Origin of the sequence: Eggerthella guodeyinii, assembly GCF_009834925.2 — a bacterium.
In the GTDB taxonomy this organism is placed as follows: Bacteria; Actinomycetota; Coriobacteriia; order Coriobacteriales; family Eggerthellaceae; genus Eggerthella; species Eggerthella guodeyinii.
In genome coordinates this window covers 4,009,244-4,175,177 of sequence record NZ_CP063310.1, presented here as the reverse complement: position 1 = coordinate 4,175,177, position 165,934 = coordinate 4,009,244, and the positions used below count along the sequence as shown (strand labels likewise).

121 protein-coding genes and 4 tRNA genes (1 of these 125 only partly in view) are annotated in these 165,934 nt (G+C 64.4%); 80 read left to right on the top strand and 45 right to left on the bottom strand.

What is annotated here, in order from left to right:
* Nucleotides 1-150 precede the first annotated feature (150 nt).
* The 6 genes from rpmH to rsmG all read left to right on the top strand — a co-directional run bounded on the left by rpmH (nt 151) and on the right by rsmG (nt 3,039).
* Entirely contained in the window at nt 151-285 is a 135-nt protein-coding gene (gene rpmH, locus GS424_RS17810) for a 50S ribosomal protein L34 (protein WP_013981168.1), read from the top strand.
* 13 nt (nt 286-298) lie between these two features.
* On the top strand, nt 299-625 hold the full coding sequence (gene rnpA / locus GS424_RS17805) for a ribonuclease P protein component (protein WP_160940829.1): 327 nt from the start codon (nt 299-301) through the stop codon (nt 623-625).
* Nucleotides 626-636: 11 nt separating this feature from the next.
* A complete protein-coding gene (gene yidD, locus GS424_RS17800; protein ID WP_154332601.1) occupies nt 637-870 on the top strand; it encodes a membrane protein insertion efficiency factor YidD in 234 nt (77 codons plus the stop codon).
* Nucleotides 871-918: 48 nt separating this feature from the next.
* Complete coding sequence (locus GS424_RS17795) at nt 919-1,704, top strand: YidC/Oxa1 family membrane protein insertase (protein ID WP_160940830.1); 786 nt, start codon at nt 919-921, stop codon at nt 1,702-1,704.
* A gap of 37 nt (nt 1,705-1,741) precedes the next feature.
* Nucleotides 1,742-2,263, top strand: coding sequence for a Jag family protein (locus tag GS424_RS17790; protein WP_101721089.1), 522 nt, complete (start codon nt 1,742-1,744; stop codon nt 2,261-2,263).
* Nucleotides 2,264-2,397: 134 nt separating this feature from the next.
* Entirely contained in the window at nt 2,398-3,039 is a 642-nt protein-coding gene (gene rsmG / locus GS424_RS17785) for a 16S rRNA (guanine(527)-N(7))-methyltransferase RsmG (protein ID WP_160940831.1), read from the top strand.
* A gap of 36 nt (nt 3,040-3,075) precedes the next feature.
* Here rsmG and GS424_RS17780 read toward each other — a convergent pair whose 3' ends face one another.
* Nucleotides 3,076-3,483 (bottom strand): endonuclease domain-containing protein, encoded by a 408-nt coding sequence (locus GS424_RS17780; RefSeq protein WP_160940832.1) that lies wholly within the window; start codon nt 3,481-3,483, stop codon nt 3,076-3,078.
* A 254-nt stretch (nt 3,484-3,737) separates the two neighbouring features.
* Here GS424_RS17780 and GS424_RS17775 point away from each other — a divergent pair, with 254 nt between their 5' ends.
* Entirely contained in the window at nt 3,738-4,706 is a 969-nt protein-coding gene (locus GS424_RS17775) for a ParA family protein (protein ID WP_328596099.1), read from the top strand.
* Nucleotides 4,699-5,748: a ParB/RepB/Spo0J family partition protein gene (locus GS424_RS17770; RefSeq protein ID WP_160940833.1), complete on the top strand. Its 1,050-nt coding sequence runs from the start codon at nt 4,699-4,701 to the stop codon at nt 5,746-5,748. The genes GS424_RS17775 and GS424_RS17770 overlap by 8 nt, the downstream gene beginning before the upstream one ends.
* A 51-nt stretch (nt 5,749-5,799) precedes the next feature.
* Here the strand turns inward: GS424_RS17770 and rlmN are convergent, their stop codons facing one another.
* Complete coding sequence (gene rlmN, locus GS424_RS17765; RefSeq protein WP_193666531.1) at nt 5,800-6,828, bottom strand: dual-specificity RNA methyltransferase RlmN; 1,029 nt, start codon at nt 6,826-6,828, stop codon at nt 5,800-5,802.
* Between the two features lie 64 nt (nt 6,829-6,892).
* Here rlmN and GS424_RS17760 point away from each other — a divergent pair, with 64 nt between their 5' ends.
* Nucleotides 6,893-7,834 (top strand): D-alanine--D-alanine ligase family protein, encoded by a 942-nt coding sequence (locus tag GS424_RS17760; protein ID WP_160940835.1) that lies wholly within the window; start codon nt 6,893-6,895, stop codon nt 7,832-7,834.
* 27 nt (nt 7,835-7,861) lie between these two features.
* Here the strand turns inward: GS424_RS17760 and GS424_RS17755 are convergent, their stop codons facing one another.
* Complete coding sequence (locus tag GS424_RS17755) at nt 7,862-8,506, bottom strand: hypothetical protein (protein WP_160940836.1); 645 nt, start codon at nt 8,504-8,506, stop codon at nt 7,862-7,864.
* Between the two features lie 82 nt (nt 8,507-8,588).
* Between GS424_RS17755 and GS424_RS17750 the strand changes: the two genes are divergently transcribed.
* The 6 genes from GS424_RS17750 to GS424_RS17725 all read left to right on the top strand — a co-directional run bounded on the left by GS424_RS17750 (nt 8,589) and on the right by GS424_RS17725 (nt 20,888).
* Complete coding sequence (locus GS424_RS17750) at nt 8,589-11,582, top strand: helicase C-terminal domain-containing protein (protein ID WP_160940837.1); 2,994 nt, start codon at nt 8,589-8,591, stop codon at nt 11,580-11,582.
* Nucleotides 11,583-11,606: 24 nt separating this feature from the next.
* Complete coding sequence (locus GS424_RS17745; protein WP_160940838.1) at nt 11,607-12,932, top strand: coiled-coil domain-containing protein; 1,326 nt, start codon at nt 11,607-11,609, stop codon at nt 12,930-12,932.
* Nucleotides 12,933-13,073: 141 nt separating this feature from the next.
* Nucleotides 13,074-16,259, top strand: coding sequence for an aminopeptidase (locus tag GS424_RS17740; RefSeq protein WP_160940839.1), 3,186 nt, complete (start codon nt 13,074-13,076; stop codon nt 16,257-16,259).
* Nucleotides 16,260-16,407: 148 nt separating this feature from the next.
* A complete protein-coding gene (locus tag GS424_RS17735; RefSeq protein WP_009305565.1) occupies nt 16,408-16,557 on the top strand; it encodes a DUF5679 domain-containing protein in 150 nt (49 codons plus the stop codon).
* A 182-nt stretch (nt 16,558-16,739) separates the two neighbouring features.
* Nucleotides 16,740-18,206, top strand: coding sequence for a GntR family transcriptional regulator (locus GS424_RS17730; RefSeq protein ID WP_160940840.1), 1,467 nt, complete (start codon nt 16,740-16,742; stop codon nt 18,204-18,206).
* 162 nt (nt 18,207-18,368) lie between these two features.
* Nucleotides 18,369-20,888 carry an ATP-binding protein gene (locus tag GS424_RS17725; RefSeq protein ID WP_244977619.1) on the top strand — a complete coding sequence of 840 codons (2,520 nt, stop codon included), beginning with the start codon at nt 18,369-18,371 and terminating at the stop codon, nt 20,886-20,888.
* A 13-nt stretch (nt 20,889-20,901) separates the two neighbouring features.
* Here the strand turns inward: GS424_RS17725 and GS424_RS17720 are convergent, their stop codons facing one another.
* On the bottom strand, nt 20,902-21,504 hold the full coding sequence (locus GS424_RS17720) for a DUF6273 domain-containing protein (protein ID WP_160940841.1): 603 nt from the start codon (nt 21,502-21,504) through the stop codon (nt 20,902-20,904).
* Nucleotides 21,505-21,896: 392 nt separating this feature from the next.
* Here GS424_RS17720 and GS424_RS17715 point away from each other — a divergent pair, with 392 nt between their 5' ends.
* The 5 genes from GS424_RS17715 to GS424_RS17695 all read left to right on the top strand — a co-directional run bounded on the left by GS424_RS17715 (nt 21,897) and on the right by GS424_RS17695 (nt 25,110).
* Nucleotides 21,897-23,216 carry a phosphoadenosine phosphosulfate reductase gene (locus GS424_RS17715; RefSeq protein WP_160940842.1) on the top strand — a complete coding sequence of 440 codons (1,320 nt, stop codon included), beginning with the start codon at nt 21,897-21,899 and terminating at the stop codon, nt 23,214-23,216.
* Between the two features lie 3 nt (nt 23,217-23,219).
* On the top strand, nt 23,220-23,741 hold the full coding sequence (locus tag GS424_RS17710; RefSeq protein ID WP_160940843.1) for an IbrB-like domain-containing protein: 522 nt from the start codon (nt 23,220-23,222) through the stop codon (nt 23,739-23,741).
* A gap of 83 nt (nt 23,742-23,824) precedes the next feature.
* A tRNA-Gly gene (locus GS424_RS17705) sits at nt 23,825-23,899 on the top strand.
* A gap of 53 nt (nt 23,900-23,952) precedes the next feature.
* The gene (locus GS424_RS17700) at nt 23,953-24,609 is read left to right on the top strand and encodes an HAD family hydrolase (protein ID WP_160940844.1); all 657 of its coding nucleotides are present in this window, start codon (nt 23,953-23,955) and stop codon (nt 24,607-24,609) included.
* Nucleotides 24,610-24,621: 12 nt separating this feature from the next.
* Nucleotides 24,622-25,110, top strand: coding sequence for a VanZ family protein (locus tag GS424_RS17695; protein WP_160940845.1), 489 nt, complete (start codon nt 24,622-24,624; stop codon nt 25,108-25,110).
* Here the strand turns inward: GS424_RS17695 and GS424_RS17690 are convergent.
* Nucleotides 25,104-25,376: a helix-turn-helix domain-containing protein gene (locus GS424_RS17690; protein ID WP_255466576.1), complete on the bottom strand. Its 273-nt coding sequence runs from the start codon at nt 25,374-25,376 to the stop codon at nt 25,104-25,106. The two genes, GS424_RS17695 and GS424_RS17690, sit on opposite strands and share 7 nt — an antisense overlap.
* Before the next feature lie 357 nt (nt 25,377-25,733).
* Between GS424_RS17690 and GS424_RS17685 the strand changes: the two genes are divergently transcribed.
* Both GS424_RS17685 and GS424_RS17680 read left to right on the top strand, forming a co-directional pair.
* Nucleotides 25,734-27,212 (top strand): LCP family protein, encoded by a 1,479-nt coding sequence (locus GS424_RS17685; RefSeq protein WP_244977617.1) that lies wholly within the window; start codon nt 25,734-25,736, stop codon nt 27,210-27,212.
* A 276-nt stretch (nt 27,213-27,488) separates the two neighbouring features.
* Complete coding sequence (locus GS424_RS17680; RefSeq protein ID WP_244977616.1) at nt 27,489-29,225, top strand: sensor domain-containing diguanylate cyclase; 1,737 nt, start codon at nt 27,489-27,491, stop codon at nt 29,223-29,225.
* Here the strand turns inward: GS424_RS17680 and galE are convergent.
* Nucleotides 29,222-30,364, bottom strand: a complete 1,143-nt coding sequence (gene galE / locus GS424_RS17675; protein WP_160940847.1) for a UDP-glucose 4-epimerase GalE — start codon at nt 30,362-30,364, stop codon at nt 29,222-29,224. The genes GS424_RS17680 and galE overlap by 4 nt on opposite strands.
* Nucleotides 30,365-30,919: 555 nt before the next feature.
* Between galE and GS424_RS17670 the strand changes: the two genes are divergently transcribed.
* Nucleotides 30,920-38,869 carry a Spy0128 family protein gene (locus GS424_RS17670; RefSeq protein WP_160940848.1) on the top strand — a complete coding sequence of 2,650 codons (7,950 nt, stop codon included), beginning with the start codon at nt 30,920-30,922 and terminating at the stop codon, nt 38,867-38,869.
* Between the two features lie 348 nt (nt 38,870-39,217).
* Nucleotides 39,218-40,975: an FAD-binding protein gene (locus GS424_RS17665; RefSeq protein ID WP_160940849.1), complete on the top strand. Its 1,758-nt coding sequence runs from the start codon at nt 39,218-39,220 to the stop codon at nt 40,973-40,975.
* A gap of 93 nt (nt 40,976-41,068) precedes the next feature.
* Here GS424_RS17665 and GS424_RS17660 read toward each other — a convergent pair whose 3' ends face one another.
* Complete coding sequence (locus GS424_RS17660; protein WP_160940850.1) at nt 41,069-42,526, bottom strand: response regulator transcription factor; 1,458 nt, start codon at nt 42,524-42,526, stop codon at nt 41,069-41,071.
* A gap of 357 nt (nt 42,527-42,883) precedes the next feature.
* On the opposite strand from GS424_RS17660, the gene GS424_RS17655 reads away from it, so the two are divergent.
* Nucleotides 42,884-44,296, top strand: a complete 1,413-nt coding sequence (locus tag GS424_RS17655) for a phosphohexomutase domain-containing protein (protein ID WP_160940851.1) — start codon at nt 42,884-42,886, stop codon at nt 44,294-44,296.
* 97 nt (nt 44,297-44,393) lie between these two features.
* Here GS424_RS17655 and GS424_RS17650 read toward each other — a convergent pair whose 3' ends face one another.
* Complete coding sequence (locus tag GS424_RS17650) at nt 44,394-45,878, bottom strand: helix-turn-helix domain-containing protein (protein ID WP_160940852.1); 1,485 nt, start codon at nt 45,876-45,878, stop codon at nt 44,394-44,396.
* Between the two features lie 182 nt (nt 45,879-46,060).
* Here GS424_RS17650 and GS424_RS17645 point away from each other — a divergent pair, with 182 nt between their 5' ends.
* On the top strand, nt 46,061-47,926 hold the full coding sequence (locus GS424_RS17645; RefSeq protein ID WP_160940853.1) for an FAD-dependent oxidoreductase: 1,866 nt from the start codon (nt 46,061-46,063) through the stop codon (nt 47,924-47,926).
* Between the two features lie 75 nt (nt 47,927-48,001).
* On the opposite strand, the gene GS424_RS17640 is transcribed toward GS424_RS17645, so the two are convergent.
* Nucleotides 48,002-48,433, bottom strand: a complete 432-nt coding sequence (locus tag GS424_RS17640; protein ID WP_222617667.1) for a hypothetical protein — start codon at nt 48,431-48,433, stop codon at nt 48,002-48,004.
* Between the two features lie 129 nt (nt 48,434-48,562).
* Here GS424_RS17640 and GS424_RS17635 point away from each other — a divergent pair, with 129 nt between their 5' ends.
* From GS424_RS17635 to clpB, 9 genes are all read left to right on the top strand, one after another.
* A complete protein-coding gene (locus GS424_RS17635; protein WP_009305426.1) occupies nt 48,563-48,817 on the top strand; it encodes a hypothetical protein in 255 nt (84 codons plus the stop codon).
* Nucleotides 48,818-48,830: 13 nt separating this feature from the next.
* Complete coding sequence (nikR, locus tag GS424_RS17630; protein ID WP_160940855.1) at nt 48,831-49,253, top strand: nickel-responsive transcriptional regulator NikR; 423 nt, start codon at nt 48,831-48,833, stop codon at nt 49,251-49,253.
* Between the two features lie 103 nt (nt 49,254-49,356).
* Nucleotides 49,357-50,379, top strand: coding sequence for a hydrogenase expression/formation protein HypE (gene hypE / locus GS424_RS17625; protein ID WP_160940856.1), 1,023 nt, complete (start codon nt 49,357-49,359; stop codon nt 50,377-50,379).
* Nucleotides 50,380-50,622: 243 nt separating this feature from the next.
* The gene (locus GS424_RS17620; protein WP_009305423.1) at nt 50,623-50,811 is read left to right on the top strand and encodes a 4Fe-4S binding protein; all 189 of its coding nucleotides are present in this window, start codon (nt 50,623-50,625) and stop codon (nt 50,809-50,811) included.
* A 374-nt stretch (nt 50,812-51,185) separates the two neighbouring features.
* Nucleotides 51,186-53,096: a molecular chaperone DnaK gene (gene dnaK, locus GS424_RS17615; RefSeq protein WP_154332581.1), complete on the top strand. Its 1,911-nt coding sequence runs from the start codon at nt 51,186-51,188 to the stop codon at nt 53,094-53,096.
* A gap of 5 nt (nt 53,097-53,101) precedes the next feature.
* Entirely contained in the window at nt 53,102-53,797 is a 696-nt protein-coding gene (locus GS424_RS17610) for a nucleotide exchange factor GrpE (RefSeq protein WP_154332580.1), read from the top strand.
* 228 nt (nt 53,798-54,025) lie between these two features.
* Nucleotides 54,026-54,979, top strand: a complete 954-nt coding sequence (locus tag GS424_RS17605) for a DnaJ C-terminal domain-containing protein (RefSeq protein ID WP_154332579.1) — start codon at nt 54,026-54,028, stop codon at nt 54,977-54,979.
* Complete coding sequence (locus GS424_RS17600; protein WP_101721004.1) at nt 54,979-55,371, top strand: heat shock protein transcriptional repressor HspR; 393 nt, start codon at nt 54,979-54,981, stop codon at nt 55,369-55,371. Before GS424_RS17605 ends, GS424_RS17600 begins: the two co-directional genes overlap by 1 nt.
* Nucleotides 55,372-55,390: 19 nt before the next feature.
* The gene (gene clpB / locus GS424_RS17595; protein ID WP_160940857.1) at nt 55,391-58,054 is read left to right on the top strand and encodes an ATP-dependent chaperone ClpB; all 2,664 of its coding nucleotides are present in this window, start codon (nt 55,391-55,393) and stop codon (nt 58,052-58,054) included.
* 86 nt (nt 58,055-58,140) lie between these two features.
* Here clpB and GS424_RS17590 read toward each other — a convergent pair whose 3' ends face one another.
* Both GS424_RS17590 and GS424_RS17585 read right to left on the bottom strand, forming a co-directional pair.
* On the bottom strand, nt 58,141-58,527 hold the full coding sequence (locus GS424_RS17590; RefSeq protein WP_160940858.1) for a cytochrome c3 family protein: 387 nt from the start codon (nt 58,525-58,527) through the stop codon (nt 58,141-58,143).
* A gap of 2 nt (nt 58,528-58,529) precedes the next feature.
* Nucleotides 58,530-60,248, bottom strand: coding sequence for an FAD-dependent oxidoreductase (locus GS424_RS17585; protein WP_160940859.1), 1,719 nt, complete (start codon nt 60,246-60,248; stop codon nt 58,530-58,532).
* A 188-nt stretch (nt 60,249-60,436) separates the two neighbouring features.
* On the opposite strand from GS424_RS17585, the gene GS424_RS17580 reads away from it, so the two are divergent.
* Complete coding sequence (locus GS424_RS17580) at nt 60,437-61,891, top strand: response regulator transcription factor (protein WP_160940860.1); 1,455 nt, start codon at nt 60,437-60,439, stop codon at nt 61,889-61,891.
* A 97-nt stretch (nt 61,892-61,988) separates the two neighbouring features.
* Here GS424_RS17580 and GS424_RS17575 read toward each other — a convergent pair whose 3' ends face one another.
* Together GS424_RS17575 and GS424_RS17570 are read right to left on the bottom strand one after the other, a co-directional pair.
* The gene (locus GS424_RS17575) at nt 61,989-62,942 is read right to left on the bottom strand and encodes an aminopeptidase (RefSeq protein WP_160940861.1); all 954 of its coding nucleotides are present in this window, start codon (nt 62,940-62,942) and stop codon (nt 61,989-61,991) included.
* 3 nt (nt 62,943-62,945) lie between these two features.
* Nucleotides 62,946-63,908, bottom strand: a complete 963-nt coding sequence (locus tag GS424_RS17570) for a DUF1177 domain-containing protein (RefSeq protein WP_160940862.1) — start codon at nt 63,906-63,908, stop codon at nt 62,946-62,948.
* Nucleotides 63,909-64,016: 108 nt separating this feature from the next.
* Here GS424_RS17570 and GS424_RS17565 point away from each other — a divergent pair, with 108 nt between their 5' ends.
* The 3 genes from GS424_RS17565 (at nt 64,017) to GS424_RS17555 (ending at nt 68,067) form a co-directional block, all read left to right on the top strand.
* Nucleotides 64,017-65,135, top strand: a complete 1,119-nt coding sequence (locus tag GS424_RS17565) for an S-methyl thiohydantoin desulfurase family protein (protein WP_160940863.1) — start codon at nt 64,017-64,019, stop codon at nt 65,133-65,135.
* Nucleotides 65,135-66,715 carry a hydantoinase/oxoprolinase family protein gene (locus GS424_RS17560; protein WP_160940864.1) on the top strand — a complete coding sequence of 527 codons (1,581 nt, stop codon included), beginning with the start codon at nt 65,135-65,137 and terminating at the stop codon, nt 66,713-66,715. The genes GS424_RS17565 and GS424_RS17560 overlap by 1 nt, the downstream gene beginning before the upstream one ends.
* 509 nt (nt 66,716-67,224) lie before the next feature.
* Nucleotides 67,225-68,067, top strand: a complete 843-nt coding sequence (locus GS424_RS17555; protein ID WP_160940865.1) for a nitrilase-related carbon-nitrogen hydrolase — start codon at nt 67,225-67,227, stop codon at nt 68,065-68,067.
* Nucleotides 68,068-68,199: 132 nt separating this feature from the next.
* Here the strand turns inward: GS424_RS17555 and GS424_RS17550 are convergent, their stop codons facing one another.
* Complete coding sequence (locus tag GS424_RS17550; RefSeq protein ID WP_160940866.1) at nt 68,200-69,582, bottom strand: purine-cytosine permease family protein; 1,383 nt, start codon at nt 69,580-69,582, stop codon at nt 68,200-68,202.
* A 239-nt stretch (nt 69,583-69,821) separates the two neighbouring features.
* On the opposite strand from GS424_RS17550, the gene GS424_RS17545 reads away from it, so the two are divergent.
* From GS424_RS17545 to GS424_RS17475, 15 genes are all read left to right on the top strand, one after another.
* The gene (locus tag GS424_RS17545) at nt 69,822-69,959 is read left to right on the top strand and encodes a hypothetical protein (protein WP_186938950.1); all 138 of its coding nucleotides are present in this window, start codon (nt 69,822-69,824) and stop codon (nt 69,957-69,959) included.
* Nucleotides 69,959-71,479 (top strand): TrkH family potassium uptake protein, encoded by a 1,521-nt coding sequence (locus tag GS424_RS17540; protein WP_160940867.1) that lies wholly within the window; start codon nt 69,959-69,961, stop codon nt 71,477-71,479. The genes GS424_RS17545 and GS424_RS17540 overlap by 1 nt, the downstream gene beginning before the upstream one ends.
* A complete protein-coding gene (locus tag GS424_RS17535; protein ID WP_160940868.1) occupies nt 71,476-72,075 on the top strand; it encodes a hydrolase in 600 nt (199 codons plus the stop codon). Before GS424_RS17540 ends, GS424_RS17535 begins: the two co-directional genes overlap by 4 nt.
* A gap of 34 nt (nt 72,076-72,109) precedes the next feature.
* Nucleotides 72,110-73,111, top strand: a complete 1,002-nt coding sequence (gene rsgA, locus GS424_RS17530) for a ribosome small subunit-dependent GTPase A (RefSeq protein WP_160940869.1) — start codon at nt 72,110-72,112, stop codon at nt 73,109-73,111.
* Nucleotides 73,112-73,189: 78 nt separating this feature from the next.
* A complete protein-coding gene (locus tag GS424_RS17525; RefSeq protein ID WP_160940870.1) occupies nt 73,190-74,878 on the top strand; it encodes an ATP-binding protein in 1,689 nt (562 codons plus the stop codon).
* Nucleotides 74,871-75,587 carry a response regulator transcription factor gene (locus GS424_RS17520; protein WP_101720995.1) on the top strand — a complete coding sequence of 239 codons (717 nt, stop codon included), beginning with the start codon at nt 74,871-74,873 and terminating at the stop codon, nt 75,585-75,587. The genes GS424_RS17525 and GS424_RS17520 overlap by 8 nt, the downstream gene beginning before the upstream one ends.
* A gap of 210 nt (nt 75,588-75,797) precedes the next feature.
* On the top strand, nt 75,798-78,242 hold the full coding sequence (locus tag GS424_RS17515; RefSeq protein ID WP_160940871.1) for a molybdopterin-dependent oxidoreductase: 2,445 nt from the start codon (nt 75,798-75,800) through the stop codon (nt 78,240-78,242).
* A gap of 9 nt (nt 78,243-78,251) precedes the next feature.
* Entirely contained in the window at nt 78,252-78,872 is a 621-nt protein-coding gene (locus tag GS424_RS17510; protein ID WP_154332561.1) for a 4Fe-4S dicluster domain-containing protein, read from the top strand.
* A gap of 83 nt (nt 78,873-78,955) precedes the next feature.
* Nucleotides 78,956-79,642 carry a TorD/DmsD family molecular chaperone gene (locus GS424_RS17505; protein WP_160940872.1) on the top strand — a complete coding sequence of 229 codons (687 nt, stop codon included), beginning with the start codon at nt 78,956-78,958 and terminating at the stop codon, nt 79,640-79,642.
* Nucleotides 79,639-80,328 (top strand): ferric reductase-like transmembrane domain-containing protein, encoded by a 690-nt coding sequence (locus tag GS424_RS17500; RefSeq protein WP_160940873.1) that lies wholly within the window; start codon nt 79,639-79,641, stop codon nt 80,326-80,328. The genes GS424_RS17505 and GS424_RS17500 overlap by 4 nt, the downstream gene beginning before the upstream one ends.
* Before the next feature lie 201 nt (nt 80,329-80,529).
* Nucleotides 80,530-81,108 carry a QueT transporter family protein gene (locus GS424_RS17495; protein WP_160940874.1) on the top strand — a complete coding sequence of 193 codons (579 nt, stop codon included), beginning with the start codon at nt 80,530-80,532 and terminating at the stop codon, nt 81,106-81,108.
* An 8-nt stretch (nt 81,109-81,116) separates the two neighbouring features.
* The gene (locus GS424_RS17490) at nt 81,117-81,560 is read left to right on the top strand and encodes an NUDIX hydrolase (protein WP_160940875.1); all 444 of its coding nucleotides are present in this window, start codon (nt 81,117-81,119) and stop codon (nt 81,558-81,560) included.
* 112 nt (nt 81,561-81,672) lie between these two features.
* Nucleotides 81,673-82,980 (top strand): glycosyltransferase family 2 protein, encoded by a 1,308-nt coding sequence (locus tag GS424_RS17485; RefSeq protein ID WP_160940876.1) that lies wholly within the window; start codon nt 81,673-81,675, stop codon nt 82,978-82,980.
* Between the two features lie 4 nt (nt 82,981-82,984).
* The gene (locus tag GS424_RS17480; RefSeq protein WP_160940877.1) at nt 82,985-83,851 is read left to right on the top strand and encodes a sulfite exporter TauE/SafE family protein; all 867 of its coding nucleotides are present in this window, start codon (nt 82,985-82,987) and stop codon (nt 83,849-83,851) included.
* Nucleotides 83,852-83,900: 49 nt separating this feature from the next.
* Nucleotides 83,901-85,217, top strand: coding sequence for a histidine kinase (locus GS424_RS17475; RefSeq protein ID WP_160940878.1), 1,317 nt, complete (start codon nt 83,901-83,903; stop codon nt 85,215-85,217).
* Nucleotides 85,218-85,301: 84 nt separating this feature from the next.
* Here GS424_RS17475 and GS424_RS17470 read toward each other — a convergent pair.
* The 8 genes from GS424_RS17470 to GS424_RS17435 form a co-directional block, all read right to left on the bottom strand.
* Nucleotides 85,302-85,377 (bottom strand) — tRNA-Arg (locus tag GS424_RS17470).
* A 95-nt stretch (nt 85,378-85,472) separates the two neighbouring features.
* Nucleotides 85,473-87,455 (bottom strand): Stk1 family PASTA domain-containing Ser/Thr kinase, encoded by a 1,983-nt coding sequence (gene pknB, locus GS424_RS17465; protein WP_244977737.1) that lies wholly within the window; start codon nt 87,453-87,455, stop codon nt 85,473-85,475.
* An 87-nt stretch (nt 87,456-87,542) separates the two neighbouring features.
* Nucleotides 87,543-90,317 (bottom strand): FtsW/RodA/SpoVE family cell cycle protein, encoded by a 2,775-nt coding sequence (locus tag GS424_RS17460; protein ID WP_160940880.1) that lies wholly within the window; start codon nt 90,315-90,317, stop codon nt 87,543-87,545.
* Entirely contained in the window at nt 90,314-91,483 is a 1,170-nt protein-coding gene (locus GS424_RS17455) for a Stp1/IreP family PP2C-type Ser/Thr phosphatase (protein ID WP_244977615.1), read from the bottom strand. Before GS424_RS17455 ends, GS424_RS17460 begins: the two co-directional genes overlap by 4 nt.
* A complete protein-coding gene (locus GS424_RS17450) occupies nt 91,483-91,896 on the bottom strand; it encodes an FHA domain-containing protein (protein WP_101720958.1) in 414 nt (137 codons plus the stop codon). The genes GS424_RS17455 and GS424_RS17450 overlap by 1 nt, the downstream gene beginning before the upstream one ends.
* Before the next feature lie 21 nt (nt 91,897-91,917).
* On the bottom strand, nt 91,918-93,156 hold the full coding sequence (locus GS424_RS17445) for an FHA domain-containing protein (protein ID WP_160940881.1): 1,239 nt from the start codon (nt 93,154-93,156) through the stop codon (nt 91,918-91,920).
* Between the two features lie 308 nt (nt 93,157-93,464).
* Complete coding sequence (locus tag GS424_RS17440) at nt 93,465-95,195, bottom strand: LuxR family transcriptional regulator (protein WP_160940882.1); 1,731 nt, start codon at nt 95,193-95,195, stop codon at nt 93,465-93,467.
* Nucleotides 95,196-95,406: 211 nt separating this feature from the next.
* Nucleotides 95,407-95,868: a hypothetical protein gene (locus GS424_RS17435; protein WP_160940883.1), complete on the bottom strand. Its 462-nt coding sequence runs from the start codon at nt 95,866-95,868 to the stop codon at nt 95,407-95,409.
* 205 nt (nt 95,869-96,073) lie between these two features.
* Here GS424_RS17435 and GS424_RS17430 point away from each other — a divergent pair, with 205 nt between their 5' ends.
* The 3 genes from GS424_RS17430 (at nt 96,074) to GS424_RS17420 (ending at nt 98,953) form a co-directional block, all read left to right on the top strand.
* Nucleotides 96,074-96,901, top strand: coding sequence for a hypothetical protein (locus tag GS424_RS17430; protein ID WP_160940884.1), 828 nt, complete (start codon nt 96,074-96,076; stop codon nt 96,899-96,901).
* Entirely contained in the window at nt 96,894-97,574 is a 681-nt protein-coding gene (locus GS424_RS17425; RefSeq protein ID WP_160940885.1) for a TorD/DmsD family molecular chaperone, read from the top strand. Before GS424_RS17430 ends, GS424_RS17425 begins: the two co-directional genes overlap by 8 nt.
* Nucleotides 97,575-98,011: 437 nt before the next feature.
* The gene (locus GS424_RS17420; protein ID WP_160940886.1) at nt 98,012-98,953 is read left to right on the top strand and encodes a hypothetical protein; all 942 of its coding nucleotides are present in this window, start codon (nt 98,012-98,014) and stop codon (nt 98,951-98,953) included.
* Between the two features lie 334 nt (nt 98,954-99,287).
* Here GS424_RS17420 and GS424_RS17415 read toward each other — a convergent pair whose 3' ends face one another.
* Nucleotides 99,288-101,231 carry a UvrD-helicase domain-containing protein gene (locus tag GS424_RS17415; protein WP_160940887.1) on the bottom strand — a complete coding sequence of 648 codons (1,944 nt, stop codon included), beginning with the start codon at nt 101,229-101,231 and terminating at the stop codon, nt 99,288-99,290.
* Nucleotides 101,232-101,249: 18 nt separating this feature from the next.
* Nucleotides 101,250-102,110, bottom strand: coding sequence for a hypothetical protein (locus GS424_RS17410; protein WP_160940888.1), 861 nt, complete (start codon nt 102,108-102,110; stop codon nt 101,250-101,252).
* A 292-nt stretch (nt 102,111-102,402) separates the two neighbouring features.
* Here GS424_RS17410 and GS424_RS17405 point away from each other — a divergent pair, with 292 nt between their 5' ends.
* From GS424_RS17405 to GS424_RS17380, 6 genes are all read left to right on the top strand, one after another.
* Nucleotides 102,403-105,984, top strand: coding sequence for a molybdopterin dinucleotide binding domain-containing protein (locus tag GS424_RS17405; protein WP_160940889.1), 3,582 nt, complete (start codon nt 102,403-102,405; stop codon nt 105,982-105,984).
* An 18-nt stretch (nt 105,985-106,002) separates the two neighbouring features.
* Nucleotides 106,003-106,662: a 4Fe-4S dicluster domain-containing protein gene (locus tag GS424_RS17400; RefSeq protein WP_160940890.1), complete on the top strand. Its 660-nt coding sequence runs from the start codon at nt 106,003-106,005 to the stop codon at nt 106,660-106,662.
* Between the two features lie 3 nt (nt 106,663-106,665).
* Entirely contained in the window at nt 106,666-107,565 is a 900-nt protein-coding gene (locus tag GS424_RS17395) for a dimethyl sulfoxide reductase anchor subunit family protein (protein WP_160940891.1), read from the top strand.
* A 299-nt stretch (nt 107,566-107,864) separates the two neighbouring features.
* Nucleotides 107,865-108,530 (top strand): 4Fe-4S dicluster domain-containing protein, encoded by a 666-nt coding sequence (locus tag GS424_RS17390; protein WP_160940892.1) that lies wholly within the window; start codon nt 107,865-107,867, stop codon nt 108,528-108,530.
* Nucleotides 108,531-108,540: 10 nt separating this feature from the next.
* Nucleotides 108,541-109,491, top strand: coding sequence for a 4Fe-4S binding protein (locus GS424_RS17385; protein WP_160940893.1), 951 nt, complete (start codon nt 108,541-108,543; stop codon nt 109,489-109,491).
* Nucleotides 109,491-110,684, top strand: a complete 1,194-nt coding sequence (locus GS424_RS17380; RefSeq protein WP_160940894.1) for a 4Fe-4S binding protein — start codon at nt 109,491-109,493, stop codon at nt 110,682-110,684. Before GS424_RS17385 ends, GS424_RS17380 begins: the two co-directional genes overlap by 1 nt.
* A 371-nt stretch (nt 110,685-111,055) precedes the next feature.
* Here the strand turns inward: GS424_RS17380 and GS424_RS17375 are convergent, their stop codons facing one another.
* The 3 genes from GS424_RS17375 to GS424_RS17365 all read right to left on the bottom strand — a co-directional run bounded on the left by GS424_RS17375 (nt 111,056) and on the right by GS424_RS17365 (nt 115,759).
* Nucleotides 111,056-112,537 (bottom strand): L,D-transpeptidase family protein, encoded by a 1,482-nt coding sequence (locus tag GS424_RS17375; protein ID WP_160940895.1) that lies wholly within the window; start codon nt 112,535-112,537, stop codon nt 111,056-111,058.
* Between the two features lie 757 nt (nt 112,538-113,294).
* The gene (locus GS424_RS17370) at nt 113,295-114,251 is read right to left on the bottom strand and encodes a DMT family transporter (protein WP_160940896.1); all 957 of its coding nucleotides are present in this window, start codon (nt 114,249-114,251) and stop codon (nt 113,295-113,297) included.
* A gap of 50 nt (nt 114,252-114,301) precedes the next feature.
* A complete protein-coding gene (locus GS424_RS17365; RefSeq protein WP_160940897.1) occupies nt 114,302-115,759 on the bottom strand; it encodes a helix-turn-helix transcriptional regulator in 1,458 nt (485 codons plus the stop codon).
* 190 nt (nt 115,760-115,949) lie between these two features.
* Between GS424_RS17365 and GS424_RS17360 the strand changes: the two genes are divergently transcribed.
* Together GS424_RS17360 and GS424_RS17355 are read left to right on the top strand one after the other, a co-directional pair.
* Nucleotides 115,950-117,605, top strand: a complete 1,656-nt coding sequence (locus GS424_RS17360) for an FAD-dependent oxidoreductase (RefSeq protein WP_244977614.1) — start codon at nt 115,950-115,952, stop codon at nt 117,603-117,605.
* Nucleotides 117,606-118,091: 486 nt separating this feature from the next.
* Nucleotides 118,092-119,819 carry an ABC1 kinase family protein gene (locus tag GS424_RS17355; RefSeq protein ID WP_160940898.1) on the top strand — a complete coding sequence of 576 codons (1,728 nt, stop codon included), beginning with the start codon at nt 118,092-118,094 and terminating at the stop codon, nt 119,817-119,819.
* Between the two features lie 93 nt (nt 119,820-119,912).
* On the opposite strand, the gene GS424_RS17350 is transcribed toward GS424_RS17355, so the two are convergent.
* The 7 genes from GS424_RS17350 to GS424_RS17320 form a co-directional block, all read right to left on the bottom strand.
* A complete protein-coding gene (locus tag GS424_RS17350; protein ID WP_154332525.1) occupies nt 119,913-120,725 on the bottom strand; it encodes a family 1 encapsulin nanocompartment shell protein in 813 nt (270 codons plus the stop codon).
* 85 nt (nt 120,726-120,810) lie between these two features.
* Nucleotides 120,811-121,203, bottom strand: coding sequence for a demethoxyubiquinone hydroxylase family protein (locus GS424_RS17345; protein WP_244977613.1), 393 nt, complete (start codon nt 121,201-121,203; stop codon nt 120,811-120,813).
* 137 nt (nt 121,204-121,340) lie between these two features.
* The gene (uvsE, locus tag GS424_RS17340) at nt 121,341-122,603 is read right to left on the bottom strand and encodes a UV DNA damage repair endonuclease UvsE (protein WP_160940899.1); all 1,263 of its coding nucleotides are present in this window, start codon (nt 122,601-122,603) and stop codon (nt 121,341-121,343) included.
* Between the two features lie 100 nt (nt 122,604-122,703).
* Nucleotides 122,704-123,510, bottom strand: a complete 807-nt coding sequence (locus GS424_RS17335) for a TVP38/TMEM64 family protein (protein WP_160940900.1) — start codon at nt 123,508-123,510, stop codon at nt 122,704-122,706.
* A gap of 71 nt (nt 123,511-123,581) precedes the next feature.
* Nucleotides 123,582-125,204 (bottom strand): sensor histidine kinase, encoded by a 1,623-nt coding sequence (locus GS424_RS17330; RefSeq protein WP_160940901.1) that lies wholly within the window; start codon nt 125,202-125,204, stop codon nt 123,582-123,584.
* Nucleotides 125,192-125,905: a response regulator transcription factor gene (locus GS424_RS17325; RefSeq protein WP_244977612.1), complete on the bottom strand. Its 714-nt coding sequence runs from the start codon at nt 125,903-125,905 to the stop codon at nt 125,192-125,194. The genes GS424_RS17330 and GS424_RS17325 overlap by 13 nt, the downstream gene beginning before the upstream one ends.
* Before the next feature lie 145 nt (nt 125,906-126,050).
* Entirely contained in the window at nt 126,051-126,536 is a 486-nt protein-coding gene (locus GS424_RS17320; RefSeq protein ID WP_154332522.1) for a universal stress protein, read from the bottom strand.
* Between the two features lie 298 nt (nt 126,537-126,834).
* Here GS424_RS17320 and GS424_RS17315 point away from each other — a divergent pair, with 298 nt between their 5' ends.
* Both GS424_RS17315 and GS424_RS17310 read left to right on the top strand, forming a co-directional pair.
* Nucleotides 126,835-128,196 carry a GGDEF domain-containing protein gene (locus GS424_RS17315; protein WP_160940903.1) on the top strand — a complete coding sequence of 454 codons (1,362 nt, stop codon included), beginning with the start codon at nt 126,835-126,837 and terminating at the stop codon, nt 128,194-128,196.
* Nucleotides 128,193-130,082 carry a putative bifunctional diguanylate cyclase/phosphodiesterase gene (locus tag GS424_RS17310; protein ID WP_160940904.1) on the top strand — a complete coding sequence of 630 codons (1,890 nt, stop codon included), beginning with the start codon at nt 128,193-128,195 and terminating at the stop codon, nt 130,080-130,082. Before GS424_RS17315 ends, GS424_RS17310 begins: the two co-directional genes overlap by 4 nt.
* Here GS424_RS17310 and GS424_RS17305 read toward each other — a convergent pair.
* Nucleotides 130,006-130,848 carry a stress response protein nst1 gene (locus GS424_RS17305; protein ID WP_160940905.1) on the bottom strand — a complete coding sequence of 281 codons (843 nt, stop codon included), beginning with the start codon at nt 130,846-130,848 and terminating at the stop codon, nt 130,006-130,008. The genes GS424_RS17310 and GS424_RS17305 overlap by 77 nt on opposite strands.
* Before the next feature lie 136 nt (nt 130,849-130,984).
* Nucleotides 130,985-131,060, bottom strand: a tRNA-Thr gene (locus GS424_RS17300).
* A 219-nt stretch (nt 131,061-131,279) separates the two neighbouring features.
* Between GS424_RS17300 and GS424_RS17295 the strand changes: the two genes are divergently transcribed.
* From GS424_RS17295 to GS424_RS17285, 3 genes are all read left to right on the top strand, one after another.
* Entirely contained in the window at nt 131,280-133,022 is a 1,743-nt protein-coding gene (locus tag GS424_RS17295; protein WP_160941080.1) for an FAD-binding protein, read from the top strand.
* A gap of 120 nt (nt 133,023-133,142) precedes the next feature.
* Nucleotides 133,143-134,660 carry a helix-turn-helix transcriptional regulator gene (locus tag GS424_RS17290; RefSeq protein ID WP_160940906.1) on the top strand — a complete coding sequence of 506 codons (1,518 nt, stop codon included), beginning with the start codon at nt 133,143-133,145 and terminating at the stop codon, nt 134,658-134,660.
* 28 nt (nt 134,661-134,688) lie between these two features.
* A complete protein-coding gene (locus GS424_RS17285) occupies nt 134,689-136,017 on the top strand; it encodes an N-6 DNA methylase (protein WP_160940907.1) in 1,329 nt (442 codons plus the stop codon).
* A 7-nt stretch (nt 136,018-136,024) separates the two neighbouring features.
* On the opposite strand, the gene GS424_RS17280 is transcribed toward GS424_RS17285, so the two are convergent.
* Nucleotides 136,025-137,299, bottom strand: coding sequence for an ArsB/NhaD family transporter (locus GS424_RS17280; protein WP_160940908.1), 1,275 nt, complete (start codon nt 137,297-137,299; stop codon nt 136,025-136,027).
* A gap of 186 nt (nt 137,300-137,485) precedes the next feature.
* Nucleotides 137,486-138,835, bottom strand: a complete 1,350-nt coding sequence (locus GS424_RS17275) for a polysaccharide deacetylase family protein (protein WP_244977611.1) — start codon at nt 138,833-138,835, stop codon at nt 137,486-137,488.
* A gap of 292 nt (nt 138,836-139,127) precedes the next feature.
* Between GS424_RS17275 and GS424_RS17270 the strand changes: the two genes are divergently transcribed.
* Both GS424_RS17270 and GS424_RS17265 read left to right on the top strand, forming a co-directional pair.
* A complete protein-coding gene (locus tag GS424_RS17270; protein WP_160940909.1) occupies nt 139,128-141,323 on the top strand; it encodes a MurT ligase domain-containing protein in 2,196 nt (731 codons plus the stop codon).
* Nucleotides 141,324-141,861: 538 nt separating this feature from the next.
* Nucleotides 141,862-143,211, top strand: a complete 1,350-nt coding sequence (locus GS424_RS17265; RefSeq protein ID WP_160940910.1) for an LCP family protein — start codon at nt 141,862-141,864, stop codon at nt 143,209-143,211.
* On the opposite strand, the gene GS424_RS17260 is transcribed toward GS424_RS17265, so the two are convergent.
* The gene (locus GS424_RS17260) at nt 143,212-143,964 is read right to left on the bottom strand and encodes a TraX family protein (protein WP_160940911.1); all 753 of its coding nucleotides are present in this window, start codon (nt 143,962-143,964) and stop codon (nt 143,212-143,214) included.
* Nucleotides 143,965-144,022: 58 nt separating this feature from the next.
* Between GS424_RS17260 and GS424_RS17255 the strand changes: the two genes are divergently transcribed.
* Nucleotides 144,023-144,844 carry a CPBP family intramembrane glutamic endopeptidase gene (locus GS424_RS17255; RefSeq protein WP_160940912.1) on the top strand — a complete coding sequence of 274 codons (822 nt, stop codon included), beginning with the start codon at nt 144,023-144,025 and terminating at the stop codon, nt 144,842-144,844.
* On the opposite strand, the gene GS424_RS17250 is transcribed toward GS424_RS17255, so the two are convergent.
* Complete coding sequence (locus GS424_RS17250; RefSeq protein WP_160940913.1) at nt 144,831-146,279, bottom strand: radical SAM/SPASM domain-containing protein; 1,449 nt, start codon at nt 146,277-146,279, stop codon at nt 144,831-144,833. The two genes, GS424_RS17255 and GS424_RS17250, sit on opposite strands and share 14 nt — an antisense overlap.
* 575 nt (nt 146,280-146,854) lie before the next feature.
* Between GS424_RS17250 and GS424_RS17245 the strand changes: the two genes are divergently transcribed.
* A complete protein-coding gene (locus GS424_RS17245) occupies nt 146,855-152,968 on the top strand; it encodes a YDG domain-containing protein (protein ID WP_160940914.1) in 6,114 nt (2,037 codons plus the stop codon).
* Between the two features lie 89 nt (nt 152,969-153,057).
* Here GS424_RS17245 and GS424_RS17240 read toward each other — a convergent pair whose 3' ends face one another.
* The 4 genes from GS424_RS17240 to GS424_RS17225 all read right to left on the bottom strand — a co-directional run bounded on the left by GS424_RS17240 (nt 153,058) and on the right by GS424_RS17225 (nt 156,558).
* Entirely contained in the window at nt 153,058-153,936 is an 879-nt protein-coding gene (locus tag GS424_RS17240) for a sensor histidine kinase (protein WP_160940915.1), read from the bottom strand.
* A gap of 3 nt (nt 153,937-153,939) precedes the next feature.
* A complete protein-coding gene (locus tag GS424_RS17235; protein WP_160940916.1) occupies nt 153,940-154,788 on the bottom strand; it encodes an ABC transporter permease in 849 nt (282 codons plus the stop codon).
* A 10-nt stretch (nt 154,789-154,798) separates the two neighbouring features.
* A complete protein-coding gene (locus GS424_RS17230) occupies nt 154,799-155,713 on the bottom strand; it encodes an ATP-binding cassette domain-containing protein (RefSeq protein ID WP_244977610.1) in 915 nt (304 codons plus the stop codon).
* A gap of 140 nt (nt 155,714-155,853) precedes the next feature.
* The gene (locus GS424_RS17225; RefSeq protein ID WP_160940917.1) at nt 155,854-156,558 is read right to left on the bottom strand and encodes a response regulator transcription factor; all 705 of its coding nucleotides are present in this window, start codon (nt 156,556-156,558) and stop codon (nt 155,854-155,856) included.
* A 182-nt stretch (nt 156,559-156,740) separates the two neighbouring features.
* Here GS424_RS17225 and GS424_RS17220 point away from each other — a divergent pair.
* Nucleotides 156,741-156,827 (top strand) — tRNA-Leu (locus tag GS424_RS17220).
* A gap of 122 nt (nt 156,828-156,949) precedes the next feature.
* On the opposite strand, the gene GS424_RS17215 is transcribed toward GS424_RS17220, so the two are convergent.
* Nucleotides 156,950-159,424 carry a sensor domain-containing diguanylate cyclase gene (locus tag GS424_RS17215; RefSeq protein WP_160940918.1) on the bottom strand — a complete coding sequence of 825 codons (2,475 nt, stop codon included), beginning with the start codon at nt 159,422-159,424 and terminating at the stop codon, nt 156,950-156,952.
* Nucleotides 159,425-159,813: 389 nt separating this feature from the next.
* Between GS424_RS17215 and GS424_RS17210 the strand changes: the two genes are divergently transcribed.
* The 5 genes from GS424_RS17210 to GS424_RS17190 all read left to right on the top strand — a co-directional run.
* Entirely contained in the window at nt 159,814-161,319 is a 1,506-nt protein-coding gene (locus tag GS424_RS17210) for a helix-turn-helix domain-containing protein (protein ID WP_160940919.1), read from the top strand.
* 196 nt (nt 161,320-161,515) lie between these two features.
* Complete coding sequence (locus tag GS424_RS17205; protein WP_154332507.1) at nt 161,516-161,980, top strand: hypothetical protein; 465 nt, start codon at nt 161,516-161,518, stop codon at nt 161,978-161,980.
* Nucleotides 161,981-162,050: 70 nt separating this feature from the next.
* Nucleotides 162,051-163,628 (top strand): FAD-dependent oxidoreductase, encoded by a 1,578-nt coding sequence (locus GS424_RS17200; protein WP_160940920.1) that lies wholly within the window; start codon nt 162,051-162,053, stop codon nt 163,626-163,628.
* A 105-nt stretch (nt 163,629-163,733) separates the two neighbouring features.
* Nucleotides 163,734-164,369, top strand: a complete 636-nt coding sequence (locus tag GS424_RS17195) for an IMPACT family protein (RefSeq protein WP_160940921.1) — start codon at nt 163,734-163,736, stop codon at nt 164,367-164,369.
* Between the two features lie 67 nt (nt 164,370-164,436).
* On the top strand, nt 164,437-165,934 hold the 5' portion of the coding sequence (locus tag GS424_RS17190) for a serine/threonine-protein kinase (RefSeq protein ID WP_244977609.1). Its footprint extends 440 nt past the window's final position; the window shows 1,498 of its 1,938 coding nt (coding positions 1-1,498); its start codon is at nt 164,437-164,439; its stop codon lies beyond the right edge, outside the window.

The following is a 165,934-nucleotide window of genomic DNA, read 5'->3' as shown; positions in this document are numbered from 1 at the left end:
TTTTCCACGTCAAAAGGCTCATCGATCCGGTCAGCTCTATTCGAGGCGACCTGGAAAAAATCATGAACCCTTCTTGTGAGTTTTCCTTGACTCCCCGGTAACGTGAGCTATACTTTCGAGGTTGCTCTAAAACCATGAAAGGGAATCAATATGAAGCGCACGTATCAACCTAACACTCGTAAGCGGGCTAAGTGCCACGGTTTCCGTGCTCGTATGTCGACGAAGGGCGGCCGCAAGGTGCTGGCTGCTCGTCGCGCCAAGGGGCGCAAGCGTCTCTGCGTGTAGAGAGAGCTTTGGGTTGGAGACCATTAAATCCCGCGGGGATATCTCCGATCTGTTCTCATGCGGCAAGCGTCTACATACGCCGTACCTTACGTTCATAGTGTTACCCACGAAGCAGCACGGCCCGCAAGGTCGTGTTGCTTTTATTGCGGGTAAAAAATCGGGGAACGCGGTGTGGCGCAACAGCGCCAAACGACGCATGCGAGCCATCTGCCATGAGCTGGGCGGTCCTTGGGCGGGCTATGATGTGATATTTCTCGCGAAGTCGGGCATCATGAGGAGTTCTTATAGTAAAGTGCATACAGCATGTGCCGAGACGTTGAAACGAGCTGAATTACGTTAGGGACGAGAGGGATGAAAGCTTTTCTGAAGCAAGTGCCGTGCAAACTGGCGGTGTTTCTCATCACCTTCTACCGAGCTGCCATTTCTCCTCTGTTCCCTTCCTGCTGCCGTTTCACGCCGACGTGCTCCGAATACGGACTCATTGCGTTCCAGCGCTACGGGTTCTGCCGGGGCCTCAAGCTCACGGTTAAGCGTGTGCTGCGTTGTCGTCCGGGGGGTTCGCACGGCTACGATCCTGTTCCTTGAGGTGTCGTCGCACGAGCTTCTTTGGTATAGAGGAAGGAACAACTGAACATGTGGGACGTATTTAAGGATTGGATATTCGATATCATCCAATTCTTCTACAACTTCTGCGGCGACTGGGGCCTGGCCATCATCATCGTCACGGTCATCTTCCGTATCTTGATCTCGCCCTTGATGCACAAGCAGACGAAGTCGTCATTCCAGATGCAGAAGGTGCAGCCGCTCATGCAGGAGCTGCAGCGCAAGTATGCCGACGATCAGCCGCGCTTGCAGGAGGAAATGCAGAAGCTCTACGCGGAGGTGAAGTTCAACCCGCTGGCCGGTTGCCTGCCCATGCTGCTGCAGATGCCTATCTTCATGGCGCTGTTCCAGGTGCTCAGCGAGATGGGTTCTCGCACGTCGGGCACCACCTACGAGTTCTACAACCTGGTGCCCAGCTTGGTTATGAAGCCACAGGAGGCAATGGCCGCAGGTTTTGGAACATTTGTTCCCTATTTGATCCTTATGGTGATCTTCGCCGGTGCTACGTTCCTGCCCATGGTGCTCATGCAGATGGGCAACAAGGACAACCCGCAGCGCAAGCAGACCATGATCATGGCCGCCGTCATGAGCGTGTTCATGCTCTGGATCAGCTGGGGCTCGCCCGCCGGCGTGCTTCTGTTCTGGGGCGCTTCCTCGCTCATGGGCATCGCTCAGCAGCAGATCTCCATGCGCATCATGAAGAAGCGCGATGCGGAGGCTGCCGAGACTATCGAAGTGAAGCCTATCGAGGTCGATGTGACCCGTAAGCAGAAGAAGCCCCGTCCTACCAAGAAGGATACGACGAAGCGCAAGTAATACCGATTGTTTCACGTGAAACATTGAGGAGTCTGTCATGGCTGAAGAACTGGTTGATGAGAAGCCTCTTGATGAGGAACCCTCCGAACTGACCGACGAGGATCTCGACCGTATTGCCGATACGGCGATCGGGGCGCTCCAGGATATCCTCAAGTACTTCGATGTGGGCGAGGTGACCATCGACGAGTACGAGGGAGACGAGGGCGAGCTGATCCTCGATATCACGGGCGACGATCTGGCGGTGCTGATCGGCCGCCACGGAAAGACGCTCGATGCGCTGCAGTTCCTCGTGTCGGCGATCACCGTGCGCACCATCGGGTTCCGTTATCCGGTCATCGTGGACGTCGAAGGGTACAAGAGCCGCCAGCGTGAGAAACTCGAGTCGATCGCGCGTTCTTCGGCGAACCGCGCGGCCGGTCAGAACCGCAGCATCAAGCTGCGTCCGATGACGCCGTACGAGCGCCGCATCGTGCATATCTGCTTGCGCGACGACGATCGTGTGGAAACCGCGTCCGAAGGTGAAGGCAGCGCGCGCCATGTGGTGATCCTGCCTCGCTAGCACGTGCTGCGCACGTAGAACGTTCCGAGTTATTTGGAAGCCCGCATCGAAAGGTGCGGGCTTTTTCATATCGAAATGTTTCACGTGAAACATTTCACGTATACTGATGGAACGACAACTTGGAGGAGTATGCAATGCACGACGATCTTTTGAAGCGTCATTTGGAATTGGTGATCGAGGCGAACAAGACCACCAACATCACGCGCATATCAACATGGGATGAGGGTATGCTCCTGCATGTCGAGGATTCGCTTGTTGGGCTTCCCGAGGTTGAAGAGGCTCCGGAAGGGCGTCTTGTCGATATCGGTTCGGGCGCCGGGTACCCGGGCATTCCCTTGGCGATCGAAAGCGGACGCGCGACGCTGCTCGCCGATTCCGTTGGGAAGAAGACCGCGATCCTCGCGTCGATGGTGGAAGAGCTAGGGCTTGATAACGTCGAAGTGTACACAGGGCGCATCGAAGACCTCGCGCGCGAGAAGGCCGGGGTGTTCGCTGTCGTCACGGCCCGTGCGCTCGCGCAGCTCTCGGTGCTCATGGAACTTGCGAGTCCTTTGTTGCAGGACGGCGGACGGCTGGTTTGCTACAAAGCGAACGTTTCGGACGAGGAGTTGCAGCATGCGCTTTCGCTCCAAGAACGCTTGGGTATGAGCCTTGTTTCCGATCGTGCTGTCGAACTTGGCGATGCTCGCCGTCGTATTATCTCCTTCGAGAAATCTGGGCGTCCTCAAATCAACCTGCCGCGTAAGACTGGAATGGCTCAAAAACGACCGCTCTAATGTTTCACGTGAAACATTCGCGAATCTAGCGTCGTTCTAGCATTTTCCTTTCATCTGTTGGAACAGGCTTTCATTCTCCTGGATATCGTTGCGTCGATTGAGAACCTCAGCGTGGATGACTTCGCACACGCCTTCGAGGTTCTCAATGATGTCGTTGTTCGTAAACCGTAATTCTTTGATTTCCATCATCTCCAGGTACGTGGTGCGTATGCGATCGTATTCCTTCTGCCCTTTGGTATAATGGCTGTCGCCGTCGAGCTCTATGCTCAGACGTGCTTTGCGGCAATAGAAATCGACAATGTACGATCCGATGACTTTTTGCGCCACGAATGGCGTAGGGTACTCCCGCAAGAATGAGAACCAGAGCTGCCGTTCTGCGTATGTCATCTGTTTACGCATAGTGCTTGCCCGCTGAGCGAGCAATTGACGCCGTGTAGTATTCATCAGCTACCTCACTTTCCTTACCTAGTATTGTACCTGCATGGTTTCACGCGCAGATGGCAGGGTTCCAACGTGCAGCCGATGCGAATCTCACGCCGTTTGCCTACGTTTCGAACGTGGTTTCGATATTTGTTTCACGTGAAACACTATTGGTTCTAGCATCCTTCGAATGTTTCACGTGAAACATTTTGGACGAGTGTTTCACGTGAAACACTAAACAGGGTATACTGTGTTCGCGGTTAAGAAAGGGGGTCCCTGTGGGACTATTCGATGGTCTCAAACGAGACAAAAAAGCAGCAGAGACTGTCAAGCATGAAAAGGAAGAGATTGTAGAGGAAGAGTTGATCATCGACCATATCGAAGTGGTCGAACGAGAGACGCGCCCTATGATCGAGCATCAGGAAGTGTCTTCCACTCCTATCAAGACCATCAAGGAGAAGGCGCCCGTCAAACATGTGGTTGGTCAGACGAAGGTCATGGCTATCATCAACCAAAAAGGCGGCGTCGGAAAATCCACGACTGCGATCAACCTTTCTGCCGCGTTGGGCGAGCTTGGCAAGCAGGTGCTGTTGGTGGATCTCGATCCTCAAGGCAACTCCTCAAGTGGGTTGGGTATCGAGAAGAGCCAGGTTCACAACTGCGTGTACGACGTGCTGCTGAACGACGTGGCAATCGAGGATGTTATCATCCCGGATGTGGGCGAAGGCCTCGACCTCGTACCAGCCACGATTAACCTCGCAGGGGCAGAAGTAGAGCTCGTATCCGAGATGGCCCGTGAGAATCGCTTAAAAGACGCCGTAGGAAGCCTTCGCGGCAAGTACGACTATGTATTTATCGATTGCCCGCCTTCTCTCGGCTTACTGACGGTCAACGCATTGGTGGCTGCTGACAAGCTGTTGATACCTATTCAGTGCGAGTTTTACGCGCTGGAAGGTGTGACAAAACTCCTTGATTCAATGAAACGTGTCAAAACTCGCCTTAATCCCACGCTCGATATCTTCGGCGTGCTGCTGACGATGTACGACGGCCGCACCACGCTTTCGCGTCAGGTTGTGGACGAAGTACGCAGCTATTTCGGTAAAACGGTCTTCGCGACGCTCATTCCCCGTACGGTCAAGCTTTCCGAGGCGCCTAGCTTCGGCCAGCCCATCACTCAGTACGATCCGACGGGTAAGGGTGCTCAATCGTATATGAACCTCGCAAAGGAAGTGGTACAACGTGGCTAAAGCGAACAAAAGCGGGTTGGGTCGTGGCTTGAACTCGCTTCTTGGCGGAGCATACGAGGAGGCGGCTCCTCTCGAGGCTACTCCGAAACGCGTATTGGTAGAGCAGGAGCGCGAAGAAGTGTCGATGCCGACACCGGTTCGCCCCGAATCTGAGCCGGAATCTGCGAATGTTTCACGTGAAACAATTACGTCGACCCAAGAGGAATCGATTGTCGACGGCGAGAGCCAAGTGACCATCAAAAGCGTCGTGCAGCGCCGAACCGACGAGGTTCCTATCGAACTGGTGAGTCCGAACCCCGACCAGCCGCGTACGAATTTCAAGAAGGAAGCACTGGAGGAGCTTGCGGCATCCATCGAAAAGGACGGTTTGCTGCAGCCTATCCTCGTTCGTCCCGTGGGAGGCAACGAGTATCAGATCATTGCCGGCGAGCGTCGCTGGCAAGCATGCAAGATCGTGGGTTTGAAGACCGTTCCCGTGCGCATCAAGGACGCGGACGATGATCAAGCGCTCGAACTTGCCCTTGTGGAGAACATCCAGCGTTCCGATCTGAATCCTATAGAGGAAGCGTATGGGTATCGTCGCATGATGGAACGTCGCAACCTCACGCAATCCGAGGTAGCTCAGGCTATGTCGAAGGGTCGTTCTACGGTGGCGAACGCGCTTCGTTTGCTCGAGCTTCCTGAAGAAGCGCAGCAATTGCTGTTCGAGGAGAAGATTTCCGCGGGTCATGCGCGTGCTATTCTGTCCATTCCCACGAAAGAGGGACGTCAGAAGTTGACGGACAAGCTTGTGGCGGAAAAGCTCACCGTGCGCGAAGCGGAGGCTATTGCGCGCTTGTTCTCTGGAAAGCGCAGCGATACGCCGACGAAGAAGGAGCCGTTGCCGAAAACGTACAAGACGGTGGCGAAAGCGCTGAAAGATGTGCTGAACACGCCGGTGAAGGTTAAATCGTCGAATGGTAAGAACAAGATCGAGATCGAGTTCCAGGACGAGGAAGATCTCGAGCGGTTGTTCGAAGAGCTCATAGCCGCTGCATCTTAAGCAAGGCAAAGGAAAGCCCCGAATGTTTCACGTGAAACATTCGGGGCTTTCTTATTTGAACGTGTTTTTCAGCTGACCGCAGGCACCGGCGATATCGGAACCGCGGGAATCACGCAGCGTCGCTTCCGTTCCCTTCTTCTGGATCGCGGAAAGCCACTGTTCGATGGTTTCCGGAGGGCTCGGCTGGAATTCCGATCCCTCTATTGCGTTGATGGGGATCAGATTCACGTGGCACATCAGGTTCGAGCAGAACTTCTGCAACGCCTTCAGGTCTGCCGGTGCGTCGTTCACGCCTTCGATCATGATGTATTCGAGCGTTACGCGGCGGCTCGTCTTGGAAACGTACTCCTGGAGTGCTTCTTTCAATGCAGGAAGCTTGTAACGCGCCACATTGGGCATGATGAGGTCGCGAATCGGCTGGCGCGCTGCATGAAGCGACACGGCGAGGGTGAATTGCTCAGGTTCTTCGGCGAAACGCTTCAAACCTGGCAGAATGCCGCAGGTTGACACGCTGATATGTCGCGCTCCGATCCCCAGGCCCTTCTTGTGATTGAGGATGCGCAGCGCAGCCATGGTGTTGTCGTAGTTGAGGAACGGCTCGCCCTGGCCCATTCCCACGACGTTCGTCACGCGTTTCCCCATGTCTTCCTGCGCGATCAACACCTGATCGACGATTTCTCCCGGAGTGAGGTTGCGTGCGAAGCCTTCTTGCCCCGTCGCGCAGAACGCGCACCCGATGGCGCATCCGGCTTGCGTGGAGAAGCAGACGGTGAGGCGATCGCCTCCGCGCGAAGGGATGGCGACGGTTTCCACGCGGATACCGTCATCGAACTCGATGAGGTACTTCCGCGTCTTATCCTTCGACACCTGACAATCGACGATCAGCGGCGTCGTAAGCGGAAAACGCTTCGCCAGCACTTCCCTGAGGGCGCCAGGAAGGTTCGTCATCTCGTCGTAGCTGGTTGCATGACGTTGGTAGAGCCATTCCTGCACCTGTTGTGCGCGGAAGGCGGGCTGTCCCAACTCCTTCATGAGAGAAGCGAGTTCGGGAAGCGCGTAAGTTTTAATTGGTTTATCCATACCGGTCATTATACATGTTTCACGTGAAACATCCCTTTGCTATACTGCAACGAACGTATCAAGGATGATGAAAGAAGGATGCATGTCTGATTGCCGCGTGGCGTTGCTTGCCGGAGGAAAGAGTGGGGAGCGGGAGGTTTCCCTTGCGTCGGCCGAGGGGGCGCGTGAGGCTCTTGAGGAGGCCGGATTTATCGTTACGCAGCTCGATCCGGCTGAAAAAGAAGACCTGAAGCGCCTTATCGACGGCCCTTTTGATGTTGCGTTCCTCTGCCTGCATGGCAAATACGGCGAAGATGGCACCGTGCAGGGTCTTTTGGAGACGATCGGGCTCCCGTATATCGGCTCCGGCGTATGGGCGAGCGCGCTGGCCATGGATAAAGTGAAGTCGAAGGTGTATTACGAGCGGGCCGGCATCCCCACTCCCCCGTCGGTATCGCTGCAGGCGGGCGATTCTTACGACGTGGACGCCATCGTGGAAAAACTGGGAACGCATTGTGTGGTGAAACCGGGAACGGAAGGAAGCGCCCTGGGCGTGTTCATCGTCGAGGGAGCTCCTGCGATAACCGACGCGATCGAGAAGGCATTCGCCATCGATTCCGAGGTGCTTATCGAACGCTATATAAAAGGTAAGGAATTGACGGTTGCCGTTATAGGTAGCGACGAGGTGGAAGCGCTCCCGATCATCGAGATCGTGCCGAAAAGCGACTTCTACGACTTCGAGTCGAAATACGCGCCCGGCGGTTCGCAGCACCTGTGTCCCGCTCCGCTGTCCGAGGAAACGACGCGCATGGTACAGGACCTCGCCGTTCGCGCTCATCGTGCGCTTTCCTGCGAGGGCGTGTCGCGTTCGGATTTCATCCTGGAAGAGGATGGCTCGTGCTGGACGTTGGAGACGAACACGATTCCGGGCATGACGGGGACGTCGCTGCTCCCCGACGCCGCGCGCGCTGCGGGAATCTCGTTCCCGGAGTTGTGCACGCGGCTTATCGGCTATGCGCTTGCGTAGAATGTTTCACGTGAAACATTCTGAGATTTAGAATACGCCGCACGACTTAAGGCCGAACAGAGCAAGGGCGACAAGCAACAGCAAGAACAGCCAGCTTACGGCATAGCATCCCTTGTTGCCCTTGCGTCCTTGCTCGATGAGTTTCTCGGATATTTTGCGCCGGCTTTTCATGATTACCGTGCCCGCTTCCTTCGCAGGGAACGCCACGGTTTTCTTGGGAGTCCAGGTGCCGTTGCTCGAGACAACCTGTTCTACGCCTTGCTCGCCCAGATCGACTTCGGGTCGCACACCGTCGGACAAGCGCTGCGCGGTCGAGGCGATGAACGGGCCGAAGGCCTGCTCGAGCGTCGGATCGAAGCAGATGACGGCCGCTTGGCCCCAGTAATGGCCCGGCTCGGGACGATCGGTGAACGCGACGAACGATAGAACCGCCTGCAGTTTCCACCCACGCGCAGCGAGAACGTTCAGCTTGCGGGAGAATGCAGCGTCGAAGAAGCCGATGAGCCCGCCGAAACGGTTCTTCATCCAAGCGGTTGACACGCCGTTTTCGGTTTGGAACACGATTTCGAACACGTCGCCGATGAGGTTGTCGGCTCCAAGCAGTGCGGCAGCGTCTTTCTTCGAAAGGGTATCGAATCGTGCGTACGTTCCGAAATAGCGCTCTGCCTGCATGTTTTCTCCTTTGAGCCGTTCTTTTTGTCAACGTCGGCGTAACAGTTTGTGTGATCCCATGATAGATGATAGGCTACCCGGTATGGATAAACAAAACACGCCCTCGCAGGATACCCTGCAAAGTTTCATAAGCGATGGTACTTCGCAGGCCATCCGCGACCGCTATGCGTCGCTGCCTGAAATCGCCGCTACGGCGGATTTCGGTGATCTCGACCGTAATGTCGTGGTACTGGACACGGAAACGACCGGTTTCTCGTTCCATCACGACGAATTGACCCAGATCGCCGCCGCCCGTATGGAGAACGGCGAGATCGTCGAGTGGTTCATCACGTTCGTGAACCCCGGGAAGCCCATCCCGGAGGATGTCGCGCACCTCACCGATATTCACGACAGCGATGTTGCCGATGCGCCGTCCCCTTCCGATGCGCTGGCGAAGCTGGTGGAGTTCGTCGGCGATGCGAAGGTCATCGCGCATAACGCTGAATTCGATCGCACCTTCACGACGCGTCATCCGAGTGGTTATCCTTTGCTGGAAAACACCTGGATCGACTCGCTCGACCTCGCGCGCATCGCGCTTCCCCGCTTGAAATCGCATCGTCTGCTCGACCTCGTGCGCGCGTTCGGCGCGCCGTTGTCGACGCACCGTGCCGATGCCGACGTCGAGGCAACCTGTGCCATCTTCCGCATCTTGTTGGCCGGCGTCGCGACGATGCCTCCTGCGCTTGTGTGCGAGATCGCGCATATGGCGACGCCCGATGAGTGGTCCACGCAGACGGTATTCGCGCAATTTGCTGAGAAGTACGATGTTTCACGTGAAACATTGAACCTGAAATTCTCGTTGCGCACGTTACGGCGCGACCGTTTGGGCAAACTTGAGCGTGTGGCGAAGCTGGACGCGGACGACATAGCGGCCGATCCTCAGCGCGCGCTCATGTTCCCTTCGAACGAAGATATCGTGCAGGCATTCTCCGAAGCCGGCCTCGTCGGCGCGCTGTACGACGATTTCGAGCCGCGCATGGAGCAAGTCGACATGGCGGAAGCGGTGCGCAACGCGTTCTCGAGTTCCGAGAACCTGTTGGTCGAAGCGGGCACGGGCGTGGGCAAGTCCATGGCGTACCTGGTGCCGTCGGCATTGACGGCGCAGGCCAACAACATTGCCGTCGGCGTGGCCACCAAGACGAACACCCTGCTCGACCAACTGGTCTACCACGAGCTGCCCGCGCTGGCAGAAGCGCTCGAAGCTGCCAATCCCGAGCGTCCCCCGTTGACGTATGCCCCGCTCAAGGGTTTCTCGCACTACCCGTGCCTGCGGAAGATCGATCATATCGTGGCCGATGGCGCGCAAACGAAGCTGTTCGGCAACAAAGAGCAGACCCAGGCCCCATCGCTTGCGGCACTGCTGTCGTTCATCGAGCAAACCGAGTACGACGACATGGACAGCCTCAAGATCGACTACCGCGTGCTGCCGCGCCGCATCATCACGACGACGGCGAACGACTGCTTGCGGCGCAAGTGTCCCTATTTTGGTACTTCGTGCTTCGTGCACGGATCGCGTCGCCGCGCGGAAGCGGCCGATATCGTGGTGACGAACCATAGCCTGCTGTTCTGCGACCTCGTGGCCGACGGCGGCTTGCTGCCACCGATCCGCTATTGGGTGGTGGACGAGGCCCACGGAGCCGAAGCCGAGGCGCGCCGCGCATTCTCGCTGTCGCTCTCGGCCGACGACATCACGCGCTTGGCCAATCGCGTGGGAGCCGACGAGGCGTCCCGCAACGTGTTCGTCCGTGCCGAGCGTCGCGTGGTGATTCCCGGCATGGAAGAGGGCTCCACGCTGTTTTATGCCCTCACCGGCAAGGCTCGCGCGGCGGGCAAGGCGTACGCCGATGCCGCCCGCGATTTCGCCGGGCATCTCAAGGACCTCCTGTTCTTCGATCAGAACAGGAAGGGCAAGGGCTATGAGATCGTCGAGCTGTGGATCAACGCCGACGTGCGTGGAAGCGCAACGTTTGCCCAGGTCGCAAGCTATGGACGGGCGATGACCGAAACCGCCGAAAAACTGGTGCACGTATGCCAGGAGCTGGTGGGCTACCTGGAGGACCTCGAGGGAGCCGCCGAGATACAGCGCGAGATCGCGTCGGTGGCGATGGAACTCAAAGAGCAGATGAACGCAGCTGATATCATCCTGGACAAGGCGCCGGAAACGTACGCGTATGCGGCGACCTTGAGCCGCAAGAAGGATCGTGTCGCCGAGAAGCTGGAAGCGCTGCTGATCAACGTGGGCGAAGCGATGAACGAGACGCTGTTCGAGCGCACGCATTCGACGGTATTCGCGTCTGCCACGCTGGCCGTGGACGACAAGTTCGACGCATTCGAAAGCGCGCTGGGCCTGAACGCATCGGAGCATTCGACCTGTCAGACGTGCAAGCTGGATTCAAGCTACGATTTCGACGCGCACATGACGGTCTACGTGGCCAGCGATATGCCCGAGCCGAACGAGGCCGCCTACCTTTCCGCGCTGCAGCGACTGCTGGTGGACGTGCACCGCGCGCAAAGCGGGTCGATGCTGACGCTGTTCACGAACCGCCGTGAGATGGAACGATGCTTCGACGAGGTGCAACCCCAGCTCAAAGAGGACGACCTGCGCGTGGTGTGCCAGAAGTGGGGCGTGTCGGTGAAGGGCCTGCGCGACGACTTCCTGGCCGACGAGCACCTGTCGCTGTTCGCGCTCAAAAGCTTCTGGGAGGGCTTCGACGCCCCCGGCGCCACCCTCAAGGGCGTCATCATCCCGAAACTGCCGTTCGCGAAGCCGACCGATCCGCTGTCGTGCGAGCGCGCCGCCCGCGACGACCAGGCATGGCGCCGCTACGTGCTGCCCGCCGCGGTCCTCGAGACGAAGCAGGCCGCCGGCCGCCTCATCAGGAAGGCCGACGACACGGGGGTGCTCATCCTCACCGATCGCCGCCTGTTGACGAAGAGCTACGGCAAGGCGTTCCTCAACTCGTTGCCCAGCAGGACCATCAAGGTGATGACCGCGGCCGAGATCGCGGTCGACCTCGAGCGCATGAACGACCGGTAGCGCGAGGCTATCCAGCAGGCACGCATGGGCAAGTGGGAAGACAAAATAACGCGCGCGGCGCACATCAAGAAGCATACGCGCGGCACGTCGAACGAGATATCGTTCAGCGTGCTCGACGCGGCGAAGAACGCGCTCGACGGCGACGGGAACGACAAGCAGAAGCACGGACCCGGCCGCATCGCGCTGTTCACGCTTCCGGGCAGGCACAAGAAGCCGGCTCCCACGCCGACGAAAGAGCGCGGATTACCCCTTTCAACAGGTGATTTCGTTTCGGTTGACGACAGCGCGTCCACGTCGAAGATGGGCGCGCTGCCCTCGGCGGCCCGTCCGACGAGCCAAACGGAGAAAAGCAGCCCCGCTCCCCTCGCGGTGGTTCCGGCGAAGCCCAAGCGCTCCCCTGAAGAGGAGATAGCCCGCCGCAAGGCCCGCCGCCGTTTGAGCAAGTGGCTCGCGGTCGCGGTGATCGTGGTGGTGAGCATCGGCCTGCTGGGCGCGGGAGGCATGTACCTCTATCGCGATTACCAGAGCCAGCAGGGTCATGTCGCGGTGCTCGACGATGCGTTGTCGCTGGTCAAAGAAGCGGATGAGACGATCCAGCAGCTTGACGAGGTGGTGACCGACCCCTTCGCGGAAGGAAGCGAAGAGCAGCGTACCGCGATTCAGGCGCAGCTTGAGGCGGTGGAGCGGAAGCTTCAAGACGCCGACGAGAAAGCGCGCGCCGTCTCCCTCGAACTGAACGGCGCTCGCGAGAAGGAAGCCGCCAACCAAGCTGTAGCCGGCATCGCCGCTCGTTTCACGCTGGTCGAACAGGGACAGCTGCTCATGAACGCCGCCACGGAGGCCCAGAGCGCCGCCGAAAGCGTGGACGCCGCCTGGAAAACCGTGCTGGAAGGCGACGATCTGGCCCGCCAGGCCGCGCAGCTGGTAACGGAAACGACGGCGGAGAACGTCGAAGCGTCGAAGAGCAAGACGAACGAAGCGCTCGCCGCCTTCGATGAGGCGTATGCGGCGTTCCTGGACGTCCAGGCGACGTATCCGCAAGCCGACCTCACGCAGTTCGTCGACTACATCGCCAAACGCCAGGAGTCGCTCGGGTACGCCATCGCGTCCGACGACGCTATTCTGGCCAAGAACAAGGAAGAGGCCACGGCTCAGAACAACGCGTACAACATCGCCGACGCCGAAGCGGCGACGCTCGCGAAAGCGTTGCCCGACGACCCGTCGAGCATCGTCGACGAGGCCTTCGAAGACGCCACCTCCGACGTCGCAAAGGCCTATTCAACAGCACGTTTACAAGCCCGCAGCGCGGACGCTTTTATTAGTGATTATTTGGGTGCAGGGAGCAAATAGCGTATACTTGCATCATGTGTGCCTTGTAGAATCGCCAACGAAAGGCAAAAGAGTATGCCGGACATACTAGATAACGTCGCATATTTATCACAGGAAATCGGTCCTCGCCCTGCGGGAACCGAAGAAGAGCAGCAAGCGGCGTTGTACATTACCGAGCAGATGCAGAAGGACGCGGGTCTTTCCGCCATCATCGAAGATTTCAGCGGCGCCCCCGGTGCCGAGGCCCCGCGCGTGATCTGCTGCGCGGCGACGCTGGTCATCACCGTACTCGCCTTGTTCTTGCCGGTGGTGGGCGTGGCGTCCATCGTGATCACGCTGATCGCCGCGTTGCTGTTCGCGGCCGAGGTGTTCAACCGTCCCGTGTTGTCCCGCGCGTTCGCTCGCGGCGTCAGCCAGAACGTGGTGGCGAAGTACGAGCCCAGCTACTCGGCTGAAGCGGGCGGATCGCGTCGCCGCAAGGTCATCGTGGTGTCCCGCTACGACAGCGGCAAGGTGCGCGCCGAGCTCAACGGCCCCTTGCTGTCGATCCTCCCCATCCTGCAATGGGCGACGTTCGGCGCGATGGTGTTCCTGCCGTTGCTCCTGATCGTCCGCAACGTGATATTCCTCAACGCCGAAGGCGTGACCGCCATCGTGCTGAACGTGCTGGCGTGCATCGCGCTCGTGCTGGTGGCGCTGCCCATCGTGTTCGCCCTGTTGCACAAGCTGGCTTCGTACAACGAAGCCGCCAACTGCAACGCCGCAGGCACGGCGGTGATGATGGAGGTCGCGCGCCGCGTGGGACGCGGGCGCGTGAGCGAGGCCGAGCTGGCCGCCCGCACCGATGCGTCGATCCATGGCGAGGATGCCGCGCGTGCGGCGGGACTCGTGCCCGAAGGCGCGCAGCTCGTGTACGAAGCAGCCAGCGTGAAGCCGCCCGAGCCCGCCCCGCAGACGCCCGAAGCGCGTCTGGCCGCCGCGAAAGCCGCGGTTGCCGCGCTGTCCGGCAAACCCGTGACGGGCGTGTCCGCGTCCGATATCGCCCAGAACCTCGTGCAGATCAAAGAGCCCCCGCTGCCGACGCCCACCGACGAGGGCTATCGCGAGCTGCGCGGCGAAACGCGCGAAGCGCTGTCCAGCATTCCCGAGGACACGATGCAGGAAGCCCTGGCAAACGCCGAAGCTGCCGCTGCCGAAGAGGCCGCGCGCGCCGCTGCCGAAGCAGCCGCCATCGCCGCGGCAACGGCCGGCATGGCCGCGTCGTCGTATGCGGCCGTGAGCCAGGCGAGCGAACCGAGCGACGGCGTGCCCGACTGGTTCAAGAAGGCGCAGGAAAAAGCCAAGAAGCCGCGCGCGGACAAGCCGGTCCAGCGCTCGAAGTTTGCAAGCGCGCTCGACGCCGCGGACGAAGTGAGCGAGAACGCCGCGCACTTCTCCGAGACGGGCGTCGCAGCCGAGCGCAAGCCCGAGAGCGCGACCGCTTTCGAGTACGAAGAGGCCCGCGAGGTCAAAGCTCCCCAGTGGCATGCTCCCGAGGCGGAAGGCGCCGCAGCTCCGGCGGGTGCCGAAGCGGTCGAGGCGCCGGCAGTTGAGGGCGTTTACGACATGCCCGCGCCCGACGGCGCGCAAGCCTTCGCATCGTCGCTTTCCGCTCCGCAGGAAACGGCTCCCGTGGCGCCTGTCGACCCGTTCTCCACCACGGCGATGCCTCCCATCGACGTGAGCGAGCTGCGTCTGGACGACCTGCCGCCCATCAACGACGTTCCCATGCCCTCGTTCCTCGATCCGCGCAAGGTGCAGGAAGAGGCCCGCGCGGCCCAGGCCGACGAGCATCGCACCGGCAACCGCGTCGACGTGACGGGTGCTCCCATCGGCGCAAGCGGCCGCATCGACGTGATCCCCGATCGCTACGACGATCCCGCTGCTGCCGCGCCGCAGGCCGAGGACGCGGCGCCGCGTCCCATCGTGCTGCCCGACATCGGCGTGTCGGCCGCGAACCTCCCCCCGATCTCCGAGCTTCCGAAGCAGCGCGCCCCGCTGGCCGACGTGGAATCGTCGGGCAAGAGCGCCGCGAAGAGCCTGCTGACCATGCTCCCTTCGATCAACGTTGGCGAAGAGCCCTCCGACGACGCGCCTGTTGGCGAAAGCGCGGGCGCATCCGACCAGGCTGCGGTTGAGAAGAAGCATTCGCTCCGTTCGATACTCCCGTCGCTTTCCGGCTCCATCAGCCGCACCGACATCGCCGAGGGCAAGACGTCGAACGTCAGCGCAGCCGGCGCGTTCGTCCCGGCGGGCGCGACGGGCACGTTCGCTCCCATTGGCGACGAACTGCTGGACAACGTCGATCCCGACGACATCTACATCGACGATGCCGACGATTCCGCCTACGACCAGAACTTCACCGAGACGGGCGCCTTCGCCGGTCCCGGCTACGTGGAGATGCCGAAATCGCGCGTGCATCGCCTGTTCGACCGCTTGCGTCGCAAGAACAAGGACCAGGAACCCTCGCCGCAGGAATGGCTCGAGGTGGACGAGACCTTTGACGCGCGCACGGTGGGTGCCGAGCGCGGCGGCTGGGAGAGCTTCCGCGAGGACGACGGCCTGATGGATCCTGGTGCGACCACTCAGATGAACCCGTACGAAGCCGGCTACGAAGACGACGAATACGATACGTTCGAGGACGACGGATTCGACGGCCCGTACGAGTACGACAACGTCGACGAGTACGACGACGGCTACGGTCCCGACGAGCGGCGCCCCTGGCACGGCGGCGCGTTCTCGCCGCGCCGCATGGAGCGGGCCGAGCTCGATAGGGAAGAAGCTCCGGGCGAGTCGTTCGACGCGCTCGACTTCGACGATCCCGACGTGCCGGCCGAGCTCAAGCAAATCTACCAGTTCCGCAATCCCGATATCAACACGGAAGTGTGGTTCGTCGCGCTGGGATCCGAACTTGCCCAGAACGGCGGCATGCGCGCGTTCCTCACCGAGCACCAGCAGGATCTCCGCGGTTCCATCATCATCGATCTCGACGCGCTGGGCGCGGGCGATCTGTGCATGGTCGAGCAGGAGGGCATGTACCGTTCGGTGAAAACCTCGTCGCGCATGAAGCGCTACGTGAAGAAGGCGTCGCAGGCGACCGGCCTGAACGTCGGCAGCGCCCAGATCAAATGGAAGGACAGCGCTTCGTCCTACGCCATCAAGCAGGGCTACCAGGCCATGCACCTGGCGGGCATGGACGGCGCGAAGCCGGCCTTCTTCGCTCAAGGCGACGACGTGCTGGAGAACATCGACGAGCAGACGCTTGAGGCGAATGCCGACTTTGTTATGGAGTTGTTGAAGAATATATAGGTGGCCCCTGGCGTCCCCGGTAGGTGATTTTCAGCCTGCCGTATAATACGGGTTCGTGTGCGCGGGCTCCTGATGGAAGCGCGCCACGATAAGGTGCGGGATGAAAGCGTCCTGCTCAAGTACAGAACAGAGAGGTGTTTTTGCAGCCATGGCTATTGAAGCTTATTGCGTGAAGTGCAAGGCCAAGAAAGAGATGAAGGACCCCGTTGAGAGCCTGACCAAGAACGGCAAGCCTATCACGAAGGGCAAGTGCCCCGACTGCGGCACCACCATTTGCCGCATCGGTGCTGCGAAATAACCTCGCTCTTACCCGATGATGAAAGGACGGCTCCGGCCGTCCTTTTTCTGTTTCAAGACAGGGGATCAAGCGCCAGGAGTGCGGGAGATCGTCGAAGGCTGAACGTCCGTTAATACGTGATTATCTGCGCTTTTGCGAAGCTCGCCTCGTAGGCGGCGGCCGACGCGGTACAATACCGCATCATGAAAGAGAAGGCCACGCTATACGAGTACGTGTACCGGCACCTCGCTGGCGATATCGAGCGGGGCACGCTGCGCTATGGCGACAAACTCCCTTCCATGCACGATCTGTGCGAGCGCTACCGGGTGGGCATCAGGACCATCCGCGACGTGCAGAGCACGCTGAAGGCCGAGGGCTACATCGTCGTCGAGGAACGCAAGCGTGCCATCGTGGTGTATCGGCCGCCCGATGGCGCCGATGATCGCGGCATCCGCTCGCTGCTGGCGCGCCGCGACGCGGTGAGCGACTGCTACCGCACGCTCGAGCTGGTCATGCCGCCCCTCTTCTTCCTCTCCGCCCGCTCGTGCTCCGACGAGGACCTCCATGGCTTCGCCCGCGATGCCGCGCGCGTGGAGCGCGGGCAGCATGCGGAGGACTGGCGTCTCGCCCGATCGTCGGCCGTGCTGCACGGGCTGCTGGAGAAGACGGGGAACCCGCTGTTCGCCTCGTGTTACGCCAGCCTCGAGCGCATGGCGCGCGTGCCGGTGATCGCCGGGTTCGACAGCCCGTTCTCCTGCCGCCCGGTCGCGGAGGTCGACGAGGGCGTGCTGTCGTGGATGCTCGCGTCTTTGGAGCTGCGCGATGCGGACGAGGTGCAGCGCCGCTTCGGCCTCATGTATCGGGGCGCGGGCGCGTGCGTCGACGCGTACCTGGACAAGCTGGAGGCCGCCTGCCCGCCTGCCGCCGAGGAGGGGGAATCCTCGAGCTACGCCTGGAACGCGAAAGCGGGCCTCGAATTCGTACACGGGCAGATCGCCCGCACGCTCGTCGAGCGCATCACGCGGGGCGAGTTCGCCGACGGCCAGATGCTTCCCTCGATCGCCGATCTGGCCGCCGCGTACGGGGTTTCCCATTCGACGGTGCAGAAAGCCTACGGCATGCTGAACGCCATCGGCATCGCGCAAACCGTCAACGGGTTGGGCACGCGCGTTCATCTGGGCAGCGCGAGCTTCCCTGCGCATTGGCTCGAAGACCTCTCGTTCAGGCGCGACGTGGGCACGTACGTCCACGCGCTGCAGATGCTGTGCGCCGTGCTGCCGCCGGCGCTGAGCGCCACCGCGCCGCGCATCGACGCCGTTGCCGATGCCGTGCAGCGCGCCCTCGCGGGCGAAGAGGGCGATTGGGCCGTGTCGAAGTCCCTCATGGCGGGATTCATCGGATGCGTCGAGCCCGTCGCGTTGCGAACGATCCTGCAAGAGCTCAACGACCTGCTGCGATGGGGACGCTTCTTCATGCTGTTCGCCGCGTCGAAGGCGAGCGCCGATGCGCTGCTGTCGCTCGCGCACGCCGCGTACGGGCAGGCGCGCGCCGGCGATGCCGAAGGATTCTCCCGCTCGATGACGTCGTACTACCGCCTGATGCTCCAGGCCGTGCTCGCGTTTCTCGAGAAAGCGGGCATGATGGAAACCGAGCTTGTGCTCATCCCCTAGCGCTGTATCGGTTTTCCAACGGTTTGCAGCCATTGCGGCCTGATGCTGTATTCTGGTACTGTATACAGCAAGGTCTTGCATGATCAGGTATAACTATTATACCAATCTGAGGTAGATGGTTGGGCTCAAGGGGAAGTCGATGGCTCAAAGATTGGCTGGCGCATGAAACGCGTCTCGAGCGCGCGCCGAGTACACATCTTCACGTTCACGATGCTGGGCATCGTTCTGCTGGCGGCGGCGGTCGTCGGCTATATGAAGCTTGTCCAGCACGTTGTCTACGAGGAGTGCAGCGGGCATCTTGAGGAAATATACTCGCAGGTCAATGCATCCTTCAAGGATCTCGTCTCGAAGAACTGGAACCTTCTGGACGGCTGGGACTATCACATCGATCACACCGCTTCATCCGATGACGACCTCGTCTCGTTCCTGCAGGAGGAGCAGGGGAAGTGGGGGTTCACGGACTTCTACTTCCTCGACAAGGACGGGAACTACCTGACGTTTACGGGCGAGAAGGGGTTCCTGAACCTCAACGCGCAGATCGACCGCATCATGATCGACGGCAACAACGCGGTGGTGGACGCCCTGCTTCCCGACGGGTCGTCCCTGGTCGTGTTCGCCGTCCCTGCGCGCGGCGGCTCGTATCGCGAGTTCCCGTACGACGCCGTTGCGGTGAGCTACAATACCGCGGACATGGCGCGCGCCATCGACGTGAACGCGTTCGACGGCCAGTCGGACTGCTACGTGACGTACCCTGACGGTCGCATCCTGCTGTCCGCGAAAGAGGAGGGCCCGTCGTACAACTTCGTGGACATGCTCGCCGCGCGGTCGAGCCTCGCCGGTGCCGATCTGGAGCGCCTCAGGAAGGACTTGGCCGACGGATCGAGCGGCGTGGTGGGATACCAGCTGGACGGAACCGAGCACTACCTGGTGTATCGGCCGGTGGGGTTCCAGGATTGGATGATGCTGGGCAACGTGCCGGTCAGCGTGGTGAACGCCAGCATGAACCAGATACAGTGGGCAACCATCGCGGTGCTCGTGGTGGTGTTCGCCCCGATCGCGCTGACCACCGTGCTGTTCCTGCTGCATCGCAACCGGCGCAAGCTCGATGCCAAGGAGCTGGCCATCGAGTGTCGCGAGCAGCTGTTCAGCATGCTGGTGCGCAACGCCGACGACATCTACGTCATGTTCTCGCCCGAAGGGTTCGCCGTGGAGTACGTCAGCCCCAACGTTGAGAAGCTGCTGGGCGTGTCGCCCGACGCCGTCAAGCGCGACATACGCGTGCTTTCGGAATCGGCGGTCGATCCGTCGGGCGATCCGGGGACCGAGGCGATTGCGTCGTTGGAAGAGGGCGGGTGCCTTCAAATGTACCGCGAGCGCATCCGGCCGACCACGGGCGAGGTTCGCTGGTATCAGGAAACGTTGTACCGCGAGTCCATCAAGGGCGTGGACAAGTACGTGCTCGTGCTGTCCGACCGCACGGAGGAGCGCAAAAGCAGCCTGTTGCTCGAGCAGGCGCTCGACATCGCGCGGTCGTCCAACGAGGCGAAGAGCCAGTTCCTCGCCAACATGTCGCACGATATCCGCACGCCCATCAACGCGATCGTCGGCATGACGAAGATCGCGCGGGAAAGCGGCGAGGCGAGCGAGAAGATAACGAGCTGCCTCGATGCGATCACCGTGTCCTCGCGGCACCTGTTGGAGCTGATCAACGACGTGCTCGATATGTCGCGCATCGAAAGCGGCCAGCTCGAGCTGCAGGAGCGGCGGTTCGACCTCGACGACGTCGTGGCCGAGGTGGAGGCGATCATCCGCCCGCAGGCCCAGGCGAAAGGCCAGGACCTGCACGTCGATTGCTCGGGGGTGGAGCACAAGGTGTTCGCCGGGGACGAGCTGCGCATCAGCCAGATCCTGCTCAATCTCGCGTCCAACGCGGTGAAGTACACGCAGGAGGGCGGTTCCATATCGTTCGTGGTGAGCGAGCTGGAGAAGACGCGATCCAGCTACGCGCGCCTCGTGTTCGCGATCTTGGATAACGGCATGGGGATGTCGCCTGAATTTGTCGAGCGGATTTTCGATCCGTTCGAGCGGAGCGAGGAGGCGTCCATATCGAGGATTCAGGGAACCGGGCTGGGCATGTCCATCACGAAAGCGCTGATCGACGCCATGGGCGGCGTCGTCGAGGTCGACAGCGAGGTGGGCAGCGGCAGCGCGTTCCGCGTGACGCTGGAGCTGCGGCTGGCATCGCCGAAGGAAACGCGGCCGCCGCTCGACGACGCGCCGGCGGTTGCGCCGTACGACTTCGAGGGCAAGCGGTTCCTGCTGGCCGAAGACAACGAGCTGAACGCCGAGATCATGATCGAGCTGCTGGGCCATCGCGGCGCCGAGGTGGAGTGGGCCGAGAACGGGGAGGCGGCGTGCGATGCGTTCGCGCGTCGGCCCGTGGGCTACTACGACGCCGTGCTCATGGACGTGATGATGCCGATCATGAACGGCTACGAGGCCGCGCGGGCGATCCGCGCCTGCGCCGGCACCTGTGCGGCCGACGTGAAGATCATCGCGCTCACGGCGAACGCGTTCGCCGAGGACGTGAAGACCGCGCTCGATGCGGGCATGGACGCCCACGTGGCGAAGCCCGTCGACATCGACGGGCTTGCAGGCGTGCTCGGCCGGATTTGCGGGTGAGCACGCCCGGCCGCTACAGTTTCAGCCACAGGGCGGGGCGCACGCCGCATGCGAACGGCTTGCCGAAGGGGGCACCCAGCATATCCTGCTCCTCTTCGGCGCCTTCCATCTGGCCGTGCACGTCGTGGCCCTCGTAGCACACGGTCGGTTCGTCCGTGCTGCTGACCGTGGCCGCGAAGCGGGGGTCCTGACCTGGCGATCGCAACCACCACCACCCGAGCAGCCGGTCTTGGAACCCTGCGCGCCAGAACGCGTGCAATCGTTTCAGGTCCGAGAGCGCCGGTTCGCCATCGAACGGCGCGGGCGCGGGGAAGTAGCGCTCCACCTCGTCGATCGACAGGAGGAACACCCGGTCGACGGTGGGGCCGCCGCCGTGCGTCCCGTGTCGCGCGTTGGCCGCGTTGCGGTTCTCCACTTCCAAGACGCGGGACCGTATGGTGTGGGGCAGCGCTCGGTAGAAGCTGTCGTTGAGCCACTGCCTGAGCGTGCAGTGCTCCCAATCGACGGCGCCGCCGGGGAGGTGGTACGGCATGAGCGCCACGCACGATTGGGCGATTGCGAGAACGCGGTTGTTCTCGTCGTCGATATGAACTCCGTGCAAGCGTATGTCATCCAAATTCGAAGCCTTCCTTACCTTTCTTTGCTGCAATAGTACACATGATTCCCAAATCACCCCGATCAGGGAATGCCGATTCAGCAGTTACTCCATACCTTATCGTATAGGTACACAATATGTCAGCATATCAAGTATGATGTTTCCCGTGAAACATTCGAGAATTTACCTGCGTGAAATCATTAATGCGTGCGGAATACCACAACAGCTCTCAAAACCACATTCTTGACCTATATGCATACGTATTCAGTTAATGAATTATCGGAGTGGTTGAATCTCGTTGTTCCGTTGAACGGGCTGGAAATTATCTGTGCATTCAAATTATAATTATCGGGTACAAGGGGCAGGCCAATCCACGTAGACGGCATTCGCGATGATCAAGCGGTACAACGGGCATGATTAGGAATTACACCAGACAGAACGTATACGACGCTCTCCAGGAGCGGCTGCAGTTCGTCTTCGACGAGTTCGAGAACGTCTACATCTCCTTCTCGGGCGGCAAGGACAGCGGGCTGCTGCTCAACCTCGTCCTTGATTTCCGCGACGCGTATTTCCCAGGCCGGCGGGTCGGCGTCTTCCACCAGGATTTCGAGGCCCAGTACTCCGCCACCACCGAGTACGTCGAGAGGACCTTCGACAGGATAGAGGAGAAGGTCGAGCCGCACTGGGTGTGTCTGCCCATGGCGACGAGAACGGCCCTGAGCAGCTACGAGATGTTCTGGTACCCGTGGGACGACGAAAAGCAGGAGGCGTGGGTCCGGCCCATGCCCAAGCGCCCCTACGTGATCAACCTCGAGAACAACCCGATGACCACCTATCGCTACAAGATGCACCAAGAGGATCTCGCCAAGCAGTTCGGCAGGTGGTACCACGTCGAGCATCCGGGAGGAAAGACGATCTGCCTGCTTGGGATACGCGCGGACGAATCGCTCCAGCGGTACAGCGGCATCCTGAACAAGCGGTACGGCTACGGCGGGAAATGCTGGATAACCAAGCAGTTCAAGGACGTCTGGGCCGCCAGCCCGCTGTACGACTGGTCGACGAGCGACGTCTGGCACGCCAACTCGATCTTCGACTACGACTACAACCGGCTGTACGACCTGTACCACATGGCAGGGCTCACCCCCGACCAGATGAGGGTGGCGTCCCCCTTCGGCGATTCCGCGAAGGACAGCCTGAACGTGTACCGGGTCATCGACCCGAAGATATGGGCCAAGCTCGTCGGGCGGGTGCGCGGCGCGAACTTCGGGGCGATCTACGGCCGAACCAAGGCGATGGGGTACCGGAACCTGACGCTGCCGGAGGGACACACGTGGAAGTCCTTCACGTTCTTCCTGCTGGAGACGCTGCCTGCGCCCCTGAGGGAGCACTACGTCAAGAAGTTCAAAACCTCGATAGAGTTCTGGTTCACCACGGGCGGGGGGTTGAGCGAAGAGGTGATCGCCGACCTGGTCGAGCATGGCTACAAGATTCACCGGAACGGGGTGTCGAACTACACCCTGAACAAGAACTCGCGCATCGTGTTCGAAGGCGAGCTTCCCGACCATACCGACGACATTAAATCGACCAAGGATATCCCGAGCTGGAAAAGGATGTGCTACTGCATCCTGAAGAACGACCACACATGCCGGTTCATGGGATTCGGCCTGACGAGAGAACGGCAGAAGCAAGTCGATTCGTTGAAGCACAAGTACAAGACGGTGATAGGCAGGTAGGCGATGAGCAGAAGCCCGGCGTACAACGTGATACCCGTACCGATCGAGAAGGTCAAGCCGAACGATTACAACCCCAACGCCGTCGCTCCTCCGGAGTACGAGCTGCTCTACGACAGCATCCGGGAGGACGGCTACACGATGCCCGTCGTCTGCTACCGCGACGAGGACAAGGACGAGTACATCATCGTCGACGGCTTCCACCGCTACCGCATCATGCTCGATCACGACGACATCCGCGCGCGGGAGGGCGGGATGCTGCCCGTCACGGTCATCGACAAGCCCATCGATTGCCGGATGGCGAGCACCATCCGCCACAACCGCGCCCGCGGCTCGCACAACGTCGACCTCATGAGCAACATCATCGCCGAGCTGCACGAGCTCGGGCGCTCCGACGCATGGATATCGAAGCACCTCGGCATGGACGAGGACGAGATCCTGCGGCTCAAGCAGATCACCGGGTTGGCGGCGCTGTTCAAGGATGTGCGGTTCGGGCGCGCCTGGGAACCCGTGGAAGAGGAAAGCTGACCCCGTTGTTCCGGCGCTGAGCTTTGGAGTATTCTTCATTTCTGTGTTCCGTACGACTTCCTTGCGTTATAATTCGTCATCATGCGGGTGTCGCCAAGTGGTAAGGCCCAAGCTTCCCAAGCTTGTATTCGCGGGTTCGAGTCCCGTCACCCGCTCCATGAACCCACAATCCAAGCTTCGGCTTGGATTTTTCATATGGTGAGGTGATGAGATGGCTCAGTTCGATACGCTGGTGTTCGACCTCGATGGAACGCTGCTCGACACGCTGCCGGATTTGGTGGTGCTGACGAACGCCGCCCTCAACGAGCAGGGGTTCCCCAGCCGCACGACCGACGAGATTCACAGCTTCGTGGGCAACGGCGCCCGCGCGCTCATGTACCAGGCCGTCCCGGCCGACGCGACGTCCGAGCAGGCCGAGGCCGCCATGCGCCGCTGGATGGAGCTGTACCCCGTCATCGGGAACAAGCTGACAAAGCCGTATCCGCACATGGAGGAGACGCTGGCCGAGCTCGCACAGCGCGGCATCGGCTTGGGCGTGTTGTCCAACAAGTTCGACCAGGGCGTGCACGACGTGATCGACGCGTACCTCCCCAACCTGTTCGCCGTGAAGTACGGCGAGCGTGAGGACATTCCGCGCAAGCCCGACCCCACGGGGCTGTTGCGCTCCATCGGCGAGCTGGGCTCCACGCCGGCCCGCACGGCGTACGTGGGCGACTCACCGGGAGACGTGGCGGTGTCGCACAACGCCGGCACGTTCGCCGTCGGCGTGGCGTGGGGCTACCACCACGCGGATGCGCTGCGCGAAGCGGGCGCCGACCTCGTCATCGAAGACGCGCGCGAGCTGCTGCAGCTCGTGGGCGCGCGCTAGGCGGGCGGTCGCATGGGGCGTCAGGTGCCGAACGTGGGGCCGTCGAAGCCGTCGAAGCGGTTCGCCGTCGTCAGCTGGGTGTTCGTGGCGGCGTGGGCGGGGTTCATCTTCTTCATGTCGTCGAACACGAGCACGGGCCTCAACACGGGGCTCGGCATATTCTCGAGCATCTACCAGGCGATGCAGGCCGTGCAGGCGCAGCTGCTGGGCCCGGGTGTGGACGTGCTGTCGTCCATCGCGCACTTCTGCGAGTACACGGTGTTCGGCGCGCTGCTCGCCAATGCGCTGCGCTGCCACATGCCGCTGCGCCGGGCGTGCTTCATCGCCATCGCGTGCGCGAGCCTGTACGGCGTGAGCGACGAGATTCATCAGCTGTTCGTGCCCGGGCGCATGTGCGACCCGGTCGATTGGATGGTGGACACCGTGGGTGCCACGCTGGGCTCGGGAATCGCGTACGCGGTGCTGCGCAAGCGCGCGGCCGGAAGCTCCCGGCCTCAGTAGAGGCGGGCGTGTCGCATCGCGGGAACGGCGGCGCTGGCCTCCCGCTGCTCGATCTCGGCGCGGATGTCTTCGTCGCTGTGTTTCGTCAGCAGGAAGTCCGGCGTCGTGGCAAGGGAGTCCGCCAGCTTCGCGATGACGGAGAGCCGGATGTCCGCCGTGCCATTCTCGATTCTGTTGAGGAGCGGGCGGCCGATTTTCACCATGAGCGCGAGGCGCGTCTTGGTGATGTTGCTGTACGAGCGCATGCGCCTGACATTATCTCCCAGTATCGGAGAGAATCTGCTCTGATCAGGCTCATCATCGTTAATCGGACTATGTTCGCGCTCGGTTTGCATGTCCACTAGAGTACCGGCGCGCGCGGATAAGGCTGTAACCGCCTGAATACGTTTCGGTTCATTTTTAGAAAATGTGCGCTTTGTACCCAGCCCGTGCCTATTTTATGGTGAGCGGTCAACGATGTTACAATAAGTTTCATACGTGATGAATTTATGCGTACCATCTCGGAAAATGACAGGTCCTATCGCTCCAAGATGGTAAGCGGAGGAGACCACATGGCGTCAAGAAACTCACGAACGAACCGCAAAGAAGCGCGCTCATCGCGAGCTCCGCAATCAGCGCGCGCCGTGCGTTCGGCCAAAGCCGCGCAGTCGGGTCGCATCGCCCCGCGCGACCAGGCAGCTGCTTTCTCGCGCGATGCGTACGGGGACAATACCTCGTATCGGCCGGCGTACGTGCCCGGCAGCCAGGGCGCCGGCGCGAACGGCGCGTACGGGCGCCAGACCGCGGCAAGCCAATACTCGCGCAACAACCCGAACTACTCCGCGGCCCGCAAGAAGATGGGGCGCGGCAAGAAGATCGCACTCGGCGTGGTCATCGCGATTCTCGTGGTGGCCGTGGGCGGCGGCTCGGCCTTCGCGATGTGGAAGAACTCCATCAACGACCAGCTGACCAAGGGCAACAAGACCGACGAGGAAATCCTGGCCATCAACGACGCGCTCAAAACCGAAAAGGACATGACGTTCACCGAGCCGTTCTACATGATTTTGATCGGCACCGACGAAGCCGAGGACAGCGACGAGGACATGCACCGCTCCGACACGAACATCGTGGTGCGCATCGATCCCAACAAGAACCAGGCCACGATGGTGTCCATTCCCCGCGATACCAAGATCGACATCGACGGTTACGGGACGAACAAGTTCAACGCCGCCTACGCGTACGGCGGTGCGGCCGGCACCATTCGCGAGGCGAACCAGCTGCTGGGCATCGAGATCTCGCACTATGCCGAGGTGAACTTCGGCAAGCTGAAGGAGCTGGTCGACGCGGTCGGCGGCGTGGACGTCGAAGTGACCGAGCGCATCGACGACCCGGATGCCGACGGCACGTCGGCGCATCCCGAGTGGCCGCGCGTCATCATCGAAGAGGGCGAGCAGCACCTTGATGGTAACCAAGCGCTCGTGTTCGCGCGCAGCCGCGCCTACGCCGACGGCGACTTCACGCGCACCGCGAACCAGCGCGCGCTCATCATGGCTATCGTCAACAAGGTGCTGGATCTGAACGCCACCGATCTGCTGGGCGTCGTTCAAGCCGCGTCGAGCTGCGTGACCACCGACCTGGCCGTGGGTGACATCGCGGCGCTTGCGGAGCAGTTCCAGGACGAGGGCGACCTCACCATCTACTCGGCGATGATACCTTCGACAACGGCGATGATCGGCGATGTGTCGTACGTCATCAACGATCCGGTGGCCACCAAGGAAATGATGAAGCTGGTCGAGGCCGGCGAAGATCCCAGCTCGGTGGTTTCGACGGGCAACGTGGCCATTCCCGAATCCACGGGCAGCACCGGCAGCGGAACGACGAGCACGTACAGCGACAACTCGGGGTACGGCACGGGAGTGGACAATTCCGGCTATTACGATCCCGGGTACGTCGATCCGACGGTGGGCGACGGGTCGTACAACGGAGGCACGGTCGATAACGGGTACACCGACTCAGGCGGAACCGGCGGGTACGACGATGGAACGGTAGGCACCGGCGGTGGCGGGACATACGATCCCAGCTACGACCCGAACGCGTACGACGCGTCGGCGGCGGCAGCCTAGCACGAGCGAGGAACGCAAGCGGCATCGACTTCGGTCGGTGCCGCTTTTTTCGACGGCTCATCAACCGCAACGTTGAGCTTCGGTGTTCGCCTTGAGTTTTCCCATGCCATGGGGGATACTGACGAATTACCGGTTCGAGGACGGATGAGGACTCACGAGGTCATGGGCGGCGCTCACAATCAAGGACATGCAAAGGACACGCGGGGCGCTCGTACCTCCGTTTCGTTGCGCCCTGCGCTTGCGGTGATCGCCTCCCTCACGGTGGTGGTTCTCGTGGTGTACGGGATCTTTCACGCGTATTCGAACGCGCTGAGCGATGAATTCTACGATTTGGCCAGCGACAGCATGAACGATTACACGGTCGCGCAAAAGGTGGAGGTGGAATCGTTCATCAGCGAGGTGAGTTCCACCATCTCCACGATGCGCGTGCTGGCGGAATCGCCCGACGTCGATCTGACGGGTTCCACGTTCACCTCGTACCTGGAGAAGTGGAACGAGCAGGGGTCGTTCCAGATCAGCTACGCGCCCATCGAGCAGCTCGAAGAGGGCGTGGAGGGTGATCCCAACGAGCGCGACGCCGACACGCTGCGCCGTCTGAAGGCGGGCGAAACCGTGGTGTCCGACGTGCGCAAATCGAGCCGCTTGGACGGCTACTATTTCAGCATCGCCGAGCCGGTCGACCGCGACGGCCGCGTGGTGGGCGTGCTGCGCAGCATCGTGAAGGCCGAGAAGCTGTTGGAAACGAGTCAGCTGAGCTCGCAGGTGATGCTGCTGGGAACCCTGTTGATCAAGGAGGACGGCACCATCGTCTCGGTGTCGAGCCGCTACGAGGAGGACGAGGGCAGAAGCCTGTACGACCTCCTCGAAAGCAGGAGCATCGATCCCGACCAGATTGCCGACATTCGCTCGACCATCGAGAACGATCGCGACGTGTCCACGGTGGCCATGGGCAAGCGGGACGGGCTCATGACGTTCCTCACTTCCATCCGCCTCGATGTGAACGATTGGACCATCGTCAACTTCACGCAGGAAAGCGCGCTTGCCGAGCGTTCCGAGAGCATCCTGCGATCCACCGTGTACACCGCGGCGCTCCTGATCGCGATCAGCGCGGCCGCCTGTCTCGTGGTCGCCCTGGTCGTGAGCCGCGCGCGGCGTCGCGCCCGCCGTTCGGCCGAGCGCTATGCGGTGCTCGCGGAGTTCTCAGACACCGTGCTGTTCGAGTACTCCTATCCGCGCGACACGCTGGAGCTGACGCCGAACGCGCGCGGGATGTTCTCGCTCGGCTCGCTGTGCGCCGAGGGCTACCTGGGCAAGGGCATCCCGCTCATCGACTTCCTCGAGGGCGATTACCAGCGCGTGCACCTCATGTTCGAGAAGCCCGCTCCGCCGAACGAGCTGCGCACCACCACGTGCCGTGCGCGCGTGCTGTCGGGCGAGTACCGCTGGTTCTCGTTCACGTGCCGCTATCTGTACGAGGGGGCGCAGCCCTACATGGCCGTGGGGAAGATCGTCGACATCACGAAGCAACGCGAAACCGAGGAGTTGCTCACGCGCAAGTCGCAGATCGACGGCTTGACGAAGACGCTCAACAAGGTGACGTTCCAGGAGAAGATGGCCGCGCTGCTGCCCGTCACCGACAAGGGGTTGCTGTTCGTCATCGACATGGATCGCTTCAAGCAGATCAACGACGAGCACGGCCACAGCATGGGCGATCGCGTGCTCGAGGGCGTGGCGCAGTCGTTGCTCGACGTGTTCCGCCATCGCGACCCGGTGGGGCGCATTGGTGGCGACGAGTTCGTGGCGTTCCTCGCGGGCGCGGACGATGCCGCGGTGATACAAGCGAAGCGCGAGGCTCTGGAATCGTTGATCGCAGAAGCCTCGCGCTCGCTGGGCGTGCCTATCGCGATGAGCATCGGGGTGGCGCGCTATCCGCAGGACGGCGCCACCTATCAAGAGCTGTTCGACGCGGCCGATCAGGCCATGTACGACGAGAAGAACGAAGGTCGCGACTAGGCCGAGGTCGTGGCGTAGCCGTCCGGGTTCTGCGACTGCCAGCGCCAACCGTCGACGCACATGCGGTCGAGGTCGAACTGTGCGGTCCATCCCAGCTCGTCGCGCGCTTTGTCGCACGCCGCGTAGTTCACGGCCACGTCGCCCGCGCGGCGCGGCTTGATCTGGTAGGGCAGCTCGCGTCCGCAGGCGCGCTCGAAGGAGTGTACCACGTCGAGCACGCTCGAGCCCGTGCCGGTTCCCAGGTTGAAGATGCCCACGCCGCGGCGCGTGCCGTCGGCGGCCGGCTCGCCGGCCATCGTGCCCGCCGTCTTCGCCTCGCCGGTGCCCACTTTGCCGCCCATCCAGTCGAGCGCCGCCACGTGGCCGCGCGCGAGGTCCACCACGTGGATGTAGTCGCGCACGCCGGTGCCGTCGTGCGTGGGATAGTCGTCGCCGAACACGCCGACGCTTTCAAGCTTGCCCACGGCCACCTGCGCCACGTACGGCAGCAGGTTGTTGGGGATGCCCTTGGGATCCTCGCCGATCAGGCCGCTCTCGTGTGCGCCGATGGGGTTGAAATAGCGCAGCAGCACGACGTTCCACTCGTCGTCGCCCACGTACAGGTCGGTGAGCACCTGCTCGAGCATGGATTTCGTCCAGCCGTAGGGGTTCGTGGCGTCGTGCTTCGGGCAATCCTCGGTGATGGGGACGAACTCGGGCTCGCCGTACACGGTGGCGCTCGACGAGAACACGAGGTTCTTCACGCCGTGGTTGCGCGCCACGTCGCACAGGGCCAGCGTGCCGGCGAAGTTGTTCCAGTAGTACTCGAGCGGCTTCTGCACGCTTTCGCCCACGGCCTTGAAGCCGGCGAAATGGATGATGGCGTCCACGTCGTTCTCGACGAAGATGCGATCGAGCGCTTCGCGGTCGAGGATGTTGGCCTCGTAGAATGCCAGGCGGTCATCGTCGGCGGCGAGGCCGGTGATCTGCCGTACGCGGTCGAGCGCGACCTCGCTCGAGTTGCTCAGATCGTCCACGACGACCACGCGGTAGCCCTGCCCCAGCAGCTCGACGCAGGTGTGGCTTCCGATGAACCCGGCTCCGCCCGTTACGAGCACGCAGATATCGGCATGGTCTTTGGCCAAGCTTTTGTTCGCCATTGAAGCTCCTCTCCGGATTGTTTGGTGCCATGGTAGCAGGTGGAGCGCTTGCTGCGAGCGAATTCGTCAAAAGCACCATGCCCGCCGTTCCGCATCCCGGAACGTCCGGTGCACCATGTGGAACAGATTCGAGTGGCGCCCTGCGCGTCCCTTTGGCGCGCCTTGCGGCTTGGGGCGGCCGGATCGTGCGTTGCAAGTCGGGGAGAAACCCTGACAGAGAGGCGCTGATATATGAAAATTTTGTGAGCTTACTGTAAACGTACACAGATACAAAAAATGGAAAACGTGCTGTTATGGCTGATGAAAAACGATGAGATAAAAAGAAGACTCCTACAGGATAGCAAGACTCGATTGTTGCACCTTACTGCTTAGGTCACATATCCTATGCGTATTCGCGTCTGGAGCGGATACCAACTCCTGCCCGGATGCGTGTTGTAGGCATATACGCAAGGAGTTGAAGAGAGATGGCAGTGTTCGACGGTAGAATAAAGCGGGGGGGGGGGGTCGCATTCTAGGCTGTTTGCCTGTCTGATCGCCCTCGTGTTGGTGCTTTCGATGGCGCCGACAGCAGCATACGCGAGCGAAGGGGGTGAACGAGGCTTCGACCCGATCGGCGCTATCGCATCGCTCTTCGGCTTCGGAACCGACTCCGACGACGTTTCCGTACCCCTTGCGGCAAACGACAGCTCTACGGTGACCGACGCCAACACGTTGGGCAACTGGGAGAAAGGCTTGCGAGACAGCACCGAGAACGTGGGCCGGATATGGACGGACAAGACCGTCGAGGATTCCGACATCACGCTCTCTCCTTCGCCCATCACCATCGAAAAGGGCGATGCCGACTTCCTAGTGGGACTTTCCGCCCTCTCCTCAACGTCCAACCTTACCACGACAGCATCCACCCCGCTCGACATCGTGCTGGTGTTGGATACTTCGGGTTCGATGGATGAGGGTATGGGCGATCCGTTTTATAATGAAGTCACCGACGTTCAGGAAACGAGCGGTTGGTCACTTGCTCCGGACTACTATGTCAAGCAGGGCGACGACTACGTTAAGGTTACCGAGGAACGCACCGGCAACGGTTTGTGGGGGTGGCAGCATGTCGGCTGGAAGGTGAACGGCCGTACGGTTGAACCAAAAACTGCCCAGAATCCCAACGGCGTGCAGTTCTACCAGCGTATTCAGCCGACGAGGCTCGATGCTCTGCAGAACGCGGTCAACGCCTTCATTGATGAGACGGCGAAAACCAACGAATCCATCGCTGATTCTGCCAATAAGCATTCCATCTCTATCGTGACGTTCGCAAGTAACGCCAACACGCGTGCCGGGCTGACGACGGTCGACGACGAGCACGTCGAAGAGCTCAAAAACACCGTCAATAGCTTGGAAGCCAATGGCTCCACCGCTGCCGATTACGGCATGCAGCATGCACAAAATGTCTTGGAGGGTGCTCGCGATGGTGCGCAGAAGGTCGTTATCTTCTTCACCGACGGCGAACCGAACCACCAGAACGGTTTTGACAACGAGGTGGCGGCCGACACCGTCAACGCTGCTTACGCGATCAAACAAGGCGACACGCTGATCTATTCAGTCGGCGTGATGGAAGGCTCCGACCCGAGCGGAACAGATGACTACAACAGCTACATGAACGCTGTTTCGAGCAGCTATCCGAATGCTACGGCGCAGGGCGACAACGGCGGTTTCTTCGAGGACGGGTATTTTACCATTACGTGGGGCGATCGGGTTGCGGATGCCAGCTACTACAAGGCCGCTGACAACGCCAACGATCTGAACGGCATCTTCGAGGATATCTTCGAGGAGATCAATACGGGTGCGGGGCTGCCTACGCGAGTTGAGGGCAGCGATCCGGCCCATGGGGGATACCTTACGTTTACCGATCAGCTGGGCGCCTACATGGAGGTCGACCCATCCAACATGACGGTGGTGTATGCGGATCAATCCTTCTCCAACCCCACATCGAGTACCGACGGTAACGTAACCGCCTACCACTTCGAGGGTACGGTCGCAACCGGTAATCCCGACTACGCAGAAGGCGACATGGCCGATCTCATCGTGGAGGTCAAGCACAGCGACGACATGGCAACGGGCGATGTCGTCACGGTCAAGATACCGGCCACCCTCATCCCTCTACGCACCTACGAGGTTGACACGACCGAAGGACAGGAGTCTTTCACGACCAACGCAGCCTACCCCATTCGCGTGTTCTACGGCGTGAGCCTGAAAGATGAAGCGGCGGCGTCCCTCGCCGATCCCGATGCCGAGCTTCAAAGTTACATCGACGCCAACAAGGACGAGAACGGCAACGTGCGGTTCTACTCGAACCTTTACGAGGAGACGGACGGCGTAGCTGGCGATCCCGAGCACGGCAATACTACGGCAGCGTTCGAACCTGCCGAAGGCAACTCCTTTTATTACTTCACCGCGAATACTCCCGTCTACGTTGACGAAACCTGCTCGACGCCGGCGAAGGAGGAGGATCTCGCCAACTTCAATGTCTTCTACTACCAGCTCGACCATTACGAGAAGGACGGCGACGGGCTCAAGAAGCAAGCCGAGGTGTATTCCTTCCCATCGAGCAGTTTGACCTTCTTGAGCGATGCGATTGGTTTCGATACGGTCGGCAACGCCTACGTCAAGGCCGGTCAGCCTCGCCTGACGTACATCAAGAACTTCAGCGACGAGAAAACGGGCAACGAAACTGACACCGCATCGGCCGTGGTCTCCCCCGAGTGGGCGAACGAACAGACGGCTGGCGTCGTCAATTCGTATTTGGGCAACAACGGGGTGCTTTCCGCAGAGCTCCCAGGCACGCTCGCCGTCAGCAAGGATGTCACCGTACCCGAAGGCTTCGACGAGGGAGACTATGCCTCCACGAAATTCGCCTTCGAGATCGTTGTGACCGACGCGGCTAACAAGAGCTTCGATGCCGTGGTCAAGAACGACCAGGGCGACATTCAGGGCAACCGGTTCACCCTGAGTTTCGACGAGCGGGGTAAGGCTGACTTCGAGATCACCGACGGGCAGACGCTGTTCATCTACGGTCTGTCCGATGGCTGGAAGTATACGGTGACCGAGAAGAACGTTCCGCAGGGCTTCACCTTGCAGTCGAGCGGCGAGTTCGGCACCATTTCCGATGGCGCCACCACCACGGTGAGCTTCATCAATACCTACAGCGCCACTCCCGCAACGCTTGACGGCTCCGCCAGCTTGACCGGAACTAAGGCCATCGACGGCCGCAACTGGCTCGATACCGACGAGTTCGAGTTCAGTATCAGCTCCGCCTCCAACTCGCCGGTGGGCACCCCGATGCCCGAGAATGCCACGGTTGCGGTGAAAGGCTCCGACGTGGACGACAAGACGGGCTTGGCTTCGTTCAGCTTCGGCGACATCGTCTACACGAAACCGGGCACCTACACCTACCTTATCCGCGAGGACCCGACTGCCGCAGCAGACATTCCTGGCATTACGCGGTCGCAGGCGCAGTATCTGGTGACGGTCAACGTGATCGACAACGGCCAGGGCCGCTTGGAGGCGACGTCGCAGATAACGCAACTTTTCGATGACGCGGGCAACCGGCTGGCCGAACCCGCCATCACCACCACTGCCGCATTCGTCAACGCTTTCAGCGCCGACAATGATACGGTTGTCGTGAACGCGGTCAAAAACTACGCCGACAGCTCCGGATCGCGCCCCATGAGCGACGGCGATTTCGTATTCGAGCTCAAGCCCACGATCAAGAGCTCCGCTGACGCTCCCGATGCGCCCATGCCAGCAGGCGTATCTTCCGGAGAAACCGCGACCGCGGCTATCGACGCGGAAACGCGCTCTGCCTCCTTCGGCGAGCTGGTCTTCACGGGCGAGCATGTAGGCTTCACCTACACCTACGAGATACGCGAGGTCGAGGGGGACATCCCGGCCATGGCGTACGACGATACCGTGTACACGTTGGAAGTAGCCGTGAGCGCCGAGGCTGACGGCAGCGGCGGGACGCGTGTCGTCGCCACCCGCACGCTCATGCGCGACGGCGTGCCGGTTACCGATGGCGAATCCATCGTGTTCGCAAACGAGTATAACCCCGAACCCGCCGTGCTCGAAGGTGGCACCGCTTTAGGGGGCACCAAGGTGCTGACCGGCCGCGATTGGACGGAAGAGGATAACTTCACCTTCACGCTCGAGCCCACGGGCGCCACGGCGAGCGCCGTTGCCGACGGTGTTGTCCAGATTGACGGAAACTCCGCTACCGCAACCGCGTCCGACGTCGACTTCGCTTTCGGCTCCGTACGCTTCACCAAAGCGGGAACCTATACGTTCCAGATAACCGAGGACGTGCCCGAAGATGCGCAGGATGGCAAGCTCGACGGGATCGTGTACGACACGCATGCATGCAACGTGACGGTGGTCGTGCGCCTCGACGAGGAGAGCGGCAGGCTGGCTGTCGAATCGGTGGCGTACGACAATGGAGAAGGCGCGACCGACAACAGCAAGGCCGTGTTCGAGAATTCGTACGAATCAGGCATCAACTACGGCGACGCGGGCGGATTGAGCGTGAGCAAGACGCTGAACGGCCGCGCCATGAACGTGGGCGAATTTGGCTTCACCATCACGGGGGCCGACAACGGAAGCACCACCGCTGAAGAGGCCAACGGCAAGTTGGCCGACGTCGACAAGAGCTTCGCGAATACTCAAAGCCGCCGCGATGGCGTCCCCGAGGAGATGAAAAAGCTCCAAGGACTCGCCTTTGACCAGGATGATGCCGGCAAAACCTATTCGTTCGTCGTAGACGAGACGCTCGGCGAGGCCGATCGCGTGACCTACGACGCTTCGCAGTACCGCGTGGACGTCAGCGTGAAGGATGACGGAAAGGGCACGATGCATGCCGAGACCACCGTCGTCAGGATCAAGACGGCGGGAGGCGATTCTGTCAACGAAACCGTATACGGTCCGGCTAGTACCGAAGATGTGAACTACGTTGCTCCTGCCATGAGTTTTAAGAACGAGTACAGCAAAATGCCAGTCGAGGCCAAGCTGTCCGCTGTCAAGCAAGTGATAGGGGCCCCTTACGAGGGCAGCTTCGATTTCACGCTGACTCTCATAGAGGGCGACGGGAACGCCGTAGTCGGTCTTGACGAAAACGGCGCGGTAACCGCCGTGGCGGCGGGCCCGTACGAGGAAGGCGGCAGGGCCGAAGCGTCTTTTGGAAACTTGACCTTTACGGCTGAAGGAACCTTCGTCTTCTCCGTAGTCGAAAACGATCCGGGCGAGCGCGCGGGTTGGACGTGGGCGACCGGTGACGGGAACGCAAAGACCATCACCGTGAACGTGAACGACGACGACGGTGACGGTCGGCTGGCCGCGCGCGTCGTGGGCAATAACCCGATTTTCGTGAACTCCTACGAGGCGAGCCCCGCCGTCCTTTCCGGCGACGCGGCGCTCGCGGTGCAGAAGAGCGTCGAGGGTGCTGATGCTGACGGCGACTTCACCTTCACGCTGGCCCCGGTGGATCCTGAGAACGAGAAGTGGCAGGCGGTCGATGTCGAATCCGGCGGCAACCACGTCTCCATCGCGGGTCCCTTCGCCGCCGGCGAGGTGAAGGTCGCGAACTTCGGCGACATAGCCTTCCGGAAGGCGGGCACCTATCAGTTCACCGTAGTGGAAGACCAGGCGGCCGAAGGTCAAGAGGTTCCCGCTGGCTGGATCTACGATGCGTCCACATCCACCATCACCGTGGAAGTGACCGATGAGGGCAACGACGGCCAGCTGGACGCTGCCGTGAGCTACGCCAATGAGGGAGAGAACAAGCCTGACAACATCGCGGCGTTCACGAACAGCTATAGCGCCGCGCCGACCGACGGCGTGCCTGCGAACTTCCGGTTGACCAAGACGTTCGAGGGCCATGAATGGACCGACGACTACGCGTTCCAGTTTAGGATTGAAGCCGTGACCGAGGGGGCGCCGATGCCCGAGAGCGACACCGTCACGGTGGGCAAGCCGGCGGAGGGCGACGAGGCTTCGTTCGACTTCGGCGAGATCGTCTACACGAAGGCCGGCACCTATGTGTACAAGGTGTCCGAGATTGCAGGCGACAACGCCGGCATCGTATATGACGGCCACGAGGCTACGGTTACCGTTACGGTGGTCGACAACCACGACGGCACGCTCAGCTCAACCGCGGCTGTCGCAAACGGCGCGTTCTCCAACGCGTACAAGGCGGAGCTTCCGCTTTCGCAGCGGGCCAACGTGAGCATTTCCAAAACGTTGACCGGCCGCGACATGGAAGCGGGCCAGTTCGAGTTCACGGTGAAGCCCCTTGACGAGCTGTCGGCCGATCGCTTGGGAATCTCGACTGAGGGCCGGGTGGTGCCTTCCGAGGCTGCAGCCGACGGCGAGGTTGCCTTGATGCCCCTCGACTTCGACGGTCTCACGTTCACCGCGGACGATGGCGGCAAGCGGTACGGTTTCGTCGTGACCGAGACGAAGGGCGGCGGGGCCGGTTACGCCAACGACGACGAGAGCGCGACCGTGACGTTCGATGTGAAGGACGACGGCAACGGCTTGCTCGCGGTGACGATCACCGTGCTGAAGGGGGACGGCGAGCCGCAGACCTTCACCGTAAGCAATGCTGACGATGCGGTGGCCGGCGTTGCCATCCCGTTCGCGAACTCCTACGCTGCAACCGGCGTGCTCGGCGGCGAGGGCAATGCGGTCATTAACGCCACCAAGAGCCTGACGGGCCGCGATCTGGTGGAGGGCGAGTTCTCCTTCCAGGTGGTCGATGCCAAGGGCAACGTGGTGGCCACGGGAACGAACGCCGCGGACGGCACGATCGGCTTTTCCGCCATCCCGTACAGCACCGACTCGTTTGCCGGAGACGTCGCGAGCGGCATCGCGACCAAGACGGAGACGGGCTACGAATACGTCTACGAGGTGTCCGAGATAACCGACGGCCTCGCGGGCAGCGGCATCACGCCGGTCAAGGACTCGTTCGCCGTCGCGGTGCATGTGACCGACGGTGGTGACGGCACGTTGGGCATCGCTGTCGACTACGGCAGCGAGGGCAGCGGCTTGACCTTCCAAAACGTCTACGACGCCCAGGCCGTCTCCAAGTCCATCGACGGCAGGAAGGTCATCGACGGCGGCGGCTCGGGGAGCGCGCCTACGCAGGAGGACGTCGCCGGCGCGTACACCTTTACGTTGACCGGTTTCGCGGCGGACGACGGCACCCCCGCGCCGATGCCCCAGGGTACTGGTGCGGACGGCACCAAGACCGCCGTGAACGACGCGGTGGGCAATGTGAGCTTCGGCGAAATCGAGTACACGGTTGCCAACGTGTGGCCTGAGGGCCAAGCTGCCGCCGAGACAGGCGAGGCAGGCGAAGCCGCGACTCGTGCGGGCGCGACGCGCTCCAAGACCTTCACGTACTCGGTGACCGAGGCGGGCGAGTTCCCGGGCGTCGCCAACGAGGGCGGTGTCAAGACCTTCGCCGTGACGGTGACCGACAACGGCGACGGCACGCTTTCCGCCGTCACCGACCCGGCCGCGGGCGCCCTGTTCACGTTCACCAACGTCTACGGCGTCGATCCCGCGGACAGCAGCCTGACGGGCGAGGGCGGCGTCCCGGTGACCAAGAGCCTGACGGGCCGCGACCTGGTGGAGGGCGAGTTCTCCTTCGTGCTGCGCGACGCGGCCACCGGCGAGGTGGTGGCCGAGGCCGCGAACGCCGCTGACGGAACGGTGGAGATGCCGGCGCTCACGTTCGACGCCGCGGGCACCTACGCCTACCGGCTCTCCGAGGCCCCCGGGGACCGGGGCGGCGTGACGTACGACGGCGCGGTGTACGACGTGACCGCCACGGTGACCGACGACGGCGCGGGCGCGCTCGACGTGGCGTGGTCGGTCGAGAAGGGCGGGGAGGCGCTCGAGGCCGTGACCTTCCGCAACTCCTACGAGGCGGCCCCTGCGAGCATCGCGCTCGAAGCGTCCAAGAGCCTGACGGGCCGCGACCTGGTCGAGGGCGAGTTCTCCTTCGTGCTGCGCGACGCGGCAACCGGCGAGGTGGTGGCCGAGGCCGCGAACGCCGCCGACGGGTCCGTCTCCTTCGGCCGGATCGGGTTCGACGAGGCCGGCACGTACGAATACGAGATCGCCGAGGTCGAAGGGGACGCCGAGGGCGTCACGTACGACGACGCCGTGTTCGCCGTGCGGGTCGACGTGGCCGACGACGGCGACGGGCATCTCTCCGCCGCCGATTGGAGCTACGGCGAGAACGGCGCGCCGGTGTTCGAGAACGTGTACGTGGGTCCGTCGGCGCCGCAGGCCGCCGACCCCGAGACCCCCAAGCCGCTGCCCGGTGGGAGCCTGGTGCAGACGGGCGACGCGACGCCCGTGTGGGTCGCCGTCGGCACGGCGCTGGCGGCCGCGGTCGTCGCGTGCGTGGCGGCGCTGCGCCTGCGCCGGCCGCGCCGAAGCGGGCGCCGCCTGCATTAGGGCGCGCGGCGCGAACGGCGCGGGGCCGCGGCTCGAGCGGCTCCCGCGCCGATGCGCGGTTGAAAAGCACGTGTCGGGCATCATAGCCGGGTCGTCCCTTCGGGGGCGGCCCGGCTTTCTTGTCGCTCGACACCCCCGGCAAACGCGTATGTTTCACGTGAAACATACGGCGCTCCTCTGCGCCCAAGGGATGCGACCATCCCCCGAAAGGGGCCAATCGCGGGTTTCCCCCGGTGCCCCCTCGTCGGGGGATGCGGAGCACCGCCGCGCTGGGATAGGGTGCGAGGCGTTGCGAAGAGGGGAAGCGCCGGAGGGAGGTGCGATCTTCGCACGGAAGGGAGCGACATCATGGAACTCGATCGCAGGAACTTTCTGAAGGGCGCGGCGGTCACGGCCGTCGGCGCCATGGGCGCGGCGACGCTGGCCGCCTGCTCGCCCGCGAACAAGGCCGACAAAGATGCGGAAGCCGTCAGCGCCGGCGCGCCCGACGGCGAGTCGTACAACACCGCCGCCACCGCGCAGCGCAAATGGGCCTTCGAGATTCCGCCCGAGCCCATCGCCGAGGCGGACATCAAGGAAACCATCGAAGCCGACCTCGTGGTGGTGGGTTGCGGCACCGCCGGCCTCATGACGGCGAACAGCGCCGCCGAAGCGGGCGTGGACACCATCATCGTGTCCGCCTCGACGAAGCCCACGTGCCGCGGCGGGTCGAACAACGCCGTGTACTGCAAGGCGTTCGAAGAGCAGGGCTACCCGCGCGTCCCCGTCGAGCAGTACGAGAAGGAAATCTTCTGCCAGACGCACAAGGTGGACCAGCGCAAGTGGTACCAGCATTACAACCACTCCGAAGAGGCCATGAACTGGACCATCGATCTCATGGAGAAGGCCGGCTACGGCATCACCATCGAGATCGGCACGCCGGACGACGAGGACAGCCTCTACCTGCAGCGCACGGCCGCCGTCGGCTGGGACCTCAACGGCCAGACGCCTCCCGAGGAGGGGCTCGAGATCGTCACCGGCAAGATGCAGCCGCTGCTGGTGTGGGAGCTCGCTCGCCATCTGGAGGAAGACCTCAAGGGCACGATCTACTACAAGAACGTCGCCGAGCAGCTCGTTCGCGAAGACGACAACACGGGCCGCGTGAGCGCCGTCGTCTGCAAGCGCGAGGACGGCACGTACGCGAAGTACGTGGGCAAGAAGGCCGTCGTGCTGGCCACGGGCGACTTCTCGGGCGATCGCGACATGATGCGCCGCTACTGCCCCGAAACCGCCGATTACGTCAGCGATGACGTGTACGACAAGGATCCCGACTGGGATCAGGGCTTCAAGTACGGCGGCATCTACAAGGGCCAGGGCCAGAAAATGGGCCTGTGGGTGGGCGCTGCGTGGCAGAAGAGCTTCCCGAACTGCACGATGGGCGCGTACTGGGGCCCCGGCCCGCGCAACCTGTACACGAACCACCTGGGCCTGCTGGTCGACCGCGACGGCCAGCGCTTCATGAACGAGAACTGCGTAGGCCCGCTGGCCAGCCAGAACATCATGATGCTGCCCGAGAAGAAGGCGTATGCCATTTGGGATGCGGGCTACGCGAAGCACGAGGCCGTGTCGGGCGACTGGACGAACGACTCCATGATGACCGGCGACGAGGCCGTCGCCGCAGCGGTGGCTTCCTGGGACAAGGCGGCGTCCGGTGCGAACAAGACCTACGTCAAGGGCGACACCGTCGAGGAGGTCGTGGAGAAGCTCGGTCTGCCGAAGGAGGCGGTCGAGACGGTCAAGCGCTACAACGAGCTGGCCGCGAAGGGCGCCGACGACGATTTCCACAAGGACGCGAAGCACCTGCATCCCATCGAGGAGGGCCCCTTCTACGGTGAGATGACCGACGTCTTCGGGTTCCTCACCGTCATGGGCGGCCTCAACACGAACGTGAACATGCAGGTGTGCGATGCTGACGACCAGCCCATCCCCGGCCTGTACAACGTGGGCACCATGGTGGGCGACGTGTTCGCCGGCACCTACACCTTCATGATCGAGGGCGCGAACTACGGCATGAACTGCGTGACGTTCGGCTACCTCACCGGCAAGTACATCGCCGAGAACGAGTAGCCCCCCGCTTTTCAACGGCCCTTCCCGCTGCCCGCGCTCCACCCTCCCGGGGCGCGGGCTTTTTGCTGCCTCGGTGCCCCGCCCTCTCGCGGGTTACTGCTCGAGCGACGCCGCGCGCTGGGCGGCCAGCTCGATGAGCTCCTGCTTGGAATGCACGAGCAGCTTCTGGTAGATGCGGCCCGTGTGCGTTTTCACCGTCTCCTCGGCCATGCTCAGCTCGCGCGCGATGGCCTTGCGGCTGTACCCCTTCACGACGAGGTCGAACACCTCGATCTCGCGCTTCGACAGACGATGCTCGGTGGCGATGAGCTGGCTCGCGACGGCCAGGTTGTCGCCCTCGCCGTCGGCTGCGCCGCTTTCACCGGGGCTCACGGCGCCCCAGCCGGTGCGAATGTTGCGGCTGCTCGTCATGAACAGCGCGGCCAGCAGCAGCACGAACGCCACGAACACCGACAGCAGGCTCCAGTCGGCGATGAGCACGTCCAGCAGGCTGCCGACGAACTGGCCGGCCAGCAGGCATGCCGTGGCCGAGCCGATGATCCACACGGGCGGCTGCCCCAGCCCTTTCGTCAGGTAGGCGCACAGCGAGCATGACATGAGGTACTGGAAGCAGTAGCCCGCATCGAGCGACAGCGCGCCGGGCAGCAGCGCGGGCTCGAACGTTCCCACGATGAAGAACCCGCTCGCCATGAGCGGGAACCCGATGCGGTAGATGAGCACGTCGAAGTTGTTCTTCACGGCGATGGCGCAGAAGAACAGCAGGGCCACGGCGGCGAAGTAGCCCATGCTCACCACGAGCGACGAGCTGCCGAAGTTGTTGATCAGCAGGCTGTGCATGACGCCCAGCGCGAGGCCCTGGAACGCCGACGTCACGAGGAACTTGGTGGGCGGGTGCACTTTGACCTGCATGCCCTGGCCGTACAGCTCGCGTCGCGGGAACTGCGCGATGCTTTTCCAGATGCAGGCCACCATGGGCAGCGGCATGAGCACGAGCGCCACCTGGCCCACCTGGCTGGGGAACAGCGACAGCGCGAGCGCCCCCACCGTGCCGATGAACAGCGCCGCGATGCCGTTGAACAGCACCTGCAGCGGGCCGATGCAGGCGAACACGCGGCTCGTTTCCAGGTTGACGTTCGCCGTTCCGCACCCGATGAGGATGGATGCGGCCAGGTAGGTGACTACGGCGAGGTCGTGATGATCGTCCATGAGCGCGGGGTACGCGCAGTACAGCATGGCTCCCAGCATCAGCACGGTGCACAGCACGTACGGAAACCAGCGTGCCTCGCTGAACCGGTTGACGCGCTTGTATCCCAGGCACCACACGAGGTACGTGATCACGCTGGCCATCAGCAGCACGGTGCCCTTCGGCAACGGGACGCTGCCGGCCAGCGGCGAGGGGTCGAGGAACAGGTAGGGGCTCTGGAACAACAGGACCGTCTGCATCCAATACAGGCCGAAGCCGATCGACAGGAACGGGTGCTTTGCGATGCTCTCCTTGAATTGGCGAACGTACCGCCGCTGGTCGTCGATGCGATTGAATGCGCTTCCCATAACCCCTCTTCCGCCCCACATCCCCCGTGCTCACAGCATAGCACGCAGTCCTCACATCGGGATTATCCCGCAACGCATATATTATTCTTGACAAAGTATAATAAACGTCGTAAAGTATGCCTCGTGGAAATACCGACTCCAACGGTTCTCCTCGTTTCACTCGTCCAAGCACAGGCCGCCTCCCCCGCGGCCTGTGCTGCGTTTAGGGGCATGCGAGGTGCATCGTCGTCGCGCGGCCCGCAGCCCGCGATGTTTCACGTGAAACATTTGTTCCCCTGTCTATTTTGCGACGAACCTGCGCCTTGCCCGCCCGATTGACTATACTGGTGAGCATCAGGCTTTGAGAAAGGAAGCTCCGTGGCAGAAATACACTTCGGAACCGATGGCTGGCGAGCCATCATCGGCGAGGATTTCACCAACGACAACCTCGTGCGCGTCATCGACGCGGCTGCGCGCGTGTTCAAGGAAGACGCCCTCGCGGCCGGTCGCACGGCGGACGCGCCCGGCACTCTCATCGTGGGGCACGACTGCCGTCAGGACGCGCACGCCTACGCGCAGCTGGCGGCTGAGGTCGCCGCGGCGCAGGGCTTCGCCGTCAAGCTCACGCAGGACTATTGCCCCACGCCCACGCTGTGCTGGTCGGTTGCCCAGGACGCCGACGCGGTGGGCGGCATCATGCTGACCAGCAGCCACAACCCGGCCGAGTACCTGGGCGTGAAGCTGCGCATGTCCGACGGCGGCGCGGCGGGCAAGGCGTACGCCGATCGCGTGGAGGCCGCCTTCGCCGACGCCCCCACCGAAGCGCGCGGCACGTGCGAGACGGTCGACCTCATGACCCCTTACCTCGCCACTTTGAAGGAGCGCGTGGACGCCGAGGCCATCCGCAACGCGCACCTGCGCGTGGTGGTGGACCCGCTGTACGGCGCGGGCCGCATCTACCTGGCCACATTGCTGCGCGACTTGGGCGTGGACGTGTGCGAGATCAACAACGCCGCCGACCCGACGTTCGACGGCCTGCATCCCGAGCCCATTCCGCCCTGGGTCGATCGCTGCATCGCCAAGGTGCCCGAGCTGGGCTATGACGCGGGCTTCATCAACGACGGCGACGCCGACCGCATCGGCGCGGTGGACGAGCACGGCAACTTCGTGAACCCGCACCGCATCATCACGCTGCTCACCTCGCACCTCGCCGAGGACAAGGGCCTCACCGGCCGCGTCGTGTCCACCATCACTGCGTCGGCCATGCTCGCGCGCCAGTGCAAGCGCCTGGGCCTCGAGCTGACCAGCACGCCGGTGGGCTTCAAGTGGATCTACGCCGAGATGGAGAAGGGCGACGTCATGCTGGGCGGCGAGGAGTCCGGCGGCATCGGCATCCCCAGCCATGTCATGGAGCGCGACGGCCTGCTGATGGCGCTGCTGCTGTGCGAGACGATGGCGCAGCGCGGCATGAGCCTGGGCCAGCTGGTGGACGATATGTTCGAGAAGGTGGGCAAGCTGGAGTTCGAGCGCCAGGGCCTGAAAATCACCGACGAGCAGATGGCGAACTTCCGCGCGAACATCGTGCCGAGCTACGCGCCCGCCGAGATTTGCGGCAAGAAGGTGGTGGACGTGGATCGTCGCGACGGCGTGAAGTTCTACCTCGAAGGCGACGCGTGGGTCATGATGCGCCCCTCCGGCACCGAGCCGCTCGTGCGCATCTACGCCGAGGCCGAGACGATGGACGAGGTCCACGACCTGCTGAAGGCCGCCGAAGAAGTGGTCACCGCATAGAGTCGCCGCCCCGCGCCGACGGCTCCCCCGCGCGATTGTTTCACGTGAAACATCTGTACTGCCCGCTGCGGCCCGGAATGCGTTCCGGGCCGCAGCGCTATGCTAGTTCGAACAGGTCGAGCAACTCTTGTCGCGAGTGCACATGGGTCTTTTCGTAAATGTGACGTACGTGGCTGCGTACCGTATGCGGCGAAACGACCAGCTCGTCTGAAATGTAGGCGAGCGTGCGCCCGCGCGCCAGATATTCGAGCACCTCGGCTTCCCGACGCGTGAGCCCGTACGTGTCGACGATGACTCCGATTTTGCGATCGGCTAACTCCTGTGCGCTCCGTTCCAACTCGCTTGATTCGTCTTGGGCCTCTTCCGTTTCCATCGACAACCTAGGCATCTTCTTGCGTGAGAGCGACACGGAAAACGCCAATGCAGCTAGGTAGCAGGTGCCGAGCGCCACCGCAATCAACGCAAACGTGTTAGACGAGAAGGTGGTGGTCAGCACCCAACCAACCAGCGCGCCGATTCCCGATACGCAGATGGTGATGCCGCGTGCGATGCCTGCGAGTATGGCGCCGCTCGCGCGGTAATCGAAAGCCGTTTCGGCCAGCAAGCAGGCCAGCATCATGTCGAAGATGACGCATCCGGTGCTGATGAGCGTGTTGGCGCCGATGGTGGTGATGCCGAGCATGGCGGGAAGGATGAGACATCCCAGGATGAGCAGGGGAATGGAAACTTTCCCTACCGTCGAGAGGTCCAGTCGCTTTCCCATCCCGAACATGATGACAAGCAGCACGGCCGCACCCAGCGCGTTGCCGACGAGCGAGAACGTGTGCACGCTGTTGAAGTCTACCGCTGCCGCTCCGGTGGTGGCGAACTGCTCGGACAGGCTGAACACCAATCCGAACACGGCGCAGCCTACCAACGGCTTCCAAAGGGTTTTCGCGATCTCGGTGGCATGGGGTACGGGTAACGCCGACGTTTCGGTCGGGCGAGCATCGTCCGCGGCTTCGTCGTGCAGGGGAGGCCGCGTTGCGCGCGCCAAGGAAACGCATGCGGCAAGGGCGAGAGCGAAGCAGGCGAAGGGTCCTGCCGCGGGAACGAAGAAAGACAGGCCCGCAACGGCAAAGTACAGCACGATCGCCAAGAACACGGAGGTCAGTATCCAGAAGCTTGAACTTTGGGGCTGCAGACGCCCAAACACTTCTCCCCAGCATGTGTTGAAACTGGCGTTCGCGGCACCGATGAGCGCGCCTCCCGACAACACGAGCGCGACCGAGGCGTCTCCTGCCAGCGATGCGGCAGCCACAAGCGCCATCCCTATGAGCGAGCACCCACCTGCCGCCAACGGAGCGCGTGCAAGAAAGCGTTCGAGCGAGAAGCCGTTCAGCAGCAGGGCTGCGATCGTGAAGTGAGCGAGAACGCTTGTGGAGATGGAGGAAGCGAACAGGAAGAGCACGAGCAACGGGACGCTCTCGTCGGGAAAGAACAGCACGGTGCTTTGGAACGAAAGCAGCGTTGTCGCCCACCAGAACGAGTAGCCTCCGTATGCGGGCTCATATGCGGTGATCTGCGTGCCCAATCTCTCCATGTTTCGCAATATCCCTGTTCAAAAGCTTGTGAAAGAAATAGGCAGTTTCATGCGATGCCTGAATTTTCCTGACGGAATAGGCTTCGAGACATCCATCCTCCCGTAAGCATTATAGCCGATGACGCATAAGCTTCGTTGGTTGCTTGCGGAGGAAGCTGTCAGCTCAAGGAAAGGAGATAGGGATGAAACAGGATCATGAGACCGAGGCACGTAGCGGGCGTGCGGAAGGATCGTTCACGCGGCGCGACGTGCTGAAAATGGGGGGCATCGGGGCCTTGTCTATGGCGGGGGTCGCGGCGCTGTCCGCATGCTCGCCGGCGTCTTCCAGCTCTTCAACGGGAAACGCGGCTCAAACCGCACGTGCTGACGAGGCTGCGCCCGCTTCGTCCGACACGCTCACGAAGGAAGCGTCGAAACCGAGTGGCACGGTCATGTGGCCCGACAAGCCGGGCTTTCTCAACGACGCGCTTGAAATTGCCGACGAGGACATCAGCGAGACGGTGGACGTCGACATCGTGGTGTGCGGCGCAGGTATAGCGGGCGTTGCCGCCGTGCGCGAGGCGGCTGCAGAACAGGGATTGACGGTAGCCGTCTTTGAGAAGACGGCAGGCGTGCAGGGCCGGTCGGGAGACTTCGGTGCCATCAACGCCGCATGTACGGAGCGCTATGGCATGACCGGGCTCGACGTGACGGAGGTGGTGGGCGAGCTCATGCGCGAGTCGGGTTACAAGGCGAACTACAGCATTTTGGAAGCATGGGCCTCGAACTCCGGTGCCGACCTGGATTGGTACTTCGGCGCGTTGCCCGATCTGCCGTACCTCGACTCCATCATGTCGCCCCAGCCGACCGATGCCGAATACTGGGTGCAGCCAGAACGCTATCCGCTGCCGGACGGTTGGTCCGGAAACGCCGACGAATACTATCCCTGCTTCCAAACCACGGTGCGCATGTATCCCGACCATGTTCCCTGTCTGCAAGCGAATTTCGATATCGCACAGGAATCGGGGAACGTGAAGATGGCGAAGTTCTATACGCCCGTTGTGAAGCTGATCAAGGAGGGCTCGCGCGTAACGGGCGTGATTGCGCACGATGATGAGAACGATACGTATATCCGCGCGAATGCGGCGAAAGGCGTCATCCTGGCAACGGGCGACTATTCGGGCAATACGGATATGCTGTACTACTACAATCCCGATACGACGGGCATCATGACGCTGTACTCGGGCATGGACATCGATGGAAAAGCATCCAACACGGGAGACGGACAGTGCTTGGGCATGCAGGTAGGCGCCATGATGGAAGCGACTCCCCATGCTCCGATGATTCACCACATGGGCTCGTGTATGGGAAGCTCGTGTTTCCTGGAGCTCAATGCGAACGGCTTGCGCTTCATGAACGAGGACGTTCCTGGTCAGCAGCTTGAGAATCAGATCGAAGGGCAGCCCGGTAAGTATTCTTACCAGTTCTTCGATGGCGCTTGGAAGGATCAAGTGCCCCACTTCAAGCCGGAGCATGGCGCCTGCTGCTATGTTCTTGAAGACGGGGTTATCACGTCGGGAGACGTGAACGACACGCTCACGCATAAGGATAGTTTCGCGTTCCAGGAGCAGATCGACGATGCCGTCGAGGCGGGTGAAACGCTGAAGGCGGATACCATCGACGAATTGCTGAAGCTGATCGGCGCAGACATCGACGCCGACGCCGCCAAGAAGAGCATCGAGCGCTATAACGAACTGGCAAGGGCGGGCAAGGATACCGACTTCGGCAAGAAGGCGAGCCGCATGTTCGCCCTCGAGACGCCGCCGTTCTACGCATCGAAGCTGACGTTGTCCACGATGCTCGTGTGCATGGGCGGCTTGGAGTCCGATGCCGCCTGCCACACGTTTGACGAGAATCACGAACTCATCGAGGGTCTGTACGTGGCTGGCAACGTGCAGGGCAATCGCTTCAAGGTGCAGTATCCCACTACGGTACCGGGTATCAGCCATAGCGTTGCCCTCACGGAGGGGCGCTTGGCCGTGAAATCGGTAGTGGAAGATCATTCCTGATTGATGGCGATTGTTTCACGTGAAACATCTGTATGGGGGACGCCCTGGGATCGCGTTGCGGTTCTGGGGCGTCCTCTATTCGCCGAAGCGCGGCAGCTTCTTCAGCAGCGCCCAGGCCACCTGCTTGTCCTGGCCATCGTCGAGCATCGCGTCGAAATCGCGGAACGCCACCACGCAGCGCCCGAACGCGCGGCCGGGCTTTCCCAAGGCGACGTCGCAGCGGAACGCACGCCCGAGCGCCTGGGCCGCCGCTTGGTCTGCGGCGATCAGGCACAGGGGGTCGAGCCCTTCGATCAACAGGAACAGCGCCTGGTCGTCCAGCCCTTCCACGGTGGCGAACGTGCACGCACCGCTCCCGTAGCCCAGCGAGGCCATCGCGCTATCGAGTGCCGCGCGGCTGCGCTCGCTCAAAGTCTGCGCGCTCGTCACGCACACGAGGGCCGAGCGCGCGCCGTCGAGGTGCTCGCCGAACAGCTCCCATGCTTCGTCGAGAGCGACTTCGTACATGTTACCATTCGCAGATTTTTTCACACGATCCCTTGCGGTCGAGGTGCGTTCGCCGTATAACCGTAATAATAGCAAGAAACGCCCGTTGCGGCATGCGCGTCGCGGCGGCATCACGATTGGAGAGCGCGTATGTGCACGAACGGGATCAACACGGGTCAATTCGAGCAGATGATCGAGCAGATCGACGACCACATCAAGCTGGAACGCCGCTGGGCTCACAACCTGGGGCATATGGCGGGCGATGCCGGCTTCGCCACCGTTTCCGAGAAGATGCATGCCGCGCAGGCCATGCTCGATGACGTACGCGCCCTGCTCGACGAGGCCAAGGACGCCCTCGAGGACGACGCCGAAGCGTCGGCGAACGTCACTGTCAACCTCGTGTAGGCGCGAGCGGTCTATGCGCAACGATCTCATGCGCTTCTCGGTCGCCATGCCCGAGGATCTGCTTGTCCGCTTCGACCAGCTCGTCGCGCGCCGCGGCTTGGCGAAGAACCGCAGCGAAGTGGTGCGCGACCTTGTGCGCGATGCGCTCGTCGAGGACGAGTGCGCCACGCCGGGCGTCGAAGTGGTGGGCACGCTCACCATCGTGTTCGACCATCATGCCAGCGATCTGCAGGAGAAGCTGCACGCCATTCAGCACGATTACTTCGAGTCCATCGTCTCGTCGATGCACGTGCACCTCGATGCTCACCACTGCCTCGAGGTCATCGTGCTGCGCGGCGAGACGGGCCTCGTGCAGGACATCGCGAACCTCATCCTGGGCACGAAGGGCGTGAAGAACGGTCGCCTCGTGGTCACCACGACGGGACAGTATATATAAGTAGGAGATTTCGCCGGCCCGCAAAGGGTCGGCGCTCGTGTTCGCGCGAATGTTTCACGTGAAACATTCGTTCGCATCAACTCATCGGAGGGCAGGGAGTAGTATGGATACCACGGTCATGCTGGGACACGGCAGCGGCGGCACGATGATGAAGCGCATCATCGACGACGTGTTCTTCGCCGCCTACGCCGGCGACGAGCTGCTGCGCGGCGACGATGCGGCGGTGTTGCCCGCCCCCGCGCCGGGCGAGCGGCTGGCGTTCTCGACCGACAGCTTCGTGGTGACGCCCCACTTCTTCCCCGGCGGAGACATCGGCCGCCTCGCCATTTGCGGCACGGTGAACGACGTGGCCACGAGCGGCGCCACCCCGCGCTACCTCAGCTGCGGCTTCGTGCTGGAAGAGGGCTTCCCCATCGAGGACCTCAAGCGCATCTGCGCCTCCATGGCCGCCTGTGCGCAGGAGGCCGGCGTGCGCCTGGTCACCGGCGACACGAAGGTGGTGAACCGCGGCCACGGCGACGGCGTGTACATCAACACGAGCGGCGTGGGCACCATCCCCGAGGGCGTCAACCTGGGCGGCGCGCAGTGCCGGCCGGGCGACAAGGTGCTGGTCACCGGCACGCTGGGCGATCACGGCATCACCATCATGAGCTGCCGCGAATCCTTGAGCTTCTCGGCCGACCTGGAAAGCGACGCCGCGCCCCTCAACCACCTTATCGCCGAGGTGCTGGAAGCGGCGCCGAGCACGCGCTGCTTCCGCGACCCCACGCGCGGCGGCCTGGCGTCCACGCTCAACGAGCTGGCGGCCCAGTCGAGCACCGACATCACCGTGGACGAGGACGCCATCCCCGTGAAGCCCGCCGTGCAGGGCGCGTGCGACATGCTGGGCTACGACGTGCTGCAGGTGGCGAACGAAGGCAAGATGGTGTGCGTGGTGGCGGCCGACGAGGCCGACGCGGCGCTCGCCGCCATGCGCGCGAACCGATACGGCGCCGACGCGGCCATCATCGGCGAGGTGTCGGCCATGCAGCCCGAACGCGGCTCCAAGGTGTTCCTGCGCACGGCGTTCGGCGGTACGCGCATCCTCGACATGCTCGTTGGCGAGCAATTGCCGCGCATTTGTTAAAAGTTCTCCATACGACCCGGGGAAAGGCAAGAAGCGAGCGCTAACCTGCGAAAAGGCGCGCGAAGGCACCTGTCGAGCCCCGAAACGGGCGCGCTTTCGATAGAGAATTTGCCGCCGCACCCTGAGAAATTCGGCGTTTCTTCTTGCATTTGCGGACAACAATGGTATCTTGCGGGCATAAAGTTTTTGGGGAAGTGACCCGACGCATCCCGTCGGAATGCTTTAGACGAGAAGGAGTTAACTATGTCTCACCCGGTTATCGAGGCCGATGAGTGCATCGGTTGCGGCATCTGCGTCGATGCCTGCCCGCAGGAAGTGCTCGAGGTTGTCGGCGGCGTCGCCGAGGTCGTGAACGAAGATGCGTGCATCGCGTGCGGCGACTGCGTCGAGGAGTGCCCCATGGGCGCGATCCCCGAGGTCATCGAGGACTAGCCTCCGGCTTCACCCGCTTTCAACAAGCGCATCAAGAACCCCCGCCTCCCCAGGAGGCGGGGGTTCTTTGCGTTCGGGCAACAAGTGCATGGATGCAGCGTAACGGTGCGATGCGAGAGCGGCGCGCATCGCGGCAGATCGCTATAGTTTGGGGCGTTAACAAAACTTACATGACAAATTGGTAACTAACTTGACACCAACAGACTTAGATTATATAGTCCAATACATCGAAGAGAGCTTGAGCATGCGGAACGCATCCGCGGCCGCGCCCTCCATCGACAAAGTGCGCCTGCGGGCGTGCTTTGACGCATAGACAGAAAACGACTGCTAACGACTTACTTAGGTAACAACTCCAACAGAGAGGAAGCAGGATAATGAGCAAGATTCTTGGTATCGACTTGGGCACGACGAACTCCGCCATGGCCGTCATGGAGGGCTCCGAGCCCGAAATCCTCGTGAACGCCGAGGGCGACCGCACCACCCCGTCGGTCGAGGGCTTCCGCAAGGACGGCGAGCGCGTCGTCGGCAAGGCTGCGAAGAACCAGGCTGTCACGAACCCTGAGAACACCGTTTCGTCCGTCAAGCGCTTCATCGGCCGCTCGTTCAACGAGACGCCGGAAGAGCAGAAGACGGTCAGCTACAAGCTGCAGAAGGGCAAGGACGGCCGCGCGGTCGTCGACATCGACGGCAAGGACTACACCCCGGAGGAAATCTCCGCCATGGTGCTCCAGAAGCTCAAGAACGACGCCGAGAAGCAGCTGGGCGCGCCGGTCACGCAGGCCGTCATCACGGTGCCCGCGTACTTCAACGACGCGCAGCGCCAGGCCACGAAGGACGCCGGCAAGATCGCGGGCCTCGAAGTGCTCCGCATCATCAACGAGCCGACGGCCGCCGCGCTGGCCTACGGCCTCGACAAGACGAACAAGGACGAGAAGATCCTCGTCTTCGACCTGGGCGGCGGCACGTTCGACGTGTCCATCCTGGAGCTGGGCGACGGCGTGTTCGAGGTTGCGTCCACCGCCGGCGACAACCACCTGGGCGGCGACGACTGGGACCAGCGCATCATCGACTGGATGGCCGACAAGTTCAAGGCTGAGAACGGCATCGACCTGCGTCAGGACAAGATGGCCCTGCAGCGTCTGAAGGAAGCTGCCGAGAAGGCGAAGATGGAACTGTCCTCCACCACGCAGGCCAACATCAACCTGCCGTTCATCACGGCCGACGCTTCCGGCCCGAAGCACCTCGACTACACGCTGACGCGTGCCGAGTTCGAGCGCATCACGAAGGACCTGCTGGATCGCGTGAAGAAGCCCGTCGAGCAGGCGCTCAAGGACGCGGGCCTCAAGTCCGGCGACCTTGACGAGGTCATCCTCGTGGGCGGCTCCACCCGTATGCCCGCCGTGCAGGACATCGTGAAGAAGCTCACCGGCAAAGAGCCGAACATGTCCGTGAACCCGGACGAGGTCGTTGCCATGGGCGCTGCCGTTCAGGGCGGCGTGCTGGCCGGCGACGTCGAGGGCATCCTGCTGCTCGATGTGACCCCGCTGTCGCTGGGCGTCGAGACCATGGGCGGCGTCATGACGAAGATGATCGACCGCAACACCACCATCCCGACCCGCAAGACCGAGATCTACTCCACCGCGTCCGACAACCAGACGTCGGTCGAGGTGCACGTCCTGCAGGGCGAGCGCCAGATGGCCTCCGACAACAAGACGCTGGGCAAGTTCCAGCTGACCGGCATCCCGGCCGCGCGCCGCGGCGTGCCGCAAATCGAGGTCACGTTCGACATCGACGCCAACGGCATCGTGAACGTGTCGGCGAAGGATCTGGGCACCGGCAAGCAGCAGCAGATCACCATCTCCGGCTCCACCGCGCTGAACGACGACGAGGTTGAGCGCATGGTGAAGGACGCCGAGGCCCATGCCGAGGAAGACGCCAAGCGCAAGGAAGAGATCGAGGTTCGCAACAACGCCGACGCCCTGGTGAACGCCACCGAGCAGACGCTGCAGGAAGTGGGCGACAAGGCTCCGGCCGACGTGAAGTCCGCCGCCGAGGAGGCTATCGCCGAGGCGAAGTCGGCGCTCGAGGGCTCCGACATGGACGCCATCAAGGCCGCGACCGAGAAGATGCAGCAGGCGGGCTACAAGCTGGCCGAGGTCGTGTACTCCACGCAGGGCGCGGACGCCGCCTCGCAGGCTGCCGCCGCCGAGTCCACCCCGGCCGATGACACCATCGAGGCCGACTACGAGGTCGTCGAGGACGACGACAATAAGGAAGGGAAGTAATCGCTATGGCCCAGCCCAACCAGCCCACGCCCGAGCGCGCGGCTCAAGGCGCAGGCAAGAGCGTTCCCATCGAAGATACCCGACCTGCGGCTGAGGAAGCTCAGCCGCAGGAGCGGCCCGCCGACGAGGCGCCCGCAGCCCAAGACGAGCCGGTTGAAGCCGAAGCGGTTGAGGCCGAGATCGTCGAAGACGCCGGCCCTTCGGCCGACGAGCAGGTGGCCCAGGCGAAGGCCGAAGCCCAGGATTGGCAGGACAAGTTCATGCGCCTGCACGCCGAGTGGGACACGTACCGCCGTCGCACGACGGAGCAGCGCGAGGTCGAGAAGAGCCGCGCGACGGAGAAGCTGGTCACCAGCCTGCTGCCCGTCATCGACGACTTCGAGCGCACCATCGACTACGCCACGAAGAACGGTGAAGGCGGCTTGTTCGACGGCGTGAAGGCCGTGCACGCGAAGCTCGTCGACGTGCTGAAGAAGGACGGCGTCGAGGTGATCGACCCGGCCGGCGAAGCATTCGACGCGCTGGAGGCGCAAGCGGTGGCCACGGTGGACGATGCCAGCGTGCCCGACGAGACGGTGTCCGAGGTGTACCAACGAGGTTACAAGATGGGAACGAAAGTTCTCAGGCCTGCAATGGTAACCGTCACTTCCGGCGGCCCCAAACGGGAGAAACCGCAGGAAGACGCGGAAAAGCAAAAGTAAATGACCATGAGCGGGCAAGGCCACACGGCGGCCCGCTTTTGGTTTACGGAAGCCGGTTGAATTCAACAATGGAAACAACAGGCTTTCGGTGGTGAGTCAGATTGGCTTGAAGGTTCTGCGTTCGTGAGCTAAGCGGCCTGATGGGCCGTGTGCGAACGGAGGCAGGTTCTGAAAGCCAATCTGGCCGCCACCGGAAGCCGTCAGGTTGATAAAGGAGGTGGAGCGTTCATGGCGGCGACTCCTGACTACTACAAGACGCTAGGCGTTCCACGCACGGCGACGGCCGACGAGATCAAGAAGGCCTTTCGCAAACTCGCGCGCACGCATCACCCCGACGCCGGTGGCGACGAGGCGAAGTTCAAGGAGCTCAACGAAGCGTACGAGGTGCTGTCGGACGAAAAGAAGCGCAAGCTGTACGATCAATACGGTACGGCGAACGAGCATCAGATCCCCCAGGGCTGGGGCGGCGGCGGTTCCGTCAACGTCGAGGACATCTTCGGCGGCGCAGGCGGAGGCGGCTTCGGCAGCTGGGCCGATATCCTGGAAAGCATCCGTCACGGCGAAGGCGCGTTCGGAACGGACTGGGATTTCAACGACATGTCGGGCTTTGGAGGCGGTCGCCAACCGCGTCCGCGCAAGGGCCAGGACATGAACGTCACCCTCAACGTGACGTTCGATGAGGCATTCAAGGGTGCCGAGAAGCGCGTGACCGTGCGCGTTCCCGGCCGCGGCGAGTCCGAGACGCTCACGGTGAAGATCCCGGCCGGTGCCGTGGACGGCGGCCGTCTGCGCTTCAAGGGCAAGGGCGGTCCGGGCGAGAACGGCGGTGCAGCGGGCGACCTGCTGATCACCACGAAGATCGACCCGCATTCGTTCTACACCCGCAAGGGCGCCGACGTGCTGATGGACGTGCCCGTGAGCGTGGCCGAGGCCGCGCTGGGCGCGAGCGTGGTGGTTCCCGCGCCGGACGGCACGAAGGTGCGCGTGCGCGTGCCGAAGGGCACCCAGGACGACACCGTGCTGTCGGTGAAGGGCAAGGGCGCCCCGAAGGTGAAGGGCGACGGCTCGGGCGATTTGAAGATCACCGTGAAGGTGGTCGTGCCCAAGGACATGAACGAAGGACAGAAGAAGGCCATGGAAGACTACCTGGCCGCCACGACTGACGACGTGAGGAGCTGGTGATGAGCGACCGTACCGACCGCAACCGCCCGCTGTACATGATCAGCGTGGCCGCGCAGCTGGCGGGCGTTCACCCGCAAACGCTGCGCGCGTACGAACAGAAGGGGCTCGTCTCGCCCCAACGCACGAGCGGCAACACCCGCATGTACTCGCCGGCCGACATCGAGCGGCTCGAGCTGATCAACGAGCTGACGAGCGAGGGCATCAACCTGGCGGGCGTCATCCGCATCCTCGATCTCCAGGGTCGCCTGGAGGAACGCGACAACGAGCTGGACGACCTGCACAAGCGCGTGCGCCGTCTGGCCGATCGCGTGCACGAGCTGGAAACGCGCGAAAGCGTGAACGCCCTCGTGCGCGTATCCGACTTACCGACTGCTTTGCGGCAGCTGCCCTAAGCGAAGGAGGAACGTTGCAATGAACATGGGTAACCTGAACAAGCTAGCCCTGACCGCTCAGGAAGCGCTGCAGCAGACGATCGTCATCGCTTCCGAGAACGAGTCATCCCAGGCCGAGCCTATTCATATGCTGAAGGCTCTGCTGGAATCGAAAGAGAACAACCTGTCGGCCATCATCAAGCGCATCGGCGCCGAGCCGTTCCAGCTGCAGGCCAACGTCGACGCTGAGATCCAGCGCATGCCGAAGGTCAGCGGCAACCCCGGCATGATGAGCGGCGTTCCGGGCCCGGCGCTGATGAACCTCATCGACGCCGCCGTGAAGGTGGCCGAGAAGCTGGGCGACAGCTACGCCACGAGCGAGCATCTGCTGATCGCGCTGTCCGAAGAGAAGGGCGCCGCGGGCAAGATTCTCACCACCGCGGGCGTCACGCGCAAGAGCATCGAAGCCGCCTACGAAGAGCTGCGCGGCGATACGCGCGTCACCGACCAGCAGAACAAGGTGCAGTTCGAGGCTCTCGAGCAGTACGGCCAGAACCTCACGCAGAAGGCGCGCGAAGGCAAGCTCGACCCGGTCATCGGCCGCGCCGAGGAAATCCGCCGCACCATCCAGGTGCTGTCGCGCCGCACGAAGAACAACCCCGTGCTCATCGGCGAGCCGGGCACCGGCAAAACGGCCATCGTCGAGGGCCTGGCCCAGCGCATCGTGGCCGGCGACGTGCCCTCGTCGCTGAAGGATCGCGACCTCGTGGCGCTCGACCTGGGCGCGATGGTGGCCGGTGCGAAGTACCGCGGCGAGTTCGAGGACCGCTTGAAGGCCGTGTTGCGCGAGGTGAAGCAGAGCGAGGGACGCATCATCCTGTTCATCGACGAGCTGCACACCATCGTGGGCGCCGGTTCCACGGGCGACAGCTCCATGGACGCGGGCAACATGCTGAAGCCCGCCCTTGCGCGTGGCGAGCTGCATGCCATCGGCGCCACGACGCTTGACGAGTACCGCAAGTACATCGAGAAGGACGCCGCGCTCGAGCGCCGCTTCCAGCCCGTGCTGGTCACCGAGCCTACGGTGGAGGACACCATCGCCATCCTGCGCGGTTTGAAGGAGAAGTACGAGATCCACCACGGCGTGCGCATCACCGACGCGGCCATCGTGGCGGCGGCCGAGCTGTCGAACCGCTACATCTCCGACCGCTTCCTGCCCGACAAGGCCATCGACCTCATGGACGAGGCCGCTAGCCGCCTGCGCATCGAGATCGACTCGATGCCCGAGGAAGTGGACGCTGCCGAGCGCAAGCTCACCCAGATGCAAATCGAGGAGCAGGCGCTCATGAAGGAGAGCGACCAGGCGTCGCAGGAGCGTCTGGAGGCGCTGCGCCGCGAGATCGCCACGGCTCAGGAAGACCTCGACAAGCGCAAGGCCGAATGGCAGAACGAGAAAGACGCCATCGAGCACGTGCAGAACCTCAAGAGCGATCTCGAGGGCGCGCAGCTTGAAGAGGAACGCGCCACCCGCGAGGGCGACCTCGTGAAGGCGTCCGAGATCCGCTACGCGCGCATCCCCGCGCTGCAGCAGCAGCTGCATGCGGCCGAGGAAGAGCTCAACGTGAAGCAGCAGGACGGCGCCATCCTCAAGGAGGAGGTGTCGGACGACGAGATCGCCGAGGTCGTGTCCACGTGGACGGGCATCCCCGTGCAGAAGATGATGCAGGGCGAGATGGCCAAGCTGGTCGACCTGGAGGAGAAGCTGCACGAGCGCGTGGTGGGCCAGGACGAGGCTGTGTCCTCGGTGGCCGGCGCCATCCGCCGTAACCGCGCCGGGTTGTCGGACCCGAACCGCCCCATCGGCTCGTTTTTGTTCCTGGGCCCCACCGGCGTGGGCAAGACCGAGCTGGCGAAGGCGCTGGCCGAGTACCTGTTCGACAGCGAGAAGGCCATGATCCGCATCGACATGTCGGAGTACATGGAGAAGTTCTCGGTGCAGCGTCTGATCGGTGCGCCTCCGGGATACGTGGGCTACGACGAGGGCGGCCAGCTGACCGAGGCCGTGCGCCGCAAGCCCTACTCGGTGATCCTGCTCGACGAGATCGAGAAGGCGCACCAGGACGTGTTCAACATCCTGTTGCAGGTGCTCGATGACGGCCGCCTGACCGACGGCCAGGGCCGCGTGGTGTCGTTCAAGAACGCCATCATCATCATGACGTCGAACGTGGGCTCGCAGTTCATCCGCGAGTTCGCCGAACACGGCGACGAGAAGGCCATGAAGCAGGCCATCGACGGCGCCCTGCGCGCGACGTTCCGCCCCGAGTTCATCAACCGCATCGACGACGTGGTGGTGTTCAACGCGCTCAACATGACGAACATCGAGCCCATCGTCGACCTGCAGCTGGAAGAGGTACGCGACCGTCTGGCCGACCGCCGCATCACCCTCGACGTGACGCCGGCGGCGATGGAGCACCTGTCCATCGACGGCTACGACCCCATCTTCGGCGCGCGTCCGCTGAAGCGCCTCATCCAGAAGGAGATCGTCGACCGCATCGCCCAGAAGGTGGTGGAGGGCAACCTGCGCGACCGCAGCCACGTCCTCATCAGCATCGACCAGGACGGCAACTACGAATGCACGGTGGAAGAGCCCCTGGAGCTCGACGCCTCGGCGTTGGACGACTTGCTGACGAGCGGCGAGAAGTAGACACCCGCGCACGATGATCGCATGCAGCCTGCCGGTACCTTTGGCAGGCTGCATGTTTTGTTTCGCTTGCGAAACGCCTGAGCCAGCTAGTCCGTTGCGGTGGAAATGTCGCTCTGCAATTCTCGAGGCCAGGCATGACAGTCTTTGCAGGCCATGTCTTCCTTTTGGGTCATCCCCTTGTCGTCGTTATGACAGTTTTCGCAGGTCAACGAAGCACCGTGGATGTTTGTGTGGGGGTTCGAGTCTCCGTACTGCTCGGTGTACGTCGAGGCTTCGTCCAGCCTGCTGCGCAGCTCCAGGTAGCTGCTGTACGAGTTGTCGATATCGTCGGCGCTGATAAACCGTGCGTCAGCGTGGGTTGCCGAGTCTGCAGACGTATCTGCGATGGAATCTGCATTCGGCGAGCAGCCCACAACGGTTAGGGTAAGAGTTAGGGCGGCTACGATGGATACGATACAGGCCTTCCTTTTCATGGTTACTCTCCTTTGATCGCGTGCTTGGCGGCAACGTAGCCGAACGTGACCGCTCGACCGACAGAGGTCGCGGGCAGATGACGTGGGTAGGAAATCGAGAACATGCCGCCCGAAACGTTGCCCGTGGCGTAGAGGCCTTCGATAACCTCCTCTTCGTTGTTCAAGACCTGGGCGTGCTCGTTGATGATCAAGCCGCTTACGTTAACCAAGACCTTGCTGTTGTGCTTGCATGCGTAGAACGGGCCGGTTTGGATTTTCTGCGCGGCGGTCTCCAGGGAACGACGGAATTTCAGGTCGGCAGGCTCGTCGGCGTCGAAGTAGCCGTTCCACTCTTCCAGGGTCGCTTGCAGGATTGCGGGGTCGGCATCCATGGCCAGGGCGAGTTCTTCAATCGTGTCGGCTTGCACCAGCTCGCCGCGCGCCTTGCCGTCTTCGATGTCGCTCGTCAGCTTGCCCGTGTCGTCTTTCACGCCGTCCACGATGGCCTGGTCGAACACGAACCATACCGGCTTGCCGCTGATCCCCGCTTCGGATATGGCGTTTGCGACGAAGTTGTGCGGAAGCTTTTCGTTCACGAAACGGCGGCCTTTGAAATCGACCCAGATGCTGGACGTAAAGCAGCTCGAAACCATGGAGGCGTCCATAACGCGCCCCGGCAGGCCGCTGCGAAACACCATGAGGGTGTGGGGCAGCGGGTCCATCTGCGCGCCGACAGCCAAGCCCATCATGTGGCCGTCGCCGGTGTTGCCCGTGTTGGGTGCGTACACGCAGCAGCCGTTGAAGTCCTCGGGGCGGCACCACGACTCCATCATCTGCGGATTTGCTTCGTAGCCGCCCGTGGCAAGCAGGACGCCCTTCGCGGCTTCTATCCGGTAGTAGCCGTTTTCGTCCTGGGCGATGGCGCCGCATACCCGGCCCGATTCGTCCTGAACCAGCTGCACGCCTGCGGTGTTGTATCGAATGTCGAGGTTGTCGTAGGTTGCGGCGGTCGTTTCGAGGGAATCGAACGCCACGGGGCCTCGCCACCAGGTGTCCCACTTCACGTTGTCGGGAAACTTCAGCTTGTGCTCGGCCTGGATGGTGTCGAAACCGTAGCCCGTCTCCTTCTGCACCGTGCTGTAGAGGCTGACGCCCTTGTTGGCCTTGATGAGCATGTCGTTCATGAAATCGGTCGCTTCGCCGGACTGCTCGACGAAGCTCCAGACCACTTCGGAACGTGCGCGCCAATACGAAGAGCGCATGATGGCTTCCACGTATTCTGCGGGGTCGGGCACGTTGTTGATTTCCTGCTGCATGTTCGTGTTGTAGCCGCCAACGCTTTCCCATGTGTTGCGGCCGCGGTCCATCTTCTCGATGGTGATAACGTTCGCGCCTTCGTTGGCGGCTTCCAACGAAGCCATCATGCCGCCGATTCCGCAGCCGATGATGAGGAAGTCGCACGTGTCGGTGCGCGAGATGTCGGAATCGTCGAACTCCTTATCATCGTAGGCGACGTAACCGTCCAGTTGGTCCCACGCGGCTTTCTTCACGGGGATATACTGCGTGCCTTCTCCAAAAATGGTTTGATACTTGTTGAGGCTGTGACCTTCGTCGGCTTGGGCTGCCAGCGCTACTTGATGCGACGGCGCGGCAAGCTCGGAAGCTCCAAGAATGCCCGCCGTCAGACCTACGAAGCCTGCCCCTTTCAGGAAAGTACGCCTTGACACGTTTGCGTGTTCCATAGTTTCCCTCTCCCTTTCTCTCGCGTAATCGAACAACATCGGGGAACATACGCCAGGCAAGGCGGCCCAACCATCGCAAATAATGATGAATTCAACGTTTTACCTGGTCACAAATGGGGTAGCTCTTGGATTCGAAAGCTGTGCTACAATCGCCGAGGGTATTGTCTTCGGGGATTGCGAGGGGGTTCGTGGAAAATCCAGGGCGTGCTGTTCGCATTGGCGGAATGGCTTTCGGCCAGCTGTACTCCAACGTTCTCTTTTTCAGCAGCCTCCCTTTCGCAGCTGCCGACGATCGCGCGCAAGCTCAGTTCAACAGCCTTGTCGCGTCGCTTGTTTTTGTCGTAGCCACCTTTGCGGTCCTGGTGTTTTTCTCGACTCGAGGCGCTCAGGGCGTCGCGAAGAACAAAGGGCTCTTGATCGCCTCGGCGCTTACGGCAGCCGTCGGCGCCGTGTCTTCGATGCCGGGAATCGTCGATATGGTTCCGACGTTCGCAAGCGGCGCATGTGTGGGAATTGGATCCTCGGTGCTGCTCATCTCTTGGTTGGATACGTTTTCCAAAGGCACGGTTTCCGGTGCGCTTACCGAGGTTGGGGCGGCATTTGCATTTTCGTTTGCGTTGAGTTTGATCCTCTCGCTTTTTGGCGAAGGCGTTCTCGTGCTCACGATGGTGGCGTGCCCTCTCGTTTCCTGCGCGGCGTTGCTTTCGCTCGAACGGCTTTCCCTTCCACCGGCACCGCAAAAACCGGAGAGGCCGGTGACCGCGCAAGGTCGAAAACTCGAACTGCGCAATATCGTGTGCGTGTTCTTCTTCGGCTTCGCCGTCGGCGTCATGCGGAACTACAGCGCATCTCATACGTTTGGGCTGGATAGCTCGGTGATCGACGCAATCCTGTCGCTTTCGGGGCTGGTGATCTGCGTGGTGGTGGTCGTGCTGTTTCGTTTGGCGAACGTGAGTGCGGCCCGGTTTCTGTATCGCACTTCGTTCGTGTGCATCCTGATGTCGTGCGTATGGGTGGCCGCAGGGCGCGAAAACATCATCCTGGGGGTTTCCGTCGCTTTCATCGCGATGCAGTGTTTTTCGTGCTGCCTGATAGCGCGGGCGATTTTTTCGTCTTGGTCTTTGGGCGGGTCTGCGTTCCGAAAAAGCATCATGACGTTCGGCGTGCTGTACGCGGGGGAATTCTTGGGCATCGCAAGCGCTCTTGTTCTGGTGCCGATCACGTCTGTCATGCAAGTGTGCGTTGCGCTTGCGGGTGCGTTGCTCGTTTCGTACGTGTTCTTCTTTACCGAGGCGGACTTCCTCCTGATATCGAAGAAGGTGGAGCCGGTCCGTTCGCGGGATGCCGAGGTTGACTCGCCTTCGGCCGATGATCCGGCAAGCTCCACGTCGCCGCGCGCCGAAATCTCGCTCGATGAGATTTGCGACGCGATAAGCGCGGAATTCGGGTTGACGCCGCGTGAGTCGGAAATCCTTCCCAGCGTCGCTCGAGGTCGTACGCTCGCTCGCATCCAGCAGGAGCTGTTTATCTCCACGAGCACGGTGAACACGCATATCAGGCATATCTATGCGAAATGCGGCGTTGCCGGCAGACAAGAGCTTCTTGACTTCGTTGACGATCGGCGGCGAGCGCGAAAAGGGTAAGAGCGTACAACAAAGCGGCCCGGCGAATCGTCGGGCCGCTTTTGCGTCGGAGCATCGCGATGTTTCACGTGAAACATCGCGGGTTGGGGCGCGCGGGTTACACGAACTCGCCCTCGCGGATGACGCATTCCTCGTCGAGGTAGAGGGTGGGGTTGAGGATGATGCCGTCGAGGTGGCAAGCTGCTTTCGTGGTGCCGCCGAACGAGGTGTTCGTGCCGAAGGCGATGTGGACGGTGCCGTAGAGCTTCTCGTCCTCGAGGATGATGCCGCACAGCTTCGCGGCCTCGTTCGTGCCGATGCCCAGCTCGGCGATGGTGCCGTTCTCGGGTTGCTCGAACAGCACGCCGAGGCGCCCGGCGTAGGGGCCTTCGGCGTCGCCGCCTTCCATGTGCGTCAGGCGCCCGTTCTCGATGGTAACGACGAGCGGCTCGCCCAGCGTGCCGATGCCCACCATGGAGCCGTCGATGACGGCCGTTCCGTTCGCCTCGCTTTCGAGCGGCGCGATGTACGCCTCGCCCGAGGGGAAGTTGCCGCTCGCGCCCGGCTCGCGGTAGATGCCGGGGCTGGCCACGCCGTCGCGCCCGGCCAGCGCCAGCTCCAACACGTGGCCGTCCTTCTCGATGCGTGCGTGCGAGGCGCGCGTGAGGCGCTCGGTGAGCGCGCGGGTGCGCTGCTCCACCTGCGCGTAGTCGGCGCACGCGGCGCCGTCGCGCAGCATGTCCATCGTGATGCTGGGCATGGTGACCACGCGCGTGCCCGCCGCCGCGGCTTCGATGCGCGCGTTCGTGTGCGTGATGGATTTCGCCGTAGGGCACAGCGCGACGTCGGCGGCCTTCATGGCCGCGGCCACCGGCGCGGGCGGCTCCTCGCCGGCCACCGAGCCCTCGGGCATCTGCATGATGAGGGCGCGGCGGCCCATGGCGCAGGCGGTTCGGTAGAACAGCTCGCCCACCTCGCGCGTGGGGTCGTCGGTGACGACGAGCAGCGTCTCGTCCGGTTGAAGCGCGAGGTTGGTTTCGATGATGGATCGGGCTCGTTCCTGGAGGTTCATCCTTTACGCCTCCGGATCTTCCGCGGGCAGCGCGCCCATGCCTTGCAGGTGCGCCATGCTTCCGTAGCGCTCCACGAAGCGGGCGTATTCGTCCTCGTCGTAGAACGCGCATCTCCCTTCGCCGAACGCCTTCGCCACCTCGATCATGAACGATCCTGCCTCGTCCAGGTCGGTCAGGTGGGTGGCGCCGGTCGCGCAGCCCGGTACGGCCGTCTCGGTGGTGATGGCCACGCCCACGACGGGCGCGTCGGTGGCCGTGCAGGGCTGCAGGATGGAGTTCAGGTGGTACAGGCCGTTGCCGTACGGCGTGATGTCGGCCATGGACAGCGGGTACGTGCGTGCGCGGCGACCGGTGGCGATCTCCGCGAGCGACACGAGATCCTCGCTGACGCGCAGGATGCAGCCCTGCTTCACCGTGGGGGAGATCATGAAGCCGCGCTCGTTCATGATGCGGTTGCCCTTCGTCGTGTCCACCACGAGCACGGCGTCGAGCGGGGCGCCGCTCACTTCCTCGCGGTTCACGGCCGACGTGGCCACGGGCGAGCCCATGAACGCCACCGGCTCGTGGGGGAAGGTGGGCGCGTGCGGGCACACGTGCGTGGAGACGAACACGTCGCCCGGCAGCACGTCGCCGCGCGCGTGCATCGACAGCAGCTTCGCCGCACAGGCCAGCGCGGTGAGCGCGCCGTCGCCGTCCGACACGAATCCGATGCGCTCGGGCCGCGCGCCCAGGCCGCCCAAGCGGCCCAGCAGCCCGATGGTGGGCGCGTCGCCGCCCGCCGCGCGCCCGCGCGAGCCGGGAATGCGCACGCGCACCATGTCGGTGGAACCCTTCGGCCCTTCCAGCACGTACGTTTCGGCGTCGCACGCGGGATCGATGCCGCGCAGGTAGTCCACGACGCCCGCGCCGCTCGCGCCAGGCGAATCCAACAAATCGTACAGCTCGATCAACTGTTTGAAAATCATGGGAAGGTGTCTCCTTTTACCTCTATGGTGTCGCTTTCCTCGTTCGGTTCCATGATAATACGGTTCTATGCGGTTCGTAGCATCTTCGACGAAAGGTTCCATTCCATCATGAGAAGGAAAATCGGCATCAAAGAGATCGAGGATATGGCGCTTGGCGCGACGGTCCTCGGCGCGGGCGGGGGCGGCGACCCCTACGTCGGCAAGCTCATGGCCATCGAGGCCATCAAGAAGTACGGCGAGGTCGAGCTGATCACGCCTGACGAGGTTCCCGACGACGCGATGGTGTGCGTATCGCAGATGATGGGCGCCCCCACCATCATGGTGGAGAAGATCTGCAGCGGCCTCGAGCCCATGGCCACGTACGACGAGCTGGTGAAAGAGCTGGGCCAGGAGCCGTACGCCATCTACGCGGTGGAAGCGGGCGGCGTGAACTCCACCATCCCGTTCATCCTGGCCGCCACGCGTCAGATTCCCGTGGTGGACTGCGATCTCATGGGCCGCGCGTTCCCCGAGCTGCAAATGGTGACGCTCAGCATCAACGGCGTGCAGGGCCTCCCGGCGGTCTTGGCCGACGAGAAGGGCAACACCGTGACGGTGCGCGGCATCGACGACACGTGGCTCGAGCGCATCTCGCGCCAGGCCACGTCGGTGATGGGCGGCTATACCATCCTCGCGTCGTATCCGTGCACGGGCAAGCAGCTCAAGGATTACTGCATTCCCAACACGCCCACGCTGTGCGAGGAGATCGGCCGCACGCTGCGCGAGGCGCGCGAGCAGCACGCCGACCCCATCGAGGCCGTGCTGAACGTGACGAACGGGTTCCGCCTGTTCCGCGGCAAGGTGGTGGACGTCGAGCGCAAGACCGACGGCATGTTCGTGCGCGGCCAGGCCGTGGTGGACGGCCTCGACCAGGACAAAGGCAGCCAGATGGTCATCGAGTTCCAGAACGAGAACCTCATCGCGCTGCGCGACGGCGAGCCGGTGACCACCGCGCCCGACCTCGTCATGTCTCTGGACATGGAGTCCGGCGCGCCCGTGACCACCGAGGGCCTCAAGTACGGCGCCCGCGTCGTGGTGGTGGGCATGCCGTGCGCCCCGCAGTGGCGCACGCCCGAGGGCCTGGCCGTGGTGGGTCCGCGCGCGTTCGGCTACGACATCGACTACGTGCCGGTTGAAGAGCGCATGGCGGCGAAGGCTGCGACAAGTGAGCAGGAGGTGCAGGCGTAATGGCAGATCAGAAGCGCATTTGGCGACTCGGCATCGACGTGGGCGGCACGAACACCGACGCCGTGATCATCGATGGCGACCTCAACCTGGTCGCCGCGACGAAGAGCCCCACCACCGAGGACGTCATGGGCGGCATCGTGGCCGCCATGCACGAGGTCATCACGCAGATCGGCGCCGAGGCCGCGAAGAGCATCGGGTTCGCCATGCTGGGAACCACGCACTGCACGAACGCCATCGTCGAGCGCAAGCGCCTCAACAAGGTGGCCGCGCTGCGCGTGGGCGCACCGGCCACGACGGCCATCAGCTGCATGGCCGACTGGCCTGACGAGCTGAAGGACGCCATGCGCGTGCGCGACTTCCTCGTGCACGGCGGCAACGAGTTCGACGGCCGCGAGATCAGCCCGCTTTCCGAAGACGAGATTCGCGAGGTGGCGCGCGTGGTGCGCGAGGACGGCTTCGAGTCCGTTGCCGTGACCAGCGTGTTCTCCCCGGTGTCCGACGCGCACGAGAAGCGCGTCGCCGCCATCCTGCGCGACGAGCTGGGCGAGGGCTTCCCCATCACGCTGTCATCCGAGATCGGGTCGCTCGGTTTCCTCGAGCGCGAGAACGCGTCCATTCTGAATGCGGCGCTGTACGACGTGGCACGCACGACGGCCGACAGCTTCGAGGCGGCACTCGCGTCCGAGGGCCTCACCGACGTGGCCGTGTACCTGGGCCAGAACGACGGCACGCTCATGTCCGTGGACTACGCGAAGCGCTATCCCATCTTCACCATCGCCTGCGGCCCCACGAACTCCATCCGCGGCGCGTCGTTCCTGACGCAGGAAAAGGATGCCGTGGTCGTTGACATCGGCGGCACCACCACCGACGTGGGCGTGCTCGCGCACGGCTTCCCGCGCGAGAGCATGGTGGCCGTCGAGATCGGCGATGTGCGCACGAACTTCCGCATGCCCGACCTCGTGTCGGTGGGCCTCGGCGGCGGGTCGCTCGTGCGGCGTCTCGACGACGGTCGCGTGACGGTGGGTCCCGACAGCGTGGGCTACCTCGTCACGAAGAAGGCGCTCTGCTTCGGCGGCGACACGCTGACCGCAACCGATATCGTGGTGGCGAAGGGGCTGGCCGAAGGCGTGGGCGACCCCGCGCTCGTGGCCGATCTCGACCCCGTGCTTGTGGATGCGGCCTATGCGGAGATCACGCGCATCATCGAGGATGCCGTGGACGCGATGAAGACCTCGGCCGGCGACGTGACGGTCATCCTCGTGGGCGGCGGCTCCATCCTGGCGCCCGACCACCTGGAAGGTTCGAACAACGTGCTGCGTCCGCAGAACTTCGGCGTGGCGAACGCCGTGGGCTCGGCCATCGCGCAGGTGTCCGGCCAGATCGCCAAGGTGTTCTCGATGGCCGAGACGCCGCGCGACCAGGCGCTTGCCGAGTCGAAGCAGCGCGCGTGCGACGAGGCTGTCGAAGCCGGCGCCGATCCCAGCACCGTAGAGGTGGTCGACGTCGAGGACATCCCGATGGCCTATCTCGGCGACGCGCTGTGCATCCGCGTCAAAGCCGTCGGCGATCTGATGCTGTAGTTCGGTTCCGGCGGTCTGCCGACCGCCGGAACTGCCCGATGCTGCGGCCGACCGCAGTGCCCGGGCGTCCGTTCCTGTGATAGGGGTGCCGCCGATGGTTGCCGTTTCTGCATTGATTGTGATTCTTGCCGGAGTAACTGTCATTGGGCAGATAGCAGGTGCGTTTCTATGCAGGAGCATGCTTTCGCGACTGATTTTGCTGTGTCTTTCGCTCGTAGGCTCTCTCGCGGTGCTCGTGCCGATCATCTGGATACTATCCGAGTGCGCTGCTCAGGGCGATTGGCGGGCAATCGAGGACACCGCAAGAGCATGGTTCATTGCAGCTGCGGCGTTCTCGTTTATCGTCGGATCATCTGCCATTGCGATGTGCGTCAGAAGCAGGATTTCAACAAAGACGGATCGAGGGGCGTAGGCGCGACGGCCGCCATCGTCGATCCAACTGGCAAGGCGCGTCGCGCCTTCGTCGTGCGATAATGCACGGATATGGCTTGTAGCGCAAAGGAGAACTCATGACCAAAATGAAACAAAGGGCGGCAAAACGCCCCGCGCACCTGGCGCTTATCCAGTTCGAGAGCGTGCTGTGCGACCCTGCGGCGAACACCGAGAAGGCGTGCCGCATGATCGCGGAGGCAGCGGCCGAAGGTGCCGACCTCGTGGTGCTGCCCGAACTGTTCTCGACGGGCTACGAGCTGAACATCGTCGGGCCGCACGTGCCCGAGCTGGCCGAAGCGGTCGACGGTCCCACGGTGCGCGCGTTGCAGGACGCCGCTCGCGCGGGCAACTGCTACGTGGTGGCCGGCCTCGCGCTTGCCTACGACCTAGCGGGCGTGCCGTTCAACAGCTCGGTGGTCATCGACCGGCAGGGCGAGCTCATGGGCACCTACGACAAGCAGCACCTGTGGGCGCTCGAACGCTTCTACTTCCGCTCGGGCTGCGACTGCCCCGTGTTCGACACCGACTTCGGGCGCATCGGTGTGATGATCTGCTACGACATGGGATTCCCCGAGGTGGCGCGCATGCTGGCGCTGCAGGGCGCGGATCTCATCCTGTGCCCCTCGGCATGGTGCGAGGAGGACATGGACGTGTGGGACGTGAACGTGCCCGCCCGCGCGCTGGAGAACACGGCGTTCGTGGCGGCGGTCAACCGCTACGGCGTGGAGGACCAGCTGGTCATGCCGGGCCACACGAAGGTGTGCGACCCGCGCGGCCACGTGGTTGCCGAGCTGGCCGAGGAAGCTGAGGGCGTGCTGCACGTGGAGCTCGACCTGGGCGAGGTGGTGGGCTACCGCCAGCGCAGCCCCTACCTGCGCGACCGGCGCCCCGACCTCTACGATCTGGTGCTGCTCCCGTAAAGGCGGCGCCTGTCCCAAACTCAAACGAAAAAGCCCCCGCCGTTTCACGTGAAACAGCGGGGGCTTCGCTTTGCGGGGAGGGTGCGGGGAGAGGCGCCAAGCTGCGGGGAGGTGCGCGGGGCGCGGACCTCCTTACAGCACCTGATCCGTCTCAGAGAACGTGACGGTGTCCGTCTTCTTCATGGACGCGTACACCTTCATCACGACCCAGTACAGCACGCCGGCCAGGATGAGCGAGTTGAGGCCCGGGATGCCGATGTTCATGATGCTGGTGATCTCGCCCACGGCGAAACCGGCGATCCAGCAGATGATGGCGATGGGGTTGCACTTCTCCACCTTCTCGGGCAGCTCGCCCTTGGCGCGGGACGCGTCGAGCGTGGCGCGGCTGCGCTTCAGGATGAAGTAGTCCACCACCATGATGCCGGCGACGGGCGGGATGGCCACGCCGAGCAGCGTGAGGAAGCTCGTGAAGTAGTTGATGATGCCGATGACGGACAGCAGCGTGCCCACGATGCCGAGCGCCCACACGAGGCCGTTGCGGCTGAGCGCCTTGTTGAACAGCGCGTTGATCATGGTGGCGAGGCCCAGGCTGGACGAGTACAGGTTGATGTCGTTGAGCTTCACCGTGGAAGCCACCACGATGATGACGCCGATGATGCCCGAGGTGCCCATCATGATGTCGACGATGTTCTCGGTGCCCATGGCGTGCGCCAGCAGCACGGCCAGCAGGTTCATGCCCAGCTCGCCCACGAACGTGCCGATGAGCGTCATCCAGAACACCTGGGTGCCGTTCTTCAGGAAGCGCGCGTAGTCGGGCGTGCAGATGGCGCCCGCGATGAAGCCGCCGGCTACCATGGTGGTTGCCGCTCCCAGCGTCAGCGCCGGTCCCGGAGGCGCCGTGGTCAGAAGCTCGGTGATGGTGTGGTCCTGCAGGATGATGGCCGCGGCCACCACGACCACGATCACGAACAGCGGCACGAACACCGTGGCGAAGTTCGCGATGGCCTTGATGCCGAACACCACGAGCAGCGTGATGCCGAGGCCCGTGATGACGGCCCAGAGGATGTACTCGGGCGTGATGCCGGGCATGACCCCCGGCAGGATCTCCTGGGTGCCGATGAAGTCCGTGAACGGGACGATCTCGGCCATGCCCTGGCCGAACACCGCGTTCTGCACGCCGAACCAGCCCACCATGGAAATGGCGACGACGCCGCCGAACAGCGCCGAGCCCACCTTGCCGAAGCCGGCCCAGCGGGACAGCAGGCTGGTGGACAGGCCTTCGCGCGCAGCCGCCGTGCCGAGCGCCCAGCTGACCACCTGCAGCAGCACCGAGCCGAGCATGGTTGCCAGGAACGCGTCCCAGAACGTCAGGCCGTAGCCGAGCGCCGCGCCCAGCATGAGCTGGGATACGCAGCAGATCGCGCCGATCCTGATGAAAAGAATCCGCCAAAACGGCTGTTTCGCTTCATCAGGAACGCGCGACAACGAGTAGTCGATGTCGTTTTCAGGAGCCATGATCTTCCCTTTCTCGTCCCTCATCGTACTTTTGATCGTGTGATCAAAAGAATGCTGGGATTATACCTTGCCCGTGTGTGCTTCGGTAGCTACGTGTGTAAACTTTATTAGGGGGAGCGTCGAACGGCCTGCGCGCGGCCCGTGTGCGGTCGAGCGCGCGGGGCTCCCAAGTCATCGTCATTGTGTCTGTTGCTTTGCCCAGCGTATCGCGCAGCGGTCATTTGTACTAGAATACCCGCATGCGTAAAAGAAACGTGGACATCCGACAGATCATCGAAACGCCGCTGCTGGGCTACGGCGTGGTGCTGTTGTCGCTCGCATGCTTCCTGCTGCTGCTGTGGACGCTGATCATCCTGGTGAGGATCGTGCTGGGTTAATGTGGCAACGGTTCACACTGTACGACGTTCGGGTCATCGGCCATTACCTCGGCGTGCTCATCCTGTTCTCCAGCTTGGCGCTGCTGGTGCCGTTCGTCACGGCCATCGCGTGCGGCGAGTGGGTGCCGGCGACGCACTACCTGCTGACCATCGGCATCTCGCTCATCCTCGGCTCGGCGCTGCGCTACCTGCGCATCGACCCGGGCCGTCTCAACCGGCAGCAGGCGCTCGCTGTAACGGGCTTCGCGTGGATCGTGCTCGCGTTCGTGGCGTCCATCCCGCTGTACCTGTCGGGGCACTACCTCAGCTACCTCGATGCCCTGTTCGACGGCGTGTCGGGACTGACCACCACGGGTGCCAGCGTCATCGTCGACCTCGACCACCTGTCGAACGCCGACAACATGTGGCGCTTCATGATGCACCTGCTGGGCGGTTTCGGCCTCATCGTGGTGGCGCTGTCGTTCGGCCTCTTCGGCAAGCGTGCGGGCGCCAGCCTGTACATGTCCGAGGGCCGCAGCGAGCACGTGGTGCCGAACGTCGTGCAGACCACGCAGTTCATCGCGAAGATCGGCATGGGCATGATCTTCGTCGCCACGGTCATCCTGACGGCGGTGTGCCTGTTCCTCGGCATGGAACCGCTGCGCGCGTTCCTCCAATCGCTGTGGCTGGCCATCTCGGGCTTCACCACCGGCGGCTTCGCACCGATGAGCCAAAGCGTCATGTACTACCATTCGTTCCCGCTCGAGATCGTGCTCATGCTGCTCATGCTGCTGGGCTCCATCAACTTCGTGCTGCACTCGGAAGTGTGGAAAGGCCACGTGGAAGTGTTCTTCCGCGACCTCGAGATTCGCACGATGGTGCTGTGGCTGGCCGTGATGACGTGCGTGCTGGCGGCATCGCTCAGCGCCAGCCCCGAGTTCTCCAGCCTGCCCGCCATGCTGCGGCGCGGGCTGTTCATGGTGATCTCGGCGTTCTCCACCACCGGCTTCCAGAACATCACCACCAACGAGCTGACCACGGCGCTTTCGTCGGGCGCGTTCTTCGTCCTGGCCATCCTCATGGCCGTCGGCGGCAGCGGCGGGTCCACGTCGGGCGGTTTGAAATTCAGCCGCATGGGCATCATCATGAAGTCGATCATCGCCACCATCAAGGAGGCGCTCGCGCCCGACACCGCGCGCGTCGTGGTTTCCTACAACCACGTGGGGCGGCGCATCCTGTCGCCCGAAATCGTGAAGGAAGCCATGACCGTGTTCGTGCTGTACGTGGCCACGTACGCGGTGGGCACGCTCGTGGGCATCGCGCACGGCTACGAAGCGCCGCAGGCCATCTTCGAATCGGTGTCCATGACCAGCAACGGCGGCGTGTCGTCGGGGCTCGCGGCTCCGGGCATGTCCCCCACGCTCGAGCTGTTCTACATCGTGCAGATGTGGGCCGGCCGTCTCGAGTTCGTCACGCTGCTCGCCCTCGTGGTGGAGATCGTCGTGTCGCTCAATCCGAAAAGGCGGGTGTTGAACGCATGAGGACGGAAAGCCATCGCATGACGTCGCTCGCGCGCCTGGCCGCGGTGCTGTGCCTGCTGCTTGCGGCGCTGGCGCTTCCCGTTGCGGCGCACGCCGACGAGCCGGCCGAGGGCGACAACGCGGTGAACACCCAGCAGCTGCCCGACAGCTCGTTCATCTACGACACGTCCATCATCGACCTGAGCACCGCCGATTCGTACTACGACAACCAGACCGTCCAAGTGACGGGCGAGGTGATCGGCGACAGCATCCGCGCGGGCGTATCCGGGCGGCACCAGTGGATCACGCTTTCCGCGCAGAACGATTCCGCGACGATCTCGGTGTACATGAGCAACGAGTCGGCAGCGAAAATCGACACGTTCGGCAAATACGGCGCCACGGGCACTACGCTGCAGGTGCGGGGCACGTACCACCTGGTGTGCTCCGACCACGAAGGTCTGAGCGACCTGCATGCGGAAGCGGTGACCGTGGTGGCCCCGGGCGAGCAGCATCCCGACACGTTCGACTTCCGCGCGTTCGTGCCGGGCATCGTGGCGGTCATCGCCGGCCTCGTGTCGCTCGGGGTGTTTTACTGGTTGAGGGAACGGCAGCGGTAGGCGCGCGGCGCCCCGCGACAACGAAGGAGGGCTTTTGCGTAGAGGCCAGGTCGTCAAGCTTGATCGCGGGTATCCGCTCGTGCGCACCGACGAAGGGGAGTTCGTGCGCTGCGAGCACGCAACCGCGCTGGTGAAGGGCGAGGAAGTGCGCGCCGTGATCGGCGACTTCGTGGAGGTGACCGTGCCTGAGGGGCACGACAAGGGCATCATCGAGAGCATCATGCCGCGCTCGCGCGCCTTCGTGCGCAAAGACCCCACCGAGCGCGCGCTGCCGCAGGTGCTGGCTGCGAACTTCGACCGCGTGTTCGTAGCGCAGCCGCTGTCCGACGTGAACGTGCGCCGCCTCGAGCGCGAGCTGGTGCTGGCGTACGAGACGGGCGCGGCGGTGACCGTGGTGCTGACCAAGGCCGACCTTGCCGAAAGCGATGCCGAGGTGGCGGCGGTGCGCGACCGCGTGCGCGCGCTGGCGGGCCCCGACGTGCAGACCATCATCGTGTCGGCCGACGACCCGTCCAGCGTGGAGGCCGTGCGCGCGCTCGTGCCGCCGAACACGACGGCCGTGCTGATCGGCAAGAGCGGCGTGGGGAAGTCGAGCCTCGTGAACATGCTGGTGGGCCACGAGTTGCAGGAAACCACTCCCGTGCGCGACCGCGACGGCAAAGGCCGGCACACCACGGTGAGCCGCGAGATGGTGGCCATCCCCGGCGGCGGCTTCATCATGGACATGCCGGGTGTGCGCGGCCTGGGGCTGTGGGAGGCCGACACCGGCATCGGCGCGGCGTTCGCCGATATCGAGGAGGTGGCCGAGCGGTGCCGCTTCCGCGACTGCGGCCACGAGGACGAGCCGGGGTGCGCCGTGCGCGCCGCCGTTGAATCCGGCGAGATCAGCGAGGAGCGATTCGCGTCCTATCAGGCACTTCGCCGCGAGACGAAGGACTTGCGCGTCCGCCGCGAAGAGGCGCGCCGCATGCGCGGCGAAAAGGCGTCCGACCGCGGCAAAGCCCCCCGCAAAGGAAGCGCCCGCAAGAAGCGGTGATTTTGCGCTCTCCCGGGTGTTGTGCTACGGTGCTTGCACGCTGCGAATAACGACGGACACGCAGCGCGGGGGACGCTCATGGGGAAACACGCTTTCAGTCTGAAAACCATCTACCTGGCCGCGTTGACGGCGGTGTTCGCCGTGTCGTTTTTCGCGTTCGTTGCATTCGACCTCTATTCGCAGCAGAAGCAAACCGAGCAAGCCATGCTGGAGGAGGCGCGCACGTTCGCGCGCGAAATGGACGCGGTGTGGCAGTTCATGGACAACCAGCAAAACGTCATCAACTACACCTCGGATGGCACGTACGAGTTCAAGGGCTTGCACTGCTCGGTGGTGGGCAAGAGCATCGGCAAGCTGTTCTCTGCGGGCAGCGATTACGCCATCCGCTACACGAACTTCAATCCCCGCAGCGAGCAGGACATCCCCGACGAGTTCGAATCGGAAGCGCTCGGCGCGTTCTACGCCGATCGTTCGGTGACCGAGTACTACGGGGTCGCGGACTACCAGGGCGAGGATCGGTTCCGCTACCTGCAAGCGCTCGAGGTGGACAACAGCTGCCTCGAATGCCACGGCGATCCCGTGGGCGAGCTCGACATCACCGACCACGAGAAGGAGGGCTGGACCCTCGACTCGGTGGGCGGCGCCATCAGCATCGTGATACCCCTCGATCAGCAGCAGGGGGCCATGCGCGACAACGTCATCCGCGATGTGGCGTACTTCTTCATGATCACCGTGTTCATCGGCCTGGTCATTTACGTGGTGACCACGGTGTTCGTGCTGCGGCCCCTGGGCGGCATGCACGTGGCGTTCGGCGAGTTGAAGCAGGGTCGTCTGGGCGCGTCGATCAGCCAGCGCTTCGCGGCCAAGGAGGTGCGCCACCTCGTCGTCGGCTTCAACGATATGGCGGCCGAGCTGCGCGGCATGTACGAGCACCTTGAGTCGCAGGTGCAGGAGCGCACCGTCGACCTGCGCGAGGCGAACGCGTTGCTGGAGCGCCAGCGCGACAAGCTGGAGCAGCTGAACGCCGACCTGGCGCAGGAGACGCAGTTCAAGTCCGACCTGCTGAGCATGGTGAACCACGAGCTGCGCACGCCGCTCACGTCCATCATCACGTTCGCGCAGATCTCGCGCGAGGCGTGCGATCCGGCGAACGAGCACGATCGCCGTTCGTGGGAGGAAATCGAGAAGAACAGCCAGATCCTGCTCAACATGATCAACAACATGCTGGACATCGCGCGTTCGGACGCCGGCAGCATGAAGGCCACCTGCGAGCCGATGGATCTCGGCGACGTGGCGGCATCGGTGAAGGCCACCATGGCGCCGCTCGCGCGCAAGTACGACGTCACGTTCCGCACGAAGGTGACGTCGGACGTGCCCCTGGTGAACGGCGACTACGAGAAGACCACGCGCATGCTGGAGAACCTGGCCAGCAACGCCATCAAGTTCACGCCGGATGGCGGGTCGGTGGAGCTGCGCGTGGCGTACGACGCCGGCGCGCGGACGGTGACGCTGTCGATGGCGGACGACGGCATCGGCATCGCGCCCGAGGACCAAGCGCGCATCTTCGAGCGGTTCGTGCAGGTGGACAGCACGTCCACGCGCAAATACAACGGCAGCGGCCTGGGGCTGGCGCTCGTGCGAGAGTACGGCGACATGCAGGGATTCTCCGTGTCGGTGTCGAGCGAGCTGGGTGCCGGCAGCACGTTCGTCATCACCATTCCGGAGGATTCGATCGTGGACGAGATAGAGGGAGAAGACGATGTATAAGGTCATGCTCATCGACGACGAAGACAACCTGCAGCAAGCCATCGAGCACCTGCTGGTGTCGAACGGCTATGCGTTCTGCGGCGCGAAAGACGCGGAACGCGGGCTGGAGGTGCTGGCGGAGGAGCATCCCGACCTGCTGCTGCTCGACGTGATGCTGCCGGGCACGAACGGCTTCGACCTCTGCGCGCGCATCCGAGAGCAGGGCCGCCGCATCCCGGTGATCTTCCTGTCGGCGAAGTGCGACATCGTGGACAAGAGCATCGGCTTCCGCTCCGGCGGCGACGACTACGTCACCAAGCCGTTCGACTCCACCGAGCTGCTGCTGCGCATCGAGGCGAACATCCGCCGCCACAAGGACACCATCGACTTCGCCCGCTGCCGCAACCGCGAGGGCGTGGCCCGCATCGGCGACTTGGAGGTGCGGTTCGGCGAGTACGAGGTGCGCGTGAAGGGCAAGCCGGTGGCGCTCACCACGAAGGAGTTCGAGATCGTGGCGTTTTTGGCGGCGCATCCCGGCAAGGTGTTCACGCGCAGCCAGATCCAGGAGTACATCTGGGGCGAGTCCGACGCCGACTGCAAGCCCACGAACAACATCACCGTGTTCGTGCGCAAGATCCGCGAGAAGATCGAGGAGAACCCCTCCGAGCCCAAGTACCTGCTCACCGTCCAGCGGGTCGGCTACAAAATGGCCGATGACCTGCATCGTTAATATCCGGTTAACAACTTTTTAACCCAAAACTTATATCCGATTTATCGCAATAATCCCGTTCGTTCCGTACAGTGAGATGCAGTGAAGAGCCAGGGGGAAACGGGGCTTTTCAGCTCGCTCTTCGCGGAAGGTCCTCCCCTCCCATCCTTCCGCGAGGCGCGAGCAACGGAGAGGCCTTGACGGCCGGAGGAGTGAACGAGAGGAGAACACATGGCTGATCATTCGACGCATGGTTTCACCCGCAGGAGTTTCATCAAGGGTGCGGCGGCGCTGACGGCAGCGGGCGCGCTGGTGGGTTGCAGCCCCCAAACCAAGAACCTCGAGGAAACCGACGCGAAGCAGGAGGCTCCCGAGACGCAAATCTTCTCCGGCGTCTGCCGCGGCAACTGCGCCGGCGGCTGCTTCCTCAACGTGCACGTGCGTGACGGCCAGGTGGTGCGCACGTCCATGCGCGAGATGCCCGATCCGCAGTACAACCGCATCTGCATGAAGGGCCTCAGCCATCCGCACCGCATCTACAGCGACGAGCGCTTGAAGTACCCGCTGCGCCGCTCCGGCGAGCGCGGCGCCGACGAGTGGGAGCGCATCAGCTGGGACGAGGCTCTCGACGAGATCGCCGAGAAGTGGAACGGCTACGTGAAGGAGTTCGGCCCCGCATCGGTGGGCCTGTTCACGGGCTCCGGCAACTACGGCCTGGTGAACGGCATGTCCACGGGTGGCGTGACCAGCCGCTTCCTGGCGGCCTCGGGTATCGCGTACCTCAACCAGACGGTTGACGCGGCCGCGAACTTCGCGACGAGCCGCCTGCTGGGCATGGGCTACTACTCCACGGGCAACGAGCCGGCCGACATGATGAACGCCAAGACCATCCTCATCTGGGGTGCGAACCCGGCCATCAGCCAGATCCAGAACATGCACTTCCTCATGGAGGCGCGCGACAACGGCACGAAGCTCATCGCCATCGATCCGATGTTCAGCCAGACGGCTGCGCGTTGCGACGAGTGGGTGCCGGTGAAGCCCGGTACCGACGGCGCTCTGGCGCTGGGCATGATGAGCTACATCGTCGAGCAGGGCTGGCAGGACCTCGATTTCCTACGCGAGCACAGCGTGGCGGCTTGCCTGGTGAAGGAGTCCGACGGCAAGTTCCTGCGCCAGGCGGATCTCGACGGCTCGCAGCCGTCGGCCGACGACGCGAAGAACGCTGCAACGTCCCTGGTCATGGGCAAGGACGGCACGCCGGGCCTCGTGGGAGAGGTAGCCGACCCCGAACTGGAAGGCTCGTTCGAGGTCGAGGGCATCAAGGTGTCCACCGCCTACCAGCTGCTGCTCGACCGCATCGCCGAGTATCCGGTGAGCAAGGCCGCCGAGATCTCCGGCGTGTCCGAAGACCTCATCAAGGACGTGGCCGAGCAGTATGCCCGCAACACGCCGGCGAGCATCTACACGTTCTTCGGCCTCGACCATTACTGGAACGGGCACTGGAGCCAAGGATGCGTGGGCACGCTGGCCATCCTCACGGGCAACGTGGGCAAGGCGGGCGCGTTCTGCGGCTTCCAGGAATGCCTCGGCTCGGGCCTGGGCAACGCGGTGCTCGCCTCGCCGGAAGGCGCTCCGGGCCAGGCGGCGAAGTACAACGCGCCGTTCCTGACCAAGGCGTTCGACGAGGGCGAGTACGCAGGCCAGCCGTTCAACCTCAAGATGGCCATGTTCAGCCACACGAACGCCGTCACCAACATGGCCGACCGCAACGACACGCTCAGCTGGATGAACCGCTGCGAGTTCCTCGTGGGCGCCGACATGCTGATGACCGACACCATGCGCTACTGCGACATCGTGCTTCCCGTGGCGCACTGGTTCGAGAAGGAGGACGTGTTCGTGTCGTACGCGACGCATCCCTTCGCGCTGTTGCAGGAGAAGGCCATCGAGCCCGCGTTCGAGAGCCGTGCCGACATCGACATCTTCAACGACTTGGCGGATCGCGTCGGCTGCGGCGACCTGTTCAAGATCACGACCGAAGAGTACATCGAGCAGGTGTTCCAGACGAAGCAGGCGCAGGCCATGGGCGCCGACCTGGCCACGCTGCGCGAGAAGAAGGCCGTGCGCCAGGCGGGCAAAGAGGGCGAGGCGTACGTGTACGGCGAGGGCGGCGTGTTCGCCACCACCAGCAAGCTGGCTGAGCTGTACGTGGAGAACCCGGTGGGCAGCAACCCCTACACCGAGGGTTGGGACCTGGCCAAAGAGCATCTGGCGTACTGGGAGCCGGCGCTGCAGGTGGGCGACGAGGCGCGTCGCGAGACGTATCCCATCCAGCTGCTTTCGGAGCACAGCCGCTTCCGCACCCACACCCAGTGGTTCGAGGCGACCATGCTCAAGGAGATCGACACGGAACCCTTCATCAAGCTGAGCCCCGCCGACGCCGCGACGTACGGCATCGCGACGGGCGACCGCGTGCGGGCGTACAACGAGCTGGGTTCCGTGGTGCTGACGGCCCAGATCAACCCCGGTTTGCCGGAGGGCATGGCGACGTGCCCGAAGGGCTGGGAAGCCAAGGAGTTCATCGAGGGCAGCTTCACCGAGCTGTTCACCAAGGAAGGCAATCCGTTCTGCTCGAACCAGGCGTACTTCGACTGCACCGTCGCCATCGAGAAGCTGTAGGGGGATACTATGACACACTATGGAATGGCCATCGACTTGGCCCGTTGCATCGGATGCCACACGTGCGCGACCGCGTGCAAGATGGCGAACAACCTGCCCAAGAACGTGCATTTCAACCGCGTGCGCACCGTCGGCGGCGACAGCATGGACACCGCCGCGGGCGAATACGGCGCCAACACCATGAGCTTCCTACCGGTGCAATGCCAGCATTGCGAGAACCCGGCGTGCTTGGACGTGTGCCCGACGGGCGCGACGACCAAGGACGAGGAAACCGGCATCGTGTCGGTGGACAGCGAGCTGTGCATCGGATGCGAATCGTGCATCAAGGCGTGCCCGTACGAGGGCGTGCGCACGCTCATCAAAAGCCCCGAGTACTACCTCGAGGTCATGGTGGGCGAGTACGACGCGCCGCCGCACAAGGGCGGCACGGTGGAGAAGTGCACGTTCTGCAAGAACCTCATCGACCGCGACGAGGTACCGGCGTGCATGCAGCTGTGCCCGGGTCGCGCGCGCTACTGGGGCGACCTCGACGATCCCGAGTCGGCCGTGTCGAAGGCCATCGAGGGTCGCGAGACGATGTTCCTTCAGGAGGAAGCCGGCACGAAGCCGAGTGTATACTACTTGCAGTAATAAGACACGACATGATGCGGGGCGGCGGTTTGCAGCGACTGCCGTCCCGCTTCTTCGCCGGATCGCTGGAACGAGGGGGACTCATGGGGCGAGAAGAAGCAGTGAGGCAGGCGGTGGGAAAGGCCGACGGGTACGAGTTGCTGTCGTGCCTGTTCGCCTACCCTGACGAGCGTGTGGCGAACGGGCTGGTGGACGGGCTGATCGCCGAAGACGCGCGCGCCTGCCTGCTCGATGCGGGCGTTGCCGAGGACGAGGTCCACGCCGTGGGCGACGCGTTGGGCGCATGGCGCGGCGCGTCGGCGGCCGACGTGCTGTCCGCGATGCGGATAGCGTACTCGCACCTGTACCTCGCTCCGGGCGGGCATACGCCGGTGCAGCCGTACGAAAGCGCGTTTCTGCACGTGGAACGCGGGCTGTCGGGCATACCGTCCCTGTTCCGCACGCCGGTGACGATGGACGTCGAGCGCTGCATGCGCGAGGCGGGCGTCGTGGCGAAGAACGCTCGCAAAGAGCCGTGCGACAGCGTGTTCGAGGAGTTCGAGTTCCTCTCCTACCTGTATGCGAAGCTCGCCGACGCGCTGAGCGACGACGATGCGGAGGCCGCGACCACGGCCGTGGCCGGCTGGACGGAGCGCCTGCGCGCGTTCGAGGACGAGCACGCCCTGGCGTGGTTGCCGGCGTTCATGCGGCGCACGCAGGAGCTTGCGGGGGATGGTCCCTACGCGGCGTTCGCCGCGCTCGGGTTGGCGGCGATGGGGGTGCGCTCATGACGGCGATCGCGGTTCTCGTGGGAGCGACGGCGTTCGCGTTCGCGTGCAAGCGCCCCATCAAGGCGTGCCCGATGGCGTTCTACGCGCTGGCCGTCGCGCTCGACGTGCTGTTCGTGGTGGGGTCGTTCACGGGGCTGCCCTCGTGGGCGTACGACGTGCTGTTCGTGCTGCTGCACAAGTGCACGTTGGCCACGGCGCTGTTCGCCGTCGTCATGTACATCGGGGTGTTCGCGCCCCATCCGCGCGTGGCGTCGTACCTGCGCCCCATCCGCGCCGAGCTCTCCATCATGGCGTGGCTGCTGTCGCTGGGGCACATGGCCATCTACCTGTCCTCGTATGCGACCAGCCTGTCCTCCGGCCTGCCGCAAGCGAACGTGGCCGTGGCGCTGGTGGTGGCCCTCGCGCTGTTCGCGCTGCTCATCGTCTTGGGGGTGACCTCGTTCAACTTCGTGAAGAAGCGCATGAAGAAGGAGACGTGGAAGCGCGTGCAGCTGCTGGCCTACCCGTTCTGGGGCCTCGTGTACGTGCATCTGCTGCTCATGCTGCTGCCTTCCGCCCTGCGCGGCGGCGCGCCTGCGCAGATGAGCGTTGCCGTGTACTCGGTCGTGTTCCTCGGCTACGCCGCCCTGCGCATCCGCCGCGCGCTGGTGGATCGGCGCCCCGTCCCCGTGGAAGCGACGGCCTAGGCTCCCGGACGCACCGCGGATGTTTCACGTGAAACATCCGCGGTGCGCCATCTGCTATACTTCCTTTCGGCCTTCGTTGGGGCGAACTCACGCTTGCTTCCGACGTCGGCTCCGCGTTTGCATCGTTGGGCCCTGCACTCGCGGATTACTAGCTGCCCAAAGCCCGCGGCTTCGCGCCGCGTGGAGAACAGGAGCATATCCATGAACAAGAAGACGACGTACGTCGCCCAAGCGGGCATGATCGCGGCCGTGTACGCGGCGGCCACCCTCATCGCGCTGATCGCGCTGCAAGGTTTGGCCTGGGGGCCGGTGCAGTTCCGCATCTCCGAGGCCGTGTGCGTGCTGGCGGTGCTCACCCCGGCGGCCGTGCCCGGGCTCACCATCGGCTGCATCATCGCGAACCTCATGGCGCTGGCCATCAACGGCACGGGCGCGCTCGGGATGCTCGACGTGGTGTTCGGCAGCCTGGCCACGTTCCTCGGCGCGCTGTGGTGTTGGAAGATGCGCGCGCGTCCGAAGCTCGCGCTGCTGGGCCCCGTGATCGCGAACGCCCTCATCGTGCCCGCCTACCTGCCCATCCTGCTGCAAGGCCTGGGCTACTACACCATCCCGTTCACGTCCATCGCGCTCGACGGGTTGTATCTGCCCATGTACCTGTTCGGCGTGGTGGCTACCGGTTTGGGCGAGGCCCTGGTCATGTACGTTCTGGGGCTCCCGCTGCTCTCCGCCCTCAAGCGCTTCAACGTGGTGAAGCAAGTCCCGGTCCACAGCGAGCACTAGGAGAGAACGTGCGCGCGCCCTTTCAAGTGCTGGTGTTTCCGTACCGCATCGAAGCGGGGCGACCGCTGTACGCGGTGCTGAAGCGGGCGGACGATGGGGCTTGGCAAGGCGTTGCCGGCGGGGGCGAGGCGGACGAGACTCCCGAACAGGCTGCCGCGCGCGAATTGACCGAGGAGACCGGCATGGAAACGCGTGAGCTGTGCCGGCTCGATTCGGTTGCCTACCTCCCCGTTGCAAGCGTGACCGGCTCGTTGATCTGGGGAGAGGACGTGCGCACGATACCGGAGTACTGCTTCGGGGCGCTTGCGTGCGACGCGAGCATCGAGCTTTCGTCCGAGCACGTCGATGCCGCATGGCTTCCGTACGAGCGTGCGCTCGGTGTGTTGGCTTGGGGGAGCAATAGGGCGGCGCTGGGGGAATTGCACGAGCGTCTGCTCGGCGGCAGATGTTGACCTTCCCGCTTGGCTTCACTGATTCGGTGAATTGGGGGGACCTGGGGGTATATATCGCTACAATATGGGGTTGGGCCAAGCCCGCGCAGTTGTACCCGAATGAAGGACGTGCATGAACCCAGTTATTGTGATCCCCACCTTCGTGTCTGCGCGCCGTCGCAAAGAGGGCGGCAGCGTGCTCACGACCTACGATCACGCAACCCCCATCTCGCAGCCGGGCGAGCTTCCGCGCTTGCTGACGTCGCTGCAGAAGGTGCGCGGCGCCGGGCAGATCATCGTGCTCGTGGTCAGCGAGCCGTCGATCGAGAACCAGGCGGCCGAGAAGGTTCAGGGCATCGTCTCGCGCTTCCCCTCGCTGAACAGCGTGGTCATCGGCGCACCCGAGCTGGCGCTCATCCAGCAGCGCATGGAGCAGCTGGGCTTGGGCAAGCTGCAGAAGGAAATCGGCCTGTCCGGTTACGGCGCGGTGCGCAACCTGGGCCTCGTGATGGCCGACGTGCTGGGCTTCGACTCCGTGGTGTTCCTCGACGACGACGAGGTGGTGGACGACGCCGACTTCCTGCAGAAGGCCATGTACGGCTTGGGCAAGCTCACGAAGAAGGGCATCCCCATCCTGGCCAAGACCGGCTTCTATTTCAACTCCGAGGGCTCGTACCTGTCGAAGAGCCAGGACAAGTGGTACAACCACTTCTGGCAGCAGGGCAAGGCCTTCAACAAGTGGATTTCCAAGGCCATGCGCGGCCCGCGGCTCTCGCGCTCGAACCACACGTGCGGCGGCTGCCTGGCCCTGCACAAAGAGGCGTTCAAGCGCCTGTCTTTCGACCCGTGGATCGCGCGCGGCGAGGACCTGGACTATATGCTTGACCTGCGCATGTACGGCTCGGACATCTGGTTCGACAACCAGTGGAGCCTGCGCCACCTTCCTCCCGAGACCGAGAGCGAGGGCACGCGCTTCCGCCAGGACATCTTCCGCTGGCTGTACGAGTACCGCAAGATGGAGTACAGCCGCACGCAGATCGACCTGCTGCAGGTGAAGCCCTCTTCGCTCGAGCCGTACCCCGGCCCGTTCCTCGAGGCCGGCATCACGAAGCGCATCCGCATGACGGCGTTTTTGCGCAGCCTCGCGCGCCCCGACAAAAAGGCCTATCGCAAGGCGGCGAAGGCGGCCACCGGCGAGGCCACGACGTACGCCCAGCGCAACTGCTCGAAGTACTTCGAGTTCCAGTTCGTGTGGCCCGAGCTCATGGCGCGCATGGAGAACGACCAGATCCTGCGCACGGCGCTCATGCAGTCGGCGGCGCAGCGTCAGGCGAGCGCGGGCAACGGCGCCGAGCGCCTCGTGGCAGCGCAGGCGGCGGTTGCGGCAGCCGGCATCGACCCGGGCGTGACGAGCGAAATTCGCCTGAACGTCGCGGAGTAGCGGGATGGACGTGCTCACCTTGTTCGTGCTGCCGGCTCTCGTCGGCGTGGTGATCGGCATCATGTCGGGGCTGCTGGGCATCGGCGGCGGCACGGTGATGGTCCCTATCTTCCGCCTGGTGTTCGGCATGAGCCCGGTCATGTCCACGGCTACGTCGCTGTTCGCCATCATCCCCACGTCCATCTCGGGCGCGGCATCCCACATCCGCCACAAGACGTGTATCGTGTCGCTCGGCGTGGCCGCCGGCCTCGGCGGCGCGCTCACCTCGCCGCTGGGCGTGTGGCTCGCGCAGATCTCGCCGGCATGGCTCATCATGGTGGCGGCTGCGATCATCATCGGCTGGTCGGCCGTGAAGATGCTGAGCAAGGCGTTCAAGCTGCGGGCGCAGAAGCGCGCTCAGCAGGAGGGGGCGGGCGCGTCGGCGGAAGCCGTCGCGGATGATGCCGATCCCATTTCCGCCGCTGCCGCGGCCGACCCGGAGCCGCGCAAGCTCACGCGCAAGCAGCTGCTGATCGGCGTGGCCATCGGTCTGGGCGCGGGCGTGGCTTCCGGCTACGTCGGCGTGGGCGGCGGGTTCATCATGGTGCCGCTCATGCTGTCGCTCATCGGCATCGAGATGCGTCAGGCGTCCGGCACGTCGCTGATCGCGGTGATGATCCTCGCCATCCCCGGCGTCATCGAGCAGGCCTTGCTGGGCAACATCAACTACACGGCGGGCATCGCCATCGTCGTGGGGTCCATCCCCGGCGCGGTCATCGGCGCGCGTCTCGTGCGCGTGGTTCCCGAGCTGGCCTTGCGCTTCGTCTTCGGCGGCTTCCTGATTGTGGCCGCCATCATACTCGTGCTCAACGAATTCGGTATACTGGGCTGATGGTCCCAAGCGCGCTGCTTGGGCACGGTTGAGCGACGCGGGAGGTACCATGCAGGAAGAGACGAGAGACTCGAAGTCGGCGCTGCCGCGCTTTTTCACGCTCGAGATGTTCATGTTCACGGTGACGGCGCTTTCGGGCCTCGTGCTGCTGTGGTCCATCGCGATGCCGTACCGCAACCTGGCCATCATGGTGTGCGCGGGCGTGGTGTTCACGCTGTCCATCGTGGTGGTCATCCGCCTCATCATGGACCCCGATTCGGTGCGCGCGCGTCAGTCGGACTCCATGTTGAAGCTCGCGAGCCAAACGCTGGCCTGCATGAACGAGGGCATGGATCGCACGGCCGCCCAGAAGATCTGCGGGCTGCTGCTGCCATCCACCGCCGCCATCGCCGTGGCCATCACCGACAAGGACCAGATCCTCGGGTACGCGGGCTTCGAGGAGGCGCAGAACCCGTCGGGCAGCATCATCCGCACGCATGCCACGCACGCCACCCTCGCGGACGGCAAGCTGCGCATCCTGTTCACGCCGGAGGACATCGGCTTCCCGCGCGAGTCGTCGAACATCAAAGCCGCCATCATCGTGCCGCTCGTGGTGGGCCGCAACGTGGAGGGCACGCTCAAGTTCTACTATCGCCGCGCGAAGCACATCAGCGAGACGCAGAAGTCCATCGCCGAGGGCTTCGGCAAGCTGCTGTCCACGCAGATGGCGGCATCGGCGCTGGAAGAGCAAACCCAGCTGGCCACGCGCATGGAGCTCAAGATGCTCCAGAGCCAGATCAACCCGCACTTCCTGTTCAACACCATCAACACCATCGCCTCGCTCATCCGCACCGACCCCGAGACGGCGCGCAAGTTGCTGCGCGAGTTCGCCGTGTTCTACCGCCGCACGCTCGAGGACTCGGCCGACCTGATCGTGTTCGCGCGCGAGATGGAGCAGACGAAGCGCTACTTCACGTTCGAGGTGGCGCGCTTCGGCTCCGATCGCGTGGAGATGGAGATGCGCGTGGACCCGCGCGTGGAGGACATGCTGGTGCCGCCGTTTTTGCTGCAGCCGCTCGTGGAGAACGCCGTGCGTCACGCCATGCCGTCCGAGGGCAAGCTGACCATCGAGGTGACGGGCGAAGTGGTGGGCGACGACGTGATCGTGCGCGTGTGCGACAACGGCGTGGGCATGACCGAGGAGGCGCGCTGCAACATCCTGCATCCCGAGTCGTCGAGCGGTTTGGGCATCGCGGTGAAGAACGTGCACGATCGCATCTGCGGCTACTTCGGGCCCGGCACGCACATGGACGTGGACAGCGAGCTGGGACGCGGAACCTGCGTGATTCTCGTGCTGAAGGAAGGCGCGCGCCGAGAGTACCAATAGCCTGCGAAAGACGGCACGCTACGAGGAAAAACGGCACCCACCTGAGAAAAACGGCGCCCACGTGGCGCCGTTTTCATGTTCGGATGGTGCCCCCGGGCGGATTCGAACCGCCGGCACCCGCTTTAGGAGAGCGGTGCTCTGTCCCCTGAGCTACGGAGGCGCGTTGGTTATTGTAGCATTAATCGTGTGTGCGTCGGCGAACTTGCGCAACGCAGAAAAAAGCGATGCGCCTTCCGGCGCATCGCTTGCAGGTTGCTAGCTCTTCTTGTCGTCCGTCGGTTCCGGATCGGGCGTGGGGGTCGGTTTGACCTCCTGGAAGGTGACGCTGATGCTGATGTTGCTCTTCACGTTCGGCAGCGTGTACGTGCCGCCCGTCTTCGACCAATCGTCCAGGCCGCTCACTGAAGCCACTTCGTAGCCGCTGTTCGGCGTGATGGTGATGACGACGCTGTCGCCTTCGGTCACCGAGCTGGCGCTCGTCGTCACCGAGCCGCCGCCGTTTCCGTACACGCTGACGGAGAACGTGGACTTCGTCTTGCCGGTGCTGACCACGATGTTCACGGACTCGCCGTCCTTGAGCTTCTCGCCCGCTGCAGGGCTCTGGCTGATAACGAGGCCCGACTCCACCGTGTCGCTTGGCGCATAGTCGGCGTTCACGTAGAAGCCGGCGTTGTTGAGCTCGGTGGTGGCTGCGCCTTCACGCTTGCCCACGACGTTCGGCACTTCGGTGCCCTCGGAGCCGAGCGACAGGTAGTACGTCACCACGGTGTCCTTGGCGACGGCTGTGCCTGCGGCGATGTCCTGGCGTACCACGTGGTCTTTCTCCACGGAGTCGGAATACTCGGCAGCGCCCTTGGCGTACTTCAGACCGCTCACCGTGAGTGCTTTCTGCGCCTCTTCGGCGGTCTTGCCCGTGAGGTCGGGCACGGTGATCTCCTGCGTGCCCTTCGACACGGTGAGGTTGATCTTGGTGCCCTTGGCCTGCTTGCTGTCGCCCTTCGGATCCTGGCTGATCACCTTGCCGGACTCAACCTTGTCGTCGAACGACTCTTCCACCTTGCCCAGCTCGAAGCCGGCTTCCTCGATGGCGGCCGTGGCCTCGTCCACCGTCTGGCCCACCACGCTGGGAACCGCGATCTTGTCTTTGTCATCGCCGCCGCCCGACATGAGGGCGAACGCGATGCCGCCCACCACGGCAAGCGCCGCGATGATGCCGATGACGATGGCGATGGTCTTCTTGTTGTTCTTCTTGCCGCTCGTGTTGTTCGCGTTGTAGGAACGCTGCGCGGAGGTGGGGGACGCCGGGTTGACGCCGCCCATCGCGGGCATGACGGCCGTGCCGTCGGCCACGCCGACGGGGGGCACCACGCCACCCATGACCACGGTCTCGGCGCTGGTGAAGCCTTCGCCCAGGTTGACGGGGCGGCCGGCCAGGTAGTCGTTCAGCGCGAGGCGCATGTCCTTCGCGGTGGCGAAGCGTTCGGCCGGGTTCTTCGCGATGGCCTTCATGATGATGGCCTCGAGCGACGGGTCGATGTCGGGGTTGATCTCGCGCGGCGGCACGGGCAGGTCGTTGACCTGCTTCATGGCCACGCTCACGGCGTCGGGGCCGTCGAACGGCAGGCGACCCGTGGCCGACTCGTACAGCACGATGCCCAGCGAGTAGATGTCGCTCGTGGCCGTGAGGTCCTTGCCCTGCGCCTGTTCGGGGGAGATGTAGTGAGCCGTGCCCAGCACCGAGGAGGTCTGGGTCATGACGGAGTTCTTCGCGCGCGCGATGCCGAAGTCCATGACCTTCACGTTGCCGTCGGGCTGCACCATGATGTTCTGCGGCTTGATGTCGCGGTGGATGATGTCGAGGCCGTGAGCCACGGAAAGCGCCTGGCACACCTGCGCGCCGATTTCGGCGACCTTGCGCTGGTTGATGGCGCCGCGCTCGATGATGGCGGTTTTGAGGTCGGAGCCGCGCACGAACTCCATGACGATGTAATAGGTGCCCTCGTCCTGGCCCCAGTCGTACACGTTCACGATGTAGGGGCTCTGCAGGTTGGCCGCGGCGGCGGCTTCCTGCTTGAAGCGCTGGGTGAAGTTAGGGTCGGCGGCGTATTGCGGCAGCATGACCTTCACGGCGACCAGGCGACCGAGCACGTTGTCCTGCGCGCGGTACACCTCCGCCATACCGCCGATACCGATGCGCTCGGTGATCTGGTAGCGGTTGTTGAACACCCTGCCTATCATGTTTCCGGTCACGTTTTAGCTCCTTTAGGTTACATGCTGGGCTGCATACTGGTTGCGGGCAGTATACGGGCCATCAGCATACCTTATTTACAAAAGCCCCTGAACTTCCAAGGCCGTTTTCAACACATTCTGCGCTTTTGCCGTGCCCACGCCCTCTTCGCCGTCCTCGATGACGATGGCCACCACCACGCGCGGGTCGTCGGCCGGGGCCATGCCCACGAACCAGCTGTCGTTGCTGTCCTGCTTCTCGGCGGTGCCGGTTTTGCCGGCGACGTCGATGCCGTCGATCTTGGCCGCAGTGCCGGTGCCGTTCTCCACGACGCCCAGCAGCACGTCGCGCACGCGTCCGGCCGTGGTCTTGCTGATGGCCTGCATGAGCTTCGTCGGGGAGGCCGAGAAGCTGCGCTCGCCGTTGGCGTTGTTGATGCTGTCGACGAGGTAGGGCTGCATGATGACGCCGTCGTTGGCGATGGCGGAACCCACCATGGCCATCTCGAGCACGGTGGCCTGCGGGCCGGCCGGGCTCTCGCGGTCGGGACGGGTGGGATCGCCCACCGGCTCGCCCGCAGCCGCCCATGCCAGCTCCCACGGGTTCTTCTGCAGGTCCTCGGCCGAGGGCATGAGCGAAGCGGGCGTGTACAGCGGGAAGTCGATATCCTTGTTGAAGCCGAAGTCCTCGGCGCCCGCCACGAGCTTTTCGGCACCCATCTCGACGCCCAGCTGGCCGAACACGGTGTTCGACGAAAGCTCGGTAGCCTGGGCCAGGGTGAGGTTGCCGTAGTCTGCCTTGTTGAAGTTCGACACGGTGGCGTTGCCGATCTCCATAGTGCCGGGAGAGGAGAACACCGTGTCCTCGCTTGCCACGTCGTCCTCGAGCGCGGTTGCCAGCGTGACCATCTTGAACGTGGAACCCGGCGCGTACAGCGAGCCCACCGCGCGATCCACGAGGGTGCTGTCGTCGGGGTTCGCGTTCGCCTGCTCGATGACCGAGGCGAAATCGGCCGCATTGTACGTGGGGGCCGAGGCCATGGCCAGGATGGCGCCCGTGTCGGGATCCATGACCACGCACGCGCCCTTGCGCCCGGCCAGCGCGTCCTGCGCGGCCTGCTGGATCTTCGAGTTGATGGTGAGGGTCACGTCGTTGCCCGCGGTGCCGATGCCGGCGAACGAGTTCAGCACGTCGGTCCACGAGGCGAAGTTCTCGGTGCCCTTGAGCGTGTCGTTGTACGCGCTTTCGATGCCGGCGTTGCCGAATTGCGACGACGAGTAGCCCACCACGTGGCTGGCCAGGTCGCCGGCCGGGTACTCGCGGTCGTACGTGCCGTCCTCCTGGCGGACGCTGCGCGCCAGCACGGTGCCGTCGTACGTGGCGATGGTGCCGCGCTCGGTGCGCGCCTCCTTCGCCAGCGTGTGGTTGTTGCCGGGCATGTTCTGATAGTAGTCGGCCTGCACCACCATGATGAGCGTGAGGTTCGCCACGAGCAGCGCGAACAGGGTGGAGCACAGCAGCATGCTGTGGTTGAGGCGCTTGCCCAGCGACACGCGTCCGAGCACGCTGTTCGCGTGCAACGACGTGGTGGCGCTGGCCATCTCCTCGCCGACGCCGGTTCCCTCGTCGCCGCAGCGCAGGAGGAAGCCCACGATGATGAAGCTGGCCAGAAGCGACGAGCCGCCCTGGCTGATGAAGGGCAGCGTGAGGCCGGTGAGGGGGATGAGCCTGGTCACGCCGCCGACGATGATGAACGCCTGCAGCACGATCATGGACGTGAGGCCCACGGCCACGAACGAGCTGACGTCGCTCTTCGCGCGCGCCGCCGTGACGAAACCGCGCACCGCGAAGCACAGGAACAGCAGCAGCACGCCGGCCGCGCCCAACAGGCCGATCTCCTCGGCGATGGCCGCGAAGATGAAGTCGCTTTCCACGACGGGGATCTGGTCGGCAAGGCCGCGTCCGATGCCCACGCCGAACAGGTCGCCGTCCGCGATGGAGTAGATGGCCTGCGTCAGCTGGTAGCCCGTGTCCTGCGCGTCGGCGAAGGGGTCGAGCCAGGTGTCCACGCGCACCTGCACGTGGCCGAACGCCAGGTAGGCGCCCACGCCGCCGATGGCGATGAGACCCAGGCCGATGACGAGGTACACCTTCTTGCCCGTCGCTACGTACAACATGACGAGGAACACGAAGAAGAACACGAGCGCGCTGCCGAGGTCCTTCTCGAACACGACGATGACGAGCGCGATGCCCCACATCAGCAGCAGGGGCAGCAGCGTGCGGATGTCGGGCAGGCGCAGCGGCCCCACGCGCCACGTGAACACGGACAGCATCTCGCGGTTCTGCGCGAGGTAGCCCGCGAGGAACAGCACGATGACGATCTTGGCGATCTCGCCCGGCTGGAAGGAGTAGCTGCCGATGGACAGCCAGATGCGGCTGCCGTAAATCTCCTGGCCAAGGCCCGGAACGAGCGGCGAGAGCAGCAGCAGGAAGCCGACGATCATGAGCGTGTACTTGTAGTTGACGATCTTGTCGAGGTTGCGCACGAACACGAGCACGAGCACCATGCAGGCCACGCCCACGAACAGCCACATCACCTGGCCGACGGCCAGGTCGGGCGCCAGGCTGGTGACGAACGCGATGCCGATGCCCGACAGCGCGAACGAGATGGGCAGCAGGGCCGGATCGGCGTTGCTCGCGAACTTGCGCACGGCGAGGTGCGCGATGACGAACGCCACGAAGATGGCCGCCGGCACGCCCAAGGTGGTCATGTCCAGCGATTGCCCCTGGTTGATGGCGATCATGGCGAACAGCAGCGCCACCACGGGCGCCGCCACCAGCAGCAGGACCAGCTCTACGTTGCGACGCGTCATGCAGCACCGCCGTTCGCGTCATCCTGCTTGTCGCCTTCGTCCTGCTTGGCGTTCTCGTCGTTCTTGTTGGCGCGTTCGGCTAGCTCGTCCTCGTACTCCTTGACGAGCTCTTCGGCCGCTTCCACCGTGTCCACGCGAATGCCCTCGTTCAGGCGGTTGGCGACGCCCGGTTGTAGGTCGTCGACGGACACGTCGGTGGTGCGCTCGAGCTGCGAGAACGACAGCCCCAGCACCGTTCCGGGAACGCCCCGGTAAATGGCCACCTTGCCGTTGTCGTTAGCCAGGTAGGCGGTGGTGTTCATATAGGTTTGCGTGCCCCAGGCGGCTCCGGCGACGATGGCTGCGAACAGCACCAGCACGAGCGCGATGGACAGCTTGGTCTTGCGCGCCAGCTTCTTGCGGCGCACCTCGGCGTAGCCGGTCACGTCGGCCACGATGACGGTGACGTTGTCGTGGCCGCCTGCGGCGATGGCCTCGTTCACCAGCTGCGAGGCGCAGCGCTGCGGGTCTTGCACGCGGCGCAGCGTGTTCTCGATCTCGTCGTCGAACACCATGCCCGACAGGCCGTCGGAGCAGATGAGCAAGCGGTCGCCGGTTTCGACGTTGATCTCGTAGATGTCGGGGTGGAGGTGCGTGTCGCTGCCGAGCGCGCGGGTGATCACCGAGCGCTGCGGATGCGTGCGCGCCTCTTCGGGCGTGAGCTGGCCGGCTTCGATCATGTCGGCCATCAGGCTGTGGTCGCGCGTGAGCTGCTGGAGCTTTCCCTGGTGCAGCAGGTACGCGCGCGAGTCGCCCACCTGTGCGATGACCAGGCGCTCGCCTTCCAGCATGGCCGCGGTCATGGTGGTTCCCATGCCCTGTCGCCCGCGTCCTTCGTGAGCGGCCTGGATGATGGCGCGGTTCGCTTCCTCGATGGCGCGGCCGAGCGCGGCACCGTCGGGATGCTCGGGGGCCTGCTCCGACAGCACGCGCACGGCGATTTCCGACGCGACCTCGCCCGCGGCGTGGCCGCCCATGCCGTCGGCGACGGCGAACAGGGGCGGCGTGACCACGAGGCTGTCCTCGTTGTGATCGCGCAGGCAGCCGATGTCGGTGCGGCTGCCGAACGAGGTGAGCGCCCCCTTGCGGGTGCGCGGGGTGGATTTGTACGACCGATCCGCAGCCATTAGGCGAACCTCACGCGAATGGCCACGTCGCCGACGTTCACGACGTCGTTGTTGCGCAGGGCGGTGGGCTCGGTGATGGGCTGGCCGTTCACGCCGGTGCCGTTCGTGGACCCGAGGTCCTCAACGAACAGGTTCTGCCCCATGAGCTGGAAGCGCGCATGGCGGCCCGACACGTATCCCGCGCCCACGACGATGTCGGCACCGGGGCTGCGGCCCACGATGACGGGCCCGCGAACGACGATGGACACGCCGCGCAGCTCTTTCGGCCCCCGTTCCACGGAAAGGTTCCAGGTGCGCTCTTTCTTGCGCTGTCCGCGAACGAGTCCGATGCCCGTCTTCATGATGGCGAACAAGAACAGGTACAGCAGCGCGACGAACAGGAGGCGTACGATGAGAAGTACGACGTCGATCACGGGTTATCCTTCCGTTTCCGCTCAGGCCTGGGTGAACGTGAAGTTCGTCATGCCGATGGTGATGCGGTCGCCCTCGGAGAGCGGCTGGGTGGCAACCTCGCGGCCGTTCACCAGGGTGCCGTTCGTCGATCCGAGGTCGGTGATGGTCCAGATGCCCTGCGGCTCGAAGCGCAGCTCGGCATGCGTGCGCGAGGCGTTCACGTCGTGCACGGCGATGTCGTTCTTCGACTCGCGGCCGATGAGCAGGCGCGCCGACGCGAGGTCGTATGCGCGGTTGTTCGTGGTGTCGATGAGGCGGGCGCGCACCGCGGCCTGCGCGGGCATGGGGGTTGCGGCCTGCGGGCCGCCGGCGAACACGACGGTTTCGGCGGCCATGCGCGGCTGGGCCTGGGGCTGCGGTTGGGGCTGCGGGGCTTGGCGGGGCTGCTGCATCGCGGCGCCCATGCCCGCGCCGGCCACAGCGCCGGCGGCGACTCCCGCGCCGGCCGCGGCCGCGCCGAGGGCGAACGGGTCAACGGCTTCGGGGCGGTCGAGGGGGTGGATGCCGTCGCGCTGCTCGTCGAAGTCGCGGCTGTCGAACGTGTACTCGCCGTAGTCGATGGAGCGGTCGATCTCGTCTTCCGGCACGTAGGGGAGCTGCTGGGGCTGGCCGTACGCGTCCACGCTCATGGGCGCGTATTGATCGTACTGATCGTACTGGTCGTAGCCGCCGCCGTAAGGGTCGGGCGCGGGGGCCATGGGGGCCGGGGCGGCGTATCCCTGGTCGTAGCCGCCGTACTGCTGCTGCGGCAGGGGGGCTTGCGGACGCGGGGCGGCGTAAGGCTGCGCCGCGGGGGCGGCGGCCAGGCCGTAGCGCTGCATCTCCTCGGCGCGCAGCTGCGCGATGATGGGAGCGGCCACCGCTTCGGCGATGATGTCGAACTTGCCGTGCTTGAGGTCCTCGTCCACGATGAAGCGCACGAGCGGCTGGCCGTCCATGACGAGGCCCTGCTCGGATGCTTTCGCGGCCAGGTACGTTTCCGTCTCGCCCGCCAGTGTAGGATAGTAGCCCATGAGGCGGCGATCGTCGTCGGGGTTGACCAGCACGGTGTACAGCGTGGGGGCGTACTGCTTGCCCGCGCCCACCATCTTCTCGCGACGCATCTGCTTCTCGGCCTTTTTCGCTATCTGAACCGGCGAGATGGGAGCGTCGAACATCTTGTCGGCAGCGCCCTCGAACGTGTCTTCCATCCTGCCTTCGAATTTCGAAAGAAAGCCCATTGCATCTCCTTTAATGGTGCGTGGCGCGATCGCCGGCATCGGCCGATCCTCGCGCGCGGTGCAGCGGTGCCGCGCGCGGTCGCGCGCCCAAACGCAACCAGCTTAGTTCGTGTGTCCCTGCATATGACTATGCAATGTTCCATCTTGCCATAAACCCCCTGCCCGCGCCCCATCCTTTACGCAATCGTCATTATTGCGGGGAAGCGGCTGCGCGTCCGAGCGGGAGCGTTCGCCCGGTCGATGCGCTGCGGGAGGGGGTGCCGCGCGCACGCGGTGGCGGCTGCATGCGCAGGTCGGGCCGCCGCCTGCTATTCGGCCGCTTCGGCGAGTTCGACGAGGCGCATGAGCTCCTGCTGGCTGTGGACGTTCGTCTTCTTGTAGACGTGGCGGATGTGGGTTTTCGCGGTGCCCTCCGAGATGTAGAGCTTCTCCTGGATGTACGCGGCGTTGTGGCCCTTCGCCAGGAAGAACATGATTTCCGTCTCGCGGCGCGAAAGCAGGTAGGTGTTGGCCACCGTCTCGCACTTCGTGCGGAACCGGCCGCCTCCCTTGCGACCCTCGCCGTCGCCCTCGTCGGCGCGCCGCGCGCTGCTGCGCTCAAGCAGCGACGGGGTGCGCGCCGCCGTCGGCGCGGCCGCGGGCACCGTCTCGGCCGCGTTGTCCGCGGCGGCGTCCATGCTCGTGCCGGCGCCCTCGAGCTCGGCGCGCGATACGGCGTCGCCGCCGGCCCCGGTCCCGGCGCCCGCTCCCGCATGCCCCAGCGGGCGCACCCGGTCGTTCAGCTCGAGCGATACCGCTTTCACCAGCGGGCACGGCGCGACGATGGCCTCGATCTCGCGCTCGCGCGGCAGCAGCGCGTACGCCACTACCATAATAAGCAGCACGACGACGATCACGCCCTGCTCGCCGAAGGGCAGCAGGTGCACCCAGTTCGCCGCCACGATGGGAAACAGCGAACCGGCCAGCCCTGCCAGCGCCAGCATGCCGCGCCCCAGGCCGAACACGTAGATGGGCGACAGGCGGAAGCGCTGGGCCAGCTCGCCGAAGAAGATCCACATGAGCGCCTCGAAGCACAGGTAACCCATCACGAGGAACATGGTGGCGAACGTGCCGTCGCTCATCTCCGAAAGCGGCAGGAAGAACAGCGTGACGGCGATGAAGGGGATGAGCGGGCGGAAGTAGCGGCTCCATTTGTCGCCCCCGCCCAGCGCGACGATGGTCACGAGAATGACGACGGAGGCGAAGCCGGCCGCCAGCAGCATGACGATCTGGTCGGCCACGTTCGATGCGGGCACGATGTACTGGATGGACGTCTGCCGCAGCGTGCCCAGCGCCACGCCGAATACGAACACGGGGATGCCGAAACGCAGGAAGAACTTGGCGTGGTTGACGGGCAGCGGCTTGAAGATGGGCACCTCGTTGCGCTCGGAGTACGGCGCCGGCGTTTTGTTCCACAGGATGGCGAGCTCGAGCAGCGGGATGATGCCCGTGAGGACCCCGGCGATGGGAAACGGGCCGTAATGCAAGCCGATGGCGTACACCCCGATGCCGATGGATATGGCGATGGACGAGTTCAACACGATGGACGCGCTGTCGCAGCGCGCGAACGCGACGCCCCAGAACAGGATCAGGATGGCGGAGCCGATGCCCGTCGCGACGCCCGACACCACCTCGAGCGCCGGGCCGTTGATGGCGGGCGGCGACAGCAGCAGCAACGTGCCGGCCGACATGAGCACCGACCCCGCCACGAGCGTTTTCTTCGAGATGTATGCTTTCAGCAGCCGCTGATCGGTGATGCCGGCGAACAGCAGGCACACCCCGAACACGACGATGGAGATGAGGAATGGCAGCGACGCGTGGCTTCCGTACATGCCGGTGATGTAGGTTTGCGTGCCGAAGATGGAGGACGTGCCGAACATGGCGGCGTACACCCACGCTTGGTGCAGCCCGTAGCCCACCGACAGCAAGCTCAGATCGCCGAATGCGGTATCGTCGCCGAAGTCGGCGTTGATGGTGATGCGAGGAACGCGAATCCCCATGAAGCCCCCTTCTCGAATCCCTGGGCATCATCATACCGTGCGCGTCGCGCTTTTTCTAGCGAGCTGACCGAGGGGATCATGGTATTGCATCGAGGGCGCGAGCTTTTGACATGGGGAAACGAAAAAATAATCCTCTGCGGATGATGTTCGAAGGCGCTTCCGACGAAGCGCGGGGGCCCGGCTGGTCGTCCGGGCCCCCGCGTGCGGCGGCTTACGCCACCGTGAACACCACGTTGTCGAAGCGCTCGAGCGGCGTGCTCTCGCCCTCGGTGCCGCTTCCGTCGAACGTGGTGTGCGTGCCCGGCTTCTGGCTGTCGGCCTTGTGCACCGTGCACGTGTACTGCTTGCCGGACAGCTCGTCCGCCAAGCTGGAGACGCTGTAGTCGTGAATGGCCTCGAGACCGTTCTGACTGTTGCTGGAAACCACGCTCTCGTCCAGGCACGCAGCGGCGGTGCTGCCTGCGGGAACGATGATGAGCGAGGTTTTCACGCCTCCTCCTTGCGCGGTTTCGTCCACCGTGCACGTGACCTCGATGACGCCCTTGCTGGTTGCAGCAACGTTCTCTTCGCCGTGGACGTAGTAGAACGCATAGGCGGGAACCGCGATCAAAGCGCACAGGCAGCTCAGAACCGCAACGGCAAGAATCCTCTTGCCCCAAGCTACGTTGGCCATAGGAGCTTCCTTTCCCAAGAAGCCCCGCTTCTCGCAACGCGCCCCGATTATAGGGAGGCGCCGAAGCGTCCGTCAAGGTGATTTCCGCAGCGCCGCGCATGATGCGCGCGCAAATCCTCCGCGCATTTACGCCTTGCAGGATGATGGGACGCGCCGCGCCGGGCCTATACTCGAAGGCAGCGAAGAGAGAAGAAGGAGGAACCGGATGCCCACCGTATCGTTCGACGACGTTCTGGGTTTGGACGACGAGTTCGATCCTCTGATGGCCGACGATCTGGAGATCGACCAGGAGGACATGGACGACGACAACCCGCTTGATACCGTCGACTATCCCACCATGCGCAACATGCCGCACGGCATGCAGCGCGAAGCCGTGTACACGCCGAAGCGCCAAGGCAGCGTTGAGGCCGCCGTGCTCGAGCTGCTCGACCACAACCCCGCCCGCCGTCCCGTGCTGCTGGACATCATGGGGCTGTGCCGCGGCGGGTGTCCGGCGAGCCGCGTGACCGAGCACGTGGAGGCGGCTCAGGCGCACAACCGCTCGGTGTACGCGCCCATGACGCTGTGCCGCATGCTGGAGCGTGCTGGCGCGCTGGCGCTGGAGATGCCCGAGGTTGCCGAGGTGCGCGAAGATGCGGAGGCGGGCGTGGCGTTTCTCGAGATCAAAGAGCGCATCGACCCCGTATGGCGCACCACCGACGAAGGGGCCGCGCTGTACGAGGAGCTCACCCAGGGGGCCGCGTTCCGCGACATCGTGCTCGATCGCGACGGCCGCTACGTCGAGGTGTACCGTGCGGTCATGCGCGCCGTCGACGAGCGGCCGCGCACGAAGCCCGAGATCGAAGAGCTGGTCGACGCATTCGACGAGGTGAAGAGCCCGCGGCGCTTCGGCGGCCATTTCATCGACATGCTGGAGCGCACCGACGCGCTGGAGTGGAGCGAGCATGCCTGGCGGCTGACCGACCTGGGGCGCTCGATGCTTCCCGCGGTGGATGCGGCCGCCGATTCGAAGAAGGAGGAAAGCCATGTCTGAGGAATCCGTCGACCTGGTTGCGCTCATGCGCATGCGCGCTCAAACGTACGGCCTGCTCGCGCGCCTGTTCCGGGAAGAGGTGGACAAGGAGGCGCTCGAGGAGCTGCAATCCATGCGCTTCCCCACCGCCACCGGCAACGCGAAGGTGGACGAGGGCTACCACCTGCTGTACGACTACCTGAGAACCGCGTGGGACGACAGCGTCACCGAGCTGGCCATCGACTTCGTGCGCACATTCATCGGCCACGGCGTGAACGCGTATTCGGCCGCGTACCCCTACGAGAGCGTGTACACTTCCGAGCGTCGCCTGATGATGCAGGAGGCGCGCGCCGAGGTGTTGCAGACGCTGCGCGAGAACAACCTCAAGCGCGGCGCGTGGAACGAGGGCGAAGACCATGTGGCGCTGGAGTTCGAGTTCATGCAGCGCATGGGCCTGCGCACCGCCGAAGCGCTGGAAGCGGGGCGCGAAGACGAGGCCGTGGAACAGCTGCGGACGCAGCGCGTCTTCCTGCGCGACCACCTGTTGAACTGGCTGCCGCTGTTGACCAGCGACATGCGCCTGTTCTCGCGCACGATGTTCTACCAGGGCTTGGCCCAGCTTGCCATGGGGTTCGTCGAGGAGGACGCGCTGCTTCTTGCCGAGCTTCTGGACAGCGCGGAAGCCGCCGCCTAGCCGGTCGCCTTCCTGCGCAACCGACCCCCCTGCCGGGCCCGCGGATCGTCCGCGGGCCCGATTTCGTCGCGATGGGTGACGTTCTCCCCGTCGCGTCGCTTTTGGAGCCGTTCGTGTAAGTTTTTCAACTTCGTGGCACGCTCGGGCAACCGCCATCAGGCGCTTTCCCTTCTTTGCTCGGACTTGCTCCCTCTCTCGTTGCTCCGTTGTTGGAAAATGCCTGATGAGCGAATCGACCTTTTGAAAGAGTCTGCCACAAAGTCGAAAAACTTACACGGAAGGTGTCAAATGCTGCATTCGAGGCCACGGAGCCGAGGGTCGTGAGGGTAGGGATCGCGGAATCGAGAATCGAGGCAGGATCCAGGAAGTCGGAAGGGTGTGGTGCCTCGGGCGAGAATGCTCTAGCCAAAGGGGTGTACGCTCGGTATGCTACGAGTATGAGCGTATTCATCGGATATAGGTCTGCCTACGAATACTGGCGCACGAACGATGCGTTGCCGGCTTCCGTGCCTTCGCGCGCGCATCCGTCGTGCGGCGTTCGCGCGTCGGGCCTGCCTGACGAGCTGGAGGGATTCGGGACGCCGTTGCATGTCGTGGTTGCCCAGGCGAACGATCGCGTGCGGACGGGCGACCCGGTGTGCCACGTGTGGAATGCGGGCTTTCCCGCAGGCTCTTTCGTCAAGCTGCGCGACGGAGCGTATATCAGCTCGCCCGAGCGATCCTTCATGGAGATGGCGGCAGAGCTATCGCTGGTCGAGCTTATCCGATACGGGTATGTCTTGTGTTCCGGGTACGCTTACGACAAGGGTGAGTCTGGTTTTCGAGCACGCGCGCCCTTGGCTAGCGTGCGCTCGTTGCAGCGCTTCGTCGAAAAGTCCCACGGCAGGACAGGCTTGAACAAAGCGGTGCGTGCCATGCGCTTCATCGCGGATGCGTCGGCTTCTCCGATGGAGACAAATCTGACAATGGCTCTGTGCCTACCCCGGATGATCGGCGGCTATGGCTTGGATATTCCCGAGCTCAATCTTCGCATCGAAGTCAGGACGAAGGGGCTGGTTCCCCGCGATCACTTCAAATGCGACCTGTATTGGAGAAGGCAACGCGTGGCCGTCGAATACGACAGCAGGGAGCACCACAGCGGCGTGGAGGCTGAAACCAAGGACTCGGCTCGGCGAAGCGCTTTGCTGTCGCAAGGAGTGACGGTGGTGTCGATTACCCCCGACCAGTTCTTCGATGCGAGGAAGTTCGACGAAGCGGCCCGTGCGGTGGCGAAGCTGCTCGGCAAGCGCCTCCCCGCGAATGAAGCCGCATGGATGATGCGGCGCTATCGGTTGCGGCACGAGCTGCTGCAAGATACGCGGCAGGGTTGGCCGAGGTAATCGTACGGGGCCGAGTGTCGGTTTGAGGGGTTGCCGTGCAAGTTTTTCGACTTTGTGGCACGTGGCGAAAAGGTCCACCAGGTGTTTTGCTGCGCGCTCGGAGAACCCCTTTTTGCGCGGAGGCTTCGCGACTTGAGAAATGCCAGGTGAGAGAATCGGCTTGCTTGAAAGGTTTGCCACAAAGTCGAAAAACTTGCATGAGAGGCCGAAAAAGCTGCTTTGGCGCGGAATCGGAGCGGCCGGCCGTTCGCGATTCCCGAGGCTGCCGGCCTCGCGAGGCCACCCGCGATGCGCGCCTGCGCCGTCGGCAGGCGACGGCGCAGGCGCGCAATGATCAGTTCAGGCCGTGCCGGGCGAGAAGGGCCTGGCCGCCGGTGGTGGTGGGCGCGGCGTCCCCGGCTTCGGCGAGGAACGCGGTGGGACGCACGGCGGCCACGCGGCTTCCGTCCTCCGCTTTCACGCGCACCACCTGCATCTTGGCGCGTTCGGCCAGCTCGAGCGGTGCCCTGCAGAAGAAGGAGACGACGAGGCGCTTGTTCGCCTTCGACACGCTGTTGCAGAACGACCGGCGCTCCTCGTTCATGACGCGTTCGCGCTCTTCCTCGGTGCTGATCACCTCGAACGCGTCGCGGCGCGGCACGAACCCGTCGATGGCGGCGATGGCGAACACGTTGTCGTACTCGAGGCCGCACAGCGAGCCGTAGGCGGCCACGTGCAGCACGTGCGGGTCGTCGGGCAGCGCGGGATCGGTGACGGCGCGGCGCTGCAAGGCGAAGACCGCGGCCGCATCCTCGTCGCCGACGAGGGCGCGCGCCGTCTCCTCGAACTCCGGAAGCCCTTCGGCCTCGATGGCGCGCAGCAGGCCGAAGCCCTTGCGGCCGGCGTTCTGGGCGATGAGCGCGTGGCCGGCGCGCCAACGCTCGGCCAGGGCGTTCGCGCGGGCGAACGGCTCCTCGTCCAGCTCGGCGATCAGGGCGAGCGCGTCGAGCAGGGAAAGGCCGCGCTGCTCGGCGAAGACCTGCAAGCCGTTCCAGGCGTCGCTGTTCGTGAGGTAGTTGTCGAAGCCGCACCAGCTGCGCCAGGCGGTCAGATCGCACGGGTCGGCCAGCAGGTTGAGCTTCGTGTACGCCACGAGCGCGCGCGCCCGCGCGCTCTCGCGCGGGTCGCCGCCCAGGCTGCAGAACGCGCCCGCCAGCGTCACGGTGAAACCGCGCTGCTTGAGCACGCGCTGCGCCATGAGCGCCCAGCGCTTGTTGGGCACGAGCACGCACGTGCGGCTTTCGTGCAGGTCTTCTTCGGCGTCGAGGACGACGCGCAGGTATTTCGTGATGCCGTCGAGCTCGTCTTCCGGCGTGGACCACTTGACGGCCATGAGGCCGTCCGCCAGGCCCGCGTCGGCAACGCGGCCGGCTTTGAAGGCGGGGTCCAGGTCGCCGTGGTCGCACAGGCTGTCGACGAACGCGGAGACGGCGGGGTTGCCGAACGCGCCCTTCAGCGTGAACACCTCCACGTCGCGTCGGCGTGCGTCGAACTGCGTGAAGCCTTCGGCGCACGGGAACGCGGTGCCGAGGGCCTGCTGCTGGTTGGGGTTGCCGCACGCGACGAGCTGGCGGTCGGCCAGCAGGCACAGGCAGGTCTGCTCGGCGCGGCTCATGTTCTGGAAGTCGTCGCACAGCACGTAGGCGTAGCTTCCGCGCGCACCCTCGCCGGCATCGCTTTGCAGAAACGATGCGCATCGATAGGGCGCCTCCTGCACCAGCATGGCCCCGCGCGAGGCCAGCACGCGCTCAAGGTGGGCCAGCACGGTTTCCTCCTCGCCGCCCATCAGCCAGGAATCGCGGGGAGCGAGGTCGCTCATCTGGCGATAGAAGAACTCGAGCATCTTGCGCAGGCGGCGGATGGGCTGGCCGAGCGTCTTCATATCCTCCAGGAAGAAGTTGTACTCCGCGCCGTTCAGCAGGCGCGGCGCACGGCCGGTGGCGGCGCGGGCCGCAGGCGCGTCGAGCACCGCGACGCACGTTTCCAGCGCGGTGCGCACGTGCACCTCGTCGGCGGCGTGCCGACCGTCGGGGCCGAGCGCGGCGCGCAGGCGGCGGCGGAAGGCTTGGGTCGCCGCCGCGCTCGACACCTCCACGAGGATGGATGCGGGCGCAGCGCCTCCGCCGATGAGGCGGGCGCAGCGTTGGACGAGCGCTTCGGTTTTGCCGCTGCGCGCAGGTCCCTGCACTTTGGCGATGCGACCGTCGAAGGAGGCTAGGGAAGCGATGGCGTCGATCATGATGAGGCTCCTTCCCGGTTACGCGAGGGTTCCGGTGTGCGAATCGAACGTGCGCGTGCTGCCGTCGGCGTATTCCACCAGCCACATGCGATAGTCGGGCGTGAAATCGGGCTCGTCGAGCGCGAACGGCTCGTCGGCGGGAGCCGCGACGCCCGCGACGCCCGAGACGCCGCCGCCCCCGTCGCCGCCGTTCTCGCTGCCCGCCGCCTCGTCGCTCAGCTGCGGCGATTCCAGGAACGCCTCCTCGGCCGCGACTTCGGCCGCCGCAGCGGCCGCCCGCGCCTCCTCCTCGGCCGCCGCCTGCGCCGCGGCCCGCTCGGCATCGCGCGCCGCACGCGCGGCCGCCCCGGCGACCTTCTGCGCTTCGTACGACTCGGGTGCGGGCAGGTACGCGCGCACAACGCCCTCGCCCAGCGTCCCGTCGTTGTAGAACGCGCGCAGCTGCGTCAGCAGCGCGCTCGTCTCGGCTTGGATGCCGCTCACGTTGTCGCAGTGCAGCAGCGCATGCAGCTCGCCGTTCTGCAGCTCCACGTCGATCCAGTCGAACAGGAGCTCGGGATTCCCCTCTTCGCGCTGGCGGCGGTTGTAGATCAGCATGTTGTTGCCCACCTTGCGCAGCTCGTTGCGGAACCAGCGCTCCATGACGGCGCTCCACAGCTCGTCGGCTCCTTCGTCGGCGGCATGCAGGTAGCGGCGCGTGCCCATCTTCACGAGGAAGCGCATGATGTTCTCGGGCGCGCCCTCGCGGGCGGGGTGCGTGCGCACGAGCGTCGACCCGACGTGCGCGTAGCAGCGGTCGATCTCCAGGCGCACGTCCTCGCTGGCGAGGCGCTCGTCGAGGTCGATGATCAACGTCAATGACGGACGCGGTTGTGCCATAGTTCTCTCCTTCGATCACAAGTCTCTTCGCTGGTATTCAGTATAGGTTGCGCCTGAAAAGCAAAATAATCCTTTGGGGATGATATCGGCGCGTTTCATCCATCCACCCCTTATGATTTGGGCTTTTGTCCCTTTCCTACAATCTTTAGCAGCGGATGAGCGGTGCGGTGCCGCGCGTTTCGCAGCGGGAAAAGCGGCGGGGAGCCGCACCTCCCACAGCGGACGGAGCGCCTCCCGGCCGCGCGTTCCGCGCAAGACGAACGAAGCGAGAAAAGGAAGAGAGGAGGGGCACATGGCGAACCTATCACTGACTCGTCGAAGCTTCCTGAAGGCCTCTGCCATGGCTGCCGCGGCAACCACGGTGGGCTTTGCGGCGACGCCTTCGACGGCGTTGGCCGAAGGTGAAGACGCCTCAGCGGGAGAGATCAAGCGCATCCGCTCCTGCTGCCGCGCGTGCGGCAAGGTGGAGTGCGGCGTGTGGGTCACGGTCCAGGACAACAAGGTCATCAAGGTGGAGGGCGACGAATCCAACGCCCACAGCCGTGGCCACTGCTGCGCGAAGTCGCAGTCGTCCATGCTGGCTCTGTACCATCCCGACCGGCTGCGCTACTGCATGAAGCGCACGAACCCCAAAGGCGAGGACGACCCCGGCTGGGTGCGCATCACGCTTGCCGAGGCCTTCGACGAGTCGGGTGCCAAGTTCAAGGAGATCGTCGAGAAGTACGGCGGCGAGGCCAACTTCGCCATGGGCGGCACCTCGCGCGTGTGGGCGCAGCCGCCGTACGGCACGTTGAAGTCCATCTTCCCCACGCCGAACGCGCACCTCGCGTACGAGATCTGCAAGGGACCGCGCCACTTCGGCGGCATCCTGACCGACGAGATCGGCTCGCCGTGGATGGAGGTCGAGCAGGGACCGCTCGTGTACGTGCAGTGGGGCACGGCGGCCGAGTACTCGAACTACGATTCCACGAACCGCACGGTGGTGGACTGCTCGCAGCGCGCCTACAAGCACATCCTCGTGGACCCGCGCATGACGCCGCTGGGAAAGGAAGCCGACGTGTGGCTGCCGCTGCGCGTGGGCACCGACCTGTGCCTGGCGCTGGGCTGGCTCAAGTGGATCCTCGACAACGAGGCCTACGACGACGCGTTCGTGCGCCGCTGGACGAACGCCCCGTTCCTGTGGAACCCCGAGGAGGACGGCCGCACCGCGAAGGGCTGGTTCATGGAGATGAACGGCGGCATCGACATGGAAAGCCGCATCCTGACCGAGGCCGACTGCGACCCCGAGTGGATCAACCAGTACTGGGATTACGAGGGACGCTACCAGCGCTTCATCTGCTGGGACGAGAACAACAACAAGCCCACGTACTGGGATTCCGAAGCTTGCCAGTGGGAGGGCGAGAAGCACAAGATCCCGACGACGGGCACGTGGATCGAGCATCCGTACAAGCCCATCATCGCCGATGCGTGGCTGCCCGATCCGTCCAAGTTCGCCGATCCGGCCGATGCGCAGTACGACGCGTACTGGGACGAGGGAAACGAGGGCGGGAAGCGCTCGAACCCGGCCGGCCTGCCCAAGAACCCGGCGCTGTTCCCCGGCGGCGTGGAGGTGAAGCTGAAGGACGGCTCCACCATCTCGGCCGGCACGGTGTGGGAGTCGTTCTCCGACAGCCTCGAGCAGTACACGCTGGACTACGTGTCCGAGGTCACCGAGGTGCCCGTCGACAAGATCGAGGAGGGCGTGCGCCTGTACACGACGCGCCTGAACCCCCTGCACGGCAACGGCGGCATCCACTACCAGCTGGCTCCCGACCAGACGGGCCACGCGGTACAGAACACGCGCGCCCTGCAGCTGATCGCCTGCATCACCGGCAACTCGGACGAGCCCGCCGGCAACCGCGGTTCGTCGAAGGCCCAGGTGGACGGCTGCTGCGGCCGTGCCAACATGCTGGTCACCGACCATGAGCCGAAGGACTGGGGCCTGGACGTGGGCACGATGGAGCTGGGCAACACGCCGCGCGACCTGTCCGTGGAAGACCAGATTCCCCTGATCCAGAACTTCGTGCAGTACCTCATCGACGAGGGCTCGCCGTTGGCCGAGCGCTACGGCAACAAGGTGCCCACCGCCGAGGAAGCGCGCTGGATCGCCGAGCGCAAGGGCGGCGCCTACAAGTCGAGCCGCACGTGGCCGGCGCTCAAGACGTCGTTCGACAGCAACGAGAAGCAGATCTCGGCCGAGCGTTTCCCGCTGCTGCGCTACTGGAACCGCTGGGCCGACTCCGCGGCCATCTGGGACTCCATCAACGGCATCGATACGCCGTACCAGATTCACGGCGGCGTGTGCATGTCGGGCGACTTCATGAACGAATCCAACCTGCTGGAGGCGTGGGAGGCGCTCACCCGCCTGGACTTCTGGCTGGACTTCAACCTGTGGTCGTGCCCGAACAACGGGTGCGCCGACATCGTCATTCCCGTGCTGCACTGGCTCGAGGTGAACACGGGGCGCGTATCGCAGGGCGCCGGCGGCATCTTCGGCGCGGGACAGCGCTGCGTCGAGCCGATGGGCGATTGCATCTACGACCCGGTCGCCGTCATCTGCCTGTACAAGGCCATGGACGTCACCTGGAACGATCGCGATCCCGCGTACGACCGCTGGAACAACCTGGACTACCACGACTTCGTGCAGATGGGCGGCAACGTCACGTACGAGGAGCAGGAGTACCGCGTGCTCAAGGACGCCACCGACTGGTGGAAGACCGAGGAGTTCCCCGACGGCCCCGACTTCCCGCAGTACGCCGCGAAGTTCCAAGAAGAGGGCTGGTTCGACTGCCGCAAGTGGCATCCCGAGCGTTGGGGCACGTACCGTCGTTGGGAGATGGGCTACCGTCGCCAGCAGGGCGGTTACAACCTGTACGCGGCCATCGACGAGAAGTGCGGCTTCATGACCCCCACCGCCAAGGTGGAGGTGTGGTCCACCATCGCCGAAACGTACATTCCCGACGGCGCAGCCACGTTCACCAGCACGAACGTGGTCGATCCGAACGTCCCCGACATCGACAAGTTCCCCCACTGGGTGGAGCCGAAGAACTCGCGCGTGTCGAACCCCGAGTACTTCGACGCGGCGCTGGTCGACCAGATCAAGACGACGGACGCCTACATCAACGACAACTATCAGGGCGATCACCTGGTGGAGGAGTACAAGGAAACCCTCACGGCGCATCCGGACAGCGCGTTCATCATGACGACGGGCTCCCGCCAGCCGGTGTACTTCCACTCCGAGCATCGCCAGCTGCCGTGGTGCCGCGAGCTGTGGCCCAGCCCGCGCCTGGAGATGAACCCCAACGACGCGGCGCGCCTGGGTTTGGAGCAGGGGCAATGGATTTGGATTCGCAGCCCGTGGGGTGCCGTCCGCGAAGTCGTGGATCTGTACTACGGCATCAAGGAAGGCACGGTCAACGCGAACCACGCCTGGTGGTATCCCGAGATCGACACCGCGTCGCACGGCTTCGAGCTGGTGAACATCAACTGCACGATGGACAAGTACGCGCAGTGCTGGATTTGCGGCGCGTCCCAGCTGCGCGGCGTGCCGGTGCTCATCTATCCCGCGACGGCCGAGAACTCGCCGCACGGCAACCCGGTTCCGTGCGACCCGCAGGGCAACCCGGTGATCACGAACGCCAACGACGCGCGCCTGAAGGAATGGCTGTCGAACGACCCGCGCCTCGCGGACTCGAAGGTGGAGCTGACATTCGCCAACATGGCGGCGGTCGGCTGCCAGCCGAGCGTTCAAAGCCCCGATCTGCTGTCCGGCGGCAAGCTGGCCGTGGGCAACGTGGGCGGCGACGCGCTGGGCGCCTATTCGAAATCGAAGTAAAGGAAGGAGGTTCACCACATGGCAAACTACGCGATCATTACCGACTTGAACCGTTGCACCGGTTGCCTTGCGTGCACGGTTGCGTGCAAGGCCATCAACGGCGTCGACGTGGGATCGTTCTGGATCAAGACGCTGCGCGTCGGCCCGCATCCCATCGAGGGCGGCTCGGGCACGTTCCCGGACGTCGAGATGTACTTCCTTCCCGTCCAGTGCCAGCACTGCGAGAACCCCGAATGCGTGAAGGTGTGCCCCACGGAAGCGTCCCATATCCGCGAGGACGGCACGGTGCAGATCGACAAGTCCAAGTGCATCGGCTGCCAGTTCTGCGCGATGGCATGCCCCTACGGCGTGCGCTACCTCAACCAGGAGGAGCGCGTCGTGGAGAAGTGCACGCTGTGCGAGCAGCGCATCTCGCAGGGCGAGCTTCCCCAGTGCGTGGCCCAATGCGGCGCTCGCGCCCGCTTCTTCGGCGACCTCGATCAGGGCGTCGACAGCTTCGAGGGCCCGGCGCACCCCGACAGCCCCGGCTGCCAGTACGAGGAGATGACCCAGACGCGCGTGAAGCTGAAGGACTACGTCGAGCCGTACACCGATAACGATATCCATCATCTTGCGGATGCGGGCAACGAGCCGAAGCTCATGTACCTCATGCGCGAGGGCCGAAAGTGGAGGGAGTAGACTATGCATCCTGAATGGCCCCTTATTCTCTTCACCTTCTTCCTGTGCGTCGCCGGCGGAGCGCTGGGCGCGCAAGGCCTGCTGACCGTCATGGGCAAGGGCAAGAAGATGCAGTTGGCATCGCTGGTCACCGCGCTGGTGGCGCTGGCGGTCGGCGGGCTGTCGGTGTTCATGCACCTGCAGCATTGGGAGCGCATCTTCAACGGCTTCGGCCACATCACGTCGGGCATCACGCTGGAGTTCATCGGCTGCATCGTGTTCGCGGTGGTGCTGGTGCTGTACTTCCTCATGATGCGCCGCGCCGAGGACGGCATGGCGCCGAAGTGGTGCGGTGTCCTGGCCGTCGTGGTGGGCTTGGCTCTGCCGGTGGTGACGGGCATGAGCTACCTCATGGCGTCGCTGCCGTCGTGGAACACGCCGCTGCTGCCCGCGTACTACCTGGCGAACACCGTGTTCATGGGCGGCTTGACGGCGCTCGTCATCGCCGGCCTGACGAACGACGACGGCGCGAAGGACCTCAGCGTGAGGATGGCGCTGGCCGGCGGCGCGCTGCAGCTGATCGTCGTGTTCGTGTACGCGTTCGTCATCAACGGGTCGGGCGGGCTGTACTCGGCCGATATCCAGTACTACTTCGACCCGACGCTGCCCGACGTGGCCATGGTGGACCGCGGGTCCATCGTGGGCAGCATCTTCGCGGGCAGCCAGGCGCTTGCGTTCTGGCTGGGCGTGGTGGCGGTCGGTTTGGCGGCTCCGCTCGTGCTGACGTGGCTGGCGAAGAAGGTCGAAACCGGCAAGAAGCTGGCCGCGTACGCGGGCGTCGCTCTGGCGTGCGCCGTGGTGGGCGGATTGTGCTGGCGCGTGATCCTGTACGTGGTGGCGATCAGCATCTTCGCCCTGTATTGAGTGAGGTGCCGGGAAGGGACCGGCGCTCGGGCGCGTTCTGGTCGGCGCGCTCGGACGGTGGCCCCGCCCGGTGGGCGCTCGCCGCGAGGCGAGTGCAACCCGGTTTGGGGCGCGCTTGCTGCGAGGTGGGCGCACCCCGGTTCGGGGCGCGCTTGCCGCGAGGTGGGCGTGCTTGAAAATCTACGATGGACGGGGCTTCTCAACCGGCGCCCCGCTTCTCGCAAACGTGCCGAGAAGCCCCGTCATTCATGGACTTTCTGGCTGGCGAGGACCAGCGGTTCGAGGTTCGAGGAGGAGTCATGAGCGAAGAGGACGAGGGTTCGAGGAAACGGGCGAAGGGGCCGATGAGCGTCTCGCGCCGCACGCTGTTCATCGGCGCGGGCAGCACGGCGGCGTTGCTGGGCCTGGGCGCTCTGCGCTATGCGGGGCACACCCCGCTGGTTCGGCCGCCGGGCGGGCAGGACGAGGCGCATCTGGTGTCGGCGTGCATCCGCTGCGAGAAATGCTACGAGGCGTGCCCGCGCGGCGTCATCGTGCCTGCGCACATCGAGGACGGGCTGCTGGGCATGCGCTCGCCCGCGTTGAACTTCGACGCGGACTTCTGCGATTACTGCGCGGACGAAAACGGCGGGGAGCCCCTGTGCGTGAAGGTGTGCCCCACCGAGGCCCTGCGGCTGCCGGCGGGGGCGACCGCGGAGAACACGCTGCTGGGCTTGGCCGTGATCGACGAGGCGCAGTGCCTCGCGTTTCGCGATACGGGATGCCGGTACTGCTACGACGCGTGTCCCTACGAGGCCATCGAGCTGACGGGCTCCGGCGCCAATCCGCACGTGTCCGTGCTGGTCGACAAGTGCAACGGGTGCGGCGCGTGCGAGAGCGTGTGCGTGTCGCTGAAGGCGGGATCGATCGTTTCGGGCGCGCAGGAGCGCGCCATCGTCGTCAAGCCGATCGAGTCGGCGGAATAGGGGGCGGGCCATGAACTCGAACAAACTGCGTACCGTCGTGGCGGCTGCGGTGTTCGCCGTCCTGTCGCTCGGCCTGATCGCCGGTGTGAGCATGGGAACCCTTTCGGGCTTCGGCTGGGAGACGTTCTCGGCGCTGTGCCCGCTGGGCGCGCTGACCACCATGATCGCCACGAAGACGGTGGTGCCGCGCGCGGTGGTGTCGCTTGTCATCATGGCGGTGCTCGTGCTGGTGGTGGGCCGCGCGTTCTGCGGATGGATATGCCCGGTGCCGCTGCTCGACCGGGTGCGCACGTTCTTCCGCTCGCCCCGGAAGCGCAAGGAGCTCGAGCAGGCGAAGCGCGCGGAGATGCGGGGAATCGCGAAGAGCGAGCTGGGCTGCGGGCACGCGTGCGGCGAGTGCTCGTCGTGCAAGGAGGTGCGCACGAAGCTGGACTCGCGCCACTACGTGCTGGGCGGCGCGCTGCTGTCCACGGCCCTCTTCGGCTTTCCCGTGTTCTGCCTCGTGTGCCCCATCGGGCTGACGTTCGCCACCGTGTTGGTGGTGTGGCGCCTGTTCGCGGCGGGCGACATGACGTGGTCGGTGGTGCTCATACCGCTGCTGCTGGTGGTGGAACTCGTGTTCCTGCGCAAGTGGTGCACGCGCTTCTGCCCGATGGCGGGTCTCATGAACCTCGTGTCGCGGTTCAGCACAACGTGGCGGCCGACGATCGACGAGTCGAAGTGCCTGGAGACGGTCGACGGCGTGGCGTGCAGCAGGTGCGCGATCGCGTGCGAAGCCGACATCAACCTGCGGCATCCCGATTTCGGCGAGCGCACGTTGGCCGACTGCACACGATGCCGCGCCTGCGTGGACGCGTGCCCCGCGAAGGCGATCAGCATGCCGTTCGTCGTGAAGAAGGGCGCCGGCGCGGATGCGGGCACGGTGGTGCTGGCGGATGCCGACGAGCGGTCGGTGGAGTGATGGGCGCGCGCGAGGGCGCCCGGAGCCCTCGGGGAGCCCGGGGGGCGCGCAGCATCGTCGGCGTGCTGGACGGGGTGTCGAGCGAGGCCATCGTGGTGCATCAGGAGCGGTGCGCGAGGGTGCGTAACCGCAACGTCTCGTGCTTGAAGTGCGCCGATGCGTGCACGTCGGGCTGCATCGCGCTGGTGGACGGCGAGCTGGCGGTTGATGCGGCGAAGTGCGTCGGGTGCGGCACGTGCGCGACCGTCTGCCCCACGTGCGCGCTTGAGGCGCGCAATCCCAGCGACGCGCAGCTGATGCAGGCGTGCCTGAGCGCGCGGGTTGGCGACGAGGTGGTGGTGGCGTGCGAGCAGCTGCGCCGGGCGGCTGGCGGGTTGTTCGACGAAGGACGCGTCGCGCAGGTGGTGTGCTTGGGGCGCGTGGAGGAATCGCTGATCAGCGGGCTTGCGGCCGCGGGCGTGCGCCGCGTGCGACTGGCGTGCGGCTCCTGCGCGCGCTGCGCGCAGGAGCACGGCGCGGCGACGGCGCGCCTTGTGGCGAGCACGTCCAACGCGCTGCTTGAAGCCTGGGGCAGCGATGCGCGGGTTGAAGTGGTGGAGGGCGTGCCGGCGAGTGCGCGCGCCGAGGGGGTCGCCGTCGACGAGGCGGCGGCCGCGATGGCGGCGTACTTCGCCGAGCCGCGCGGCAACGAGCGGGTGGCGGCTTCGCCGGCCGATCCTGCGGCCGCGGGACCCGTTGCGCTTCCGCGCGTCATGAAGGACGGGACGCTTCCCCATTTCGTGCCGGACCGCCGCGAAGCGCTGCTCGACCATCTGGCGCAGCTTGGCCAGCCGGTGCGGCAGAGCGTGGCGACGCGCTTGTGGGGCTGCGTGGTGATCGATGGGCTGGCGTGCTCGTCGTGCCGCATGTGCGCGACGTTCTGCCCGACGGGCGCCATCCGCAAGTTCGATCGCGACGACGGCACGCTGGGCGTCGACCATGTTCCGGGCGACTGCGTCAAGTGCGGCAGCTGCCGCGACGTGTGTCCCGAAGGCGCCATCAGGCTGCTCGACGAGGTTCGCCCCGCGTACCTGTTGGACGGCGCGGTGCATCGCTACGTCATGACGCCGCGGCCGGTGGAGCTGGGCACCGCTCAGCAGATGGTCGAAACCATGCGCCTGCGCATGCAGGGATCAGACATTTTCGAAAGGTAAGCGCCCCGTCTTCCTCTTCGCTCAGGGGCGCTGTGCCCGGCCCTCGCTTACCGGAACCCCCCTCCTCCGGTAGGCGAGGGCTTTTTGCCGCCGGTTGCGCGCGCCGCGACGCGCGATCGTCTGCGAGCCGCGTCTGCGGAGGCGGTTTTCATGTCGAACAAGGCCAGCATGCACAAAAACCAACGCTGTGAAGCGATTCTGAGTGTTTAGGCGCGCGCGAGGGCTTTCCGGGTGCTTCGACAGCGCTCGTCCTTGGCATCGCCCCAGTTCGCAGGGTTTGAACGTGTTTGCGTGTCGGTCGCTGGGCTTCACGGCGGTGATTTTTGTGACTCGGGGGGGCGATGCGGCATCGGGCTCCCGCACCTTTCGTCCTACCAGTGGCAGACCACGACGTCGCCGGATTGGATGATGCCGAAGAGGTCGGCGGCCGAGCCGACGGGGAGGTTCACGCAACCGTGGCTGCCGCGACCCTGCTGGTACAGCGTGCCGCCGAACGCGGCCTGCCAGTCGGCGTCGTGCAGACCGATGACGTTGCCGACGAAGGGCATCCAGTAACGCACCGTGGACTCGTACTTCGAGCCGTCGAGGTTCGTGCCCTTGAGCACCGAGGGGCTTGCTTTCTGGTTGAGCCAGAACACGCCCGTGGGGGTGTTGTGCGCGCCGTTCGGCGTGCCGCTCACGCAGGGGGCTTCCCAGATCAGCGCACCGGTTTCGTCGTAGAAGCGCACGTACTGCTCCGACAGGTCGATGTCGCAGTAGCGCGCCGACCAGTCCTGCGCGCCCGCGCCGTTGTAAGCCGTGCCGGTGGTTTGGCACGGGATGTCGACGGCGCCGACGGTGCCGTTCGCCACGCCGTCCTTCACGAGGTTGACGAGCGCTTCGCCGTCGGTCAGCCAGCCGTATGGGCCGCCGACGACCGTGATCACCTTGCCGTCGGGGCGCGTGTAGGTGCGCTCGGTCCCTACGGTGTCGCAGGCGGCTTCCAGCTCCTTTGCCCAGGCGATGAGCGCCTCTTCGTCAAGCGAGGGCGCGAGGTTCTCGTCGAAGCTGATCCACGTAGCGACGAGCGCGGGGTTGACCTCGGCGGCAACGTCGCCGCCCATCATGAGCTGCATATCAGCCTTGACCAGCTGGTTCGCTGCTTGGACGGCCGCTTGCAGCTTGGGGTCCGTGGCGGGCACGGCGGGCTGCTGGAGCGCATCGGTGGTCAGCTTCACGGTGGGCTGCACCGACGCGACGGCCGCGCCGATGGCTTTGGCCACCGCATCGGCGTCGAGGGCGGTGCCGGTTGCCTCGGGCTGCACGGCGAAGGCTTCGGTTTGCTCGTCGAAGGCGACGACGGCATCGGTCGGCGGCGTGGCGGTGGCGTTGAACTTGTCGACGGCGGCGCGCACGACGGTTGCGAGGTTGCTCCCGCTGGAGGAGGCGGTCAGGCTGTCGGTTTCATCGTGCGGCCGGGTGATCTCGAGCGGCCACAGCCAGGGGTTCGTATTGCCGAGCGCGGCGGCGGTGATGGCCTCGCCGTCGAACGAGACGCCGGCGTCTTTCGCGGAGAGCTTCATCGAGAAGCCCTGGCCCGAAACCGCTACGGCGTAGTCGTCCAGGGCATCGTCGAGCGTGGCCTGCACCTCGGCGGCTGTCTGCAGCGACACGTCGTGGTTGCCCAGCGTGGTGTTCGGCATGAAGCGGCCCGAGAAGTAGATGCCGCCGGCCACATAGGCGATCAGCAGCAAGCCGACGATGGAGCCGGCGATGATGCCGATGATCTTCGGCGCCGAGAGGCGTCGGCGGGCGGGTTGTTCGGGGAAGCTGGCGTGTCCGGGCGTCGGGTCAGCGGGTGCGGCGTGTTTCATGTGGCGTCCTGGCTGGATGTGGTGAACTTGCATCGTTCCTGTTGAGCGCATCGTCCATTCTAAAGGAAACCGCCCCAGGGCGGTAGGGTGAGTTCTTTCATCACGGTAATCGGTTGAAGCTGGCTGGTGCAGCGTATATAATACAGGCGAGCCGCAGGGAGCTGCTAACTCCCCACGGCTCTCGGACTCGCTTCGGCGGTTCGGATGTTATTGTTGTCCCGGTTCGTCCCTAGGGGACGACCGGGGTTCATCTTTCGACCGCGCTTGTAATGCGAGCGAGGCCGCCCCGACCGCCAAGCTGCCGAAAGCGGCTATCAGGCCGAGAACCTGCAAGATGACTCCGGTAAGATCAAAGACAATACCATCCATAGAGGACACCCCCTTCCGTTGTCTAGAATCGGAATTGGACGTAAAGAGGGTGCTATCCTCCCCGCCTGGCGGGTTCGTACTTCCCATTATAACGAGCCCGTCTTACGCGCCGATGGCGCGTTTCCAGCGTAGAACTTTCTCGATCTTGCGCGAATCTTACGCGCTCCGAACGCGGATCCCCCGCGGGTTGCTTCCGGATCCGGCGCGGTTCTTACGCGCTTCGCCGCGAAATCTAGCGGGTTTCCAACATCGCTCGACGGCGGCATCGCGCAACGTCGGATGTTTCATGTGAAACATCCGAGGGGAGAGTGCTCGGCGAAGGGCGCTTGGCGAAGGGGGCACCGCGGCGCGTCCGGCAGCCGGATGGGCCGCAGCGACGGGGAGGGGGCTACGTTTCCCGCTCGGGGTCGTCTTCGATCGAGAGGATTTCTGCTCCCTGGCGCTTCTTCTCGGCGCGCAGGGGGAGGTATTCGCTGATCACGATGCCGGCGAAGATGAGGGCGAAGCCGGCGAACAGCGGCCCGGTGAGGATCTCGCCCAGGAACAGCACGGAGAACGTCACGCCGAACACCGACTCGGTGGCCAGGAACAGCGACGCGGGCGCGGGGTCGACGTGGGCCACCGCGAAGTTCTGCAGCAGCAGCGCGATGCACGAGGCGAACACGGCCAGGTATCCCAGGCTCATCCAGGTGTCCAGTCCCAAGCTGGCGAACGCGGGCATCGGCTCGAACGCGAGCCCGGCCGCGAAGCCCAGCACGCCGGCCACCAGGAACTGCACGACGGTGAGCAGCGTCATGTCGCGGCCGCGCGCGTACTTCGCCGTGTACAGCACGTGCAGGCTGAGGAAGAACGCCGACAGCAGCGTGATCAGGTCGCCGAAGCGCAGCGAGAATCCCGACAGCCCCGCGAACGACACGCAGCCCACGCCGGCCACGCACACGAGCGCGGCGGCGATGTTGAAGCGCGTCGGGCGCGGCCCGCGCAGCGCCCATCCCAAGAACGGGATGATCACGCAGTACAGCGACGTGAGAAACGAGCTGTTCGAGGCGGTGGTGTCGGTGAGCCCCGTCGAGTTCGCCCAGTACGACAGGAACAGGAACACGCCCAGGATGGCACCTTTTTTCAGGTGGTCGACGTCGAGCGCGCGCCTGAACCGCGGCAGCATGACGACGCCCAGGATGATCCCGGCCGCCGTGAAGCGCACGCCCACGAGCCATGCGGGCGGGAACTCGTCCACCGTCGATTTGATCACGACGGTGCCCAGCCCCCAAATGGCAGCTGCCACCAGGAGGAACGCTTTGTACGTCCAAAGCGAGCGAGGGGTATGTTTCACGATGCGAGCCATAGCGCAGCATCATAGCACGCGCGCAGCCGCCCCGCCCCTGCGATGTGCGCTTACTCCTCGAACAGCGCGATGACGTCGGTTTTGGAATGCGCGCCCAGCTTCGCGTACAGGTGTCGCACGTGCGTCTTCACCGTGTTCTGCGACAGGAACAGCTCCTGCTCGATCTCAGCGCGGCTCTTTCGCTGCGCGATCAACCCCATGATCTCGGCTTCGCGGGCGGTCAGCTCGTAGCGCGCGGCCAGATCGTCGCAGCGCGTCATGAACCGCTCGCGCGGTCCCGGCACGTGCAGCCGGTCGGCCAGCGACAGCCCCGACGCGCCCCAGTCGCCATTCACGGACTTCTCGCTCATCCAGATGACCACGCACACCAGCACCAACACGATGCCCGCCAGCGCGAATCCCACGAGCGACATCGGGTCGGCCAGCAGGTCGGTCTGCCACAGGGCGCGGCGCGCCATGATGCCCGCGAACAGCGCGGCCTCGCTCGACGCGCGCGCGATGGCGAACAGTCGCAGGCTGGGAACTTCGAAACGGTAGCATATGTTCGCCAGCATGAGCAGCACGAAGAACGTGAACCACACGTAGGCGAACCGCATGAGCACCGACACGACGTAGCCCTGCATGGGGGCGACAAAGGGGATGATGGCGAACGCGACGATGGAAACCGGCAGCCCCACCTTCGCCAGGAAGCGCGCGTCGAAGCGGTCGCGCTTCGCGACGGCCATCACGAGGATGACGACGCCCACGATGCCGGTGGCCGCAACGCGATGGATGGCCCCGACGTACTCCGTTGCCGAGAGGAACGCGCCCGAGAAGCTGGATAGCAGGCCGGCGATGGCCATGATGACGATGAGCTTCCAGGGGATGGGGTAGCGCACGCCTTTCGCCACGGCGCGCTCGACTGGCAGCAGGCGAAAGCTCAGGTGCGCGCACGCGAGCGACGCGAGGGGCAGGATCGCGGTTGCGATCACGCCGAACGGCGTCTCCATCGTGGAGATGACGAACGACACCGCAGCCGCCGCGAAGCAGGACAACGCGCCGTATATGAGCGTGCGCGTGGCTCCCATCTGGCTGTAGGCCTCGGCCCACAGGCAGAACAGCACCGCGCCGCCCACGGCGGCAACGATGCTGGCGGGGACGATGAGCGCTTCGCTCGCCTCGCCGGGGATGAGCACGAGGCCCACGGCCGCCGTGCCGATCGCCGTGAGCGCAACCGCCGTCCACGAAAACGCCTTGTGCCGGCTCAGCCGACCGATGCGCGGCGCGAGCAGCGCGAACACGAGGAACGTGCCGATGTCGCCGATGCGCATGCCCGTGTCGAATGCCGTGCGCAGCGCGGGAACGAATGCGTCTCCCGGGAAGATGGTCGCGACGTGCGTGCAGCACAGCCAGGCGATAAGCAGGCCCATCCCCAAGAACCGCAGCGGATACATCAGCGCGGACAACGGCTCGTCGTCGCCGGCCTGATCCGCGGGTGCCAGCGCGCGCACCACATCGCTTGACTTCATCGAAACCTCCTGTTCGTCGTGCCATTGTACCAGGGGTGAACGCAGGGGTGAATGCGGATTCACCCCTGCTCGCGGCAGTTCACCCGCGACAAACCGCCTGGCGCGGGGCATGCTTGCCCCAGCGCCTTGGGAGGGCGCCGCGCCGGTTCGAGCGAACGGGCGCAGAAGATTTCTCTAGGAGGGAACGCACATGAGCATGTTGAAGAGCGCGAACAGCGGACTGTCCCGTCGAAGCTTCCTGACCCTGGGCGGCGTTGCGGCTCTCGGCGGCGCGGCGGCCCTCGCCGGCTGCGCCCCGCAGCCGGCGAGCAGCGCGAACGCCGACGCGAAGAGCGACGATGCGGCAGCATCCACGATGCAGACCGCCGACCAGACGAAGGAATGTGACATCGCCATCGTAGGCGCGGGCGGCGCGGGCCTGTGGGCCGCGGTCGAGGCCGTGCGTGCGGGCAAGAGCGTCGTCGTCATCGAGAAGGGCGGCAACGTAGGCGTGGCGAACGGCTCGCTGGCGGGCGGCCCCTTCATGGTGGGTTCGAAGCTGCAGCAGGAAGCCGGCGTCGAGTTCACGGTGGAAGAGGCGTTCAACCATATCATGGAGTACGCCCACTGGTCCACGAACGCTGCGGCCGTCAAGGCGGCCGTCGCCATCTCGGGCGAGACGGTCGACCAGTTCACCGACGACTTCGGCGTGCCCACGGGCATGCGCCCCGACAACTACGGCGCGGGCCACGCCTCCGTGCGTGCGAACTTCCAGGGCGACACCGACGCGCAGGTGCGCGGCGAGGAGCGCATGAAGCCGCTGCAGGAGTTCGTGGAAAGCAAGGGCGGCGAGTTCCTGTTCAACACGGCGGGCAAGCGTCTCATCATGGAGGACGGCACGTGCACGGGCGTGCAGTGCGAGGGCGACGGCGTGACCGACGTGAAGGCGAAGGCGGTCATCGTTGCCACGGGCGGCTTCCTGGGCAACGTCGACATGATGCGCGAGAAGTTCGGCACCTTCGTGAACCCGCTGGGCAACGTGCTGTCCGTGGGCGAGGGCATCGACATGGTGCAGGCCGCGGGCGGCCAGCTGTCCACGCAGTGGGGCATCGCGGGCAACGAGTTCACCGGATCCAACCAGAAGGCCGACGGCCTGTACGACCGCAAGAGCGCCGCGTTCACCATCGGCATCTACGGCACGCTGCTCGTGAACAACCAGGGCCGCCGCTTCTCGAACGAGGGCAAGTTCGCGAACCTGCCGCTGGCGCTGGGCGGAGCGATCTCGCTTGTGGGCGGCACGTATTACGCGGTGGTCGACCAGGCGTACGTCGACGGCCTGAACGCGGGCACCGACGCGTGGACGTTGTGCGGCGCCGACGAGGTGAACTGGCGCACGGGCATGATGACGCTCAAGGACAAGCCGCTGGAGAACGTGCAGGGCAGCATCGACGAGGCCGTGGACGCGGGCTGGGCCTTCAAGGCCGACAGCATCGAGGCATTGGCCGAGGCCATCGACGCGCCCGAGCTGGTGGAGACGCTCGAGGAGTACAACGGCTACTGCGCCGACGGCAAGGACGAGCAGTTCTACAAGCCGGCCTGCTTCCTGCAGCCGGTGACCACCGGGCCGTTCTACGCCTTCCAGTACGAGCCCAGCGCGTGGGTGACCATCGGCGGCATCCGCACGAACGACCGCTTGCAGGCCATCGACGGCGAGGGCGCGGCCATCCCCGGCCTGTACGTGGCCGGCGCCGACAACGGCACGCTCATGAGCGCCCCGTACTGCGACTACGAAGGATACTCGCTCATGTGCGCCTACTGCGGCGGCCGCCTGGCCGGCCAGTACGCCGTCGAAACGATCGACGCGTAAGGCGCGCTTGCGGCACCGCGCTCCGTGCGGGCGCGGCGCCGATCGACCAACCAACTCGCTGGGACGCGAGCGCTTCCCCTCCCTCCGCGTCGCGTCCCCTGCATTTCGCCGCCCCGGCTTGCGCAAGCCGGGGCGGTCGCTATTCGCGATGCAGGTTGGTCCGAGGCGCGAAACTTGGCAAGAATTTCGAGGTAGGTAAATCAATTGCGCTGGAAAACGACCATCTCGCTAGAGTCTCTTCGCATAATGCCTGATCAAATTTTTTGCAGGGCTCTTTTCTTGGAGTAAACCTCGACTAATATTTACCTACCTCAATATTTTTGCCACAATTGGGGCCTCGGGGCGACCGGTTGTCGCGTGCTCAGCCCCTGTTCCCTCGGCGTGTCGATTCGCCATCTGCTCGGTGACCGCTCGGCGACCGTGGCGCGCATGCGGCGACAGCGTGGTACGCTGGGCCGTCGAAGACGGTGATCGAGGAGGTGCGGCATGCCCACGCTCAAAGAGGTGGCGCAGGTGGCCGTGGAAGCGCGGCGCGACAAGGGTTCGGGCTCGGGAAAGCGGCTGCGCGAGATCGAGCGCATCCTGCGGCACCATCGCGTGCTGTCGGGCCTCACGCCGCAGGAGGCCACCAGCTTGCTGGAGGACCTCGGCCCCACGTTCGTGAAGATGGGGCAGATCGCGGCGAATCGCAGCGACGTCATCCCTCCCGCGTACGCCGACGCGTTCAAGCGCCTGCGCGCCGACGTGCCGCCCATGCCGTTCTCCACGGTCGTCTCCACCATCGAAGCGTCGCTCGGGCATCCGTGGCAGGAGACGTTCTCGTGCATCGAGGAGCAGCCGCTGGGATCGGCCTCCATCGCGCAGGTGCACAAGGCGTGCATCGCGCCGCACGCGGTGGGCGATGCGGAGGCGGGTTCCGGCACCTCGGCCGCGCCGCTGCCGCCCGACGCCCCGTCCCCGGGGTCGTACGTGGCCATCAAGGTGCGCCGTCCGAACGTGGTCGAGCAGATGACGCAGGATCTGGCGCTCATCCGCCAGGCCGTCGCGCTCGTGGGCCTGACGCGCGCGACCGACGGCATCAAACTCTCCCTCGACGACCTGGTCGCCGAGCTCGAGCGCACCACGCACCAGGAACTCGATTTCTGCATCGAGCAGCACAACCTCGTGCGGTTCCGCCAGTTCCTCAGCGACCAGCCCGGCGTGGAAAGCCCGCGACCGTACCCGCACATGAGCTCGGACGACGTGCTGGTCATGGACTTCGTCGAAGGCCCCATGATCAACGACGTTCGCGCCCTGCGGCAGCGGGGGATCGATCCGGCGAAGCTGGGCCAGCGCCTCGCCGAAAGCTACGTGACGCAGATCGTGGACAACGGCTTCTTCCACGCCGACCCGCATCCCGGCAACATCCTCGTGCGCGGCGACGATATCGTGTGGATCGACCTCGGCATGGTGGGCGAGCTGTCGGCACTCGAGCGCGCGCTCATCGGGCGCATGTTTCGCGCGGTGGCCGAGAACGACGCTTACGCGCTCATGGAAGCGCTGCTGGGCGCCGCGCGCGCGGAAGGGCCCGTCGACCACGGGCGCCTGCTCAGCCAGCTGGGCAACCTGCTGGTGTCGTACACCACGGTGAACCTGGCCGACATCAACGTGGGATCGGCGCTCATGGACGTGTTCGGCGTGCTGCGGTCGCAGAACCTGGCCCTGCCGCCGTCGTTCACGCTGCTGGCGCGCGGCATGGTCACCATCGAAGGCGTGCTCGTGGACATCGCGCCCGACACCAGCGTTATCGACATCATCAGCGAGCATGTGAAAAAACGCGCGCGCACGTGGGCGTCGTTCGAGACGAAAGCGCGCGAACTTGCCTCAAGCGCCCTATCGTCGGCCGAAGCCGCGGTGCACCTGCCCACCCAAACGTCTCACACCCTCGACATGGTGAATCGCGGCCAGATCCGCGTCGGGGCCGACCTCGGCATCCCCAACGACGCCATCGCCGCGCTCTACTCCGTCAGCGGCACCGTGGCCATGGCGCTCATCTCCGCCGGCCTCTTCATCGGCTCAAGCCTGCTGGCCACCACGAACATGCATCCCCAGCTGCTGGGCGTCCCCCTGCTCGGCGTGCTGGGCTACCTGGGCGCCTTCGTCCTGGGAGCCTACGTGGTCTGGCGCAACCTCCTCATCCGCCACCGCCAAAAGAACGAGGAGAAGGTGGGCTAGGGCGATCTCTTCTCTATATAATCGTGGAGCCGGCGCGATGCCGGCTCCTGGGGTGCTTGGTGCTTGTGCTTGGTGCTTGGAACGCTGGGGCGCTTACGCGAACACCACGATGGAGGCGGGGTCCTTGATGCGCAGGGCGGCCGTTTCCATGATGCGGAACGTGTGGTTGAAGTTCGCGAGCTCCAGGTAGCCCACCGACAGATCCAGGCCGATGGCGAGGTCGAGGTACTCGGGCTCGGCGCACACGAGCACGGCCTTGCCGGGGCCCATGACGCTGGTCATGTAGACGTTGTCGCCGATGAGCTTCTTGATGCGGTCGATTTCCAGCAGGCCGGTGTTCGGCTGCAGACGCTGCAGGTCGAGGAACAGGTCGGGCGACACCACGAGCGCGTAGCGGCCGAGGTAGCCGGTCTTGGCCAGCTGCGCCACGCCGGAGGTGACGTCGGCGAAGCTGTTCTCGCCTTGGGACCAGTCGCCCTTCTTGATCTTGGTCGAGCCCTTCACGGTGAGCAGGCCGTCGGCGCCGAGGGTCTTGCTGCCGTTGAGGATGAGGTCGTCTTCGCGGCGCGACGCCTTCTTCGCGGCGGCGATGGCCACGGACAGGTCGAGCGGGTAGCCGGTCTGGGCGGCGTACTCCATGTCGCGGCTGAGCAGGGTGAAGTCCTCGTAGAACAGCGGCAGCTCAAGCTGCGTGCGGCCGACGATGCGGCCGATGCCGTCCTCGAGCACCTCTTCCTTGTTCACGCCGTCGACGGCCACGGTGGTCACGCCGGCGCCCAGCGGGCCGAACACCTTGAGGAAGCGGCGGCAAGTTAGCTGATTGCGGGCCGTGCCCACCACGGTGCTGTCAATGCGGTTCCACAGCTCGACCGAAAGGTCGGCTGATTCGCGAGCGAGGTAGTCCATGCGGGACTCCTTTCTGAGGAAGATGGCACATGCGATGCGTACGAATGTTTCACGTGAAACATTCGTACGTCATCAGCGGAAACGGTTAGGACAGGTCGCCCACGGTGGGGGCGGGGGCGGGCTCGGAGGGTGCCGGGGCGATCTCGCCGTCGGTCTTGATGCCGAGCTCGGCCAGCTTCTCCTGCACTTCGCCTTCGCCCTCGAGGAAGAACTCCGTCTCCGTGGGGTCGAGGTGGCGCATCAGCGTGATGAGCTCGCCCATGTGGGCCTTCTCCTCGTCGCGGATGTCGGCGAGCACGGCCTTGGCGGCCGGGTCGTCGGTGGCCTGGTAGTGGGCGTCGTACAGGAAGATGGCTTCAAGCTCGCCGGCGATGTCGATGCGAAGCGCCTGCATGAGCTCGGCGTTCGTCATCTTGCGATCGACGTTGCCTGCAAAGGGGTTGGGGAAACTGGGCATGGGGTCCCTCTCTTTCATCATGATGGTCGATGCTCTTCTCCTGCCCGATATGATACTCCGTTTATCAGGTTTGCGGTGTAACGATAGGGTTATTATTGATAATAGTTCTCAATAACTACACGTTAGAGAAGGGCCGAACAGGGCGCGCGAGTCGGGGTTCACCGCGTGAAATAGTAGGATTCCAGCAGGTATTCCTGATCGTATTTCTCGGCGAGGACGCGGAGTTTGCGCTTCGCGGCCTGCCGATCGTCGCGTTCCAGCAGGCGCTCGAACGACACCCGCTCGCGCGGGGTGGCGTGGTCGGACACGTAGCCCCACACGTGCTGCGCGGCGTTGCGGAACGACCCGGGGTCCACGGGCGTGGCGAGCGCGCGTTCGACGGTCTCGTAGAACGGGATGGCCGGCCACGTGCGCTTGTCCTTGAGCAGCGCGCGCAAGGCCAGGTAAGCGGCCTGGTCGTGCTCGAGCACGGCGTACTTGTAGCGCGCCCATTCGCGCTCGAGTTCGGCGAAGCGGCTGCGTTCGCTCGTACACAGGATGCACTTGAGGGCCGAGAGGTTCTTGTCCTTCACCTCCAGCATGATGTCGGGCATGCCGATGCCTGCGGCGCCGCGATGTTCCGCCAGCTCCCGGTAGAATGCGAGGAAGGGTTCGAGCGCGATCGTGTCGGTGTGGCTTCCCAGCCTGCGGCCGGGAGCTTGCTGCGCGTAGTGCATCTTCTGCACGCCGTCCTCGGGGCCCCAGGTGGCGGCCGCCTCGTCCAGCAGCGTACGCCAATCCGGCGCACCGGGCTCGTGATTCAGCTCGTGGTGGAGGATGTCGAACACCACGGGCGCCCCGGTGGCGCGGCTGAGCGCGAGCGCGTCCTGGGCGGTGAACAGCCGATCGTCGTTCTCGATGACGAGCCGTCGGCGCACCGCGGAGGGAAGCGCGCCGTACGCGTTGGCGAACCGTTCGAGCGCGCGCGGCTTGTCGCCGTACGCGCCGCCCACGTGCAGGACGATCTTGGCGGTCGCGTCCAGCTCAAGCGCGTCGAGGAACGCCGCGTGATACGCCAGGTCGAGCTTCGCGCGCTCAACCACGTCGGCATCGGGCGAGTTCAGCACCGTGTACTGCCCGGGATGCATGCTCAGCCGGATGCGATGGCGCCGCGCCTTGCGCCCGAGCGCCGCCAGCTGCGGCTCGAAATCGTGCACCCAGTCGAGCGCGTTCACGGGGCTCGATCCGAAAGGGATCGCGTCCGAGCTGATGCGGAACAGGCGGATGCCGTTCTTCGCCTGGTAGTCCAGCGCGGCGTCGAGCGCGCGCAGGTTGCCGTCGATGACCTGGGCCAGGCGCTCGGGCGTGGCGAGCCGCTGCACCACCGACTGCATGCGCGCCGCAGGCACCGCCAGCGTCTTCGATGCGTAGCCGATGCTCACGATGCCTCCTTTCCCGTCCGATCCGTCCGCTCCATCATACGCGAGCGTCGGAAGAGGCGGGATGCGCGCAGGCCACCGTCGAAGCACGATCCCGTGACGGCTACGCCGCCTCGCCCGAACCGGCCGCCTCGCCCGCGTCCGCGTCTTCGGCGCTGCGCTTCACCAGCTTCCGGTACGCCACCACGCCCACCGCGGCCAGCACCGCGGTCAGCACGGCCACGAGCGCCGCGCCCAGGTAGTTGCCGTCGCCGAACGCGCCGGCCGCCAGCGTGGACGAGACGATGGAGGGGATGCGCCCCACCGTGGTCAGCGCGACGATGCGTCCGATGGAGCTCGAACCCAGGCCCGCCACGTAGGTGAGCAGGTCTTTTGGCGTGCCGGGAATGAGGAAGCACAGGAACAGCAACAGCTCGAAGCGGCGCGAGTCGCGCAGCCAGCGCATCGAGGTGATCTTCTCGGGCGAGAAGAACAGGCCGACGACGCGCGCACCGAACGAGCGCACGAGCACCATGACCACCGCCGTTCCCAGCGCGCTGGCCACGAGGCACCACAGCGTGCCCTCGAGCGCGCCGAACGCGTAGCCCGCGCCCAGCTCAAGCGGCTCGCCGGGCAGGAACGCGAACACCACCTGCGCCATGTTGGCCAGCACGAAGACGACGCGACTCAGCCATCCCGTCTCGTCCACCCATGCGCGGAAGCGCGGCGCGTCGGCGACGAACGCCAGCAGCTCGGGGCCGTAGGCGATGCAGAGCGCGCCCAGCCCCGCCGTCAGCGCCAGCAGCCCGACGATCACGGCGACGCGCTTCTTGACGAGCGATCGCCGCTCCCCGTCGGCGGGGGCGTGGCGCTGCTCGGCGGCCTCGCCGAGAGGTGCGTGTTGGCCGCGCAGGGAGGCGACGTCTTCCATGGGATGCTCCGTTTCTCGGGTGCGTTTTCTCGGGTGCGTTCGGTACGCTTCCGATGGTACGGAGCAAATGTCTACCGGCTGTCTACGCTCTCGCACAAACCCAAGGAGAACCGCGCGACCACCCGCGCGCCGCCCTCCTCGCGGTTCTGCAACGCAAGGTCGCCGCCGTGCTTCTCGCACATGAGCGACGCGATGTTCAGCCCCAACCCGAAATGCTCGGCCGAGGGAACCTCGCTGAAGAAGGGCGCGCATCCGCGCTCGAGCGCCGTGGGCGTGAAGCCCGGCCCGTCGTCCTCCACGATGAGCACGAGCGCGCCGTCCCGCACGTCGATACGAGCGTCCACCTGCGACGATGCGTAGCGCATGGCGTTGTTCAACAGGTTTTCGGCCACTTCCCCGACGATGCTCTGATCCACGCACAGCGCGGGCCGTTCGCGGTCGCAGCGCACGCTGACCGACAGCGCGAACGCGCGGTCGCCGCACGCGGCAAGCCCCGCGCCCGCATCGTCGATCATGTCGGCCACCTCGTCGAACGCGGCCGGGCGCGCGACGACGGCGCGATCCTCCAGCTTCTGCAGCCCGCTCATGGCCTGGACGTAGCGCTCGAGGCGCTCCGCCTGCGCGGCCAGCGAGGCGACGGAGGCCGCCAGGCGCTCGGCGGGCGCGTCGCCGGCCTGCACGTGCGCCTCGAGCAGTTCGATCTTGCCCTTGAGGATGGTGAGCGGCGTGCGCAGGTCGTGGGCGAACGCCGCGTTCAGGCGCTTGCGCTCCTCGGCCGTGCGCCACAGCGCGCGCTGCGACTCGGCCAGTGACGCCCGCATGGCCTCGAACGACGTGGCAAGGTGCCCCAGCTCGTCGTCGCGGTCGTACGATACCGAGAACTCGAGGTTCTGCTCGGCGATGTTCTTCGCCGCCCGGTCGAGCACGGCGAACCCGGGTTCGAGGCGCTTGCCGAAGAAGCGCCGCGCCGCCGCGAAGATGCACAGGCCGAACCACAGGGGGAACATGAGGAACGTCAGCAGCCCGAACAGGGTGGACAGCGCTTGCGCCCCCTCGGAAGGGGGCGTGTTCAAGTAGTAGCCCACCGCGGACGTGAGCAGCCCGACGGTGTCGCCGTCCTGGCCGTCGCCGCCGAAGAACGACGCGTAGGGGCTGTCGGGGTTGGCGACCAGCCAGGCGTCGAAGCGCTCGCGCGCCAGCGCGTCGTAGGCGGGCAGCTCGGCGGGCGTGAGCTCGGCGTCTTCGGGCAGCTCGGGCAATCCCGACGTTTCGGGCGTCTCGATGCTGAGGGCGCCGTCCTCGTCGCTGGCCGAGCCGTACAGGTACGTGCCCGCCGCGTACTGGTAGTCGCTCGCATCGGTGATCTCGACGAGCGACGACAGGTCCACGAGCGGCATCTCGCTCACGTCGCCGCGCACGGTTTGGACGAACACGCTGCTGCCGTTCTCGTCGATGTCCACGGCGCGTGCGGGAACGAGCACCTCGTTCTGCGCGTCGTAGAGGTACAGCCCCGACTCGTACGCGTCCTCGGTCGCGCTGTGCTGCAACGCGCTGAACATGCCGGCCGTCACGGTCGACATCACCAGCGCCAGCAGCAGGAACCCCAGCATGTACACCATGAACGAGGTTTTGAGCGACACGTTGTGCCACCGTGCGCGCAGCGCGTCGAGGCGCCCGCCGCTCACGCGCGCCACCGGTACCCCATGCCCCACACGGTTTCGACCGGGTCGGGCGCGGCGCCTGCCGCGGTCAGCTTCTTGCGGATGCGCCGGATGTGCTCGGTCACCACCTGCGAGTCGCTCTCGTTCTCCCAGCCGCCCACGCGCTCGTGGATGCGGTCGCGTTCGAACACCTGGCCGGGATGTTTCGACAGGAACGCAACGATGTCGAACTCGCGGCGCGTGAGGTCCACGGGCCGCCCCGCTACCGTCACGGTGCGGGAGCGGTAGTCGATGGCGATGTCGCCGTCGAAGCGCACCTCGGCGCGCACGTGGTGGCGGTTGTCGCGGGCGAGGTGCGCTTTCACGCGCGCGCCCAGCACGGCCAGCGAGAACGGTTTCAGCACGTAGTCGTCGGCGCCGGCCTCGAAGCCCTCCAGCGCGTCGACGTCTTCGACGCGCGCCGTGAGAAACAGGATGGGGCAGGTGAGGTGCTCGCGCAGGCGGCGGCACACGGCGTAGCCGTCCATGAGCGGCATGCCCACGTCCAGCACGATGAGGTCGGGGTTCTGCTCGGCGCGCTTGAGCGCGGACGCGCCGTCCCCGGCGGTGAGCACGCGATAGCCCAGCCCCGTGAAGTACTCGTCCAGCAGCGCGACGATCTCGGGTTCGTCGTCGACCACGAGCAGCGTGGCTTCGCCGCCCCGCTCGATCGCTGCAGCTTCCTGTCCGCTCACGTTCGCTTCGCTCCTTCGCATTCGCCTTGTCGCACACGGGGCGAAGCATAGCATGAGAATGTCAAGAAACCATCAACGCGCCCGAGCGGGGCCGGCATGCCGTCCGTCCTGCCGCCGCCTTCAAGCGGCTGCCTTCAAGCGGCCGCTACTCGTTCGTGCCTTCCTTGACGATGAGCACCGGCACGTCGGCGTTGCGCAGCACGTAGCTGCTGACGCTTCCCAGGATGCCGCGCAGCGCGCCCAGCCCGCGCGAGCCCATGACGATGAGGTCGCACAGGTTGTCGATGGCGTACGTTACGATCTGCCCGCCCGGCTGCGTCTCCTGCAAAAGCTCGATGTACACCTTGTTCATGAGCCCGGTCAGCAGCGGATCGATTTCGCGATGCAGGGCTTTGCTCGCTTCCTCGGTGACTTCCTCGTAGGTTTTCTGGAGCGTCGCCGACGACGCCACGGTCTGCTCGTCGCGGCCTTCGGCTTCCAGCTTGTCGATGGCAAGCTGGTCGGTGTCGATGATCTGCACGATGCGCAGCGTCAGGCCGGGGTCGTCCTTCGCGAACCGCACCGCTTCGGAAAGCGCTGCCCGGGCGGAAGCCGATCCGTCGTAGGGAATCATGATGTTGTCGTACAGCATGGTGCATCCTCTCTCGCGAAGGCCGCTCGATGCGTCCAGTATACCAGCCGCGCGCGAAACGGGGCCGCCGCGCGGTGCGCTCGCGGGCGACTGGCACCGGGTTGTCACCTTTTCCGGGGACATAGAAATATGTGAAAGTCAAGCCAATTCCGATTGCATTTACCCTGATGGGCGCATTGAAGAACCGGCGTTTGACTGGTATGATCAAACGCGTATGTTCTCCTACGAGACTGGGCTGCCGATGCGTCCCCCGGACGCGTCGAGGACGCCGGGGGAGACGAACAGATACGAGGACACGATGGACGATCGTGATATTGCGGCACTCTTTTGCGAGGAAAGCCAGAGCGCGATTTACGCGTGCGACCCCGATTCGTACGAGCTCGTGTACCTCAACCGCGCCTCCCTCGCCCTCTACCGTCCCGAGGGCGATTACCACGGGCAGCTTTGTTACCGCGCGCTGCACGGCCGAAGCGAGCCCTGCCCGTTCTGCACGATGCAAAAGCTCTCGTCCGAAGGCGAGCTGAGCTACGGCCGCTACGACGAGCGGCTCGACCGCCATTTCCTCTGCCGCGACAAGCTCGTCGACATCGGCGATGGCCTGGTGCGGCTGCAAATCGCGAACGATTCCACGCTTGAAGTGGAGGAACGCCGCAGCCTCGAGGCGCGTCTCGCCGTCGAGAAAACGCTCGTGCAGTGCGCCCAGATGCTCTCGAGCGACGCGAGCGGCGGCGACGGGCTGAACGACCTGCTGCGCATCATCGGCGAGTTCTACGATGCCGACCGAGCCTATCTGCTGGAGTCGTCGTTGAACGCCACGCTGGTCTCCAACACGGTGGAGTGGTGCGCCGACGGGATAGAGCCGCAGATCGACTTCGTTCAGAACGTGCCGCTGTCCGAATTTCAGCGTTGGACCGACCTCTTCGACGAGGTGGGCATGGTGCGCATCGTCGACCTGGAGCACACGGTCGATCACGATTCGATGGAATACGAGGTCCTCGCCCCGCAGGGCATCACCGACCTGCTGGTCGCGCCGCTGTACGAGGGCGGCGGCATCATGAGCGGCATGCTGGGCATCGACAACCCGCATCGCAACATCGACGAAGCGGGCCTGCTGCGCTCGCTCACCTACTTCGTGCAGAACGATCTGGAGAAGCGCCGGCTGCTCAGCCGGTTGGGCGAGCTGTCGCACACCGACGGGCTCACCGGGGTGGGCAATCGCAACAGCTACATCGAACGCCTGGTGAGCTTGGTGGACCAGCGTCCCCAGACGTTCGGCGTCGTGTTCGCCGACATCAACGATCTCAAGCTGGAGAACGACACGCGCGGCCACTCCTTCGGCGACGCGATGATCCGGCGCGCGGGCCAGCTGGTGCGCGACCTGTTCCCCCGCGATGCGTACCGCATCGGCGGCGACGAGTTCGTGGCGTTCTGCGTGGATGCGACGAAGGAGGAGTTCGACGAGCGCGTGCGCCGGCTGAGCGAACTGGCCGAATCCGACGGGTCGCTGACCATATCGGTGGGCTCGTCGTGGAGCGATGATCAGGAAGCGCCGGGCGACCTGGTGATTCGCGCCGATCGACTGATGTACGAGCAGAAGCGGTGGTATCACCGCACCGCTCGAGGACATGGCCCCGGCGGCGAAGCGGGTGGTTTCGCGTGAAGCGGAAGGTGTCGGGAAGAGGTCTGATCGTCGTCGTGCTGTGGGTGCTCGGCGCGATCATGCTCATCGCGTTCTTGATGCAGGTGCGCAGTTTCGCGGGCATCATCAACGACTCCGGCGTGGTGCGCGGCGGCACGCAGCGCGTCGTGAAGATGGAGCTGGAAGGCGAGCACGCCGACAAGACCGAAGCGCGCGTGTCGATGCTGCTGACGGAGCTCAAGCAGGGCGAAGAGGCGCGTCCCTTCAAGGGGTCGGAAACCAGCGACTACATGCTCAGCATCGAGGCGGTCGAGCGTCAGTGGGGCCTGATCCTCGACGAGATCGACCGCATCGACCAGGGAGCCGGCTCGAAGGAGACGCTGCTCGCGCTCAGCGAGACGCATTTCGAGCTGGCCGACAAGATGGTGATGGCGGCGCAGACGCGCGCCGAGCACGACTTCCTGCTCATGGGTATCATCTGCGCGGCGCTGTTCCTGCTGGCAGCCACCATCATGCTGTTCATGCGCAACGACCGAATCGCCAAGCTGCGTGCCGCGTACTTCGTCGACTCGCTGACGAACCGCAAGAACATGCTGGCGTTCGAGGAGCAGGCGGCGGAAGTGGCGGCCGGCGCCGAGGACGGCGCGTTTCTCGTGGTGTACACGAACGTCTCGAACTTCCGCTACGTGAACGAGTCGTACGGCTACGATGTGGGCGATCGGCTCATCGTCACGCTGGCGCGCCTGCTCGACGGCGCGTGCGGGCGCAACGAGCTGGCCGCTCATGCGAACGCCGATCACTTCGTGCTGCTGCTGCGCGCCGAGCCGAATCGGGTGGAGCGGCTGTGCGAGGTCATCGAGGAAAAACTGCGCGAGGCCCCGGATCTGCACTTCGCGAACATGCTGTCGTTCGGATGCGGCGTGTGCGCGATGACGAAGGCGACCGGCACCATCCCCGCAGCCGTCAGCAACGCCATCGCCGTGCTGAAGGGCGCGGGCGATTCCGGCAAGGTGGCCTATTTCGACGACGCGTTTCGCGCGGGCGTGGAGCAGAAGAATCGCATCGAGCAGCGCATGGACTACGCGCTGTCCCAGCACGAGTTCCTGCTGTACCTGCAGCCGAAGAACGATCTTGCCGACGGGTCGCTCGTCGGCGCGGAGGCGCTGTGCCGCTGGGAGTCCGAGGACATGGGCTTCCTGCCGCCCGACGAGTTCATCCCCGTGTTCGAGAAGAACGGTTTCATCGTGCAGCTGGACTTCTTCATGCTCACGCGCGTGTGCCAATGCTATCCGCTCATGCCGCCCGACGGCGACGAGGCGCTCGTGGTGTCGGTGAACTTCTCGCGCGTCACCGTGCTGCGCGAGGGCTTCGAGGAGCGGCTGGTGCGCATCGTGGACGGCGCGCATGTGCCGCGCGCATGCATCGAGATCGAGGTCACGGAAAGCGCGTTCGTCGTGAACGAGGACGCGGTCATCGACAAGCTCATCTCGCTTAAGCGATGCGGGTTCCGCCTGGCGATGGACGACTTCGGCACGGGGTACTCGTCGCTCAACCTGCTGCGGAAGCTTCCCATCGACGTGCTGAAAATCGACCGCGGCTTCCTGTACGAGGACGCGGAGACGGGGCGCACGCGCGCGGTGCTCAAGGGCGTGGTGGACATGGCCAACGACCTGGGGTTGACGACGGTGTGCGAGGGCGTGGAAACTTGGGAGCAGGTGGCCATGCTGCACGAGCTGGGCTGCGACGTGGGCCAGGGGTACGTGTACTCGCGACCGCTGCCGCTTGATCAATTCCGCGAAAAATTCGCCACGGGGGGGGGGCGTCTAATTCCTATGCCGAAGCTGGAGGAACGAACTCGTAGCTTGTTTGGGAGCTTGTCCCTTCCAGCAGCGTTTCGCCGCGCTTGACGAAGCTGAAATGCGCCGGCACGGCCGGGCTCTCGTGGATCGTGCGGTCCATCAGGCCCTGGGCGGGCGCTTGCAGCGCGTGCCCGCGATCGTCGAGCACTTCCACCCGCAGGCTCATGTCGCCTTGCCGCACGTCGGCGATCGTGGGCGTGTGCTCCACGATGTGCACCCCGCGATACGTGGCGAAGCGGTACTCCTTCGCGCCGAGGGTGACCACGCCGATGCAGCCGGTGAAGCGGATCGGGCCCAACGGTATCTCGGCGATGGCCAGCATGAGCGACGCGTCGCGCTGCGGGTCGAGGCACTGCACCCAGAAGTAGCTGCTGGGAAACGTGTGGCCCCGGTCGCCCTCCATGTAGCCCAGCCCGTCGTGCAGTTCCATCGTGGCGCCGTTGAGGCAGACTGACCCCGACACCAGGTGGCGCATGCTGAACACCGTGTGCTTCGTCTCCATCGGGAGGTGCGCGAACGGGCCCATGATGTCGGAGCGCAGCGGCAGCAGGTTGTAGTAGCGCACGGTGCCCGTCAGCTCGAAGTCCGGCTCGCTGATGTGCAGGTACATGCCGTACGGCGTGAACAGGTTGGCGCCCACGCGCATGGTGTCGCCTTCGTGGTGGAACGCCTCAAGCGGGTACGGCACGAAGCGCGACCCGCGGTTCGTGACCACCTGAACGAACGCCGAATCCTGCGCGCGTCCCGGTATGACGGCCAGCACGTCGTCGCCCCGCTGCTGCTTCATGTACCAGCCCTCGTAGTACGGCTTCATGGCGCGCTCCTTCAGTCGAGTTTCGGCCGATACTAGCATCGCGCCGCGCCCAGTCGCGGAAGCGTAAAGGAGGCGGAGGGGGATGGTGAGAAAAGAAACAGGCCGCCGGGTTTCCCTGGCGGCCTGATCTTGTTCGTGGAGCCAACGAGCGGATTCGAACCGCTGACCTACGCATTACGAGTGCGTTGCTCTACCAGCTGAGCCACGTTGGCATACGGCTTCTAAGCGAAGCGCGAGTAAGCAGTATATCGGAACCCCCGCACTCCCGCAAGGGGTTTTACGAGAAAAGAGACTCCTCGCGGGGGTGGTCGAATCGGGAAAAAGGTGTTCGGGGAAATCTCACCCACTTGGTGTGAAGGCTTCCGATGCCTCCTTTCTACACTGGGGAGACGAACGGCGCGTGTGCGCCGGAAGATCAAAGGAGGGAAACCATGAGCATGGCAGCATATGATCGCAGGAGTTTTCTCAAGGGCGCATTGGTGGCAGGAGCGGCTACGGCGACGGGGGCGATGTTGGGCGGTTGCGCTCCTCAGCAAACTTCGTCAACCGTATCTGAGTCGGCAAACGGAGCGCAACCTATGACGGCCACTGAATACGAAAGCCTAACATGGAGCTTCGAGGTTCCTCCCGAGCACGTGGACGAGAGTCAAATCAAAGAGACGATAACCGATGACGTTATCGTGATCGGCTCAGGTGTTTCGGGTCTCGTCGCTGCGGCTTCCATCGTGGGCCACGGAGGGCATTGCACGCTTTTTTCGGCCGGAACAAAGGCCGTCTCGCGCGGCGGTTCAAATCATGCGGTAGGAACCAAGACGCAGGCGCGGCTCGGGCTTGACTACACTCCCGAAACCTCAGCGGCTTACTTCAACAACGAAATTGCGCGCCAGGGGTATCGCATGGATTCGCGCAAATGGTGGAAGTGGATCAACGGTTCCGGGGAAGCTATGGACTGGGTTACCGACATTATGGACAAGGCGGGGTATACGACAACGCTCGAGCTGCCGTATCATGATCCGAATGGGACGTTTTCCATCCCCTCGGGCGCACATAACTTCTACGGTCCGGAGATCGAGAACAGCGCCAACGACGGTGAGCCGCTGCTTACGGCAACGCTCGAGCGCTACATTCTCGACAACGGTGGCTCCATCACGTACAACACGAAAGCCGAGTATCTCGTTCGCGAGCATGAGAATACGGGGCGTGTGAGTGCGGTGGTTGCCACAAACGTAGACGGAGATTATGTCAAGTACGTCGGTACGAAAGCCGTCGTCATGGCGACCGGTGATTTTTCGGGCGACCCCGACATGATGGCCAAGTACTGCAACGCTTTCGCCGATTACGTTGCAGAGAGCGCGGGCGACTACGATGCCGAATTCCAATTCGGCGGGTTGATGCCGGGCGATGGCCAAAAAATGGGTTTATGGGTGGGCGCCGCATGGCAGAATACGACGCCAAGCGCACCGATGATCGGCTGGTACGGCTTCCCTGCGCCGTGCTCCGATCAAAACCATCCAGGCATTCTGCTGAACGTCGAAGGCCAGCGCTTCGTCAACGAGGACACTACCTCGGTCTATGCAGGCTACGCGATCAGTGGCCAGACTGAGAAGAAGGTATTCGCGGTTTGGGATTCCGAATTCGCTTATCGGTTCGATACGTGGGAAGGCCTGGGCAACAACATGGATGGTCTTGGCGTCACCCCTGTGACGGCTGAGGAAAAGGCTGCGGAATTCGAAGCGGGCGTGAAGGAGAAAACGTACGTGAAGGGCGATACGGTCGAAGAGGTTCTCAAAGCTCTTTCAGAGCAGGGAGGCATCGACGTCGATGCCGCGAAGGCTGCTATTGATCGTTACAACAATGACGTGGCGGCGGGTCTTGATTCCGAGTATCACAAAAGCAAGGATTACCTGATTCCTATCGAAAAGGGCCCGTTCTACGGGCAGTATAACCAACTGGGCCCCGCTCAGTTCCTTTGCGTGCTCGGAGGGTTGCGCACCTCGCCCGATTGCGAAGTGTGCGACGAGGACAATAAGCCCATCGAGGGTTTGTACAACGTTGGGTCGATGATGGGCGACACCTTCGGGACGTTCTACAACTTCCGCGTTCCCGGACAGAATCTTGGAATGACGTGCATTACCTTCCCGTACTTGCTCGGAAAGGAGCTCGCTGAGAAGTAGTCTCAGGGAGATCGTCATAAAGCGTGGCATAATCAAGGTCGGTGAGCGGATGAATCGGAAGCCACGGTTGGTTTCCGATTCGCCGTTTCCTCGTAGAGGTGCGAGCGGAGGGGATGCGCCGTGAAGGAGGGCAACCGCTATTTCAGAGCGATCGTATGGGGATACGCATTGCTCCTTGTGTTCTTCGGTCTGTTTACGGGGCGTGTGAACCTGTTGTTCTTTGGTGAGAACGTGCAGGTGACGTTCTCGTACTATGCGCATGCTGCAGAAATCGGCCAGGTGTGTTGCTTGGTGTTTGCGGCAATGCTCTCCTTCTGGAGGAGGAGCGTCGCTGAAAAGATTGTTCCTCATGCGGCGTTGGTTCTGTTGGTGGCCGGATACGCGCTTACCTTGTATCAGGCTATCGGCGTGGGTCTTCCGCTTTGGCTTTCCGTTGTCGCCGGAGCCTTGTTCGGCGCGGGTCAGGGAGCCTGCTTTCTCTGCTGGTTTGTCGTGTATGCGCGTTTGACGACGGGCGAAGTGGTGCGCGTGATGGTTGCGAGTACGATGCTGTCGGGCGTTATCCTGCTCGGTGTCGGGTTGCTGCCGGATACGGTGATGCTGTTCAGCGTGCTTTCTGTTGTCGTTGCAGCGTGCTGTGCGCTTACCTACTACTGTTTAGGCGTGGTGACCGAACGGGTTGAAGAGAAAGCCCGCGAGCGCGATCGTGCTGAGGGCGGGCGATTGGACGATGGTCGGCGGTTCTGGTCGTGGCTTTTTCTCGAGCGTCGATCGCTGTTGTGCTTGGTTGCGATCGCTTTCGTGTGCGGCGCGCAGCGCGTCATCTCCCTTGAAGGGTTCTTGCCTCAATCGGCTGTGCGATCCCTTTTCTCCGTTGGCTACATCGGTGGCGCGTTTGTTTTTTGGGCTACGGGCAAGTTTTCGGGCGCGAAGAACAGCTACTACGGCATCTATTCCGCGTTGCTTGTGGTCATGGCAACGTGCGGTGTGCTTTCTTCGGTTCAAAGCGTGGAAGTGCAGACCATTTTGTACGCGGTTGACAACATAGCGTTCGCGTTGGTGTCGATGTGCATGATCATGACGGCTTTGAAAGCGGTGAGTGGATTCTGGAGGAATCCTCTTTTCGTCGGCGGGATCATTTGCGGCGCCATGTACTTCGCCATTCAGTTCGGTCGCATGGTGTGTATGCTGATCGCCGAAAATAACGGCATGGATGCCATCGGGATACTCATCGTCTCGGTCATTATCCTGTACGTGCTGGCGCTTGCTGCTATTTCGTCGGGGCTGTTTTTCCGTCAAGCTGCGAAAAGCGGAGGCGTGATGGAGCCCGCCAAGCTTTCCGAGGACGGTGGAGGGGGCGACGACCCTGTGCGTCGAGTCGTTATATCGGTTGCGAACGTGACTGAAGATGAGTTGCGCGGCAATCCAGTGTATCGAGCGAAATACAAACTGACGGATCGCGAGATCGACGCGGCGGTACTCCTGTTGGCCGGATACAACGCGGCTGATATCGCAAAGATTCTGACGATATCGGTCAATACCGTGAAGACGCATCTGAAAAATCTCTATGCAAAGATGGATGTTCACAATCGTCGCGAACTCGTTGAGCTGTTGAATGAGATCGAGAAAGACGCGTGATGTTCAAGCAGGTTCGAGGAGGTCGAGGATGAAAGAGCGAGAGATCGCGTGCGAACGTCTTTTCTCGTTGTGCGAGGAGGGATTGCCTTTACGCCACCTCCGCGCTTGCGCGGAAGTGACCGACGAAGGGCGCGTTTCGTTGTCTGCGTATTCCGAGCATCTTCGCAAAGGCCCGTATCCGCTGTATCGACGTGGGTACGATAAGGCTGGCTTCGACGACTACGGATACGAGAGGCCGGCTTTGCTGGTTGGGGCGATGGGGGCGATAGCCACGCGGAAAGGAAAGCTGCTCGTCATTCCTGCTTTTGGGAGCTATGCGGTATCGGATATGTATCACGTGGTCTTTCCGCAAGCTGGCGATTTCGAATATCTTCAGCGGATTCTCTCGGCACTCGATGCTGGTCGGTTGGCGACGGGGACGAACGCCTCACGCGTTGTGGAGCTTGGCTCCTTGCGCGGTGCGATTATTCCCTGGCCCGAGGAGCGCATGCGAAGGTTGTTCGTCGAAACCATGGGGGCGTGCGAGGTGGAAGGAGCCTCCGATCTGGCTACCCGACTGCTCGATGCGTGGATGGGTTCCGTGCATGCGGTGGACCGCATCGTCTCCGCCCCGACGGTTGCATGCGCTGAATCCACTCCTGCCCTCCAGTGCGAGCGCATGTGCAACGCTTTGGATGTGGCAGATAAGGTGCTCGAATCCATTCACGTTGAAGGCGAGGATTTTTTCGACGTGGTGGCGTCCACCTTCGACCTCGCCGATCCCGCTTCGTTGGGAAAGCATCGGATGTGCGTGTGCTTTCCACCGCCCAACCAGGGGCTATGGTCGAGTTGCGCCGTGAGCGAGAGCGACAACCGATGGATGCTTGGTCTGCCGCCGCGCAACAAAGCGAACTACGCTTGGATCCAGCAAACGATTTCCTGTATGGCGGAGGGCGGGACTGCTCTTTTGCTGCTCTGCGATGCGGCTTTGCATACCGAATCCGGGAGGGAGAAGAAGGCTCGAGCCGCGTGGGCGAGCAGCGGGCTGATCGAGGCGGTTATCTCGCTGCCGGGCGGCATCTTCGAAGACGGTCGTCCTCCTTCGTCGTTCGTCGTGATGAAGAAGGGCCGCCGATCGGGTGACATCCTGTTCGTTAACGCGCGCGAACGGGGAGAGCGTTGCGGAACCGACCCTTCGGGCTACCCTACGCGCTGCCTGTCTCCCGAAACGGTCGAGCGTATCGCTCGCGCGTATGCGGATTGGGTCGGTGCTGCTGAGTTTAGCGACGTGCCCGATTTTTGCCGCAGCGTCTCTCCGTCGGAAATCGAAGCTCGTGGCCATGTGCTCGCGCCGTGGGCCTACATCGCAACAGGGTAGCTCTTGCTTACGCCGGGGGGAAGCGTATGACCAGGTATACGCCGGCAATCAGGATGGTGAGCAGCATGATGGGGAAGCCGGTTTTGAAGAACTTCGCGAACGTGATCTCGTAGCCGTGCTTCTTGCTGATGTCGGACAGCACCACGTTGGCGCTGGCGCCGATGAGCGTGCCGTTGCCGCCCAGGCACGCGCCCAGCGAGACGGCCCACCACAGCGGCGTGACGTCCATGCCGGTGGACTCCATGGCCAGCAGGATGGGGATCATCGTGGCCACGAACGGGATGTTGTCCAGGAAGCTGGAGATCACAGCCGAGCCGATGAGCAGCACGAGCATGGTGATGAACACGTTGCCGCCGGTTGCGTCGATCAACCCGTTCGCCAGCATGCCGATGACGCCCGTCTCGGCCAGCGCGCCCACGATGACGAACAGGCCGGCGAAGAACGACAGCGTGGTCCACTCCACGTTCGACAGCGCCTCCTCGATGCTCTCGCCCGAGATCAGCATGATGACGCCCGCCGCGCCCAGCGCGATGATGCACGATTCCAGGCCGAGCGCGCCGTGCGCCATGAAGCCGATGACCACGATGATCGTCATGACCACGCTCTGCTTGAGCAGGCGCATGTTCTTGATCTGCTGGTGCTCGTCCAGATCCATGATGCGCTGGCGATGCTCGTCGTCCACGTGCATCTTGCGGCCGTACATCACGTAGAACACGCCCAGCACGGCGATGAGAATAAGCACCACGGCCGGCGCGTCGTACAGGATGAAGTCGAAGAACGAGAACCCGGCCGCCGATCCGATCATGATGTTGGGCGGGTCGCCGATGAGCGTGGCGGTGCCGCCGATGTTCGACGCGAGGATCTCGGTCATGAAGAACGGGATGGGGTTGATGTCGAGCAGCTTGCACACCGTCAGCGTCATGGGACCGATGAGCAGCACGGTGGTCACGTTGTCGAGGAACGCCGAAAGCACGGCCGTGAGCAGCACGAACAGCAACATGATCTTCCACGGGTCGCCCTTGGCGACGCGCGCGCACTTGATGGCAAGGAACTCGAACACGCCCGACAGCTTCACCACCGACACGAACAGCATCATGCCCAGCAGCACGCCCAGCGTGTTGAAGTCGATGTGCTCCATCGCCGCGTCGAACGGCATGACGTGCAGCGCAAGCACGATCATCGCGCCGGTGATGGCCGCGAGCGAACGGTGCAGCTTCTCGGTCATGATGGTGAACATGACCACCACGAACACCGCGATGGCTACGATTTGATTAACGTCCATGAAGCACCGCCCGACCCCTCGTATCGACATGGTCGCGACCATGTACGACCAACGCGCTTTACTATAGCAATGTCAGGGATGCGCAGACAGATGATTTCGGCAATGTTTGTCGCCAAAGGCGTGACGTTTTTCAGCAAACGGCTCGGAGGCCGCGTTCGCCCGGCGAGCGGTTGCGCCGCCGCTCCTTTACGACAGCGGGTAGCTGAGCAGCTCGTCCATGGTGATGAAGCGGTAGCCCTGCGACTTGAGGTAGGGGAGCGCGTCTTTGAGTGCCTCGACCGTTTGCGAGCGGTCGCCGCCGCCGTCGTGCATGAGGACGATGGCGCCCGGCCACGCGTTCTTGATCTGGTCGGCGATGGCGCCCGCGCCGGGCTTGCGCCAGTCTTGCGAGTCGATGTTCCAGCCAATCTCGGCGCTGATCAGGGGGCCGATGTTGCGCATGACGTCCTCGCCGTAGTTGCCGCCCGGCGTGCGGAACACGTGGCTGGCCTCGGCGCCGGTGGCGGCCTCGATGGCCTCGTAGCCCTTCTGCACCTCTGCCACCTGGTCTTCCGGCTTCATGTAGCCGAGGTTCACGCTTTGGCCGTCGCCGGCGGCGTGGTCGTACGAATGCGTGCATATCTGGTGGCCCTCGGCGGCGGCGCGCTTCACGAGGTCGACGCCTTCGCCGTCGATCCGATTGCCCACGGTGAAGAACGTGGCCTTGGCCCCGTTCTCGGCCAGCACGTCGAGCACGGCGGCGGTGGTTTCGGGCCAGGGGCCGTCGTCGAACGTGAGGGCCACCACCTTGTCGTCGCCCACGTCGGGCGACACGTTGCGCCGCACCACGTTGACGGGCTCCTGCGTCACCTCTTCGGTGGCGATCCCGGACATCGATCCGGTTTTCGTGCGCTTCACGCCGTCGGCGCCTTGGCCCTCGATCAGGTGGATGGGCCCGCGGCCCTCTTCCTCGTGGGTGAAGGGAATGGCGGCCTCGACCGTTTCCGACGGCTCCTCGATGGGGCTGCCGTCGCCCAGTTCCACCACGTCTCCGCTGGCCAGCTTCGCGTTGATATCGGTGGTGGCCTCGCCGTTGATGGTGGCGTGGAACGGTTCGCCCTTGCCTTCCTCCAGCACCGAGCCGTCCACGGCCACGAGGTCGCCCGGCTTCGGCTTGATGCCGCTGGCATGCAGCGCGTCGCTCAGCGTTTTGCTGCCGCCCACGTCGATGCTCGATCCGTTCAAGGTGATGGAGGCGGGCAGGCTTTGCACGACGAAATACGCCCCGATGCCGAAGGCGACCAGCACCAGCAAGCTGGCCACGATGCCGAGGGCGCGGCGCCCCGTGCGTTTCGGCCGCGCCTGCACGCGACGATAGCGATCGAAGTCTTGGTAGGGGGAGGCGGCGTCGCGCGCCGTCGTCGACGTCCGGGGGCGAGGATGCGTCGAAGCGGGTCGGCGGTAGGCTTCGTCAGGGCGCGCGAAATCGGAGCGGCGAGGCTCGTGGCCACCGCTCTCGCGCGTTGGAAACAAGTCGTCGAAACTGCGCTCGGTCATACCCCATCCCTCAAGAGGCGCATCGCCTTCATGTGCGTGCCGCATCGCGCGGCCGTCCCATTAACATACCGTACCAGTATGCTTCTATCAAATAACCGTTGGGTAAAGAATTCCGTGTCTCTACTCTTAATTGAAGAGGGCGACCGACTGATGAGGGGCGATCCTTCGTATCGGCCTATACACGACCGTCCTGAAATTTGTATGGAGGGCAGGTGTCAGTGCGGGCAGGGGCGACGTGCGGGGCGCGGTCGAACCACTATACTGAACGCAACGTGATCGAAAGGAATGACCTATGGGTTTGCAGTTCGCCGGCGCCCGCGCCGTCAGCGCCGTCTCAACGTGGGGCCTCAAGAACGTGTTCCGCCGTCCCGCCGCGAACTTTCCGGGCAAAATCGCGCTGTACCTCGACCCGCGCCTCATCGCCGATCTCGCGCCGAAGCTGGCGAAGGGCTCGGTGTGTGTGGTGGGCACGAACGGCAAGACCACGGTGACGAACCTGCTGGCCGACGCGCTCGAGCTGGCGGGCGAGCGCGTGGTGTGCAACCGCACCGGCGCGAACCTCGACTCGGGCGTGGCCACGTCGCTGCTGCACGCGGGCCCGTCGGACTGGGGCGTGTTCGAGAGCGACGAGCTGTGGCTGGCGAAGATCCTGCCCCAGCTGCAGGCCACGTACGTGGTGCTGCTCAACCTGTTCCGCGATCAGCTGGACCGCGTGGGCGAGATCGACCGCATCCAGGACAGCATCGTGGGCGCGCTGGAGAAGTCGCCGAACACCGTGCTGGTTTTCAACGCCGACGACCCGCTGTGCGCGCGTATCGCCGAGCGCGCGGCGAACCGCTCCATCGCGTTCGGCGTGAACGAGGACCTGGGGCTGCCGCAGAACTCGGTGGCCGACGCGCAGATGTGCCAACGTTGCTCCTCCATGCTGGAGTACGCGTACCGCCAGTACGGGCAGCTGGGCGCGTTCTCGTGTCCCACCTGCGGGTTCGCTCGTCCCGCTTTGGATTACGCCGCCGAGTGCGTGCGGTTGGGGCTCGACGGGCTGTCGTTCGACGTGCGTCGGGGCGGCGAAGGCGAGGCTGCGGGTACGATCGCCGCGCCGTACACGGGTGCGTACATGGTGTACAACCTGCTGGCCACGGCGGCGGCGGCCGACCTCGCGGGCTGCCCGCTGCCCTCGTTGCAGCAGGCCATCGACGCCTTCGACCCGCAGAACGGGCGCCTGCAGACGTTCGACATCGCGGGTCGGCGCGTGCTGCTGAACCTCGCGAAGAACCCCACCGGGTTCAATCAGAATCTCAAGATCGTCGCGCAGGACCCCCACGACAAGGTGGTGGCCTTCTTCGTGAACGACAAGGAGGGCGACGGACGCGATGTGTCGTGGCTGTGGGACATCGACTTCGAGGAGCTGGCGGACGATCCGGCCAAGCTCACCGTGTTCGCGGGCGGCATGCGCGCGAACGACATGCAGGTGCGTTTGAAGTACGCCGGCATAAACGCCCAGGTGGTTGCCGATGCGGACGACCTGCTGGAGCGCATCGCGAGCCTGCCGGCCGCGGAGAACGCGTACTTGATTGCGAACTACACCGCGCTGCCCCCGGTGCACGCGGTGCTGACCGCTCGCGCCAATGGGGATGTCATCGCCCGTGGCGCGGCGGGCGATACGGGGAGCGATGAACCGGTATCCGCGCCGATTGGCGCTCCTGCAGGTTCATCGGCTGGAAAGCCAGCGGAACTTGTGATCGCGCACCTCTTCCCCGACCTGCTCAACCTGTACGGCGACGGCGGCAACGTGCGCATCCTCGAGCAGCGTCTTCGCTGGCGCGGCATCCCCGTGGAGGTCAAGCGCGTCAACCACGGCGAGACCGTCGACCTTTCCGACGTCGACCTCGTCATGCTGGGCGGCGGCCCCGACCGCGAGCAGCGGCTCGCGTCGGCCGAGCTCATGGGCATGCGCGAGCAGCTGCACGCCTACGTGGAGGGCGGCGGCGTGCTGCTGGCCATCTGCGGCGGCTACCAGATTCTCGGCCACGAGTGGCTGCTGGGCGACGAGGTGGTGAAGGGCCTCGGCATCGTCGACATGACCACCGAGCGCGCGGCTGGCGGTTCCGGCGACCGCCTCATCGACAACATCGTGCTGACGTCGCCGCTGGCGAAGCGCCCCGTCGTCGGCTACGAGAACCACGCGGGCCGCACGCACCTTGGCGCGGGCGTCGAGCCGTTCGGCGCCGTGGCGTCCGCCACGGGCCACGGCAACAACGACGCCGACAAGCAGGACGGCGTGCGCTACAAGAACGTGGTGGGCACGTACCTGCACGGGCCGCTGCTGGCGAAGAACCCCGAGGTTGCGGACGATTTGCTCGCGCGCGCCCTCGACCGCCTCGCCGCGCGGACGGGCCAGCCGGCCATGCGCCTCGAGCCGCTCGACGACGCGGTCGAGCAGGATGCGAACGACGCGATGACCAAGAAGCTGGGCGTGCGCGCGTAGCGCGAAGTCCGTGCATGCTGCGATGCGAATTCGCGTGCCGGATGAAGTCCCGGCATGCGAATCGGCCCGAAGCATGCAATTTTTTCGTTTTGCGAACCCTGGCCCCTCGAAAACGACTTTTGCGAGGGGCCTATGTGCGAAAACCCCAGGTCGTGAAAATGGGCGAACGCGTTTGAGGCTTTAAAAGGGGCTGAAGCGTTCGCAAAACGAAAAAATTACCTAGAAGTCGGCATTTTGCGTGTCGCGGCGGGTCGTCCTGGACGAGCGCAGCGACCAGCCGCCGTCCTGAGCGCGGAGCCCGGCGCCCGGCGCGCGGCGCGCGGTCGAGTTCTCGCATCTTCTTGCCCTGTGGGCTTTTCCTAGGAAACGAGTGGAGGCGGTTGCGCGCGTAGAATGCTGCCGCCAGAATAGCGCCATGGACAATAAACGCAGCCCTCAATCGCGCCCCGCGCGCCCCTCTTCCCGATCCCGTTCTCGCCAGGCTGAACCGGGCCGTCGCCCTAGCGTTCAGGGCGAGCCCGCTCCCACGCCGCGCCGCGTGTCGCGCGGCGACTACGAGCGCACGCGCGCCCGCAAGCGCCGCCGCACCCTCGTCGTCGCGCTCGCCGTGGTGGGCGTGCTGGTGCTGGGCGGAGCCGGAGCCGCGTTCGCGTACTACAACATCCTCTCGGGCAACCTGCACGACGGCGTCAGCGCCGAGCTGCGCGAGGCGCTCGTGGAGACGGACCTGGCCAACGAGCCGTTCTACATCCTGCTGATGGGCACCGACGGCTCGAACGACCGCGAGGCTTCCCAGGAGTACGCCGGCGACCAGTTCCGCAGCGACAGCATCATCCTCACGCGCATCGACCCGGTGAACAAGAAGGCCACGCTCGTCTCCATTCACCGCGATACGCTGGTTGACATGGGAGAATACGGCCAGAACAAGCTCAACGCCGCGCATGCCATCGGCGGCGCGGCGCTCACGGTGAACACGGTGTCGAAGCTGGCCGGCGTTCCCATCTCGCACTATGCGGAAATCAACTTCGACGGCTTCAAAGACATCGTGGACGCGCTCGGCGGCGTCGAGGTGGACGTGCCCATGGAGATCGACGACGAGGACGCTGGCGGTCATCTGGACGCCGGGCTGCAAACCCTCAACGGCGACCAGGCGCTCATCCTGTGCCGCTCGCGCCACGCCTACGACGAGTACGGCGACGGCGACTCGTACCGCGCCGCGAACCAGCGCCTCGTGCTGTCCGCCATCGCGAAGAAGATCCTCGCGGCCGACGTGGCCACGATGGCGTCCACCGTGCAAGCGTTGTCCCAGTACGTGACCACCGATCTCGAGATCACCGACATCATCGGCCTCGCGCAGACGATGCAAGGCCTCGATCCCTCCACCGACATCTACTCGGCCATGGAGCCCACGACGTCCGAATACATCAACGACATCTGGTACGAGATCAACAACGTCGAAGAGTGGAAGAAGATGATGACCCGCGTCGACCAGGGCCTTCCGCCCACCGACGAGGACATCGTCGACGAGCTGTCCAACACCGTGCTGGCCACCACCGGCAGCGGTGAGACGCATTCGAGCACGAACGAGGACGGCACGCAGAAGAAGGCGAAACGCACGGGCAGCGTGGCGGTGCGCAACGGCAACGGCATCACCGGCGCGGGCACCGAGGCGTCCGAGCGCATCGAGGAGCTGGGTTACACCGTAGAGTCGGGCAACGCCGACAGCTTCGACTACACGAGCACGCTCGTCGTCTACGACGACAGTAGCAAGGCGTCCCAGGCGAAGGAGATCGCGGAGGCCCTCGGCGTGGGCAAAGCGATGGCGAACGACGGATCGTACCTGTTCGAAAGTGATTTCCTCGTCGTGCTGGGAAGCGACTGGAAGTAGCTAGAACCCCAGCGTCCAATCGTTCAGCAGCAACCCTTTCGCCAAGCCCAGCACCAGGATGTGCGCGGGGTAGTACGCGTAGAACAGCCACTTCATCGGGCGGCCGCGCGAGCCGTTGTAGGCGAGCAGCAGCGGGATGGTGGCGGTGCATCCCAGCAGCGGGTACAGCACGGGAGGCAGCAGCTCCAGGTCGAAGGCGGCCAGGTAGTTGGAGAGCGCCGGCAGCCCGTCGCCCAGGATGGGCAGGAGCAGCGGCAGGATCACGCGCTGGCGCCGGTCGGGGATCACGCGCATCATGAGGATCATGAGCGGCCCGAGGATGCCCCAATCGCAGAGCGCGCTGACGGCCGTCAGCGACGCCGCGACAAGCCAGAACCCCGCGCGGCTTTCCATGGTGTCGTACAGGTACAGTATGCCCAGCCCGATGAGCAGCGTGAACAGCACGTTCAGCGTGGTAGGTGCCAGGAACAGCCCGTACGGCACCTGCGACACGAGGGCGAACACGAACAGCCGCGATGCGTAGCGCTTGATGTTGGAGGTGTGATGGTAGCCTTCCACCAGCAGAAACGCCATGATGGGGAAGGTGAGCCCGCCGAAGCCGAACAGCACGCACAGAGCTTCGGTTGGCAGGTAGGGAAAGAAGATGTAGCAGAAGTGGTTGAACGTCATGCCGACGATGGCCACCACTTTGAGCGTGAACGACGAGACGCCCCGATTCGGCGTGGCTGTTGATATGCTCGGCGGTGTGCTCATGGCGTTCCAGTATACTGCCTGGATACGATGTACTCGAGGGCGAAGGGCGATGAGGCGCGTGACGCGCACGAATTCCACGGTGGGACTTGAGGCGGACGGAGGGCTTGCGCGGAATCATCGCGCCGCCGTGTTCGTCGCGGCTCTCGTGGCGTCGGCGGCGTGCTTCTCGCTGGTGCCGGGCGACACGCTCGGCGGATCGCTCGTGCAAGGGGCCGCGCTGGCCGCGCTCGCGCTCGCTGCCGTAGGCGCATCGAACCCGCGGGCGTTGCGCGCGCCCCACCTCGGCAGCGCGGGAAGCTTGGGGCCGTGGGCGGGGTACGTGGTGGCCATCGGCCTGGCGGCGGGCGTCGCGTCCTTCTTCGCGCTGCCGCAGGGCGCCGTGCTGGACGTCGCGCCGCTGCACGTGGAGCAGGTGGTGGCGCTCTGCCTGGTTACCGGCGTGTTCGAGGAGGGCGTGTTCCGCGTGCTGGCGCTCGATGCGCTCGTGCCGGCGCTGGGCGGCAGCCGCCGCGGCATGTTACGCGCGGCGCTCGTCTCGGCCGTGCTGTTCGGCGCGTTGCATGTTTCGTTGGGCGAAGCCGTTGTTGCCGTCGACGTCGTTTCCGGCTTGCAGGCGGTGCTGAAGCCTGTGCAGGCGGGCCTGTTCGGCCTGTTCATGGCTATGGTGTACTTCAAGACGCGCAACCTGTGGACGCTCGTCGGCGTGCACGCCGCGTTCAACCTCCTCTACAGCGCCCCGCTGCTGCTGGCCGGCGACGTGCAGCAAACCTACGTCACCGGAAACCCGTTCGACCTCGTGCTCCTGGCGGCAACAACGCTGCTGCTGGTTCCGCCAGCGCTAGCCGCCGTCAGGAGTGTCCGAGATTCTACGACGCCCTAGCTTCCTGCGTGCGCCCTGCGGACGCAATGGTGTCCTCGGTTGCATGCGCTTCGGTCATGGTGGAGCGCGGGTTCGCCTCCCACAGCTTGTCGGCCAAAGGTGCCCAGCATTGCGCCGCATGCGCGCACTTGCCCGTGAGCGCATGCACGTCCTCCGGGCTTTCGAGGTCGGTCGAATGGGCGCCCGACTCGTCTACCAGCGAAGCCAGCGCGCCTTCGTTGTCGAGCAGGGGGCACGGCCTCAGATGATTGCAGTTGAACGGCTGAGCCGCCCGGTATCCCTTGAACAGCGGGGATTGGTAGGCTTCGAGCAGCGTTTTGTCGCGGATGTTGGAATCCGAATAATGGATGAACGCGCACGGTTCCACGTCGCCTGCCGCGTTGATGTGGCAATAGACGCGTCCGCCCGCGATGCAGCCGCCCACGAACTCGCCGTCGTTCCAAAAATCCATGGTGAACAGCGGCTTCGTCTCGCGGTAGGCTCGGATGCGCTCGTACATGAACGCGCGCTGCCCGGCGTTTGCGATCAGCTCGGGCACCGCTTCGTTGCCCACGGGCATATAGGTGAAGAACCAGGCGAACTTCGCGCCGCAATCGATAAGGTGGTCGATGAACGCTTCGCTGCCGATGACCTCGGTGTTTGCGCTGGTATAGCAGCATGAGGCGCCGAAGAACAGCTGCTTACGCTTGAGGATTTCCATGGCACGCACGGTGGCGTCGTAGGTGCCGGAGCCCCGTCGCGCGTCGGTGGCCTCTTCGAATCCTTCGATGCTGATGGCTGGGGCGAAGTTGCCTACCCGCAGCATCTCGTCGGCGAATTCCTCGTCGATGAGCGTGCCGTTCGTGAAGGCGAGGAAGGCGCAATCGGAGTGCGCTTCGCACAGGCGGATGATGTCGCGCTTGCGCACGAGCGGCTCGCCGCCGGTGAACAGGTACACGTAGGTGCCCAGCTGTTTGCCCTGGCGCACGATGCTGTCCATTTCCTCGTAGCTCAGGTTCAGCTTGTTCCCGTACTCGGCTGCCCAGCAACCGGTGCAATGCAGATTGCAGGCGCTGGTCGGATCCATGAGGATGGCCCACGGCACGTTGCAGTCGTGCTTCTCGCTTGCCGCCTGCTGGCGCGGGTAGCCCACGAGCGAGGCGTTCACGATGAGGTTCTCGAACACCTTTTTGCGCACGTAGGGGTCGATGTCGGTCCACATGCTTTTGGCGAAGCGCCACCAGTTTCCCTCGGGATCGTTCACCACGTTGCGCATGGCCTGGCAATGCGGTGCGAGCGAGCCCTTGAAATCGAACGATTCCACCCAATCGAGCAGCTTGGGAATGTTCTCGTCGGGATTTTTGTCCAGGTATCCCAAGGCCCGCTTCACGGCGAACGCCTTGACGTTCTCGGACAGGGTTCGATCTCCTTTGAGTATGTTCGCGATGGCATCCATCTGCTTCCTTTCCAGAGCATTTCAGGAGGGGTGCGTGCTTCGGGGGACGGACGCCGCGTTCGCCGCCGTCCGCCCGCCCGAACGAGATGCAGTATGCAGGTGCCACATGAACCCAAAATTAACGGGAATCTTGGAGTTGGCGCGCGCGAACCGTATGTGGATGTGCCTACCCGGCAAGCTCCAGCGAGATGGACAGCACGTCCCCCTCGAGGCGCGCGGCCAGCTTGATGTCGAGCGCTTTGGCAAGCTGGGCGACTGCGGCGGCCATGGATTAGATATCCTCTTTTTTATCAGGCCCGATGGGAAAAGGCGCTGACCGAAAAGCGGGGTCTCCGTTCGAGCGTGCCCCTTGCTGCGGGGCCTCGCATGCTATACTCGGAGATACTTCACACGATGGCGCGATAAGACAGCGCTGTCGGGAACGGGGATCGCCATGGGCAACGCGACGCGAATAGCGGCACGACAGACGATCAACGGGGATGGGGCTCTTGCAGAGTACCGTTCCCCCGCGCATAGCGCGGAAAAACGCGCACGGGGGGGGGGGTCGGTTCTTTTTAAGCCTGACGCTCGCTCTTGTGCTGGCGGCAGTTGCGATTCTCGCGCTGCCGCGTGATGCGCATGCGGTCGAAGTTGGCGACTTCAAGGTCGTCCTGACCGAAACCGGCACAGACCCTGAGATAGGTACGCACTACGAGTACAACTCCGGTGTTCTCACCATCAAGACCTCCACGCCCCTGACCATCTCCATGAAGGATGGCGTGACCGAGACGACGACCGACACCATCGTGACCGCCGCCGAAGGCGCGACGGTCACCCTCAAGGACGTCAGGATCGACGTGAGCGGGGTGGCCAGTACAGCCGCGATGAGCGTCGCATCCGGCTCCCTCAACCTCACGCTGGCAGGCGACACCGATAACTTCCTGAAGTCCGGCGACGACCGAGCGGGTCTAGAGAACGGAGTCAACACACTTGTTATTGGCGGGGAGGGCACCCTCGAGGCCGTGGGCGGCCACGGCGCCGCCGGCATCGGCTCCCGCTTTAGAGGCCTTGGCTGTTCGGACATCACAATCACCGGGGACGTGAAGGTGATGGCCGTGGGCGGTCCGGATGAAGTATCCCACGGTGGTGCCGGCATCGGCTGCGGCAGCGACAACCCTGCAAGCTCGAACATCACCATCTCGGGAAGCGCGACGGTGGAAGCCGAAGGCGGAGCGGGTGCAGCCGGCATCGGCGGCAGCAGCGCAGCTGTCGTCGGGAACATCTCGATCTCGGGGGGCTACGTAAGGGCGACGGCTGGGGATGGCGCCGATCCCATCGGCAACGGCAACCGCGCCGCCGACGATGCCGACGTCTCCATCACCGGTGGCGCGTTCCCGGGAGATGCAGTTTCCGAAGGGAAGGTCTACGGCGTCGGGCTGACCTCGGGCTACGTGCTGGGCGCCAACGAGGATGACCACAAGGAAGACTTCCCTCATCGCGTCTACTCGACCGGCGATTTCACCGTCGAGGGCGGCGCCTACGGCACGGACTACGAATACGGCTCCAGCGTCCTCACCGTCACGTCCTCCACGTCCCTGACGATCTCCATGAAGGAAAGCGTGGACGAGACGAAGACCGACACCATCGTGACCGCTGCAGCAGACGCGACGGTCACCCTCAAGGACGTCAGGATCGACGTGAGCGGGGTGGCTGGCGCAGCCGCGATGAGCGTCGTGTCCGGCTCCCTCAGCCTCGTGCTCGAAGACGGGACGGCCAACTCGCTGAAGTCGGGGAACAACTGTGCCGGCCTTCAGAACGGCGCGTACCCGCTGACCATTTCCGGCTCGGGCTCCCTCGAGGCGGCGGGCGGTTCCCTCGGCGCCGGCATCGGCGGGGGCAGCGGGCGCTCCGGCCAGAACATCACGATCGAAGGCTCCGCCACGGTCACGGCGACCGGCGGCGCGAACGGCGCCGGTATCGGCGGGGGCTACGCGGGCGGCGGCTCGAACATCAAGATCTTGGACTCCGCCGAGGTCACGGCGACCGGCGGCTTGAGCGCCGCCGGCATCGGCGGGGGCAACTCGGGCGGCGGCTTGAGCATCGTGATCTCGGGCGGCTACGTGAAGGCGGTCGCGGAGAGCCCCGGGGCCGAACCCATAGGCAATGGCTCGGGCAAGCAGGGCACCTCCGGGGTCTCTATCACCGGTGGCGCTTTCCCGGAAGACGCCGTTTCCGAAGGGAAGGTCTACGGCGTCGGGCTGACCTCGGGCTACGTGCTGGGTGCCAACGAGGATGACCGTGTGGACGAGTATCCCCATCGCGTCTACTCGACGGGCGATTTCTCCGTCGAGGGCGGCGCCTACGGCACGGACTACGAATACGACTCCAACGTCCTCGCCATCAAGTCTTCCACGCCCCTGACGATCTCCATGAAAGAAGGCGTGACTAACCCGACAACCGACACCATCGTGACCGAAGCCGAAGGCGCGAAGGTCACCCTCGCGGGCGCCAATATCGACGTGAGCAAGATTTACGACGCAGCCGCGATATACATCGCGTCCGGCACCCTCGATCTCGTGCTCGCCGAGGGGACGAAGAGCTCCCTGAAGTCGGGATTCAGGCGCGCCGGCCTGGAGAACGGCGAGCTCCCGTTCGCCATCTCCGGCTCGGGCTCCCTCGAGGCGCAGGGCGGCCTCCTCGGTGCCGGTATCGGCGGCGGAAGCGAAGGCGACGGCTCGAACATCACGATCTCCGGGAACGCGCAGGTGACCGCAACGGGCATCAACGGCGGTGCCGGCATCGGCGGCGGCGACGGCAGCGGCGGCAAAGGCGGCGACGCCTCGAACATCACGATCTCCGAAAGCGCTCAGGTGAAAGCAACGGGTGGCGACGGCAGCGGCGCCGCTGCCGGCATCGGTGGCGGCGCCCACCGCGAAGGCTCGAACATCGCGATCTCGGGCGGCTACGTGGAGGCGGTCGCGGGGACGGGCATCTCCAGTAAAGCCGATCCCATCGGCGGCGGCACGAGCGCGCAGGGCACCTCCGGGGTCTCCATCACCGGTGGCGCGTTCGCGGATTCGGCTTGGGCCGACGGGAAGGTCTACGGCATCGAGCCGGCCTCGGGCTTCGCCCTGGGGGCCAATACCGATGCCCTTGCTGACGAGTATCCCGTGCGCGCCTACTCCACCGGCGACTTCCATGTGACCGGCGGCGAATATGGGAAGGACTACGAGTACGGCTTCACCAACGAGTTGCAGACCTTCGGCAAGCTCACCGTCGAGGACGGCGCGAAGCTGACCATCTCCATGAGGGAGGGCGCGCCCAGCCCGACGAGCGACATCATCGAGGTTCCCGAGGGTAAAGCGCACGTCACCCTGGCGGGCGTCAAAATCGACGCGACCGGTCAGCCCGGCGTGGCCGCGTTCAGCTTCACGGCGGAATCCCTCGAACTTGAGCTTGCCCCCGACACGGTCAACTTCCTGAAATCGGAGGCGAACCGCGCCGGTTTGCATAAGAACAAAGATAACTTGCTGTCCATTTCTGGTTCGGGTTCTCTCGAGGCGCACGGGGGTGCCGGCGGTGCCGGCATCGGCGGAGGCCAGGAAGGCGACGGCTCGAACATCTCCATCTTTGGGAGTGTCCAGGTGATTGCCACGGGCGGCAGCAGCGGCGCAGGCATAGGCGGCGGCTACAACGGCTCCGGTACGGGCATCACCATCTCGGGCGGCTACGTAAAGGCGACGGCGGGCAGCGATGCCGATCCCATCGGCGGCAGCCAGGGCAACCGGGGCACCTCCGGCGTTACCATCACCGGTGGCGCATTCCCGGGAGACGCCGCTTCCGACAGCATGGTCTACGGCGTGACGTTGTCCGAGGACTACCTCGCAGCGGAGAACAACGACACGGACGAAAGCCTGCGCGCGAGCTACCCCGTGCGCGTCTATACAATTCAGGACTCCACCCTCACGTTCAAGGACGAGCCTCGGGACTTCGAGTACGACGGCTCACCCATCAACCCCACAGCACTTATCGAAACCGCTAAGCGCGGGGACACGGACGCCTTCGCTGACGTGACATGGTCCTACAGCATTGTCGACTCAACCGACAAGACGGACATCGCGCCAACCAACGCTGGAACCTACAACGTGGTCGCGACCCTGCCTGCGGCAATTGTAGGCGGCGTACCGTATAGGGAGGCGACCGTCGAAGGCGAGATGACCATCTCACCCAAGCCTCTGACAGCGACAGTGGACTCCACCGACGACTCGGCTGAAAGAACCTACGACGGTACGGTCTCGTTCGCGGGCGTCAAACTTGATCTGGAGGGCGTCGTCACGGGTGATGGCGTCACTGCAACAGCCGACGGTGCCGCGGCCTCCAAAGACGCCGGCGACCAGGCATTCACGGCAACCTCAGTGGAGCTCTCCGATGCCCATGCTGCGAACTACTCTCTTGCGCCCGACAAGGTGTCTGGCCAGGTGACTATCGAAAGGCAGGGCTTAACCGCGACCTCGGCGCAGGTTGCGAACAAGACGTACGACAAGACGACAAACGCGACGCTCGTGGGCATCGAGTTCGACGGCCTCGCCGACGGCGAGTCGCTTGTGCTGGGCGATGACTTCACGGCTTCCGCGTCGTTTGAGAACGCGAATGTCGGCAAGGACAAGACGGTCACCGTGGAGAGCATCACACTTGTCGCGGACGGCCCTGTCGCCAAGAACTACTTCTACAGAGGTCCCTCGCAGCTCACAACCCCCGCAAACATCACGCAGGCCGAAGCCACTATCGAACTCACCGTCGACAACAGCAGCCCAGCCTATGGTGAGACGGTGACGTTCACCGCGACACAAAGTCTCGCGACCACGACGTTCTCAACCCGCGAGGCAATAGAGCCCACATTCGAGTTCTACGTGGTCGATGCCAACAAAGTGGAGCGCACCCTGGGCACGAAGACGGGTATGACCGAAGAGGGGGACGTGACGTTCACCTACGACACCCGGGGTCAAGGCCTCGAAATTGGCCCCAACGCGGTCTACGTCCGCTCCTCGGGCTTCGGCAACCTGGTTGATGCAATTTCCGATCCCATCACCGTAACGCTTGCTCCCAAGACGGTGGAGCCGACTGTGGCCGTGACAGGCACCACCACCAAGCCCTACGACGGCACGACGGGTCTTCCCGAGGGCGCTGTATCGACCGTGGGGCTCAATGGCCTTGTTGGGGGCGACAACGTGTCCGCTACGGCCTCCTTCGCGTTCGCGTCGGCTGACGCGCACACGACGCAGGTGAACGCAACGGACATCACGCTTTCCGGTCCCGACGCCGGCTTCTACCTGCTCTCCGAGGACGCGGCGAGCGTTGATGCGCCTGGCGGCATCACTCGGGCCGACGCGCTCAACCTGTCTGCTTCAGCCACCATGCCCAACTACCTGTTGGACTACGAGGCGCGCATCGACCTGGCGGAGCTTCTTCCCAACGGCGCGACCGACGCCGCGTTCTCCGTTGCTCCGGATGCTTCCTACAGCGGCCTGGTGTCCGCCCATGTGGAGGGCAACGAGCTGGTTCTCGTCGCCGACGACGCTGGCAACACCACCTCTGATGAGGTGGCTGTCGCGGTGACCAGCATGAACAACTACGAGAATTCGACCATTACGGTAGCCGTATCCTACACCGCCAAGCCGATGGCCTACTTCGCCATCCAGTCCGTGGACGGAACCTACACGGGCGCCCCCCAAGCGGGCTTCGACGCTTCAGCTGGCGCGACCTATATCGCACCGGACGGCACGACTCAGGTCTACGCCGGTCCCTTCGAGGCTTCCTACAAAGCCGCGTCCCCCGGGCCCAGCCCATCGACTCCCGCGCCTCCGACTGCGGTCGGAACCTATGAGGTCACGGTCTCGCTTCCTGACGATGCGCCTTGCGCTGGTAGCGCTACGGTGACCTTCGAGATAGCGAAGGCGCCTCTGACGGTAACGGCGCTCGACGCCGCGGCCGTGTACGGTGACGCGGCCCCGCCGTTCGAGGTCTCTTTCGACGGCTTCGTCGCAGCGGAGGGGGCGGGCGCGCTTGCGGGTGAGCTCGCCTTTGCGTGCGCTTACGACGCGGGCGACCCGGTGGGCTCCTATGCGATAATGGCTTCCGGGCTCTCGTCGGACAACTACGCGATATCCTACAAGCCCGGTATGCTGGCGATCTCGCCCAAAGCGCTGAGCGCGACGGTGGATGCGGCCGATCCGTCGGCTTCCAAGAACCACGACGACACGCCCGGCTTCCAGGACGTGAAGCTGGTGCTGGCGGGCGCGCTCGACGGCGACGACGTTTCCGGCGTCGCCGACGGCGCCGCGGCCGATGCCGCGGCCGGCGAGGGCAAGCCCTTCGCGGCCTCGACCGTGCGCCTCTCTGGCGACGACATGCGCAACTACGTGCTCGACCCGGCCGACGTGACCGGCACGGTGACGATCGTGGCCGCGCCGGCCCCCGAGCCGGAGCCCGACCCCGAGCCGACGCCCGACCCTGATCCCGAGCCGCTACCGGCCCCCAACGGAGGTTCCGGTTCCGGGTCGGGCGAGAAGCCCACGCCGCTGCCGGGCGCCGCGGCCGCCCTCGCGCCCACCGGCGACGCGACCGCCGCCCTGGCCTTCGCGGCCCTCGCGCTCGCGGCGCTTTCGACGGCCGTTCTCGTTGCAGCGCGCTTGCACCGCCGCACCGACTAGCCCCGTTCCGCCCGAGGGGAGCGCGTTCCTGCTCCCCTCGGGCGCAAGGAAGTGCGCCTGACGGCGGGGCATTGGCCTAGGGCATGGGCCTACCCGGCAAACTCCAGCGAGATGGACAGCACGTCCACCTCGAGGCGCGCGGCCAGCTTGATGTCGAGCGCTTTGGCAAGCTGGGCGACGATGGCCAGCCCCAGGCCGCTTCCATCGCCCGCACGTGCGGCGTCGCCTTGGTAGAAGCGCTCGAACAGCCGCTCGGCGTCGATGGCCTCGGGGTTTGCCACGCGGTTCGAGAACGTGATGGCCGTCCCTCCCTGCACGATGCGCGGCGCCTCGCTGCCATAGCGCAGCGCGTTCACGACGAGGTTGCGGAAGATGCGCCCCAGCGAATCCCCGTCGGAAAGGGCGATCAGCGGCGCGTCCGCGAGTTGGATGTCGGGCGTCCACCCCCGCTCCTTGAACGGGGCGTACAGCGAGGCGAGCGATTCCATCAGCACCTGGCTCACGTCGACGCGCTCCCGTTCGATGCGGTAGTCCGGATCCTGCACCTGCGCGTAGGCGTACAGCTGATCGAGCAGCCCGCTCACGTCGTCCAGCCTGCGCTCCACCACGTCGAGGTAGCGGGCGCGCTCCGTCTCGTCCTGCTCGTCGGCCAGAAGCTGGGCGTAGCCCTGCGCTCCGGACAAGGGCGTGCGGATGTCGTGCGAGAGGTACGTGAGCCCGCGGCGCAGGTCGCGCTTGTTCTCCTCCGCGGCGATCCGCTCGCCCTGGTGGCGGTCGATCTGGCGGTTGATGGCCTGCCCCAGCCGCACGAACCCGCGCGTGTGGACCGATACCGTGACGCGGGTGTTGCTCAGCGTATCCCGATCGACCAGGAACCGCGCGATGGAGCGCAGCTCCCGTTCCGAGCGTGCGAGCTGAACGGCCAGCACGACGACGGCAAGCGCAAGCAGTGCGACTGCGGCGGCCATAATCTAGATGTCCTTCTTCTTGAGGGCGACCGCGGAGAGGGCTGCCGCAACAACGATGAACACGATTCCCACGCCTGCGATGTGGACTGCGCTCAAGCCCCCGTCCAGGTTCACGCCCTTGCCAAGCGAAGCCATGCAGGTGTACATCGTGTAGTTGGCCAGATCGGCGAATTTCGGGAACAGCAGCAGAACGCCTTGGACGATGGTGGTTACCAGGCCGGTTGCAAAGCAGCAGCCAGCCACGATGCCCACCACCATTTTGCGCGTCAGCCACACGAACAGCCCGGTCACCGTGCCGAAGGCCGCAAGAATAAGCGTCACCAGACCGAACCAGAGGAGCAGGTCGGCTAGGGGAGTAGCCTCGAAAGCGAATCCGGCAACTGCCGCCGCTGCAAGCACTGCTGCAACAGTAACCACCGTGAACACGGCCGCCAGCAGAATGATTTCGATGACGCACGCGCCGAGGAACACGAACCGATTCGACTGTGCGGTGAACACGTTCTTGCTGAAGCCGCTCTCGAACTCGGATGCCAGGAAGATGGAGATGAAGATGACGAACATGGTGGCCAGCGCACCGCCGTTGATGAAGATGCTGCCGATGAAGGCAATCTGCGTCGTGCCGGTGACAAGTGCCTGCATAGCCGTTGTCGCGCTGGTGTAATCGTCGGTAATCGCCGTGGGATCGCTGATGCCGACGGTCACTCCCACCGTAGCGCTGCCGTTTTCCAACGCTTCCAGGAATTCGGGGCTTGTCGTGTAGTGCAGCATACCCGTCGTGATGACGGCCATGCCGATGATGATAGCGAGGAATACCCACAACGATTTCCCGTGGATCAGTTGGTACAGATCCATTCTCAAGATATTAACCACGGTACTCAGCCCCCATCATCTCAACGAAGAACTCTTCCAGATCGCGCTTGTGGGCGTACAGGCCCTGAACGGCGATGCCCTTCTCGTTCAGAACCGCACCCACCGCCCCTGCATCCACCGTGCCGAACACGCGGATGGACGCGTCGGGCATGGACTGGAAGCGCAGCTCGGGGAAGCGTTCTTGCAGCACCGCCAGGGCGAGCGTCGGGTTGGCGGCGTCGAGCCGCAGGAAGTCGCTGCACTCCTGCTCCACGTCGGCGGCGGTCATCTCGCGCACCATGCGGCCTTCGCGGATGACGCCGTAGCGCGTCGCCATCTTTCCCAGCTGCTCCAAAACGTGCGAGCTCACCACCACGGTGATGCCGCGCTCGACGTTCAATCGCATGATGAGCTGGCGAATCTCGCGCGCACCCTCGGGGTCGAGGCCGTTGAGCGGTTCGTCCAGCAACAGCAGGTCGGGGTCGCCCAGCAGCGCGAGCGCCAGACCCAAACGCTGCTTCATGCCCATGGAGAAGTTCTTGGTCTTCTTCGAGCCCACCGTGCCCAGGCCCGTGAACGCCAGCAGGTCGCGGACGCGATCCTTCGGATTCACGAGCCCCAGCACCAGCGCCTTGAGCATCATGTTGTCATAGGCGCTCATGGTGCCGTACAGGCCGGGGGACTCGATGAGCACGCCGATACGCCGAGAAGCTCCCGCTTCCTGCGGCGCGGCGCCGAATACGCGCGCTTCGCCGCCGGTGGGGGCGGCAAGCCCTGCCAGCATCCTCATCACCGTTGTCTTGCCTGCTCCGTTGCGCCCGACGAATCCGTAGATGTCGCCCTGATGGACGTGCATGTCGAAATGATCGACGGCTGTCTTGCTGCCGAAGGTTTTCATGAGCCCGTGCGTCTCGACTACGTTGTTCACGTTCCGCTCCTTTCAGTATCGCTTGGTTGGTTCCTTCACGTCTTCCACGATACGGAAAAGGTGTTCAGCGAATCGCCTTGAAATGGTTAAGAAATAGTTAAGTTGCCCCGCGTCGTCTGCGTCGCGTGCTGCGGGCCGGTTCAGTCGGCCAGCTTGAATCCGATGCCCCATACCGTTTCCAGGTAGCCGTCGGTGCCGGACGCTTTCAGCTTGCTGCGGATGTTGCTCACGTGCACGGTCGCGGCCTTCTCTTCGACGAAGCACTCGTCGTTCCACGCCGAGCGCAGCAGTTCCTGCTTGGTGAACACCTTCTTGGGACGGCGCACCAGGGTTTCCACGATGCCGTATTCCAGCCGCGTGAGTTTCACGGGCGCGCCGGCGGCCGTGAGGGTGCGGGCCTCGGTGTCCAGCACCCAGTCTTTGAAGCGCAGCGTTGCCGAGCTGCGAGCGGTGCCGCGGGCGGCGTGGCGCAGTTGGACGATGATGCGGGCATGCAGTTCGTCCAGGTTGAAGGGTTTCGCCAGGTAGTCGTCGGCGCCCAGCTTCAACAGCTCCACCTTGTCGCCCGAGCCCGAGCGGGCCGACACCACGATGATGGGCGCGTCGCTGTGCAGGCGGATCTCGCGCACGAGGTCCTCGCCGGATGCGCCCGGCAGCATGAGGTCGGTGATCACCAGGTCGAAAGGCGCGTCGCCGTTCGCGGCGGCCGCCTGCAACAAGAGGCGCGCCTCGCTTCCCGAGAACGCTTGGTCGCACGTGTAGCCCGCCTTGCGCAGCGAAGTGGCCACCATCTCGTTGATGTCGATGTCGTCTTCGATGACGAGTATGCGCGTGGTATCTTCCATGCCCCCATTGTAGCCGAACGGAGGGGCGGTGAAACGACGGGAAGCGGGGAAGCGCTTCCCGTCGTTCCGGACGACGGCCTCGGCTCGAAATAAACTGCGGGAAGCTTGATTTCCCCCCTTGCGCCAGCGGCAATCGTCCTGTATCATCTATTCTTGCTTTCGGCCAAGGTCGGAAAGCGAATGCGGGTGTGGCGGAATTGGCAGACGCGTACGGTTCAGGTCCGTATGGGGGCAACCCCATGAAGGTTCAAGTCCTTTCACCCGCACCATTTGAATTGAAAACCCGCTTCGGCGGGTTTTTTGTTGTCTTCGGCGGGTTTTTGCTGTCTCGGGCCTCCCACGCGGCCGACGCGGCCGGCGCCGCCCAACGCCGCCCGCGGCCGAGCCCGGCCTAGCCTACGCGCAGCCGGTTCTTGCCGGAGCGCTTCGCGCGGTACAGCGCCTCGTCGGCGCGCGCGAAAGCGTCGCTGTAATCCGCATCTTCCGCACGCGTCGCAGTGGCACCGATGCTGACGCTGGGGACGAGGGGTTCGGACGATTCGGACGCGTGCTTGGGCTGCAGGGTCAGCTTCGACACGGCGCTCCTCATGGCCGCGAGCTTCCGCAGCGCCGTTTCCAGGTTGATGCCCTTGAGGAACACGACGAACTCGTCGCCTCCCACGCGGCCGGCGATATCCGATTCGCGGCAGTTGCCCCTCAGGGCGTCGCCCACCTGTCGAAGCAGCCAATCGCCCTGCAGGTGCCCGCAGTTGTCGTTCACGGCTTTGAAGTCGTCGAGGTCGATGACGGCGCACACGCTGTGGGCGCGCACGTGCGGGTCGGCAAGGGCGTCGTTCACCAAATCGCGCGTCGACGCGTAGTTGGACAGCCCGGTGACGGCGTCGTACTCGGCGCGTTGGCGCAGCTCGCGCTCCGTCTGGATGTCGTCGATCAGCCCGACGAGGTGCCACGCGTCGTTTCCGTCCTGGGCGATGAACAGGTTCGCGCGGTACCACTGGTACCCCGTGCCGTAGTAGTCGGCTCGGTATTCCACCACCTCGTTGCTGGCGCCTTCGCACACGCGCTCGAACATGGAGCGGACCGTCTCGATGCTGCCGGGATGCACGATGCCCACGCGCTCCTCGTCGAGCGTTTCCAGGTAGTTGGTGATGAGCTGGGCCTCCACGCCCTCTCCGTCGCGGTCGATGTACAGGAGCACCTCGTCGCGGCGCGAGTCGTAGTCGAAGCTGATCGCGTGGGTAAGCTCGTTGAGGATGCGGTAGCGCTCGTTCTGCCAGGCGCGCTCCTTCCGCTCGCGCACCTCGTCGGCCACGTCGGTGATCACCACGTGCACGCGCACCGTGTCGTCGTCGATGCGGGTGGCGCGGCCCTGCACGCGTGCGGTGAACCGCGCGCCCCGTCGGAGGACTTCCCGCTCGGTGGAGAAGTCGAACCAGTCCTGTTGCTCGTGCTCCGCGAGGAACGCGCGCGTCTCCCCGCCCGACGCGGACGGCCGGCGGGCGGCGATGAGGCGGTCGAAGTCCTGTCGGGTGGATCCCGTCATCGCGCACACCGCGTCGCTCACGTACAGCGGGTACGCGCCCGTCTTGTCCACGTCGTACACCCCGATGCCCACGGGAAGGTTCGCCACCACGTCGTTCACCTGCTGCGACAGGTGCTCGTCCTCCGCCAGCTTGCGCTGCGTCACGTCGCTGTTGCAGCACAGCACGGTGGCGTCGGACATGCGCAAAAACGTTGTCTCGAACCACACGGTGCGCTCCTCCGTGACGCACAGGCAGGTGACGGTCGTGGTGCTTTCGGCGATGCCGTTGCGGTAGCTTTCGAGGGCGGCGAGGATGGCGGCGCGGTCTTCCTCGCGCGGCAGGTTCCTGAACCAGCGGTTGATCGCGGCGTCGAGCGGCACCTCCTCGATGTCTCCTATAGCCTCCTGCGACGTGAACCAGAGCGTGAACGTGTCGTGCTCCAGATTGAACTCGAAGATCTCGTCGTACACGCTGCACAGCACCGACGTGAAGCGCTGCAGCTCGCGCTTGTGGGATTCTTGCCGCTCCCGCGTGACGTCGTTGAACGCGCTCTGCACGACGGCGGTTCCGTCGGACGTCGTGGTCAGCGAGATGACGCCTTCGATCCATCCGACGGTTCCGTCGGCCCGCTTGATTTGGGTGTCGAACGGGACCGCTTGCGCGCCCGCGCGCAAGCTGGCGACGGCATCTTTCACGGCCATGCGGCCGCTTCCCACCATCACGCCGAACACGTCGGCCGACAGGGTGTTCAGCAGGTCGGCGTACGTGTCGAATCCCAGGATGCGGCACGCGGCACGATTCGCCGACTCGACGCGGGGCGACTCTTCCAGCGTGTGCCTCACGATGCCGCAGGGCACGGCCTCGTACAGCTGCTGCTGTTGCTCGGCTTGCTGCCGATAGCGAAGGTCCTTCTCCTTGTCCTCCGTCGTGTCGACGGCGGTGACCACCGCGTACGCGACGTCGGGCTCGAGGTGCGCGAGCGAGGCGGACAGCGAGAGCCAGCGCTGGGCGCCGTCCTCGCCCGTGGTGCGGATGCTACCCTCGGCGCGCGACGACCCGGCGAGAAGCTGGTCGGAGGCGGCCTCCACGATCCAGCGGTCGTCCGACAGGACGTGCGTCATGGGATCGCGCCTGCATCGGCGGCCGTATTCGTCGGCGGCCATCCCGAACAGGCGGGCGTAGGCGTTGTTGAAGTCGAGCAGCTCGATGGAGTCCGCTTCGATGCGGTACAGCCCCAGGCCGCAGGGAAGCTCTTTGACGGCGCTGACGAACCCGCGTCGATCCGCAAGATTCGAGAGCGGTTCGCGCTCGGTGCTGTTCGGGCGCAGGCTTCCGCTTCCCACGCGTTTTCGCATGCGAGCTAGCAGGTTTCCCGCGTTATGTCGTCGTGTCGCGCTCGCCATTATCGCCTCTTCCTCAGTTCATTTCGACTGCGAGCGTGCCCTATGGCGTCTTGAGGAGCTTCGATCACGAATCTATCCGGAAAACTGCCCCCCCCCCGCTCAAAGCGCACCGTAGTTCCGTGTGCTCGCTGCGGGAGGATGCGTCGGGGGTTGGAGGGTCCGAATTCCCTGGATGGGATGTGTGCCACGGTTCTCTCCTCAAATATGGTGCATGCGTCGCCGTTCAGGCTGAGCGTGCCGATCAATAGAATGCTAACGTAAAACCGAAGGGAAAGAAATCGTGCAACGAAAAGTAGAAGCGACGTGCGTGTCGAGGTGTTGGTGCACGAGTGCCGTTTGCTATACTCGCACCCATGAACGAGATACTCGACAGATTCACGGGCAATATCTCTCCGGTGGCGCTGCTCGTGTCGTCGTTCTTCTGGTCGTGGTTCGACGTCGTCCCGTTCAGCCCGGCGCTGTTCTCGGCGGCGGGCAAGCCCGTCGATGCGCTCCCGTTCGTCGTTTCGTTCGCCGCGAGCGCGCTGCTGCTGGTCGTGTTGGCGGCAAGCGCCTCGGTTCGCTCGCGGGTGCTCGACCCTAAAGTGTTCGCCGGCTGCTCCTTCTTGTGCGGCAGCCTGGGCTCGCTGCTTATTTACGTCGGCATCCACACCGATCCCGTGCTGCTTGTGATCGGCGGCATCCTCGTGGGGCTGTACCAGAGCGTCGGGGCCGTGCTGGCCGGCGGCATCGCCACGTGCCAGGGAACCACGAACGCGCTCGTGCACCTTGCGGCCGCGCTGCCGCTGAACATCGTCGCCATCCTGCTGGTGATGTTCCTGCGCCCGACGGCGTCGGTGGTGTTCGCCGTGTCGTTGCCGCTGTTCTCGGCGCTGTGCTACGCCGTCTACCTCGTGCGCGGGCAGAACCGCGCGACGCTCGAGGCCATCGCCCGCGTGCGCGAGAAATGCGCCGACGGCGTGCGCCGCGCGGGGCGGCTGTTCGGCTGCGACCGCTACTTCCTGCTCATGGTGCTGGCCATCAGCGCGTCGTTCGGTTTCGCGAACTACCAGGCCATGTTCATGCCGAGCATGCAGGGCGCGTACGTGGAGTACATCACGGTGGCGCTGCGCGCGTTCACCAGCCTCGCGGTGCTGGCGGGCTACCTGTTCTATTCGTGGCGGCCGTACCTCATGCTGCGCGCGGCGCTCGTGGCCATGTCGGTGGGCCTCATCGCCAGCGGCGTGCTCGCGGTGATGGGTGCGCCGGGCTCGCTGGTGTCCGGCTGCCTGTTCTTCACGGGATACGCGTGCTTCGACCTGCTCATCTGGACCATCATCGTCATGCTCAGCTACAAGTCGGGCACGTCGCTGCTGCGCATCATCTGCGTGGTGTACGCGGTGGACCAGCTGGGCATCCTGCTGGGCACGGTGCTGGGGCTGTTCGTGGACAGGGACGGCGGCACCATCGTGTCGTACATCGTGTTCGGCAGCGCGTTGCTGCTGCTGACGGTGGGGCTCTCCGGTGGCAAGGGCAGCGTGTGGGACAGCCTCAGCAAGTACGAGATCGACTTCAACCGGCCCGACGACGCGTCGCTGCGCGCGGCGGGCGACGACGACGCGGCTCCCGGCCTACCGCCGCAGCGCATCGCGGAGCTGTCGTCGAGGTTCTTCCTCACCTCGCGCGAGACCGACGTGCTGTCGCTGCTGGTTGCCGGGCGCAACGGCCCCTACATCTCCGAACACCTGCACGTGTCGGAGAACACGGTGAAGAGCCACATACGCCACATCTACACCAAGGTGAACGTCCACAATCGTCAGGAGCTGCTCGACCTGGTGTTTCCCCAGCAGCCCTAAGCCTGGACGGGCCGACGCGCTCGTTCGACGATGCCCCGGTTCCCTCGCTCGCCCGTCTCATCACAAACGGGTGATTTTCGCAAAACGCCCGCTCCTGATGAAGAAATCCCCGCCCGCTTCGCGTTCAATCGTTCTCGAGCCGCCGGCTGGCAAGGGGCCGGCTTGCAGCGGCGAATCGAATAGGAAGGGGAGAGGGATGGAGATGCGCACAAGAGGGAGCAAGGCGAAGCGCGTGTCGATGATGCTCGCGCTGGCCGTGGTCGCGGTTCTGTCGCTGGGTGCGCTCGCGGCGTGTGGAGGCGGCTCGGACGGCTCCGGCAGCTCGGGAGCGAGCGGGGCCGACGCCACGACGAAGACGCTCGTGAAGACGGCGACGAACGAGATGACCCTGGTTGATTGGGACGTGTCGGAGGCCGACAGCCCCATCACGGTTACGAGCGACGACGCCAAGTTCGCCGACTACGTGGACGATCTGCGCGAGATTACCGGGTTCGACATCGAGAGCCTCACGATGCAGGTAAAGGTCACCGAGTTCGCCGGTGCCGAGATCGCCGCCACGCATGAGAACGTGAAGGACAACACCTACGCCATCGAGAGCCTGGAAGCGGTGGTCGACGGCAAGACGATCACGTACACCGACGGCGACTTCAAGAAGCGCTAGGCCTCGGCGGTCTGCGGATACTTTCGCACCCCCACGTTTTCATTCATCGACACGAAAGTGAGACACTCACATGACTGAATTGAGCAGAAGGAACTTCCTGCTGGGCGCCGGCATGGCGGGCGCGGCTCTGGCTATGAGCGCGACGGGCGTCGCCTACGCGGCCGACAAGAAGGGCTCGAAGGACGACGAGGACACCGACTGGGCGAGCCAGGTCACCGAGGAAATCTCGTGCGACATCCTGGTCGTCGGCGGCGGTTTCTCCGGCACGGCGGCCGCGGTGCAGGCGGGCGAGAACGGCGACAAGGTGCTGCTGATCGAGGGTCAGTCGGCGCTCGGCGGCAACGGCACGGGCGTCGAGTGCACGAACGCCTACGGCCTGCATCCCAACTCGGGCGAGGCGACGCTCGGCGAGATGGTGCGCTACGAGGCCGACGCCCAGTCCTACACGGTGAACCAGATGTTCATCCGCGACATGATCAGCCACGCCGCCGAGAACGTGCAATGGCTCATCGACAACGGCGTGCAGTACGAGGCCATCGAGGACCTCGACCCGGCGTACCTGGAGATGTACAAGCAGGGCCGCTACCGCGCCGAGTTCAGCTTCGACTACGTGTACAAGGGCGGCGCGGCCGGCATCGGCTACTTCCCGTACATGAAGAAGAAGCTGGCCGAATACGGCGTGAACCTGCGCCTGAACACGCGTGCCCGCGACCTCGTGCTGGACGAGAACGGCAACGTGGCCGGCGCGTACGCCACCGACACGTACGGCGACACGCTCAAGATCAACGCGAAGGCCGTTATCATCAGCACGGGCGGCTTCGGTGAGGACGCCGCGCGCATGGGCAAGCTGGGCGTGGACCTTGAGGACATCCGCATCATCGGCACGCCGGGCCACTACGGCGACGGCGTGACCATGATGATCAAGGCTGGCGGCATCGAGCACGGCGCGCCGGCGTTCGGCTGCACGAACATCATTGGGTCGGCCGGCCCGTGGGGCCCCATCTGGGACAAGCTGTGCTGGGGCGGACCGAGCCTGTGGGTGGACATCAACGGCGAGCGCTTCTCCGACGAGGCGTGCTCCACGTACACCCACAACTTCGAGCTGCAGCACGTGCCCGTGCGTCTGGCCGGCGGCACCTGCTGGAGCATCATGGACAAGGATATCTACGAGTACATGCTCGACGGCGACGAGGAATGCGCGCAGCTGTGGGACGAGATGATCGCCAAGGGCGACGACGCCTACAAAGCCGACACGCTGGAAGAGCTGGCCGACATCATGGAGGTCGACAAGGAGCTGTTCCTGAGCCAGGTCAAGCAGTACAACACCAACGTCGAAGGAGGCGTCGACGTCGACTACGGCAAGGACCCCGAGTACCTCATGCCCATCGCCACGCCGCCGTTCTACTGCGGGCTCATCCGCGGTGCGCTCGAGGGCCTGTACTCCGGCGGCGTGAAGACCGACCGCCAGTTCCGCGTGAAGAAGCCCGGCCGCGACCAGGCGTTCGAGAACCTGTTCGCCGTGGGCGCCGACGGCGGCATGCTGTACAACAACATGTACGGCATCGACATCAACGGCTCCATGACCTGCCACGGCGTGAACAGCGCCCGCACGGCCGCGAACACCGCGCACAAGCTAATCGCCGGCTAGACGCGCGCCGAGCGTTGCGGCGCGGGGCGTCGCAACGAACCCCGAACCGTTCCGAGAGCCCGGGCGCCTCCCTCCCTGCCCGGGCTCTTCTGCTACACTTTTCCCATGACTTCCTACACCACCATAGCGGGGCGGGCGACCGCCGAGATCGAAGAGAAGAAGAGCCGCTTCATCGCGAGCCTTGCCCACGTGGAAACCGAGGACGAGGCGCTGGCCTTCCTCGAGGAGATTCGCGCGGCCAACCGCATGGCGCGTCATAACGTGTACGCCTACGTGCTGCGCGCGGGCGGCGCGGGCGCGCAGGGGCGCGTGCGCTACTCCGACGACGGCGAGCCGCAGAAGACGGCGGGGTTGCCCACGCTGGAGGTGGTGCAGCACGCGGGGCTGACCGACGTGATCGTGGTGGTCACGCGCTACTTCGGCGGGGTTCTGCTGGGCACGGGCGGCCTCGTGCGCGCATACACGCAGGCCACGCAGGCGGGCATCGAGGCGGCGGAGCTCGTGGTGGTGTCGCGATGCGTGGACATCGAGGTGCGCGCGGCGTACGGGAAGTACGACCAACTCATGCGCATCGCGGCCGATTGCGGCGCGAAGGTGCTCGATACCGTGTACGACGACGCGGTCACCCTGCGCCTGCGCATGCTCGACGGCACGCAGGAGCCCCTGCTGCTCAAGATCACCGAGCTCGAGCGCGGCCACGAGCGCGTGCGCGTCAGCGATCCTCTGGAGGCTGCGTTCTAGGTCTCGCGATTCTGCGTCTCGAATGGCCCTCATGGGCATCTTCGGCCGTCTGCCCTATAATAGGCGCATGGCACGCGATCAACAGCTCATATTGAACCGCTATCGGCCCGTCGGCGAAGCGAAGGCCGGCGGCTTCGGCACCGTGCGGGTGGCGTGGGACACGCGCATCCAGCGCAGGGTGGCCATCAAGTGCATCGAGCTTGACGAGATGGACGCCGCGCGCGCGGCACTCCCCGGGGCGAACGCCGTGCGGCAGCAGCCGCGCGAGCCGCTTCCGTGGGAAGACGATCCCCTGTTCGGCGAGGACGACGTTGCCGACGGCGCCGGCGAAAACGGCGCAACCTCGGTGTTCGACCTGATCGGCGACGAGCCGCTCGTGCACTCGCTCGCGCATGTCCCCGGGTTGGACGAGGCGCGCACCGCCGCCATGCTGTCGGATGCGAGCATCGTCGCGGTGTACGATTTCGAGGTGCAGGATTCCACCGCCTACCTCATCATGGAATACGTCGAGGGCATGACGCTCACCGACCTGCTGCATCGCCACGCCGACCGTCTCACACTGGACGTGGCGGCCGCCGTGTTCGCGTCGGTGTCGCACGCGCTGGAGGTTGCGCACGCGAACCAGGTGCTCCACCTCGACATCAAGCCCGACAACGTGCTGATCAACCATCAGGGACAGGTGAAGGTGACCGACTTCGGCCTGGCCACGCTGGCCGACGCGTCCGGTTACGGCGCGGCGGGCGGCGGCACCATCGGCTACATGCCGCTCGAGCAGATGCGCCAGGAGAACCTCGACGTGCGCTGCGACGAGTGGGCGCTTGCGTCGCTCACCTACGAGATGCTGGCGGGCGAGAACCCGTTTCTGGCACCCGACCTCGAGCGCGCGGAGGCGGTCATCGAAGATGCGGAGCTTGTGCTGCCGTCGCTGTGCTGGGACGGGCTCGACCCTGCCATCGACGACGTGATCTTCTTCGCGCTCGACCCCGACCGGGAGGAACGCTACGCCACCGTCGCCGATTTCGCAGAGGAGCTCGAGCCGTTCCTGGGCGATCCGAAGCGCGGCGTGCGCGAGCTCTCCGTCATCGTGGGCCATGCCGACGACGAGGAAGAAGAGGCCGAGGCGGAAAAAGAGCCGCCGACCCCGCGCGTGCCGCTGCGCGAGCGCATCACGCCGCTGCAGCGCACCGTGGCCGCGCACGCGGTGGGCGCGTTGGGCAGCGGGGCGGTCGCGTTCGTCGCGTTCACGAATCTGCCGCAGACGAGCGGGTTCGCCAACCCGCTGTTCTGGGGGCTGTTCGCGCTCGTGACGCTGGCGGGCGCGCTGAAGCCGCACCTCGGCGCGCTGTTGGCGTACTTCGCGCTGTCCGCGACGCTCGTCGCCGGCAACGCTCCCGCTGCGGGCATCGTGCTGTTGGCTGCGGCGGCGACCTGGTGGTACTTCACCGGACGTCTGAGCAACGCCGACGCGAACGCGACGCTCGTGCCGCCGCTGGCCGGCGCGTTCGGCTGCAACCAGCTGACGCCGCTCGTGGCGGGGTTCTGCCTGCCGCCGGCGCGCGCGTTCG

Bases quoted from the DNA above. Each gene is read 5' to 3' on its own strand.
- rpmH (WP_013981168.1), top strand. From the start codon at position 151: ATGAAGCGCACGTATCAACCTAACACTCGTAAGCGGGCTAAGTGCCAC.
- yidD (WP_154332601.1), top strand. From the start codon at position 637: ATGAAAGCTTTTCTGAAGCAAGTGCCGTGCAAACTGGCGGTGTTTCTC.
- GS424_RS17795 (WP_160940830.1), top strand. From the start codon at position 919: ATGTGGGACGTATTTAAGGATTGGATATTCGATATCATCCAATTCTTC.
- GS424_RS17790 (WP_101721089.1), top strand. From the start codon at position 1,742: ATGGCTGAAGAACTGGTTGATGAGAAGCCTCTTGATGAGGAACCCTCC.
- rsmG (WP_160940831.1), top strand. From the start codon at position 2,398: ATGCACGACGATCTTTTGAAGCGTCATTTGGAATTGGTGATCGAGGCG.
- GS424_RS17780 (WP_160940832.1), bottom strand. From the start codon at position 3,483: ATGAATACTACACGGCGTCAATTGCTCGCTCAGCGGGCAAGCACTATG.
- rlmN (WP_193666531.1), bottom strand. From the start codon at position 6,828: ATGGATAAACCAATTAAAACTTACGCGCTTCCCGAACTCGCTTCTCTC.
- GS424_RS17760 (WP_160940835.1), top strand. From the start codon at position 6,893: ATGATGAAAGAAGGATGCATGTCTGATTGCCGCGTGGCGTTGCTTGCC.
- GS424_RS17755 (WP_160940836.1), bottom strand. From the start codon at position 8,506: ATGCAGGCAGAGCGCTATTTCGGAACGTACGCACGATTCGATACCCTT.
- GS424_RS17750 (WP_160940837.1), top strand. From the start codon at position 8,589: ATGGATAAACAAAACACGCCCTCGCAGGATACCCTGCAAAGTTTCATA.
- GS424_RS17745 (WP_160940838.1), top strand. From the start codon at position 11,607: ATGGGCAAGTGGGAAGACAAAATAACGCGCGCGGCGCACATCAAGAAG.
- GS424_RS17735 (WP_009305565.1), top strand. From the start codon at position 16,408: ATGGCTATTGAAGCTTATTGCGTGAAGTGCAAGGCCAAGAAAGAGATG.
- GS424_RS17730 (WP_160940840.1), top strand. From the start codon at position 16,740: ATGAAAGAGAAGGCCACGCTATACGAGTACGTGTACCGGCACCTCGCT.
- GS424_RS17725 (WP_244977619.1), top strand. From the start codon at position 18,369: ATGAAACGCGTCTCGAGCGCGCGCCGAGTACACATCTTCACGTTCACG.
- GS424_RS17715 (WP_160940842.1), top strand. From the start codon at position 21,897: ATGATTAGGAATTACACCAGACAGAACGTATACGACGCTCTCCAGGAG.
- GS424_RS17710 (WP_160940843.1), top strand. From the start codon at position 23,220: ATGAGCAGAAGCCCGGCGTACAACGTGATACCCGTACCGATCGAGAAG.
- GS424_RS17700 (WP_160940844.1), top strand. From the start codon at position 23,953: ATGGCTCAGTTCGATACGCTGGTGTTCGACCTCGATGGAACGCTGCTC.
- GS424_RS17695 (WP_160940845.1), top strand. From the start codon at position 24,622: ATGGGGCGTCAGGTGCCGAACGTGGGGCCGTCGAAGCCGTCGAAGCGG.
- galE (WP_160940847.1), bottom strand. From the start codon at position 30,364: ATGGCGAACAAAAGCTTGGCCAAAGACCATGCCGATATCTGCGTGCTC.
- GS424_RS17670 (WP_160940848.1), top strand. From the start codon at position 30,920: ATGGCGCCGACAGCAGCATACGCGAGCGAAGGGGGTGAACGAGGCTTC.
- GS424_RS17665 (WP_160940849.1), top strand. From the start codon at position 39,218: ATGGAACTCGATCGCAGGAACTTTCTGAAGGGCGCGGCGGTCACGGCC.
- GS424_RS17660 (WP_160940850.1), bottom strand. From the start codon at position 42,526: ATGGGAAGCGCATTCAATCGCATCGACGACCAGCGGCGGTACGTTCGC.
- GS424_RS17650 (WP_160940852.1), bottom strand. From the start codon at position 45,878: ATGGAGAGATTGGGCACGCAGATCACCGCATATGAGCCCGCATACGGA.
- GS424_RS17645 (WP_160940853.1), top strand. From the start codon at position 46,061: ATGAAACAGGATCATGAGACCGAGGCACGTAGCGGGCGTGCGGAAGGA.
- GS424_RS17640 (WP_222617667.1), bottom strand. From the start codon at position 48,433: ATGTACGAAGTCGCTCTCGACGAAGCATGGGAGCTGTTCGGCGAGCAC.
- GS424_RS17635 (WP_009305426.1), top strand. From the start codon at position 48,563: ATGTGCACGAACGGGATCAACACGGGTCAATTCGAGCAGATGATCGAG.
- nikR (WP_160940855.1), top strand. From the start codon at position 48,831: ATGCGCAACGATCTCATGCGCTTCTCGGTCGCCATGCCCGAGGATCTG.
- hypE (WP_160940856.1), top strand. From the start codon at position 49,357: ATGGATACCACGGTCATGCTGGGACACGGCAGCGGCGGCACGATGATG.
- GS424_RS17620 (WP_009305423.1), top strand. From the start codon at position 50,623: ATGTCTCACCCGGTTATCGAGGCCGATGAGTGCATCGGTTGCGGCATC.
- dnaK (WP_154332581.1), top strand. From the start codon at position 51,186: ATGAGCAAGATTCTTGGTATCGACTTGGGCACGACGAACTCCGCCATG.
- GS424_RS17610 (WP_154332580.1), top strand. From the start codon at position 53,102: ATGGCCCAGCCCAACCAGCCCACGCCCGAGCGCGCGGCTCAAGGCGCA.
- GS424_RS17605 (WP_154332579.1), top strand. From the start codon at position 54,026: ATGGCGGCGACTCCTGACTACTACAAGACGCTAGGCGTTCCACGCACG.
- GS424_RS17600 (WP_101721004.1), top strand. From the start codon at position 54,979: ATGAGCGACCGTACCGACCGCAACCGCCCGCTGTACATGATCAGCGTG.
- clpB (WP_160940857.1), top strand. From the start codon at position 55,391: ATGAACATGGGTAACCTGAACAAGCTAGCCCTGACCGCTCAGGAAGCG.
- GS424_RS17590 (WP_160940858.1), bottom strand. From the start codon at position 58,527: ATGAAAAGGAAGGCCTGTATCGTATCCATCGTAGCCGCCCTAACTCTT.
- GS424_RS17585 (WP_160940859.1), bottom strand. From the start codon at position 60,248: ATGGAACACGCAAACGTGTCAAGGCGTACTTTCCTGAAAGGGGCAGGC.
- GS424_RS17575 (WP_160940861.1), bottom strand. From the start codon at position 62,942: ATGAACCTCCAGGAACGAGCCCGATCCATCATCGAAACCAACCTCGCG.
- GS424_RS17570 (WP_160940862.1), bottom strand. From the start codon at position 63,908: ATGATTTTCAAACAGTTGATCGAGCTGTACGATTTGTTGGATTCGCCT.
- GS424_RS17565 (WP_160940863.1), top strand. From the start codon at position 64,017: ATGAGAAGGAAAATCGGCATCAAAGAGATCGAGGATATGGCGCTTGGC.
- GS424_RS17560 (WP_160940864.1), top strand. From the start codon at position 65,135: ATGGCAGATCAGAAGCGCATTTGGCGACTCGGCATCGACGTGGGCGGC.
- GS424_RS17555 (WP_160940865.1), top strand. From the start codon at position 67,225: ATGACCAAAATGAAACAAAGGGCGGCAAAACGCCCCGCGCACCTGGCG.
- GS424_RS17550 (WP_160940866.1), bottom strand. From the start codon at position 69,582: ATGGCTCCTGAAAACGACATCGACTACTCGTTGTCGCGCGTTCCTGAT.
- GS424_RS17545 (WP_186938950.1), top strand. From the start codon at position 69,822: ATGCGTAAAAGAAACGTGGACATCCGACAGATCATCGAAACGCCGCTG.
- GS424_RS17540 (WP_160940867.1), top strand. From the start codon at position 69,959: ATGTGGCAACGGTTCACACTGTACGACGTTCGGGTCATCGGCCATTAC.
- GS424_RS17535 (WP_160940868.1), top strand. From the start codon at position 71,476: ATGAGGACGGAAAGCCATCGCATGACGTCGCTCGCGCGCCTGGCCGCG.
- GS424_RS17525 (WP_160940870.1), top strand. From the start codon at position 73,190: ATGGGGAAACACGCTTTCAGTCTGAAAACCATCTACCTGGCCGCGTTG.
- GS424_RS17520 (WP_101720995.1), top strand. From the start codon at position 74,871: ATGTATAAGGTCATGCTCATCGACGACGAAGACAACCTGCAGCAAGCC.
- GS424_RS17515 (WP_160940871.1), top strand. From the start codon at position 75,798: ATGGCTGATCATTCGACGCATGGTTTCACCCGCAGGAGTTTCATCAAG.
- GS424_RS17510 (WP_154332561.1), top strand. From the start codon at position 78,252: ATGACACACTATGGAATGGCCATCGACTTGGCCCGTTGCATCGGATGC.
- GS424_RS17505 (WP_160940872.1), top strand. From the start codon at position 78,956: ATGGGGCGAGAAGAAGCAGTGAGGCAGGCGGTGGGAAAGGCCGACGGG.
- GS424_RS17500 (WP_160940873.1), top strand. From the start codon at position 79,639: ATGACGGCGATCGCGGTTCTCGTGGGAGCGACGGCGTTCGCGTTCGCG.
- GS424_RS17495 (WP_160940874.1), top strand. From the start codon at position 80,530: ATGAACAAGAAGACGACGTACGTCGCCCAAGCGGGCATGATCGCGGCC.
- GS424_RS17485 (WP_160940876.1), top strand. From the start codon at position 81,673: ATGAACCCAGTTATTGTGATCCCCACCTTCGTGTCTGCGCGCCGTCGC.
- GS424_RS17480 (WP_160940877.1), top strand. From the start codon at position 82,985: ATGGACGTGCTCACCTTGTTCGTGCTGCCGGCTCTCGTCGGCGTGGTG.
- GS424_RS17475 (WP_160940878.1), top strand. From the start codon at position 83,901: ATGCAGGAAGAGACGAGAGACTCGAAGTCGGCGCTGCCGCGCTTTTTC.
- pknB (WP_244977737.1), bottom strand. From the start codon at position 87,455: ATGATAGGCAGGGTGTTCAACAACCGCTACCAGATCACCGAGCGCATC.
- GS424_RS17460 (WP_160940880.1), bottom strand. From the start codon at position 90,317: ATGACGCGTCGCAACGTAGAGCTGGTCCTGCTGCTGGTGGCGGCGCCC.
- GS424_RS17455 (WP_244977615.1), bottom strand. From the start codon at position 91,483: ATGGCTGCGGATCGGTCGTACAAATCCACCCCGCGCACCCGCAAGGGG.
- GS424_RS17445 (WP_160940881.1), bottom strand. From the start codon at position 93,156: ATGGGCTTTCTTTCGAAATTCGAAGGCAGGATGGAAGACACGTTCGAG.
- GS424_RS17440 (WP_160940882.1), bottom strand. From the start codon at position 95,195: ATGGGGATTCGCGTTCCTCGCATCACCATCAACGCCGACTTCGGCGAC.
- GS424_RS17435 (WP_160940883.1), bottom strand. From the start codon at position 95,868: ATGGCCAACGTAGCTTGGGGCAAGAGGATTCTTGCCGTTGCGGTTCTG.
- GS424_RS17430 (WP_160940884.1), top strand. From the start codon at position 96,074: ATGCCCACCGTATCGTTCGACGACGTTCTGGGTTTGGACGACGAGTTC.
- GS424_RS17425 (WP_160940885.1), top strand. From the start codon at position 96,894: ATGTCTGAGGAATCCGTCGACCTGGTTGCGCTCATGCGCATGCGCGCT.
- GS424_RS17420 (WP_160940886.1), top strand. From the start codon at position 98,012: ATGAGCGTATTCATCGGATATAGGTCTGCCTACGAATACTGGCGCACG.
- GS424_RS17415 (WP_160940887.1), bottom strand. From the start codon at position 101,231: ATGATCGACGCCATCGCTTCCCTAGCCTCCTTCGACGGTCGCATCGCC.
- GS424_RS17410 (WP_160940888.1), bottom strand. From the start codon at position 102,110: ATGGCACAACCGCGTCCGTCATTGACGTTGATCATCGACCTCGACGAG.
- GS424_RS17405 (WP_160940889.1), top strand. From the start codon at position 102,403: ATGGCGAACCTATCACTGACTCGTCGAAGCTTCCTGAAGGCCTCTGCC.
- GS424_RS17400 (WP_160940890.1), top strand. From the start codon at position 106,003: ATGGCAAACTACGCGATCATTACCGACTTGAACCGTTGCACCGGTTGC.
- GS424_RS17395 (WP_160940891.1), top strand. From the start codon at position 106,666: ATGCATCCTGAATGGCCCCTTATTCTCTTCACCTTCTTCCTGTGCGTC.
- GS424_RS17390 (WP_160940892.1), top strand. From the start codon at position 107,865: ATGAGCGAAGAGGACGAGGGTTCGAGGAAACGGGCGAAGGGGCCGATG.
- GS424_RS17385 (WP_160940893.1), top strand. From the start codon at position 108,541: ATGAACTCGAACAAACTGCGTACCGTCGTGGCGGCTGCGGTGTTCGCC.
- GS424_RS17380 (WP_160940894.1), top strand. From the start codon at position 109,491: ATGGGCGCGCGCGAGGGCGCCCGGAGCCCTCGGGGAGCCCGGGGGGCG.
- GS424_RS17375 (WP_160940895.1), bottom strand. From the start codon at position 112,537: ATGAAACACGCCGCACCCGCTGACCCGACGCCCGGACACGCCAGCTTC.
- GS424_RS17370 (WP_160940896.1), bottom strand. From the start codon at position 114,251: ATGGCTCGCATCGTGAAACATACCCCTCGCTCGCTTTGGACGTACAAA.
- GS424_RS17365 (WP_160940897.1), bottom strand. From the start codon at position 115,759: ATGAAGTCAAGCGATGTGGTGCGCGCGCTGGCACCCGCGGATCAGGCC.
- GS424_RS17360 (WP_244977614.1), top strand. From the start codon at position 115,950: ATGAGCATGTTGAAGAGCGCGAACAGCGGACTGTCCCGTCGAAGCTTC.
- GS424_RS17355 (WP_160940898.1), top strand. From the start codon at position 118,092: ATGCCCACGCTCAAAGAGGTGGCGCAGGTGGCCGTGGAAGCGCGGCGC.
- GS424_RS17350 (WP_154332525.1), bottom strand. From the start codon at position 120,725: ATGGACTACCTCGCTCGCGAATCAGCCGACCTTTCGGTCGAGCTGTGG.
- GS424_RS17345 (WP_244977613.1), bottom strand. From the start codon at position 121,203: ATGATGAAAGAGAGGGACCCCATGCCCAGTTTCCCCAACCCCTTTGCA.
- GS424_RS17335 (WP_160940900.1), bottom strand. From the start codon at position 123,510: ATGGAAGACGTCGCCTCCCTGCGCGGCCAACACGCACCTCTCGGCGAG.
- GS424_RS17320 (WP_154332522.1), bottom strand. From the start codon at position 126,536: ATGCTGTACGACAACATCATGATTCCCTACGACGGATCGGCTTCCGCC.
- GS424_RS17315 (WP_160940903.1), top strand. From the start codon at position 126,835: ATGGACGATCGTGATATTGCGGCACTCTTTTGCGAGGAAAGCCAGAGC.
- GS424_RS17305 (WP_160940905.1), bottom strand. From the start codon at position 130,848: ATGAAGCCGTACTACGAGGGCTGGTACATGAAGCAGCAGCGGGGCGAC.
- GS424_RS17295 (WP_160941080.1), top strand. From the start codon at position 131,280: ATGAGCATGGCAGCATATGATCGCAGGAGTTTTCTCAAGGGCGCATTG.
- GS424_RS17285 (WP_160940907.1), top strand. From the start codon at position 134,689: ATGAAAGAGCGAGAGATCGCGTGCGAACGTCTTTTCTCGTTGTGCGAG.
- GS424_RS17280 (WP_160940908.1), bottom strand. From the start codon at position 137,299: ATGGACGTTAATCAAATCGTAGCCATCGCGGTGTTCGTGGTGGTCATG.
- GS424_RS17275 (WP_244977611.1), bottom strand. From the start codon at position 138,835: ATGACCGAGCGCAGTTTCGACGACTTGTTTCCAACGCGCGAGAGCGGT.
- GS424_RS17270 (WP_160940909.1), top strand. From the start codon at position 139,128: ATGGGTTTGCAGTTCGCCGGCGCCCGCGCCGTCAGCGCCGTCTCAACG.
- GS424_RS17260 (WP_160940911.1), bottom strand. From the start codon at position 143,964: ATGAGCACACCGCCGAGCATATCAACAGCCACGCCGAATCGGGGCGTC.
- GS424_RS17250 (WP_160940913.1), bottom strand. From the start codon at position 146,279: ATGGATGCCATCGCGAACATACTCAAAGGAGATCGAACCCTGTCCGAG.
- GS424_RS17240 (WP_160940915.1), bottom strand. From the start codon at position 153,936: ATGGCCGCCGCAGTCGCACTGCTTGCGCTTGCCGTCGTCGTGCTGGCC.
- GS424_RS17235 (WP_160940916.1), bottom strand. From the start codon at position 154,788: ATGGATCTGTACCAACTGATCCACGGGAAATCGTTGTGGGTATTCCTC.
- GS424_RS17225 (WP_160940917.1), bottom strand. From the start codon at position 156,558: ATGGAAGATACCACGCGCATACTCGTCATCGAAGACGACATCGACATC.
- GS424_RS17205 (WP_154332507.1), top strand. From the start codon at position 161,516: ATGGAGATGCGCACAAGAGGGAGCAAGGCGAAGCGCGTGTCGATGATG.
- GS424_RS17200 (WP_160940920.1), top strand. From the start codon at position 162,051: ATGACTGAATTGAGCAGAAGGAACTTCCTGCTGGGCGCCGGCATGGCG.
- GS424_RS17195 (WP_160940921.1), top strand. From the start codon at position 163,734: ATGACTTCCTACACCACCATAGCGGGGCGGGCGACCGCCGAGATCGAA.